General features: G+C 70.9%; 170 protein-coding genes and 1 pseudogene (2 of these 171 only partly in view). 65 read left to right on the top strand and 106 right to left on the bottom strand.

What is annotated here, in order from left to right; translation table 11 throughout:
• A protein-coding gene (gene folP, locus OG978_RS26810) for a dihydropteroate synthase (protein WP_326767663.1) crosses the window boundary here: on the top strand, positions 1-733 show its 3' portion. It extends 140 nt beyond the left edge of the window; 733 of the gene's 873 nt are visible here — the last part of the coding sequence; the start codon falls outside the window, past its left edge; it ends in the stop codon at positions 731-733.
• A gap of 57 nt (positions 734-790) precedes the next feature.
• Here the strand turns inward: folP and OG978_RS26805 are convergent, their stop codons facing one another.
• Together OG978_RS26805 and dapE are read right to left on the bottom strand one after the other, a co-directional pair.
• Positions 791-1,540 (bottom strand): TIGR00730 family Rossman fold protein, encoded by a 750-nt coding sequence (locus OG978_RS26805; RefSeq protein WP_326767662.1) that lies wholly within the window; start codon positions 1,538-1,540, stop codon positions 791-793.
• Positions 1,541-1,652: 112 nt separating this feature from the next.
• The gene (dapE, locus tag OG978_RS26800; RefSeq protein ID WP_326767661.1) at positions 1,653-2,732 is read right to left on the bottom strand and encodes a succinyl-diaminopimelate desuccinylase; all 1,080 of its coding nucleotides are present in this window, start codon (positions 2,730-2,732) and stop codon (positions 1,653-1,655) included.
• 61 nt (positions 2,733-2,793) lie between these two features.
• Here dapE and OG978_RS26795 point away from each other — a divergent pair, with 61 nt between their 5' ends.
• Positions 2,794-3,741: a hypothetical protein gene (locus OG978_RS26795; protein ID WP_326767660.1), complete on the top strand. Its 948-nt coding sequence runs from the start codon at positions 2,794-2,796 to the stop codon at positions 3,739-3,741.
• A gap of 289 nt (positions 3,742-4,030) precedes the next feature.
• Positions 4,031-4,429, top strand: a complete 399-nt coding sequence (locus tag OG978_RS26790; protein ID WP_326767659.1) for an ATP-binding protein — start codon at positions 4,031-4,033, stop codon at positions 4,427-4,429.
• Between the two features lie 84 nt (positions 4,430-4,513).
• Here the strand turns inward: OG978_RS26790 and OG978_RS26785 are convergent, their stop codons facing one another.
• Both OG978_RS26785 and fdxA read right to left on the bottom strand, forming a co-directional pair.
• Positions 4,514-5,608 (bottom strand): bifunctional succinyldiaminopimelate transaminase/glutamate-prephenate aminotransferase, encoded by a 1,095-nt coding sequence (locus OG978_RS26785; RefSeq protein ID WP_326767658.1) that lies wholly within the window; start codon positions 5,606-5,608, stop codon positions 4,514-4,516.
• A gap of 188 nt (positions 5,609-5,796) precedes the next feature.
• Positions 5,797-6,117 carry a ferredoxin gene (gene fdxA / locus OG978_RS26780; protein ID WP_018956287.1) on the bottom strand — a complete coding sequence of 107 codons (321 nt, stop codon included), beginning with the start codon at positions 6,115-6,117 and terminating at the stop codon, positions 5,797-5,799.
• A 117-nt stretch (positions 6,118-6,234) separates the two neighbouring features.
• Here fdxA and OG978_RS26775 point away from each other — a divergent pair, with 117 nt between their 5' ends.
• Together OG978_RS26775 and OG978_RS26770 are read left to right on the top strand one after the other, a co-directional pair.
• The gene (locus tag OG978_RS26775) at positions 6,235-7,236 is read left to right on the top strand and encodes a GNAT family N-acetyltransferase (protein WP_326767657.1); all 1,002 of its coding nucleotides are present in this window, start codon (positions 6,235-6,237) and stop codon (positions 7,234-7,236) included.
• Between the two features lie 16 nt (positions 7,237-7,252).
• Positions 7,253-8,110 carry a transglutaminase-like domain-containing protein gene (locus OG978_RS26770; RefSeq protein ID WP_326767656.1) on the top strand — a complete coding sequence of 286 codons (858 nt, stop codon included), beginning with the start codon at positions 7,253-7,255 and terminating at the stop codon, positions 8,108-8,110.
• A 56-nt stretch (positions 8,111-8,166) separates the two neighbouring features.
• On the opposite strand, the gene OG978_RS26765 is transcribed toward OG978_RS26770, so the two are convergent.
• Positions 8,167-10,146, bottom strand: a complete 1,980-nt coding sequence (locus tag OG978_RS26765) for a translation factor GTPase family protein (RefSeq protein ID WP_326767655.1) — start codon at positions 10,144-10,146, stop codon at positions 8,167-8,169.
• Between the two features lie 694 nt (positions 10,147-10,840).
• Positions 10,841-11,941: a hypothetical protein gene (locus OG978_RS26760; protein WP_326767654.1), complete on the bottom strand. Its 1,101-nt coding sequence runs from the start codon at positions 11,939-11,941 to the stop codon at positions 10,841-10,843.
• On the opposite strand from OG978_RS26760, the gene OG978_RS26755 reads away from it, so the two are divergent.
• From OG978_RS26755 to OG978_RS26745, 3 genes are all read left to right on the top strand, one after another.
• Positions 11,936-12,070: a hypothetical protein gene (locus OG978_RS26755; protein WP_326767653.1), complete on the top strand. Its 135-nt coding sequence runs from the start codon at positions 11,936-11,938 to the stop codon at positions 12,068-12,070. The genes OG978_RS26760 and OG978_RS26755 overlap by 6 nt on opposite strands.
• Before the next feature lie 161 nt (positions 12,071-12,231).
• Entirely contained in the window at positions 12,232-12,951 is a 720-nt protein-coding gene (locus OG978_RS26750; RefSeq protein WP_326767652.1) for a class F sortase, read from the top strand.
• Between the two features lie 121 nt (positions 12,952-13,072).
• Positions 13,073-14,587 (top strand): hypothetical protein, encoded by a 1,515-nt coding sequence (locus OG978_RS26745; protein ID WP_326767651.1) that lies wholly within the window; start codon positions 13,073-13,075, stop codon positions 14,585-14,587.
• Between the two features lie 213 nt (positions 14,588-14,800).
• Here OG978_RS26745 and OG978_RS26740 read toward each other — a convergent pair whose 3' ends face one another.
• Complete coding sequence (locus OG978_RS26740; RefSeq protein WP_326767650.1) at positions 14,801-15,283, bottom strand: hypothetical protein; 483 nt, start codon at positions 15,281-15,283, stop codon at positions 14,801-14,803.
• A 126-nt stretch (positions 15,284-15,409) separates the two neighbouring features.
• On the opposite strand from OG978_RS26740, the gene OG978_RS26735 reads away from it, so the two are divergent.
• Positions 15,410-16,135: an immunity 49 family protein gene (locus tag OG978_RS26735; RefSeq protein ID WP_326767649.1), complete on the top strand. Its 726-nt coding sequence runs from the start codon at positions 15,410-15,412 to the stop codon at positions 16,133-16,135.
• Between the two features lie 27 nt (positions 16,136-16,162).
• On the opposite strand, the gene OG978_RS26730 is transcribed toward OG978_RS26735, so the two are convergent.
• From OG978_RS26730 to OG978_RS26695, 8 genes are all read right to left on the bottom strand, one after another.
• A complete protein-coding gene (locus OG978_RS26730; RefSeq protein WP_326767648.1) occupies positions 16,163-16,774 on the bottom strand; it encodes a response regulator transcription factor in 612 nt (203 codons plus the stop codon).
• Complete coding sequence (locus OG978_RS26725; RefSeq protein ID WP_326767647.1) at positions 16,771-17,955, bottom strand: sensor histidine kinase; 1,185 nt, start codon at positions 17,953-17,955, stop codon at positions 16,771-16,773. The genes OG978_RS26730 and OG978_RS26725 overlap by 4 nt, the downstream gene beginning before the upstream one ends.
• Positions 17,952-18,692: an ABC transporter permease gene (locus OG978_RS26720; RefSeq protein WP_326767646.1), complete on the bottom strand. Its 741-nt coding sequence runs from the start codon at positions 18,690-18,692 to the stop codon at positions 17,952-17,954. The genes OG978_RS26725 and OG978_RS26720 overlap by 4 nt, the downstream gene beginning before the upstream one ends.
• The gene (locus OG978_RS26715) at positions 18,689-19,624 is read right to left on the bottom strand and encodes an ABC transporter ATP-binding protein (protein ID WP_326767645.1); all 936 of its coding nucleotides are present in this window, start codon (positions 19,622-19,624) and stop codon (positions 18,689-18,691) included. The genes OG978_RS26720 and OG978_RS26715 overlap by 4 nt, the downstream gene beginning before the upstream one ends.
• Positions 19,625-19,834: 210 nt before the next feature.
• A complete protein-coding gene (locus OG978_RS26710) occupies positions 19,835-21,952 on the bottom strand; it encodes a hypothetical protein (protein ID WP_326767644.1) in 2,118 nt (705 codons plus the stop codon).
• A 175-nt stretch (positions 21,953-22,127) separates the two neighbouring features.
• Positions 22,128-22,574 carry a DUF6113 family protein gene (locus tag OG978_RS26705; RefSeq protein WP_326767643.1) on the bottom strand — a complete coding sequence of 149 codons (447 nt, stop codon included), beginning with the start codon at positions 22,572-22,574 and terminating at the stop codon, positions 22,128-22,130.
• Positions 22,571-23,470, bottom strand: a complete 900-nt coding sequence (gene mshB / locus OG978_RS26700) for an N-acetyl-1-D-myo-inositol-2-amino-2-deoxy-alpha-D-glucopyranoside deacetylase (RefSeq protein ID WP_326767642.1) — start codon at positions 23,468-23,470, stop codon at positions 22,571-22,573. Before mshB ends, OG978_RS26705 begins: the two co-directional genes overlap by 4 nt.
• Positions 23,471-23,536: 66 nt before the next feature.
• On the bottom strand, positions 23,537-23,731 hold the full coding sequence (locus OG978_RS26695) for a hypothetical protein (RefSeq protein ID WP_093896879.1): 195 nt from the start codon (positions 23,729-23,731) through the stop codon (positions 23,537-23,539).
• Positions 23,732-23,896: 165 nt separating this feature from the next.
• Between OG978_RS26695 and OG978_RS26690 the strand changes: the two genes are divergently transcribed.
• The gene (locus OG978_RS26690; protein ID WP_326767641.1) at positions 23,897-26,029 is read left to right on the top strand and encodes a S9 family peptidase; all 2,133 of its coding nucleotides are present in this window, start codon (positions 23,897-23,899) and stop codon (positions 26,027-26,029) included.
• Positions 26,030-26,083: 54 nt separating this feature from the next.
• Here OG978_RS26690 and OG978_RS26685 read toward each other — a convergent pair whose 3' ends face one another.
• The 6 genes from OG978_RS26685 to OG978_RS26660 form a co-directional block, all read right to left on the bottom strand.
• Positions 26,084-27,085 carry a hypothetical protein gene (locus OG978_RS26685; RefSeq protein ID WP_326767640.1) on the bottom strand — a complete coding sequence of 334 codons (1,002 nt, stop codon included), beginning with the start codon at positions 27,083-27,085 and terminating at the stop codon, positions 26,084-26,086.
• A gap of 195 nt (positions 27,086-27,280) precedes the next feature.
• Entirely contained in the window at positions 27,281-28,528 is a 1,248-nt protein-coding gene (locus OG978_RS26680; RefSeq protein ID WP_326767639.1) for an ABC transporter ATP-binding protein, read from the bottom strand.
• A complete protein-coding gene (locus OG978_RS26675) occupies positions 28,518-29,495 on the bottom strand; it encodes an ABC transporter ATP-binding protein (RefSeq protein WP_326767638.1) in 978 nt (325 codons plus the stop codon). Before OG978_RS26675 ends, OG978_RS26680 begins: the two co-directional genes overlap by 11 nt.
• Before the next feature lie 13 nt (positions 29,496-29,508).
• Positions 29,509-30,483, bottom strand: coding sequence for an ABC transporter permease (locus OG978_RS26670; protein ID WP_326767637.1), 975 nt, complete (start codon positions 30,481-30,483; stop codon positions 29,509-29,511).
• Positions 30,476-31,399: an ABC transporter permease gene (locus tag OG978_RS26665; protein WP_326767636.1), complete on the bottom strand. Its 924-nt coding sequence runs from the start codon at positions 31,397-31,399 to the stop codon at positions 30,476-30,478. The genes OG978_RS26670 and OG978_RS26665 overlap by 8 nt, the downstream gene beginning before the upstream one ends.
• 171 nt (positions 31,400-31,570) lie before the next feature.
• A complete protein-coding gene (locus tag OG978_RS26660; RefSeq protein WP_326767635.1) occupies positions 31,571-33,202 on the bottom strand; it encodes a peptide ABC transporter substrate-binding protein in 1,632 nt (543 codons plus the stop codon).
• A gap of 470 nt (positions 33,203-33,672) precedes the next feature.
• Here OG978_RS26660 and OG978_RS26655 point away from each other — a divergent pair, with 470 nt between their 5' ends.
• The 5 genes from OG978_RS26655 to OG978_RS26635 all read left to right on the top strand — a co-directional run bounded on the left by OG978_RS26655 (position 33,673) and on the right by OG978_RS26635 (position 39,780).
• Complete coding sequence (locus OG978_RS26655) at positions 33,673-34,701, top strand: ABC transporter permease (RefSeq protein WP_326767634.1); 1,029 nt, start codon at positions 33,673-33,675, stop codon at positions 34,699-34,701.
• Between the two features lie 74 nt (positions 34,702-34,775).
• Positions 34,776-36,557, top strand: a complete 1,782-nt coding sequence (locus tag OG978_RS26650) for an ABC transporter substrate-binding protein (RefSeq protein ID WP_326767633.1) — start codon at positions 34,776-34,778, stop codon at positions 36,555-36,557.
• Between the two features lie 87 nt (positions 36,558-36,644).
• The gene (locus OG978_RS26645; protein WP_326767632.1) at positions 36,645-37,625 is read left to right on the top strand and encodes an ABC transporter permease; all 981 of its coding nucleotides are present in this window, start codon (positions 36,645-36,647) and stop codon (positions 37,623-37,625) included.
• Between the two features lie 71 nt (positions 37,626-37,696).
• Positions 37,697-38,662, top strand: a complete 966-nt coding sequence (locus OG978_RS26640) for an ABC transporter ATP-binding protein (RefSeq protein ID WP_326770173.1) — start codon at positions 37,697-37,699, stop codon at positions 38,660-38,662.
• 26 nt (positions 38,663-38,688) lie between these two features.
• Entirely contained in the window at positions 38,689-39,780 is a 1,092-nt protein-coding gene (locus OG978_RS26635; RefSeq protein WP_326767631.1) for an ABC transporter ATP-binding protein, read from the top strand.
• A 191-nt stretch (positions 39,781-39,971) separates the two neighbouring features.
• Here the strand turns inward: OG978_RS26635 and OG978_RS26630 are convergent, their stop codons facing one another.
• The 7 genes from OG978_RS26630 to OG978_RS26600 all read right to left on the bottom strand — a co-directional run bounded on the left by OG978_RS26630 (position 39,972) and on the right by OG978_RS26600 (position 51,149).
• Positions 39,972-41,123 (bottom strand): ABC transporter ATP-binding protein, encoded by a 1,152-nt coding sequence (locus OG978_RS26630; protein WP_326767630.1) that lies wholly within the window; start codon positions 41,121-41,123, stop codon positions 39,972-39,974.
• On the bottom strand, positions 41,116-42,174 hold the full coding sequence (locus tag OG978_RS26625; protein WP_326767629.1) for an ABC transporter ATP-binding protein: 1,059 nt from the start codon (positions 42,172-42,174) through the stop codon (positions 41,116-41,118). Before OG978_RS26625 ends, OG978_RS26630 begins: the two co-directional genes overlap by 8 nt.
• A gap of 14 nt (positions 42,175-42,188) precedes the next feature.
• Positions 42,189-43,142: an ABC transporter permease gene (locus OG978_RS26620; RefSeq protein ID WP_326767628.1), complete on the bottom strand. Its 954-nt coding sequence runs from the start codon at positions 43,140-43,142 to the stop codon at positions 42,189-42,191.
• Positions 43,135-44,061, bottom strand: a complete 927-nt coding sequence (locus OG978_RS26615; RefSeq protein ID WP_326767627.1) for an ABC transporter permease — start codon at positions 44,059-44,061, stop codon at positions 43,135-43,137. Before OG978_RS26615 ends, OG978_RS26620 begins: the two co-directional genes overlap by 8 nt.
• 150 nt (positions 44,062-44,211) lie before the next feature.
• Entirely contained in the window at positions 44,212-45,855 is a 1,644-nt protein-coding gene (locus OG978_RS26610; protein WP_326767626.1) for a peptide ABC transporter substrate-binding protein, read from the bottom strand.
• 516 nt (positions 45,856-46,371) lie between these two features.
• Complete coding sequence (gene typA / locus OG978_RS26605; RefSeq protein WP_326767625.1) at positions 46,372-48,243, bottom strand: translational GTPase TypA; 1,872 nt, start codon at positions 48,241-48,243, stop codon at positions 46,372-46,374.
• Between the two features lie 497 nt (positions 48,244-48,740).
• A complete protein-coding gene (locus tag OG978_RS26600) occupies positions 48,741-51,149 on the bottom strand; it encodes an ABC transporter family substrate-binding protein (protein WP_326767624.1) in 2,409 nt (802 codons plus the stop codon).
• A 353-nt stretch (positions 51,150-51,502) separates the two neighbouring features.
• On the opposite strand from OG978_RS26600, the gene OG978_RS26595 reads away from it, so the two are divergent.
• Entirely contained in the window at positions 51,503-52,561 is a 1,059-nt protein-coding gene (locus OG978_RS26595) for a LacI family DNA-binding transcriptional regulator (protein ID WP_326767623.1), read from the top strand.
• 124 nt (positions 52,562-52,685) lie between these two features.
• Here OG978_RS26595 and OG978_RS26590 read toward each other — a convergent pair whose 3' ends face one another.
• The gene (locus tag OG978_RS26590) at positions 52,686-53,672 is read right to left on the bottom strand and encodes an acetylxylan esterase (RefSeq protein WP_326767622.1); all 987 of its coding nucleotides are present in this window, start codon (positions 53,670-53,672) and stop codon (positions 52,686-52,688) included.
• Between the two features lie 251 nt (positions 53,673-53,923).
• On the opposite strand from OG978_RS26590, the gene OG978_RS26585 reads away from it, so the two are divergent.
• The 5 genes from OG978_RS26585 to OG978_RS26565 all read left to right on the top strand — a co-directional run bounded on the left by OG978_RS26585 (position 53,924) and on the right by OG978_RS26565 (position 60,133).
• Entirely contained in the window at positions 53,924-55,174 is a 1,251-nt protein-coding gene (locus tag OG978_RS26585; RefSeq protein ID WP_326767621.1) for a sugar ABC transporter substrate-binding protein, read from the top strand.
• A gap of 5 nt (positions 55,175-55,179) precedes the next feature.
• Positions 55,180-56,172 (top strand): carbohydrate ABC transporter permease, encoded by a 993-nt coding sequence (locus OG978_RS26580; protein ID WP_326767620.1) that lies wholly within the window; start codon positions 55,180-55,182, stop codon positions 56,170-56,172.
• Entirely contained in the window at positions 56,169-57,077 is a 909-nt protein-coding gene (locus OG978_RS26575) for a carbohydrate ABC transporter permease (protein ID WP_326767619.1), read from the top strand. Before OG978_RS26580 ends, OG978_RS26575 begins: the two co-directional genes overlap by 4 nt.
• 91 nt (positions 57,078-57,168) lie before the next feature.
• Positions 57,169-58,371, top strand: coding sequence for a glycoside hydrolase family 1 protein (locus OG978_RS26570; RefSeq protein WP_326767618.1), 1,203 nt, complete (start codon positions 57,169-57,171; stop codon positions 58,369-58,371).
• 286 nt (positions 58,372-58,657) lie between these two features.
• Entirely contained in the window at positions 58,658-60,133 is a 1,476-nt protein-coding gene (locus OG978_RS26565) for a glucoamylase family protein (RefSeq protein WP_326767617.1), read from the top strand.
• 103 nt (positions 60,134-60,236) lie between these two features.
• Here OG978_RS26565 and OG978_RS26560 read toward each other — a convergent pair whose 3' ends face one another.
• Entirely contained in the window at positions 60,237-61,274 is a 1,038-nt protein-coding gene (locus OG978_RS26560; protein WP_326770172.1) for a hypothetical protein, read from the bottom strand.
• Positions 61,275-61,434: 160 nt separating this feature from the next.
• Between OG978_RS26560 and OG978_RS26555 the strand changes: the two genes are divergently transcribed.
• Together OG978_RS26555 and OG978_RS26550 are read left to right on the top strand one after the other, a co-directional pair.
• On the top strand, positions 61,435-63,552 hold the full coding sequence (locus OG978_RS26555; protein ID WP_326767616.1) for a TPM domain-containing protein: 2,118 nt from the start codon (positions 61,435-61,437) through the stop codon (positions 63,550-63,552).
• 99 nt (positions 63,553-63,651) lie between these two features.
• Positions 63,652-64,365 carry a PspA/IM30 family protein gene (locus OG978_RS26550; protein ID WP_326767615.1) on the top strand — a complete coding sequence of 238 codons (714 nt, stop codon included), beginning with the start codon at positions 63,652-63,654 and terminating at the stop codon, positions 64,363-64,365.
• Between the two features lie 36 nt (positions 64,366-64,401).
• On the opposite strand, the gene OG978_RS26545 is transcribed toward OG978_RS26550, so the two are convergent.
• The 5 genes from OG978_RS26545 to OG978_RS26525 all read right to left on the bottom strand — a co-directional run bounded on the left by OG978_RS26545 (position 64,402) and on the right by OG978_RS26525 (position 70,664).
• Positions 64,402-66,930 (bottom strand): SpoIIE family protein phosphatase, encoded by a 2,529-nt coding sequence (locus tag OG978_RS26545; protein WP_326770171.1) that lies wholly within the window; start codon positions 66,928-66,930, stop codon positions 64,402-64,404.
• A 192-nt stretch (positions 66,931-67,122) separates the two neighbouring features.
• Positions 67,123-67,551, bottom strand: coding sequence for an ATP-binding protein (locus OG978_RS26540; protein ID WP_326767614.1), 429 nt, complete (start codon positions 67,549-67,551; stop codon positions 67,123-67,125).
• Between the two features lie 247 nt (positions 67,552-67,798).
• Complete coding sequence (locus tag OG978_RS26535) at positions 67,799-68,011, bottom strand: acyl-CoA carboxylase subunit epsilon (protein ID WP_326767613.1); 213 nt, start codon at positions 68,009-68,011, stop codon at positions 67,799-67,801.
• 38 nt (positions 68,012-68,049) lie between these two features.
• Entirely contained in the window at positions 68,050-69,612 is a 1,563-nt protein-coding gene (locus OG978_RS26530; protein WP_326767612.1) for an acyl-CoA carboxylase subunit beta, read from the bottom strand.
• Between the two features lie 29 nt (positions 69,613-69,641).
• Positions 69,642-70,664, bottom strand: coding sequence for a polyprenyl synthetase family protein (locus tag OG978_RS26525; RefSeq protein ID WP_326767611.1), 1,023 nt, complete (start codon positions 70,662-70,664; stop codon positions 69,642-69,644).
• 293 nt (positions 70,665-70,957) lie between these two features.
• Between OG978_RS26525 and OG978_RS26520 the strand changes: the two genes are divergently transcribed.
• Complete coding sequence (locus tag OG978_RS26520) at positions 70,958-73,114, top strand: MMPL family transporter (protein WP_326767610.1); 2,157 nt, start codon at positions 70,958-70,960, stop codon at positions 73,112-73,114.
• A 172-nt stretch (positions 73,115-73,286) separates the two neighbouring features.
• Here the strand turns inward: OG978_RS26520 and OG978_RS26515 are convergent, their stop codons facing one another.
• The 3 genes from OG978_RS26515 to OG978_RS26505 are packed head-to-tail and all read right to left on the bottom strand — an operon-like array spanning position 73,287 to position 76,876.
• Positions 73,287-73,814, bottom strand: a complete 528-nt coding sequence (locus OG978_RS26515) for a PadR family transcriptional regulator (protein WP_326767609.1) — start codon at positions 73,812-73,814, stop codon at positions 73,287-73,289.
• A gap of 54 nt (positions 73,815-73,868) precedes the next feature.
• The gene (locus OG978_RS26510; RefSeq protein ID WP_326767608.1) at positions 73,869-75,809 is read right to left on the bottom strand and encodes an ABC1 kinase family protein; all 1,941 of its coding nucleotides are present in this window, start codon (positions 75,807-75,809) and stop codon (positions 73,869-73,871) included.
• Positions 75,806-76,876 (bottom strand): methyltransferase, encoded by a 1,071-nt coding sequence (locus tag OG978_RS26505; RefSeq protein ID WP_326767607.1) that lies wholly within the window; start codon positions 76,874-76,876, stop codon positions 75,806-75,808. The genes OG978_RS26510 and OG978_RS26505 overlap by 4 nt, the downstream gene beginning before the upstream one ends.
• A gap of 290 nt (positions 76,877-77,166) precedes the next feature.
• Between OG978_RS26505 and OG978_RS26500 the strand changes: the two genes are divergently transcribed.
• From OG978_RS26500 to OG978_RS26490, 3 genes are read left to right on the top strand one after another with little or no spacing between them, the layout of a single operon-like run.
• Complete coding sequence (locus tag OG978_RS26500) at positions 77,167-78,174, top strand: hypothetical protein (protein WP_326767606.1); 1,008 nt, start codon at positions 77,167-77,169, stop codon at positions 78,172-78,174.
• Positions 78,171-79,367 (top strand): sensor histidine kinase, encoded by a 1,197-nt coding sequence (locus tag OG978_RS26495; protein WP_326767605.1) that lies wholly within the window; start codon positions 78,171-78,173, stop codon positions 79,365-79,367. Before OG978_RS26500 ends, OG978_RS26495 begins: the two co-directional genes overlap by 4 nt.
• Positions 79,364-80,023, top strand: a complete 660-nt coding sequence (locus tag OG978_RS26490) for a response regulator transcription factor (RefSeq protein ID WP_326767604.1) — start codon at positions 79,364-79,366, stop codon at positions 80,021-80,023. Before OG978_RS26495 ends, OG978_RS26490 begins: the two co-directional genes overlap by 4 nt.
• A 12-nt stretch (positions 80,024-80,035) precedes the next feature.
• Here the strand turns inward: OG978_RS26490 and OG978_RS26485 are convergent, their stop codons facing one another.
• The 11 genes and pseudogenes from OG978_RS26485 to OG978_RS26435 form a co-directional block, all read right to left on the bottom strand.
• On the bottom strand, positions 80,036-80,572 hold the full coding sequence (locus OG978_RS26485) for a YbaK/EbsC family protein (protein ID WP_326767603.1): 537 nt from the start codon (positions 80,570-80,572) through the stop codon (positions 80,036-80,038).
• Complete coding sequence (locus OG978_RS26480; protein WP_326767602.1) at positions 80,569-81,804, bottom strand: cytochrome P450 family protein; 1,236 nt, start codon at positions 81,802-81,804, stop codon at positions 80,569-80,571. Before OG978_RS26480 ends, OG978_RS26485 begins: the two co-directional genes overlap by 4 nt.
• 13 nt (positions 81,805-81,817) lie before the next feature.
• The gene (locus OG978_RS26475; protein ID WP_326767601.1) at positions 81,818-82,780 is read right to left on the bottom strand and encodes an ATP-binding cassette domain-containing protein; all 963 of its coding nucleotides are present in this window, start codon (positions 82,778-82,780) and stop codon (positions 81,818-81,820) included.
• Positions 82,781-82,786: 6 nt separating this feature from the next.
• Complete coding sequence (locus tag OG978_RS26470) at positions 82,787-84,121, bottom strand: cytochrome P450 (protein ID WP_326767600.1); 1,335 nt, start codon at positions 84,119-84,121, stop codon at positions 82,787-82,789.
• A gap of 7 nt (positions 84,122-84,128) precedes the next feature.
• A complete protein-coding gene (locus OG978_RS26465; protein ID WP_326767599.1) occupies positions 84,129-85,481 on the bottom strand; it encodes an MFS transporter in 1,353 nt (450 codons plus the stop codon).
• 6 nt (positions 85,482-85,487) lie between these two features.
• Positions 85,488-86,279, bottom strand: coding sequence for an ABC transporter permease (locus OG978_RS26460; protein WP_326767598.1), 792 nt, complete (start codon positions 86,277-86,279; stop codon positions 85,488-85,490).
• Positions 86,280-86,307: 28 nt separating this feature from the next.
• Positions 86,308-89,454, bottom strand: a pseudogene (locus tag OG978_RS26455) (amino acid adenylation domain-containing protein); the annotation flags it as partial.
• A 14-nt stretch (positions 89,455-89,468) separates the two neighbouring features.
• Complete coding sequence (locus OG978_RS26450) at positions 89,469-92,777, bottom strand: non-ribosomal peptide synthetase (RefSeq protein WP_326767596.1); 3,309 nt, start codon at positions 92,775-92,777, stop codon at positions 89,469-89,471.
• Complete coding sequence (locus tag OG978_RS26445; RefSeq protein WP_326767595.1) at positions 92,774-94,078, bottom strand: cytochrome P450 family protein; 1,305 nt, start codon at positions 94,076-94,078, stop codon at positions 92,774-92,776. The genes OG978_RS26450 and OG978_RS26445 overlap by 4 nt, the downstream gene beginning before the upstream one ends.
• Positions 94,079-94,128: 50 nt before the next feature.
• Positions 94,129-113,463: a non-ribosomal peptide synthase/polyketide synthase gene (locus OG978_RS26440; RefSeq protein ID WP_326767594.1), complete on the bottom strand. Its 19,335-nt coding sequence runs from the start codon at positions 113,461-113,463 to the stop codon at positions 94,129-94,131.
• Positions 113,460-133,727 carry a non-ribosomal peptide synthase/polyketide synthase gene (locus OG978_RS26435; protein ID WP_326767593.1) on the bottom strand — a complete coding sequence of 6,756 codons (20,268 nt, stop codon included), beginning with the start codon at positions 133,725-133,727 and terminating at the stop codon, positions 113,460-113,462. Before OG978_RS26435 ends, OG978_RS26440 begins: the two co-directional genes overlap by 4 nt.
• 236 nt (positions 133,728-133,963) lie before the next feature.
• Here OG978_RS26435 and OG978_RS26430 point away from each other — a divergent pair, with 236 nt between their 5' ends.
• Complete coding sequence (locus OG978_RS26430) at positions 133,964-134,731, top strand: thioesterase II family protein (protein WP_326767592.1); 768 nt, start codon at positions 133,964-133,966, stop codon at positions 134,729-134,731.
• Positions 134,732-134,858: 127 nt separating this feature from the next.
• Here OG978_RS26430 and OG978_RS26425 read toward each other — a convergent pair whose 3' ends face one another.
• The 19 genes from OG978_RS26425 to OG978_RS26335 all read right to left on the bottom strand — a co-directional run bounded on the left by OG978_RS26425 (position 134,859) and on the right by OG978_RS26335 (position 149,181).
• Positions 134,859-135,080 carry an MbtH family protein gene (locus OG978_RS26425; RefSeq protein WP_326767591.1) on the bottom strand — a complete coding sequence of 74 codons (222 nt, stop codon included), beginning with the start codon at positions 135,078-135,080 and terminating at the stop codon, positions 134,859-134,861.
• An 83-nt stretch (positions 135,081-135,163) separates the two neighbouring features.
• Positions 135,164-135,871, bottom strand: a complete 708-nt coding sequence (locus tag OG978_RS26420; RefSeq protein ID WP_326767590.1) for a 2-hydroxychromene-2-carboxylate isomerase — start codon at positions 135,869-135,871, stop codon at positions 135,164-135,166.
• Positions 135,872-135,889: 18 nt separating this feature from the next.
• Positions 135,890-136,636 carry a 3-oxoacyl-[acyl-carrier-protein] reductase gene (gene fabG, locus OG978_RS26415; RefSeq protein WP_326767589.1) on the bottom strand — a complete coding sequence of 249 codons (747 nt, stop codon included), beginning with the start codon at positions 136,634-136,636 and terminating at the stop codon, positions 135,890-135,892.
• A 19-nt stretch (positions 136,637-136,655) separates the two neighbouring features.
• The gene (locus OG978_RS26410; RefSeq protein WP_326767588.1) at positions 136,656-137,138 is read right to left on the bottom strand and encodes a 3-hydroxyacyl-ACP dehydratase FabZ family protein; all 483 of its coding nucleotides are present in this window, start codon (positions 137,136-137,138) and stop codon (positions 136,656-136,658) included.
• On the bottom strand, positions 137,135-137,605 hold the full coding sequence (locus OG978_RS26405) for a 3-hydroxyacyl-ACP dehydratase FabZ family protein (protein WP_326767587.1): 471 nt from the start codon (positions 137,603-137,605) through the stop codon (positions 137,135-137,137). The genes OG978_RS26410 and OG978_RS26405 overlap by 4 nt, the downstream gene beginning before the upstream one ends.
• Complete coding sequence (locus OG978_RS26400) at positions 137,605-137,862, bottom strand: acyl carrier protein (protein WP_326767586.1); 258 nt, start codon at positions 137,860-137,862, stop codon at positions 137,605-137,607. Before OG978_RS26400 ends, OG978_RS26405 begins: the two co-directional genes overlap by 1 nt.
• 65 nt (positions 137,863-137,927) lie before the next feature.
• Positions 137,928-139,037, bottom strand: coding sequence for a beta-ketoacyl synthase N-terminal-like domain-containing protein (locus OG978_RS26395; protein ID WP_326767585.1), 1,110 nt, complete (start codon positions 139,035-139,037; stop codon positions 137,928-137,930).
• Between the two features lie 79 nt (positions 139,038-139,116).
• Positions 139,117-139,548: a hypothetical protein gene (locus OG978_RS26390; protein ID WP_326767584.1), complete on the bottom strand. Its 432-nt coding sequence runs from the start codon at positions 139,546-139,548 to the stop codon at positions 139,117-139,119.
• 2 nt (positions 139,549-139,550) lie between these two features.
• Positions 139,551-139,976 (bottom strand): hypothetical protein, encoded by a 426-nt coding sequence (locus OG978_RS26385; RefSeq protein WP_326767583.1) that lies wholly within the window; start codon positions 139,974-139,976, stop codon positions 139,551-139,553.
• Between the two features lies 1 nt (position 139,977).
• On the bottom strand, positions 139,978-140,304 hold the full coding sequence (locus OG978_RS26380) for a hypothetical protein (RefSeq protein WP_326767582.1): 327 nt from the start codon (positions 140,302-140,304) through the stop codon (positions 139,978-139,980).
• Positions 140,301-141,305, bottom strand: a complete 1,005-nt coding sequence (locus OG978_RS26375) for a thioesterase family protein (RefSeq protein ID WP_326767581.1) — start codon at positions 141,303-141,305, stop codon at positions 140,301-140,303. The genes OG978_RS26380 and OG978_RS26375 overlap by 4 nt, the downstream gene beginning before the upstream one ends.
• On the bottom strand, positions 141,302-142,222 hold the full coding sequence (locus tag OG978_RS26370) for an alpha/beta fold hydrolase (RefSeq protein ID WP_326767580.1): 921 nt from the start codon (positions 142,220-142,222) through the stop codon (positions 141,302-141,304). The genes OG978_RS26375 and OG978_RS26370 overlap by 4 nt, the downstream gene beginning before the upstream one ends.
• The gene (locus OG978_RS26365; protein ID WP_326767579.1) at positions 142,219-143,202 is read right to left on the bottom strand and encodes a beta-ketoacyl synthase N-terminal-like domain-containing protein; all 984 of its coding nucleotides are present in this window, start codon (positions 143,200-143,202) and stop codon (positions 142,219-142,221) included. Before OG978_RS26365 ends, OG978_RS26370 begins: the two co-directional genes overlap by 4 nt.
• A complete protein-coding gene (locus OG978_RS26360) occupies positions 143,199-144,338 on the bottom strand; it encodes a beta-ketoacyl synthase N-terminal-like domain-containing protein (RefSeq protein ID WP_326767578.1) in 1,140 nt (379 codons plus the stop codon). Before OG978_RS26360 ends, OG978_RS26365 begins: the two co-directional genes overlap by 4 nt.
• A complete protein-coding gene (locus tag OG978_RS26355; protein ID WP_326767577.1) occupies positions 144,335-145,582 on the bottom strand; it encodes a beta-ketoacyl-[acyl-carrier-protein] synthase family protein in 1,248 nt (415 codons plus the stop codon). Before OG978_RS26355 ends, OG978_RS26360 begins: the two co-directional genes overlap by 4 nt.
• Positions 145,583-145,629: 47 nt before the next feature.
• Positions 145,630-145,881, bottom strand: coding sequence for an acyl carrier protein (locus OG978_RS26350; protein ID WP_326767576.1), 252 nt, complete (start codon positions 145,879-145,881; stop codon positions 145,630-145,632).
• Between the two features lie 126 nt (positions 145,882-146,007).
• Positions 146,008-147,006 carry a TauD/TfdA family dioxygenase gene (locus OG978_RS26345; protein ID WP_326767575.1) on the bottom strand — a complete coding sequence of 333 codons (999 nt, stop codon included), beginning with the start codon at positions 147,004-147,006 and terminating at the stop codon, positions 146,008-146,010.
• Positions 147,007-147,184: 178 nt separating this feature from the next.
• Positions 147,185-148,144 carry a helix-turn-helix transcriptional regulator gene (locus OG978_RS26340; RefSeq protein ID WP_326767574.1) on the bottom strand — a complete coding sequence of 320 codons (960 nt, stop codon included), beginning with the start codon at positions 148,142-148,144 and terminating at the stop codon, positions 147,185-147,187.
• 329 nt (positions 148,145-148,473) lie between these two features.
• Entirely contained in the window at positions 148,474-149,181 is a 708-nt protein-coding gene (locus OG978_RS26335; RefSeq protein ID WP_326770170.1) for an IclR family transcriptional regulator, read from the bottom strand.
• Positions 149,182-149,563: 382 nt separating this feature from the next.
• Here OG978_RS26335 and OG978_RS26330 point away from each other — a divergent pair, with 382 nt between their 5' ends.
• Positions 149,564-149,857, top strand: coding sequence for a hypothetical protein (locus tag OG978_RS26330; RefSeq protein ID WP_326767573.1), 294 nt, complete (start codon positions 149,564-149,566; stop codon positions 149,855-149,857).
• A gap of 75 nt (positions 149,858-149,932) precedes the next feature.
• Here the strand turns inward: OG978_RS26330 and OG978_RS26325 are convergent, their stop codons facing one another.
• From OG978_RS26325 to OG978_RS26305, 5 genes are all read right to left on the bottom strand, one after another.
• The gene (locus OG978_RS26325) at positions 149,933-151,747 is read right to left on the bottom strand and encodes an AfsR/SARP family transcriptional regulator (RefSeq protein ID WP_326767572.1); all 1,815 of its coding nucleotides are present in this window, start codon (positions 151,745-151,747) and stop codon (positions 149,933-149,935) included.
• A gap of 32 nt (positions 151,748-151,779) precedes the next feature.
• Positions 151,780-152,538: an IclR family transcriptional regulator gene (locus OG978_RS26320; protein WP_326770169.1), complete on the bottom strand. Its 759-nt coding sequence runs from the start codon at positions 152,536-152,538 to the stop codon at positions 151,780-151,782.
• A 2-nt stretch (positions 152,539-152,540) separates the two neighbouring features.
• Positions 152,541-153,290, bottom strand: coding sequence for a thioesterase II family protein (locus OG978_RS26315; RefSeq protein WP_326767571.1), 750 nt, complete (start codon positions 153,288-153,290; stop codon positions 152,541-152,543).
• A 126-nt stretch (positions 153,291-153,416) separates the two neighbouring features.
• The gene (locus OG978_RS26310; protein ID WP_326767570.1) at positions 153,417-154,127 is read right to left on the bottom strand and encodes a LuxR family transcriptional regulator; all 711 of its coding nucleotides are present in this window, start codon (positions 154,125-154,127) and stop codon (positions 153,417-153,419) included.
• Positions 154,128-154,360: 233 nt separating this feature from the next.
• Entirely contained in the window at positions 154,361-155,149 is a 789-nt protein-coding gene (locus OG978_RS26305) for a hypothetical protein (RefSeq protein ID WP_326770168.1), read from the bottom strand.
• A gap of 424 nt (positions 155,150-155,573) precedes the next feature.
• Here OG978_RS26305 and OG978_RS26300 point away from each other — a divergent pair, with 424 nt between their 5' ends.
• Positions 155,574-156,320 (top strand): 4'-phosphopantetheinyl transferase family protein, encoded by a 747-nt coding sequence (locus OG978_RS26300; protein WP_326767569.1) that lies wholly within the window; start codon positions 155,574-155,576, stop codon positions 156,318-156,320.
• Between the two features lie 392 nt (positions 156,321-156,712).
• Here the strand turns inward: OG978_RS26300 and OG978_RS26295 are convergent, their stop codons facing one another.
• The 4 genes from OG978_RS26295 to OG978_RS26280 form a co-directional block, all read right to left on the bottom strand.
• Positions 156,713-157,114, bottom strand: a complete 402-nt coding sequence (locus OG978_RS26295; protein WP_326767568.1) for an NUDIX hydrolase — start codon at positions 157,112-157,114, stop codon at positions 156,713-156,715.
• Positions 157,115-157,340: 226 nt separating this feature from the next.
• Positions 157,341-157,541: an SPOR domain-containing protein gene (locus tag OG978_RS26290; protein ID WP_326767567.1), complete on the bottom strand. Its 201-nt coding sequence runs from the start codon at positions 157,539-157,541 to the stop codon at positions 157,341-157,343.
• Between the two features lie 370 nt (positions 157,542-157,911).
• Positions 157,912-158,664, bottom strand: coding sequence for a GntR family transcriptional regulator (locus OG978_RS26285; RefSeq protein ID WP_326767566.1), 753 nt, complete (start codon positions 158,662-158,664; stop codon positions 157,912-157,914).
• Between the two features lie 346 nt (positions 158,665-159,010).
• Positions 159,011-160,600, bottom strand: a complete 1,590-nt coding sequence (locus tag OG978_RS26280; RefSeq protein ID WP_326767565.1) for a S8 family peptidase — start codon at positions 160,598-160,600, stop codon at positions 159,011-159,013.
• A gap of 231 nt (positions 160,601-160,831) precedes the next feature.
• Here OG978_RS26280 and OG978_RS26275 point away from each other — a divergent pair, with 231 nt between their 5' ends.
• Together OG978_RS26275 and OG978_RS26270 are read left to right on the top strand one after the other, a co-directional pair.
• A complete protein-coding gene (locus OG978_RS26275; RefSeq protein WP_326767564.1) occupies positions 160,832-161,929 on the top strand; it encodes a threonine synthase in 1,098 nt (365 codons plus the stop codon).
• A gap of 143 nt (positions 161,930-162,072) precedes the next feature.
• The gene (locus OG978_RS26270) at positions 162,073-164,709 is read left to right on the top strand and encodes a discoidin domain-containing protein (RefSeq protein ID WP_326767563.1); all 2,637 of its coding nucleotides are present in this window, start codon (positions 162,073-162,075) and stop codon (positions 164,707-164,709) included.
• Positions 164,710-164,738: 29 nt separating this feature from the next.
• Here OG978_RS26270 and OG978_RS26265 read toward each other — a convergent pair whose 3' ends face one another.
• The 4 genes from OG978_RS26265 to OG978_RS26250 all read right to left on the bottom strand — a co-directional run bounded on the left by OG978_RS26265 (position 164,739) and on the right by OG978_RS26250 (position 168,173).
• A complete protein-coding gene (locus OG978_RS26265) occupies positions 164,739-164,927 on the bottom strand; it encodes a hypothetical protein (protein WP_326767562.1) in 189 nt (62 codons plus the stop codon).
• Between the two features lie 158 nt (positions 164,928-165,085).
• On the bottom strand, positions 165,086-165,586 hold the full coding sequence (locus OG978_RS26260; RefSeq protein WP_326767561.1) for a levansucrase: 501 nt from the start codon (positions 165,584-165,586) through the stop codon (positions 165,086-165,088).
• A 158-nt stretch (positions 165,587-165,744) separates the two neighbouring features.
• Positions 165,745-166,587, bottom strand: a complete 843-nt coding sequence (locus OG978_RS26255; protein WP_326767560.1) for a peptidoglycan recognition protein family protein — start codon at positions 166,585-166,587, stop codon at positions 165,745-165,747.
• 464 nt (positions 166,588-167,051) lie between these two features.
• Positions 167,052-168,173, bottom strand: coding sequence for a PP2C family protein-serine/threonine phosphatase (locus OG978_RS26250; protein ID WP_326767559.1), 1,122 nt, complete (start codon positions 168,171-168,173; stop codon positions 167,052-167,054).
• Positions 168,174-168,505: 332 nt separating this feature from the next.
• On the opposite strand from OG978_RS26250, the gene OG978_RS26245 reads away from it, so the two are divergent.
• Together OG978_RS26245 and OG978_RS26240 are read left to right on the top strand one after the other, a co-directional pair.
• Positions 168,506-169,537, top strand: a complete 1,032-nt coding sequence (locus OG978_RS26245; protein WP_326767558.1) for a helix-turn-helix domain-containing protein — start codon at positions 168,506-168,508, stop codon at positions 169,535-169,537.
• Positions 169,538-169,773: 236 nt separating this feature from the next.
• Complete coding sequence (locus OG978_RS26240; RefSeq protein ID WP_326767557.1) at positions 169,774-173,163, top strand: S8 family serine peptidase; 3,390 nt, start codon at positions 169,774-169,776, stop codon at positions 173,161-173,163.
• A 279-nt stretch (positions 173,164-173,442) separates the two neighbouring features.
• On the opposite strand, the gene OG978_RS26235 is transcribed toward OG978_RS26240, so the two are convergent.
• Entirely contained in the window at positions 173,443-174,861 is a 1,419-nt protein-coding gene (locus OG978_RS26235; protein ID WP_326767556.1) for an ATP-binding protein, read from the bottom strand.
• A 425-nt stretch (positions 174,862-175,286) separates the two neighbouring features.
• Between OG978_RS26235 and OG978_RS26230 the strand changes: the two genes are divergently transcribed.
• The 3 genes from OG978_RS26230 (at position 175,287) to OG978_RS26220 (ending at position 176,416) form a co-directional block, all read left to right on the top strand.
• Positions 175,287-175,607 (top strand): hypothetical protein, encoded by a 321-nt coding sequence (locus OG978_RS26230; RefSeq protein ID WP_326767555.1) that lies wholly within the window; start codon positions 175,287-175,289, stop codon positions 175,605-175,607.
• Between the two features lie 283 nt (positions 175,608-175,890).
• Positions 175,891-176,160 carry a type II toxin-antitoxin system Phd/YefM family antitoxin gene (locus tag OG978_RS26225; RefSeq protein ID WP_326767554.1) on the top strand — a complete coding sequence of 90 codons (270 nt, stop codon included), beginning with the start codon at positions 175,891-175,893 and terminating at the stop codon, positions 176,158-176,160.
• Positions 176,153-176,416, top strand: coding sequence for a type II toxin-antitoxin system RelE family toxin (locus OG978_RS26220; protein WP_326767553.1), 264 nt, complete (start codon positions 176,153-176,155; stop codon positions 176,414-176,416). Before OG978_RS26225 ends, OG978_RS26220 begins: the two co-directional genes overlap by 8 nt.
• A 273-nt stretch (positions 176,417-176,689) precedes the next feature.
• Here the strand turns inward: OG978_RS26220 and OG978_RS26215 are convergent, their stop codons facing one another.
• The 6 genes from OG978_RS26215 to OG978_RS26190 all read right to left on the bottom strand — a co-directional run bounded on the left by OG978_RS26215 (position 176,690) and on the right by OG978_RS26190 (position 182,067).
• Positions 176,690-177,439, bottom strand: a complete 750-nt coding sequence (locus OG978_RS26215) for an ATP-binding cassette domain-containing protein (protein ID WP_326767552.1) — start codon at positions 177,437-177,439, stop codon at positions 176,690-176,692.
• Positions 177,436-178,020: a hypothetical protein gene (locus OG978_RS26210; RefSeq protein ID WP_326767551.1), complete on the bottom strand. Its 585-nt coding sequence runs from the start codon at positions 178,018-178,020 to the stop codon at positions 177,436-177,438. The genes OG978_RS26215 and OG978_RS26210 overlap by 4 nt, the downstream gene beginning before the upstream one ends.
• On the bottom strand, positions 178,020-179,303 hold the full coding sequence (locus OG978_RS26205; protein ID WP_326767550.1) for a DUF7224 domain-containing protein: 1,284 nt from the start codon (positions 179,301-179,303) through the stop codon (positions 178,020-178,022). The genes OG978_RS26210 and OG978_RS26205 overlap by 1 nt, the downstream gene beginning before the upstream one ends.
• A gap of 110 nt (positions 179,304-179,413) precedes the next feature.
• A complete protein-coding gene (locus tag OG978_RS26200) occupies positions 179,414-179,821 on the bottom strand; it encodes a hypothetical protein (RefSeq protein WP_326767549.1) in 408 nt (135 codons plus the stop codon).
• A 352-nt stretch (positions 179,822-180,173) separates the two neighbouring features.
• Positions 180,174-180,710 (bottom strand): NUDIX domain-containing protein, encoded by a 537-nt coding sequence (locus OG978_RS26195; RefSeq protein WP_326767548.1) that lies wholly within the window; start codon positions 180,708-180,710, stop codon positions 180,174-180,176.
• Between the two features lies 1 nt (position 180,711).
• Complete coding sequence (locus OG978_RS26190) at positions 180,712-182,067, bottom strand: tetratricopeptide repeat protein (protein ID WP_326767547.1); 1,356 nt, start codon at positions 182,065-182,067, stop codon at positions 180,712-180,714.
• Between the two features lie 194 nt (positions 182,068-182,261).
• On the opposite strand from OG978_RS26190, the gene OG978_RS26185 reads away from it, so the two are divergent.
• From OG978_RS26185 to OG978_RS26170, 4 genes are all read left to right on the top strand, one after another.
• Entirely contained in the window at positions 182,262-183,011 is a 750-nt protein-coding gene (locus tag OG978_RS26185; RefSeq protein WP_326767546.1) for a hypothetical protein, read from the top strand.
• 77 nt (positions 183,012-183,088) lie between these two features.
• Positions 183,089-184,000, top strand: coding sequence for an aminoglycoside phosphotransferase family protein (locus OG978_RS26180; RefSeq protein WP_326767545.1), 912 nt, complete (start codon positions 183,089-183,091; stop codon positions 183,998-184,000).
• Positions 184,001-184,693, top strand: a complete 693-nt coding sequence (locus tag OG978_RS26175; RefSeq protein ID WP_326767544.1) for an SAM-dependent methyltransferase — start codon at positions 184,001-184,003, stop codon at positions 184,691-184,693.
• 15 nt (positions 184,694-184,708) lie between these two features.
• On the top strand, positions 184,709-185,296 hold the full coding sequence (locus tag OG978_RS26170; RefSeq protein WP_326767543.1) for an HAD domain-containing protein: 588 nt from the start codon (positions 184,709-184,711) through the stop codon (positions 185,294-185,296).
• 198 nt (positions 185,297-185,494) lie between these two features.
• On the opposite strand, the gene ychF is transcribed toward OG978_RS26170, so the two are convergent.
• Positions 185,495-186,583 (bottom strand): redox-regulated ATPase YchF, encoded by a 1,089-nt coding sequence (gene ychF, locus OG978_RS26165; protein WP_326767542.1) that lies wholly within the window; start codon positions 186,581-186,583, stop codon positions 185,495-185,497.
• A gap of 220 nt (positions 186,584-186,803) precedes the next feature.
• Between ychF and OG978_RS26160 the strand changes: the two genes are divergently transcribed.
• Positions 186,804-187,403, top strand: a complete 600-nt coding sequence (locus OG978_RS26160) for a DUF6542 domain-containing protein (protein ID WP_442817750.1) — start codon at positions 186,804-186,806, stop codon at positions 187,401-187,403.
• A 28-nt stretch (positions 187,404-187,431) separates the two neighbouring features.
• Here OG978_RS26160 and ppgK read toward each other — a convergent pair whose 3' ends face one another.
• Both ppgK and OG978_RS26150 read right to left on the bottom strand, forming a co-directional pair.
• The gene (gene ppgK, locus OG978_RS26155; protein WP_326767541.1) at positions 187,432-188,169 is read right to left on the bottom strand and encodes a polyphosphate--glucose phosphotransferase; all 738 of its coding nucleotides are present in this window, start codon (positions 188,167-188,169) and stop codon (positions 187,432-187,434) included.
• A gap of 61 nt (positions 188,170-188,230) precedes the next feature.
• Entirely contained in the window at positions 188,231-189,220 is a 990-nt protein-coding gene (locus OG978_RS26150; protein WP_326767540.1) for a 4-hydroxy-3-methylbut-2-enyl diphosphate reductase, read from the bottom strand.
• A gap of 119 nt (positions 189,221-189,339) precedes the next feature.
• Between OG978_RS26150 and OG978_RS26145 the strand changes: the two genes are divergently transcribed.
• The 4 genes from OG978_RS26145 (at position 189,340) to OG978_RS26130 (ending at position 193,093) form a co-directional block, all read left to right on the top strand.
• On the top strand, positions 189,340-190,704 hold the full coding sequence (locus tag OG978_RS26145; RefSeq protein ID WP_326770166.1) for an APC family permease: 1,365 nt from the start codon (positions 189,340-189,342) through the stop codon (positions 190,702-190,704).
• Positions 190,705-190,803: 99 nt separating this feature from the next.
• Positions 190,804-192,015, top strand: coding sequence for an exodeoxyribonuclease VII large subunit (gene xseA, locus OG978_RS26140; protein WP_326767539.1), 1,212 nt, complete (start codon positions 190,804-190,806; stop codon positions 192,013-192,015).
• A gap of 79 nt (positions 192,016-192,094) precedes the next feature.
• The gene (locus tag OG978_RS26135; RefSeq protein WP_326767538.1) at positions 192,095-192,361 is read left to right on the top strand and encodes an exodeoxyribonuclease VII small subunit; all 267 of its coding nucleotides are present in this window, start codon (positions 192,095-192,097) and stop codon (positions 192,359-192,361) included.
• Positions 192,362-192,502: 141 nt separating this feature from the next.
• Positions 192,503-193,093: a malonic semialdehyde reductase gene (locus tag OG978_RS26130; RefSeq protein WP_326767537.1), complete on the top strand. Its 591-nt coding sequence runs from the start codon at positions 192,503-192,505 to the stop codon at positions 193,091-193,093.
• 96 nt (positions 193,094-193,189) lie between these two features.
• Here the strand turns inward: OG978_RS26130 and OG978_RS26125 are convergent, their stop codons facing one another.
• Positions 193,190-193,708: a DUF4245 domain-containing protein gene (locus OG978_RS26125; protein WP_326767536.1), complete on the bottom strand. Its 519-nt coding sequence runs from the start codon at positions 193,706-193,708 to the stop codon at positions 193,190-193,192.
• A gap of 141 nt (positions 193,709-193,849) precedes the next feature.
• On the opposite strand from OG978_RS26125, the gene glpX reads away from it, so the two are divergent.
• Positions 193,850-194,881, top strand: coding sequence for a class II fructose-bisphosphatase (gene glpX, locus OG978_RS26120; protein ID WP_124716631.1), 1,032 nt, complete (start codon positions 193,850-193,852; stop codon positions 194,879-194,881).
• 154 nt (positions 194,882-195,035) lie between these two features.
• Here glpX and OG978_RS26115 read toward each other — a convergent pair whose 3' ends face one another.
• Both OG978_RS26115 and OG978_RS26110 read right to left on the bottom strand, forming a co-directional pair.
• A complete protein-coding gene (locus OG978_RS26115) occupies positions 195,036-195,419 on the bottom strand; it encodes a WhiB family transcriptional regulator (RefSeq protein WP_326767535.1) in 384 nt (127 codons plus the stop codon).
• Between the two features lie 162 nt (positions 195,420-195,581).
• On the bottom strand, positions 195,582-196,244 hold the full coding sequence (locus OG978_RS26110) for a DUF1707 SHOCT-like domain-containing protein (RefSeq protein WP_326767534.1): 663 nt from the start codon (positions 196,242-196,244) through the stop codon (positions 195,582-195,584).
• Positions 196,245-196,436: 192 nt separating this feature from the next.
• Here OG978_RS26110 and OG978_RS26105 point away from each other — a divergent pair, with 192 nt between their 5' ends.
• The 3 genes from OG978_RS26105 to OG978_RS26095 all read left to right on the top strand — a co-directional run bounded on the left by OG978_RS26105 (position 196,437) and on the right by OG978_RS26095 (position 200,068).
• Positions 196,437-198,104, top strand: a complete 1,668-nt coding sequence (locus OG978_RS26105; protein ID WP_326767533.1) for a fumarate hydratase — start codon at positions 196,437-196,439, stop codon at positions 198,102-198,104.
• Between the two features lie 24 nt (positions 198,105-198,128).
• The gene (locus OG978_RS48370) at positions 198,129-198,452 is read left to right on the top strand and encodes a hypothetical protein (protein ID WP_442817749.1); all 324 of its coding nucleotides are present in this window, start codon (positions 198,129-198,131) and stop codon (positions 198,450-198,452) included.
• A gap of 314 nt (positions 198,453-198,766) precedes the next feature.
• The gene (locus tag OG978_RS26095) at positions 198,767-200,068 is read left to right on the top strand and encodes a M18 family aminopeptidase (protein WP_326767532.1); all 1,302 of its coding nucleotides are present in this window, start codon (positions 198,767-198,769) and stop codon (positions 200,066-200,068) included.
• 77 nt (positions 200,069-200,145) lie between these two features.
• On the opposite strand, the gene OG978_RS26090 is transcribed toward OG978_RS26095, so the two are convergent.
• Positions 200,146-201,675: a ricin-type beta-trefoil lectin domain protein gene (locus OG978_RS26090; protein WP_326767531.1), complete on the bottom strand. Its 1,530-nt coding sequence runs from the start codon at positions 201,673-201,675 to the stop codon at positions 200,146-200,148.
• 106 nt (positions 201,676-201,781) lie between these two features.
• On the opposite strand from OG978_RS26090, the gene OG978_RS26085 reads away from it, so the two are divergent.
• From OG978_RS26085 to OG978_RS26070, 4 genes are all read left to right on the top strand, one after another.
• Complete coding sequence (locus tag OG978_RS26085) at positions 201,782-203,206, top strand: class II fumarate hydratase (protein WP_326767530.1); 1,425 nt, start codon at positions 201,782-201,784, stop codon at positions 203,204-203,206.
• 39 nt (positions 203,207-203,245) lie between these two features.
• The gene (fomD, locus tag OG978_RS26080) at positions 203,246-203,944 is read left to right on the top strand and encodes a cytidylyl-2-hydroxypropylphosphonate hydrolase (protein WP_326767529.1); all 699 of its coding nucleotides are present in this window, start codon (positions 203,246-203,248) and stop codon (positions 203,942-203,944) included.
• Between the two features lie 371 nt (positions 203,945-204,315).
• Positions 204,316-206,232, top strand: a complete 1,917-nt coding sequence (locus OG978_RS26075; protein WP_326767528.1) for a SpoIIE family protein phosphatase — start codon at positions 204,316-204,318, stop codon at positions 206,230-206,232.
• A 158-nt stretch (positions 206,233-206,390) separates the two neighbouring features.
• A complete protein-coding gene (locus OG978_RS26070) occupies positions 206,391-207,860 on the top strand; it encodes a catalase (protein ID WP_326767527.1) in 1,470 nt (489 codons plus the stop codon).
• 87 nt (positions 207,861-207,947) lie between these two features.
• Here OG978_RS26070 and OG978_RS26065 read toward each other — a convergent pair whose 3' ends face one another.
• The gene (locus tag OG978_RS26065) at positions 207,948-210,185 is read right to left on the bottom strand and encodes a transglycosylase domain-containing protein (RefSeq protein ID WP_326767526.1); all 2,238 of its coding nucleotides are present in this window, start codon (positions 210,183-210,185) and stop codon (positions 207,948-207,950) included.
• Positions 210,186-210,407: 222 nt separating this feature from the next.
• Here OG978_RS26065 and OG978_RS26060 point away from each other — a divergent pair, with 222 nt between their 5' ends.
• From OG978_RS26060 to OG978_RS26040, 5 genes are all read left to right on the top strand, one after another.
• A complete protein-coding gene (locus OG978_RS26060; protein ID WP_326767525.1) occupies positions 210,408-211,379 on the top strand; it encodes an SPFH domain-containing protein in 972 nt (323 codons plus the stop codon).
• Positions 211,376-211,621 carry a hypothetical protein gene (locus OG978_RS26055; protein WP_326767524.1) on the top strand — a complete coding sequence of 82 codons (246 nt, stop codon included), beginning with the start codon at positions 211,376-211,378 and terminating at the stop codon, positions 211,619-211,621. The genes OG978_RS26060 and OG978_RS26055 overlap by 4 nt, the downstream gene beginning before the upstream one ends.
• A 94-nt stretch (positions 211,622-211,715) precedes the next feature.
• Complete coding sequence (locus OG978_RS26050) at positions 211,716-212,240, top strand: PadR family transcriptional regulator (RefSeq protein WP_326767523.1); 525 nt, start codon at positions 211,716-211,718, stop codon at positions 212,238-212,240.
• Positions 212,237-212,923, top strand: a complete 687-nt coding sequence (locus OG978_RS26045; RefSeq protein WP_326767522.1) for an ABC transporter ATP-binding protein — start codon at positions 212,237-212,239, stop codon at positions 212,921-212,923. The genes OG978_RS26050 and OG978_RS26045 overlap by 4 nt, the downstream gene beginning before the upstream one ends.
• The gene (locus OG978_RS26040; RefSeq protein ID WP_326767521.1) at positions 212,920-215,319 is read left to right on the top strand and encodes an FtsX-like permease family protein; all 2,400 of its coding nucleotides are present in this window, start codon (positions 212,920-212,922) and stop codon (positions 215,317-215,319) included. Before OG978_RS26045 ends, OG978_RS26040 begins: the two co-directional genes overlap by 4 nt.
• 50 nt (positions 215,320-215,369) lie before the next feature.
• Here the strand turns inward: OG978_RS26040 and OG978_RS26035 are convergent, their stop codons facing one another.
• Positions 215,370-216,338 carry a hydrogen peroxide-inducible genes activator gene (locus OG978_RS26035; protein ID WP_326767520.1) on the bottom strand — a complete coding sequence of 323 codons (969 nt, stop codon included), beginning with the start codon at positions 216,336-216,338 and terminating at the stop codon, positions 215,370-215,372.
• Positions 216,339-216,468: 130 nt separating this feature from the next.
• Between OG978_RS26035 and OG978_RS26030 the strand changes: the two genes are divergently transcribed.
• Both OG978_RS26030 and OG978_RS26025 read left to right on the top strand, forming a co-directional pair.
• Positions 216,469-217,023 (top strand): peroxiredoxin, encoded by a 555-nt coding sequence (locus OG978_RS26030; RefSeq protein WP_259934020.1) that lies wholly within the window; start codon positions 216,469-216,471, stop codon positions 217,021-217,023.
• A gap of 12 nt (positions 217,024-217,035) precedes the next feature.
• Positions 217,036-217,569 carry an alkyl hydroperoxide reductase gene (locus tag OG978_RS26025; RefSeq protein ID WP_072483998.1) on the top strand — a complete coding sequence of 178 codons (534 nt, stop codon included), beginning with the start codon at positions 217,036-217,038 and terminating at the stop codon, positions 217,567-217,569.
• 82 nt (positions 217,570-217,651) lie between these two features.
• On the opposite strand, the gene OG978_RS26020 is transcribed toward OG978_RS26025, so the two are convergent.
• From OG978_RS26020 to OG978_RS26005, 4 genes are all read right to left on the bottom strand, one after another.
• Complete coding sequence (locus OG978_RS26020) at positions 217,652-219,109, bottom strand: AI-2E family transporter (RefSeq protein ID WP_326767519.1); 1,458 nt, start codon at positions 219,107-219,109, stop codon at positions 217,652-217,654.
• Between the two features lie 137 nt (positions 219,110-219,246).
• On the bottom strand, positions 219,247-219,951 hold the full coding sequence (locus OG978_RS26015; RefSeq protein ID WP_326767518.1) for a lytic transglycosylase domain-containing protein: 705 nt from the start codon (positions 219,949-219,951) through the stop codon (positions 219,247-219,249).
• 390 nt (positions 219,952-220,341) lie between these two features.
• On the bottom strand, positions 220,342-221,664 hold the full coding sequence (locus tag OG978_RS26010) for a PhoH family protein (protein WP_326767517.1): 1,323 nt from the start codon (positions 221,662-221,664) through the stop codon (positions 220,342-220,344).
• Positions 221,665-222,086: 422 nt separating this feature from the next.
• Positions 222,087-222,848, bottom strand: coding sequence for an isoprenyl transferase (locus tag OG978_RS26005; protein ID WP_326767516.1), 762 nt, complete (start codon positions 222,846-222,848; stop codon positions 222,087-222,089).
• A gap of 200 nt (positions 222,849-223,048) precedes the next feature.
• Between OG978_RS26005 and mgrA the strand changes: the two genes are divergently transcribed.
• Complete coding sequence (gene mgrA, locus OG978_RS26000) at positions 223,049-224,089, top strand: L-glyceraldehyde 3-phosphate reductase (protein ID WP_326767515.1); 1,041 nt, start codon at positions 223,049-223,051, stop codon at positions 224,087-224,089.
• Between the two features lie 206 nt (positions 224,090-224,295).
• On the opposite strand, the gene OG978_RS25995 is transcribed toward mgrA, so the two are convergent.
• Entirely contained in the window at positions 224,296-224,841 is a 546-nt protein-coding gene (locus OG978_RS25995) for a hypothetical protein (protein WP_326767514.1), read from the bottom strand.
• Between the two features lie 51 nt (positions 224,842-224,892).
• On the opposite strand from OG978_RS25995, the gene OG978_RS25990 reads away from it, so the two are divergent.
• Positions 224,893-226,044, top strand: a complete 1,152-nt coding sequence (locus OG978_RS25990; RefSeq protein ID WP_326767513.1) for a winged helix DNA-binding domain-containing protein — start codon at positions 224,893-224,895, stop codon at positions 226,042-226,044.
• Between the two features lie 19 nt (positions 226,045-226,063).
• Here the strand turns inward: OG978_RS25990 and OG978_RS25985 are convergent, their stop codons facing one another.
• The 3 genes from OG978_RS25985 to OG978_RS25975 form a co-directional block, all read right to left on the bottom strand.
• The gene (locus OG978_RS25985) at positions 226,064-226,522 is read right to left on the bottom strand and encodes a hypothetical protein (RefSeq protein ID WP_326767512.1); all 459 of its coding nucleotides are present in this window, start codon (positions 226,520-226,522) and stop codon (positions 226,064-226,066) included.
• Positions 226,523-226,590: 68 nt separating this feature from the next.
• The gene (locus OG978_RS25980; protein ID WP_326767511.1) at positions 226,591-227,397 is read right to left on the bottom strand and encodes a class I SAM-dependent methyltransferase; all 807 of its coding nucleotides are present in this window, start codon (positions 227,395-227,397) and stop codon (positions 226,591-226,593) included.
• A gap of 70 nt (positions 227,398-227,467) precedes the next feature.
• Positions 227,468-228,274, bottom strand: a complete 807-nt coding sequence (locus tag OG978_RS25975) for an A24 family peptidase (RefSeq protein ID WP_326767510.1) — start codon at positions 228,272-228,274, stop codon at positions 227,468-227,470.
• A 97-nt stretch (positions 228,275-228,371) separates the two neighbouring features.
• Here OG978_RS25975 and OG978_RS25970 point away from each other — a divergent pair, with 97 nt between their 5' ends.
• On the top strand, positions 228,372-228,761 hold the full coding sequence (locus tag OG978_RS25970) for a DUF192 domain-containing protein (protein WP_326767509.1): 390 nt from the start codon (positions 228,372-228,374) through the stop codon (positions 228,759-228,761).
• 100 nt (positions 228,762-228,861) lie between these two features.
• Here OG978_RS25970 and OG978_RS25965 read toward each other — a convergent pair whose 3' ends face one another.
• Entirely contained in the window at positions 228,862-229,446 is a 585-nt protein-coding gene (locus tag OG978_RS25965) for a helix-turn-helix domain-containing protein (RefSeq protein ID WP_326767508.1), read from the bottom strand.
• Positions 229,447-229,656: 210 nt separating this feature from the next.
• Here OG978_RS25965 and OG978_RS25960 point away from each other — a divergent pair, with 210 nt between their 5' ends.
• Positions 229,657-230,686, top strand: the 5' portion of a protein-coding gene (locus tag OG978_RS25960; protein WP_326767507.1) for a zinc-binding dehydrogenase. It continues 119 nt past the right edge of the window; only the first 1,030 of its 1,149 coding nucleotides appear in the window; its start codon is at positions 229,657-229,659; its stop codon lies off the right edge, out of view.

The following is a 230,686-nucleotide window of genomic DNA, read 5'->3' as shown; positions in this document are numbered from 1 at the left end:
CGAACAGGCGATCGCGGACGGTGCGGCGATCGTCGACATCGGGGGCGTGAAGGCGGGACCCGGCGAGGAGGTGACCGCCGAGGAGGAGGCGCGTCGCACGGTGGGGTTCGTCGCGGAGGTCCGCCGCCGCCACCGGGACGTGGTGATCAGCGTCGACACCTGGCGCCACGACGTCGGCGAGGCGGTCTGCGAGGCCGGCGCGGATGTGCTGAACGACGCGTGGGGCGGCGTCGACCCGAAGCTCGCGGAGGTCGCCGCGCGGTACGGCGCCGGTCTGGTGTGCACGCACGCGGGCGGCGCCGAGCCGCGTACCCGGCCGCACCGGATCGCGTACGAGGACGTGATGGCGGACATCCTGCGGGTGACGGTGGGGCTGGCCGAGCGCGCGGTCGGGCTCGGGGTGCGGCCCGACGGGATCATGATCGATCCCGGTCATGACTTCGGGAAGAACACCCGGCACTCCCTGGAGGCGACGCGCCGGCTCGGCGAGATGACGGAGACCGGCTGGCCGGTGCTCGTCTCGCTGTCCAACAAGGACTTCGTCGGCGAGACGCTCGACCGCCCGTTGAAGGAGCGGGTGATCGGGACGCTGGCGACCACGGCCGTGTCGGCGTGGCTGGGGGCTCAGGTGTACCGGGTGCACGAGGTGGCGGAGACCCGGCAGGTGCTGGACATGGTGGCGTCCATCACGGGCCACCGGGAGCCCGCGGTCGCGCGGCGCGGGTTGGCGTAGCCGGGGCGGAGCGGGACCGGGCGGAACCCCCGCTCGACCCCGCTCCCCGAAGGGGCTCTAACGGCCGACCTCCTTCGTCACGAGGTCGACCGCCTCGTCCACGTCGTCCGTGACGTGGAAGAGCAGCAGGTCGTGCTCGGACGCCTTGCCCTGCGCCACCACCGTGTCCCGCAGCCAGTCCACGAGACCGCTCCAGTACGCGGTGCCGAACAGCACGATCGGGAAGCGGGTGACCTTGCCCGTCTGGACGAGGGTGAGGGCCTCGAAGAGTTCGTCCAGGGTGCCGAGGCCGCCGGGCAGTACGACGAAGCCCTGCGCGTACTTCACGAACATCGTCTTGCGGACGAAGAAGTAGCGGAAGTTGACGCCGATGTCGACGTGCGGGTTGAGGCCGGACTCGAAGGGCAGCTCGATACCGAGACCGACCGAGACGCCCTTCGCCTCCCGCGCCCCCTTGTTCGCCGCCTCCATGGCCCCCGGCCCGCCCCCGGTGATCACCGCGAAGCCGGCCTCGACCAGGGCCTTGCCGATCCGTACGCCCGCCTCGTAGTCGGGTCCGCCGGCCGGGGTGCGGGCCGAACCGAAGACGCTGATCGCGCTCGGCAGTTCGGCCAGCGCCCCGAATCCCTCGACGAACTCCGACTGGATGCGCATCACCCGCCAGGGGTCGGTGTGCACCCACTCGGAGTCGCCCTCGGTGTCCAGCAACCGCTGGTCGGTGGTGCCGGGCTGCACCTGTTCCCTGCGGCGCAGTACCGGTCCGAGCCGCTGCTCCTCCGGGACGTGCGCTCCCTCGGGGTTGCCCATGACCTGCTCCCTCCGACGACGATCGATGACCGGAAGATCCCGGAAGATCAACGGTCATCCGTGTCAGGCCAGGGTAGATCCATTGAGGTTACGGACAGGGGAATGCCGTGGGTCAGGCGGTGAGCCAGGAGCGGAGCCGCTCCTCGCAGTGGGTGATCCGCTCGACCACCACGTGCTCGTCGCGCTTGTGGGCGAACAGCGGGTCGCCCGGTCCGTAGTTCACCGCGGGCACGCCGAGGGAGCCGAAGCGGGAGACGTCCGTCCAGCCGAACTTGGGCCGGGCGGTGCCGCCCACCGCCGCCATGAACGCCTTGGCGGCCGGGTGGGAGAGGCCGGGCATGGCCGCGCCCGAGTGGTCGTCGACGACGAATTCGGCGACACCGCAGTCCGCGAAGACCTCGTGGACGTGGGCCAGCGCCTCCTCGGCGGTCCGGTCGGGCGCGTACCGGAAGTTGACCACGACGGTGCAGGCGTCCGGGATGACGTTGTTGGCGACGCCCCCCTCGATCCGTACCGCGTTCAGGCCCTCGTGGTATTCGAGGCCGTCGATGACCGGCCGGCGCGGTTCGTACGCGGCGAGGCGGGCCAGGATCGGGGCGGCGGCGTGGATGGCGTTGGACCCCATCCAGCCGCGCGCGGAGTGGGCCCGCTCCCCCTCGGTGCGGAGGAAGACCCGCAGGGTGCCCTGGCAGCCGCCCTCGACCTCGGCGTCGGAGCCCTCCAGCAGGACCGCGAAGTCGCCCGCCAGCCAGTCGGGGTGGGCGTCGGCGATGTGGCCGAGCCCGTTGAGGTGCGCGGCGACCTCCTCGTTGTCGTAGAAGACGAAGGTCAGGTCGCGGTTGGGCTCGGGCACGGTCGCGGCGATCCTCAGCTGGACGGCGACGCCCGACTTCATGTCCGAGGTGCCGCAGCCCCACAGCACCCCGTTGTCGTCGAGCCGGGACGGCACGTTGTCGGCGATCGGGACGGTGTCGATGTGCCCGGCGAGCACCACCCTCTCGGCCCGGCCCAGGTTCGTCCTGGCCACGACGTTGTTGCCGTGCCGGTCGACGGTCAGGTGCGGGAGGGTGCGCAGGGCCGACTCGATCGCGTCCGCGAGGTCCTTCTCCTGACCGCTGACCGACGGGAAGTCGACGAGCCGGGCGGTGAGCGCCGGGCCGTCCAGGGTGAGGTCAAGTGTGGTTTCGGGCATGGGACCGACCCTAAGGGACTGGGCCCTCGGCACCGGCCGGGCACTCCAGTACGGTGGGCCCGTGCCCCGGACCGCCACCCCCGCCCGCCGACACACCGGCCGCAGCCGCCTCCTGCGTATCTCGGCCGCCCTTGTCGTGCTCGCCGCGCTCGGCGGCTATCTGACCGTTCAGTACATAACCGGCAGCGAGGTCATCGAAGGATGCACCGTGCGGTCCGCCGACGGTTCGGACGGCGAGGGCCGTACGTACCGGATGAGCCCGGAGCAGGCCGTCAACGCCGCGACGATCTCCGCGGTCGGCACCTCGCGCGGGATGCCGGAGCGCGCCGTGACGATCGCGCTGGCGACCGCGCTGCAGGAGTCCGGGCTGCGCAACATCGAGCACGGCGACCGGGATTCGCTGGGGCTGTTCCAGCAGCGCCCCTCGCAGGGCTGGGGCACCGAGAAGCAGATCCTGGACCCGGTCTACTCCGCCGGGGAGTTCTACCGGCATCTGGCCGAGGTCCCCGGCTACTCGCGGCTGCCGCTGACGGTCGCCGCGCAGCGGGTCCAGCGCAGCGGTTTCCCGCAGGCGTACGCGAAGCACGAGCCGGACGCGGCGCTGCTGGCGGCGGCGCTGACGGGTCGTACGCCCGCCTCGCTGAACTGTGCGCCGCCGCGGGCGACGGCCGCGAGCCCCGACGCGGCGAAGGTACGGGCGGAGCTGGTGCGCGCCTTCGGCAAGGACGTGCTGCCCGCGATGACGACGGCACCGCGGGACAGTGCGCCCGCGGCCGGTGCGGCGGCGACGAGCACGGTCTCGGTGCCGGTGCCCGCGGCCCGGAAGTCCGGGGACGACGGCTCGGCCCGGCGCGGCTGGGAGCTCGCGCACTGGGCGGTCGCGCAGTCCGAGGCGCTCCGCCTGGCCGAGGTCTCGTACGCGGGCCGGGTATGGGAGGCCGGGTCGGGCTGGCGGACGGAGCGTAAGGAATCGGGCACCACCGACGTCCGGATCCGGCTCGCGCACTAGTTCACCCGATCGCCCGCAGGTGTCATCCGTCCCCGTTTCGAGCGCCCCCCTCGCACGCCCCCTCCCACCACCGCCTTACGGCACCTCAATTCCCTTGCAGTCGAAGAGAAGTGACGGCTCATCACCCCTCGCGGAAATGCCGCGTTCGACCGGGCCCCTCCACTGCCGATGATCCGACGCATTACCGATTCTTTACCTCGGCCCACCGCAACCTCCCCCACCCTTTCGACGGTTGTCATTGCGTCCGATCAACGGACAGACCTATTCCTCATCCCGTCGAAGGAGCATCATGTCCCTCCCCCTGACCCGCCGGATCGCCCGTGCCGCGCTGCTGATCGCCGCGGGCGCGGCCCCCGTGGTCGGTGCGGCCGGAGCCGCAGGTGCCGCGGAGCTCCCGCAGACCCCGGACCTCGGCGGTCTGACCACCGTCGAGGGTGCCGGTCTCGGCAAGACGGTCGACAGCGCGTCCCAGCAGGGCACCGAGGCGGCGGGCGACACCGGCGGCAAGATCGTCGGGACGACCCTCCCGGCCGCGAGCAAGACCGTCGGCAAGGCCGGTGCCGAGACCACCCCCGCCGTGCAGAAGGCCGCGGGCGGCGCCGCCGGCACCGCGGGCCAGGTCATCGGCGGCGCCGCCGGTGCCGCGCCCCAGGGCGGCCTGCCCACCCAGGGGCTGCCGCTCGGCTGACCCACCCCGGCCACCGGCCGGCAGCTACACACGCGGGGCCCCGGGAGTGCGCACTCCCGGGGCCCCGCGCGTGTACCGCCGCTCTCAGGACAGCCGCTTGACCGCTGCCGCCACCCGCTCGTCCGTGGCCGTGAACGCCACCCGTACGAAGCGGTCGCCGGCCGGTCCGTAGAAGTCGCCCGGCGCCACCAGGATGCCGAGCTCCGCCAGGTACGCCACGGTCTCCCAGCACGGTTCGTCGCGCGTCGCCCACAGGTAGAGGCTCGCCTCGCTGTGCTCGATCCGGAAGCCGTGCGCCTCCAGGGCGGTGCGCAGGGCCGCGCGCCGCTCCGCGTACCGGATCCGCTGCTCGGCGACGTGCTCGTCGTCGCCGAGCGCCGCGACCGTCGCCGCCTGGACCGGGGCCGGCGTCATCATGCCGCCGTGCTTGCGGATCAGCAGCAGCTCGCTGAGCACCGCCGCGTCGCCCGCGATGAAGGCCGCGCGGTACCCCGCCAGGTTGGAGCGCTTGGAGAGCGAGTGGACGGCGACGATGCCCTCGTACGTACCGCCACAGACGTCCGGGTGCAGCACGGAGACCGGTTCGGCCTCCCAGCCCAGCTCCAGGTAGCACTCGTCGCTGAAGACCAGCACGTCGTGCTCGCGGGCCCAGGCGACGATCCGGATCAGCTCGTCCTTGGACAGGACACGGCCGGTCGGGTTGGACGGCGAGTTGAGCCAGAGCAGCTTCAGTCCGGCCGGGTCCAGCTCCGTCGGGTCGTCGTAGACGACGGGCTCGGCGCCGCAGAGCCGGGCGCCCACCTCGTACGTCGGGTAGGCGAGGCGCGGGTAGGCCACCTTGTCGCCTGCGCCGAGACCGAGCTGGGTCGGCAGCCAGGCCACCAGCTCCTTGGAGCCGACGACCGGCAGGACGTGCCCGTGCGTCACCCCGACCGCGCCGAGCCTCCGCTCCACCCACCCGGTGATCGCGTCACGCAGCTCGGCGGTCCCCCACACCGTCGGATAGCCGGGGCTGTCCGCCGCGGCGACGAGCGCCCGCTGGATCAGCTCGGGCACCGGGTCGACGGGGGTGCCGACGGACAGGTCCACGATGCCGTCGGGGTGGGCCCCAGCCGTCGACTTGTAGGGCGCGAGCTTGTCCCAGGGGAAGACCGGGAGACGGGAGGAGACTGCGGACACGGATCTCTGCTTTCTCGTACGGGGATCACGAGGGACGTGCGGGGGCACGAGGGGGCGTGCGGCGTCACGAGGGACGCACAGGGTCACGAGGGACACTCGGGCCGCTCGTCACCCGGGCGCGGAAACGCCTCGGTCCCGCACGGTGACAAGCCGTACGGGACCGGGGCGGCGCACGTGCCGGCCGCTGACTACTGGTTCTGCGGCGGCAGCGCGGCGATGAACGCGTGGTCGCGCTCGATCAGGCCCAGCTTGGAGGCACCACCGGGCGACCCGAGGTCGTCGAAGAACTCTACGTTCGCCTTGTAGTAGTCCTTCCACTCCTCCGGGGTGTCGTCCTCGTAGAAGATGGCCTCGACCGGGCACACCGGCTCACAGGCTCCACAGTCGACGCATTCGTCCGGGTGGATGTACAAGGACCGCTGGCCCTCGTAGATGCAGTCGACGGGGCACTCTTCGATGCAGGCCTTGTCCTTTACGTCGACACAAGGCTGCGCGATGACGTAGGTCACGCTGTCGTTCCTCCTCGGTAGGGCGTTGGCTCTCGCGCGGGAGCGCGGCGTCGTCGATGCCCGCCCCTAGTATCTCCGTTCCGGGGCACGAACCGAACAGGAGGGGCGTACAGACCTGTGGAATTCACCATCGGCGGACAACTCAAGGTCCGAATCACACCGGCTGACGTGGGCAAACGGGTATCAGTCCGGCGTGTGTGCGAGACGGACCCACAAGGAGCGACGTTCACCGACACGGTAGGCGTTCTCACATCGTGGGACGACGGTGTGCTCTCGATCACACCGAAGAGCGGTGAATCCGTCCGGATCGCGGAATCGGCACTGGTGGCGGGCAAGGTGGTGCCCCCCGCTCCGGCCCGGCGGCGTGGCCCGGCGGCCTCCTTCGAAGAGCTGGCGCCCGTCTGTGCCCGTGCCTGGCAGCCGGTGGAGAGCGAGGCGCTGGGCGACTGGCGGCTGCGCGCCGCGCAGGGGTTCACCCGGCGCGCCAACTCCGTACTGCCGCTCGGCGATCCGGGCGTCCCGCTCGACGAGGCGCTCGAGCGCGTCCGGCAGTGGTACGGGGAACGGGAGCTGCCCGCGTACATCCAGACCGCGACCGGCGCCGAGGGCACCCAGGAGCTGCTCTGCGCGGAGCTGGAGAAGCGCGGATGGCGACGCGAGGTGACGGCGGAGGTACGCACCGCCGGGCTCGCCCCGATCGGCGATCTGGACGCGGATGTGTCCCGGGTGCGGCTGAGCCGGGACCTCGACGAGACGTGGCTCTCCCGCTACCAGCGCTTCGACACCCCGGGCCCGCACGTCCTGGCGGTGCTGCGCGGCGGCCCCTCGGTGTGGTTCGCCTCGGTGCCCGCTGACCGCGAGGACGCGGCGCCCGCCGCGATCGGGCGGTGCGTGGTGGACGGGCGCTGGGCCGGCTTCATGGCCGTCGAGGTCGATCCGGAGTACCGGCGCCGGGGGCTCGCCACCGCCGTGATGACCGCGCTCGCCCGCAAGGCCCTGGAGGAGGGCGCGTCGGCGGCGTGGCTCCAGGTGGAGACGGACAACGAGGGGGCGCGGGCGCTGTACGAGGACATGGGGTTCGCGGTCCACCACCTGTACCACCACTTCCGGTCGGCGTGACGGAGACGGACGGGCGATGAATCCTGAACCCGCTGAGCGGCCGGAGCGCCCGGACCAGGACGAGCTGCGCCGGCAGTTCGCCGAGGAGGCGCGCGCCGAGCGGCCGGACCTCGCGCTGCTCTGCCTGCTGCTGGGCGCGGTGGCTGATCCGGCACTGGATGTGAACGGGATCGACGCGGCGCAGATCGAACTGGACGAGCTGGCGGGCCGGCTTCCGTACGGGGTGCGGGGCGGCCGGGCCTGGGCCTCGGCGCTGGCCGAACTGCTCGGGGAACGGTACGGCTTCGCGGGCTCGTCGGCGGACTACCAGCGGCTGGAGTCGTCGCTGCTCCACGAGGTGCTGCGCAGGCGTCGCGGGCTGCCGATCCTGCTGTCCGTGGTGTGGATCGAGGTCGCGCGGCGGGCGGGCGCTCCGGTGTACGGGGTGGCGCTGCCCGGTCATTTCGTCGTCGGCTTCGGCGATCCGGCCGAGCGGGTGCTGGCCGATCCGTTCGACGGCGGTCGGCCGATGACCGGGCAGGACGCGGAGCTGCTGGTGGCCGGCGCCACCGGGGAGCCGCTGGAGGAGTCGATGCTGGTGCCCGCGCGGCCGCTGGAGATCGTGCTGCGGATCCTGAACAACATCAGGGCGTGGGCGGCGGCCCGTCCGGAGCACACGGATGTGGCGCTGTGGGCGGTGGACCTGTCGCTGCTGCTCCCCTCGCATCCCGCCAGGCTGCGCTACGAGCGCGCGCAGCTGCTCGTCCAGAGCGGGCAGTTCCTGCGCGGGGCGGCGGAGATGGAGGAGTACGCGGACGTGGTCGACGGGATCGAGCCCGCGGCGGCGGAGGCGATCCGGCGCCGGGCGCGGGCGGCCCGGTCGTTGCTGAACTAGACCCGGTCGTTGCTGAACTGGACACGGTCGTTGCCGAACCGAGGGCCGTCCCCGGGTCACCGCGCGTCCCCGCCCGCGGCGACCCTGCGCACCGTGCGCAGCAGGTACTCCTTGCGATTGAGCGCGTCGCGGTCCGTGCGCGGCCGGTCCGGGGGCGTACCGACGATGGCCCGGTAGCGGTCGAAGTCGGACTCCAGGACCCCCTCGCCGCGCGTGAGGGCCGGAAGCTGTTGCTGGAGCTCGTGGACGCGGGCCGCCGGGATCTCGCCCTCCAGCACGCTTACGGAGCCGTGCAGGGCCGGTGTCCCCGGGACGGCGCGCAGCTGTGCGAGCACGGGCAGGACCGGGCCGAGCAGGTCCGCGGGGAGTTCCAGGCGGAATCGGTGGATCGGCTCGTGCACGGTGGTGCCGGCCTGCTTCAGCGCGCTCATCAGGACCAGCGGGGTCAGATTACGGAAGTCGCCCGCGGTGCTCAACGGGGCCCAGTAGCCGGAATGCGTCATGGTGACGACGCAGTCGGTGACCTGCCAGCCGCGCATTCCCTGCCGCAGAGTCTCCCCCACGGTCTCCTCCACCGCCCTCATCAGGGAGAAGGGCATCGATCCGAGTTCCACCTCCAGCCGGTACGCGATACCGCTGCCGACCGGGGCGGGGTCGACCCTGAGACCGATGGTCGCCAGAAAGGGATTGCCGTTCTGGCCGATGATCTCGTGCGCCGCACCGCTGCCGTTCGGCCGTTCCAGGCAAATGGTCGTGGTCTCGCGGAAGGTGACGCCGATTCCGAATTCGTCGGCCAGCGTCGCCTGGATGACTTCCTTCTGCACCTCACCGTAGAGGGAGACGGACACCTCCTTCCGGATGTCGTCCTGACGCAGATTGATCAATGGGTCCTGTTCGGCGAGTTGCGCGAGCGCGAAGTGCAGCTCGCCCCTGCTCGCCGGTGGGCCGGGAACCACGACCGCTTCCAGCGTCGGCGGGGCGAACCACCGGCCCGGTGCGGCGGTGTCCGGCACGCCGACCGGGTCGCCGACCCGGATGGCGCCGAGCCCCCGCAGCTTCGCGATCCGGCCCGCGCCGACCGCCGTCCCACGCACGGCCGAGCCCCGGTCGAAGACGCTGATCCCGGTCACCTTGCCCTCGGCGCGCGCGTCGCCCCGGCCGAACGGCAGCCGGTCGCGGAGCCGTACCGTGCCGGAGAACATCCGGACGTACGCCGTCTTCTCGCCGCCCGGTCCGCGCTCCACCTTGAAGACGGTGCCCGAGACCGGCCCGCCGGCATCGCCCCCGCTCGCGGGCAGCAGCTCCCTGACCCCGTCGATCAGGGCATCCACCCCCGCGCCGGTGATCGCCGAGCCGAAGTACACCGGATGCACCAGCGCCCGCCCGGTCTGCGCCGCCAGCTCTTCGCGCAGCCTGCGGTACGGGAGCGCCATGGCGTTCTCGACGTACGCGTCAAGAAGCGCGTCGTCGTGGTCGGCGAGCAGCTCGGCCAGCCGGTCCGTGAAGCCGGCGTCGGCTCCGGTGTACGGCGTGCAGCGGGCGTCCGGGCCACCGGGTCCGTCGATGGAGCCCATGGCGACCACAGCCGGGGTCAGCTTCTCGGCGATGCTCCGCAGAACGGACTCGTCCCGCGCACCGCCGCGGTCGACCTTGTTCACGAAGATGAGCGTGGGAATGCGCAGGCGTCGCAGTGTCCGCATCAGAACGCGGGTCTGGGCCTGTACGCCCTCCACCGCGGAAATGACCAGCACGGCACCGTCGAGCACGCTCAGTACCCGTTCCACCTCGGCGATGAAGTCCTGGTGACCGGGGGTGTCGATCAGGTTGACCGTGATGTCGTCGATGGCGAACGAGACGACGGCGGACTTGATGGTGATGCCGCGTTGCCGTTCGAGTGCCAGGGAATCGGTCTGGGTGCTGCCGTCGTCGACGCTGCCGATCTCGTCGATGACACCGGCGGTGTGGAGCAGCCGCTCGGTCAGGCTCGTCTTACCGGCGTCGACATGCGCCAGAATTCCCAGATTCAGCGTGTGCACGGAACTCCATGTCCTCAAGATCGGTGACAATTCCCGCCTGAATGAACATGTGAGTTCCTCGCATGACCCGCTCCTTTGTCGGTCGACGTCAGCGGCGAGTACAACAGAGGGCCGAACCCCCCGACAACCGATTTACCGGCCGCCGTCCCGCGCACACCTCGGCGCTCGCAGGCAAGCAGGTCAGCGGCGGCGGATCACGGACGCCGCCGACGCGGATCCGGGGCGCCCGCGCGGGGAATGCCGGCCGGGCGCGGGGCGCGCCCGGCCGGACCGCCGCCTCGCGCACCTCCCTCAACTCCCTATTCCACCGAGGGCCGTTCGCAGCTACTGAAAGTCCGTCGCGAACCGGGTGACGATCACACCGCCGCACGGATACGTCGGCAAACGGATGGGGCCCCACCGCCCAAACCTCACGCGTCGCTGCGTGCAGTCCAACGGGTGATTATCGGCCCCACGCCACCCGAAAGAGCCCACGGTGTAGCTCCAATGCTGCGCTCCCCGATGGCGCGGATTCGCATTCCGGCTAACGGTAGATCACGTCGCCACTGCGCCACACTGAGTCGACAACCCGTCACTCTTCGCAGTTGCGCGGAAGGAATGTGTTCAGATGCGCTCTGCCCGCACACTGTTCGCTTCGGCCGCTGTCACAGCGGTCCTTGCCATCACCGGCCCGTCCGCTTACGCCATGGCCACGTCAGGCGACTCGGGCCACGACAACGGTTACTCGTCCTCGCACGGCGACGACCACGGAAACTCCGACCGCGGCGACGACCGTGGTGGCTACGGTGACCGCGGTGACGACCGCGGGGACCGCGGCGGTCGGGACGACCACGGCGGCCGCGGCGGCGACCGCGGCGACCGTGACAAGCCGTACGGTGGCGTGCGCGCCGGCGGCGGCTTCATGGCCGGCGTCATCACCGCTGACGACGAGGGTGGTCGCGGCGGCGACGAGGGTGGCCGTGGCGGCGACGAGGGTGGCCGTGGCGGCGACCGCGGTGGACGCGGCGGCGACGAAGGCGGCCGTGGCGGCGACGAAGGCGGCCGTGGCGGCGACCGCGGTGGACGCGGCGGCGACGAAGGCGGTCGCGGCGGCGACGAAGGCGGCCGTGGCGGCGACGAAGGCGGCCGTGGCGGCGACCGCGGTGGACGCGGCGGCGACGAAGGCGGTCGCGGCGGCGACGAGGGTGGCCGCGGCGGCGACCGCGGTGGACGCGGCGGCCACGACAAGCCGCGTGGCGGCGTCCACACCGGCGGCGGCTTCATGGCCTCCGTGATCACCGCTGACGACGAGGGCGGCCGCGGTGGCGACCGTGGCGGCGACGAGGGTGGCCGCGGCGGCGACGAAGGCGGCCGTGGCGGCGACCGTGGCGGCGACGAGGGCGGCCGCGGCGGCGACGAAGGCGGCCGTGGCGGCGACGAAGGCGGCCGTGGCGGCGACCGTGGCGGCGACGAGGGCGGCCGCGGCGGCGACCGTGGCGGCTACGGCGGCGACCGCGGCGGACGCGGCGGCGACGAAGGCGGTGGCTACGGCGGCCGCGGTGGTGACAAGCCGCGTGGCGGCGTCCACGCCGGTGGCGGCTTCATGGCCTCCGTGATCACCGCTGACGACGAGGGCGGCCGCGGTGGCGACCGCGGCGGCGACGAGGGTGGCCGCGGCGGCGACGAAGGCGGCCGTGGTGGCTACGGCGGCGACCGCGGCGGCTACGGCGGCGGCGACGACCGTGGTGGCTACGGCGGCGGCGACCGCGGCGGCTACGGCGGCCGCGGCGGTGACAAGCCCCGTGGTGGCGTGCACACCGGCGGTGGCGGCATGGCGATGACCGGTGGCGGTCTGGCCGCCGGCTCGGCGCTGCTGCTCGGCGGTGTCGGTGTCGGCGCGTACAAGCTGCGCCGCCGCCAGTCGACGGGTGGCGCGATGGCCTGACAGGCCAGATTGCCAGCCGGTCGTTACGTTGTCGCGGCCGCTGCCCCTCGGGGCGGCGGCCGCGGCGGCTGCTTTTCCCCCTGATAAGCCCCGGATAAGCCCCGGAACGCCCCCTCCCCTGGCCTCCTCCTCAACACCGCACAACCGAAAGGCACGTTCCCATGGCCGCCCCGCAGTCGACCGGCTCCACCCCCACCCGAACTGCCCCCCGAACCACACTGGGCCGCGCCCTGATGTGGCCCGCCGTGACAGCCGGGCTCGGCATGGTCCTCATCTACAACTCCTTCGGCGCCTCGGTCGACGACAAGCCGCCGGCCCCGCCCGCAGCCGTCTCGTCCGCCGTCCCCGAGATCCTCGGCTCCCATGCCGCACCCGACCCCGTCACCTCGTCGAAGGCCACCGTCGGCCCGGCGATGTCGCGTTCCGTCCCGAAGCGGCTGCGGATCACGGACATCGGCGTCGACGCGCCGTTCACCGATCTGTCCATCGGCGCCACCGGTCAGCTGGACTCGCCGCCCCCCAACGACAGCAACCTCGTCGGCTGGTTCAAGGACGGCGCCACCCCCGGCGAGCGCGGTGCCTCGATCGTGGCGGGCCATGTCGACACGATGACCGGTCCGGCCGTCTTCCTTCAGCTCCGGTACCTCAAGCCCGGAGCCAAGGTCGACATCACCCGCGAGGACGGCTCGGTCGCCACGTTCAAGGTCGATTCCGTGGAGCAGTTCAGCAAGGCGAACTTCCCGGACGACCGGGTCTACGCCGACACCAACTCCGCCCAGTTGCGCCTGATCACCTGCGGAGGCGCGTACAACAAGACCGCGAAGGACTACGAGGCCAACGTGGTGGCCTTCGCCCACCTCGACACCTTCAAGAAGGGCTGACGGCCGGCAGTCGTCGATGGTGCGGCACAACCATCCGCCGGGCCGCGAGGTCGTACGGGGCAGTACGGAAGCTGGTTCCGTACTGCCCCGACCGACGTCCCGAGCACCGGAGTTGATCGACGTGCCCGTTCTTTCCCAACGCCGCCGGCTGGCGATCGCGACCGGGATCGCCCTGGTCGCCGGAGCCGTAGCCGCTCCCGCCGGCCACGCCGCCGCGCAGTCGTCCGTCCCGGCGGATCAGGCATCCGCCCAGGCAGCGAGCGCGCCGAGCAGCAAGCGGCTGCACGACGACTTCAACGGCGACGGCTACCCGGACGTGGCCGTGGGCGCCCCCATGGCCGTCCTCGGCGACCCCGAGGCCGGTGCGGGCGCTGTGAGCGTCCTCTTCGGCGGGCCCGAAGGCCTGTCCTCCGCCCACAAGCAGGTGCTGACCTGGCCGAACCGCCCGGACATCAACAACCCGGACGACGCCCGCTACGGCACGAACCTGCGCAGCGCCGACCTGGACGGCGACGGTTACGCGGATCTCGTCAGCCGCCCCTGGGCCTACCGGGCCAACGGTGACAAGGGCACGGTGCTGACCGTCAACTGGGGTGGCCCGTCCGGCCTTTCGAAGAACGCCATGCTCCTGAAGCCCATCCCCGGTGACCAGGCCTACGGCTTCGGCGACCTGGACGTGGGCGACGTCGACGGTGACGGCATCGCCGACATCGCGGTGGACGACGCACGACTCGGTGGCCACATCCTGCACGGCCCGATCGACCGCACCGGCCAGTGGAGCCGGCTCAGTTCGTTCTCGGTCGAGGGCACCGACCTGCTCGACATCTCGGAGATCGCCGTCGGCGACGTGACCGGCGACGGCGTGGGCGATCTGGTGGTACTCGGCTTCGGCCCGGACGACCCGTGGCAGCAGCACACGTATCTACTGAAGGGCAGTCGCACCGGGTTCTCCGCCCCGGTCGAGATCAAGGACGCGGACGGCGCCGGTGTCGGCGGCACCTCCGTGGGCATCGCCGACCTGGACAAGGACGGCCACGGGGACATCGTCATCGGGCGCGGCGACGAGTGGTCACAGGCGGACACCCCCGTGAAGAAGGGCGGCGCGCTCTTCGTCTCGTACGGCTCCCTGGAGGGGCAGAGCACCACCCGCAAGCCCGTCTGGATCAACCAGGACACCGAAGGCATCTCGGGTACGGCCGAGTTCCACGACCGGATGGGCTACAGCCTGGCGCTGGGCGACACGGACGGCGACGGCTACCCCGACATCGCCACGGGCCTGCCGAACGAGCGGATCAACGGCATCTCCGACGCCGGCCGGGTCCTGGTGCTGAAGGGCGGCCCGAAGGGCGTGAGCGGCGCGGGTTCCAAGGAGTTCGGCCAGTACACGGCCGGGGTCCCGGGTGCCGCCGAGGCGGGCGACCAGTTCGGCCAGGCCGTCGCGCTGGGCGACTACGACGGCAAGGGCCGCGCGGAGATGGTGGTCGGCGCCCCGACGGAGAACAGCAGCAGGGGCGCCCTGTGGATCTTCGGAACGGATGCCACGGGCGTCATCGCCAAGGGTTCTGTCTCGTTCGGCGCGGCCACGATCGGCGCCCCGACCGGCCCGTCCCGCTTCGGCGAGACGCTGACGGACTGACGGACGGCACGGAATGGTGCGGGGGCGACAGGGCCCCCGCACACCGTCACACCAGTCGGTCGCCCTTGACCGCCGTGACGAACGGGCATCGCCCTGCCCACCAAGTCCCGTTCCTGCGAACGTCTTTGGCTGCATTCTGCACCAGGTGCGGTGGCAGGCCTGCCAGGGCCGGCGCCTATCCGCTGTTCCTGTCCCGACGTGACAGGCCGGCTGTCACGGGGTCGGCAGCAGGGCGAGAGGCTGGATCCGGGAGCTCGCGAAGTCGCTGCCGCAGATGGTGCATCCGCTGATCAGTTCATGTGCTGCCAGGTGCCGACCGAAGAACGGGATACCCAGGTCCGGGTAGACCGCTTGGAAGCGTGCCGTGCAGACGTCGCAGGTCAGAAGGTGTACCTCTGCGAGGACGACGCCTTCCAACTCCTGCAGGCTCGGTTCCTCCAACATTTCGGCAGGCTCTGGCGTCGGCCGGTTCGCGGGCCAGACTGCCGTGTAGGCGCACTGCGGCCATCGGTGCGGGCGGAGCAGTGCGGGACGGAAGCGGTATTCCAGGTGAGCGAGGACTGCGGCGGTGGGTTGCAGCGCCGCAGGGACAGGGCCGTCGGCGAACACGTCGAGGATTGCCCAAGGCAGGGTGAAGCGCCACCTGGGTTGTGGTGTTTCGTCGTCCATGGTGCCGACCATTCTCCTCGTACGCATTCCGACGTCGGTCGCGATGACGGTCACGGGCGTGGCCGGGTGCCGTCAGTTCATGACACGCGTCCGTAACTGCAATCACCTCTTCCCGCGCCGGGCGTGGCCGCCACGAGTACGTATCGCCACGTCATGAGTGAGCCACTGTTGGCCGGTTGCCGATTTGCTGATTGCACCAGCGACGCGCGAGTTGATAGAGATGGCCACACGAACAGTTGTTCATCCCGTCGAGGGTTCGCCGTGACAGGCATGGCCGAAGGGACCACCGAGTGCCGGATCAACCGGCAACTGCGGACTCTTCCGGCCGCCAGGGGACCGAGGTCATCCGCCTCTGCGGGCAACTGGCTCTCCGCGTTCTGGCTTGCCGTCATCTGTCGGGAGCAGCAGCGGATGACTCAGCTGTGTGAGATTCCGTTGGAGCGGCTGCGGGCTCCAGAGGGGGCGTACGACGAGTACATCTATCACTGGGTGGACACCCTGCAGACGTACTGGCTGCGACGCCCCGGGCTGGTCGAGAAGCTCACCGCCGCGATCGAGATGTCAGACCCCTCGGTGGCCCGGATCGCCCCGCCCGATCTGCTGCAGGGGCAGCTCTATCCGCCGATCAACCTCTTCTACCACTTCGTCACCAGGGACACCGAAGGCTTCACCCCCGCCCTGATCGAAGCCCTGAAACTGCACCAGGCGTACTGGACCCTGAACGAAGAACGCACCACCGACATCAACGGCAGCATCGCCCTCGGGCCACTCGCCATCGCCTGCCTCGCCTACGACGGAAAATTCCCCATCGGCGTCGAGTCCGAGTACCTGCCCAAGCACCTTCTCCAGCACACTTGGCTCGGCGAATTCCCCACCTGAGCCCGGCCCGATCCAAACGGAGCTTGCCTACAGCCAGCCCTTCTCGCGGGCGATGCGGACCGCCTCCGCGCGGTTGCGGGCCGCCAGTTTCTGGATGGCCATGGAGAGGTAGTTGCGGACCGTTCCCTGGGAGAGGTGGAGAGCGGCGGCGATCTCCGCGTTGGTGGAACCGTCCGCCGCCGTGCGCAGTACGTCGCGTTCGCGGTCGGTCAGGGGGCTGGCGCCGTCGGCCAGGGCCGCTGCCGCGAGTGTGGGGTCGATGACGCGTTCGCCGGCGAGCACCTTCCGTACCGCTGCGGCCAGTTGGGCGGCCGGGGCGTCCTTCACCAGGAAGGCGTCGGCGCCCGACTCCATGGCGCGGCGCAGGTAGCCGGGGCGGCCGAAGGTGGTGACGACGACGACCTTCACGGCCGGGAGTTCGCGTTGCAGGGCGGCCGCCGCGTCGATGCCCGTCATGCCCGGCATCTCGATGTCCAGGAGCGCCACGTCGATGTCGTGCTCGTGGGCGGCGGCCAGTACCTCGTCGCCGCGGGCGACCTGGGCCACCACCTCGATGTCGGGTTCCAGGCCGAGGAGTGCCGCGAGGGCCTCGCGCACCATGGACTGGTCCTCGGCGAGGAGGAGTCTGATCATGCTCATTCCGTGGATCCTAGGGCGGAATCGAGCGGAACGGTCAGGGCCAGGGTGAAGCCTTTACCCGAACCCGGACCGGCGTTGGCCATCGAGGTGATCAGCGTGCCGTCGACCGTGGCGAGGCGTTCGCCGATGCCGGTGAGGCCGTTCCCCGGCTTCGTGCCCGAGGGGCCGACGCCGTCGTCCGAGACGGTGAGTTCGAGGACCTTGCCGTCCAGGGTCTGGCGCGGGGCGAGGGTGACCGTGCAGTGGCGGGCGCCGCTGTGGCGTACGACGTTGGTGACGGCTTCCCGCAGTGCCCAGGCGAGCACTTCCTCCGGCTTCTCGGGGAGGTCGTCGGGGGCCTCGGCCGGGACGTCGGCGGTGATGCCCGCGGCGGCGAGTGCGGTGCGGGCGCCCGCGAGTTCGCCGGGGAGGGTCGGGCGGCGGTAGCCGGTGACCGCGCTGCGTACGTCGATCAGGGCCTGACGGCTGACCTGTTCGATGTCCGCGACCTGGGCGGCCGCCTGTTCCGGGTGGTCGGGGAGCATCCGGCCGGCCAGCTCGCTCTTGAGCGTGATCAGGGAGAGCGAGTGCCCGAGCAGGTCGTGCAGATCGCGGGCGAGCCTGAGCCGTTCCTCGTTGGCGGCGAGCTGGGCGACGGTGGCGCGGGCCTCGCGCAGCTCGATCGTCGTACGGATCAGCTGTCTCACCCCCGTCATCGAGAATCCGCCGAGCAGCGCCGGGAAGATCAGGGCGGTGATGATCTCGCGCGGGTGGTCGCCGGTCAGGCCCATGAGGACCATGACCGCCGTGACGGCGGGGATCAGCCAACGGGCCGTCCGCAGCGGCAGGGTGGCGCCGACGGAGACCGCCACGTACACGAAGAGGACCAGCCACGCGGTGCCGAGCGTCAGGATGAGGACGACGGAGAGGGCGCCGAGGAAGGCGATCGTGGAGTGGACGAGACGGCGGTCCAGGGGCTTGGACGTGTGGCGGAAGATCAGGAGCAGGTAGGCCCCGACGAAGGTCAGCAGGCCGAGCGAGCCGAGCACCGTCGCCCAGGGGGTGTGGTTGCCGTCGGCCAGGTCCTTGACCGGGGCGCTCATGAACGCGAGCCAGATACCGACCCAGAGCAGCTTGATCCAGACCTGCTTGCGATTCGTGGGCGGGCGCCCGATGCCCACGGACGTCTCGTCGTCGTTCACGCCTCCAGGGTGTCCTTCCGGTAGAGCCGGGCCGCGCCGCCCGCGAAGATCAGGAAGTAGGCGCAGAGGATGGCGACGTCCTTGGCGTGCGGCGAACCGCCCATCTCGATCGCCTGGCCGAGAGAAGCGTACGCGTGCGTGGGCAGCCACTCGGAGATGTTCTGGAGCCACTGCGGGAAGGTCGCGCTGGGCATCCACAGGCCGCCGAGGATGGAGAGCCCGAAGTAGATGATCATGGTGAGCGGGCGGACCGCGTCCCCGCCGGCGAGGTAGCCGATGGCGACCCCGAGCGCGGCGAAGACCAGCGAACCGGCCCAGATGACCCCGGCCAGCGCGAACCACTGCCAGGTCTCCACCCGTACGTGCTTGACGGCGGCGGCGACCAGGAAGACCACCACGATGCAGGGCAGGGTGACCATCGCCGCGCTGGCGATCTTCGCCAGGACGTAGCCGCGGCCGGGCAGTGCGGTGAGCCGCAGCTGGCGGACCCAGCCCTTCTCGCGCTCCTTGGCGATGCGTTCGCTGTTGCCCATGAGGACGGCGGTCAGCGCGCCGAAGGAGGCCATCGAGACCATGAAGAAGGCCTGGAAGGTGAGATCGGTGTGCGGGATCCGGTCGGTGGTGTTCTGGGTGTTGGAGATGAGGAGGTAGATCACCGAGGGGTAGACGACCGAGAAGAACATGAACTTCTTGTTCCGCAGGGTGCGGGTCACTTCGAGCCTGATCAACGTGTTCATGCGGTCCTCGCCTCCTCGGCCTCGGTGATGGCGACGAAGGCCTGTTCCAGGCCGAGCCCCGCGACTTCGATTTCGCGCGGGTAGAGGCCGAGTCCGTAGACGGCGTGGACGGTCGCGTCGGCGTCGTGCGACTGGATCCGGACCCGGTTGCCGGTGATGTCGAGCGTGGCGAGGAACGGCAGGCCGCGCAGGGCCGCTTCGTCGACCGGGCCCTCCAGCTCGAAGGAGATCCGGCGGGCTCCGGCCTTCGCCTTGATCTCGGCGGCCGTGCCGTCGGCGAGCAGCCGGCCCTTGTGGAGGACGAGGACGCGGTCGGCGATCGCGTCGGCCTCTTCGAGGTAGTGGGTGGCGAACAGGACGGTACGGCCCTGCTCGGCCTGCTCGCGCATGGTGGCCCAGAAGGCCTGACGGGCGGTGACGTCCATGCCGGTGGTCGGCTCGTCCAGGACGATCAGGTCGTTGGCGCCCGCGGTGGCCAGCGCGAAGCGGACGCGCTGCTCCTGGCCGCCGGAGAGCTTGTTGACCATCCGGTCGGCGATCTGCGCGATGCCGGCGCGGGACAGCACCTCCGTCGCCGGGTAGGGCCTGGGGTGCAGATCGCAGGCGAGGCCGACCAGCTCCTTGACCGTGACGTCCTCCATCAGGCCGCCGGTCTGGAGCATCGCGCCGACCCGGCCCGTGGCGATGGCGTTCTGCGGAGTCGTGCCGAAGACCTGGACCGTGCCGGAGTCGGCGGTGCGCAGGCCCAGCAGCAGATCCAGGGTGGAGGACTTCCCGGCGCCGTTGGGGCCGAGGAGCGCAACGGTCTCGCCGGGGTGCAGGTCGAGGGTGAGCCCGTCGACGGCGCGTACCGATCCGTATGCCTTGCTGACCTGTTCGAAGCGGACCGCGGCGGTCTTCGCCCCGGTGGTCTCGGCGGCTGTCGTTGTCATGCGTCCAGCGTGGCGGAGGGCGGGGTGCCCGCGGCAGGGCCGCCGGTCGTGGAAACGGGATGACAGATGTCATGCCGTGCATGTGACGCCACTGCCACGTCATGCCGTGCGTGTGACGCCGCTGCCGGACGCCCGACCGGATACGGCGCCGCCCCCGGCCGGGGGTCCGGTCGGGGGCGGGTCTGCGGTGCGGTTCGCCGCCGTCGGCGGTCAGCCGTTGCCGTCGAGGTTGATGACGACGGTCCGTTCGGCGGTGGTCTTCCCGAGCAGCGCGGTCTGCATGGCGTGGGCCACGTCGTCCGCGCTGAGCTGGTGCTTCTTGCCGTCACCCTTGGTGATCATGATGCCGTCGAAGACGCCGTCGCAGAGGGTCTCGATGGCCTTCTTGTCGTAGTGCTCGATGAGCCGGCCCTTGATCGGCACCATCGAGAGGATCTGCGGCAGCGACCTGGCCGGGCCGAACTGGATCTCCTTGGCACCCGCCTTGATGGTGACCAGATCGGACATCGCGGGCTTCGCGAATTCCTTCATCGCCCGGTCCAGTTCGGCCTGGTCGATGGTGGGTTCGCGAGTGGTGACGGGCAGCTGGACGACCTTCGTCCGGCCGGTCTGCACCTGCGCGCGGTACGCGTCGCGCACCGAGGTCATCGACTGGTTGACGTCCAGCGCCTTGCCCGGCTTCCCGGGTACGGCCACGGCCTTGCCCGGCTCGAACTTGATCGTGCCGTCGTTGGACGAGCCGGAGACGCCCGCCAGGTCCGTCAGCGCGACGCCGAGCTTCTCCTCGTCGACCGGGATCACCGGGTCGACGGTGCGCTTGCTGCCGAACAGGGAGCCGATGACGGAGACCGGGTTGTAGTCGCTGCCCGCCGCCGAGCGCACGGTCTCCTGACTGTCCAGGGCGAGCCCGGCCTTGTCCGGCGCGAGCTCGGTCTTCTTGCCGTCCACGGACAGCTGGAGGGGGGCCGCGGCGCGCTTGCCGAGGGCCGCGTCCAGCTTGGTGACGCCCTCCTCCTTCGTGCCGCCGCCGATGTCGACGCCGAGGACGGTGGTGCCCTTGGGTACGTCGGAGTGGTTCATCAGCAGCCCGGCGCCGTACGCGACACCGAGCAGTGCGACGACACCGACGCCGAGGAGGACCAGCTTGGAGCGGCCCTGCTTCTTCGCGGGCGCGGGTGCGGGCGCCGGTTCGGGTCGGGGTGCCGGTGCGGGCGAAGCGGCGGCGGGACCGCCGGGTCCTGCCGGTCCGGTGCCCATCGGGTCGCCCGGGACACGGGACGCCGGATCGGGGCGCCCGCCCGCGGGCCCGCCCGGGAACAGGGACGCCGACCGGTGCTCCGGCGGGACGACGGGGATGCCGCTGGTGAGCGTGTCACCGGAGACGTTGCCGCCGGGACCGGAGGGTGCCGGGGCCGCGAACTGCGGTGTCAGCACCGCGGTGTCGTCGGACATCCGCGGCGGCCCACCGGGGGCGCCGGGACCCTGCGGGCCCGCGGGACCACCCGAGACCAACGGGCCGGAGCCGGGGCCCGAACCCATCGGGCCTGCGCCGGGGCCGCCCGGTCCGCCGAGGTTCGGCGTCAGGGACGAAGTGCCGGTGACCGGGCCCGTGGTGGGTCCGGAGGGGCCGGGGGTACGTACGCCGAGGTTCGGCGTGGGGCGCGGGCCACCGGGGGCGCTGGGGCCCCCGAAGTCGTCGGGGCGGGGTGCGCCCTGGTCGCCCGTGCGCTGCGGACCGTCCGAGAAGTACGGCAGATCGGCGCGGGGCGGGGTGGGCGCGGCACCCCTGGGGCTCTCGGCGCCACCGGCCGAGCCGCCACCACCGGCCGGGCTGCCACCCGCCGTACCGCCGACGACCGAGGTGTTCGTAGGGGGCTTGCGCGGGGCGAACCAGTCGCTGCCGCTCTTCTCCCTGGCCGGCTTCTCGGCAGCCGGTTCCGCAGGCGCGGAGTCGGTCCGGGCCTCGGCGCCCGGCGCGGCGTCGGACGCGGCCGGCGCACCGTCCGCCGCGGGCGAGCCGGGGCGCGGGATGCTGCCCGTGCGCTCGGCGTCGGCGTTGTCGGTGTCGCCCACGGGCGTACGCATGACAACGGGCGGGATGGGACGCGAGCCCGGGATGTTGATCCGGATACGCGTCGTCAGCGTCGTCTCGGTCCTCGGCTCCTCGGACTGAGACGGGTCCGCAGGCTCCGGGGCCCCCTCCGGGGCATCCTGCGAAGGGTGCAGCGACGGATACTGGCGTGATCCGTACGGCGGCGTCCCCGAGGGGTACGCGGCTCCTCCGCGCCCCTGGGGCCCGGAGGACGAACTGTCAGTTTCACGACTCAAAGCAGGTTCTCCCGATTGGCTCCGCCGCCCGTACTTCCCCCATGCCGCAGGCCAGGGGACGGCTCGGCGCGCGAACCACCATACTGGCCGCCGCCGACGGACACCCCGCGACCGGGGGAAACGGCTGCGCGGCCACCGGACGGACAAGGGGCATTAAGGGATCGGACGTGGCACATTACTTGCCAGGTCGGCCGTTGTCGGCGCCCTGTTGGGGCGACCGCGACATGGTGGCACAGATCACAGCGACGGCCATTCCGCCCAGCATGAAGAGAGTGAGGCCGAGTTCGTCGCCGAAGACATAGTCGCCTTCGGGGCGTCCGCCCAGCAGAACGACGACCGAAATCAGCCATCCCGCAGCGGGTGCCAGGGCGCCGAGCTGGGTGCCGAAGAGGCGGCGTCCGCCGTGGAAGAGCCCGGCGGCGGCCACCAGCGCGAGCAGCAATCCGGCGGGGAACCAGGCGGCTTGGACGAGCACCCCGGCGATCCCGACGAGCGCCCCCAGGACGGCAAGGCCCACATAGGCGGCGATCCGCCCGGGGTCGAGGGGCGCGGCGAGGCCGGTGGCCGCGACGTTGCCGGAGGGGGCCGAGGGGCGCGGTGCGCGCTGCTTGCCGGCGCTCATCGCTCCGCTCCCGCCGCACCCGCGAACAGGTCGTCCTCGCGGGCCCCTTGCGGGGCTCCGGAGTCACCGCGCACCAACTCGTAGTACTCGGTGGTGAAGACGGGCTGGCCGAGGTCGTTGGAGAGGGCGAAGAAGGGGCCGTCCACGGCGATCTGGGTGGCGTGGGCCCGCATCGCCGCGCTCTTGGCGGCGGCCTGGGCCGAGCCGTCGATCTGTGCGGTGATCCTGGAGTCGTCGACCACGCCCGGTACGTCGTCGATGGCGGCGATGCCCGGGAAGGCGTCCGGCGCCGTGTCCCGGAGGCGGGCGAAGCCCTCCTCGGCGACCGTGCGCGGCACCCGGTTCCAGTAGATCTTGGCGACGGTGTGCGGGGCGCCGGACCCGGCGCGGTACGCGGGATCGGCGGCGAGGTCCGCGGCGCGCATCGCGACGCGGTGCGCCTGGATGTGGTCGGGGTGTCCGTAGCCGCCGTCGGGGTCGTAGGTGACCAGGACCTGCGGGCGCACCGAGCGGATGACCTCCACCAGGTGTCCGGCGGCGTCGTCCACGTCGGCGGCCCAGAAGGCGCCGGGGCGGTGGTTCTGCTCGGCGCCCATCATTCCGGAGTCGCGGAAGCGGCCGGGGCCGCCGAGGAGCCGGTGGTCGGTGACCCCCAGCTCCTTCATCGCCGCGTCGAGTTCGCCCTGGCGGTACGGGCCCAGGGTGTCGTCCCGGTCGGCCGCGAGATGGGCGAGGGCGGGCGGGATGATCTCGCCCTCCTCGCCGAGTGTGCAGGTCACCAGGGTGACCTGGGCACCCTCGGCCGCGTACTTGGCCATGGTGGCGCCGTTGTTGATCGACTCGTCGTCGGGGTGCGCGTGCACCAGGAGGAGACGCCGGGCGGGATGGTCCGTCATGGGGACCACCCTACGAGCCGGGCGCACCGATCACCGCCCGCGCACCTGTCGCCGCCGAGCCGGGCCTCAGAACTTGAGGCTTCCGATCATGCCGGCCACATTCGTGGTCAGGTTCGAGATGCTCGGCGCGATCGACGAGCTGGCGAGATAGAAACCGAGCAGTGCGCAGACCACCGCATGTCCGCCCTTCAGTCCGGATTTCCGGATCAGCAGGAAGACGACGATCGCCAGCAGCACCACCGCCGAAATCGAGAGTGCCACGGCGGTTCACCTCCATCAGTACGGTCGGGACGGGCAGCACACATGGAGCCAGCAGGTTCTTACCCACCGAGCGCTACGGATCATAACTATCCGTCGCAACGCATTGATCGGGGCACAGCAGCACGAGGGGCGCACGACCGGGCGGTCGGGGACTAGGTTCGGTGCATGACTTCGCAGCAGATCTCCTTTCCCCGTCAGCACGCCAGGACGATGCGATTCACCCTCGGCGCCCCTCGGTCGTTCACCGTTTCCCCCGACGGGGAGCGGGTGATCTTCCTTCGGTCCGGCTCCGGTACGGACCGGTCGGGCCGGCTGTGGGTGCTCGACCTGCCGAAGGACGGAGCGCCGAAGGAACGCGTGGTCGCCGACCCCGTGGCCCTGCTGGGCGGTTCGGCGGAGCGGCTGTCGGCCCAGGAACGGGCCCGTCGCGAGCGCAGCCGCGAGGGGTCCTCGGGGATCGTCGGCTACGCGGTCGACGCGACGGCCGAGTTGGCCGCCTTCGCGCTCTCCGGGAAGGTGTACGTCGCCGAACTGCGGGCGGGTACGGCACGTGCGCTGCCGGTTCCGGGCCCGGTGATCGACCCGAGGCCGTCACCGGACGGACGACACATCGCATATGTGTCCAAGGGTGCATTGCGCGTCGTGGGCGCGGAGGGCGACGGGGACCGGGCGCTCGCCGAGCCCGACGGGGACGATGTCTCGTACGGTCTCGCGGAGTTCATCGCGGCCGAGGAGATGCAGCGTTCGCGGGGCTTCTGGTGGTCGCCGGAGTCGGACCGGCTGCTGGTCGCCCGGGTCGACAACAGCCCCGTGCGGCGGTGGTGGATCGCGGACCCCGCGCACCCGGACCGCAGGCCCGCCGAGGTCGCCTACCCGGCGGCGGGGACGCCCAACGCCGAGGTGCGGCTCTTCGTGCTGGGCCTGGACGGCGCCCGTACCGAAGTGGTCTGGGACCGGGCACGCCACCCCTATCTGGCGCAGGTGCACTGGTCGTCGGCCGGGGCGCCGCTGCTGCTGGTGCAGTCCCGCGACCAGCGGAGCCACCGCTTCCTCGCGGTGGACCCGGAGACGGGTTCGACGCGGACGGTGCATGCCGACGAGGACCCGGTTTGGCTGGAAATCTTCCCCGGTGTGCCCGCCTGGGCGCCGGACGGCCGGCTGGTGCGGATCGCGGACGAGGGCGGGGCGCGGGTGCTCGCGGTCGGCGACCGGCTGCTGACCGGGGCACAGTTGCAGCTCCGGGCGGTGCTGGACATCGGTGAGTCGGACATCCTGGTGTCGGCCACGGCCGGTGAGGAGGCGGCCGAACCGGAGATCGGCGAGACCCACGTCTACCGGGTCAACGAGCTGGGCGTCGAGCGGGTCTCCGAAGGGGCCGGGGTGCACTCGGCGGTCCGCGCGGGCGGGGTGACGGTGCTGGTCACCCACTCCCCGGAGCGGCCGGGAGCCCGTGCCGAGGTGTTCCGGGACGGCAAGCCGATCACCACCGTGACGAGCCATGCCGAGGAGCCGGTGCTCTCCGCACGGGTGCGCCTCACCGAGGGGGGCGCACGGCGAATTCCGTGCGCCGTGCTGCTCCCCGAGGGGTACAACGAGTCGGACGGCCCGCTTCCGGTACTGATGGATCCGTACGGCGGACCGCACGGCCGCCGGGTGGTCGCCGCCCACAATCCGCATCTGACGTCGCAGTGGTTCGCCAACCAGGGCTTCGCGGTCGTGGTCGCGGACGGCCGGGGCACTCCGGGGCGTACCCCGGGCTGGGAGAAGGCGGTCAAGAACAATCTCGTGCTCTCCGTGGACGACCAGGTCGATGCGCTGCACGCCCTCGCGGACCGGTTCCCGCTGGACCTCGGCAAGGTCGCGATCCGCGGCTGGTCGTTCGGCGGATACCTGGCGGCCCTGGCCGTGACGCGCCGGCCCGATGTCTTCCACGCGGCGGTGGTCGGCGCCCCGGTGACCGATCAGCGGCTGTACGACACCCACTACACCGAGCGCTATCTCGGCGACCCGGCGGAGCAGCCCGAGGTGTACGCGCACAACTCGGTGATCACGGACGAGGGCCTCTCGGAGGTCGCCGACCAGGTGCGGCCGATGATGATCGTGCACGGCCTCGCGGACGACAACGTGGTGGTCGCGCACTCGCTCCGGCTGTCGTCGGCGCTGCTCTCGGCCGGGCGCCCGCACGAGGTGCTGCCGCTCAGCGGGGTGACGCACATGACGCCGCAGGAGCAGGTGGCGGAGAACCTGCTGCTGCTTCAGGTCGACTTCCTGAAGCGGTCGTTGGGGCTGGCCGAATAGGGCCTGTCCGGCGGATCAGGGTCGGGCAGGCCCTGATCCCGGCCGGCCTCCCCGTCACCAGCCGGGCGGCGGCTGGGACGGGGGCGGCGGCCCGAATACGCCGGGCCGCGGATAGCCGTACCCCTGCCCGTAGCCCTGGTTGGGCAGGGCGGGGGGATCTCCGGGGCCCGGCCGGGCCAGCGCCAGCAGCACCACGGCACCGGCGATCGCCTCGAAGAACCCCGTCACCACGATGAGTTGGGTTTCGACGGGCAGATCGCCGAAGCGGTCCAGCAGCTCGTAGTGCACCGTGCGGGCCACCCCCAGCACCCCGCCGAGCAGCAGCAGCGCGGCGGCGATCAGGCCGAACGGCCGCGCGTGCACGGCGCGGCAGACCGCGCTCACACCCGCGAACAGGCAGAGCAGCGCCAGGACCGCCGAGAACCAGCCGGGCGGCGGGTCGATCAGCCCCTGCATGACCCGGTCCCCGCCCAGGAACCAGTCGGGGTAGATGGCGGAGATCTGCGTCGCCTGGCGGATCTCCCAGGCGATCACGACCGCTCCCGCCGCACCGAGGAACAGGAAAGCGATCACGCCCGCGCCCTGACCCGGCCAGGCCGGGCCGCGTTCGGAGAAGTCGCGCGCCGCCCTGCGGCCGGCCCCCGCGGTGATGATCAGCGCGATGCCCGCCGCGAGCGCCACGAAGGCGCAGAGCAGGGCACGGGTACGGAGATCGTCGGTGAACCGGGCGTTCATCCGGGACTCGCCGATGTTCCAGAGCCCGGGAAGCCGCAGGACGATCGTGACCACTCCGGTCGCGACCAGCGCGGCGGCTGCCACCGACGCGCGCAGGGACGCGACGGCGGCGACGAGGTACACCACGAGCAGCACCACGTCGTACGCCGAGGTCGCGGGCAGCAGAGGGAGTCGCGGGTCGTAGTAGCCGGCCCAGTAGCGCCACAACAGTCCGATGTCACCGGCGGCCCTGACGTCCCGCACGAGCCAGCCCGCGACGATCAGCGCGAGCGCGGCGCAGAGAACGGCGCCGGTGACCCTTGCCCCCCGAGTGAGTATCACCCGAGCGATACTCCACCGTGCCTGTCCACCGGACAAGGGGTTCGTCGGCGTGGTGCGCAAACGGGCAACCGGCCGGGGGACTTGCGGCCTCCCGGCCGGTACACGGCACCCGCACGGCCGTACGCCGACCATGCTGGCCGGTTCGTATATCGGACGTGAGACGGCCGAGTTGCCCAGGCGTTAACGTGTCCGCGGTCAGCCGGCCCGCGTGCTCCCGGACGGCGCGGACCCGTTCCCCCCGCCCACGTCGCCCGACGGACCGTCCACGTCGTCCGACGGGCCGTCCTCGTCCGGTGTCTCCCCCGGCGCCTCCCGCAGCACCTCCGGCGGCACCACCTGCTTCTCCTCCGCGAAGTGGCAGGCCGAGTCGTGCCCGGCCGGGGTGTCCGCCAGCCGGAAGACGGCCGGAACCGCCAGCAGCGGCACCTCCAGTTCGCACCGCTCCTGCGCCTTCCAGCACCGGGTGCGGAAGGGGCAGCCGGAGGGCGGGTTGGCGGGCGACGGGACGTCGCCGTGCAGGATGATCCGCTCCCGGTGCTCGCGGGCCGTCGGGTCCGGCACCGGGACCGCGGAGAGCAGCGCCTGGGTGTACGGGTGCGTGGGGTGGTCGTAGATCTGCTCGTCGGAGCCGATCTCGACGATCCGGCCCAGATACATCACCCCGACCCGGTCGGAGATGTGCCGGACGATCGACAGGTCGTGCGCGATGAAGACGTAGCTCAGCCCGAACTCCGCCTGGAGCCGGTCCAGCAGGTTGACGACCTGCGCCTGTACGGAGACGTCGAGGGCGGAGACGGGTTCGTCGGCGACGATGATCTCGGGGTTCAGGGCCAGGCCGCGGGCGATGCCGATGCGCTGGCGCTGGCCGCCGGAGAACTGGTGCGGATAGCGGTTGATGTACTCCGGGTTGAGCCCGACGACGTCCAGCAGGTCCTGGACCTTCCGGCGCCGCTCGCCCTTCGGGGCCACCTCGGGGTGGATCTCGTACGGCTCCCCGATGATGTCGCCGACGGTCATGCGCGGGTTGAGCGAGGTGTACGGGTCCTGGAACACCATCTGGATGTTGCGGCGCACGGCCTTCAGGGCGCGCCCGGACAGCTTGGTGATGTCCTCGCCCTTGTACTTGATCGCGCCGGCCGTCGGCTGTTCCAGGTGCACCAGCATCTTGGCCACGGTCGACTTGCCGCAGCCGGACTCCCCCACGATGCCGAGCGTCTCGCCCGCCGCCAGATCGAAGGAGACCCCGTCGACCGCCTTGACGGCGCCGATCTGCTTCTTGATCAGGATGCCCTGGGTCAGCGGGTAGTGCTTGACCAGATCGCGAACCTCGAGGATCGGCTCGCCGCCCGCCGCGGCGGACCCGGCCCGTGACTTGGCGAGCAGCACGCGGGCCTTCTCGCCCTCTTCGCGGGCTTCCCTGCGGCCCGAGTGGTCAGCGTGCATCGAGCGTCTCCTTCCAGAAGTAGCAGGCGCTCTTGCGGTGCTCGGCCACCTCGAACAGCGGCGGCACCTCGCCCCGGCAGATCTCCTGGGCCATCGGGCAACGCGGGTTGAAGGCGCAGCCGGGCGGGATGTGCAGCAGGTTGGGCGGCAGGCCCTTGATCGCGTACAGCTCCCGGCCCTTCTGGTCCAGGCGCGGGATCGACTGGAGCAGGCCCTTGGTGTACGGGTGGGCGGGCGCCCGGTAGATCTCGTGGACCGGGGCGGATTCGACGATCCGGCCCGCGTACATCACGGCGATCTTGTCGGCGACGTCCGCGACCACGCCCAGGTCGTGGGTGATCAGGATCAGGCCCATGTTCAGCTCGCGCTGGAGCTCGGCGAGCAGGTCCATCACCTGGGCCTGGACGGTCACGTCGAGGGCGGTGGTGGGTTCGTCCGCGATGATCAGCGAGGGCTCCAGCGCCATCGCCATGGCGATCATGATGCGCTGGCGCATGCCGCCGGAGAACTGGTGCGGGAAGTTCCCGACGCGTTCCTTCGCCGCCGGGATACGGACCCGGTCCATCAGCTCGACGGCCTTCAGCTTCGCGTCCTTGTGGGACATCCCGCGGTGGACGACGAACATCTCGCCGAGCTGCTCCCCCACGCTGAGCACGGGGTTGAGGGAGGAGAGCGCGTCCTGGAAGATCATGGCCATCTCCTGGCCGCGGATCTTCCGGCGCTCGTCCTTCTTCATCTTCAGCAGATCGCGGTCCTTGAAGAGGATCTCGCCGCCGCTGATCTTTCCCGGGGGCATGTCGAGAATGCCCATGACGGCCTGGGCGGTGACCGACTTACCGGAGCCGGACTCGCCGAGGACGGCCAGCGTCTCGCCCTCGGCCACCGAGTAGTTGACCCCGTTGACGGCCTTGGCCACTCCGTCGCGGGTGTGGAACTCCACGTGCAGATCGCGCACTTCGAGCAACATGGCAGCGGGCTCCTCAGCGCAGCTTGGGGTCGAGGGCGTCGCGCACCGCGTCGCCGAGCATGATGAAGGCGAGCACGGTGACCGCCAGGGCTCCGGCGGGCCAGAGCAGCATGTGCGGGGCGTTGCGGATGTACTGGGACGCGGCGGAGATGTCGATGCCCCAGGAGACGGCCGGCGGTTTCAGGCCGACGCCGAGGAACGAGAGGGTCGCCTCCAGCGAGATGTACGTACCGAGCGCGATGGTCGCGACGACGATCACCGGTGCGATGGCGTTCGGGGCGATGTGGCGCAGCATCATCCGCGAGTTGGAGGCGCCGAGCGCCCGCGCCGCCTGTACGTAGTCGTTCTGTTTGACGGTGATCACGGAGCCGCGGGCGATACGGGCGATCTGCGGCCAGCCCAGCAGCACGATGAAGCCGATCACCGGCCAGACGGTGGAGCTGGTGACCACGGAGAGGAAGACCAGGCCGCCGAGGACCACCGGGATGCCGAAGAAGACGTCGGTGACGCGGGAGAGGACCGAGTCCGACAGGCCGCCGAAGAACCCGGCCAGGCCGCCGAGCAGGCCGCCGAGCAGGGTGACGCCGAGGGTGGAGCAGACGCCGACGGTCACCGAGTTCCTGGCCCCGTAGACGGTACGGGTGTAGACGTCGCAGCCCTGTCCGTCGAAGCCGAAGGGATGTCCGGGCTGGGAGCCCTCCTGGGCCTTGTCCAGGTTGCAGTTGAGGGGGTCCTGGTCGGCGATCAGCGACGGCCAGATCGAGATGATCACCAGGAAGAGGATGATCAGGGCGGAGATGATGAAGACCGGGTTGCGGCGCAGGTCCCGCCAGGCGTCGGACCACAGACTGCGCGGCTTCTCGGCGGGGCCGGTCCCCTCGGGGCCGCCCGGTGTCCTTTCGAGGGTCGTGCCCTCCTCCAGGGCGAGGTCCATGACGCCTCCTGCTCCGGCCGACGAGATCGCCTCGTCCGGTGTCTGCTCAGGCATAGCGGATCCTCGGGTCGAGTACGGCGTACAGCAGGTCGACGATCAGGTTCGCCGCCAGGAAGACGAGGACGAGGATGGTGACGAAGCCGACGACGGTCTGGGAGTTCTGGCGCAGGATGCCCTGGTAGAGCTGGTATCCGACGCCGTGGATGTTGAAGATCCGCTCCGTGACGATCGCCCCGCCCATCAGGGCGCCCACGTCGGTACCGATGAAGGTGACGACCGGGATCAGCGAGTTGCGCAGCAGGTGCCGGATGACGACGCGGCGCCCGGGCAGCCCCTTGGCGACGGCGGTGCGGACGTAGTCGGCGCGGGCGTTCTCGGCGATCGAGGTCCGGGTGAGCCGGGTGACGTACGCCAGGGAGACCGAGGCGAGGACGAGCCCGGGGACCAGCAGCTCGTTGAAGGGGGCCTCCGGTGAGACGGAGGGCTTGATGATGCCCCACTCGACTCCGAGGAGGAGCTGGAGCAGCAGGCCGGTGACGAAGGTCGGGATGGAGATGACGACCAGAGTCAGGATGAGCACGGTGGTGTCGACGGGGCGGCCTCGGCGCAGACCGGTGACGACACCGAGGCTGATGCCGATGACGACCTCGAAGACGATCGCGACGACGGTGAGCCGGATCGTGATGGGGAAGGCGGTGGCCATCAGCTCGGTGACCTTCTGCCCGTTGAACGCGGTGCCGAAGTCGCCGGTGAAGACATTGCCCATGTAGGTGAGGTATTGCTGCCAGACGGGCTTGTCGAGGCCGAATTCCGAGCGGAGTTGGGCTGCGGTCGCCGGGTCGCACTGGCGGTCGCCGCAGAGACCCGCGATGGGGTCGCCCATCACATTCACCATGAGGAAGATCAACAGCGTGGCGCCGAAGAAGACCGGGATCATCTGCAGCAGCCGCCGGATCACATAACGTCCCATGAAGGGCTCCGGGGGTCGCGGGGGTCAGAAGCTCAGGGCTGGGGAGTGACGCGTCGGGGGACGGGGAAGCCGGGTGGCCGGCGCCAGGAGCGCACCGGCCACCCGGCCGCAGGGCCTCTCGTTTGGATCAGGCCGGGCTCGGCCTGATCCAAACGAAAGACCCTCCACGGGTCACTTGACCTTGATCTGCTCGTACACGGGGACGCTGAACTGGTTCAGCGACACGTCGGTGATGTTCTCCGAGTAGCCGGCGCTGCCGTTCTGGTACCAGAGCGGGATGACGGGCATCTGCGCGACCAGGACCTTCTCCGCGTCCTGGAAGGTCGTCACGGCCTTGGCCTTGTCGGACTCGGCGTTGGCCTTGTCGACGAGCCCGTCGAACTGCTCGTTGCTCCACTTGCCGTCGTTGGACGAGGCGTCGGTGTAGTACACGGGCTGCAGGAAGTTCTGGATGAGCGGGTAGTCCATCTGCCAGCCGGCCCGCCAGGCGCCGGTCAGCTTCTGCTGGGAGACCTGGCTGCGGAAGTCGGCGAAGGTGCCGACCGGGGCGCCGACGCACGCCTTGTTGTTGCCCATCACCTTGTTGATGCTGTTGCAGACGGCGTCGACCCACTCCTTGTGGGAGCCGGTGTCACCGTTGTACGAGATCTTGAGCTGGCCGCCGGGGATGCCGCCGCCCTCCTGGATCAGCTTCTTGGCGTTCGCCGCGTTGTACTCGCAGGGCGCGCCGCACAGCCCTTCCTTGAAGCCGCCGTCCGCGCCGAGGACCGGGGAGGTCCAGTCGGAGGCGGGGGTGCGGGTCTTCTGGAAGATCTGATCGGTGATCTGCCGGCGGTTGATCGCCATCGACAGGCCCTGGCGGACCTTGATGCCGCCGGGGGTGTCCCACTTCTTGTCGTAGAAGGGGAAGGCGAGGGTCTGGATGATGCCGGCCGGGGTGTTGATGTACCGGTCGCCGAGGTCCGCCTTGACGTTCTTCAGCTGCGAGGCGGGCACGTCGTCGACGAGGTCGAGGTTGCCGGCCGTCAGGTCCGTGTAGGCGGTGTTGTTGTCGGTGTAGACCTTGAGGTCGATGCCGCCGTTCTGCGCCTTGTCGTCCCCGGGGTACTTGTCCCACTTGCGCAGGTTCATCGACGAGCCCTTGGTGTACTTGTCGACGGTGTACGGCCCGTTGCCGATCGGCTTGGACACCCAGGCGGCGTGGTCGGTGAAGAAGGCCTTGGGAAGCGGGGCGAAGGCCGGGTAGCCCAGGGTGTCCGGCCAGAGGGAGAACTTCTGCGACAGCTTGACCGTGAACGTCCTGTCGTTGACGACCTCGAGGCCGGAGAGCGTGGTGGCCGTGGCGCTGCCGGATTCGGGGTGGACCTCGTCGTAACCGTCGATGTAACCGAAGAAGTAGGCGTTCTTCTGATTGTTCTTCAGCTGCGCCCCGTAGTTCCAGGCGTCCACGAACGACTTCGCGGTGATCTTCTCGCCGTTGCTGAAGGTCCAGCCGTCCTTCACGGTGATCGTGAAGTTCTGGTTGTCCTTGGACTCGATCTTCTCGGCGAGCATGTCGGTGGCCGCGCCGGTCTTCGGGTCGTACTTCTTGAGCCCCCGGAAGATCATGTCGAGGACCTTGCCGCCCTGCACCTCGTTGGTGTTCGCGGGTTCGAGCGGGTTCTGCGGGTCACCCCAGGAAGAGCTCACGATTCCGTTCGCCCCACCGCCACCACCGCTACTGCCTCCGCCGCCGCATGCCGTCGCCGCCAGGGCGACGACCACCGCACATGCGGCCCACTTGGCCTGTGTGGCTCCGCGCATGGAGTGCCTCCTCGTAGTGCTCCGTCTCACTTAGGGTCAAATATCACCGCACAAGGGACGTAACGCACATTTACTCCACCCATTCGGGCGCGTCGGAGCCGATTCGAGTGGCACTTCGCGAGCAATGGAGTCCGGGCGCGAACCTGACATGCACCGGAGCGATAACGGCCGCGCATCGAATGCGCATCGACCGCGAGCCGACCTGACCGGATGTACGAATTCCGAGACAACCCCGCCCGCATATCGGACTCATTGCCGGAGTTCACCCGTTAAGTCGCGAACGCGCCTTCGAAAAAGCCAAACGGAAGCAAAGCTACGCCCTTCCAAAGGTCATGGATTGGTCAAATTTCCAAAGAGCGTGCCAAGGGCGTCGGACATTCATTGACCCTGCATGAATTGCGTTGAAAAAGTCCGGGTAGCCCGTAGGTGTTGCCCTGCGGAGTCCTTCGACCCTCCGGGCCAGGAGCACCATGACGATTCCAACCCCGCAAGCCGCCACCCCCGTTGAGGTGGAGGATGCGAAGCCGCAGCCCACAGCGGGCCCGTCCGCGACCAAGGGTGGCAACGGCCGTTCACCGGGCAAAATGGCCTGGTTGCGTTTCAAGCGCGACCGTACGGGCGTGATTTCGGCCTATGTGGTCATTTTCTTCTTCGTGATAGGCATCTGCGCACCGCTGATCGCGAAGCTGTACGGCAAGGACCCGTACACGACATACGGGCAGAACGAACCCGGCCTGCTGGACGACTTCGGTTCCCCCATGCTGCCCAACGGCGGTATCAGCGGCGACTTCTGGTTCGGAATCGAGCCGTCACTCGGCCGGGACGTCTTCACCTTCCTGCTCTACGGCATCCGCAACTCGCTGCTCATCGCCGCGGCAACCACCTTGCTGGTCACGGTGATCGGTATCGCCGTCGGTATCACCGCGGGTTATCTGGGCGGCAAGACCGACTACTTCGTGGGCCGGGTCATCGACATCCTGCTGGCCTTCCCCTCCACGCTCTTCTTCATCGCCTTCTGGCCGGTTCTGCTCTCGATCCTGGTCTCCCCGGAGGAGAACACCCCGGTCTGGCTGACCGTCGTCAGCCTCATCTCGGTCATGACGGCCTTCGGCTGGGCCTCCATCGCACGACTGCTGCGCGGCGAGGTACTCGCCCTGCGCGAGCGCGAGTTCGTCGAGGCCGCCAGGGTGACCGGCGCATCCCCGGCGCGGATCATCTTCAAGGAACTGCTGCCCAACCTCTGGACGCCGATCCTGATCCAGGCCACGCTCGCGCTGCCCGCGTACGTCACCGCGGAGGCGGGCCTCGCCTTCCTCGGCGTCGGTCTCACCGACCCGACACCCGACTGGGGCGTGATGATCCAGCGCGGATCGGACGTCTACCAGAGCGACATCACGTTCATGCTCTTCCCCGGCCTCTCGATGGTGATCTTCGTCATCGCCTTCAACCTGCTGGGCGACTCGGTGCGTGACGCACTGGACCCGAAGACCAAGCGCTGAACCGCACTCCCTCCGGCCGGGCGACGGGGCCCACCGGATCGATCGTTTCTCTCCATCGACCAGAGCAGGAAGCCATGTCCCTTTCCCGCAGAAACTTCGTCATCGCCACGTCGGTCGCCGCCGGCGGTTCGATGGTCCTCTCCGCGTGCAGCAGCGGCAGCACGGCCAAGAAGAGCGGCGGCGCCGGACACGGCGGCGCCGACAAGTACACCGGCGCGGTCGTGGTCGGCACGAAGGCCGACTCCACCGGTCCGGCCGCCGAGATACCGGGCGCGAAGAAGGGCGGCACGATCCGCGGCATCGCCCCGGACGACTTCTCGCACCTCGACCCGCAGCGCATCTACTTCTCGTGGAACTCCGCGGTCGGTGACCTCTTCATCCGCTGCCTGACCGGTTACAAGATCGCGGCGGACGGCTCGATGAAGCTGGTCGGCGACCTCGCCACCGACGCGGGCACCATGGCCGACGGCGGCAAGACCTGGACCTTCACCCTGAAGGACGGTCTGAAGTGGGAGGACGGCAAGGAGCTCACCATCGATGACGTGCGCCACGGCATCGAGCGCGGCTTCGCCGGCTTCACCACCGAGGGCGCGGGCTACACCCAGACCGCGCTGACCGGCACGGCCGACTTCCGCTCGAAGTACAAGGGCCCGTTCGGCGGCAAGCACCTCGACTCGGTCGTGACCGACGCCAAGGCGAAGACGATCACGTTCAAGCTGGCCGAGGCCCGCCCGGACCTCAACTTCACCCTGGCGATGACCTCCTACGGCGCCGTCCCGGTCAAGGGCGACACCAAGGAGAAGTACGACAAGGACCCGATGAGCTGCGGTCCGTACCGCATCAAGGCGCACTCCATCGACAAGTCGATGACGCTGGTGCGCAACCCGCACTGGGACCCCAACACGGACTCGATCCGCAACGCGTACCCGGACAGCTTCATCTACGAGTTCGGCCCCGAGGCCCTGCAGGCCGCCGACCGGATGATCGCCGACGACGGCGACGACAAGTACGCGGTCATGGCGTACAGCGGGGTCCCGGCCGAGCGCATCCAGAAGGTCCTCACCGACCCCGAGCTGAAGAAGCGCACCTTCAACGGTCTGCTGACCGGCATCTACTACTACGCGATCAACACCAAGCGGATCACCGACCTGAAGGTCCGTCAGGCCATCATCCACGCCTGGCCGCTGGAGCAGATCCGCAAGATCTACGGTGGCCCCTCGGCCGGTGACTTCGCGACGTCCATCCTCAGCCCCGACATCGTCGGCTATGCCAAGGACGACGTCTACGGCAAGCTGAAGAAGCCGCAGGGCGACCCGGAGGCGGCGAAGAAGCTGCTGAAGGAGGCCGGCAAGGAAGGCCAGAAGGTCGTCTACGCCTTCCCCACGAGCAACATCTACAACAAGACCAAGGTCGTCATCGAGAACGCCCTCAAGGCGGCCGGTTTCACCCCGGTCATGAAGCCGCTGGACTCCACCAGCTACTACGACCAGATCCAGCAGATCGACAACCAGTTCGACGTGATGTGGTTCGGCTGGTCCCCGGACTGGCCGACCGGCTACACGCTGATGCAGCCGCTGTTCGACGGCGGCACGATCGCCAACGGCGCCAACAACATCTCGCAGCTGAACGTCGACTGGGTCAACGAGGCGATCAAGAAGAACGTCGTCATCGCCGACCCGGCGGAGGCCGGTAAGGCCTGGGCCGCCCTGGACAAGCGGATCATGACGGAGGAGGCGCCGATCATCCCCGAGACGTTCCAGCGCCGCTTCTACCTGCACGGCGAGAAGGTCGGCGGCGCCATGTTCCACCCGCAGTACTCCTCCGCCGTCTTCTACAAGCTGTTCGTGAAGGCCTGACGCCGACACTCCTGAGGCGGGGCGCCCCTGCGGCGCCCCGCCCGCTCCACTCCCCCTCGTCGGCGTCTGCCAGGGAAATCCATCGCCATGTTCCGCTTCCTCATCCGCCGGGCAATCGGCGCACTGGTCATCCTGCTGATCATCAGTGCCATCACTTTCGTCCTCTTCTACGTCGCGCCCCGCGACCCAGCTCGTGTGGCCTGCGGCAAGGTGTGCACGCCCGAGACGCTGGCACTGGTCAGGCGTAACCTCGGCATAGCCGACCCGCTGCCCGTGCAGTACTGGCACTGGCTGCAGGCCGTGTTCGTCGGCCGGGACTACACCTCGTTCGGGCACTGCCCCGCGCCGTGCCTGGGCTACTCCTTCCACAACCGTGAGCCGGTCCTCGGCACCATCCTGGACCGCCTCCCGACGACGCTCTCCCTCTCCGTCGGCAGCGCGGTCGTCTTCGTGGTCTTCGGTGTGGGCACCGGCATGCTCGCCGCGGTCAAGCAGGGCAAGATGCTGGACAAGGTGGCGTCCTCGATGTCGCTGATCTTCTCCTCGATGCAGATCTACATCGTCGGCGTGATCGCCATGTACTACCTCGCCGACCAGTGGCACATCCTGAGCCGGCCCAAGGACGTCCCCTTCACCGAGAGCCCGTCCGCCTGGTTCTCCGGGCTGCTGCTCCCCTGGCTGGTACTGGCGCTGATCTTCACCGCCAACTACACCCGCATGACTCGCTCCCAGCTCGTCGAGACGCTGAGCGAGGACTATGTGCGCACCGCACGCGCCAAGGGCCTCTCCCGGCGGACGGTGTTCTTCCGGTTCGCCTGGCGCGGCGCCATGGGTCCGATCGTCACCATCTTCGGCCTCGACATCGGCCTCCTCCTGGGCGGTGCGATCATCACCGAGAAGACCTTCGGTCTGCACGGCATCGGAGCGCTCTCCGTCAAGGCGGTCGCCGACAACGACCTGCCGTTGATCCTCGGCGTCGTCCTGGTCGCGGCAGCGGCGATCGTCGTCTTCAACATCATCGTCGACGCCGTCTACGCCCTCATCGACCCGCGCGTCCGTCTCGCCTAGGGAGAGATCCAGTGAGCACCCCCTTCCTCTCCGTACGCGATCTGCGCGTGCACTTCTCCACCGAAGACGGCATGGTCAAGGCCGTCGACGGGCTGTCCTTCGACATCGAGAAGGGCAGGACGCTCGGCATCGTCGGCGAGTCCGGTTCCGGCAAGTCCGTCACCAACCTGACCATCCTCGGGCTGCACCACCCCGACCACACCGAGATCGAGGGCGAGATCCTCCTCGACGGGCAGGATCTGCTGGCTGCCTCGGAGCGGGAGCTGGAGCGGCTGCGCGGCAACAAGATGGCCATGATCTTCCAGGACGCGCTGGCCTCGCTGTCGCCGTACCACACCATCGGAAAGCAGATCGGCGAGACGTACCGCAAGCACACCGGCGCCTCCAAGCGGGAGGCCAGAGCGCGGGCCGTGGAGATGCTCACCAAGGTGGGCATCCCGCAGCCCGATCTGCGGGTGGACGACTATCCGCACCAGTTCTCCGGCGGCATGCGCCAGCGCGCGATGATCGCCATGGCGCTGGTCTGCGACCCGGAGCTGCTGATCGCGGACGAGCCGACCACCGCGCTGGACGTCACCGTGCAGGCCCAGATCATGGACCTGCTGAAGGACCTCCAGCAGGAGACCGGCACCTCGATCATCTTCATCACCCACGACCTCGGTGTCATCGCCGACATCGCGGACGACGTGCTGGTGATGTACGGCGGGCGCTGTGTCGAGCGCGGTACGAAGAAGGAAGTGCTGCGGGCGCCCCAGCACCCGTACACCTGGGGTTTGCTGGGGTCCATGCCGAGCCTCGAAGGGCCGGTCGACGTACCGCTGTCGCCGATCCCCGGCTCCCCGCCGAGCCTCCTCAACCCGCCGACCGGCTGCCGCTTCCACCCCCGGTGCACGTTCACCGAGCAGGTCGGCGGCAAGCGCTGCGCGACCGACCAGCCGCCGCTGGAGCTCACCGCCGGGCGCGGCGCCGCCTGCCACCTCTCCACGGAGCAGCGCGCCGAGTTCTTCGCAGACTTCGCCGGCACCCGGCCCAACTGACGTACAAGAGACGGGACTTCCCCACCATGAGCAGCAAAGATCCCCTCCTGGACGTCTCCGGACTCACCAAGCACTTCCCGATCAAGGGCGGCTTCCCGATCCGGCGGACGGTCGGTGCCGTCCAGGCCGTCGACGGGCTGGACTTCACCGTCGCCGAGGGCGAGAGCCTGGGCCTCGTCGGCGAATCCGGCTGCGGCAAGTCGACCACGGGCCGGCTGATCACCCGGCTGCTGGAGCCGACGGCCGGCCGGATCTCCTACCGCGGGCAGGACATCACCCACGCCTCGCGCAAGGAGCTGGCCCCGGTCCGCTCCGAGATCCAGATGATCTTCCAGGACCCGTACGCCTCGCTGAACCCGCGGCAGACCGTCGGCAAGATCATCACCGCGCCGATGGAGATCAACGACATCAACCCGGCGGGCGGCCGCGAGGCGCGCGTACGGGAGCTGCTGGAGACCGTCGGGCTCAACCCGGAGCACTACAACCGCTTCCCGCACGAATTCTCCGGCGGTCAGCGCCAGCGCATCGGGGTCGCCCGCGCGCTCGCCCTGGAGCCGAAGCTGATCGTGGCCGACGAGCCGGTCTCGGCGCTGGACGTGTCGATCCAGGCCCAGGTGGTGAACCTGCTGCAGAAGCTGCAGAAGGAACTCGGCATCGCGTTCCTGTTCATCGCCCACGACCTGGCCATCGTGCGCCACTTCTCGCAGCGCGTGGCGGTCATGTACCTCGGCAAGATCGTGGAGATCGCCGACCGCGAGGACCTGTACGGCAACCCGCGCCACCCGTACACCCGGGCGCTGCTCTCGGCCGTGCCCGAGGCGACCGCCGACGAGACGCCGGCCCGTGAGCGCATCCTCCTCACCGGCGATGTCCCCTCCCCCGTCAACCCGCCGTCGGGCTGCCGCTTCCGTACCCGTTGCTGGAAGGCGACGGACAAGTGCGCGAGCGAGGCCCCGCCGCTGGTACGGGTGGAGGGCAGCCGGGAAGGCCATCTGACGGCCTGCCACTACCCCGAGGACACCCGGACCGTCGCGGCCGTCCCGAAGGCCCGTGACGCCGCGTCCGGACCGAAGCCCGGCAAGAACAAGACCACCGAAGACCCCAAGGCCGGGGCCTGACACCCCTGTCCCGGCCCCGGGGAACCCCGCGGACACGGACCCGATCGGTCCCAGGACGCGGGGCTCCCCGGCCCCGAGAAACCGAGCACGTGAGCCCATTGACCCGAGTCACCTGCGCGCCCGGTTCCGGGAAAAGGAAGAAGCGCCCGGAACCGATCGGTTCCGGGCGCTTCCGCATCAATCAGGCAGTACTACGAGGCCGCGCCGATGACGTCCTTCTCCTCGGCGAAGTGGCAGGCCGACTCGTGCGCCGCGGGGGTGTCCGAGCCCTTGAAGCGCTCGGGGACGGCCAGCAGCGGCAGTTCCGTGGAGCACTTGTCCTGGGCCTTCCAGCACCGCGTACGGAAGCTGCAGCCCGACGGCGGGTTCGCCGGCGACGGGACGTCACCGGTGAGGATGATCCGCTCGCCGCGCTCACGGGCCTCGGGGTCCGGGACCGGGACCGCCGACAGCAGCGCCTGGGTGTAGGGGTGCGTCGGGTGGTCGTAGATCTCCGCGTCCGTACCGATCTCGGCCATCTTGCCGAGGTACATCACGCCGACCCGGTCGGAGATGTGCCGGACGATCGACAGGTCGTGCGCGATGAAGAGGTAGGAGAGGTTGAACTCGTCCTGGAGCTTCTCCATCAGGTTGATGACCTGCGCCTGCACCGACACGTCGAGCGCGGAGACCGGCTCGTCGCAGACGATGATCTCCGGGTTGAGCGCGAGACCGCGGGCGATGCCGATGCGCTGGCGCTGACCGCCGGAGAACTGGTGCGGGTACCGGTTGATGTACTCCGGGTTGAGGCCGACGACGTCCAGCAGCTCCTGGACCTTGGTCCGCCGGTCGCCCTTCGGGGCCACCTCGGGGTGGATGTCGAAGGGCTCGCCGATGATGTCGCCGACCGTCATGCGCGGGTTCAGCGAGGTGTACGGGTCCTGGAACACCATCTGGATGTTCCGGCGGACCGCCTTCAGCGCGCGGCCGGACAGCCGGGTGATGTCCTGGCCCTTGTAGAAGACCTCGCCGGACGTGGCCGTCTCCAGCGCCATCAGCAGCCGCGCGACCGTGGACTTGCCACAGCCGGACTCGCCGACGATGCCGAGCGTCTCGCCCTGGTAGAGGTCGAAGGAGACCCCGTCCACGGCCTTGACCGCGCCGACCTGGCGCTTGAACAGGATGCCCTGGCTCAGCGGAAAGTGCTTGACCAGATTGCGCACCTGGAGGATCGGCTCACCGCGCTCCACCGGGGCCTCGAGCGCGGCGACCGCGGCCGTCTCGTCCGTGACGTCGACGGCCACGACGTCGGTGACGTTCGGGGTGGCGTCCATGGAACCGTCCGTCTTGTCGAGCTCAGCCATGGATCGTCTCCTTCCAGAAATGGCACGCGCTGCCGCGGCCGGGCAGCTCGCTGCCGTCCTGCTCGGACACCGGGACCAGAGCCGGAATGTCCGTGCGGCAGATGTCCTCGGCCTTGGGGCACCTCGGGTTGAAGGCGCAGCCGGAGGGAATCTTGAGCAGGTTGGGCGGCAGACCCTTGATCGCGTAGAGCTCCTGGCCCTTCTGGTCCAGGCGCGGGATCGAGTCGAGCAGGCCGCGGGTGTACGGGTGCGCGGGCCGCTTGTAGAGCTCGTGCACCGGTGCCGTCTCGACGATCCGGCCCGCGTACATGACCGCGATCTTGTCCGCGACGTCGGCGACGACGCCGAGGTCGTGGGTGATCAGGATCAGACCCATGTTGAACTCGGTCTGGAGCTCCTTGAGCAGGTCCATGACCTGGGCCTGGACCGTCACGTCGAGCGCGGTGGTCGGCTCGTCCGCGATGATCAGGTCCGGCTCCAGCGCCAGTGCCATGGCGATCATGATGCGCTGGCGCATACCGCCGGAGAACTGGTGCGGATAGTCGCCGACCCGCTGCTTGGCGGCGGGGATCTTGACCCGCTCCATCAGCTCGACGGCCTTGAGCTTGGCCTGCTTCTTGGAGAGTCCCTGGTGGACACGGAACATCTCGCCGAGCTGGTAGCCGACCGAGAGCACGGGGTTGAGCGAGGAGAGCGCGTCCTGGAAGATCATCGCGATCTTCTGGCCACGGATCTTCCGCCGCTCCTCGTTGCTCATGGTGAGCATGTCCTGGCCGCGGTACAGGATCTGGCCCTGCGGGATCTTGCCGGGCGGCATGTCGAGAATGCCCATGATCGCCTGAGCGGTCACGGACTTGCCGGAACCGGACTCACCGAGCACGGCCAGGGTCTCGCCCGAGTCGACGCTGTAGTTCACACCGTTGACGGCCTTGGCGACACCGTCACGCGTGTGGAACTCCACGTGCAGGTCGCGCACTTCGAGGAGCGGTGCGTCGTCCGACCCCCCGGCGCGGGGCGCCGGGATGTCTGCTGTCTTGTCCATGATGGTCACGTCGTACGCCCTCCTCAGCGCAGCTTCGGGTCGAGGGCGTCGCGTACCGCGTCGCCGAGCATGATGAACGCGAAGACCGTGAGGCTGAGCATTCCTGCCGGGAACAGCAGCGCATGCGGGTTGTCCCGGATGGCCTGGCTGCCCTCGGCGATGTCGATGCCCCACGAGATCGTCGGGTCCGCGAGCCCGAGTCCGAGGAACGAGAGCGTCGCCTCGGCCGAGATGTACCCGCCGAGCGCGATGGTGGCCACGACGATCGTCGGGGCGAGCGCGTTCGGCAGGACGTGCCGGAAGAGGATCCGCGGGGTGCCGGCGCCGAGCGCGCGCGCCGCCGTCACGTAGTCCGCCTGCTTCGCGGTGATGACGGAGGCCCGCATCACACGGCAGATCGAGGTCCAGCCCAGGAAGGCCAGGGCCAGGATCACCACGTACACCTTGCGCTCGGTGAAGGCGTTCAGGACGACCATCGCGCCGAGCAGGAAGGGGATACCGAAGAAGATGTCGGTGACCCGGGAAATGATGGAGTCGAGCCAGCCGCCGAAGTATCCGGCGAGCATGCCCAGCAGGCCGCCGACCAGGGTGACCGCGGCGGTGACGCCGACGCCGACCAGGATCGAGGCGCGGGTGCCGTAGATGACACGCGCGTAGATCGAGCGTCCCTGACCGTCGTAACCGAACCAGTCGGCCTGGAAGAAGTGCCCCAGCTCCGGCTTGGTCAGGAAGTGGTTGGTCAGGTCGCCGTCGCGCGGGTCGGCGCCGGTGAAGAGCCCCGGGAACGCCGCGATGATCAGCAGGAGCAGCAGCAGGATCGAGGAGATCCAGAACATCGGGCGGTGGCTCAGGGCGAACCACGCGTCGCCCGAGAGGCTGCGCGGCTTGTCCTCGGTCTTGCCCGTGGCGGCCGAGGGAGCGGCGGTGGCGTCCGCCACCGCTTCGGTCTCGGTCTGGGTCTTGGTCGCGTCAGGCATAACGGATCCTCGGGTCCAGGACCGCGTACAGCAGGTCGACGAGCAGGTTGATCACAAGGATGACGAGGACGAAGACCGTGACGACGCCGACGATCGTCGAGCCCTCGCGCTGCTGCAGCGCCTTGAAGAGCAGGTTTCCGACACCCTGGACATTGAAGATGCCCTCGGTGACGACCGCGCCGCCGATGAATCCGCCGATGTCCGTTCCGAGGAAGGTGACGACCGGGATCAGCGAGTTGCGCAGCAGGTGGACGCCGACGATGCGGCGCCGCGGCAGGCCCTTGGCCATGGCGGTGCGCATGTAGTCCGCGCGCAGGTTCTCCGCGAACGTCGTGCGGGTCAGCCGGGCCACGTACGCCATGGAGAGCATGGCGAGTACGAAGCCTGGCAGGAACAACTGCGCGTAGTCCGTGGAGTCCTGGACGTTCGGGGCCACCCAGCCGAGTTGGTCCGCGAGGACGAAGCGGGCGAGGAAGCCGAGCACGAACACCGGGATCGAGATGACGATCAGGGTGAAGATCAGCACGCCTGTGTCGGCTGCCTTGCCGGCCCGCAGACCTGCCCAGGCGCCGAGCCCGATGCCGACGATGATCTCGATGATCATCGCCACGGCGGTCAGCCGCAGGGTCACCGGGAAGGACTCGGACATCTCGTCGATGACTTCGCGACCACCGAAGGTCTTGCCGAAGTCGCCCTGGAAGAGATTCGCCATGTAGTCGACGTACTGCTTCCACAGTGGCTGGTCGAGTCCGAACTCATGGCGCAGCGACGCGACCTGTGCGGGGTCTGCCGCCTTGTCTCCCCACATCGCCCGGATTGGGTCGCCGGGAAGGATGTGGACCATGAGGAAAATAATCAGAGTGGTCCCGATGAATACCGGGATCATCTGGAGCAGTCGCCTTGCGACGTAACGCCCCATCATGCCTCCATGCCGTGAGGGGTCGGCGATGGCCTTCTCAGAGTTGTCTCCGCCGCGGGGTGTGGGGGGAGAGCCCCGGGGCCGACGCCTACGGGCCGGTTCCGCCGTCCTCGGTGAGGAGCGGCGGAACCGGCCGTCGGATCCCGATGGTTACTTCTTGGCCTTCACCTGGACGTCGGTGAAGATGGGGTCGCCGTCCTGGCCGTAGACGATCTTGCCGAAGACGTTGGTGGACTGACCCGAGTTGTTCTTGTAGAACCACAGCGGGATGGCCGGCATGTCGTTCTTCAGGAGCTGCTCGGCCTCCTGGTACATCTTGACGGTCTCGTCGAGCGTCTTGGCCTTGTCGGCCTTCGCGGCGAGCTCGTCGAACTCCTTGTTGGAGTAGCCCGAGGTGTTACCGGCGGCAGTCGTGCCGTACAGGTCGCGCATGAAGTTCGAGTTGACCGGGTAGTCGAGCACCCAGCCACCGCGGTACATGGACTTGACCTGCTTGTTGTCACGCGCGTTCAGGTCGGCCTGGAAGTCCGGCTTGGAGTCACCGGTGCACTCGACGCCGGTGGCCTTGCGGATGCTGTTGCAGACCGCGTCGACCCACGGCTTGTGCGACTGGTCGGCGTTGAACTGGATCGAGATCTTGTTGCCCGGGACGCCGCCACCCTCCTGGATGAGCTTCTTCGCCTTGGCCGGGTCGTACTTCACGATGTCACCGAGGGCGCCGGGCTTGTAGCCGATCACACCGCGGGCGACGTACGAGTCGGCCGGAGTACGGGTGCCGTGCAGCACGGTCTTGGTGATCGTGTCACGGTCGATGGCCATCGACAGACCCTGGACGACCTTGGGGTCGATGTCCTTGAACTGGTCCGTGTAGAACGCCGGGACGATCGACTGCACCGCGGAGTACTCGGCGTCGATGGCACGGTCGCCGAGGTCCTGCTTGTAGCTCGTCAGCGACGTCGTCGGGATCTGCTCGATCCAGTCGAGGTTGTTCGACCGCAGGTCCGAGTAAGCGGCGTCGGCGGTGGTGTAGTTCTTGAAGTCGATGCCACCGTTCTTGGCCTTGTTCGGGCCCTGGTAACCGTCGAACTTCCGGACCTTGATCAGCTTCTTGTGGTCCCACGAGACGAACTTGTAGGGACCGTTGCCGATCGGCTTCTGGCCAGCGGCGGCCGGGTCCTTGAAGAAGGACTCGGGCAGCGGCGCCCAGACGTCGTAACCCAGCTTGTACGCGAAGTACGAGACCGAGCCGGTCAGGGTGATCGTGAAGGTGTTGTCGTCGACGATCTTCAGGCCGGACATCTTGTCCGCCTTCGGCTTGCCCTTCGCCGGGTGGACGTCGTCGTAGCCCTTGATGTCCTGGAACCAGCTGGAGTTGGTCTGGTTGTTCTTGACGTTGGCCGACCAGTTCCAGGAGTCCACGAAGGACTTGGAGGTGACCGTGGTGCCGTCGTGGAACTTCCAGCCCGGCTTGAGCTTGACGGTCCACACGGACGAGTCCGCGTTGGGCGTCACGGACTCGGCGTTGATGTACTCGAGCTTGCCGGTGCCGGGCTCGTAGTCGACCAGGCCGGAGAAGACGGTGCGCAGGACACGGCTGCCCTGGCTCTCCTTGGCGTTGGCCGGCTGCAGCGGGTTCTGCGGCTCTCCGAGCTGGGCGGTCAGGATCCCGTTCGGGTCCGCCTTGCCGGAGTTCATGCCACTGTCGCTGTCCTTGTCGTTACCACCACAAGCGGTCGCGGCCAGGGCGATGACGGCCGCTCCCGCGACCCACTTGGCGCTCTTGGCACCACGCATGGGTTTCCTCCTCATGAGTCCACTTTTGACTACAAGAAGGGCACTGGAGTGATACACCGACACCCCTGACGGTGATCGTTCAGTGCCCCTAGTGTGCTCGTGAGTCGGCACTCCCCACAGTGCGTGACCCATTGACCCGAGCTCAATGGAGCCAACTATTAAGTACGACCGGGCCGTAAACCACACTTAAGGGGTCTCGTTTTGACAACATCAAGGAAGCTCGATTGCCCGAAATCCGGACAAAGTGATCCCAGACAGACACGCTCGAAACGGACCGTTAACGCAGCTTTCGGAGAGCGACGATCGATATGCGGACGGATCGCGGAAGAAAACCACTGGACAAGGGCCTGATCGGCCTGCTTGACAGTGTGCTTCCGCCTCTGCCTGGTTGCTGATGCAACACAATGCGCCCGGACGACCCCTCGGCCCATCGCACGACGGGGCCCGACCTCCCGTCAACTGACGGAAGGCCGGGCCCCGTTGTGCATGCGGGCGCGCTCGGCGCCCGGTGTCGGATCAGCGCTTGGCGCGCGACGCGGCGCGGCCGCGCTCCTTCTGGTCGAGGACGACCTTGCGGATACGGACCGTCTCCGGGGTCACCTCGATGCACTCGTCCTCACGGCAGAACTCCAGGGACTGCTCCAGGGAGAGCTTGCGGGCCGGCACCACGTTCTCCGTGGTGTCGGCGGAAGCCGCACGCATGTTGGTGAGCTTCTTCTCCTTGGTGATGTTCACGTCCATGTCGTCGGCGCGGGAGTTCTCGCCGACGATCATGCCCTCGTAGACCTCGGTGCCGGCCTCGGTGAAGATGACACCGCGCTCCTGGAGGTTGACCATGGCGAACGGCGTCACGGAACCCGAGCGGTCGGCGACCAGCGAGCCGTTGTGACGGGTGCGCAGCTCGCCGAACCACGGCTCGTGGCCCTCGAAGATGGAGTGCGCGATGCCCGTACCGCGGGTCTGCGTCAGGAACTCCGTACGGAAGCCGATGAGGCCGCGGGACGGGACGATCCACTCCATGCGGACCCAGCCCGAACCGTGGTTCGTCATGGTCTCCATGCGGCCCTTGCGGGTCGCCATCAGCTGGGTGATCGCGCCGAGGTGCTCCTCGGGGGAGTCGATCGTCATGCGCTCGATCGGCTCGTGCGTCTTGCCGTCGACCTGCTTGGTGACGACCTCCGGCTTGCCGACCGTGAGCTCGAAGCCCTCGCGGCGCATCTGCTCGACGAGGATGGCCAGCGCGAGCTCACCACGGCCCTGGACCTCCCAGGCGTCGGGGCGCTCGGTGTCCAGGACGCGGAGCGAGACGTTACCGATCAGCTCGCGGTCCAGGCGGTCCTTCACCTGGCGGGCGGTGACCTTGTGGCCCTTGCCGCCCTTGCCGACCAGCGGCGAGGTGTTCGTACCGATGGTCATCGAGATGGCCGGCTCGTCGACCGTGATCAGCGGCAGCGCGATCGGGTTCTCGGGGTCGGCCAGGGTCTCGCCGATCATGATGTCCGGGATACCGGCGATGGCGCAGATGTCACCGGGGCCCGCCACCTCGGCCGCCTTGCGGGTGAGCGCCTCGGTCATCAGCAGCTCGGTGATGCGGACGTTGGACATCGTGCCGTCGCGCTTGATCCAGGTGACGCTCTGGCCCTTGCGCAGCTCGCCCTGCTCGACGCGGCAGAGCGCGATACGGCCGAGGAAGTTGTCGGCGTCCAGGTTGGTGACGTGGGCCTGCAGCGGGGCGTCCTCGTCGTACTCCGGGGCCGGGACGTGCGCCAGGATCGTGGAGAAGAACGGTTCCAGGTTGTCGCTGTCGGCCGGGACGGTGCCGTCCTCCGGCTTGGTCAGCGAGGCGACGCCGTCACGGGCGCAGGCGTAGACGATCGGGAACTCGATCTGGTCCTCGTCCGCGTCCAGGTCCAGGAACAGGTCGTACGTCTCGTCGACGACCTCGGCGATCCGGGAGTCGGGGCGGTCGGTCTTGTTGATGCAGAGGATGACCGGCATCTTCGCGGAGAGCGCCTTGCGCAGCACGAAGCGGGTCTGCGGGAGCGGGCCCTCGGAGGCATCGACCAGGAGCACGACCGCGTCCACCATCGACAGACCGCGCTCGACCTCACCGCCGAAGTCGGCGTGGCCGGGGGTGTCGATGATGTTGATCGTGATCGGGTCCCCGCCGTCCTTGGGGTGATACTTCACCGCCGTGTTCTTGGCGAGGATCGTGATGCCCTTCTCACGCTCCAGGTCGTTCGAGTCCATCATGCGGTCGTCGAGGTGCTCGGCGGCGTGCGCGGCGAAGGCGCCGGCCTGCTTGAGCATGGCGTCGACCAGCGTGGTCTTGCCGTGGTCGACGTGGGCGACGATGGCTACGTTACGGATGTCGTGGCGCGTGGGCATGGGTGGCTTGCGCTTCTCTCGGATCGTGGGATCAGGCGTCTAAGTCGGTCTCAAGTCCTCGTACGCCCGCCGGGCGGACACGCCACGGCTCGTCCAATGGTACGGGGCTGGCGCCGCCGCGGCTTCCCGGGCAAGTTTTGCCGGCCGCGGAACGGGCGGCCCGGCAGTGGTGGACGGGTACGGATCCGGTGGTGAAAGCCCGCGTCCGCTTCGTGTTTCCGCCCCCGTGGTCGGTTCTTCCGGCGAATTTCACCGGTGTCATGATCACGGCCCCGCGGGCGGTCGAGACGGACGCGGGACTTGCGCGACTTCGGAGGTGGGGCTCCGAAGCGGAATCTCCAAGAGGCCGGAGCAGGGGATCCGGGGCGGGGGGGTCTCAGAGGTGGGGGGATCGAACGGCCACCCGGGTCAACGGGTAGAAGCGACCTTGCCCGCCGGGTAAGTCGGCGGGCAAGGGATTTGAGCCAGTTCTGAGCTTCCGGCCCTGTTCTGACCTGCTACTTCTTCTTGTTCGCCGGGGCTCCGGCGGCCTGCCGCGTCTTGAAACCGATGTCCTGGTAGTGGGGTGCGCCGAAACCGAAGGCGCCGACGTTCACCAGCTTCCGGTTCGCTGCCACGAGCTGCGGGCGCTGGTAGAGCGGAATCGATCCGGCGGCGGCCCAGATCCGGGCGTCGGCCTCCTTCATCAGATCCCGGGCGGTGTCCTCGTCCAGCTCGGAGACCGCCTGGTCGAAGAGCTGGTCGATGTGGTCGGTACCGACGCGGGTGTAGTTCTGCTCGACCAGCAGCGAGCCGTCGGTGGCGGGAACCGGCTTGGCGAAGATCGGGCGGTCGTCGGTCGCCGGGTAGGCGGTCGCGGGCCAGGAGTACAGGGCCAGGTCGTAGTCGCCGGAGGCGATGTGGTCCTGGAAGTAGCTCTCGTCGGAGACCTTGGTGATCTCCGTACGGATACCGACCGATTCGAGCATCGCCGAGATCTTGTCCCCGACGCTGCGCAGCGGCTCCGAACCGGGACCGGACGGCAGGACGAAGCGCAGGGTCAGCGGCTCGCCGTCCTTGCCGAGCGGACCGCGGCGCGCGTCGGCCGCCCGAGCCGGGGCCGCGGTGCCCGCGGGGGCGTACGCGCCGGCGGCGCCGTCCGGCTGCCTGTCCTGGGCGCTGACCCTGGAGGGGACGTCCTCGGACGTGCCGGACCCGGAGAGGTATCCCGCCTGGCGCAGCAGCGCGGAGCTGTGGAACGCGGCGGCGGGGGCGGGGGCGAGTACGTGGGTGGCGCTGCCCGCCGGGTCGCCGTCGCCGGGCTTGCCGTCTTCGCCGACGATGTACAGGCCGTCGTCGGCGGCGGGCTCGCGCGGGTCCGCGCCGTCGCCGGTCTTGCCGTCCGCGCTGCTCGCCTTCCCGGCTGCCGGGCTGCTCGCCTTCCCGGCAGCCGGGCCCGTCCCCTTCTTCTCCGCCTCCTTCTTCTTCTCCGCCTCCTTCTCCTTCTCGCCCTTCTTCCCGGCCTCGCTGCCCGCCTTGGTGCCGTCCGACTTGCTGATCGCGCCCTCCGGCGTCCAGCCCGCGTCGGCCAGCAGCGCCTGCGCCTCCTCGGTGTCCTGGCCCCCGAGTGCACCGCTGCTGTCCTTGTACGCCGGCTGTCCGGCCAGGGCCAGGTGGCTGCCGAGCGGCTGCGCGGGCAGGCCGAGCGGCTTGAGCACCGTGTCGACGAGCTCCTGACGGTTCAGGGTCCGGGCGACCGCCCGGCGCACCCGGTCGTCGGCGAGCGGTCCGGACTCGCCGTTCAGCGCGAGCTGGGTGTAGGCGGGCTCCAGCGACTTGCGCACCACGTAGGCGCTCAGCCCGCCCTGCTCGGCGGCGTACGCCTCGGCGGCGGCGCGGTTCTTCTCCCTGGCCGCCCGTGCGGCGGCCGCTTGCTCGGCGTTCGAGCCGTGTGCCACGGCCCAGGAGCGCAGGGCGGCGGCCGGGCCGGTCGCGGAGCCGGGTCCGTGGGTGAGCGGCTGCCCGTTCGCGCCCTTGTCGCGGGCCGCCTGCTCGATCCGGTGCGCCGCCGCGGCGTCGATGTCGGCCACGTCGACCTTGCCCGCGGCCAGGGCCTCGGCCAGGTTCTGCGGCGCGACGGCCCGGAAGACCAGCGAGTCGAGCTTGGCCGTGCTGCCCCACCAGCGCGGGTTGCGGACCAGGGTGACCTCGCCCGCCCCCTTGTCCACACCGCGCAGCCGGAACGGTCCCGCGGTCGCCTTGAGGGTGGTCCGGGCTCCGTCGTTGAAGGCGTCCGGGGAGCCGGTCACCTCCTTCGGGTACAGCGGCGAGAACAGCGAGCGCCAGTCCGCGTACGGCTTGGCGAAGGTGACCCGTACCTCCAGGTCGTCGGCGCCGCGCTCGATCTTCTCGATGCGGTCGTAGCCGGCGTTGCGGGCGGTCCAGAACGCCGAGTTCTTGCCGCTCAGCGCCTGCCACTGGGCGACGAAGTCGGGTGCCCCGAGCTCCCGGCCGTCGCTCCACACCGCCTGCTGGTTGAGCCGGTAGAGCACCACCTGCCGGGGCTCGCGCTCGACCACCTTCGCGGATTCCAGATAGTCCGGGTTGAGCTGCGGCCGGCCCTTGGCGTCCAGCGGGAAGAGCGTCGGCAGCAGGGCGCCGGTGATACGGGTGGTGGAGCTGTCGGCGTCCGCCTGGAAGGCGTTGAGGGTGGCCGGCACGGCGTCGATCGCCCAGTTGACCGTGGAGCCCTCGGCGACCAGGTTCCGGCCGGTGGCCGCGATGTCCTGGGGGGCGGCCCCGGCGGTCGTGCCGCTGTCGCCGGAGCTGCAGCCCGCCAGCACGGGGAGCGTCAGCACGCCCGTCGTGAGGAGCGCGAGGGAGCGGCGCTTTCGGGCCGTCCCCCGCGGGACGCCGACGTGGGACATGGCTGATACCTCCGGGGCCGGCCCGGCCCACCCGTCCACGGGTGTGCCAGATTGTGCATTTTTGGTGGCATTTGCAGTTGATCACACCGATGACGTCCACCCACTGAAGGCGCCCTCGCGCGAGAGGCGGCGCAGACACGGCGCGACGGCCCCGAACCTCACCCGTGCGGCCCAGCCGCCCCGGTCGCCGCGCCGCACGGAGCCGGGTCACCGGCCCCTCGCGGTCCGGCCCGGCGAGGGCGGTCTTGCTCGTCGCGCGACCCGCGATCTAGGGTGAATGCGCTTTCAGAAGAGGGTCGGTACATGCAACAGCAGGTGCTTCGGTACGGAACAAGAAGCGGACGGTCGGTCGAGTGAGCGCCCCAACGGTGTACGACGTCGCCGAGCGGTCGGGCGTCTCCATTGCCACGGTTTCACGGGTCTACCGCACCCCCGATTCGGTCCGCGCCCAGACCCGTGAGCGGGTCCTCGAAGCCGCCCGCCAGCTCGGCTACGTACCCAGCGGGAACGCCCGGGGTCTGGCCAGCCGGACCACCGGCGTGCTCGGCCTCTGCTTCCCCGACTACTCGGACCCGGACACCGAGACCGAGGCGGCGGCAACCGACGAGGACGACGACCACGCCTTCATGCTCTACTCCGACCAGATCATCCGGGGCATGGAGCGCGCGGCCCGCCGCCACGGTTATGCCCTGCTGATCGCTGCATCGCTGAAGGGTGGCCCGGAGAGCCTGGTCGCCAATGTCGCGGGACGGGTGGACGGTTTCGCGGTCCTGGCCGGCACCGTCCCCACCGCCGACCTCGAAGTGATCTCGCGGCGGCTGCCGGTTGTCATGGTGGCGGGCCGGCGCGGCATCGACCATCTCGACCACATCGTGGTCGCCAACACCGACGGGCAGCGGACGATAACCCGCCACCTGATCGAGGACCACAGGCTGCACCTGCTCACCTTCATCGGCGGGGAGGCCGCGTCCCCGGACGCCGAGGCACGGTTCACGGGCTTCCAGGAGGCGTGCCGCGAAGCGGGGCTTCCGGTGCCGGACGCGCCCACCATGCGCACCACGATGATGACCCAGGCCGAGGGCTTCCGGGTCACGGACGCGCTGCTCGACCGGGGCGGGGAACGACCGCAGGCGATGCTGTTCGCCAACGACCAGATGGCCGTCGGCGGACTGCACGCGCTGGAGCGGCGCGGGATCAGGGTCCCGGAGGACATCGCCGTGACCGGGTTCGACGGGATTCCGCTGAGCCGACTCGTGCGCCCACCGCTGACGACCGTGCGGCAGCCCATGCGCCGCCTCGGTGAGGAGGCCGTGGAATTGCTGGTGCAGCGGCTCGCCGACCGGGACCGCGACCCGGTGTCCCTGATGCTGCCGGTGTCCCTGGCCCGCCGGGCGAGCTGCGGCTGCGGCTGACCGGCACCCCGGCCCATGAGCCGGGCCCCCGCCTCCATCGACACGGGCACCCGGCGGAACGGCGCGCAAGGCCCGTCGGGCGGCCGACGCCCCCGCCGCTCCGGCTCACCCCGCGCCCACCGCGTCACCGCCCCAGCCACGCCCCGAAGAACCGTCGCCGGGCCGCCCGGAGCTCCGCCACCTCCGCCGCCGTGCCCTCGTGCTCGAAGTGCCCCGCGCTCAGCACCAGCAGCTCGTGCTCACCGGCCAGCGCGTTGTGCACGGCGAACTGCCCCGGCGGCGGCACCGAGGGGTCGAAGAGCGCCGCGGCCACCAGCGTGGGCGCCTCCAGCAGCGTCGCGGCCGTGGCGGCGTCGAAGTACGGCAGCACCTCGGTGACCTCGGGGTGGTCCCGGTGGTGGTTCCGGACCGACTCGCCGCTGCCGGTGCACGGCAGGGTGAGCCGCAGCGGGTGGTTGCCGAAGGTGGGCACCGTCAGCTGCCCGGCCCCGAAGCGGTCGTCCCAGGGCAGCGCCAGCGCGCCGAGCCCGCCTCCGAAGCTCTCCCCGAGGTACCCGAGCCCCGGGGCACCCTCCGCCGCCAGCTCCGGCACCAGCTCGTGCAGCGCCGACGCCGCGCACCACAGGTCCGCCACGCAGTCACCGATGACGTAGGTGTCGCGCGACGCGATGCCGTGCAGCACATGTGCGACGGACACGTCCGGGATGCCCGGGTGCAGTCCGCGCGACCCCATGCCCCGTACGCACGGCAGGATCGCCGCCGACCTGGGCAGCGGCAGCGGCACATCGGGCCCCGGCTCCTGCCGGCCGCCGTAGCCGTGCCCGATGACGAATCCGTACTCCGCCGGCCCCTCGGCGGGCAGTGCCACCCAGCCGCCGAGCCGCACCCCGCCCACCGAGGTGAACGTCACGCCGTGGATCCGTACCCCGTCGCGCTCCTCCTCCAGCGGCCCGAGCTCCGGCTCCGTGGCGACCTTGCGGGCCTCCTCGTGGCGGGCCCGCCAGAAGGCGGCGAAGTCGTCCGGAGCAGCGGGAGCGGGGACGTGCAGCAGGTCCTGGAGCGTGTACCCGTGAGCCGGATCGAAGGGGAAGTCGTGTTCGAACGAAGTCATGAACACGACCGTATCGGCCGCGTCCCCGACGGCAAGACCTTGATCACCATCGAGGAAACAGCGAAATCGGTCACATCATCCCCAATTTCGCAATTGGCGCGCATACCGTGCCAAGTTGAACATTCAGATGTCCAGCACGTTGCACGAGTGTGACCTAGCACCCTCTTGCGGATTCCTGAATCTCTGCCGCAGAGTGATGTATGCGCTTACAGGCAGCGCATACATTCGGATTGCTCAAGGAGGAGCCCTCCATGTCCCGCACCGCCAGAAACGCCACGGTCGGAATCGCCACCGCAGCCGCGCTCACCTTCGGTCTCACCGCGTGCGGCAGCTCCGGTGGCGACGATGTCGCCGCGGACAAGAAGCAGACGCTCACCGTCTGGGCCATGGGGGCCGAGGGCGAGAAGCTCGCGGATGTGGCCAAGGTGTACGAGAAGGCCAACCCGAACATCACCGTCAAGGTGACCCCGGTCGGCTGGGACGTCGCCCACCAGAAGCTGGTCTCCGCGGCCGCCGCCGGCACCCTGCCGGACGTGGCGCAGATGGGCGGCAGCTACATGGGAGAGTTCGCCGAGCTCGGTGTGCTGGAGCCGGTCGACACCAAGACCTTCAACGAGAAGGACTTCTTCCCGTCCGGCTGGCAGCAGGGCGAGGTGGACGGCCAGGCGTACGGCGTGCCGTGGTACGTCGACACCCGCGTCCTCTACTACCGCACCGACCTGGCCGAGAAGGCCGGCGTCACCAAGGCTCCGACCGACTGGAAGGAGATGCAGGACCTCGCGTCGGCCTACCAGAAGAAGGCCGGGACCAAGTGGGGCCTGTCCATCCAGCCCAGCGGCCTGGACACGGTGCAGAACTTCTACTCCTTCCTGTACTCGGCCGGCGGCGAGATCGTCAACGACAAGGGCGAGGTCGTCATCGACAGCCCCGAGGCCGTCAAGGCGCTCAAGGAGTACGGCTCGTACTTCGACAAGGGGCTCTCCAACAAGTCCGTCCAGCCCGGCTACGACGTGGTGAAGGACTTCGGCAACGGCCGCGTCCCGATGTTCTTCGGCGGCCCCTGGCACGTCACCCTGCTGAACGAGGGCCAGCCGCAGCTCAAGGGCAAGTGGGCGGTGGCCAACGTGCCCGCCGACAAGTCCTCCGTCTCCATGGCCGGCGGCTCCTCCCTGGTGATCTCCAAGGACAGCGAGCACAAGGCCGCCGCCACCGAGTTCATCAAGTACCTGACGGACACCAAGGGCCAGGCCGACTGGTACAAGCGCACCAAGGACCTGCCCGCCAACACCGCCGCCTGGACCTCCGGCGACCTCGCCGACGACACCAACCTCCAGGTGTTCAAGAAGCAGATGGACACCGCCAAGTCCTCTCCGTCGCTGTCCAACTGGACGGAGATCACCGACAAGGTCGACCAGGCCATCGCCAAGGTCACCCAGGGCAAGGCGTCCGCCGAGGACGCGCTCAAGACCGCCCAGTCCGAAATCGAAGGCCTCGTGAAGTAGGAGTCATGCGCACCATGACCTCAAAGGCCGTGCAGACGGCCAAGGTGCAGGCCGGGTCGGGGGCCTCCGGGTCCCCGGCCACCGGGCCCGCAGGTCGCCGGGGTGGCAAGAAGGCCTCGATGGGCGTGCAGAACGTAGCCGGCTGGCTGTTCTCCACTCCCTTCCTCGTCCTCTTCCTCGTCTTCATGGCGTTCCCGATCCTCGCCACGCTGGTGATGAGCTTCACCGACTTCGGGCTGCGCAATGTCACGCACCCGCTGGACGCGAACTTCATCGGCTTCGAGAACTACGTCAATCTGTTCAGCGACGAGAAGTTCCTCAAGTCGCTGTTCAACACGGCGTACTTCGTGGTGATCGGCGTCCCCCTGACGATCTTCCTCGGACTGGTCGTCGCCGTACTGCTGAACAACGGAATCGACCGGGCGCGGACCTTCTTCCGCGTCGGCTTCTACGCCCCGGTGGTCACGACCATCGTCGCGGTCGCCGTGGTCTGGCGGTTCGTGCTCGACCCGAGCGACGGGCTCATCGCGGGGCTCTTCTCCGAAGTGGGCCTCACCTCGCCCGACTTCCTGGGCTCCGAGACGCTCGCCATGCCGTCGATGATCGCGATGGCGGTCTGGCGCAACCTCGGCACGGTCATGGTGCTCTTCATCGCCGGTCTGCAGGCCATCCCCACCGAGGTGCGGGAGGCCGCGCGGCTGGACGGCGCCGGTGTCTGGCAGGAGTTCAAGGGCATCACCGTGCCCCTGCTGCGGCCCACGCTGCTCTACGCCACGGTGATCACGACCATCGGTTACCTCAATGTCTTCGAGGAGCCGTTCGTGATGACCCAGGGCGGTCCCTCGGACTCCACGCTCACCGTCTCGCTGAACATGTACCGCGAGGGCTTCAACTTCTTCCACATGGGCTATGCGAGTGCCATGGCGTATGTCCTCTTCGTAGTGATCATGGGCATCACGGTGCTGCAGCTCCGACTGCTGAAGGACAACACGAAATGAGCGCCACCAGTGCACCGGGCGCCGTCTCGACGGCGCCGTCGAAGAAGCCTGCGGACACGCCGCCGTCCAGGACGAAGAAGGCCCGCAACCCCAAGCGCGTCCTCGTCTACGTCCTGCTGTCGGTCGGCCTGCTGATCATGTCGGCGCCGTTCCTGTGGATGGCCATCTCGGCCTTCAAGACGCAAGCGGACCTGACGGCCAGCCCGCCCGTGTGGCTCCCGACCGAGTGGACCCTGGACAACTTCCGGGAACTGCTCGACAAGCTCGATCTGCCGCTGTACTTCATGAACTCGGTGATCGTGGCGGTGCTGGTCACCGTCTCGAACCTGGTGTTCTGCTCGATGCTCGGGTACGCCCTGGCCAAGCTGAACTTCGTCGGCCGCAACAAGATCTTCGGCCTGGTTCTCGGCGCTCTGATGGTGCCCGGCAACCTGATGCTGCTGCCGCTGTTCGTGCTGATGAGCAAGTTGCAGCTGATCGACTCGTACGCGGGTCTGGTGCTGCCGTTCGCCGCCGGAGCCTTCGGGGTCTTCCTGATGCGGCAGTTCATGCAGTCGATCCCGGACGAGCTGCTGGAAGCGGCCCGGATGGACGGCGCCGGTGAGTGGTACATCTTCTGGCGCATCGTGATGCCGCTGGTGAAGCCCGCCCTGGCGACGCTGTCGATCTTCACCTTCCTGGGCTCCTGGAACAACTTCGTCTGGCCGCTCATCGCGACCAACGACCCCGACAAGTACACCCTGCCGGTCGCCCTGGCCACCTTCGCCACCGACCCCAACAAGGCGGGCGGGTCCAACGGCATGCTGATGGCCGGTTCCCTGCTGGTCGTCCTGCCCGTCGTGATCCTGTTCATCGCGCTCCAGCGGCACTTCACCCAGGGCATCGCCACGGCGGGCATGAAGTAGGGCCCGTCCCGGCAGCCCCACCGAAACGTACGAGGCCACGGCCCCACACTCCGTCGGCCACACCCCTTCATCACCAGAAAGACAGTTTGCGATGACGCACACCCAGGTCCCGTTCCCCGAAGGCTTCCTGTGGGGCGCCTCCACGGCCGCCCACCAGATCGAGGGCAACAACATCAACAGCGACTGGTGGGTCAAGGAGCACGCCGCGGGCACCCACATCCAGGAGCCCAGCCTGGACGCCTGCGACAGCTACCACCGCTGGCACGAGGACATGGACACGCTGGCCGGTCTGGGCTTCACCGACTACCGGTTCTCCATCGAGTGGGCGCGCATCGAGCCGGTCGAGGGCACGTTCTCCCGGGCCGAGCTCGCCCACTACCGCCGCATGGTCGAGGGCGCCATCGAGCGCGGCCTGCGCCCCATGATCACCCTGCACCACTTCACCGTGCCGCAGTGGTTCGAGGCGCGCGGCGGCTGGACCGCCGAGGGCGCGACCGAGCTCTTCGCGCGTTACGTCGCGGCCTGCGCGCCGGTGATCGCCGAGGGCGTCAGCCACGTCTGCACCATCAACGAGCCGAACATGATCGCCGTCATGGCCGGCCAGGCCAAGCGGGGCGACAACAGCTTCCCGCCCGCCGGCCTGCCGACCCCCGACGACGAGACCACCGAGGCCGTCATCGCCGCGCACCACGCGGCCGTCAAGGAGGTCCGGGCGATCAACCCGGACATCCAGGTCGGCTGGACCATCGCCAACCAGGTCTACCAGGCCCTGCCCGGCGCCGAGGAGGTCACCGCGGCCTACCGTCACCCCCGCGAGGACGTCTTCATCGAGGCCTCCCGCGGCGACGACTGGATCGGTGTGCAGTCCTACACCCGGACCAAGATCGGCACCGACGGCCCGATACCCACCGCCGAGGGCGTCGAGCGCACCCTCACGCAGTGGGAGTACTACCCCTCCGCGGTCGGCTACGCGCTGCGTCACACCGCCGAGGTCCTGGGCAACGGCATCCCGCTGATCGTGACCGAGAACGGCATCGCGACCGACGACGACAGCCGCCGCGTCGGCTACTACACCGGCGCCCTGAACGAGGTCGCGTCCGCGATCCAGGACGGCCTGAACATCCAGGGCTACCTGGCCTGGAGCGCGCTCGACAACTACGAGTGGGGCTCCTACAAGCCCACCTTCGGCCTGATCGGCTGGGACCCGGAGACCTTCGAGCGCCTGCCCAAGCCGTCCGCCGTCTGGCTGGGCGAGATGGGCCGCACGCGCGCACTGCCGCGCATCGCCGACTGACCTCGGCTCCCCCGAGCCGACCCCCCTCGGCTCCCCCCGACCGGGAGCGACCTGACAGCTCCCGCCCGTACGGGAACCGGCGACACCTGACGGACGCCGGTTCCCGTACAGCAGGGCCTTTTTGGGCCCTGTGCCCGCGTGCGGCGCCGCTCGTGTCCAGCCCTGCTCACGGGCGGCGGCGCACGCGGGTGCCGTACGCAGCACGGCGCCCCGCGCCCGCAATCACGACCGACGAACGAAACCCGCCCACCGCCCACAGTCGGTGGCTCTTCTTCGAGGGGTTCTGATGAACCGTCGTACGTTTCTCACCGCAGCGGGAACAGGGGCCGCCGCCCTGTCGCTCGGAGCAGTGGCCGCGCCCCCGGCGGGCGCCGCCGCCCAGCCCGTGCGCGGCTCGCACGCACCGCTGCTCCTGCGCTGGTTCCGTGACACGTATCGCTCGATCGAGGCCATGACGACCGACTTCGGTCTCGCCGTCGACAAGATCGATGTCAGCAAGCCCGGCACCCCCGTGCAGTCGCGTCAGACCTCCCCCACCAACATCGGCTGCGGCCTCTGGTCGACCGTGGCCGCCGCCGGGCTCGGCGTGATCGACGACGACACGATGCACCGCAGGCTGGAGCACACCGTGCGGGCCGTCGAGAAGCTGGAGCGCCACCACGGCTTCTGGCTCAACTGGTACGACGCGCACGACGGTTCGGTCCTCACCGAGTGGCCCGGCACCGGCGACCCAATACGCCCGTTCCTCTCCTCCGTCGACAACGCCTGGCTGGTCACCGGTCTGCGCATCGCCGCCGACGCCGCGCCCGCTCTGCGCCCCCGTGTCGCCCGCATCCTGGCCACCGCCGACTGGTCGTACTACTACACGCCGTACGACCCGGCCGACCCGGTCGCCGGCCCCGGCCAGCTGCGCGGCGGGTTCTGGCCCGACACCGAGGAGCCGACCGGGCACCACTACGGCGCGCTCAACACCGAGCCGCGCATGGCCAGTTACCTCGGCATCGCGGATGGCTCGCTGCCCGCCGACCACTACTGGCACCTGCTGCGCACGATGCTGCCCGAGCACGGGCAGGAGCAGTACCCCCAGGGCAGTTACGTCTCCATGGACGGCGTACGCGTCTGGCAGGGGCACTACACGCATCGCGGCCGGAAGATCGTGCCCACCTGGGGCGGGTCGATGTTCGAGGCCCTGATGGTGCCGCTGTTCGTGCCGGAGGCGGAGTGGTCGCCGAGGTCCTGGGGCCTCACGCACCGCCGCTATGTCCGCAGCCAGATCGAGCACGGCATGGAGGAGGCGGGGTACGGGTACTGGGGCTTCTCCCCCGCCAACATCCCCGAGGGCGGCTACCAGGAGTACGGCGTCGACGCGCTCGGCATGCAGGTCGACGGCTACGCCTCCAACACCGACCGTACGTACACCAAGGACGGCGAGCCCCTGCCGCCCGCCTCGGCGTTCACCAACGGTGTGGTCACCCCGCACGCCTCCTTCCTCGCCCTGCCCTACGCACCGGACGAGGCGATCGCCAACCTGCGCGCGCTCGACCGCGACTTCGGCGCCTACCACGCCGGGTACGGGTTCCGGGACTCCGTCAATGTCGGCACCGGGCGGGTCAGCGACTACTTGCTCGCGCTCGACCAGGGCATGATCGCCGCGGCCCTGGCCCAGGCGATCCGCCCCGGTCTGCTGCAGCGGCCGTTCCGGACCGGCGGGTTCCAGTCGAAGGTGCGGCCGCTGCTCGCCAAGGAGCGGTTCTCCATCTGAACCGCCTCGAAACGTGGCGGCGTACCGGTCCGGGGCGGAGCGCTCGGGGCCCGGCCCCGGCCCGGTACGCCGCCGCTCAGTTCCAGCCCGCGCCGTACGCCGCTCAGTTCCAGCCCGCGCGGTACGCCGCCCAGTCGCCGTCCTGCGCGGCGAAGTCCACGTAGAGCGCGACCCCGAACCGTTCGCGGCCGCGGTCCGTGCGCCCCAGGCCCAGTCTGGTGCCCCGGACCGCGGCCGTGACCGTCTCGGCCGACTCGTGGTGTCCGAGGTCGTCCTCGTGGAAGAACGGCAGTCCCATCAGCAGATCGGTGTCCTTCGGCGTCACTTCGAGGGCGAGCGCCGTCTGCTGGGCGACGTAACCGCCGAACATCCCCTCCAGGGGCATCCAGGTGTCGTACGACATGACGGCGATCTGGTCGACCCGGCGCGCGACCTGTCCGAAGAACTTCTGCGACCACCACTTCTGGCTGCCACCGCTGAGCACACCGACCACCCGGTGCGCCGCCGGCAGCGGGTCGATCTGGTGGGCGGCGACCGACAGCTGTGCCTTGCGCGCCCCGGTGAGCGCGCCCAGGTCGTCGAGGAGCGAGAGGTAGTCGCGGTCGCCGGAGTGCAGCGGCTCCAGGTCGAAATGGACGCCGTCGAACCCGGCGTCCAGGATCTGCCGGGCCGACGCCACCACGGCGGTGCGGGACGCGGCCCGCTCCAGGCTAAGCCCGTCGGGCCCCTCGGTGGCGAGTACGTCGCCGAGCCAGGCCTGGACCCGGATGCCGGGCAGGGTGCGGTGCACGGCGTCGATCAGCCACCGGGCCCGGGGGTAACGGTCGGCGGGCAGGGTGCCGTCGTGTTCCAGCGGCCCGGCGTGGACGTACAGGTCCTTGATCCCCGTCCCCTCGATCCGGGCGGCGAACGCGGCGAGGTCGGCGTCGTTCTTGCGCCCGTCGACCCAGGCGTGGCCGAGCCAGATGGCGTCGCGGCCACGGGTGCGGGTGCCGTCGCCCGGGTCGCCGGAGTAGTTGAGCCGCAGGGCGACTCCCGCGGTGAGGACCGGCACCACGATCACCAGGACCGCTGCCAGTGCGATCCTCCTCGGCCAGGTCCACCGGAACCGGGCCGCCCGGTTCCGTACGTCCCCGGCCATGCGCCTTATCCCCGTGAGCACGTCCGTCTCCCCCTGTGTGCCGGTGTGCCGTCGCAGTATGAAGGCATCATGATGCACCGCCCGGGGACCGGTGACGGGCCCGGCCGCCGGGTCGCGGGTGACGGAGGGTGGACATAGCCTCACACATGTGATGCTGCTCGTGAGTCGTACCCGGATATCCATACCGGGCCGGGCCCTTCTCGCCGTGCTGTTGACGGTGTGCTGGTCGGCCCTTCCCGCAGCGCCGACCGCTCGCGCCGATGATCCCGTCACCCTGTCCCGGGACGGGCAGATCACCGACAAGGTGGGGGCGCTCGGGGACCGCAAGGACCAGGTGCGCAGGGCACTCGACCGGCTGTACGCGGACCGCCGCGTACAGCTCTTCGTCGTGTACGTGCGGGACTTCTCCGGACGGTCCGCGCAGAGCTGGGCCGATGCGACGGCCGACCGCAACGGCCTCGGCCGCGACGACGTCCTGCTCGCCGTCGCCACCCACGACCGGCAGTACGCGTACACCGTCGAACAGGGCTCACGCCTCACCGACGCACAGCTCCAGGACGTGGCGGGCACGGCGATCGAGCCCGCGCTCCGGGAGAACGACTGGGCCGGCGCGGCGATCGGCGCGGCGAACGGGTACTCCGCCGTACTGGCCGGCGAGGCCGTGCCCACCCCGGCCGTCACACCCGGTGTCGCCGATCCCGGAACCGGTGGCTCCGACGGGACGAGCGCCGGGGACCTGATTCTTCCGGTGGTCGTCGTCGGCGGGGCGGCAGCGGTGGCCGGCTACGCGTACACCCGGCGCAGGCGGCGCACCACGACCCGCACCACACCCGGCGCGACGGGCTGGGGCCCCGCCTCCGCCGGACCGGACGGGTCACCGGAGCCACCGACTCCGCTGCCGCAGCTCGACGCGCGGGCGAGGGAGGCGCTGGTGGACGCCGACGACGCGGTCCGCACCAGCGAGGAGGAACTGGGCTTCGCCACCGCCCAGTTCGGCGAGGAGGCCGCGGCCCCCTTCACGGAGGCCGTCGGGTACGCGAAGGGCGAGCTGACGGCGGCGTTCCGGCTGCGTCAGCAGCTGGACGACGCCTTCCCCGAGGACGACGCGACCAGGCGCCGGATGCTGGACGAGATCATCGGCCGCTGCGCGGACGCGGGCGCCCGCCTCGACGCCGTGTCCGAGGACTTCGACCGGCTGCGCGCCCTGGAGCGCGACGCCCCGCAGGCCCTGGCCACGGCCGAGACCGCGTTCCGGGCGCTCGCCGGGCGGGTCGCCGCGGCCGAGGCCACCCTGACCACGATGCGCGAGCAGTACGCGGAATCGGCCCTCGCCGCCGTCGTCGGCGACATCGAGCAGGCCAAGGACCGGCTCGTCTTCGCCACGTCGAGCCTCAACCGGGGCCGGCAGTCGGTGGACAGCACCAACAATTCCGCGGCGGCGGTGTACATCCGGGCCACCGAGGGCGCCGTCGACCAGGCGACCACCCTCGTCGACGCGGTGGAGCGGCGGAACCGGGAACTCGCGGAGGCGGCGGGGCGGCTGCCCGCCGCCCTCACCGAGATGGAGACCGACCTGGCCGACGCGGGCGGGCTGCTCGAAGGCACCGGGGACGGTGCGCCGACCGCGGACCTGCGGGGCCGGATCGCCCGCGCGAAGTCGGTGCTCGGCGATGTGCTGGAGGAGATGCGGGCCGTTCCGTACGACCCGATCGACGCGCTGCGCAGGGTGGAGGAGGCGGACGCGGCGCTCGACGCGGCGCTGGCCGGCGTCCGCGAGCGGGAACAGGGCGACCGACGGGCCCTCGCCCTGCTGGACGGGGCGACGCTCACCGCGCGTTCGGCGATCGCCGCCGCGGCCGACTTCATCACCACGAACCGGGGAGCGGTGGGCAGCCAGGCCCGGACCCGGCTTGCGGAGGCCCAGCGGCGGCTCGACCGGTCCCGCGAGCTGGCCGGGTCGAACGATCCGCAGGGGGCGCTGACCGAGGCGCGGCAGGCGGACTCGCTGGCCGGACAGGCCCGGAGCCTGGCCGAACAGGATGTGCGGTCGTACGGGGACCGGAACGGCCCGGGCGGTCCGCGGGGAGAGGGCGGCGGGGTCGGCGGCGCGGTGCTCGGCGGGATCATCCTCGGCGGACTCCTGGGCGGCGGGGGCGGACGCGGTGGTGGCGTCCACGGTGGCGGTTTCGGCGGCCGGGGGCAGGGAGGGACCGCGGGGCCCGGCAGCTTCGGGGGCGGGGGCACGCGCGGCCGGCGGGGTGGCGGAGGACGATTCTGAGCCCGGTGGCAGGGGCGACGGCCCGAGGACTTCATTCGCAGGGAATTCACCCGAAGAACCGCAATCGCACTTACCGCAATCGCACTTACGGAGAGGCCCATGTCCAAACAGACCATTCTCGGCCGCACCACCCAGCTGGCGAAGGCCAACATCAACGCGCTGCTCGATCAGGCCGAGGATCCGCAGAAGATGCTGGACCAGCTGATCCGCGACTACACGGCCAACATCTCGGAGGCCGAGCAGGCGGTCGCCACGACCATCGGCAATCTGCGGCTGATGGAACAGGACCACCAGGAGGACGTGGACGCGGCGAAGGAGTGGGGCGGCAAGGCGCTCGCCGCGAGCCGCAAGGCCGACGAGCTGCGGGCGGGCGGGTCGGGCGCGGAGGCGGACAAGTTCGACAACCTGGCCAAGGTCGCGCTCGGCCGTCAGCTCCGGTCGGAGAAGGAGGCGAGTACGGCGGAGCCGACGATCGCCGCGCAGACCGAGGTGGTGGACCGGCTGAAGTCGGGCCTGGACCAGATGAAGGCCAAGCTGTCGGAGCTGAAGTCCAAGCGCGACGAGCTCGTCGCACGCGCCAAGTCCGCCCAGGCGCAGAACCGGATGATGGACTCCGTCAAGAACATCGATGTGCTCGACCCGACCAGTGAGCTCAGCCGTTTCGAGGACAAGGTGCGGCGCGAGGAGGCGAAGGCGCTGGGCAAGCAGGAGTTGGCCGCGTCGTCCCTGGACGCCCAGTTCGAGCAGCTGGACGGTCTGGGCGACAGCGCCGAGGTCGATGCCCGGCTGGCCGCGCTGAAGTCGGCCTCGTGACCGCTGCCGGGCGGCCCCGGCAGCCCGGTGGTCCGCTCAGTACATGCTCAGCAGCTGCTCGACCGAGAGTTCGGCAGTGGGCTCCCCGTCGGGCAGGGCCAGTTCGAACCAGACGGTCTTGCCGCGCGGTGTCCGCCTGGACCCCCAGGCCACGCTCAGCAGCCCGACCAGCTGGAGTCCGCGCCCGCCCTCGTCGGTGTCGCGGGCCCGCCGTCGCCGGGGCTGGACGAGCCCGGCGTCCCACACCTCGCAGACGAGGGTGCGGTCGCGCAGCAGTCTGAGCCGGATCTCGCCCTCCCCGTACCGCAGTGCGTTGGTGACCAGCTCGCTGACCAGCAGTTCGGTGGTGTCCACCAGATCGTCCAGGCCCCAGGCGAGCAGCCGACCGCGGGCCAGTTCGCGGGCGCGGCCGACGGAGCGGGGTTCGCGGGGCAGCCGCCAGTCGCCGACCGCGTCGGCCGGCAGCCCCTGGATACGGGCCACCAGCAGGGCGATGTCGTCCTCGCCGTGCCCGGTGTCGAGGGTGGTCAGCACGTGGTCGCAGACGTCCTCGATCGACCGTTCCGGTTCGACGAGCGCTCCGCGCAGGGCTTCGAGACCCTCGTCGAGCGGGTGGTCGCGGGACTCGACGAGCCCGTCGGTGTAGAGGGCGAGAAGGGAGCCCTCCTTGAGTTCGACCTCGACCTCCTCGAAGGGTTCGCCGCCGACGCCGAGCGGCATTCCCGGCGGGACGTCGAGCAGCAGGGCGGGCTCGCCCGGTTCGACCACGACGGGCGGGAGATGGCCCGCGTTGGCGAAGGTGCACCGCTGGGTAACCGGGTCGTAGACCGCGTACACGCAGGTCGCCAGGTAGACCTCGGAGAGGTCCGCCTCGCGGGACTTGTGGGCGGCCCGGGAGGGCCACTGGGAGCCGCCGGACGCGTTGCCGCCGCCGGGGGTGCCGAGTCCGCGGGCGACCTCGTCGAGCGCGGAGAGCACCTCGGCGGGTTCCAGGTCCAGGAGGGCCAGGGTCCGTACGGCGGTGCGCAGTTCGCCCATGGCCACGGCGGCCCGCAGTCCGCGGCCCATGACGTCGCCGACGACGAGGGCGGTGCGGTGGCCGGGGAGTTCGATCACGTCGAACCAGTCGCCGCCCACCTCGGTGGCCGTGTTGCCGGGAAGGTAGCGGCAGGCGATGTCGAGGCCGGCGGCCACCGGGTCGCCGGGCGGCAGGAGGCTGCGCTGGAGGATCAGGGCGCGCTCGTGCTCGCGCCGGTAGAGGCGGGCGTTGTCGATGCAGACCGCGGCGCGGGCGGCGAGTTCGGTGGCCAGTGCGCGGTCCCGCTCGCCGAAGGGCTCGCTGCCCTTCGTACGGGAGAACTGCACGAGCCCGACCACCGTGTCGTGGGCGACCATCGGGACGGCGAGGGTGGACTGGACGAAGCCCCGGTCGTCGCCGGGCACGTCCTCGACGTGGCCGGTGCGCAGGGCGATGGCGCACGGCGAGTTGAACGAGAAGCGGTGCACGGAGCCGAGCTCGGGCGAGCCGTTGTCCGCGGCGGTGTCGGGCAGGGCGTCCGACACGGCGCTGGCCAGGGCGACGCGGCGCAGTTCGGCGGAGCCGCCGACGGATTCCTGACGGAGCGAGTCCCAGCTGCCGGGCGGTGCGTCGTCGCCGGTGAGCAGCCCCTGGTAGAGGTCGACGGAGGCGAGGTCGCAGAAGCCGGGCACGGCGACGTCGAGGAGTTCGCGGGCGGTGGTCTCCAGGTCGAGGGAGTTGCCGATACGGGCACTGGCCTCGTTGAGCAGGGCGAGGTTGCGACGGGCGCTGGCGGCCTCGCGGGCGGCGATGTGCCTGCGGGTGACATCGGTGGCCAGTCCGGCGACGCCGACGGGGCGGCCGGAGCCGCTGTGCACGCGGTAGAGGTTCATGGACCAGTGGCGGCTGCCGGGTTCGCCGGGCGCGGTGCCGATGATCCGGAGATCGGTGACGGATGTTCCGGTCTCCAGTACGCGCTCGATGGTGGCGGTGAGCCGGTCGGCCTCGGAGCCGGAGAGATAGTCCTCGACCGTGCGGCCGCGGTGGTCCTCGGCCCGGCCGCCGAAGACGGTGGCGAAGCGCTGGTTGGCGCGGATCACCGCGAGGTCCGTACCGAACAGCACGAAGCCGAACGGAGATTGGCCGAATATGGCCTGTGACGCGGCAAGGTCCGTCTCGATGTGGCGCAGTGCCCGGACGTCCACGACGATGCAGAGTGCGGCCCGTTCCCCGTCGGCCGTCTCGCTCGGCATCACATAGATCTCGGCGAGCCCGTGCACGTCCTCCTCGCCCGGTATCCGGAAGGGGACGAGGCCCGTCCACTCCTTGCCGTCGAGAATCTCGCCGACCCTGCGGCGGCCGTCCGTGCGCAGTTCGGCGGGCATGAACGCCTCGACCGGATCCATACCCACCGCTTTGTCCGCGGCAATGCCGAAGAGGCCGGCGGCCCGGCGGCTCCACTGCTCGATCAGGCCATCGGGGCCGATCGAGAAGGAGGCGACCCTGATGTAGTCATAGATCGAGCCAGGCGGGCTGCTCTGCCACACGATGTCGCCCGCTGTCCCAGGTATTTCGCTCACGCGACCGTCCCCTCCAGCTCACACACCGGACCGGTCCTGCCCGCAGTATTCAGCACTCCGGCCCCAACCGACACGGCGTTCACGATCACAGCACGGTCTCAGTCCCTTTCAGCCAGCTTCTGGCCGACCCCGGTGATCGCTGTCCGTCCCACCCCACTCCTAACCAGGCAGGGCCAGCTCGAACCACACGGTCTTGCCGGTCTTTCCCTGCCTGGTCCCCCAGCGGCGGGCGGACCACGCCACCAGCTGCAGTCCTCTGCCCCCCTCGTCCTCGGGTCCAGCCATACGTTCGGTGGGCGGATCCGGAAGCGGATCGGAGACTTCCACGAGCAGTCCCGGATGGGCGGCGGGGGCGTCACCGTTGAGATGAGGGCGTACCAGGCGTACGCCGATGGGGCCCGATGTATAACGCATCGAATTGGTGACCAACTCGCTGACCAGCAGAACTGTCAGATCCCCGACGGCAGCATCGAGCCCCCAGGCGCTCAACGTCTCATGGACCGCATGCCGCGCGGATCGCACGGCGCCCGGCACAGCCGGAAAGGTCCACTCGGCGCAGTCGCCTTCACTGTCGATCACGCCGATCACTTCCCAAGACCAGCTGCGGGGAACGCCCTGTTTACAAGGGCTATTCAGCACATACCCGATATTCGGGGTGAACTATCGCCAGGATCGACACGTGGGGCGTACGGGTGTATGGCCGCGCACACGAACAGATGTGCACGAGGAGAAGGGGCGCACGATTCCATCGGCACGCGCCGCCACCTTGGTGTTTGCCCCGGTCAACCACCTCCCGGCGCCCCCGCGCATATCCGCGCCGCACCCGGCCCGCGCACTACTCCCTGGCCCGCCAGGAGACCGGCGGGAAGGTGTCGGCTCCGGCGCGTCTCCAGGTCGCGGCCGTCGGCTGCGGCTCCGGGGCGCTCTCCTCTCCCCCTTGCAGGGCGGTGAGCACCACCGTGACCGCGGCGAGTTCCTCGGGCGTCGGTGCGCCGTTGACGACCCGCACCGAGGCGGGGCCGGGCGGGTCCTGCAGAGCGTTCGTCATGCTTCGTCCACTCTTTGCGTCGTATGGACCCGCCCGGCTCAGGCGGGCGGGTTGCCGTGTTTGCGCGCGGGCAGGTCGGCGTGCTTGCGGCGCAGCATCTCCAGGGAGTCGATCAGCAACTCCCGTGTCCCGGCGGGGTCGATGACGTCGTCGACCAGGCCCCGCTCGGCCGCGTAGTACGGATGCATCAGTTCGGCCTTGTACTCCTTGACCAGCAGTCCGCGCGTCGCCTCCGGGTCGTCGGACTCCGCGATCCGGCGGCGGAAGACGACGTTGGCCGCCCCTTCCGCCCCCATCACCGCGACCTCGTTCGCCGGCCAGGCGAAGGACAGGTCGGCCCCGATGGAGCGGGAGTCCATGACGATGTAGGCACCGCCGTAGGCCTTGCGCAGAATGACCTGGACACGGGGAACGGTGGCGTTGCAGTACGCGTACAGCAGCTTCGCACCGTGCCGGATGATGCCGTTGTGCTCCTGGGCGACGCCGGGCAGGAAGCCGGGTACGTCGACGAGGGTGACCAGGGGAATGTTGAACGCGTCGCAGAACTGGACGAAGCGGGCGGCCTTCTCCGAGGAGTGGATGTCCAGGACGCCGGCGAAGGACTGCGGCTGGTTGGCGACGATGCCGACGACCTGGCCGCCGAGCCGGGTCAGCGTGCAGATGACGCTGGTGGCCCAGCGTTCGTGGACCTCCAGGTGCTCTCCGTGGTCGACGATCTCCTCGATCACGGCGCGCATGTCGTACGGTCGGCTCCCGTCGGCCGGGACCAGGTCGAGCAGGACGTCGCCGCGCCGGTCGGCGGGGTCGTCGCTCGCGGCGGCGGGCGGGTTCTCGCGGTTGTTGGAGGGCAGCATCCCGATCAGGTAGCGGACCTCGGCGATGCAGGTCTCCTCGTCGTCGTACGCGAAGTGCGCGACGCCCGAGGTCTCGGCGTGCACGTCCGCGCCGCCCAGCCCGTTCTGGGTGATCTCCTCGCCCGTGACCGCCTTCACGACGTCCGGACCGGTGATGAACATCTGCGAGGTCTCGCGGACCATGAACACGAAGTCGGTCAGCGCCGGGCTGTAGGCCGCACCGCCCGCGCACGGGCCGAGCATCACACTGATCTGCGGGATCACACCGGACGCGCGGGTGTTGCGCTGGAAGATGCCGCCGTACCCCGCGAGCGCGCTCACACCCTCCTGGATACGGGCGCCCGCGCCGTCGTTCAGCGACACCAGCGGAGCACCCGCCGAGATGGCCATGTCCATGATCTTGTGGATCTTCGTGGCATGGGCCTCGCCCAGCGCACCCCCGAAGATCCGGAAATCATGCGCGTACACGAAGACCGTACGGCCCTCGACCGTGCCCCAGCCGGTGATCACACCATCGGTGTACGGCTTCTTCTCCTCCAGACCGAACCCCGTCGCCCGGTGCCGGCGCAGCTGCTCGACCTCCCTGAACGAACCCTCGTCGAGGAGCAGCGCGATGCGCTCACGCGCCGTCAGCTTGCCCTTGGCGTGCTGCGCCTCGGTCGCCTCGGCGGGGCCCCGGAGCACATCCTCACGGATGGCGGCGAGTTCGCCGATGCGGTCCGAGCGGACAGCGGTGTCCTGCGGCATGACCAACTCCTTTGTCTTGTCCGCCCTGTTCAGCCGGTGCGCAGGGCCACGTAGCCGCACAGCGCGTCGAGTGCCCGGCGGGCCGGGCACGGCGGCAGCGGCTCCAGCGCCGCCCTGGCCCGGTCCAGCCGTCGGTACAGATGGGCCTGCGCCCGGGCGGGCGCGGGAGAGGCCCGGAAGAGTTCCAGTGCCCGGTGCCTGGCCTCGGCCCCCTCGATCGGGCCGTCCGCCAGCAGCGCCCGCAGTTCGGCGCCCTCCGGGCTCGTGTCGTCCTGGGCGAGGAGCACCGGCAGGCTGGACACGCCCGCCCCGAGGTCCTTGCCCTGCTCCTTGCCGGTGAGGGCGGCGGGGGCGGCCAGGTCGAGCAGATCGTCGGATATCTGGAACGCGATGCCGAGCTGGTTCCCGTACTCCGTGAGGGTGTCCTGGCACCCGGCCGGGGCTCCGGCCTGGAGTGCGCCGATCGCCGTCGACATGGAGAGCAGCGCGGCGGTCTTGCCCTCGGTGACCTGGAAGAAGTGCTCGACGGGGTCCTCGTCCGGGGCCGGCCCCGTCAGCTCTCCCAACTGCCCCGCGACCAGCCTGCTAGCAACCTCGGCGTTGAAGCGCACGGCCTGCGCGCCCAGCCCGGAGGCGAGCTGCGCCGCGCGGGCGAGCAGCCAGTTCCCGCCGGCCACCGCGAGCCGTTCGCCCCAGCGCGCGTTGACGCTGGCCACGCCGTGCCGCATCGTCGCCCCGTCCATCACGTCGTCGTGGTAGAGCGAGGAGATGTGGACGAGTTCGGCGATGACGGCGGCCTCGGTCACCCCGTCGCGGAACGGTTCGCCGAACTCCGCGCCGAGCAGCACCAGCAGCGGGCGCAGCCGCTTGCCGCCCGCCGCGGCGAGATGGCCCGTGAGTTCGGCGACCCTCGGGTCGGGGGCACTCGCCACACAGTCCAGCAGCCGCTTCTCGACGGCGAGCAGCGACTCGGTGATCCTGTTCTCGAACTCCGGTTCGCCCACTGCCATATGGGCCAGTAGTCCGGATCCCGTCGGCGCCGCGACGGTCATGCCCTCACCGTATCCACCGGACGGGCGGCGACGGTTCGGTGCGCGCAGGAGTACGGATTCATCGTCCGAGGATCCGGTCCGCCCTCCGGGCCCGGCAACAACGCTGGCCGCTTGATGCCCCCGCTGTCATCTTCCTGCCAGCCCGCCCCTCGACGGGGGTGCGCACCTGCCCCGCACCCGCGCTCCGACGGTGCGCGGCAGGTTGCTGCCACATCCGTTCGTGCGGCACGGGGCGGGGAAGTTCCCGCGCCCAGAATCAGGTGCCCTCTGGAAAGACGCACCGAAGGAGTCTCATGTTCGGAAGGATCGGGCAGTCCGCCGTCAAGCATCCCTGGCTGACCATTCTCGCCTGGATCATTGCGGCAGTCGCCCTGGCATCCCTCGCTCCCCAGCTGAAGCCGACCCAGGACCAGGCCGACTTCCTGCCGTCGCACTACGAGTCGGTACAGGTCGGGAAGGTGCAGGAGCGTGCCTTCCCGCGGCAGGAGCAGCCCGCCTCCGTCGCGGTCTTCCAGCGCAAGGACAAGGCTCCCCTGACCACCGCCGACAAGGCCGACGTGGCCGAGGTCGTCACCGGTCTGGACAAGGCGGGGCTGAAGAAGATCAAGCGGGTGGAGACCAACCCGCAGTCCGTCTCCGCCAACGGGAAGATCGCGCTGGCCAATATCCTGGCCACCTCGAAGGACCCCTACGACGCGGACCTGATGAAGTCGGTCGAGGAGCTGCGCGAGCGGGTCAAGCCGCTGCTGAAGTCCACCTCGCTGAGCATGGGCATCACCGGCCAGACGGCCACGGCGGTGGACACCATGCACTCCTCCGGCAACACCGACGCCATGATCATGATGGCCACGATGGCCCTCATCGTGGTGCTGCTGCTCGTCATCTTCCGCAGCCCGCTGATCGCGTTCCTTCCACTGCTGGTGATCTCAGTGGTCTTCGTGGTCGCCAACGGACTGATCGCCACCGTGTCCGATCTCGGCGGCCTCAAGACCGACGCGTCGATCTCGTCCATCCTGATCGTCGTGCTGTTCGGCGTCGGCACCGACTACATCCTGTTCCTGCTCTTCCGCTACCGGGAGCACCTGCGTACCGGCCAGGAGCCCAAGCAGGCCATGGCCGACGCGGTCGGCAAGGTCGGCGAGACCATCGCCTCCGCCGCGGGCGCCGTGATCGTCGCCTTCCTCGCCCTGCTGCTGTCCAGCCTGGGCATGTTCCGCGCGATGGGCCCCGCCCTGGCCATCTCGGTGGCCGTGACCCTCGTGGCGGCGCTGACCCTCGTACCGGCGGTCTTCTCGCTCCTCGGTTCCAAGGTGTTCTGGCCGTCCAAGGCCTGGCGCAAGCAGCCGGAGCACCGGCTCTCGCAGCGCGTCGGCACGCTCATCGGGCGCCGTCCCGGCTGGGTCGCGGCGGGCTCGGCCGGACTGCTCGCCGTTCTCGCGGTGGGCTCGCTCAGCTTCAACCCGATCTTCGACAGCGGGAGTTCGCTGCCGAAGGAGCTGGAGTCCGTCCAGGCGATGGAGGACCTGCAGCGCGGCTTCGCCGCCGGCCAGACCGACCCGGTGTGGGTGCTGGTCCACACCGAGGACGGCGGCAAGCTGGACCAGGCCGCGCTCGGCGCGTACGGCAAGGAACTGGCCGCCGTCGACGGTGTCGGCACGGTCTCCCCCGCCGTGACGAGCCCCGGCGGCGACGTCGCCCAGATCGCCGTGATGATCGACTACCGGCCGACCGGTGACCAGGCCATCGAGCTGGTCTCGGGTCCGCTGCGCGACGCCGCGCACGAAGCGGCGCCCGAGGGCACGGAGGCGCTGGTCGGCGGCACCAGCGGGGTGATGGCCGATGTCCAGGCCGCGGTCAACCACGACTACTCGCTGGTCTTCCCGGCGGCCGGACTGGCCATCATGGTCATCCTCGGGCTGCTGCTGCGCAGCGTCGTGGCGCCCTGGTACCTGATGCTCGCCGTCGGTCTGGGCTTCGGGGCGACCCTGGGGTCCACCGTGTGGCTCTTCCAGGACCTCAAGGGCGAGAGCGGGCTCCTGTTCACCCTGCCGGTGATCCTGTACCTCTTCGTGGTGGCGATCGGTACGGACTACAACATCCTCATGATCGCCCGGCTGCGCGAGGAGGTACGGCGGGGTGTCGATCCGGCCGAGGCGACCCGGCACGCGATCGTCAGCTCCGCGTCGACGATCGGGGCCGCCGCCGTGATCCTGGCGGGCACCTTCGGTGTGCTGCTCCTGGCCGAGAACACCATGCTCCAGCAGATGGGCTTCGCCGTCGCCTTCGGCATCCTGCTCACCGCGTTCGTCATGGCGATGCTGCTGGTGCCCGCCGTCACCACCCTGCTGGGGCGCCGGGCCTGGTGGCCGGGCGGCCGGGGCGGGTCCCGGCCGGCCGCACCGGACAGCGGTACGCCGCTGGCGAAGGAATCGGTCGGCACGTCCGGCTGACCCGTACGCGGCGCAGGGCCCGCCCCCGGACCGGACCCCCGTCCGGGGGCGGGCCCTGCCCGTACCCCGCACCTCGCGCGCACCCGATGCCCGGACAGCGCGAAGCGGCCGGAGCGCGGGGCGGATCGCCCGCGCTCCGGCCGCTGTGGTGCGTGCTCCGGACCGGCGCCGGTCAGTCCTCGGCGAGCAGCGCGTACAGCTTCCGGCGCGCTTCGGTGAGCACCTCGGCCGCGCGCTCCATCTTCCGTTCGTCGCCCGACCACGCCAGCCGCCCCGCGGCCATGACGACCTCGCCCATCAGCCGGTGCGCCTCCATGGCCCGGGTGCCCGGCGCGGCCCGCCGGGCACGGTCGAAGTCCCCCTCCGGGACGGCCTCCCGGCCCTTCTCGGTGAGGGTGTACGTGCGCGGGCCGTCCTGCGTGTCGGAGGTCACCAGGCCCTCGTCGGCGAGCTGTTGCAGCAGCGGGTACACCTCGTCGGCGGCGGGCCGCGCGGGGCCGGGGCCGCGCCGGCCGATCTCCTCGATCAGCGCGGCCCCGGTGTGCGGCGCCTCGGCGAGCAGCAGCAGTACGGTGCCGCGCAGCCCCTGGCCGTAGGGCCCGTACCAACCGCCGACGAACTGATCCAGCAGGTCGGGCACCAGGTCAAGGAGATCGGGGCCGCCGGGAACTCCCCAGCGCTTGCGGTCGGTCGACTTCATGGGACGCCTCCAGTCAGTGGTTCGCTTCGATTCGCGGTGACGGCGGTACGTACATCAGGACTCGCCCCGGAACACCCGGACGAGAACGCGCAGGCCCAGCACGGAGCTGACGACCAGCAGGTTGTAGCCGAATACGTGCAGCAGGCTCAGCGTGGGTGTGATGAGCGGGCCGCTACGGGTGCCGAGCAGAAGGACGGCCATGATCCCGAAGGCCGCGGCGAGCACCGTGAGCAGGGTCAGATGCACCAGTCCGGTGACGAGCCTGCGGTCCCGTTCGCGGGCGCCGAGCCGGACGGTGACGCCCAGGCGCCCCTGTTCCAGGGCGCCGGTGATCCGGTCCAGGCGTCTGGGCACCTTGCCGAGCATGGAGATCATGCTGAGCAGGTTCTCGCCCGCGGAGGCGCGCAGCGAGGAGGGTTGCAGGCGCTCGGTGTAGTAACCGGCGACCAGTTCCCGTGACTCGGCGATGATGTCGAAGCCCGGTGCCAGCTGCATCAGGGTGCCGTGCAGGGTGGCGAGCATCCGGAACACCCCGGCGACCTGCGGCGGTACCGACAGCCCGTGCGAGGCGATCAGCCGGAACAGTCCGGCGAACATCTCCAGGTCGGGGGTGGAACCCGCGGTGAGGAACAGGGCGACGAATTCGCCGAGTTCACGCTCCAGCTCCTGCTCGTCCAGGTCGTCGTGGCGCACCACGAGGTCCAGCAGCGCGTCGCGCAGCGCCTCCCGGTCCTCCCGCTTGATCGCGAGCAGCAGATCGCGCAGCGCGCCCCGGGCCTTGGCATCCAGCCGGCCCACCACACCGAAGTCCAGCAGGGCGAGCCGGCCGTCCCCGAGCAGCAGGACGTTGCCGGGGTGCGGGTCGCAGTGGAAGACGCCGTGCATCATGATCTGGCGCATCATGCAGTCGAGCAGGACGGCCGCGAGCTTCTCGCGGTCCAGTCCGTCCCGTTCGATGACGGGTCCCGCCTCGCCGAGGGGGACGCCGTCCAGCCACTCCATGACGAGCACCCGCTTCGTGCACAGCTTCTCGTGCAGCTCGGGCACGATCACCGCCGTGCCGGCCTCGACCGCGGCTGCTCCGATGGCCCTCATGTTGCGCAACTCGGCCTGGAAGTCGAGCTCTTCGCGCAGCGCGGTGGCGAACCCGGCGGCCAGGGTGACGGTGCCGATGGCCCGCGCCCAGTCGGCCCGGTCCTCCAGCGTGGCCGCGATCCGGCTCATGATGTCCAGGTCGCGCTCCACGATCTGGCGGATGCCCGGCCGCTGGATCTTGATCACGACCTTGGCGCCGGAGCGCAGCCGGGCCTCGTGCACCTGGGCGATCGATCCGGCGGCCAGCGGCTCCGGGTCGAACTCGGCGAACTCCGAGTCCACCAGGTCGCCGAGCTCGTCGGCCAGCACCCGGCGGACCTCCGGCCAGGGCGAGGGCGGCACCTGGCACTGCAGTCTGCTCAGTTCCTCGGTGAATTCCCGCGGGATCGCGTCCGGCCGGGTCGACATGAGCTGCCCGAGTTTGACGAAGGTGACCCCGCCGTCCTCGATGGCCAGGCGCAGGGACCGGGCGAGCCGGTGGGAGGCGAGCCGGCCCGCCCGGTTCCGGTCCTTGCGCCGCAGGAAGGGGGCCAGGCCGTGCCGGGCCAGGATCACGCCGATCTGCGCGTAGCGATGGGTCCGCATGATGCGTCTGCGCAGTCTGCGGGTCCAGGCCACGGGTCGCGAACGGTCCGGCATCACGACGTCGGCCAGGACCAGGAACGCCATCGTGACGAAGACGGAGATGCCCACCATGACGGTGGCGAGCACTCCCCGCTCCATCGGCGGCTGGACCATGTTGCCGAAGAACACGGCGGTGGCGAAGCCGACCAGGGAGGCCAGGACCATGCGCAGGGTGCCGACGCGCAGGCCCAGCAGCCGTCGTGCGCCGACGGCCATACCGATCGCCAGCGTCACCACCCCGACGGTCCCGGCCAGCGCGAACACCAGATCGTTCACGGGCGGCGGCCGAGCTCCACCAGCGAGCGGCCGGAGGGCAACGGCACGGTCCGCAGGGCCTGCAGGCCGGCGGAGGCCGCGAGCTCCGCGTACTCCTCCATCGAGCGTTCCTTGCCGCCGAGCGTGGCCAGCAGGATCAGGTTCAGCGTGGAGATCCCCTGCCGGATCTCCGGCTGGATCACATGCTCCACGACGAGGACCCGGCCGTGCTCGCCCGCGGCCTCGGCGCAGCGGTGCAGGATCTTGCGGCAGGCCTCGTCGCTCCAGTCGTGCAGGATCGTCGACAGCACGTACACGTCCGCGCCCGCGGGCAGCGGCTCGAAGAAGCTGCCCGGCACGATCTCGCAGCGGTCGGCGACCCCCGCTTCGGTCAGCAGCCGTGCGGCGCCGCCGGACGCGGCGGGCAGGTCGACGAGGGTCGAGCGCAGCGCGGGGTGCGCGGCGAGCACCTCGGCCAGCAGAGTGCCGGTGCCGCCGCCGACGTCGACGACACGGCCGACCCGGTCCCACTCGTAGGTCTTGGCGACGTCCGCGGCGATCTCCGAGACCTGCTCGGCCATCTTGGCGTTGAACGCCCGGCTCAGCCCGGGGTGGGCGTCCAGGTCCTCCCAGTAGGTCCTGCCGTACACCTCGGCGTAGGCGGGTCCGCCGGTGCGGACGGAGTGCAGCAGGCTGGCGAAGGCGCGCTGCGGGCGGCCCATCGGGGAGTCCAGGTCGAGGAACTCGCGCATCCCGACGGGGTGGTCGCTCTGGATCCAGCGGGAGAGCTCCGTGGCTGTGTAGACATCCGGTTCGGGCTGCTCGAACAGGCCCTGGACGGTCAGATGGCGCATCATCTCGCCGAGCGCGTCGCGGTCGGTGGAGGTGTGCGCGGCCAGGGCGTCCAGCCGGTTCACGCCCTTGCGGACGAGGTCGGCGATGCCGAGGGTGGCGGCGACCCGGATGGCGTTCGGGGTGATCACATCGGCCATCGCCATGAAGCGCTCGGCCACGGGGTCGTGGGCCGGCGCGGCGTAGGCGGCGTTGGCATCGGGGGCCTGATCAGCCTGATCGGTCGTTCGGGACATGGATCGGCTCCTTGACACTGATGGACGGTGGCCGCTTCCGGCTCCGAAGACGCCGCGGGCCGCGTGCAGTTGAAGTCCGCACGCTAGCCAGGGGGGAGCCGGTGACCGGACGGATTGCCGGTACCGGCAACGACCATACGGAGCACCCCCCGTACCCGGGTAATCATCCGCAGGTCACATCCGCTCAAGACCTGAGGCAGACGCGACGCCCGTGCCCCGGCTGTCACGGTGGTCGACGACCGCATGCGCCGCAGAGTCGGGTCGCAGCACTGCTGGGAGAGGAGTCCGAGATGCCCGAAGGCGTCATTCCACTGACCGAGAGGGCGGCGCCCGAGGCCGCCGCCCCCCGGCGCGCACGGCCGTGGCCGGTCCTGGCGACGCTCGCCGGGGTGCTCGTGACGAAGGCCGTGGAGCCGCATCTGCCGGGCGCGGCGGACTACATCAGCTCGCTGGGCATCGTGCCCTCGTGGGCAGCCTGGGCAGGGGCCGTGACCGGCGTCGTCGCGGTGCTCGCCACCGCTTCGGGGCGGGCGGTGCGGGGGGCGGCCCGTGCGGCGCTGCTGTTCACCGGCTGGGTCTCCTGCGTGCTGCTGCTGTGGTCCGCGGTCGGCATCATCTTCGACGCGTTCCGCTCGTTCTTCTGGGCCACCGGGATTCCCGCCGGGGACTTCGCGACGGTCGACTGGCCCGGTTTCCTCACCCGCGCCGTCGCCTTCGCCGCGACCCTGCTGCTGGCCCGAGCCACGCTCGCCTTCCAGCGCCGCACCGGGGACGGCTGCGATCTGTGCGGGCTGCGGCCCGGCGAGCGGGACCGGCCGGCCGCCTGGCTCGGATACACGGCGTTCGCGCTGGCCTTCGTCTACCCGGCGGTGAAGTATTACTGGTGGGCAGGGGGCGGCATCGGCCGGCCCGACAACTACACCGAGGGATTCCCGGTCATGGAGACCATGCTGCTGGCCGGGGGCGGGGTGCTGTCCCTGGCCCTGGTGAGTTCGTGGGGCCTCGTCTATCCGTTCTGGGTGCCGTTCCTGGCCCGGCGGCGGGTGCCCCGCATGCTGCTCGTCGCGTGCGGCTGGGGGCTGTCGGCGGCCCTGCTGCTCCAAGGCCTGATCCCGGTGTTCGCCTCGGTCAACCACCTGCTCGGCGGCCCGGACCTGCCCTTCGACTCGGGCAGCGCCAACTCCTGGGTGATCCTGGCGGTGTACGGCGGCTGGGCCCTGTTCGGACTCGCGCTGCTGGGTGCGACCCGTACGTATCAGCGCCGCACCCGAGCCGTCTGCCGACTGTGCGGCGAATGACCTCGCCGGACCGCCCGGCGAGGGCGGACGTACTGATCACCCTGGCCGTCGCCGTCCCCGTCGGCGGCTGGACCCTGCTGCTGCTGTGGCTGGCACTGCCGGGGGCGTGGGCCCTGCTGCTCTCGCCCGCGGTGGTCGTCGGCCATGCGGCGGGGGCCTGGCGGCGCTCGGCGCCCCTGCCGTCGTTCGTGGTGACGAGCGTGGCCTGCGCCGCGCAGGCCGCCGTGCTGCCCGGCGGTTTCCCGCTGCTGCCCTCGCTGCTCGCCTTCCCCCTGTCGCTGTTCGCGTACTGCGCGCACGGCGGCCGGCGGGCGCCGCAGGCGGCGCTGGTGGTGGGAACGGTGGGCGCGGGCGCGGTCGCGGTGCGGGCCGCGCTGTCCGCGCGGATGCAGCTGCCCCCGGCGTTCCTGTTCGGCTTTCTCCTGGCGATCGTGCTGGTGGCCTTCAGCCTCGGCCTGTTCCGCCGGATCCAACTGGCGTACGTGGGCGAGCTGGAGCACCGGGCGGCGCGCGCCGAGGCCGAGCGCGAGGAGCGGGCCCACCGGGCCGCGCTGGACGAACGCGCCCGGATCGCCCGGGAGATGCACGATCTCGTCGCGCACTCCCTCTCCGTCATCGTCAGCCAGGCGCAGGGCGGCCGTTACGCGGCGCGCGCCCGGCCGGAGCGGGCCGCCGAGGTCCTGCTGACCGTCGAGGAGGCGGGGCGTCAGGCACTGACGGACATGCGCGGGCTGCTGGGCATACTGCGCAGCGGCGACGGCGGCGACGGCTTCGGGCCGCAGCCCGATCTCTCCCGCCTTCCCGAACTGCTGCACCGGGTACGCGGATCGGGCCTCCACATCGACTTCGCCGAGACCGGTACGCCCGGCCGGCTCTCGCCCGCCGGTGAACTGGCCGCCTACCGGCTGGTGCAGGAAGCTCTGACGAACACTCTCAAACACGCCGGTGCCGGGGCCCGTTGCGGGATACGGTTCCAGTGGTCGGACGACAGGGTGGAGATCGAGGTGCGCGACAACGGGAGCGGTCCCGGGCCGAGCGACGGGGCGGGCCACGGGCTGGTCGGCATGCGGGAGCGGATGGCCGTCGCGGGCGGGTCCGTCACCACGGGCGCGGCCCCGGGCGGCGGCTTCCTGGTCAGTGCCCGGCTGCCGTACCGGGCCGCACTCGCGGGGGACGAGCGGGAGCCCGCATGACGATCCGGGTCTTCTTCGTCGACGACCAGGCGATGGTGCGGGCGGGTTTCGTCATGGTCGTCGAGGCCCAGGACGACATGACGGTCGTCGGTGAGGCCGGTGACGGGGCGGAGGCCCTGGAGCGGCTGGAGGTAACGGCCGCCGATGTCGTGCTGATGGACGTACGGATGCCCCGCATGGACGGGGTGGAGGCGACCCGGCGGCTGCTGACGAGGCCCGACCCGCCGAAGGTCATCGTGCTGACCACGTTCGACGTCGACGAGCACGCCTTCGCCGCGCTGCAGGCCGGGGCGAGCGGGTTCCTGGTCAAGGACGCACCGGCCGAGGACCTGCTGTCCGCGATCCGTACCGTGCACCGCGGCGACGCGGTGATCTCCCCGACCACCACCCGGCGGCTGCTGGCCGAGGTGGCCCCGGACCTGCCGACGCCGGGGTCCGGTCCCGATCCGCTGGCCGCGCTCACCGACCGCGAGCGCGAGGTGCTGCTGCTGATCGCCCGCGGGGCCTCCAACGCGGCCATCGCGAAGGAGCTGTTCCTCTCCGAGGGCACGGTGAAGACCCATGTCGGCCGGCTGCTCTCGAAGCTCGGCATGCGCGACCGGGTCCATGTGGTGATCTTCGCGTACGAGCACCGGCTGGTGCGTCCCGGCCGGTGAGAGGCCCTCAGGTTACTTGGCGACGGTGGCCACGCGTGGGCGGCCCAGTGTGACGTAGTCCGTGGTCCGCAGGGCGATCGACCGGTCGAGCCGGGCCGCGTTGAAGTAGATCTCCTCGTTCGTCAGCAGGTCGGCGTCGACCACCAGCGGAAGCGCTTCGTCGAACGAGAAGGGGATGATGCAGCCGCTCCGGCAGCCGGTGAGGCGTTCGGCCTCGTCCCGGTCGCCGAGCGTGGCGTCGCTGCCCCCGTACAGTTTCCTGATCCTGCGCAGGTCCACCCGGCGGTGGCCGGGGACCACGGCGAGGACATGGTGGTCCTCGCCGTGGCTCATGCGCACCTGGACCACCATGCACTTGGCGGCCGACTCCAGCCGGTGGCCGCGCAGTTCACTGGCCAGGTCGGTCCGGCCCTCCGGCGGATGGTCGATGATCCGGTACTGGGCGGAGGACCGGGCGAGCATCGACATCAGCCGGTGGTACGTCACGTCCGCGGCGCCCTGCGGCGGCCCTTGCAACTGCGGCGCGGGCGTTCGCAGCCGCTCGGTCACAGCACGACCGGCAGCGATTCCAGGCAGCGCAGCATCAGGCTGAACCGCCAGCGGAGCTCGTCGCGTCCGACGGCGAGCGACAGCTTCGGGAACCTGGTGATCAACTGGCCGATGGCGACCGCGCCCTCGACCCGGGCGAGCGGCGCGCCCAGGCAGTGGTGCAGCCCGTGGCCGAAGGCCAGGTGGCCGGTGGCCGGGCGGGTGATCTCCAGCCGGTCGGGCTCCGCGAACCGGGAGGGATCCCGGTTGAGCGCGCCGATGGAGACGAACACCGAGTCGCCGGCCGGAATGGTCACCCCGCCGATCTCCACGGGTTCGACCGCGTAGCGGAACGTCGCCACGTTGATCGGGCTCTCGAAGCGCAGCAGCTCCTCGACGGCGCCGGGCAGCAGCGACAGATCGTTCTGGAGCGCGGCCAGTTGGTCCGGTTCGGAGAGCAGGGAGAGCATCGCGGTGCCCATGAAGCTGATCGCGGTCTCGTGGCCCGCCCCCAGCAGCAGGAACACCATCGACATGACCTCGGTCTCGGAGAGCAGGTCGTCGGCGTCCCGGGCCTGGAGCAGATTGCTGATCAGGTCGTCGGCGGGGTGGGACCGCTTGTCGGCGATCAGTGCGCCCAGGTAGCTGATCAGCGACTGCCGGGCCTCGGCGACCTGTTCGGGTGCGTGGATCCCGGTCATCGTGGTGTACCAGTCGCGGAAGATCTCGCCGTCCGCGGCCGGGATGCCGATGAGTTCGCAGATCACCCGGGTGGAGAGCGGCATCGCGTAGTCGTCCACGATGTCGATCTTCGCGCCCGCCTCGAAGCCGTCCAGCAGCCCCGCGGCGAGCTCCTCGATCCTGGGCCGGAACATCTCCGTCGGGCGGGCGGTGAACGCCTTGGTGGTGAGCTTGCGCAGCCGGGTGTGGTCGGGCGGGTCGCTGTTGAGCATGTGCCGCGAGAGCAGCTCCATGCCGGGCTCCTCCGGCCCCATGCCCGTGCCGCCCGCCGGGTTGGGGAAGCCGCGCGGGTCCTTGTGCAGCTTCGGCTCGGCGAGGGCCGCGCGGGCGTCCTCGTACCGGGTGAGCATCCACAGCACCGAGCCGCTCTGCTGCCGGAGCTTGACGGGGCCCTCCTCGCGCATCCACGCGTAGGTGGGGTGCGGATCCCGTACGAAGTCCTGGTTGATCAGGCTCTCCGCCGAACGGGCCCCGCTCTCATCGGGTTTCAGCTGCTCCATGTCCAGTGCCATGTCGTTCTCCCGCTCACGCCGGCTGCGGTTCGCGCACCGCAGCGGTCTTGCCGATCAGGGTGAGGAACACGTCGTCGAGCGACGGCCGGCGGAGCGCGAAGTCGACGACGTCGACGCCCGCGGAGTCCAGCCGTTCGGCGATCGCGGCGATGGTGCGCATGCCGTCGGCGACCGGTGCGGAGACCTTCAGGCCGTCCTCGCTCAGCGTCGGCTCCCCGACGATGACCGAGGAGAGCGCGCGTATCGCGTTCTCGGCCTCGGCGGGAGCGGTCACGGTCACTTCGAGCCACTCGCCGCCGACCTTGCGCTTCAGCTGGTCGGGGGTGCCGTCGGCGATCACCCTGCCCTGGTCGAGGACGGCGACGCGGCCGGCGAGCTGGTCGGCCTCGTCGAGGTACTGCGTGGTGAGCAGGATCGTCACCCCGGCGGCGACCTGTTCCCGGATCATGTCCCACAGGGCCAGTCGGCTGCTGGGGTCGAGGCCGGTGGTCGGCTCGTCGAGGAAGAGCAGCGGCGGCTGTCCGATCAGGCTCGCGGCGAGGTCGAGACGGCGCCGCATGCCGCCGGAGTAGGTGCGCAGCGGCCGGTCGGCGGCGGCGGTGAGTTCGAACCGTTCCAGCAGGGCCTCCGTGCGCTGGGCCGTCACCTTCTTGCCGAGCCGGTAGAGCCGGCCGACGAGGACGAGGTTCTCGCGGGCGGTGAGCCGCTCGTCGACCGCGGCGTACTGACCGGTCAGGCCGATCCGGGCGCGTACGTCCTGGGCCTGGCTCACCACGTCGAACCCGGCGACGCTCGCCCGGCCCTCGTCGGGGCGCAGCAGGGTGGTGAGGATGCGTACGGCGGTGGTCTTGCCCGCGCCGTTGGGGCCGAGCAGCCCGAAGACGGTGCCGGACTCGACCGTCAGGTCCACACCCGCCAGGGCCTCGTGGTCCTTGTAGCGCTTGCGCAGGCCGTGCGCCTCGATGGCGGCGTTCACGTCGCTTCAGCTCCCGTCGGATGTAGCGGATGTCGCGGATGGGGTGGTGCCGCCGGCCGGCGCGGGCGCGCCGAGGCCGACGTGCAGCGAGGTGAGCCGCCGCATGATGTGTTCGCGGGACCAGCGGACGTCCCGGTCGTGGTCGCCGTGGGCGAGACGGAGCTCCGGGAAGCGTTCCACCAGCCGTCCCAGGGCCACTTCGCCCGTCATCCGGGACAGCTGGGCGCCCAGGCACATGTGGATGCCGTGCCCGAAGGAGACATGTCCGCCGACCGGGCGGGTGATGTCGAGCCGTTCGGGGTCCGGGAAGCGGCGCGGGTCCCGGTTGGCCGCGGTGAGCGCGGGCTGCACCAGGTCGCCGGGGGCCAGGTCCAGGCCGCGTGCGCACATCGCCTCGCCCGCGCGCAGCGGGTTGGTGAGGGACACCGGCGCCTCGTAGCGCAGGCACTCCTCGATGGCGCCGCGCAGCAGATCGGGGCGGGAGCGCAGGAGCGCCAGCTGGGTGGGGTGGTTCAGCAGGGCGAGTACGGCGTTGCCCAGCATGGCGGAGACGGTCTTGTTGGAGGCGATCACCAGGAAGATGCCGGTCTGTTCCAGCTCGGCGTCGCTGAGCCGGTCCTCGCCGAGGCGGGCGTGCACCAGCGCCGAGACGAGATCGTCCGCCGGGGTGGCGCGCCGGGCCTCGACGGTCCGGGCGAACAGCTTCCCGAGTCCTTCGGTGGCCGCCTGGAAGGCGGGGAATCCGGCGCTGTCGGGGAAGGCCGCCATGTCGTCCCAGTAGGTACGGAACTCCTCGGCGTCCGCGACGTCGATGCCCAGCAGTTCGGCACCGGCCAGCGCGGCGAGCGGGTGGGTGAACTCCCTTACGATGTCGGCCTGTTCGCGGCCCGCCAGGTCGTCGAGCAGGCTGTCGGCCAGCCGTTCCACGGCGGGGCGCAGCCGTTCGACCCGCTTGGGGGTGAGGGCCTTGCCGGTCAGCCTGCGCAGCCGGGTGTGGCGGGGCGGGTCGCTGTTGCCGATGTGCCCCTGGAACGCGTCCGGGTCCTCGACGGCGAAGCTGCGCAGCAGCCGGGGTTCGGCGAGCAGGGCCCGTACGTCGTCGTAGCGGGTCGGCACGTACACCTTGCCGCCGCCCTGGATCACGTCCTGGTGCAGTGGGCGTTCCTCGCGTATCCGGGCGAAGACCGCGTGCGGGTCGGCCAGCATGGCTTCCCCGTACACGAGGGAATGCTCGTCGGGCATGTCGGTGGGCATGTCGGGGTGCGGGGCGCGGGGCCCGGCGGCGGGCGGCGCGGGGGTCGTTCCGGAAATCGAAGTCGTTCCGGGGGGCGTCTCGGACACGTCGGGGTCACGCTCCTTTCGCGGACAGGTGGCCGGAGTCGTCGGGGAGGGACGGGTCGGGCGCGGCGTCCGATTCGGCCGCGCCCGGCGTCTCGGGCGACGGCTCGCCGCCCATCGGTGGTCCGGCGGGCGGCGGCGGTGCGGACGCGGTGCGCAGGGAGCGGTCGGCCAGGCCGACGAGCGCGGCGGCCGTCAGCGCCCCGGCGCAGCCGAGGAGGGCCGGCGTCGGGCCCGAGGCGCGTGCGACGACGCCGACGAGCACGTACGACAGGGGCGCGGCGAGCGCGCCCGCCGCCATCACGGTCCCCATCACCATGCCGAGCGCGTCCGGCCGGGGCCCGCTGAACAGGACGCCCAGGGTGGCCGCCGACGCGGCCGCCGCGGTCAGCGCCATCACGACGGTGAGCACGGCCGCGACCGGCAGGTTCGGGGCGAGGGCGAGCCCGGCCATGGCGGCGGCGGTGAGCGCGCAGGCCAGGATCAGGCCCGCGCCGCTCCCCCGGAGCGACCGGGCGAACGACGGGGCGAGCGCGGCGGCGACGGTGCCGAGGCCGACGGCCCCGACGAGTACGCCGAACCCCGTCACCCCCCAGTCCCGGTGCTCCGCGAGCAGCAGCGTGCCGACGTTGAAGGCGCCGGGGCAGCCCAGCTCGACGAGGACGGTGCAGATCAGCGCGGCCCGCACACCGGGCAGGGCCAGGGCTTCGCCGAGCTTCGGGGAGTCCGGTCCGGGCGGGCCGGCCATGCCGGGCATACCGCCCATCTGCGGCATGGCGCCGGACGGCGCGCCGGGGTCGGCGGGCAGCGGCCGCAGCAGCGCGAACACGGCCGCGGAGACCACGAAGACCGCCGCGTTGACGATCAGCGCGGTGGGCAGGCCGAGCAGCGCGCTCAGGCCCGCGAGCGGTCCGCCGAGGACGACCGTCGTACGGAACAGCGTCGTTCGCAGGGCCTGCATCCGCTGCTGGTCGGCGGGGCCCGCGACGAGGGCGGGCAGGCCCCCGGTCGCCGGTTCGGTGACGGCCTCGACGAGACCGAAGGCCACGCTCGCCACGAGCAGCGTCACGAAGTCCAACCGGCTGCCCGCCAGTGCCGCGGCGGCACCCAACGCCAGTACCGCCCGAACGAGTTCACCGCCCGATGCCAGGCGCAGCGGTGCGAAGCGGCCCGCCAGGCCCGCGGTGAGGCCGGTCATCATCGCGATGCGGGGCAGCGTCCCGAGGGCCAGGACCACCGCGGCGGACAGCGGCCCCGAGACCCGCAGCACGGACCAGGCCAGGGCGACGTGGAAGATCTGGACGCCCAGCAGGGAGGCCAGGGTGGCCGCGGACCAGCGGCCGACCGGGGAGAACACCCTCATGTCAGCTCACCGCCCGACCACGGAGTGGTAGCGGCGGACGGCCAGCGGGATCACGGGGATCAGCAGCACCACGGGCAGCAGGGTCGCCACCAGGATCGGGTGCTCGACCGGGAAGGCGCCGGTGACGACCGGGTTCGGGTTGCCCCACAGTTCGCGGCAGGCCACGACCACCGAGCTGAACGGGTTCCACTCACAGACGGTCTGCAGCCAGCCGGGCAGGTTGTCGATCGGGAAGAAGGCGGGCGACAGGAACAGCATCGGCATGACGATCATCGAACCGATGCCGGAGGACTGGGGGTTGCGGCCGGAGACCGTGCCCAGGATGCCGAGCCAGATGAACAGGTAGCCGAACAGCAGCATCAGGCCGATCCCGGCCATACCCCGCAGCAGGCCCTCGTGCATCCGCCAGCCGATCAGCAGCCCGACCCCGGCGATCACCAGCCAGCCCACGAACATCATCAGCAGTTCGGCGACGGACCGGGCGAGGACGGCGGCGGACCTGGCGATCGGCAGCGACTGGAAGCGGTCGACCAGGCCGTTGCGCAGGTCCTCCTTGAGGCCGTTCTGGGCGTTGGACATGCCCAGCATGGCGACCTGGGCGAAGACCCCGGCCATCATGAAGTCCTTGTAGCTGCCGTCCCCTGGCACCACGATCGCGCTGCCGATCAGCAGTCCGTTGAGCAGGACCAGGATCAGCGGGGTGATCACCACGGGGACGACCCGCTCCGGGCCGCGCTTGAGGTGCCGCATCTGCCGGCCGACCAGCAGCCGGGTGTCCATCAGCATGTCAGCACTCATTGACTCGCCCTTTCGGTACGCGATTGGCTCATGGGTTCCGTCCTTCGGAGGAGCCGCCCGTGAGCAGTTCCTCCACGCTCCTGCCGGGGTCCGCCGCGGCGGCCGTGAGCAGCTCGCGCACCTGCTGGGCGATCCCTGCCAGCACCTCCTGGCTGCCCCGGTACTCCAGGGCCAGGAAGAGCTGTTCGTCGGCCCGGAAGGACAGCCGCAGGGTGTGCGGGGTGACTTCGTGGGTGTGTACGCCGACGATCCGGGCCGCACCCTCGGCCGGCATGGCGGCCGCGCCCAGCGCCTCGGACGCCGGGCGGTTGACCGGGTAGTTCTGCGCGGCCACGGTGACGTCGAACAACTCCGGCAGGTCCACGGCCTGTTCGATGTCGGTGAGGCTGAGGTGCTGGTGCGGGATGAGGGCGCCCTGCTCGGCCTGGAGCCGGGTGAGCACCTCGGTGAGCGGCAGCTCCGGGCTCCAGCGGACCCGGACGGGCAGCAGGTTGGCGTAGCTGCCGATCGCGTGCTCGATGCCGGGCACCTCGGGGGCGCGCCCCGACACGGTGTAGCCGAAGACGATGTCCCGGCGGCCGGTCAGTCCGCCCAGCACGATGCCCCAGGTGCCCAGGACCAGGGTGTTGAGGGTCAGGCCGTGCTGCCGGGCGCGTTCGCCGAGGGCCCGGGTCACATCGGCGGGGATCAGGACCAGGTCCTGGACGTGCGGCCCGTCCTCGTGGTGCGCGGCGTCGGCCTCCCGTACCAGGGTGGGGGCCACGAGACCGTCCAGCGCGGTGCGCCAGGCGGCCTGCGCGGCGGGGCGGTCCCGGCCGGCCAGCCAGTCGGTGTACGGGCCCGCGGACACCGCCTCCGGCATCCCGGAGTCGTCGCCCCGGTTCTGGTAGAGCACCCACAGGTCGTCCAGGAAGACCGGGAAGGACCAGCCGTCCATCTGGAGCTGGCTGAAGCCGATGAGCAGCCGGTGGCGTCGCTCCCCGAACCGGATGAGCGTGAACCGCAGCAGCGGGGACCGTGCCACATCGAACGGCCGGTCCGCTTCCGCGGCGGCCAGCTTCTCGAACACGCCGGTCTGCTGCTCCTCGGCCAGTCCGCTCAAGTCGTGCTCGGCCCAAGGGAGTTCGCACTCGTCCGGCACCACCTGGAGGGGCCTGCGCAGTCCGTCGTGGGCGAAGGCGGCGCCCGTCTCCGGGTAGCGGCGCAGCAGGGCCTCGGCGGCCAGCCGCATGGTGTCCGCGTCGAGTTCGCCCTCGAACTCCAGCCAGAACTGCCAGCAGTCCTGGAGGACGCGGCCGGTCCCGGTCTCGCGCCGGGCGCTCGCCAGCAGCGAGTGCTGCATGGGCGTGACCGGCAGGACCGCGGTGTGGCCGGGCCACCCGGCGGCGACCTTCGCCAGGTCCTCGGCGGGCGGTGCGAACCCGGCGTGCGGGGTGCGGCCGGCCGACTCCGCGCACCTGGCGAGCTGTTCGGGGCTGCCGTACCGGAACACGTCCTGCACGGCCAGCTCCACCCCCTCGGTGCGGGCCCGCTGGACCAGGGTGAAGGCGGTGATGCTGTCGCCGCCCAGGGCGAAGAAGTTGCTGTCGGCGCCCGCTTCGGGCAGTCCGAGCACCTCGGCGAAGAGCGCGCACAGCCGCTCCTCGCCAGGGGTACGGGGCCGGGCGCCCCCGGCCGCCGCCGCGGCGAGGTCCGGGGCGGGCAGCGCCGCCCGGTCCACCTTGCCGTTCGGCGTCAGCGGTACGGAGTCGAGCTCCACGAAGACGGCCGGGACCATGTGGGCGGGCAGCCCGGCGGACAGGTGCCTGCGCAGCTCGGCGGAGTCCGTGCTGCCGTGCGCGGGCACCACGTAGCCGACCAGCCGCCGGGTGCCGGGCCGGTCCTCGCGTGCCTCGACCACGCCGTGGGCGACGGACGGGTGCGCCGAGAGGACCGACTCGATCTCGCCGAGCTCGATCCGGAAGCCGCGCACCTTGACCTGGTGGTCGGCGCGCCCGAGGAATTCCAGCTCGCCGTCGGGGCGGTACCGCACCAGGTCCCCGGTGCGGTACATCCGCTCGCCGGGCCGGCCGGACGGATGGGCGACGAAGCGTTCGGCGGTGAGCGCAGAGCGGCCCAGGTAGCCGCGGGCGAGCGCGGGTCCGGCGAGGTGGAGCTCGCCCGCCGTGCCCGCCGGGACGGGTCTCAACTCCGCGTCCAGCACGAGTAGTTCGGTGTTGGTGATGGCGGCGCCCAGCGGTGGGGCGCCGATGTCGGTGCGGTAGAACGGTTCGGTCATCGTGGCGCACACCGTGGACTCGGTGGGGCCGTAGGCGTTGATCATCCGTCGGCCCGGTGCCCAGCGGGCCACCAGCGCGGCGGAGCATGCCTCGCCCGCCGTGACGAGGGTGGCGCCCGCGAGAGCGCCGGTGCCGGACGGCGTCGCGGCGAGCACCGCGGGCGGCAGGGTCGCGTGGGTGACCCGGCGTTCGGTGAGCAGTGCGGCAAGGGGTTCGCCGGGGGCGAGGCGTTCCTCGGGTGCCACCACGAGCGCCGCGCCGGAGAGCAGCGCCATGCACAGCTCCCAGAAGGCGGCGTCGAAGCTGGGCGAGGCGAATTGGAGCACCCGGCTGCCCGGCCCGACGCCGAGCGCGGCGAGCTGCGTGGTCAGCAGGCTCGCCACTCCCATGTGGGTGACGACGACGCCCTTGGGCCGGCCGGTGGAGCCCGAGGTGTAGATGAGGTAGGCGGGGCAGGGCAGGTGCAGCGGCCCGAGCCGGTCCGCGTTGGTCGGGTCGTGCGGTGACCGCTCCGCCAGGGCGGCCACGGTCTGCGGGTCGTCCAGTACCAACGGCGCCGGTACGGGCAGCCGTCCGGCGACGGCCGCCGAGGTCAGCACCAGCGCGGGCCGCGCGTCGGCGAGCATGTACGCGATCCGGTCGGCGGGGTAGTCCGGGTCGACCGGCAGATAGGCGGCGCCCGACTTGACCACGGCGAGCAGGGCGACGATCAGGTCCGTGCCGCGCGGCAGGGCGACGGCGACGAAGCTCTCCGGTCCGGCACCCCGGGAGATCAGCAGCCGGGCGACCCGGTTGGCCCGGGCGTTCAGCTCCTCGTACGAGAGGACACCGTCCTCCCCCACCACGGCGGCGCCCTGCGGATCGGTCGCCACGCGCAGCTGGAACAACTCGGGTACACACAGGGGCGGGATCATCTCTCGGTGCCTCCGGTAGCGGCGGTCATCGTGTCGGCGACGGACCTTTCGAGTCCGTCGGCGAACGCGGTGAGCACCTGCAGGAACTTCGCCTGGATCCGGTCCACTTGGCCGGGCTCGAACGCCTCGGTCCAGTACTGGGCGAGGATGCCCAACTGCGGTCCCGGAGCCACCGCGAAGCGGAGCGGCACACGGGCGGCGTCGTGCGCCTCCATGCCGAGGATCTGCACCAGGTGCGGCGGCATGGCGGGCGCGCCGGGTCCGCCGGGTCCGCCGGGTCCGCCCGGCATCGGGGGCGGCGGGGGCGCCGCGGCGGTGGTCGTCGGCTGGCTCTCGAACACCACGAGGGTGTCGAACAGCGCGTCCCTCCCGGCGATGTCCGCGAGTTCGGCGAGGCTGATGTGCTGGTGCGCGATCAGGCCCGCCTGGCCGCGCTGGAGCCGGGTGAGCACGTCGAGCACCGGTTCCGCGCCGTCCCAGCCGAGCCGAACCGGCAGGTTGTTCATGAACATTCCGGCCGCCCGGTCGATGCCCGGCAGTTCGGCGGGCCGGCCCGCCACGGTCACGCCGAAGACCTGCTCGTCGCGGTCGGTGAGCCGGCCGAGCAGCAGCGCCCAGGCGCCGGTCACCAGGGTGTTCAGGGTCAGGTCGTGGGCGCGGGCGCGGGTGACGAGTGCGGCGGTGACGTCCTCGGGCAGCCGGGAGGTGGTCTCCGCGACGGTGACCCGGTCGGTGCCCGGCCCGGCGAGGGCCAGCGGCGCCAGGGCGGGCAGCCCCTCCAGGACGACGCGCCAGGCGTCCTCGGTCGCGGCGGTGTCCCGGCCGGCCAGCCAGTTCGCGTACCCGCGCTGCGGCGGTTCCGGTGCGACGGGCGGCAGCATCTGCTCGTCGCCGCCGGTCATGTACGTCATCCACAGCTCGCCCATGACCAGGGGCAGCGACCAGCCGTCCAGCAGCAGCGGGGCGAGGGTCAGCACGAACCGCCAGCTGTCCGGGGCGAGCCGGATCGCGGTGCACCGCACCAGGGGTGGTGCGGCCAGGTCGAAGGGCGCCTGGTGGTCCTGGCGCAGCAGCCGGTCCAGCTCCCGCTGCTGCTCCTCCCCCTCCATCGCGGAGAGGTCGAACTCATGGAGCACGGGCTCGACTTCGCCCACCACGAGCTGGACGGGGCGCCCGTCCGGGCCGGTGCGGAAGACGGCGCGCAGCGCGGGGTGGCGGCGCAGCAGCACGGCCAGCGTCCGGCGCATCACCTCGGGGTCGAATCCCCCGGCGAGCGGGAAGCTGAACTGGTCGGTGTACGGGCCCGGTCCGGTGCCGGCCGAGGCCCGGCGGACCATGGCGTCCTGGAGCGGTGAGACGGCCAGGATCTCGGCGCCGCCCGGCAGTCCGTCGGCGAGTCCGGCGAGCTCGTCCGTGCGGGGCACGGACGGCGCCTCGGCGCCGTGGTCCTCGGTGGGCACCGGTACGGCGAGCGCGGCCAGCCCGGCCGGGGTGGGCGAGGTGAAGACGTCCTTGGTGCCGAACCCGATCCCGGCCAGGCGGGCCTGCTTGACCAGGGTGAACGCCCCGACGCTGTCGCCGCCCGCGGCGAAGAAGCTGGTGTCGGCGCCGATCCCGGGCTCGCCGAGCACTTCGGCGAACAGCTCGCACAGCCGCTGTTCGCGCGCACCGCGCGCCGCCCGGCCGCCCGCCGGGGCGGCGGTGTCCGGTGCGGGCAGCGCCCTGCGGTCGAGCTTGCCGTTCGGGGTGAGCGGCAGCGCCGGAAGCGTGACGAAGGCGGCGGGCACCATGTACTCCGGCAGCCGGGTGGCCAGCGCCATGCGCAGCGCACCGGTGTCCACCGTGCCATCGGCGCTCTCGGCGGGCACCACGTGGGCCACCAGCCGCTTGCCGCCCGGCCGTTCCTCGTGCACGGAGACGGCCGCGGCGGCGATGCCGGGCAGGCCGGTGAGCGCGGCCTCGACCTCGCCGAGCTCGATCCGGAAGCCGCGCACCTTGACCTGGTCGTCGGTCCGCGCGATGAAGTCCAGCTGCCCGTCGTCCCTGCGCCGCACCAGGTCTCCGGTGCGGTACATCCGCGCTCCGGGGGCGAACGGGCTCGCCACGAACCGTCCGGCGGTGAGGGCGGGCCGGGCGTGGTAGCCGCGGGCCAGCAGTTCGCCGCCGATGTAGAGCTCCCCCACCGTGCCGGTGGGGACGGGGGCGAGGGTGTCGTCGAGCACGTACAGCCGGGTGTTCCAGATGGGGCGGCCGATGGTCACCACGCCGGCCGGGACGGTGTCGCCCGGCTCGATGCGGTACTCCATGCAGCCGATGGTCGTCTCGGTCGGCCCGTACTCGTTGACGACCGTGGCCCCGGGTCTGCGGGCGCGCCACTCGTCCAGTGCCTCGCCGAGCAGGGCCTCGCCGCCCAGCACCAGCTGCCCGGTGGGCGAGTAGGCGTCGGGCAGGGCCGCGAGCAGGGCGAGATGGGTCGGGGTGGCCTTGACGAAGGTGGCCTCGGGCAGCTCCCCGGCGTCGGGGGCGGTGCCCTCGTGCAGTTCGACCAGGTGGGCGCAGCCGCCCGCGGTGAGCGGTGCGTACAGTCCGGTGGCCGTCAGGTCGAAGGCGACGGGCGAGTGGACCAGGGCGCGTCCGGAGACCGCGCCGTACGCCTGCCGGGCCCACGCCAGGTACACGTTGAGCGACCGGTGTTCGACGACGACGCCCTTGGGGCGGCCGGTCGAGCCGGAGGTGTGGATGACGAACACCGGGTGGGCGGGGCGCAGTGGGGCGGTCCGCTCGGCGTCGGTGAGGTCGGCCGCCGGGTGCCCGGTCAGCTCCGTCACGATCGCCGGGTCGTCGAGCACGAGGTGCGGGGCGGGACCCCCGGGCAGCGCACCGGCGGTCGCCGCGTCGGTGAGGACCGCCACGGGGGCCACGTCGGCGAGCATGCCGGCGAGCCGTTCGGCGGGGTGGCCGGGGTCCAGCGGCAGATAGGCGGCACCGGCCTTGACCACGGCCAGCAGGGCGACGACGAGCTCCACGGACTTCGGCAGGGCGACGGCGACGAACCGCTCGGGCCCCGCTCCCCGTCCTACGAGGAGCCGGGCCAGCCGGTTGGCGCGGGCGCCGAGCTCCGCGTAGGAGAGCTCGGCGGTGCCGTGCGCGACGGCGGGCGCGTCCGGGGTGCGGGCGGCCTGGGCCTCGAAGAGTTCGGTGAGCGTGGCCTCGGCCACCTTGTGGTCGGTGTCGTTCCATTCGACGAGCAGCCGGTGGAGCTCGTCGGGGCTGAGGGTCCCGGGCCCTTCGGCGGGCGCGGTCATGCGGTCTTCCCCGGCCGGCGGGGCGTACCCAGGTCGACGGGGAGCGAGACCAGGCCGCGGGCGACCGGGTTGGACTTCCAGCGGACCTCCTCGGGGGCGGTGGCGTGGCGCAGCTCGGGGAAGCGGTCGAAGATGCGGCCGAAGACCGTCTGGCCCTCGATCCGGGCGACCATCCCGCCGACGCAGTAGTGCGCGCCGTGCCCGAAGGCCAGGTGGCCGGCGGTGTTGCGGGTGATGTCGAAGCGCTCCGGGTCGGGGTAGCGCTCCGGGTCCCGGTTGGCGGATGCCCGGGACAGGATGACGATCTGGTGGCGGTCCACCTCGACGTCGCCGAAGCGGATCGGCTCGGCGGTGTACTGCGGCGTGACGATGTCGGTCGGCGGGTAGTAGCGCAGGACCTCCTCGACCGCGTTCGGCAGCAGCGACGGGTCGGCGGTGAGCTGCTTCAGCTGGTCGGGGTTGCTCAGCAGGGCGTGGACGCCGTTGCCGAGGAGGTCGACGGTGGTCTCGTGACCGGCGACCACGAACAGCATGGCCTGGGCGATCACCTCGTCCTCGTCGAGGAACTCCCCGGCGTCCAGGGCCCGGACGAACGAGGTGAACGCGTCGTCGGCCGGGTTCGCCCGCTTCTCGCCGATGAGGGCGCGCAGCCGCTCGACGGCCACGACGGCGCCGGCCGCGTAGTCGCCGGTGGCGCCCTGGTCCCGGGAGGCGTCGGTGCCGTAGCCGAACAGTTCGTGGTCCTCGGCCGGGACGCCGAGCAGTTCGCAGACGACGGCGAGCGGCAGCTTCCAGGCGAAGTCCCGCACCAGGTCGACGGGGCCGTCCCCGGCCCGCTCGGCGAGCTGGTCCAGCAGCCCGTCGGCGAGGGTCTCGATGCGGGGCCGCATGCCCTCGATGCGCTTCTTGGTGAAGAAGCGCGCCAGCACCGAGCGGAGCCGGGGGTGGTCCGGCGCGTCCAGCAGTGTCAGGTTGCGGCCGAGCAGCCGTGCCACGTCGCCGCCGATCGCGGGCGGTTCGGGTATGCCGAGCTCGGCCATGAACGCGGTGAGGTCGTGGCGCAGCCGGGAGTCGGCCTGGCCGGCGTGGACGTCCTGGTAGCGGGTGACGAGCCAGGCGTGGCCGGGCGGGCCGGGCCAGGTGATGCCGCGGACCGGGTCGTTCTCGCGGAGCCAGGCGTAGGTGGGGTACGGGTTCTGGAAGAACTCCGGATCCCATACGCCCGGACCGCTGCCGCCGATGGGCTGTCCGGGAGCCGCCGGGGCCGCAGGCGGGCCATCGAACGGGGGAGTTTCGGACATGACTCGGGTGCCTCCTCAATCAGGAATGTGTCAGGATTCGGTCTTCGAATTCAGGACGCGGGGCCCGTGACCTTCATGGCACCGAGTTTCTCTGCGAGTACCCGGCCGATGTGTCCGATCGGTTCGGCATTCGTCATGTCGTCGTGGTCACAGTCGATGTTCACGGTGTGGATGCGACCGCCCGTATAGGGCGACCATGCCTGCGGATTCGGCGACCCGGAATTCTTGTTCCGCGTTGCGACGAACATTAGGAGGTCGCCGCTGAAAAGACGAGGCCGATGGGTGGCCCGCTGCATGTTCCTGCATGCGGCGACCAGGGCGGAGATCCGCTCCTCGTCCAGGCCGGACAGGGCGCTCCCGGTGCCGGCCACGAGCCCGGCGACCAGTCCTGCGGTGAGCTCCTGCGTGACCTGTGCCGGGTCGATTCCGGTGAACTGGAGCAGCGCTGCCAGCACATCGGCCTCGTCGGCGGCCGGCCGCTCCCCCGTGACGGCCTCGGGGTAGGCGTCCAGCGCGGCCAGCAGCTCGACCTGTTCGCCGGCCTCCTGGAGCTGGACGGCCATCTCGTGCGCGATCACGCCGCCGATCGACCAGCCGAGCAGGTGGTACGGACCGCTCGGCTGCACCTCGCGAATCCGCTCCAGATAGTCGGCCGCCATTTCCGCAATGGTCTCCGGAAGTTCGGCGGGGCCGGAAAGTCCGCGCGCCTGAATTCCATAGACCGAATACTGCGGATCAATGTGCCGCAGCAATCCGGAATAGGTCCAACTGATTCCGGCCGCAGGGTGCACACAGAACAGCGCGGGGCCGTCCTGGCCGGTACGCAGCGGCAACAGCACATCGAACGGATCCTGTTCGCCGTCCGTACCGATACGTTCGGTGAATTCGGCGACGGTCGGGTACCGGAAGAGCGTGCTGATGCTCGCCCTGACCCCGAACACGGTCCGCACCCGGCCGGTCAGCCGCGTCGCGGAGAGCGAATCCCCGCCGAGTGCGAAGAAGTCGTCGTCGACGCCGACCCGGTCGAGGCCGAGCATCTCGCCGAACAGCCGGCACATCTCCTCCTCGCGCGGGGAGCGCGGCCCGCGCGCCGCCACCGGGTCCGTCACGGGCTCGGGCAGCGCCGCCCGGTCCACCTTGCCGTTCACCGTGAGCGGCAGCCTCTCCAGCGTCACGAACACCGACGGCACCATGTACTGCGGCAGCGCGGCGGCCGCGTGGGCGCGCGGGTCGACGGGCTCATGGCCGTCCCGGGGCACCAGGTAGGCGACCAGGCGGCGGGCGCCCGGCCGGTCCTCCCGGAGCACCACGGCGGCCCTGGCCACCCCGGGGCAGTCCGCCAGCACGGACTCGATCTCACCCAACTCGATGCGGAACCCGCGCAGTTTGATCTGCTGGTCGGCCCGTCCGGTGAACTCCAGGTCGCCGTCGGCCCGGCGGCGCACCAGGTCGCCGGTGCGGTACATCCGCGCACCGTCGCCCGTGAACGGGTCGGCGACGAACCGGTGCCCGGTGAGGCCGGGCCGGTTCAGATAGCCGCGGGCCACGCCCGCGCCCGCCACGTACAGCTCACCGACGGTTCCCTCCGGCACCGGCCGCAGCGCCCCGTCCAGGACGTAGGCCGCCGCTCCCCGGATCTGCCGGCCGATCGGCGGCACGCCGCCCACCGGTGCGAGCGGGGCGCTGACGGTCGCGGCGACGGTCGTCTCGGTGGGCCCGTAGGCGTTGAACACCTGCCGCCCCTCGGCGAACCGGGCCACCAGCGACCGGCTCAGGGACTCACCGCCCAGGACCAGGGCCCGCAGCGCGGGCAGCGCCCGGTCCGGCAGGGTCGCGGCGACCGGCGCCGCCAGCATCACATGGGTGACGGCCTCCCGCTCCAGCACACCGGCCAGTTGCTCACCGGTCAGCCCGACGGACGGCGGCAGCACCAGGGTGCCGCCCGAGAGCAGCGCCATCGCCACGTCGGCGAGCGACGGGTCGAAGTTGGTCGACACCGCCTGGAGCACCCTGCTGCCGGCCGTGATCCCGAACCGTGCGATGTGGTCGGCGGCCAGGTTGGTCAGGTTCGCGTGGGTGACGAGGACGCCCTTGGGCTGCCCGGTGGAACCCGAGGTGTGGATCGCGTACGCCGGGTGGCCCGGCCGCAGCGGGCTGTTGCGTTCGCGTTGGGTGAGGTTCCCGTCCGGGAGTCCGGCACCGGCCGCCGCGAGTGCGGCGGTTCCGGTGACCGGCCCCGGCAGCCCGTGCGACGGCCCGGTGGCCAGCACCAGCGCCGGCCGGGTGTCGTCGAGCAGGAACGCGATCCGGTCGGCCGGGAGGCCGGGGTCGAGCGGTACGTATCCGGCTCCCGACTTGGCGACCGCGAGCAGGGCGACCAGCCAGTCCACCGACGCGGGGCCGATGACCGCGACGAGGCGGTCGGGGCCGGCACCCCGGGAGACCAGCAGCCGGGCCATCCGGTTGGCCCGCGCGTTCAGCTCCGCGTAGTCGAGCCAGGTGCCGTCCGCGATGACGGCGAGGGCGTCCGGGGTGCGGGCGGCCTGCGCCTCGAAGAGTTCCGGCAGGGTCGCCGCCGCGACCTGCGAGCCTCGGTCGTCGCCCGAGGCCAGCAGCCGGTCGCGCTCCGCCGAGGGCAGCGGGTCCAGTCGGCCGACCCGGGTGCCGGGTTGTTCGGCCATGGTCCGCAGCACCTGCCGAAGCCGGTCGACGAGCCGTCCTGCCTCCTCCCGGCCGAGCACGTCGGGCCGGTGGTCGAGCCGCACATGGAGGTGGTCCCCGACGAGGGCCGCGGCCAGGCTCAGCGGGTAGTGCGTGGCATCGCGCAGATCGGTCGACGAGACCTGTACGGCGGGTGCCGCACCGTCGGGGGCGGCGAGTCCGCCCGGCGTGGTGGGGTAGTTCTCGAAGACGGTCGCGGTGTCGAAGAGTTCACCGATTCCGGCGATCCGCTGGATGTCGGCGAGGCCGAGGTACTGGTGCGGCAGCAGCGCGAGCTGCTCCGACTGCACCCGGTCCAGCAGCGCGGCAAGGGTCTCCTCGGGCCGGAGCCGGATCCGTACCGGCAGGGTGTTGATGAAGAGCCCGACCATGGTCTCGATCCCGGCGATCTCCGGGGGCCGGCCGGACACGGTGGCACCGAAGGTCACGTCGTCACGGCCGGTCAGCCGGCCCAGGAGCACGCCCCAGGCCGTCTGCACCAGGGTGTTGAGCGTGACGCCGAGGCGCCGTCCGGCGGCGGTCAGCTCCGCGGTGAAGTCCGCGGGCAGATCCACTTCGAGGCGCTCCGCGACGGCCGGTTCGCTGCCGGGCGGCGCAAGCAGGGTCGGCTCTTCCAGGCCGTCCAGTGCCTGGCCCCAGGCCAGTTCGGCGGCCGCACGGTCCTGCACGGCCAGCCAGCCGAGGTAGTCCCGGTAGGGGGTGACCCGGGGCAGGGCGGAGCCCTGACCCGCGTAGCAGGCGGCGAGTTCGGCCAGCAGAACCGGCATCGACCAGCCGTCCAGCAGGATGTGATGGTTCGTCACCACGAACCGGTACCGGTCGGCCGCGAGCCGCACCAGGGCGAAACGGATCAGCGGCGGACGCGCCGGGTCGAAGCCCGCCGCCAGCTCGGCGGAGAGGATCCGTTCCAGTTCTGCCTCCCGGTCCTCCTCGGGGTGCGCGGTCACGTCGTAGGAGAACCACGGGAGTTCTACCTCGGCGGGGATGAACTGCACCGGCTGTCCGCCGCCCTCGTGCCAGAACCCGGCACGCAGGTTGCCGTGGCGGCGCAGTACCTGTCCGGCGGCGGCGGCCAGCGCGTCGCCGTCCAGTTCACCGGTCATGTCCAGGGACAGCTGCACGGTGTAGCTGTCGGCGTCCGTCTCGTAGAGCGCGTGGAAGAGCAGCCCCTCCTGGAGCGGGGCCAGGGGCAGCACCTCGTCCAGCAGCGGCCAGGCACGCTCCAGCCGTTCGATCTCGTCCTGGGCCAGTGGGACCAGCGGCAGGTCGGAGGGGGTGCGCCCGCCCGCTCCCGGCTGTCCGGCGTGGGCCACCAGGCCCTCCAGCGCGGTGAACCAGTCGTCGGCGAGCGCGCGCACCTCCTGATCGGTCAGCAGCTCGCCGGGCCAGGACCAGGTGGCCGACAGCCATGGTCCGTCCGGGCCGTCCTCGACCAGGCAGTTGAGCTCCAGCGCGTGTCCCAGCGGCATACGGGGGTCGAAGCCGCCGCTGCCGGTGGTGACGGTGCCCTCGTCCCCCGTGGCGGCGGGGCCGCCGCTGCCGGGGACCCGTCCCAGGTAGTTGAACGCGAGCTGCGGGGCGTCGAACCGGGCCAGCACCTCGGCGGTCTCCGGGTTGAGGTGGCGCAGCAGCCCGTGGCCGAGCCCGTCGCCGGGCACCGCGCGCAGCTGTTCCTTCACGCGCTTGAGCGCCTGACCGACGGCGGGGCCGCCGGTCCGCACCTCGTCCCAGTCGGGTGCGCCCGGGTCGAGCCGGGCCGGGTAGAGCGCGGTGAACCAGCCGACGGTACGGGACAGGTCGATGCCCTCCGGTTCGTACCTGCCGTGCCCCTCGACGTCCACCAGCAGGGTGCCACCGCCTCCGGCCGGGGCGCGGCGACGGGTCGCCGCCAGCGCGAGGCCGGTCAGCAGTACGTCGGCCACCCCGGCGTGGAAGGCCGTCGGGACGGACGTCAGCAGGCCGGTGGCGGGCAGCCGCAGTGTGAAGCGGCGCAGGGTGGCGGCCACATCGCGGCGCGGGTCCAGCGGGCGGGCGCCGAGCAGCGGGTCCGGGCCGGTCCGGCCGTTGTGGCCGTTCTCGCCGTTCTCGCCGTCCGGACCGGCCAGCGTCCGCTGCCAGTAGGGCAGTTCGGCGGTCCGGGCCGGGTGCACGGCCTCCTCGCCGAGCCACTTCGACCAGGCCCGCAGCGAGGTGCCCACCGGTTGCAGCACGGGCTCGCGCCCGGAGGCCGCGGCGGCCAGCGCCTGGTCCAGGTCGGGCAGCAGGATCCGCCAGGACACCCCGTCGACGACCAGGTGGTGGGCGGTCAGCAGCAGGCAGCCGGGCGCGCCGGGGCCGGCGTCGAACCAGGTCGCCAGGAGCATGACGCCGTTCTCCGGGTCGAGCAGGCGCACGGCCTGTGCGGCGTGTTCGTCGACGACGACACGTACCGCCGTGTCCTCCAGGCCCGTGACGTCCACGCGGCGCAGCACGTCGGCGGAGGTGACCGCGCCGGCCGGGCGGATGTCCAGTGTCCGGGCGGGGGCGGGGGCCTTCGTGGCGCGCAGTGCGTCGTGGTGGTCCAGCAGCGCGTCCAGGGCCGCGGTCACCGTGGCGGTGTCGCAGCCCGCCGGGACGGGCGCCAGCATGGACTGGCTGAACGCGTCGCTCCGGCCGCCCAGTTCGGCCAGCCAGTGCATGATCGGCGTGTACGGGAGCTCGCCGACCGGGACGTCGGGCTCGGCCTGCCGGGTGGCGTCGACGGTGCCCGCCACCACGGCCAGCGCCTCGACGGTCTTGTGCTCGAAGACCTCCCTCGGGGTGATCACCAGACCCGCCCTGCGGGCCCGGCTGACCAGCTGGATGGAGAGGATGGAGTCGCCGCCCAGCTCGAAGAAGCTGCTCTCCGCGCCGACCGAGGACAGCCCGAGGACCTCGGCGAACAGCGCGCACAGCCGCTCCTCGCGCTCGGTCCCCGGTGCGCGTCCGCCGGACGCGGCGTCGAAGTCCGGTGCGGGCAGCGCCCGCCGGTCCAGCTTTCCGTTGGGGGTGACCGGCAGGGCCTCCAGCGCCACGATCGCCGCGGGGACCATGTAGTCGGGCAGCCGCCCGGCGAGGTGGGTGCGCAGCGCGGCGACCAGGCTGCCGACCTCGCGGTTGCCCACCGGGTCGTTGGTGTACGAGCCGAGCGGGACGCCGGGGCGGGCCTTCGGGCACACCGTGGGCGTCTCGTCGCCCGGGGCGCCGAACACCACGTCCATCGCCCCCTCGCCCCCGCCGTCCGACCAGGTCACGGCCACGGGCCTGCCCAGCCTTCCGGCGAGCAGCCACAGCTCCTCGGGCTCCACACCGGCGCTGTCCGGACGGAGCCACGTCTCGACGACGGCGGACGGTTCCGCCTCCGCCTCCAGCTCCCGCAGCGCACCGAGTTCACCGGCGAGCCGGGCGTTGGGCACACCGTTCACCCGCAGCTCCGCGTCCGAGGACTCCAGCACGGCGGTCAGCCCGTCGAGGCCGCCCGTGACGGCGTCCCACGCCAGCTCCCGCAGCACGGGGGCCTCGGGCCAGCCGCCCGTGTGCAGGACCGCGTCGTAACGGTGCCTGGTCAGTTCGTTGCCGAAGGTGGAACGCTTGATCCGGACATCGGCGGACAGACCCGGAACGGTCTCGGCCAGGGCGCCGAAGAAGGCCGGGTCGACCAGCAGTTCCTTCTCCATCACGACGCTCTGCTCGACGCCCCGGCGCAGCGCGGCCAGGCCCTCATCGGGCGACCAGCGGTTCAGCGTCACCCCGGCCGCGAAGCCGCGCAGGGTACGCAGGTTGCGTACGTCCCCGACGAAGACGGTGCCGCCCGGCGCCACCAGGGCGACCGCCTTGCGTACGACGTCCTCCAGGTAACCGGCGTCCGGGAAGTACTGGGCGACCGAGTTGACGACCACCAGGTCGAAGAAGCCCCGGGGCAGCCCGTCCGTCTCGTGGGCGGCCCCGGTGCGCAGCTCCACCCGTCCGGCGAGACCGGGCTCCCGGTCCACCTGGGCGCGCAGCGCCTCGATGGCCTCCGAGGAGAAGTCGGTGCCCCAGTACGTCTCGACGTGCGGGGCGACCTTCGACAGGATCAGGCCGTTGCCGACGCCGAGTTCGAGGACCCGTGCCGGGTTCAGCGCGAGGATGCGCTCCACCGTGGACGACCGCCACTGCCACATCTGCTCCAGCTCGATGGGCGTGCCGTCGTAACTGCTCAGCCAGCCGGAGAAGTTCTCACCGAACGCCCCGGCCTCGGCCTCCTGGCGGTAGTGCGTGTCGTAGACCTCGCGCCACTCGTCGACCTGATCCGCCGCGTCGGTGCCCTCGTCGGCGCCGTCGGCGCGGGCGGAGCGCTCGGCGGGGACCACGTACCCGACGAGCTGCCGGTCGCCCGGCCGGTCCTCGCGCACGATCACCGCGGCCTGCGCCACGTCGGGGTGGCCGGACAGCAGCGATTCGACCTCGCCCGGTTCGATGCGGAAGCCGCGGACCTTGACCTGGTGGTCGGCCCGGCCGACGAACCGCAGTTCGCCGTCGCCGCCCCAGCGCACCAGGTCGCCGGTGCGGTACATCCGGCCGCCGGACGGGGAGAACGGGTCGGCGACGAACCGCCCGCCGGTCAGTGCGGGGCGGCCCAGGTAGCCGCGGGCCAGGCCCGCGCCCGCGACGTACAGCTCACCGACCGCGCCCGGGGCCACCGGGGCGAGCCGCGCGTCCAGGACGTACACCCGGGCGTTGTCGATGGGGCGGCCGATCGGCGGTGCGCCGTCCCCGGCGGACAGGGGCCGGCTCATGGTGGCGCACACCGTCGTCTCGGTGGGCCCGTAGGCGTTGATCATCCGGCGGTCGCGGGACCAGCGGGCGACCGATTCGCGGGAGACCGCGTCGCCCGCGACGACCAGGGTGGTGACCGTGCGCATGGCTTCCGGCGGCAGCACCGTCAGGGCGACGGGCGGCAGGGTGACGTGCGTGATCCGCTCGGTGTCCATCAGCTCGGCCAGCGGGGCGCCGGGAAGCATCCGGTCGCGTTCCGCGAGCACCAGGGCGGCGCCCGACAGCAGGGCCATGCACAGCTCGGAGAAGGCGGCGTCGAAGCTGGGCGAGGCGAACTGCAGCACCCGGGCGTCCTCGCCGACCGCGAACCGGTCGATCTGGCCGAAGGCCAGGCTGGCCGGGCCCTCGTGGGACACGACGACGCCCTTGGGGCGCCCGGTCGAGCCCGAGGTGTAGATCACGTACGCGGGGTGGCCGCGCAGCAGCGGCCGGGTGCGCTCGGCGTCGGTGAGGACGCCGTCGGGGTACGCGGCCGTCTCGCGGCCGGTCTCCGGCGCGTCGAGCAGCAGCACGGGTGTGTCGTGTCCGGGCAGTGTGGCGGCGATTCCCGCGTGGCTGATCAGCAGTGTGGGCCGGGAGTCGGCCAGCATGTACGCGATGCGGTCGGCCGGGTAGTCCGGGTCGACCGGCAGATAGGCGCCGCCCGCCTTGAGCACGGCGAGCACGGCGACCACCTGGTCGATGCTCCGGGGCAGCGCGAGGGCCACGATCCGCTCCGGTCCGACGCCCCGGTCCGCCAGGACCCGGGCCAGCCGGTTGGCCTGCGCGTCGAGTTCGGCGTACGTCAGGGTGCGGTCCCCGTGCACCAGCGCGGTACGGCCGGGGGCCCTGGACACCTGTGCCTCGAAGAGGGCGGGCACCGGCAGCGCGGGGACCTCGCGGCCGGTGTCGTTCCATTCGACGAGCACCCGGTGGCGCTCCTCGGGCGCCAGCAGGTCGAGTGCGCCGATCGGCAGGTCCGGGTCGGCGACGGCCGCCAGGAGGAGCCGCTCCAGCCGGTCGGTCAGTCCGCGTACGGTGCCGGCGTCGAACAGGTCGGTGCTGTACTCGGCGACGCCGAACAGCCCGGCGGCCCGGCCGTCGGCGTCGTGCCGCTCGACCAGGTTGAACAGCAGGTCGAAGCGGGACACCTGGACGCCGAGCGGCTCGGCCCGGGTGTCGAGACCGGTCAGGTCACGCGGTTCGGGCGTGGCGTTCTGCAGCCCGAGCGCGATCTGGAACAGCGGGTGCCGGCCCGCTACCCGCTCCGGGTTCAGCTTCTCGACGAGCAGCTCGAAGGGCAGGTCCTGGTGGGCGAACGCGGCCAGGTCGGTGCGCCGGACCCGGTCGAGCAGCTCCGCGAACCCCGGGTCGCCGGAGGTGTCGGTGCGCAGCACGAGGGTGTTGACGAAGAAGCCGACGAGCTCGTCGAGGGCCTCGTCGTCCCGTCCGGCGACCGCGCAGCCGATCGGCAGGTCGGTGCCGGCGCCGAGCCGGGTGAGCAGGGCCGCGAGTCCGGCCTGGAGCACCATGTAGAGGCTGGCCTGATGGGTGCGCGCCAGGTCCGCGAGCCGGGTGTGCAGTTCCGGGCTCAGCTCGAAGGTGACCTCGTCGCCCCTGAAGTCGGTACGGGCCGGGCGCGGCCGGTCGGTGGGCAGGTCGAGCTCCTCGGGCAGGCCCTCCACCGCCTCGGTCCAGAAGGCCAGTTGGCGGGAGATGACGCTGTCGGGGTCCTCGTCGGAGCCGAGCACCCGGTGCTGCCACAGGGTGTAGTCCACGTACTGGAGCGGCAGTTCCGCCCAGTCGGGGGCCTCGCCCGCGCTCCGTGCCGCGTACGCCGCGGCCAGGTCACCGGCGAGCGGGGCCAGCGACCAGCGGTCACCGGCGATGTGGTGCACCAGCAGGAGCACCACGTGCTCCTCGGGCGCGAGCGCGAACAGCGTGGCGCGCAGGGGCGGTTCGGCGGCGAGGTCGAAGCCGCGGCCCGCCTCGGCGGCCAGTTCGCCGGGGAGGCTCTCCTCGGTGGTGACGACGACGGGCATCGGCGGTGCGGCGTCCGCGGTGGGCAGCACGTGCTGGCAGGGCACCCCGTCCACTTCGGGGAAGGTGGTGCGCAGGCTCTGGTGCCGGTCGACGACGTCGGCCAGCGCCAGGCGCAGGGCCCCCGCGTCGAGGGCGCCGCGCAGCCGTACCGCGAAGGGCATGTTGTACGTGCTGCTCTGCTCGTCGAAGCGGTTGATGAACCAGAGCCGCCGCTGGGCGAAGGAGAGCGGTATCCGTTCGGGCCGGTCCGGGACGGCGGCCGGGGCCCGCCGGGCGGCGGCGGCCTCGTCCAGGTGGACGGTGAGCCGGGCCACGGTGGGTGCCTCGAACAGGGCCCGGATGGGCAGTTCGACGCCGAAGGCGGTACGGATCCGGCTGACCAGCCGGGTGGCGAGCAGCGAGTGGCCGCCCAGGTCGAAGAAGCTGTCGTCGGGCCCCACCCGGTCCGCGCCGAGGATCTCGGCGAACATCCCGCACAGGATCTCCTCGGCGGGGGTGCGCGGGGCGCGCCCCGCCGCGTCGGTCCCGAACTCCGGGTCCGGCAGGGCGGCCCGGTCCACCTTCCCGTTGGGGGTCAGCGGCAGCGCGTCGAGGACGACGACGGCGCCGGGCACCATGTGCTCGGGCAGCACCGCACCCGCGTGCTCGCGCACCGCGCCGAGTCGGGGCTCCCGGTCCCCCGAGGGCACCAGGTAGGCGACGAGGCGGGCGTCCGGCGAGCCCTGGGCGTGGACGGTGACGACGGCGCGGGCGACCTCGGGGTGGGCGGCCAGCACGGCCTCGATCTCACCCAGCTCGATACGGAACCCACGGACCTTGACCTGGTGGTCGGTGCGCCCCAGGTACTCCAGATTCCCGTCCCCGGCCCACCGGGCCAGGTCACCGGTGCGGTACATCCGCGCACCCGCCACCAGGGCGAACGGATCGGCCACGAACCGCTCCGCACTCAGCCCAGGACGGTTCAGATAACCGCGCGCCACCCCGGCCCCGGCGAGATAGAGCTCTCCCGCCACACCCGGCGCCACCGGACGCAGCCGCGCATCCAGCACATACGCACGGGTGTTGCGCACCGGGGTGCCGATGGCGGGGGCGCCCGGCCGGTCGGTGAGCGCGGCGGCCGTGGACCAGACGGTCGTCTCGGTGGGCCCGTAGAGGTTGGTGACCTCCGTGGCGAGCTCCCGCATGGCGGCCGCGAGGCCGGGCGGCAGTGCCTCGCCGCCGACGAGCATGCGCAGCCCCCGCACCCGTTCCGGGTGGCCGGTGACCAGTTCCTGCCACAGGGACGGGGTGGCCTGCATCAGGGTGGCCCCGGTGCGTTCGGCGAGGGCGGCGAGGGCGTCCGGGTCGCGTACGGTCGCGCGGTCCGCCAGGACCACGCTCGCGCCGTCGATGAGCGGGGCGTGGATCTCCAGGGTGTGGATGTCGAAGGCGACCGTGGTCACGGCGAGAAGCCGGTCGGTCGCCCCGAGGGGGAAGCGGTCCGTCATCGCGGTGAGGAAGTTGACCAGCCCGGAGTGCGGGATCACCACGCCCTTGGGCCGGCCGGTGGAGCCGGAGGTGTAGATGACGTACGCGGGATGGGCGGGGGTCAGCGGAGCGAGGCGGTCCTCGTCGGTCGGGTCGGTGTCGGGCAGCGGGGTCGTGGCGTCGGCACCGTACGGGTCGTCGGCCGGGTGGACGACCGGCCGCCCGGGGTCACCGGTGTCGAACTCCTCGTCGTCGGTGACGACGAGGACCGGGCGGGCGTCGGCGAGCATGTGGGCGATGCGGTCGGCCGGGTAGTCCGGGTCCACCGGCAGATAGCCGGCGCCGGTCTTGAGCACGGCCAGCATCGCGACGACGAGCTCCGCCGAGCGCGGCAGGGCCAGTGCGACGAACCGCTCCGGTCCGGCGCCGGCCGCGATCAGCCGGTGTGCCAGGCGGTTGGCGCGGGCGTTGAGCTGCCCGTAGGTCAGCTCGACGCAGGTGTCCGTGCCGTTCTCGGTGAGCAGGGCGACGGCGTCCGGGGTGCGGGCCGCCCGTGCCTCGAAGAGTGCGGGCAGGGTCGCGCCGGACAGTTCGGCCGCGGTGTCGTTCCACTCCTCCAGCACCCGGTGGCGTTCCTGCGGCCCGAGCACGTCGATGTCGCCGATCGGCAGTCCGGGGTCGGCGGCACCGGCTTCCAGGACGCGGACGAACTGTTCGGTGATCCGCTGCGCCGTGGCCGGGTCGAAGAGGTCGGCGCTGTAGTCGAGTGCGCCGGCCAGGCCGTCCGGTGTCCCGTCGGCGGTGAACCGCTCGGCGAGGTCCAGCAGCAGGTCGAAGCGGACCGCGCCGCCGCCGATGTCCTCGGGCCGGACGTCGAGTCCGGGCAGGCCGAGGCGGGCGGTCTCGTTGTTCTGGAGCGTGATCATCACCTGGAACAGCGGGTGACGGGAGAGCGAGCGGGCCGGGTTGAGGACCTCGACCAGCCGCTCGAACGGCACGTCCTGATGGGCGTACGCGGCGAGGTCGGTCTCCCGGACGCGGTCGAGGAGTTCACCGAAGGACGGGTCGCCGGAGGTGTCGGTGCGCAGGACCAGGGTGTTGATGAAGCAGCCGACCAGCTCGTCGAGCGCCTCGTCGGTCCGGCCGGCGACGGCGGTCCCGACGGGGATGTCGGTGCCCGCGCCGAGCCGGGTGAGCAGGGCCGCGAGCCCCGCCTGCACCACCATGAACAGGCTCGTGGAGCGCTGCCGGGCCAGCCGGACCAGACGCCCGTGCAGGGCGGCGTCGATCCGTACGGGGGCACGGCCGCCCCGGAAGGTCGCCACCGCCGGCCGCTGCCGGTCGGCCGGCAATTCCAGCTGATCCGGCAGACCGGCCAATGCGGCCTTCCAGTGGGCGAGTTGGCGGGACATGTCGCTGTCCGCCCGGTCCTCGTCGCCGAGGATCTCGCGCTGCCACAGGGTGTAGTCCGCGTACTGCACGGGCAGCGGCGCCCACTTCGGGGCCGTACCACCGAGGCGTGCCTCGTATGCCGCCGAGAGGTCCCGGCCCAGCGGGGCGAGCGACCAGCCGTCACCGGCGATGTGGTGCAGCCCGAGCAGCAGGACGTGGGAGTCGGCGCCGAGCGAGAACAGGGTGGCCCGCAGCGGCGGTTCACCGGTCAGGTCGAAGCCGCGCCCGGCCTCGGCGGCCAGGGCCGCGGGCAGCGCGCCTTCGCCGAGGTACACGGTGTCCAGCTCCGGCCGCAGCTCGTCGAGCACCCGCTGACGGGGTTCGCCGTCGACCTCGGGGAAGACGGTCCGCAGGCTCTCGTGGCGTGCCACGACATCGGCGAGCGCGGCCCGCAGTGCGGTGGCGTCCAGCGTTCCGGTCAGCCGCACGGCCAGCGCGAGGTTGTAGCGGGCGTCCTGCGGGTCCATGCGGTTGATGAACCAGAGCCGCCGCTGGGCGTAGGACAGCGGCAGCAGCTCGGGCCGTGCCATCGGCCGCAGCGCCCGGCGGGCGGTGTCCGCAGCACCGAGGCAGTCGGCCAGCTGTTCCGGCGTGGGGGCCTCGAACAGGGCCCGTACGGGGAGTTCGACGCCGAACTCCGTACGGATCCGGCTGACCAGCTTGGTCGCCAGCAGCGAGTGTCCGCCCAGCTCGAAGAACCCGTCCTCGGCGCCCACCGTGTCCACGCCCAGGACCTCGGCGAACAGCGCGCACAGCCGCTCCTCCTCCGGGGTGGCCGGGGCACGGCCGCTGCCGGTTTCGGGCTCGGGCAGCGCACGCCGGTCGAGCTTCCCGTTGGGGGTCAGCGGCAGCGCGTCCAGGATCACGAAGGCGGCCGGGACCATGTGTTCGGGCAGTGCGGCGGCCGCGGCCCGGCGCAGCGCGGCGGTGTCCGGCACCTGACCGTCGGCGGGTACGGCGTAGGCCACCAGCCGGGTGCGTCCCGGGCCGTCCTGGCGTGCGAGGACGACGGCGCGGGCGATGCCGGGGTGGGCGGCCAGCACGGCCTCGATCTCACCCGGCTCGATACGGAACCCACGGACCTTGACCTGGTGATCGGTGCGCCCCAGGTACTCCAGATTCCCGTCCCCGGCCCACCGGGCCAGGTCACCGGTGCGGTACATCCGCGCACCCGCCACCAGGGCGAACGGATCGGCCACGAACCGCTCCGCACTCAGCCCAGGACGGTTCAGATAACCACGGGCCACCCCGGCCCCGGCGAGATAGAGCTCCCCCGCCACACCCGGCGCCACCGGACGCAGCCGCGCATCCAGCACATACGCACGGGTGTTGCGCACCGGGGTGCCGATGGACGCGGTGGCGGGCCAGTCGTCGGTGTCGGCGGGCAGCGTGCAGCCGGTCACCACATGGGTCTCGGTGGGCCCGTAGTGGTTGTGCAGCCGCCAGCCGCCGCGCCGGTGGGCGTCCCGGATCCGGGCGCTGAGCACCAGGGCCTCGCCGGCCTGTGCCACCTGGGTCAGCGCGGGCAGTTCGCCGTCCGGCCCGAGGGCGTCGAAGAGTGCGTCGATGACCAGGCTGGGCGCGTACAGCTCCTGCACCCGGTGGCGGTCCAGCCACTCGGCGAAGGCGGCCGGGTCGCGGCGCACCGCGTCGTCCGGCACGACCAGGCACTTGCCGTGCAGCAGTGCGGAGAGGATCTCCTGCGCCGACACATCGAAGCTGAGCGCGGTGAACTGCGCCGTCCTGGTGCCCTCGGCACCCGGGACCGCCCCGGCGTGCCAGGCCATCAGGTTGACCATGGCCGCACCGGGCATGACCACGCCCTTGGGCCGGCCGGTGGAGCCGGAGGTGTAGATGACGTAGGCGGGGTGCTCCGGCCGCAGCGGCCGGGTCCGGTCGCTGTCGCGCAGATCGGTCGCGGCGTACCCGTCGAGGCCTGGCAGCCGGTCGAGCAGTACGGGGGTGGTCGCCTCGGTGCACTCGCGCGGCAGCCGGCCGGCCGTCGCGGCCGTGGTCAGCAGCAGCGCGGGCGCCGCGTCGGTGACCATGTGGGCCAGGCGCTCGGCGGGGTAGTCCGGGTCGAGCGGCAGATAGGCGGCGCCCGCCTTGAGTACCGCGAGGAGCGCGACGATCTGGGTGGTCGAGCGCGGCACGGCGAGGGCGACCAGACTTTCGGGACCCACGCCCCGTCCGGCCAGCAGCCGGGCCAGCCGGTTGGCGTGGGCGTTGAGGTCCGCGTAGCTCAGCGCGCCGTCGTCGGCGAGCACCGCGGTGGCGTCGGGCGTGCGGGCCGCCTGTGCCTCGAAGAGGGCGGGCAGGGTGTCCGGGGCGAGCGGGCGAACGGTGTCGTTCCACTCCTCCAGCACCCGGTGGCGCTCCTCCGGGGTGAGGATCTCGATCCGGCCGATGGACCGGTCCGGGTCGCTGGTCACCCCTTCCAGCAGGCGGACCAGCCTGGCCAGCAGGGTGTCGACGGTGGCCCGGTCGTACAGGTCGGTGCTGAACTCGACGGTGCCTTCGAGCCCGCCCGCCCGGCCGTCGGGGGCCTCGGCGGACCGCTCCTGCGCGAACGCGAAGAACAGATCGAACTTGGCGACGCCGGTGCCGACCTCCATGGGGCGTGCGGTGAGGGCGGGCAGCCGCAGCTCGGCGGTCTCGTTGTTCTGGAGGGTGATCATCACCTGGAACAGCGGGTGACGGGAGAGCGAGCGGGCCGGGTTGAGGACCTCCACCAGCCGCTCGAACGGCACGTCCTGATGGGCGTACGCGGCGAGGTCGGTCTCCCGGACCTGCTCCAGGAGCCGGCGGAAGGTGGGGTCGCCGGAGGTGTCGGTGCGCAGGACCAGGGTGTTGACGAAGAAGCCGACCAGGTCCGTGGTGGCGTCGTCGGTCCGGCCGACGACGGGGCTGCCGAGCGGGATGTCGGTGCCCGCGCCGAGCCGGGTGAGCAGGGCCGCGACCGCGGCCTGGAGCACCATGAACAGGCTGACGTCGTTCTCGCGGGCCAGCGCGGTGAGCCGCTGGTGCAGTTCCGGGTCGAGGCGGAACTGCGCGGTGTCGCCGCCGAGGCCGGCCACGGCGGGCCTGGGCCGGTCGGCCGGCAGCTCCAGCTGGTCGGGGAGGTCCGCCAACGCGGTGCGCCAGAAGTCGAGTTGGCCGGAGATCAGGCTCTGCGGGTCGCTCTCGTCGCCGAGGAGTTCCCGCTGCCACAGGGTGTAGTCCGCGTACTGCACGGGCAGCGGCTGCCACTGCGGGGCCGTACCGCCGAGGCGTGCCTCGTACGCCGCCGAGAGGTCCCGGCCCAGCGGGGCGAGCGACCAGCCGTCGGTGGCGATGTGGTGGAAGAGCAGCAGCAGTACGTGGGTGTCGGGGGCAGTGCGGTACAGGGTGGCGCGCAGCGGGGTCCGGGTCGCCAGGTCGAAGCCGCGGCCCGCCTCGGCGGCCATCGCGGCCAGGAGCGCGTCCTCGGCGATGTCCACGACCGGCAGGGCGGGCCGGGCCGCGTCCGGGTCGAGGACCCGCTGGTGCGGGGTGCCGTCCTCGGCGGGGAAGAGGGTGCGGAGCGTCTCGTGGCGTTCGGTGACGTCGCCGAGCGCGGCGTGCAGGGCGCCGGTGTCCAGGTCGCCGGTGAGCCGCACGGCGAGGGGCACGGTGTACGCGCCGCCGGGGCCGTCGACCTCGTTGATGAACCAGAGCCGCCGCTGCGCGAGCGACAGGGGTATCCGCTCCGGCCGGGGCTGCGGGACGAGCGGCGGCCTGGCGGCCTCGGCACCGTCCAGCCGGGCGGCGAGGCCCGCCACGGTCGGCGTCTCGAAGAGGGCGCGCATGGGCAGTTCGACACCCAGCACTGTGCGGATCCGGCCGACCAGCCGGGTCACCAGCAGCGAGTGTCCGCCGAGGTCGAAGAAGCTCTCGTCGGTGCCGATCCGCGGTACGCCGAGCACCTCGGCGAACAGCCCGCACAACAGCTCCTCGCGGGGCCCGCGCGGGGCGCGGCCACCGGTGCCCGCGCCGAGCTCGGGGGCGGGCAGCGCGGCGCGGTCCAGCTTGCCGTTCGGGGTGCGCGGGAACTCGTCGAGGGCGACGAAGGCGGCGGGCACCATGTAGTCGGGCAGCAGCCGGGCAGCGTGGGTGCGCAGCTCCTCGGCGCGGGGTGCGGGGCGGCCCTCGGCGGGCACCGTGTAGGCGACGATCCGCCGGTCCCCGGGCCGGTCCTCGCGTACGACGGCGAGGGTACGGGCCACGTCGGGGTGGGTGGTGAGCACGGTCTCGATCTCGCCGAGCTCGATGCGGTATCCGCGCACCTTGACCTGGTCGTCGACGCGGGCGACGAAACGCAGTTGGCCGTCGGTGCCCCAGCGGGCCAGGTCGCCGGTGCGGTACATCCGGGAGCCGTCGGCGGCGAACGGGTCGGCCACGAAGCGGCTCGCGGTGAGTCCGGGCCGGTTCAGGTAGCCGCGGGTCACGTGGGTGCCGCTGATGTACACCTCGCCGGGGACGTCCGGGGCCACCGGGCGCAGGGCGCTGTCCAGGACGAGGATGCCGGTGTTCCACGACGGGCGGCCGATCGGGACGGCCGCCTCCGGGAGGTCGTCGTCGGGGCCGACCCGGAATTCCATGCACCCGACGGTCGTCTCGGTCGGGCCGTACTCGTTGACGATCGTGACACCGGGCCGTGCCGCGCGCCACAGCCGTACGGCGTCCGCGGTCAGCAACTCACCGCCGACGACGAGCTGTTCGGTCGGTGAGAACTCGGGCGGCAGTTCGGTGAGGATCGGTATGTGGCTGGGGGTGCCCTTGACCAGGGCCGGGCGCCGGGCGGGCGGCCCGTCGGGGGCTCCTTCGCGCAGTTCGACCAGGTGGGCGCAGCCGCCCGTGGTCAGCGGGACGAAGAGTCCGGTCACCGTCAGGTCGAAGGAGACCGGCGAGTGGACCAGCCAGCGTCCGTCGCCCGCGTCGTAGTGCTCCCGCGCCCAGGCCAGGTAGGCGTTGAGCGCGGCGTGGTCGACGACGACGCCCTTGGGGCGGCCGGTGGACCCGGAGGTGTAGATGACGTACACCGGGTGGCCGGTGCGCAGCGGGGCGGTGCGGTCGGCGTCGGTGGGCGCGGCGGAGGGTGCGGCCCCGCACGCGGCCACCGTCGCCGGGTCGTCGAGTACCAGCACGGGTACGTCGCCGGCGGGCACCCGGCCGGCGGTCGCCGTGGTGGCGACCAGCAGCGCGGGGGCGGCGTCGTCGAGGACGAACGCCACGCGCTCGGCGGGCTGTCCGACGTCGAGCGGGAGGTAGGCGGCGCCGGTCTTGACGACGGCGAGCACGGCGGCGACCAGGTCCACCGAGCGGTCCACGGCCACGGCGACCAGTTGCTCGGGGCCCGCGCCGCGCTCGATCAGCAGCCGGGCGAGCCGGTTCGCCCGGTCGTCGAGCTCGGCGAAGGTCAGCCCGGTGTCCTCGAACGCCACGGCGGGGGCGTCCGGGGTCCGTGCCACCTGCTCCTCGAAGAGGGCGGGCAGCGTCGCGGCCGGTACGTCGCGGCGCGGTCCGGCGCTCCGGGCCAGCGCTGTGCCGCGCTCGTCGGGCGTCAGCAGTTCCAGTTGCCCGACCGGCTGTCCGGTGTCGGCGGCGACCTGCTCGAAGAGCTGCCGCATCCGGTCGCCCAGGCGTTCCACGAGCGCCCCGTCGAGGACGTCGGGCCGGTAGTCCAGCTTGAGCAGGATGCGGGCGCCGGGTGCCACGGTCAGGCCGAGCGGGTAGTGGTTGGCGTCCCGGCCCTCGACGCCGCGGATCCGCAGTCCGCCGATGGGCGCGTTCACGGCATCCGGGTCGACCGGGTAGTTCTCGAAGACGACGGAGGTGTCGAAGAGCGCCCCGGCGCCGGTCAGTGCCTGGATCTCGGCGAGTCCGAGGTGCTGGTGCGGCATCAGCGCGGCCTGCTCGTCCTGTACCCGGGACAGCAGCCCGGACAGCGGCTCGGCCGGGTCGACGCGCAGCCGCAGCGGCAGTGTGTTGAGGAGCAGGCCGACCATGCTGCGGACGCCGTCGAGGTCGGGCGGGCGCACCGAGACGGTGGTGCCGGTGATGACGTCGGCGCGGCCGGTGAGCGAGGAGAGCAGCAGCCCCCACACGGTCTGGACGACGGTGTTCAGGGTGACGCCGTGGCGCCGGGCGACGGCGTTCAGCCGGGCGGTCAGCTCCTCGTCCAGCTCGAAGAGGAAGCGGTCGGGGCGGACCGGCGCGGCGGCGGCGTCCACGGGCGCGACCAGGGTCGGTTCGTCCACCCCGGCCAGCGCGTGGCGCCAGGCGTCCTCGGCGGCGCCCCGGTCCTGGTCCGCGAGCCAGCCGAGGTAGTCGCGGTACGGGGTGACGCGCGGCAGGGCGCTGTCGTCGCCGCGGCTCAGGTAGAGCGCGAACAGTTCGGAGAACAGCAGGGGCGTCGACCAGCCGTCGAGCAGGATGTGGTGGTTGCTGACCACGAACCGGTAGCGGCCCTCGTCGAGCCTGATCAGCAGGAAGCGGATCAGCGGGGCCTTGGCGAGGTCGAACTTCCGGGTCCGGTCGGCCTCCAGGATCCGGGCGAGCTCGCTCTCCCGGCCGTCCTGCGTGCGGTCGCTCAGATCGAACTCGTACCAGGGCAGCCTGATCTTGCGCCGGATGATCTGCACCGGTCGGTCCAGGCCCTCGTAGCGGAACGCGGCGCGCAGGTTGGCGTGGCGGCGCAGGAGCGTCTCGGCCGCGGCGCGCAGGGCCGCCGCGTCGACCTCGCCCTCGATGTCGAGGACGATCTGGACGGTGTAGACGTCAGGGGCCTGGTGGTCGTAGAGAGCGTGGAAGAGCAGCCCCTCCTGGAGCGGTGAGAGCGGCAGGATGTCCTCGATCCGTGCGTTCACCGTGCGTCCCCCCAGAATGAGTCCATGTCGTCCTCTTCATCCTCTTCGTCGTCCTCGCCGTCCACGGCCAGGACTTGATCGATCTGACTCTGCGTCAGTGATGTCAGTGCGACGTCCGACGGGGTCCACCCGCCGGCGTCGGGGTCGTCCGCGTGCGTGGCGATGGCCCCCAGGGCCCGCAGCCACGTGTCGGCGAGATCGTGGACCTCGCCCTCGGACAGCAGTCCGTCCGGCCAGGAGAGGGTCGCGGAGAGCCGGGTCCCGGTCTCGCTGTCGTGGGCCGCGGCGTTGATCTCCAGGGCGTGCGGGAGCCGGGCGTCCGGTTCGGCGTGACCGGGCAGCGCACCGGTCTCCGGCGCCGGTGCCCACTGTCCGGCGGGGGCCGAAGTCCCGAACCGGCCCAGGTAGTTGAAGCCGATCTGCGGTACGCGACCGGCGCTCAGCTCCGCCGCCGTCTCCGGGTTGAGGCGGCGCAGCAGGCCGTAGCCGATGCCATGGTCGGGGACCGCCCGCAGCTGTTCCTTGACCCTCTTGAGCGCCCGCCCGGCGGCCGGCCCCGCGGCCATCGCCTCGGCCACGTCCACCGGTCCCGGGTCCAGTCTCAGCGGGTGGCTGCTGGTGAACCAGCCGACGGTGCGGGAGAGGTCCACGCCTTCGACGATGTCCTCCCGGCCGTGGCTCTCCAGTTCCAGCAGTACGCCGGTGTCCTGGCCGCGCCCGGTGCGGCGGCGCCAGTCGGCCAGCGCCAGGGTCAGCCCGGTGAGCAGGACGTCGTTCACCCCTGCGTGGAAGGCCGCGGGCACGGTCGTCAGCAGCGGTTCGGCCTGCCCGGCGGGCAGCTCGACCGTCACCGAGCGCAGGGCGCTCACCGTGTCCTGCTCCGGGTCCACCGGGCGGCTGCCCAGTACCGGATCGGGACCGGTCAGCATCTGCTGCCAGAAGGGGAGTTCGGCGCGGCGCAGCGGCTCGTGCGCCAGCCGGGACAGATGCTGTGTCCAGCGCCGGAAGGAGGTTCCCTCCGGCGCCAGGGCGGCCGGCTCGCCCGCCGCCGCGGCCTGCCAGGCCGCGACCAGGTCGGGGACCAGGATCCGCCAGGACACGCCGTCCACCACGAGGTGGTGCAGGACGAGCAGCAGCCGGCCCGGGTCCTGCGGGCCCGCGTCGAACCAGACCGCCTGCACCATGACGCCCGCCTCGGGGTCGAGCCGGCCGCGGGCCGCTTCGCCCTCCGCCCGGATCAGCCCGGCCAGCCGCTCGCCGCTCGCACCGGCCGCGTCGCAGCGGCGTACGGCCTGCGCGGCCCGGACGGTGCCGGGGCCGGAGACCTCCAGCCGCCAGGCCTCGCCCCGGTCGAGCCGCAGGCGCAGGGCGCCGTGGTGGTCCAGCAGCGTCTGTACGGCCTCGACGAGCCGGTCCTCGCCGAGCTCCGGCGGGACGGTGAGCAGCGTCGCCTGGTTGACGCCGTCGCTCGGGCCGCCGCGTTCGCGCAACTCCTCGACGATGGGCAGGGTCACCACTTCGCCGACGGCCACGCCCTGCGGATCCCCGGCCCCGGCCCCGGCGCTCTCCTCGGCCGCCGCGGCGAGTGCCGCGACGGTCTTGTGCCGGAACACGTCCCGGGGGCTGAAGACCAGGTTGCGGGCGCGGGCCCGGCTGACCAGTTCGATGGAGACGATGCTGTCGCCGCCCAGGTCGAAGAAGCTGCTGTCCACGTCGACTTCGGGCAGTCCGAGCACTTCGGCGAAGAGTTCGGCGAGGAGCTCCTCGCGCCCGGTCCGGGGGGCCTGTCCTGCGCCGGTGGAGAGGTCCGGGGCCGGGAGCGCGCGCCGGTCCACCTTCCCGCTCGGGGTGAGCGGCAGCGCGTCCAGCACCACCACGGCGACCGGCACCATGTAGTCGGGCAGGTCCACCGCGAGCCGGTCCCGCAGTACGCCGGGGTCGGGCCGCTCGCCAGAGGCGGGGGCGGGCACGGCGTAGGCGACCAGCTGGTGCACACCGGGCCGGTCCTCGCGCACGACGGCGGCGGCCTGGACGATGCCCGGCTGCCCGGACAGCGCCGACTCGACCTCGCCGAGCTCGATGCGGAATCCGCGGATCTTCACCTGGTCGTCGGTCCGGCCGAGGTACTCCAGCTCGCCGTCGCGCCAGCGCACCAGGTCTCCGGTGCGGTACATCCGGGTTCCGGGCGGGCCGTAGGGGTCCGCCACGAACCGTCCTGCCGTGAGCCCCGGCGCGTGCACATAGCCGCGGGCCAGCGCGGGCCCGGCCAGGTGGAGTTCACCGGGAACTCCCGGCAGGACCGGGCGCAGCCGCTCGTCGAGCACGCGGGCGGTGGTGCCCGGTACGGGGCGGCCGATGGCCGGGCGGCCGGGACCGATCCGGGTGACGACGGAGTCGACGGCGCACTCGGTGGGCCCGTACAGGTTGAACGCGGCCAGGCCGGGAGTCCCGGCGAGCTGCCGCCACAGGGGCTCGGGCACCGCTTCGGCGCCCAGGGCGAGCGCCCGCAGCCGGTGCACGCCGTCCAGCAGACCGCGGGCCACGAGCTGTGCGGCGTACGACGGTGTGGTGCTGAGTGCGTCGATGCGCCGCTCGGTGACGTACCGGAGCAGCGCGTCCGGGTCCGAACGGGTCGCGTCGTCCAGGATGTGCAGCTCGTGCCCGTCGAAGAGCCACAGCAGCTGGTCCACGGAGGCGTCGAAGGAGAACGAGGCGAAGTGCGCGGTACGCAGTCGCGCGCCGTCGGACGCCGGTCCGTAGACGCGTCGGCTCATGCTCCGGAACAGTCCCGCCATGGAGGCGTGGCTCACCACGACGCCCTTGGGGCGGCCGGTGGAGCCGGAGGTGTGGATCACGTACGCGGGTGAGTCCGGGGCCGCCTGGGCCTTTGTCGCGTGCACGGGAGCGGTGGCCGGCTCGGCGGTCGGCTCGGTGGCCAGCTCGTCCAGGTCGAGGATCTCCCCGTCGGGCATGTCCACCCCGGGCAGCCCTCCGGCGCCGGTGAGGACCAGGGCCGGCCGGGTGCGGCCGAGCATGTACGTCAGCCGGCCGGCCGGGTACGACGGGTCGAGCGGCACATAGCCGCCGCCCGCCTTGAGCACCGCGAGGACGGCCGTCACCATCACCGCGGACCGGGGCAGGGCCAGCCCCACCAAGGACTCGGCACCGATTCCGCGCCCGGCGAGCAGCCGGGCCAGCCGGTCGGCGCGGGCGTCGAGCTCGGCGAAGGTGAGGGTGGCGTCCGCCGCGACGACGGCCGTGGCCTCGGGGGTCCGGGCCGCCTGGGCCTCGAACAGCGCGGCGGGCATCGCGTCCGCCCGGGGTTCCTGTCCGCGCCCCGGGCCCCAGTCGTCCAGCACCCGTTCGAGTTCGCCCGGCTCGGCGATGGCGAGGTCACCGATGCGGCGGCCGGGGCCGGCCACGGCGGATTCCAGCAGCCGGACGAGGCGGCCCGCGATCAGCTCGGCCGTCTCCGGGTCGAACAGGTCGACGGCGTACTCGATCGCGCCGGTGATGCCATCCGGGGCGCCGTCGGCGGTCTGCCGCTCCTCCAGGTTGACCGACAGGTCGAACTTGGCTGCGTCCAGACCGACTTGGAGCGGTGCGACATCGAGGCCGGGCAGCGTCAGCTCGGTCGCCTCCGCGTTCTGGAACGACAGCATCACCTGGAACAGCGGGTGCCGGGCCAGCGAACGCGTCGGGTTGAGGACCTCCACCAGCCGCTCGAAGGGGACGTCCTGGTGGGCGTACGCGGCGAGGTCGGCCTCCCGGACCCGGTCCAGGAGTTCACTGAAGGACGGGTCGCCGGAGGTATCGGTGCGCAGGACCAGCGTGTTGACGAAGAAGCCGACCAGCTCGTCGAGCGCCTCGTCGGTCCGGCCCGCGATCAGCGACCCGACCGGGATGTCGGTGCCCGCGCCCAGCCGGGTGAGCAGGGCGGCAACCCCCGCCTGCATCACCATGAAGAGGCTGACGTCGGCCTCCCTGGCCAGCGCGACCAGCCCCCGGTGCAGAGCGGCGGGGACCTGCACGGCGGCGGTTCCACCACGGCGGCTCGGCAGCGTCGGGCGCGACCGGTCGACGGGCAGTGCGATCTCGTCCGGCAGTTCGGCCAGCGCCTCGCGCCAGTAGGCGAGTTGACGGGCGAGCGAGCTGTCGGGCTCGGTCTCGTCGCCGAGCACGTCGCGCTGCCACAGGGTGTAGTCCGCGTACTGCACCGGCAGCGGCGGCCGGCCGGGGGCGGCACCGGTCAGCCGGGCCGTGTAGGCGGCCGAAAGATCCCGGGCCAGCGGGGCCAGGGACCAGCCGTCGGCCGCGATGTGATGCAGCACGACGAGCAGCACGTGATCCTGCTCGCCCATCCCGAACACCCTTGCCCGCAGGGGCAGTTCGCGGCCGAGGTCGAACGCGGTGTTGGCCGCTGCGGCCAGTTCGGCGGGCAGCTCCTGTTCGGTGAGCGGCCGGACCGGCAGCTCCGGCACCATGGGCGGCAGAACCTGCTGCCGTGGCTGGCCGTTCTCGTCGGGGAAGACGGTACGCAGGGCCTCGTGCCGTGCCAGGACGTCGCCGAGGGCGAGGCGGAGCGCCTCCACGTCGAGCGTCCCGGAGAGCCGGACGGCCATGGGCACGTTGTACGCGGCCGAGTTCTCCTCGAACCGGTTGAGGAACCAGAGCCGGCGCTGGGCGAAGGAGAGCGGTACGGTCTCGGGCCGGACAGCCGGTGCGAGGGCCTTTCGGGCGGAAGCCGCACCGTCCAGGACCCGGTCCAGAGCAGCCACCGTCGGGTTCTCGAACAACGCCCGGATCGGCAACTCCACACCCAGCACCGAACGCACCCGACTCACCAGACGCGTCGCCAACAACGAATGACCACCCAGATCGAAGAACCCGTCCTCGACCCCCACCCCCTCCAACCCCAACACCTCACCGAACAGACCGCACAGAATCTCCTCCCGCGCACCCCTCGGCCCACGACCGCCCACCACCAACTCCGGCACAGGCAAAGCCCGACGATCCAACTTCCCATGCACCGTCAACGGCAACGCATCCATCACCACGAACGCCGACGGCACCATGTAATCCGGCAACCGCGAAGCGGCCTCCCCACGAAGCACCCCCACATCCACACCCACACCCTCAGGCACCACATACGCAACCAACTGCGCACCCCGCACCCCACCCTCACGCACCACCACAGCCGCCTGAGCAACCCCCACACACCCAGCAACCACAGCCGAAACCTCACCAGGCTCCACCCGGAAACCCCGGATCTTCACCTGATCATCAGCACGACCGACAAACTCCACCTGCCCATCCACCAACAACCGCACCACATCACCCGTGCGATACATCCGCCCACCCACACCACCGAACGGATCCGCCACAAACCTCGAAGCCGTCAGACCGGCACGCCCCACATACCCCCGGGCCAACCCCGCACCCGACACATACAGCTCTCCCGCCACCCCGGGAGCCACCAGCCCCAGCGACGCGTCCAGCACATACACCCGCGTGTTCCACACCGCCCGACCGATCGGCGGAGTGGAAGTGGACTCGCCGGTCAGCGGTTCGGTCATGGTCGTCGCGACGGTCATCTCGGTGGGCCCGTAGGCGTTGACGACCTGGCGGCCGCCCCTGGCCCAGCGCGCCACCAGCTCGGCCGAACAGGCCTCGCCGCCCGTGACGACGCAGCGCAACGTGTCCAGACCGGTGTCCGGGATCGTGGCCAGTACGGGTGCGGCCAGCTGGATGTGGGTCACGCCGTGGGTGGAGATGGCCTCGGCCAGCTGGTCACCCACGATGTGCCGCTGCGGATCGGCGAGCACCAGCGTGGCACCGGCCAGCAGCGCCATCACCATGTCGGCCACCGACGGGTCGAAGGTGGTGGACACGGCCTGCAGGACCCGGCTGTCGGCGTCGATGCCGAGCCGGTCGATGTGCACCGCCGCGAGGTTCCCGATGCTGGCGTGCGTGATCAGCACGCCCTTGGGCAGTCCGGTCGAGCCCGAGGTGTAGATGACGTACGCCGGGTGTTCCGCCCGGAGCGGAGCCGTACGCTCGGCATCGGTCGGATCGGTGGCATCGAAGGCGGCGGAGAGCCGCTCCCCCTCGGCGACCGACAGCACGAGGTACGGCGCGTCGCCCGTGTCGGCTTCGGCGTGGATGCGGGCATCGGCGTCGGCGGTGAGCACCAGTACGGGCTTCGCGTCGCTCAGCACGTAGTCGATGCGCTGCGCGGGCTGGCCCGGGTCGACCGGCAGGTAGCCGGCCCCGGCCTTGGTCACCGCGAGGAGGGCGACGAGCCATTCCACGGAGCGGGGCACGGCCACCGCGACCAGGGTTTCGGGGCCTGCCCCCTTGGCGATCAGCAGCCGCGCCAGGCGGTTGGCGCGTGCGTTGAGCTCCGCGTAGCTGAGCTCCCCACGGGTGGGCTCCTGGCCTGCGGCGACGACCGCTGTGGCTTCGGGGGTACGGGCCGCCTGGGCCTCGAAGAGGGCCGGCAGGGTGCCCGCGGGCAGTGCATGGTCGGTGTCGTTCCAGCGGTGCAGCACGGTGTCGCGCTCATCCGTGGACAGCACGTCGAACGCGCCGATACGGGTGTCCGGTGCCGCCGCCGCGGAGGCCAGCCAGCGCCCGAACCGGTCCATCAGGCCGCGCACGGTGCCGTGGTCGAACCGGTCGGAGCTGTAGTGCGCCAGCCCCTGGAGCCCGCCGGGCCCGCCGTCCTCGTCCTGGCGCTCGACGAGCTCGATGCCGAGGTCGAACTTGGCGTCGGCCGGGGCGGGCGGAAGCGGGGTGACGTCGAGGCCGGGCAGCCGCAGCGTGCCGTCGGGGGTGTTCTGCAGGGCGAGCATCACCTGGAACAGCGGGTGCCGGGCCAGCGAGCGGGCCGGGTTGAGGACCTCCACCAGCCGCTCGAAGGGGACGTCCTGGTGGGCGTAGGCCGCCAGATCGGTGTCCCGCACCCGGTCCAGGAGTTCGCGGAAGGTCGGGTCGCCGGAGGTGTCGGTACGCAGCACCAGCGTATTGATGAAGAAGCCGATCAGGTCGTCGAGCGCTTCGTCGGTCCGGCCGGCGACCGGGGTGCCGAGCGGGATGTCGGTGCCCGCGCCGAGCCGGGTGAGCAGGGCGGCCAGCCCGGCCTGGAGCACCATGAAGAGGCTGACGTCGGCCTGCCTGGCCAGTGCGGCCAGTTCGCCGTGCAGTGCCGCGTCGAAGCCGAACTCCACCGAGCCGCCACGGTAGCCGGGCAGTTGGGGGCGGGGCCGGTCGGCGGGCAGCTCGATCTCGTCGGGCAGCTCGGCCAACGCCTCGTACCAGTAGCTCAATTGGCGGGCGATCGGGCTGTCGGGCTCGGTCTCGTCACCGAGCACGTCGCGCTGCCACAGGGTGTAGTCCGCGTACTGCACGGGCAGCGGTTCCCACTCCGGAACACCGCCCGCCAGCCGGGCCGTGTAGGCGGCCGACAGGTCCCGGGCCAGCGGGGCCAGGGACCAGCCGTCGGCCGCGATGTGATGCAGCACGACGAGCAGCACGTGGTCCTGCTCGCCGATCCGCAGGACCCGCGCCCGCAGCGGGGGGTCGATCGCGAGGTCGACGGGCAGCGCGGCGAAGTCCTGTACGGCGGCGCCGATTTCGGACTCGTCCACGTCGACGATGCCGAGGCCGGGCTCCCAGAAGTCGAGGACCTGCTGATGCGGGATGCCGTCGTCGTCGGGGAAGACGGTGCGCAGCGCCTCGTGCCGCGCCACGATGTCGCCCAGGGCGAGGCGCAGGGCCTCCACGTCGAGCGTCCCGGAGAGCCGGACCGCCAGGGAGACGCTGCCGCCCGCTCCTTCGAAGCGCTCCAGGAACCAGAGCCGGCGCTGGCCGAAGGAGAGCGGTACGGTCTCGGGCCGGACAGCCGGTGCGAGGGCCTTTCGGGCGGAAGCCGCACCGTCCAGGACCCGGTCCAGAGCAGCCACCGTCGGGTTCTCGAACAACGCCCGGATCGGCAACTCCACACCCAGCACCGAACGCACCCGACTCACCAGACGCGTCGCCAACAACGAATGACCACCCAGATCGAAGAACCCGTCCTCGACCCCCACCCCCTCCAACCCCAACACCTCACCGAACAGACCGCACAGAATCTCCTCCCGCGCACCCCTCGGCCCACGACCGCCCACCACCAACTCCGGCACAGGCAAAGCCCGACGATCCAACTTCCCATGCACCGTCAACGGCAACGCATCCATCACCACGAACGCCGACGGCACCATGTAATCCGGCAACCGCGAAGCGGCCTCCCCACGAAGCACCCCCACATCCACACCCACACCCTCAGGCACCACATACGCAACCAACTGCGCACCCCGCACCCCACCCTCACGCACCACCACAGCCGCCTGAGCAACCCCCACACACCCAGCAACCACAGCCGAAACCTCACCAGGCTCCACCCGGAAACCCCGGATCTTCACCTGATCATCAGCACGACCGACAAACTCCACCTGCCCATCCACCAACAACCGCACCACATCACCCGTGCGATACATCCGCCCACCCACACCACCGAACGGATCCGCCACAAACCTCGAAGCCGTCAGACCGGCACGCCCCAGATACCCCCGGGCCAGTCCGGGGCCGGCGATGTAGAGCTCTCCCGGCACCCCGGGAGCCACCAGCCCCAGCGACGCGTCCAGCACATACACCCGCGTGTTCCACACCGCCCGGCCGATCGGCGGCACGGCCGGGGAGCCGGCGGCGGTGAGGGGGGCGCTCATGGTGGCGCAGACGGTGGTCTCCGTCGGGCCGTAGGCGTTGATCATCCGGCGGTCGCGCGACCACCTCTCGACGAGCGCCGGGGAGCAGGCCTCGCCCGCGACGGTCAGCACCATGTCCGGGGGCAGGCCGTCCTCGTCCAGCGCGGCGAGCGCGGCGGGCGGGATGGTCGCGTGGGTGACGCGCTGCCGGACGGTCAGCTCGGTGAGGGCCGGTCCGGGCAGCAGCCGTTCGGCCGGGGCCAGCACGAGGGTCGATCCGGACAGCAGGGCCAGGCAGAGCTCGGAGAAGGCCGCGTCGAAGCTGGGCGAGGCGAACTGCAGGACTCGGCTGCCCTCATGGACCGCGAACCGCTCGATCTGGCTGCCCGCGAGGTTGGCCACGCCGCGGTGGGTGACCATCACGCCCTTGGGGTTACCGGTCGAGCCGGAGGTGTAGATGACGTACGCCGGGCTGTCCACCGTCAGCGGGGCGAGCCGGTGCGCGTCGGTGGGGCTGTGGCCGGGACGGTCGGGGGCGATGTCGCCACCGAGGACCAGTGCGGCCGTGCCCGTGCCGACCTCCGGCAGCTTGCGGGCGGTGTCCCGGTCGACGAGCAGCAGCGCGGGCCGGGCGTCGTCGATCACGTACGCGATCCGCTCGGCCGGGTACTCCGGGTCGATGGGCAGGAAGGCGCCGCCCGCCTTCGTCACGGCGAGGACGGCCACCACCTGGTCGATGGAGCGGGGCAGCAGCAGCCCGACGACGGACTCGGGGCCGATGTTGCGGGCGATGAGCAGGTGGGCGAGGTGATTGGCCCGCTCGTCGAGTTCGGCGTAGGTGAGCTCGGCCGAGGGCCCCTCCGTCTCGTCGTACACCACGGCCGTGGTGTCCGGCGTACGTGCCGCCTGCGCCTCGAACAGCTCGGGGAAGGTGGCGAACCGCAGGTCACGGGTGGTGCTGTCCCACTCGGTCCGGAGGCGCTCGACCTCGTCCGGGGTGATGACGCCGATCCGGCCGACCGGCCGATCGGGCTCGGTCACGATCAGTTCGAGCAGACCGCGCAGCCGTGCGCCGAGCAGGTCGGCCTCGGCGGCGGTGAACGCGTCCGGCCGGTGGTCGAAGCGCAGCTCCAGTTGGTCACCGGGGACGACGGCCAGCGAGAGCGGGTAGTGCGCGGCGTCCCGGACCCGGGCGTCGACGGCGCGGAGCCCGGTGCCGGGCAGGTCGAGAACGCCCGGATCCAGCGGGTAGTTCTCGAAGACCAGGAGGGTGTCGAAGAGTTCGCCGAGTCCGGTCGACGAGGTGATCTCGGCGAGACCGAGGTGCTGGTGCTCCATCAGGTCGGCCTGCTCGTTCTGCAGCCGCGCGAGGAGGGCCGCCAGCGACTCGGCCGGGTCCAGGACGAGACGTACGGGCAGGGTGTTGCTGAACAGGCCGACCATGTCCTCGGCCCCCGGCAGATCGGCGGGCCGGCCGGACACGGTGGCGCCGAACACGACGTCGTCGCGGCCGGTGAGCCGTGCGAGCAGCAGGGCCCACGAGGCCTGAAGGAGCGTGTTCACGGTGAGCCCCCGGGACCTGGCCCAGGTGTGCAGGGTGCCGGTGAGGCTCTCGGACAGCCGGACGGAGTGCCGCTCCGGCGCCGTCGGCAGATCCCCGGTGCGGGCGGGCGCGAGCAGGGTGGGCTCGTCGAGTCCGGCGAGCGCCTTGCGCCAGGTTTCGGCGGCGGCGGTGCGGTCCTGCCGGGAGAGCCAGTCGAGGTGGTCGCGGAACTGCGGGGGCTCGGGCAGGGCGGAGCCGTCGCCCCGGTGTGCGTACAGCTCGAAGAGTTCGCGTACGGCGATGGGGACCGACCAACCGTCCCAGAGCAGGTGGTGGTTGGTCAGCACGAGCCGGTGGTGGCGGTCGCCGAGCCGGAGTGCGGTGAACCGCAGGAGGGGCGGGGCGGCCGGGTCGAAGCGGCGGGCCCGGTCCTCGTCGAGGATGCGGGTGGCCTCCGCCTCGCGGTCGGCCTCGTCGAACACGGTCAGGTCGACGTCCTGCCACGGCACGTCGGCGGAAGCGGGGATCACCTGCACCGGCCGGCCGGATTCCTGGTGGACGAAGGCCGCCCGCAGATTGGGACGACGGTCCAGCAGGGTCTGTGCCGCCGAGCGCATGGCTGCGCTGTCGAACTCGCCCTCCAGGTCGAAGACGAGCTGAATGGCGTAGAGATCGGGCGAACCGGACTCACTCCCGTAGACGGTGTGGAAGTGGAGTCCTTCCTGGAGGGGCGAGAGCGGGAGTACGTCGGTCAGTCCCGGATACGTGGCCTCCAGAGCCTCGATCTCGTCCTGCGTGACGTCCACGAGGGGGACGTCGGAGGGCGACAGCCCGCCCGCACCGGGCTCCTGCGCGTGCTCGACGAGCGATTCCAGGACCCGCACCCATTCACGGGCCAGACCCTCCACCTCCCCCTCACCGAACAGCCCGCCCGGCCACGCCCACACCGCCGACAGCACCGAACCCCCCGCACCGTCGAGCGTCAGCGCATTGACCTCCAACGCATGCGGCATCCGCATCGACGGATCCACCCCACCACCAATACCCCCGGCCTCACCCACCGGAGACCAGTCACCACCACCCGCAGCGAACCGCCCCAGATAGTTGAACCCCACCTGCGGCTCCGGCAACCCCGCCAGCACCTCACCCGCACCCGGACTCAGATACCGCAACAACCCAAAGCCCATCCCCCGGTCCGGCAGCCCCCGCAACACCTCCTTCACACGCTTGACCGCACCACCCACACCCACCCCGTCCACATCCAGACGAACCGGATACCGGCTCGTGAACCACCCCACCGTCCGCGACAGATCCAGACCGTCCACCACCTGCTCACGCCCATGCCCCTCCAGATCCACCAACAACCCGCCGCCACCCGAACCACCACGCCCCGCACGCCACCGCGACACCGCCACACCCAGCCCGGCGAGCAGCACCTCCTCCACACCCGCACGCAACACACCCGGCACCCACGTCAACAACGCCGACGTCACACCAGCCGGCACCTCCACCGACACCGAACACGCCGAACCCGCAACATCCACCACCGGATCCAACACACGCGACGACAACAGAACATCGCCACCGGACAACATCCCCTCCCACAGCGGGAGTTCGTTCTCGCATCGGGTCACCAGCTCAGGCAGAAGCCCCGCCCACGCACGGTAGGACGTCCCCACCGCCTCCAGCACCGGCACCTCCCCCGCCACCACCGAACGCCACGCAGCCTCCAGATCAGGCAGGATCACCCGCCACGACACCCCGTCCACCACCAAGTGATGCACCACCAACAACAACCGGCCCGCACGCTCCTCACCCGCGTCGAACCACACCACCTGCACCATCACACCCCGCTCAGGCGCCAACCGCCCCCGAGCCGCATCCGCCTCCACCCGCACCAACTCAGACAACACACCCGGATCACCACCCGACACATCCACCCGACGCACACACCCACCAGCAGAAACCGAACCCACCGGCCCCACCACAAGACCCCAACCACCATCACCAGCCGACACACTCAACTTCATCCGCAACGCATCGTGATGATCCACAACCGCCTGAACCGCACCCACCAAAGCCCCAGCACCCAAAACACCCGGAACCGACACCAACACCGACTGATGGAAACCACCCACCCCCGACCCCAACCCACGCAACCAATGCACGATCGGAGCCGACACCACCTCACCCACACCACCACCGGGTGCTTCGGTCACCGTGGCCACCGGGGCGTCGCCCTGCTCGTCCAGGGCGGCGGCGATGGCCTCCACGGTCCTGAGCCGGAAGACGTCGCGGGGGCGAACCGACAGTCCTGCCCGTCGCGCCCGGCCGGCCACCTGAATCGACATGATGCTGTCGCCGCCGAGGTCGAAGAAACTGTCGTCAGCCCCGACCTCGTCCAGCCCCAGCACATCCGCGAACAGCCCGCACAACACCACCTCACGCACCGAACGCGGAGCCCTCCCCCGCACCACCCCACCGAAATCAGGCGCAGGCAACGCCCGACGATCCAACTTCCCGTTCGGACTCAACGGCAACGCATCCAACGACACGAACGCCACCGGCACCATGTACTCCGGCAACCGCTCCCCCACAAACCCGCGAAGCACGCCACCATCCACCGGCACACCATCCACCGGCACCACATACGCCACGATCTGCCGCGAACCCGGCTGATCCTCACGCACCACCACAGCCACCCGGCCCACACCCGGATGCCCCACCAACACCGACTCGATCTCACCCAGCTCAATACGGAAACCACGCACCTTCACCTGGTCATCCGCACGACCCAAATACTCCAACTCACCACCCACAGACCACCGCACCACATCACCCGTGCGATACATCCGCCCACCCACACCACCGAACGGATCCGCCACGAACCGACCCGCCGACAACCCCGCCCGACCCAAATACCCCCGGGCCAGTCCGGGACCGGCGATGTAGAGCTCTCCCGACACCCCCGGGAGCACGGGGCGCAGGCCGCCGTCGAGGACGTACACCTGGCGGTTGGTGATCGGCCGGCCGATCGGCGGGACGCCATCCGTGGTCCCGTCCCCGGAGAACCAGGCCGTCGAGTAGACGGTCGCCTCCGTCGGGCCGTAGATGTTGGCGACCTCGGTGCCCGGCATGGCCCGCCGGATGTCCTGCATCAGCCGGGCCGGCAGGGCCTCGCCCGCCAGTACCACCAGGTCCGCGCGGGCCGCGAGGCCGCCATGGGTCAGGAGCTGGTCGAAGGCGGACGGTACGGCGCTGATGAGGGTGCCCGACCAGGTGTCGTACGGCGCCTCGGTGAGCGCGAGCACATCGCGCACGACCTCGACGGAGCCGCCCGACAGGAGTGGCCCGAAGATCTCGAAGACCGATACGTCGAAGTTGAGCGAGGTGGCGAACAGAACCCTCGACAGCCGCTCGCGCCCGATCCCGGCGCCCGCCCAGGCCGCGAAGCCGACCACGCTCTCGTGGCTGACGACCACGCCCTTGGGACGGCCCGTGGAGCCGGAGGTGTAGATGACGTAGGCAGGATTGGCGGGCCGTAGCGGCCGGACCCGGTCGGCGTCCGTGGGGGCGGATGCGGGCAGGGGGCGCAGTTCGGCGGTGACGTCCTCGGTGTCCAGGAGGAGTCGCGGTGTGCCGGTGTCCGGCAGGCCGGCGGCCACCTCGGACGTGGTCAGGACCAGCACCGGAGCCGCGTCCTCCAGCAGGAACGCGATCCGCTCCGCCGGATACCCCGGATCGACCGGCAGATACGCGGCCCCCGACTTGAGCACCGCGAGGACGGCGACGAGCAGGTCGGCCGAGCGGGTCAGGGCGATGGCGACGAACTGCTCGGGGGCCGCGCCCCGTCCGATGAGCAGCCGGGCCAGTCGGCTGGACCGCTCGTCCAGCTCGGCGTAGGACAGTTCGGTGCCCTGGAACGTCACCGCGACGGCATCGGGGGTGCGTGCGGCCTGCTGCTGGAACGCGTCGGCCAGGGTGCCCGCGGGGACGGGGGCGGTGGTGTCGTTCCAGTCGACGAGGATGCGCTCGCGCTCCGGTGCCGGGAGCAGGTCGATACGGCCGACCGGCTGTGCCGGGTCGTCGACGACGGCGTCGAGCACGGAGATCAGCCCGGCCAGTACGCGTTCGGCGCGGTCCCGGTCGATGACACCGGGCCGGTAGCCGAGGCGCAGTTGCAGCCGGTCGCCGGGGACGGCGATCAGGGTGAGCGGGTAGTGGGTGGTGTCGCCGCCGTCGACGCCGGTGACACGCAGCCGGCCGTCGGAGCTGCCCAGGTCGAGTGCGTCGATCGGGTAGTTCTCGAACACCGCGATGGAGTCGAAGAGTTCGCCGTGTCCGGCGAGGCGCTGCACGTCGGCGAGGCGGACGTGCTGGTGCGGCATCAGCCGGGCCTGCTCGTCCTGCACGGCTTCGAAGAGGCCGGACAGGCTGTCGGCGGGGCGCACCCGTACCCGTACGGGCAGGGTGTTGATGAACAGGCCGACCATGTCCTCGATGCCGGGAAGGTCGGCCGGGCGGCCGGAGACGGTGGCGCCGAAGACCACGTCCTGGCGGCCGGTGAGCCGCCCGAGCACCAGGCCCCAGCAGCCCTGCACCACCGTGTTGAGCGTGATGCCCAATGCGCGGGCCCGCGCGCTCACGGCCTCGGTCCGCTCCGTGGAGAGCTCGATCCGGATCTGCTCGGGTGCGGCGGTGTCCGCGTCGCCACGGGCGGGCGCGAGCAGCGTGGGCTCGTCGAGTCCGGCGAGCGCCTCGCGCCAGGCTTCCTCGGCGGCGGCACGGTCCTGCCGGGAGAGCCAGCCGAGGTGGTCGCGGAAGGGGGTGACGCGGGGCAGGGCGGTGGTGTCGGACCCGTCCGCGTACAGCGTGAAGAGTTCGCGTACCAGCACGGCCGTCGACCAGCCGTCCAGCAGCAGGTGGTCGTAGGTGAGGACGAGCCGGTGGTGGCGGTCGGCGAGGCGTAGTGCGGTGAACCGCAGGAGGGGCGGGGCGGCCGGGTCGAAGCGGCGGGCCCGGTCCTCGTCGAGGGTCCGGGCGACGGCGGCGTCACGCCGCTCGGGCTCCAGGCCGGCGAAGTCCCGTTCCGACCAGGGCAGGGGGACGTCGGCGGCGATCACCTGGACGGGGGCGTCGAGCCCCTCGTGGACGAAGGCCGCACGCAGCCCGGCGTGCCGGTCCAGAAGGGTTTCGGCGGCACGGCGCATGGCCGGGCCGTCGAAGTCGCCTTCGAGGTCGAGCACGATCTGAACGGTGTACGCGTCCGAGCTCGCGTCCTCGTCGAGGGCGTGGAAGTGGAGTCCTTCCTGGAGGGGCGAGAGCGGGAGTACGTCGGTCAGTCCCGGATACGTGGCCTCCAGAGCCTCGATCTCGTCCTGCGTGACGTCCACCAGCGGAACGTCCGACGGAGTCAGACCACCCGCACCGGGCTCCTGCGCATGCTCGACGAGCGATTCCAGGACCCGCACCCATTCACGGGCCAGACCCTCCACCTCCCCCTCACCGAACAGCCCGCCCGGCCACGCCCACACCGCCGACAGCACCGAACCCCCCGCACCGTCGAGCGTCAGCGCATTGACCTCCAACGCATGCGGCATCCGCATCGACGGATCCACCCCACCACCAATACCCCCGGCCTCACCCACCGGAGACCAGTCACCACCACCCGCAGCGAACCGCCCCAGATAGTTGAACCCCACCTGCGGCTCCGGCAACCCCGCCAGCACCTCACCCGCACCCGGACTCAGATACCGCAACAACCCAAAGCCCATCCCCCGGTCCGGCAGCCCCCGCAACACCTCCTTCACACGCTTGACCGCACCACCCACACCCACCCCGTCCACATCCAGACGAACCGGATACCGGCTCGTGAACCACCCCACCGTCCGCGACAGATCCAGACCGTCCACCACCTGCTCACGCCCATGCCCCTCCAGATCCACCAACAACCCGCCGCCACCCGAACCACCACGCCCCGCACGCCACCGCGACACCGCCACACCCAGCCCGGCGAGCAGCACCTCCTCCACACCCGCACGCAACACACCCGGCACCCACGTCAACAACGCCGACGTCACACCAGCCGGCACCTCCACCGACACCGAACACGCCGAACCCGCAACATCCACCACCGGATCCAACACACGCGACGACAACAGAACATCGCCACCGGACAACATCCCCTCCCACAGCGGGAGTTCGTTCTCGCATCGGGTCACCAGCTCAGGCAGAAGCCCCGCCCACGCACGGTAGGACGTCCCCACCGCCTCCAGCACCGGCACCTCCCCCGCCACCACCGAACGCCACGCAGCCTCCAGATCAGGCAGGATCACCCGCCACGACACCCCGTCCACCACCAAGTGATGCACCACCAACAACAACCGGCCCGCACGCTCCTCACCCGCGTCGAACCACACCACCTGCACCATCACACCCCGCTCAGGCGCCAACCGCCCCCGAGCCGCATCCGCCTCCACCCGCACCAACTCAGACAACACACCCGGATCACCACCCGACACATCCACCCGACGCACACACCCACCAGCAGAAACCGAACCCACCGGCCCCACCACAAGACCCCAACCACCATCACCAGCCGACACACTCAACTTCATCCGCAACGCATCGTGATGATCCACAACCGCCTGAACCGCACCCACCAAAGCCCCAGCACCCAAAACACCCGGAACCGACACCAACACCGACTGATGGAAACCACCCACCCCCGACCCCAACCCACGCAACCAATGCACGATCGGAGCCGACACCACCTCACCCACACCACCACCGGGCTCGGCACCCCAGATGCTCTCGCCCCGGTCGTCCTCCTGCGCGGCCTCGGCGAGCGCTTCGACGGTCTTGAGCCGGAAGACATCGCGCGTGGTCAGGACGAGGCCCGCGGTGCGGGCGCGGCTGACGAGCTGGATGGACATGATGCTGTCGCCGCCGAGGTCGAAGAAACTGTCGTCAGCCCCGACCTCGTCCAGCCCCAGCACATCCGCGAACAGCCCGCACAACACCACCTCACGCACCGAACGCGGAGCCCTCCCCCGCACCACCCCACCGAAATCAGGCGCAGGCAACGCCCGACGATCCAACTTCCCGTTCGGACTCAACGGCAACGCATCCAACGACACGAACGCCACCGGCACCATGTACTCCGGCAACCGCTCCCCCACAAACCCGCGAAGCACGCCACCATCCACCGGCACACCATCCACCGGCACCACATACGCCACGATCTGCCGCGAACCCGGCTGATCCTCACGCACCACCACAGCCACCCGACCCACACCCGGATGCCCCACCAACACCGACTCGATCTCACCCAGCTCAATACGGAAACCACGCACCTTCACCTGGTCATCCGCACGACCCAAATACTCCAACTCACCACCCACAGACCACCGCACCACATCACCCGTGCGATACATCCGCCCACCCACACCACCGAACGGATCCGCCACGAACCGACCCGCCGACAACCCCGCCCGACCCAAATACCCCCGGGCGAGCTGCACTCCGGCGAGATAGAGCTCTCCCGGCGCACCCGGGGGCACCGGTCGCAGCGCCGAGTCCAGGACGTACACCCGGGTGTTCCACACGGGCCGGCCGATCGGCACCGCCGGGGTCTTGTCCTCGGGGCCGCAGGCCCACCAGGTCACGTCGACCGAGGCCTCGGTCGGGCCGTACAGGTTGTGCAGTCCGATGTCCGACGGGCCGTCGAAGGTGGCGTAGAACCGGTCCCGCAACGTGGCGGGCAGGGCTTCGCCGCTGCAGATCACCCGGCGCAGGCCCGTGCATCGGGCGGCTGCGGGCTCGGCCAGGAAGGCCTGGAGCATGGAGGGGACGAAGTGGGTGGTGGTGATGGCCTGTTCGCGGATGAGCTCGGCCAGGTAGACCGGGTCCTTGTGGCCCTCGGGGCGGGCGACGACCAGGGTCGCGCCGGTGATGAGCGGCCAGAAGAACTCCCACACGGAGACGTCGAAGCCGGACGGCGTCTTCTGCAGGACGCGGTCATCGGCGGTGAGCCGGTAGTGGTCCTGCATCCACAGGAGGCGGTTGACGATGCCCTCGTGCGGGACGATCGCGCCCTTGGGACGGCCCGTGGAGCCGGAGGTGTAGATGACGTACGCGGGGTTGGCGGGCGCGGCGACGGGCAGGGTGGTGCCGCTGTCCGGACCGTGCCCGGCCAGGAGCCCGGCCGTGCCGGCGTCGTCGAGGAGCAGGTGCGGTGTGCCGGTGTCCGGCAGGCCGGCGGCCACCTCGGACGTGGTCAGGACCAGCACCGGAGCCGCGTCCTCCAGCAGGAACGCGATCCGCTCCGCCGGGTAACCCGGATCGACCGGCAGATACGCGGCCCCCGACTTGAGCACCGCGAGCAGGGCGATCACCAGCTCGGCGGATCGCGGTACGGCGACGGCGACGAACCGCTCGGGTCCGACGCCCCGGGTCACGAGCAGCCGGGCCAGGCGGCCGGCCCGCTCGTCCAGCTCGGCGTAGGACAGTTCGGCGCAGGACAGCTCGGTGCCCTCGAAGACCAGCGCCGTGGCGTCGGGCGTGCGCTGCGCCTGGGCGGTGAGCAGCGCGGTCAGGGTGGTCGGCGGCACCGGGTGCGCGGTGTCGTTCCACGCTTCCAGCACCTGGTGGCGTTCCGCGGCGTCCAGGAGGTCGATCCCGCCGACGGGGTGGTCGGGGCCGGAGGCGGCGAGGGCCTCGGTGAACCGGATGAAGCGGTGCAGATGCGCGTCGGTCTCGTCGGGGGTGTAGAGCTCGGGGTTGGCGTCGAGGTCGATCTGCAGGCCCTTGCCGTCGCCGCGGTCGTAGACGACGACGGCCATGTCGTCGGCGGGTCCGACGGAGAGGTTGTGGACGACGGCGGGGTGCCCGGCGAACCGGAGGTCGTAGTCGAACATCATGATGTTGACCTGCGGGCCGACGAGCTTCTGGTCGTCGGCGAGCAGGTTGAGGTCGCGGCGCAGGTCCTCGTAGCGGTAGCGCTGGTGCTTGAGGTCGGACCGCATCGCGGCGGAGGTGTGGCGCAGCAGCTCGCCGACGGACATGTCTCGTTGCGGGGCCAGGCGCAGCGGCAGGACGTTGGAGACCATGCCGGGCACCGAGCGGGCCGCGCGGCCGAGCCGGGTGGTGACGGGGAGCCCGAGCACCACCTCGTCGGTCCCGGTGCAGCGCTGGAGGTAGGCGGCGAAGGCGGCGGCCAGGACCGGCGGCCAGGGCACCTCGGCCGCGCGGGCGAGCTCGCGCAGGGCGTCGGCCGTGGCGGGGTCCAGGTGGGCGGTGCGGCGTACCAGGCGCCGGGCGGTGCCGGGCCTGCCGCCGGACGGACCGGCCGGGCCGGGGGCACCGGCGAGCCGGTCCGTCCAGTAGGCGCGGTCCTGGGTGAACCGCTCGGAGGCGCGGTAGGCCAGGTCGGCGTCGACGAGGGTGCTCAGCGGGGCGAAGGGGGAGGCGCCGGCTTCGGTGCCCGCGGCGAGCGCGGTGTAGACCTCGGCGACGCGCCGGGCCACGAGTGCCACGGTGAATCCGTCGACGGCGCTGTGGTGGTAGGCGTGCAGCCACAGGAACCGGTCGTCGGCGAGCCGGAAGAGTTCGAAGTCGAAGAGGTGGTCGTGCCGGATGTCCTTGGGGGTGGCGAGCAGGTCCCGCATCCGCAGTTCGGCCGCCGCGCGCGGGTCGGGTTCGGCGGAGACGTCCGTGACGGGCAGGGTCCAGTCGACGGCCGGGGCGATCCGCTGGCGGGGGCCGTCCTGGGTGTCCACGAATCGCACCCGGAGGCACTCCGCCTCGGCCAGCACCCGGTGCAGCGCGGTCTCGAACAGCGGGACGTCGACCTGGCCGCAGATCTCCAGGTATTCGCCCGCGTTGTAGATGACGTTGGCCGGGTCGAGCTCCTGCGCGAACCAGATGCCGGACTGGGCAGCGGTCAGGGGCAGGAGAAGGTCCTGGACGTCGGACAACGGGAACCACCCTCGGTCGATTTCTGGGACACCGGCGCCCGGCAGCGGATCGGGGCCCGCTGCCGGCGGTCGTCACGGCGAAGCGCGCGGGAGGCGCGCGAGTGCTCATACTGACCCGCTGCACGGTCATCTCCCGGACGGGTGCACGTTGTTGCAGACCGGGCAGCGGGCGGCGCCGTGCCGGGTGCACTGGAAGTGTTGTGGTCCGAGTGATGCCGTACGACGGAGGTAGTGGGATGTCCGAGCTGACCGATGTGTGGTTCCGCCGCTTCAGGCGGGTGGCGCAGCCGCGGCTGCGGCTGGTGTGCCTGCCGCACGCGGGCGGGGCCGCCAGCATGTTCCGTACCTGGCCGCAGTGGCTGCCGGACGATGTGGAGCTGTTGGGGGCCTGCTATCCGGGGCGGCAGGACCGGCTGGGCGACCCGTGTGTGACGGAGATGGCGGTGCTCGCGGACGCGCTGACCGGGGCGCTGTTGCCGTTGGCGGAGCAGCCGTTGGCGCTGTTCGGGCACAGCATGGGGGCGTCGGTGGCGTTCGAGGTCGCGCACCGGCTGGAGCACCGGCACGGTGTCGTGCCGGGCGTGGTGTTCGTCTCGGGTCAGCAGCCGCCGGCCCGGTACCGGAACAGTCAGGCGCATCTGCGCGGGGACGAGGGGCTGCTCGCGGAGGTGGACCGGCTGGGCGGCGACGGGACGAGGTTCCTGGACAGTCCCGAGATGCGGGAGCTGCTGATGCCGGCGATCCGGGGTGACTTCGCGCTCATGGGGAACTACCGGCCCGATCCCGGTCTGCGTATCGGCGCTCCGGTCGAGGCGTGGGTCGGTGACGCCGACTGCGATGTGACGGTCGAGGAGACCCGGGCGTGGGCGGAGGCGACGACGGGGCCGTTCGGTTTGCGGGTGTTCTCCGGCGACCACTTCTATCTGACGTCCGGCACCGGCACCGAGGAGTTGGCGCTCCGGGTCAACGAGCGGCTTTCACCGGCGGCGGCCGGGACGCCGTAGGCGAGCGCAACGGCCGCGGCCCCGGAACCTGTTCGGGTTCCGGGGCCGCGCTGTTGCCCGCCGTACGCCGTACCGGTGTGGCGGCCGTGGTTCCGTCACACCGGTACGGCGCCGCGCGGGCGGTCCGTCACGCCGCGGGGCTGTCCATCGCCGCGGCGAGGCTCCTGGGCCGCATGTCGGTCCAGTTCTCCTCGATGTACGCGAGTGCCGCGTCGTGGCTCGCGTCCTTGAGCGCGATGGTCCATCCGGCCGGTACCTCGGCGAAGACCGGCCAGAGCGAGTGCTGGCCCTCGTCGTTGACGAGCACCAGGTAGGTGGCGTCCTTGTCCTCGAACGGGTTGGTCGACATTGTCTGTTCTCTCCTCGGATCGTGTGCTTCGTAGGTTTCGTGCACTGCCCGGCTGGTCGGGCAGGGGCTGGGCAGCGGGCCTGTCAGCCGCAGCCCCCGGCGTGTCCCAGGTCGCCCGACGCGGTGGCCGACAGGGCGCCGGCGGGTACCGGTGCGTCGGTGTCGGGCCGGGCCGGGGCCTTGTCGCGTACGGCGTCGGCGAACCGGTCGAGCCGGTCCAGGCCCCAGAACTTCTCGCGCCCGGCGATGAGGAACGGCGGGCCGAACACCCCGTCCCGGTAGGCCGACATGAGCGAGGCGGTGGACCGGGCGCGCAGCCCCGGGTCGTCGGCGGCCGCGGCCGCCGCGGCCGGGTCGAGGCCGATCCGCCCGGCCACCTCGGCGATCACCTCGGGGTCGGAGATGTTCCTGCCCTCCTGGAAGCGGGCGCGGTAGACGAGATCGACGTACCGGCGCCCGACGCCCCGGTCCTCGGCCAGGTAGTACGCCAGGTGCGAGACCTCCCACACCGGATCGCGGTCGACGGGCCAGGAGACGGTCATGCCCCGGTCGGCGGCGAGCCTGCGCACATCGGTCAGCACGTAGAAGTGCTTCTCCCGCGACATCGGGGTGTAGAGGAACGCGCCGCCCTCCCCGGCCAGCAGCTCTTCGCTGCGCGGGTCCGGGTCCCAGTACGGGATCCACTCGACGGTGTCCGCGACATCGCCGTGCCGGTCCACCATGTCCCGGTGTGCCAGCCAGGAGTACGGGCTGCGGAAATTGAAGTACCAGCGCGGGCCGCGCTTGGCCATGGCCGTCCCTCCGGATGGCTAGATGGTGATTCCGCCGTCGATCTGGAAGACGGAACCGGTGATGTACGCGGCGCGGTCGGAGGCGAGGTACGCGATGAGGTCGGCGACCTCGTCCGCCCGGCCCATCCGCCCCAGCGGGATCGATTTCAGCGCCCGGTCCTTGACCCCGCCCTGGAGCGTGGAGGTCATGTCCGTGTCGATGAAGCCGGGCGCCACGACATTGGCGCGGATGCCGTACGGTCCGGCCTCCTTGGCCAGCGCCTTCGTGAAGCCGATGATCCCGGCCTTGGACGCGGAGTAGTTGGTCTGCCGTGCGTTGCCGTACACCCCGGCGACCGACGAGACGTTGATGACACAGCCGGACTTGCGCTTCATCATCGCGAAGATGGCGGCCCGGCAGACGTGGTAGACGCCGTCCAGGTTGATGTCCAGCACGTTGTGCCACTGTTCGTCGGTCATCAGCAGCAGCGGGTTGTCGCTGGTGATGCCGGCCGAGGTGACGACCACGTCGATCGGGCCGAGTTCGTCCTCGGTGCGCTCCGCCAGGCCGCGTACCGCCTGGGCGTCGGTGACGTCGGCCCGGACGGCCAGTACGCGTACGCCCAGTTCGGACGCTTCCTTCTCCAGCGCCTGCGCCGCGTCGGCGTCGGACCGGTAGCAGAAGGCCACGTCGTGGCCGTCCTGTGCCAGGCGCAGCACCGCCGCTCTTCCGATGCCCCGTGAGCCGCCGCTGACGAGCGCGACGCGGGACAGCTTGTCTCCCACCCGTTTCTCCTTCTGTGAACTAGATTCCGGTGGCCGCGCGCAGTTGGTCGGCCGGGCGGAACGCCATCGTGGCCCTGGCGACGGTCATGACCGTCGCACCGCCGACGAGCGCCTCACCCTCGAAGATCATCGTGTCGCTCAGCACCCGCAGGACCCGGACCCGGTGCTCCACCACATCGCCGGGGAACACGGGCTGCTCGAAGCGGACGTCGCTGACGCCGCCGAACAGCATCACCTGCCCGTTCAGCACGTCCGGGTTGGGGCTGTCCCAGGTGGCCAGTACGCCCGCCGCCTGGCACCAGGACTCGGTGAGCAGCACCTCGGGGTAGCGGTAGCCGTCCGGCTCCGTCTCCTGCGGGAGCCCGGCGTACCAGGGCTCGTTGCAGGTGACGGCCTTGTGGGCGACCAGCCGCTCGCCGGGCACCACTTCGTCGACCCGGTCCACCAGCAGCATCGGGAAGCGGTGCGGGAGCAGCCGGCGCAGTTCGGCGGTTCCGATCACGGCCGGCCCCCTGACCGGAAGCGCAGCCGGATCGAGGCGGCGTCGCCCCGGCCGGTGCGGGCGGTCGCCGTGACCCGCCAGTGCCGCCCCTCGTGGTCGTCGGGCCCGTCGGGCTTCCAGACCAGTTCCATGGACAGCTCGTCGCCGGGCAGCACCGGTCCGCGGAAGCGCGCCGACTCCACCGCGGTCAGTGCGATCGGGCCGGGTGCGGTGGCCAGGGCGCTGCGGCGTACGCACTCGATGACGCAGACCCCGGGAAAGATGGGGAATCCGGGGTAGTGACCCGCGAAGATCTGCTCCGCGGGATCGATGCGGCAGACGGTGGCCGCCGTCAGGTGGCCCCCGTCCCCGGCGGCCGGAGCACGTACGACACGGATGCCGGCCGTGACCGGGGACGCCTCGGACAGGGACGTGGTCCCGGTCCCGGCATCGGCCCCGGCCCCGGTCCCGGCTGCGGTGACGGTCACTACGGGGTCCGCAGCTTCTGCTCGATCAGGCCGTGCGCCGCCCGCAGGCAGGTGACCTGCTTCAGCTCCTCCTCGCGCAGTTTGACCTGGTAGCGCTTCTCCAGCACCACGACGACCTCCAGGGCCATCAGGGAGTCGATCTCCAGGTCGTCGATGAAGTCGGTGTCGTCGCCGATGTCCGCGACCTCGACGTCGAGCACCTCTGCGATGAGCGCTCGGAGCTGTTCGAGGTCCAGTGTCTGCACTGCGGATGTCATGGGGGTCGTCCCTCTCTCGTTCTGTGTTGTGTGTACGTTCCGGGCGGCGGAGAAAGCCGCGGTCCCTAGGGCCTGTCCGACCCTGATCCGCCGGACAGGCCCTGGCCGAGCCGCAGCACCGCGCACCCCGCTTCGCCGTCCCGGTCCACCGCGGTGACGACCGCGGTCCGGCCGGCCGCCCCGGCCCGTTCGGCGACGGCCAGCACCCCGGCCATCTGGAACATGGCCGCCGCTCCCGCGGTGTCGCCGATCAGCCGCGACACCCGGTTCACCACCGCCGGGTCGAAATGGGCGTCCAGCACGGACTGTTCGGCGTCGCCGAGCGCACCCCGGGCACCGCTCGGGGCGACGATCCACACATCGGCCGGGTCGGTCCCGGACCGTTCCAGCGCACGGCGTACGCAGGTGTCGAGCACGGGAGCCGCGTTCTCGCCGCCGCCCGCGAACACGCCCACCTCCACGGCCTGCACGGTGGCCAGTGGGGTGCCCTGGGCCGAGTCCTCGGGTTCGATCCGGAGCATCACGCAGCCCTCGCCGTGGACCGTGCCCGTCTCGTCCTCGCCGCGCGCGTGCCGGTCCAGCCAGGCACGGGCGTCGGCGTACTCCTCGACGGCGCCGCACAGCACGGTGCGTGCGCGGTGGGCGTTCAGCAGCCGCTGGGAGTACTTCAGGGCGTGCAGGCCGGAGACCCGCCCCCCGGCGATGGTGGCGTTGGGGCCCTTGAGCTGGTGCCGGATGGCGCACTGCCCGGCAGCGCAGTTCATCACCGCGTTGGGGAAGCGGGCCGGGTCGACGAAATAGGGCTTCTCCGAGACGAGGCCGCCGCGGGTGAAGTCCATCATGCTCTGCACGCTGCCCGAGGTGGTGCCGAGGACCAGTGCCACTTCCTCGCCGCTGACCGTGGCGGGTTCGGCGGGCGACTCGTCGATCAGCCGGCCGACCGCCGAGACCGCGAGGCCGGTGGCCCGGTCCATGGCGCGGGTGCCCTTCTTGCCCAGCGCACCGGCCGGGGTGAAGCCGGGGACGAGGCAGACCTCGTCGTCGGGTGTCCGCCACTGCTCGCGGTCGACCGGGGCGACCGTGGACCGGCCGTCGTGGAAGCCGCCCACGAAGGCGTCCCGGCCCATGCCGAACGGCGAGACGGCCGACCACGCGGAGATCACAGTCTTGGTCATGAGGGGTCCATTCCTTGGCTGGAGCGACTACGGGGGCAGGGGCTGGAGCGGTCGCGGTGCGGGCTGGCGTTGTCTCCGGTCACAGGAAGCTCACCGTCCGGTACTCCGGCCAGCGCCGGGCCACCTCCGCGGCGGACACCGGGCGGACGGCCGCGTCCAGCAGGTCGCCGGAGGTGAACCCGAGCGCGGTCAGGTCCTCCTCCTGCACGAGGACCCGCACCCCGGCGTCCAGCAGTACCCGCAGATCGCGGCGCGGGTCGGTGAGGGTGTCCAGCACCCGGTCGCCGAACCGCAGCTTGCCGACCTCGGCCGCCGCCACCGCGCAGGTCACGGCGGGCCCGCGCAGCAGGATGTCCATGCCGCCCAGCTGGCGGTGGAGCTCCACCGCCATGTAGAGCACGTCGAAGAACTGCTTCTCCACCGCGCCGCGGTAGGCCCGTTCGACGATGCCGAGAACCCGGCCGTTGCCCGTACGGGCGGCCGCGGGTCCGGCCGTGTGTGGTGACGTCATGGCTAGAGCACCCCCACGTACAGGGTCTTGTCCGCCGCCGCGACGTTCTCGGCGAAGGCGGACGGCGCCCGGAGCCTGACCTCGGGGATATGGGCCACGGCGCCGCGCTCGTCGCTGCAGAACCGGCAGCCGTACCAGTGCAGCCGGCCCGGGTTCGCCGCAAGCAGTCCGCGGATCACCGTGACGGTCGACGGGTAGTCGCCGGACCAGTGCGCGAGGTTGCGCGGCTTGGACTCGCCGAGGCCCTCCTGGGTGAGCATCGTCGCGTAACCGCACGCCCACACCTGGACGGACGCGTCCTGCCGCAGCATCTCCTCCACGAGCCGCAGCACGCTGGTGACCAGGTCGGAGCCGTGCGGCGAGCCCATCAGCGTGACCAGTACGTCGGTACGCGGTATGCCCTTGGTACGCGGTATGCCCTTGCCCATGTCAGTGCCACACCACCTTCACCGCCGCGTCGAGCACGTTCCCGGCGATCTCGTCCATGTCCACCAGCCGGGACCCGGCCACCAACTGCTCCTGTTTCAGGCCGCGTTGGGCGACCGAGTACCGGTCGACCAGCAGGTCGCCGTCCGCCGCGAGATAGCCGTCGAGCTCCGGCAGCACACCGGGCACGGCGCCCAGCACCCCTTCCTGGAGGAGGAGGAGCTGGGTGCGGTGGCCGCCGCCGGCCAGGGCCGCGGCGTCGCGCACGAACGACGCGCACTCCCGGCCGGCCCACGGCCCCTGCGTCTCGATGAGGAGGTGCCGGCTCATGCGTCCGGTGCCGGTTCGCCGCGCAGGGCCCGCAGCACGTGCGCGTCGAAGTTCACCAGGTGCCAGTCGGTGCGGCTGTCGATGACGGCGTAGCCGTGCGTGACATGTCCGGTGGCCGTCTGCACCAGGCGGCCGTCCCGTACGACGTACGTGTCGAAGCGGGACCGGTAGAGGAAGTCCTTGAAGACCTCCTCCACCGTGTAGACGACGTACAGGTCCTCCTCCATGAGGGCCTCGTCGAGGATCCGGATGTGGGAGTGCGAGCAGGCCGGGATCCATTTGCGGTCGTCGAGGAGCGTCTTGATCGACAGGCCCCGGTCGGCCAGGAAGAGGTCCACGACCTCTTCCATCTGCCGCAGGTAGCCGGACATCTGGAGCCGCTCGGTGAAGTGGCAGTACGGGTACGGGATCCGCCACTTCCAGCCGAACGCGTTCGCACCGGCGGTCAGTTGCTCCAGCACCGGGTCGGGGCCCGAGGTGCCGTGGCCGGCCGAGAGCTGCGTCGTCGGGGCCACGGCGGCCTCGGCGCCGGGCTCGGAGGTACCGAGGCGCGTCGCCGCGAACGGGGCCAGGGCTGTGGGCACCGGCTCGGGCGGGAACGTGGTGTCGATCCGCAGCACCACCTTCGCCTTGCCGGTCACCGCCTTCACCGAGGTGCCGTCGCGGTCGACGTTCAGCGTGACGCGGAAGGCCAGCTCGCTCGCGCCCTCCTTGAAGACCGGCACCACATCGGCGGTCACCATGTCGTCCAGGTGCAGCGAGCTGAGGATCCGGACGTCCATCTCCACGAAGTCCAGGCCGAGGCCGAGCTCCTCGTAGAGCCTGCGCGTGGACAGGCCCGCGGTCCTGAAGTGTTCCAGGACGGCTTCCTCGACCAGGTAGTTGTCGTGCTTGAAGCCGATCCAGGTACAGATGTTGGACCCCTCGAACCGGGGGCGCAGCTGCACCCGGGTCGGGGTCTGCAACAGGGTCTTGACCTGGGTCTCGGTCACGTCGCTCATCGGGCCGGCTCTCCAAACGCTCGGTCGCCGGGCCGGTGGTGCCGGGCCCTGGCGGACAGTGTGCTGACGAAATCGCCGACCACGGCGGAGAACTCCTCGGGCCTCTCGGCCATCAGGAAGTGCCCGCAGTCCGCGAGGATGTGCGTGTGTGCGTCGGGCAGGTCGGCGGCCAGGCTCAGGCCCTCGGCCGGCGCCACCGCGAAGTCGTGTTCCCCGCAGACGATCACGGTGGGTACGTCGATCCGCTCGGCCCGCAGCCACGGGGTGCGCAGATAGCTGTCCACGAACCGCATCCAGCCGTACGGACCTACGCGGTCGCAGACCCGGCGGGCCATCGACAGCTGGATCTCCGGGTCCAGCCGGCCACCGGAGTGGACCCGGATGCCCTCCTCCATGATCCGCTCGAAGTCGTCCAGATAGCGCGTCATGGCGCCCCAGGTGAATTCCTCGGGGCGGCGCCGGTAGAACGGCGCGACGAGCACCAGGCCGCGGATGCCGTAGTGGGCGAACGGGTCGTGCCCGGCGGCGAGTTCGCGGTCGAGCAGGGACAGCAGCTGGATCGCGGAGAAGGAGTGCGCGACGACCACGTCCGCCCCGCCCGGCACTCCGGAGAGCGCCTCGGCCAGCCACGGGGAGGTGTCCGGCGCGTGGTGCCAGTCGTCCACCCCCGCACCGCGCCAGGGCAGGTCCGCCGACCACACCTCGTACCCCGGCGCGCGGTGCGCCAGGAAGTCGTCCCACACGGTCGCGCTGTTGCCGAGGCCGTGCAGCAGCAGCATCCGGCCGTGCTCGGGCCCGTCCACCGGGTGCCGGTGCAGGATCACCGGCCGCCCGGCGCCGTCGGCTGCGGTGGCGGTGGCCCGGGGCGCGCCCTGCGTGTACGGGGGCAGCGTGGTGGTGGCCTCTCCCCCGCTCACCCCGCCTCCCCGGGACCCACCAGGACCAGCCCGGCGGCGGGCCCGGAGGTGCCGCCGCCGGTCACGGCGTACACCGGGCTCGCGCCGCCCGCGGCGAACCAGCCGGCCGACGCGGCGCACTGGAGCACGCCCAGCGCCCCCGACGCGCCACGCCACTGCCGGGCGAGCCCCAGATCCCGTACACCGTCGAGAACACCGGCACCGTCCGGCATCCCGGTTCCGACACCGTCCGGTACGCCGCCGGTTCCGGTGGTGTCCGGTGCCTGCCAGGCCGCCGGGGTGCGGGCGTCGTGGCTGCCGAGCCCGGCCAGGCAGTCCGCCAGTCCGGCGCCCCGCGCGTGCCCGCCGATACCGGCGCGCGCCCGTGCGCCCCGGGCCGCCGCGGTCCGCTGCGTCTCAAGGAGCAGCGCGGCCGCGCCGTCGAAGGCGGTGTCCTGGCCGGTCAGCTTCCGGGCCGCGACGGTGTCCGGTTCGGCCCCGAGGACGAGCACCTGGTCGGCGCGGCCCGAGCCGAGCAGGGCGAGCGCCCAGCGCACCGCGTCGGTGCCCGAGGTCTCGCCGTTGCACAGCATGAGGTTGGGACCGGTGAGGCCGAACCGGATCGCCACCGAGGAGGCCAGCACATTGCTGGAGGCGTTGGGCAGGTCCATCGGGCTGGCGGCGGACGCGGTCTCGGCCGCGATCGTCTCGACCGTCCGGCAGATCGTGTCCAGGTTCCCGTAGTTGGAGCTGGCGACGACGGCGATCCGGTCGCCGTGCAGGGCCCGTCCGTCGTCGTCGAGCAGCCGCGCCTCCGCCAGCGCGTCGCGTGCCGCGCAGTAACTCAGCTGGGTGGCACGGTCCTTGTAGCGCAGTCCCTTGCGGCCGAGGCGTTCCCTCGGCTCGACGGGCGCGCTCTCCGGCTGCCTGGGCCGCAGCAGATCGCCGGGGGCCCCGACACCCGCGACGGCGATGCCGATCCCGGTCACCAGTGTGCTCAACGGACCGCCTCCACGACCGCGACGGCGTTGATGCCGCCGAAGCCGAACGCATTGATCTGGGCCACCGACAGTTCGCCGACGGCTTCCTCACCGGTGACGAACCGGAATTCCGCGGCTTCCTCGACCGGCCGGGAGAGCCCGAGCGTGGGCGGCACCCGGCCCTCCTCCAGCGCGCGCATCGCCGTGATCAGGCCGATCAGTCCGGACGCGCCCGAGGTGTGGCCGGTCATCGACTTGATCGCCGTCATCAGGGGATTGCCGACGTGCGGGCCGAAGACCTCGGCGACCGCGGTGGCCTCGGCCTCGTCGTTGAGCAGCGTGCCGGTGCCGTGCAGCATCACCAGATCGATGTCCTTGGGCTTCAGCCCGGCCACGTCGTGCGCCTGCCGGATCGCCGAGGCGATACCGGCGTGGTCCGGCGCGGTGGCGTGGTGCGCGTCGCAGTTGAGCCCGACCGAACGCAGCCGCCCGTGCACCCTGCCCGGCCGTCGCGCTCCGTCGCGCCGCAGCACGACGGCGGCGGCGCCGTCGCCCATGACCGCGCCCGTGCGGTCGCGGTCGAAGGGCCTGACCCGGTCCGGCGGGGTGGGATGGACGCGCTCCACCAGCCCGTACATGCTCTCGGTGAGCACATCCACCCCGGCGGCGATCACCGTGTCCGCCTCGCCCAGTTCGAGCAGGTCGGTGCCCATCGCCAGCGCGTACAGCGAGGCCGAGCAGGCATTGGCGAAGGTGTACGTGTCCGTGGTGCCGAACCGTTCCCGCAGGGCGTGGCCGAAGTGCAGCCGGCCCGCGTCCATGGGTGTGCCGTCGCGCCACCACAGCTCGACGGAGCGCAGCTCGCGCAGCCCCGTGCCGACGAGGACGGGCACACCCGAGAGGTCCTCGCCCAGGCCCGCGTCCCGGGCGGCCTGCGCGACCGCTTCCAGCAGCCATTTGGTGGCCCGCCCCGGCACATCGGCGCCCGGCACCGGCCGGTCGTCGATCTCGTACGCGTACCGGGCGGCGTACCGCGAACGGTCGAAGCCGCGCAGTTCGGCGTGGGCGGTGCGGCCCGCGCAGAGTCCGTCGAAGAGTTCCCGGGGGTCGCGGCCCACTCCGGCGACCGCGCCCACTCCACTGACCAGCCAGCTCATCGGACCCGCTCCTCGTACTTCCCGAGGGCGACGACCGCGTTGTTGCCGCCGAACGCCAGGCCGTTGTTGAGCACGATGTTGAGGTCGGCCGCCACCGCCTCGTTGGGCACGCAGTCGACGTCGCACTCGGGGTCGGTGCGTACGTGGTTGATGGTCGGCGGGATGAAGCCGTGGACGATCGCCAGTGAGCAGGCGATCGCGGACAGGGCGCTGGCGGCGCCCATGGTGTGGCCGATCATGGACTTGATCGAGACGGTCCGGGGGGCTTCGCCGAAGACCTCGCGGATGGCCTGGGCCTCGGTGACGTCGTTGGCCTTCGTCCCGGTGCCGTGCGCCGAGATGAGGTCGACCTGTTCGGGCTTGACCCCGGCGTCGTCGAGGGCGAGCCTCATGGCCCTGCCGACGCTCGCCCCGTTGGGGGCCACCTGGTGGTGGGCGTCGCAGTTGAGTCCGTATCCGAGCACCTCGGCGTAGATCCGGGCGCCGCGGGCCCTCGCCGATGCCAGGCTTTCGAGCACCAGCACGCCCGCGCCCTCGCCGGTGAGGATGCCCTTGCGGTCGGCGTCGAAGGGCTGGCAGCGCTCGGGGGCGATGGTGCCGAGCCGGTAGAAGCCCGCGAAGGTCTTGCGGCACAGGGCGTCGGCTCCCCCGCACAGCGCGAAGTCCACCTCGCCGGCGCGCACCGCGTCGTAGCCGTATCCGATGGCGTAGTTGCCGGCCGCGCACGCGGTGGGAATGGTGACGGCCTCCACATCGGTGAGGCCGAGTTCGTGGGCGATGGCCGTGGAGAGCCGGCCCGCCCTGACCCGCCGGGCGACCGCGGGGTCCATGTCCTCGGGCCCGGTCCGGATCTCGGTCTCCACCAGACTGTCGAGGTCGCGGGACTCCCCGTCGGTGGTGCCGATCGAGATGAGCCCGCGCTTGGTGCGCAACTCCTCGGGAGCGAGCCCGGCGTCCTCGGTGGCCATCCTGGCGGCGGCCACCGAGAACCGGGCGGCCCGGCCGAGCTGTTCGAGCTCCTGATTACGGATCCACCGGCCGGGGTCGAAGTCGCTGACCTCGCAGCCGTTGGCGTAGGCGAAGCCGGTGGTGTCGAAGCTCGTGATGGGCTTGGCACCGCTGCGCCCGGCGCGCAGTCCCTCGGCGAACGCGTCCGCCCCGATCCCGATGCTGGAGAACACCCCGAAACCGCTCAGGACCACTCTCTGCGCACCGTCCGGGTCGTCCGTGGAGAACGACGTCATGAAATCTCCCCAACCAGTCTCGATGGTCCGTGGTGTGGTGGTTCGGATTACCAGCCGGCTATATCGGAAACGACCTGGTAGACGCTCTTGAGATTGACCATCCGGCCCAGTTCGGCCTGGTCGATCTCGATGTGGAATTCCTTCTCCAGCGACGCGAGGATCTCGATGGCGCGCAGCGAGTCGGCGTCGTGGTCCTCCTTGAAGAGGCTGGTCTCGGTGACGTCCTCGGGCTCGATCTCGAGAATGTCGCAGACAATGTCCTTGATCTTCTCTTGACGCTCATTGACGGCAGTGGTCATCTTCGTTCTCCTCATTCGGGTGTGATGGTTTGCCGGTGCTCCGGCGACGCCAACCCTTGTGCACCGCAGGACACTTGGGCAGCCCCGGTGCACCTTGCTGCAATTGCCCCGGGCCGGACGGCGCCCTCAGGCCGCGGCGCTGGACTGCACCTGTCCGTCGTCGGCCCGGCGCGGCCGGGAACGACGCAGGTCCAGCTGGACGAAGGCGCGCTGGAGCCAGCGGTCCCGGCCGTCGTAGCGCGGGCTGAACGCGGTCCGGCCGTGCAGCGCGAGCCGGTTGTCGACGTACGCGAGGTCGCCGGGCTCCAGCACGACGGTCCTGCGCACCTCGGCGAACACCTCGCCGAGCTCCGCCATCGCCCGTGCCGCGTCCGGGTCCAGCGCCTCGGTGCTGGTGAAGTCGACCTTCACGTCGGGGTCCTGCGGGGCGCCGCTGAGGATTCCGTGCGGCTCGGGCAGCGACTGGAGGTCGCCGAAGGAGGCCGGCGGCGCGGTGACGAACCTCGGCTCGTGGAGCAGCCTGCGGGTCTTCTCGGAGAGCAGCGGCAGCGCGTTGCGGATGGACGCGACCCGCAGGCCGGCGATGTTGTCGTGGTCGTTGCGCAGGCACATCAGGCCTACGAGGTCGGGCCGCAGCGGGTGGAAGGCGTTCTCCACATGCATCGTCAGCTGGGCCGCGCCCGCGTTGCCCTGGAACTCCTCCATGCCGGGGACGGGCACCACGTCCTGCACCAGGGCCCCGGACTTCTCCTCCTGGAAGGCCATCAGCTCACCGAGCTGGAGCGAGATCAGAGCGAGCACGGAGGCGGGCAGTGTGCTCGAACGCTGCACGGAACCGGGGGTGCTGGGCGTGTCCGGAAGGGATTCGGGATCCACCGGAAGATTGCGCAGCAGAAGCATCGCGTCGGCTCCCGGATCGCGTACGAACCGGCGCAGTGTCTGCCGCAGTCTGATCGGGAGAAGAGCCGAGAGGTCCCGGGCAGAATCGATCCAGAACCGGTCGTCCACCGCGCGCGGCTGGATTCCGCTCACATGGGAGGCGACTATTTCGAGCTCGGTCCTCTCTTCCTCGGTGAGCACGATGCCGGTCTTTCGGTCCAACACGTTTCCGACGTCGACGGACATGAAATCTCCTCGCCTCCGGGAGGTAGCTCGGGAAATGGCAGCCGCGCCGCGGTGAACCGGCCCGGCGCCGCCATCAGAGTGGCAAAGCACCGGGGGCTCCGGAGATTCCGTTGCAGCAACTGGCAAGAATCAGGAGTGACTTGGTGGGGTATTGGGGCGCGCGGCCGTCGGCGGGCGGTCAGAGCAGTCCCATCTGGGCGGCGCGGACGCCGGCCTGGAAGCGGCTGCGCGCGTCGAGGCCGAGCATGGTGGACGCGACGTCGTTGCGTACGGTGCGCACGCTCACCCCGATCCGGCGGGCGATCGCGTCGTCGGTGAGACCGTCGGCGAGCAGCCGCAGGATCTGTTCACGGCGTGGCCGGGTCGGCGGCGCGGGAACGGGGGACATCGCCTGACGGACCTCCATGCTGCTGTCCCACAGGCGGTCGGCGAGCTTCTTCAGCGAGTCGAGCGCCGTACCTCCGCGCAGCACGCGGGCGCCGCCGCTCTCGTCGAAGAGGACCCCCACCACGCCGTCGATGACGACCGCGCGGGTGGGCACATGCGGCAGGGTGCAGGGCGCGGCCCCCTGTGCGCCGAGCCACCGCGCGTGCTCGACGGCAGCGGGCAGATGCAGGAACGACGCACCCCACACCTGCCGGAGCACGGCGTCGCGGCGCAGCACCGCCTCCGCCACGTGGCGGGAGAACTCGAAGGAGCCGGGGCAGTGTTCGGGCACCAGCATGACCACCTCGCGGCGCACCGTGGTGGCCAGCCGCTCCACGAGCCCCGACGCCTCGTCCACACTGCCGGTCTCGACCGGCTCGGCGATCCGGTCCGCGGCCCGCTCGTGCAGTGCGATCAGCCGTTCCACCGCCACCGCCCCGGGCAGTCCGGAGCCCTGTGCGTCCTGGAATCTCCGGGTCGCCAGGGCCGGCAGTGCGAGGCACGGTTCGACGGCCCGCAGGGCCAGGTCGTCGTCGGCCGAGACTGCGACGAGTCCTTCCTCCCGCAGTCCTTCGACGATGCGGCCCAGCCACTCCTCGGTGACATCGAGCACGCCGCACAGTTCCGCCATGCGCCATCTGCGGCGTCGCAGCAGCATCCGGTAGACGAACTCGGTCTGCCGGTCGAGTCCTATGGCCCGCTCTCGTTCCATTCCTGCCTGCCCCCGTGAAATCAAGAATCTGCATAGGCGAAAGTCCGCACACGACCGAATCCTCCCCAAGGGTGTGCGAAATCGCTTGCACAAGGCCTCGACAGCGAACGGAAGATGACGTCATCGCTGATTCGAGGCATGCCGCTTTCTCAGCCGTTCAGAGAATGCGGGAGACGGAACCTCGCCCGTTGTCGGAACGTTCCGCAGTGGGCGGTTCGCAACATTATTCGCCGACAATGACCTGCCGGTTCGAATTCACGTTCCATGTCTATCCGGTGCTGCCCGGCCGGTGCAATGGCGGCTACAGGAAGCTGCCACGGGCGGGGCCGTCAGCGCACCAGTCCCGCACCTAGCTGCACCGCGGCGTCGACGACCGCCGCACCGTGCTGCCGGCCAGGGCTCCGGGTCAGCCGGGAGACGGGGCCCGAGACGCACACCGCGGCCACCACCCGGTTGCCCGGACCCCGCACGGGAACGGCCACCGCGGCGGTCTCCCATTCGTGCGTGCCGACGGTCTGCGCCCAGCCCTGCTGACGTACGCAGGTGAGCGTGGCCGCCGTGAAGCGGGCCCCGCGCAGGCTCAGGTAGAGGTTCTCCGGGGTCTCCCAGGCCACCAGCACCTGGGACGCGGCCCCGGACTTCATCGGCAGGGCGGCCCCGAGCGGGACCTCCTCGCGCGGACCGCTTCCCTCCGCCGCGGCCACACAGACCCGCAGGTCACCGTGGCGGCGGTAGAGCCGGGCGTCGGCTCCGGTGCGGTCGCGCAGCGCGGTCAGGACGGGTCCCGCCGCGGCGACGAGTCGGTCCCGGCCGGCCTCTTCCGCCATGTCGCCGAGCCGCGGGCCCAGTACGAACCGGCCGCGCCGGTCGCGGGTGACCAGCCGCAGCCGCTCCAGGGCGGTCGCGAGCCGGTGCACCGTCGGGCGCTTCAGCCCGGTGCGGGCCACCAGCTCCGTCAGGGAGGCCGGTCCCACCTCCATCACCTCGAGCAGTTGCGAGGCCTTGTCCAGCACCCCGACACCGCTCACCAGTTGCATCCGTTCGGGAGCTGAGGCGGTCATTCCCGAAACCCCTTTCTCCGGACATCGAAAGAGCTCGCCACAAGAGCTCATCGGAAGAGTTCGGCCGGAGGGTCCGGGACCGTCGAAGGGACTCCGGACCCCCGCGCCCCGGCGGCTTTCAAGGGGGGGTTGGCCGCCGGTCGGTGAGGCTTCGACTTCGAGAAGAAAAGCGCTGCACCTGACGACCATAGAATCCTCCCGGCCGGTGATCAGCAATGCCCCCTACAGGAAGCTGCCAGGCGACCGGCGAATGACGACTCCATGTGCTCCCGGGGCCAGGGATATAGAAAAGGCATAGATATCTCCCTGATCCTGGGCCACGACCTTGCGGGGGAACCGGCCCGAGAAGGAGGGGACCATGAGCCATGAAGCGGCACCGGACCAGGCGATGGTGACGGAGGGGGAATGGCCTGCCCGACCGCGGCGGGAGGAGCCGGACTGGGCCGATGCGCAGATGTACGCGAGGGCGGTGAACACCGCCTGCCTGGAACCCTGGCTCGCGGAACGCGCCACAAGCCTGGGCGGAGACCTCTCCCTCGCCGACGACCAGGGCATGCGCTGGGCCAGTCTGCTGGCCGCCTTCATCGACGGCATGCACAACACCCCGACCCCACTGCCCGAGGGCGACGTGCAGGGCGCGTTCGGGAAGTAGCGCCGTCCGCCCCGGTGCGCCGCTCGGGCAACCCCCGGTGCGCCGCTCGGACACCGCGCCGGGGCGGCGCGAGGCTCAGCGGGTGAGCAGCCGGACCAGTGGGGAGCACCGGTACGCGTACGGCGTCGCCCCCGCCCCGTACGCGGTGTCGACCTCCAGCAGCCACACCTCCGCCAGCGCGTCCAGCGCCGACTGCGTCCGCTCCTCGGACCACCGCAGGAGTTCCGCCGCCTCGGCCGCGGTGAAGGAGCCGGGCTTCGCGCGGGCCAGCGCGCGCAGCACCGGGCGCAGCGTCGGTTCGAGCTGCAGGACGCTCGTACGGAGCGCGGTGCGCAGGTCGAGGCTCCCCTCGGACCACTCGTCCAGCCGCCCCTGCCCCAGGTCCAGCCGGTCCACCAGCCGGGCCACCGGCCACTGCGGTCGCGCCGCCAGCCGCGCCGCGCAGATCCGCAGGGCCAGCGGCAGGCCGTCGCACAGTTCCACCAGGCGCCGGGTCGCCTCGGGTTCGGCATCGGGCCGGGCGTGCCCGACGACCGACACGATCAGCTGCCGGGCCGCCCCGTCGTCGAGCCGGCCCACCGGCACCGCCCGGATCCCCTCCAGCGAGGCCAGCGGGCAGCGGCTGGTGATCAGCATCCGACAGCCCTCGCCGCTGGCCAGCAGGGGCCGCACCTGGCGGTCGTCCGCCGCGTTGTCGAGCACGACCAGGACCCGGCGCCGCGACAGCACACTGCGGTACAGCTGGGCCCGCTCGTCCAGCGTCCCGGGCAGCCTGCCCCGTATCGGAAGCAGCGCGCGCAGAAAGGAACCGAGCACGTCCAGGGGGTTCTTGGGGCGGCCGTCCTCCCGGCGCAGGTCGATGTAGAGCTGTCCCTGCCGGAAGTCGTCCCGGCAGGCGTGCCCGGCCCGTACGGCCAGTGCGGTCTTGCCGGACCCGGCCGCGCCGACCAGCGCGACACCGCGGTGGGCGCCGCCGGAGCCGCGCAACCCCCCGAGCACTTCGGCCAGTTCGCCGTCGCGCCCGACGAAGTCGGTGGTGTCCGTGGGCAGCATGGCCGGCACCAGGCCGGTCCAGGGGCTCGGTGCCGTGCCGCCACCGGCCGTCAGCCGTTCGGCGGCGGCGGGTGCGGCCAGTTCCTCCAGCAGCACCGCCCGGTGGAGCTCACGCAGCGCCGGCCCAGGAGCCACCCCCAGCTCCTGCTGGAGGACCCGGCGGCCCTGCTCGTACACCCGTAGTGCGTCCATCTGCCGGTCGCAGCGGTACAGGGCGGTCATCAGGTGCCCGCGCAGCGATTCCCTGGCGGGATGCTGCGCCACCAGCCGGGTCAGCTCGGGCAGAGCGCGGCTGTGCCGCCCCAGCGCGAGGTCGGCCTCGATGCGGTTCTCGACCACGGTCAGCCGGGACTCCTCCAGTGCGGGGAGCTCCGCACGGGCCAGGAACTCGGTCACGTCCGACAGGGCGGGCCCGCTCCACAGGTCCAGTGCCGTCTCCAGGCAGCCGGCGGCCTCCGCGTACCGGCCGTTCAGCAGGTCGTCCCGGCCCTGTTCCGCGAGCTGCTGGAAGACCTCCCAGTCGAACCACGCGGCGCCCAGCACCAGGTGATATCCGCGGTGCTTGCGCACCAGCCGCAGCTCGGGTCCGCAGATCCGGCGCAGCCGTGAGATGTACGTGTAGAGCTGGGCCGTTCCGGTCGCGGGCGGCGCGGAGTCCCACAGGAGCTCACTGAGCCACGCATCGGAGACGAACCGGCCGGGCGAGATGAGCAGGGCCGCGAGGACCGTGCGCTGCTTGGCGGCGGTCAGCGGGATCCGCACCCCCGCGGCCCACATCTCGGTGGGGCCCAGGATCCTGAACTCCAGGTCGGATCCGGGGTTCTGTCCGTGCGTCATTCAGCAGACCGCCCGCGCGCGGGAGGCAGCGCTCACGTGTCCGACGCCTCGCCGAGGCGCAGCGCCGCGTCGATGACCGCGCTGCCGAACTCCCGGGCCGGCTCCTCGGTCAGCAGCCCGACCGGTCCGGACAGACAGAGCGCGGCGACGACCCGCCCGCCCGGACCCCGTACCGGAGCGGTCAGCGCGGCCGGGCCGCCGTTCCGCTCCCCGGAGCTCTGCGCCCAGCCGCGGCGGCGTACGCCCGCGAGCACGGTGGCGGTGAACCGGGCGCCCACCAGGCCCCGGTACAGCACGTCCGGCTCCTCCCAGGCGAGGAGCACCTGGGCCACCGGACCGGAACGCATCGGGAAGGCCGTGCCCACCGGCACCGTCTCCGCCACGTTCGACGAGGTCTCCGCACCGGCCACGCACAGCAGACGGTCCTCGCACCGGCGGTAGAGCCGGGCGCTGGCCCCGGTCCGGTCGCGCAGACCCGTCAGTACGGATCCGGCAAGTCCAAGCATGCGGTCGCCGTGCTCCACGACCGCCATCTCGCTCAGCCGGGGCCCCAGCAGGAATCGGCCCCTCGCGTCACGGGTGACCAGCCGCAGCCGTTGCAGCGCCAGTGCCAGCCGGTGCGCGGTGGGGCGGGTCAGTCCGGTGACGCAGACGATCCGGGACACCGAGGCCGGTCCGTCCTCCAGGACGCTCAGCAGCAGCGACGCCTTGTCCAGGACGGCGACCCCGCTGTCGTGGCCGAGGCCGAACGGCGGCGGGGACGGGGCGGACGACGAAGCGGAGAGGGGCATGGTCATCGCACACCGGCCGGAGCGCCACCGAGGGCGCGGATCAGTGCGTCGCGCTGTTCGACGAGATAGAAGTGGCCTCCGCGGAACACCTGCTGGGTGTAACCGCGGGGCGCGACATCGGCCCAGGCCGTCATGTCGGCGTCCGTGACCGAGGGGTCCAGGTCGCCGACGTATCCGTGGACCGGACAGCCGACCGGGACGGCGGTGCGCGGTCCGTAGGTGCCCACGATCGTGAAGTCGGCGCGGATCGCGGGCAGCACCAGCGCGCGCAGCGCCGGATCGTCCAGCGGGACCCCGTCCGTGCCACCGAGCCGCCGGACCTCCGCGATCAGCGCGTCGTCGTCCTCCCGGTGCAGCGCGCGCGGGGTGAGCCGGTGCGGGGCCTTCCGGCTCGACACATGGAGTCCGTCGAGCCGCACCGAGTGCCGTGCTTCGAGGCGGAGCGCCACCTCGTACGCCAGCGAGGCGCCCATGCTGTGTCCGAAGAGCGTCAGGGGCAGGTCCAGGAAGGGTAGCAGGGCCTCGGAGACGGCGTCGGCGAGCTCGTCCATCCGGAGTACGAACGGCTCGTCGATCCGGACATGGCGTCCCGGGTACCGGGCCACGAGCAGCTCGGTGTCCTCGCCGAACTCCCGTCCCCAGCGGTGGAAGTACGCGGCGGAGCCGCCCGCGTGCGGCAGGATCAGCACCCGCCTGCGCGCACCTCCCGCTTCGTATCTGCGGAACCATCCGCTGTCGATGCCGGCCTTCATCCTCTTCGCACCTCGCGTCGGCGGTACATCAAACGGTCCGCGGCCTCAGGCGGATCCGAGTCAACAAGCCTGTTCTAACGTCGGGTTGCGGCACCGACAACGGGAACTACAGGAAGCTGCCAGCCCTCAGGGAACGGGTGGGTCCATGGACCCGAGCAGTCCCAGCTCCGCCGCCCGCACCCCGGCCTGGAAGCGGGAACTGGCACCGAGCAGCGTCATGATCTCGGCGACGTACCGGCGGTAGGTGCGTACGGAGACCGTGAGTTCACGGGCCGCCACCTCATCGGTCACCCCGGCCCGCAGCGCTCCCAGGATCTGCCGCGCGAGCTCGGCACGCGAGTGGTCCCCGAAGGCGATGTGCCCGTCGGCCGGAACGGCGTTGCGCCACACGCCTTCGTAGAGGGTGTTGAGTGTACGGATCACATCGGGTACGCGGATGAGCGAGGCCCGGCGTCCGGTGGGCGACTCGGCCGAGACCAGCGCGACCGTGCCGTCGACGATGAGCCCCTGCAGGGGCGGCACCCGCGCCACCCGCACCTCGGCCGGCTGTTCCCGCTCGCGCTGGGCCCGGACGAACTCCTCGTCGATCATGGCCGGGGTGCACAGCAGCCGGATCCGGATCGCGTCCGGCACCACGCGGACCAGTTCGTGCAGGGCGCGCTTGGACTCGGCGCCGCAGCTCGGCCCCGCGGCGAGCACGACGTCGATGCCCGTACGCGCCTGGCGCACCAGCTTGCGCGCCTCCGCGATCACGACTTCCTTGTTGTCGTCCACGACGGTGATCAGCTGGTCCCACGAGACGCGGTCCCGGTGCTGTTCGACCGTCGTCTCGATCATGGCCCGCACCTCCAGCAGGGCCCGTTCGATGGCGTCGGCCTGTGGCTCGCTCCCGGCCCCGGCCGGTCTCACCTCGTCGGCCCCGGGCCCGGGTATGTCCGGTTCCTTTCCTGCCTCCCCCTGCTCTCTCGCGCCGCTTCTGGCCGGTACCGGCCGCGTCTCTGGTGTCCTGCTCATCCCCGTTGCCCCCCGATGAATTTCAGCAATCCGGAGTCACTGCCCGGTGCGACGCTTCAGCACCGTTCCAGCAACCCCAGCTCCACAGCGCGTACCCCCGCCTGGAAGCGGGAGTTCGCGCCGAGTTCACGCATGATCTCCGCGACGTGCCGCCGGTACGTGCGCAGCGACACATCGATCTCTCGTGCGGCGACGTCGTCGGTGTGTCCCTCGCGCAGCTTCTCCAGGATCCGGCGCGCGAGGACCGTGCGCAGGCTCCGGTCCAGCCGGAGCTCGTCGGCGAGGAGGCGGGCGCTCGCCCACGTCCCGGCGAAGAGCAGATCGAGTGCGCCGACGGCCGCCGGATCGGTGATGATCGCGGCGTGCCGGCCACTGCCCTCGGCACCGGACTGCACCAGGGCGGTCCGGCCGTCGACGATCAACGCCTCGCGTAACTCGCCCTTCGTCACCCGTACTTCGAAGTTCGTCTCGCCGAACGCGTCGCAGAACTCGGGGGACATGCGCAGTGCGCCGCCCGCGGCCAGCAGCCGCACGGCGAGCCGCGCCCGTCCCCGGTCCACCGACGGCTTGCCCTGGACGGACTCCGCGAGCGCGGAACACACGGCGGCCGAGTGCGCCCGGTCCCCCGTCACGGCCACGTGGGCCGAGTAGCGCGCACCCGCCATCAGCTGCCTGACCGCCTCACCGATCGACCTGTCGTCGGCCCGCACCACCAGCGAGGCGCCACCGGGCCTCTGACGGTGCAAGGACACCGAGGACTCGATCAGAGCGCGTGCCTGCAGGAGCGCCCGCTCCACATAATCCGTGCGGTCCAGGTCTCCCGGAGCATCCGCCACCGAACTCATTTCGGCCACCCGTCCCCCAATTGTGCCACTGTCCCGGGATGCCAATTGACCACGTCGGATTTCATCCGCCGCACGGAGGCCCCCCAACCCAAATCAGGTTGAATCGGAAGCCAATTAATGCAAACCCGAGCAACACATATACGCCACGATCAACTTGACCAGACATTAGATCGCCGGGTGTGAAGCAGTCAACGGCGGTCCATCCCAAGCGGATCGGAAGGGTCCGCACCTTCCCCTCTCCCCGCACGACCCACCGGCCCCTCGCCCCGAAAATGTCAGCAAGCTGCATCCCGGGTCCGCGTCCACGCGGTGCAACCCCCGGTTACATTGCGGTACGGGGTCGTACGACTGCGGAGCGGAGTCACAGCTGTCCCATAGAGGCCATCGCGCTCTCCGCCATCGGGGCGCGGCCTACGCTCCCCCCGTGAACGCGCTCCTCACCCCCAGCATGACCGAAGCACTTGTCCACTGGTGGCCCATTGCGAGCGAAAGGCCCGATCCGGCCGATCTCGCACTGCTCGACACCGGGGAGCTCGAGCGCCTGAGCCGCATCGGCCATCCCCGCCAGGCAGCCCAGTTCGCCGGCAGCCGGGCGGGCGCCCGGCGCGTGCTGGCCCGGCTGCTTCAAGTCAGCCCGCACGAGCTGGAGTTCGGCCGACTCCCCTGTCCGGGATGCGGCGACCGCCGGCACGGCCCACCCGCCGTCGCCCGCCCCGCGAGCCCCTTCCGGATCAGCCTCTCGCACTCCGAGGGCTGCTGCCTGCTCGCGATCGCCCGGACCCCGGTCGGGGTCGACGTGGAGGGCGTACGGGACATGGACACCGAGGAGTTGGGGCCGGTCGCCCTCACCGCGGCCGAGCAGCGGCACGTGCGCACCTTCCCTCCGGGCAGCGCGCGCCACAGGGCCTTCCTGCGCTGCTGGACCCGGAAGGAGGCCGTGCTCAAGGCCGTCGGGACCGGCATCACGACGGACCTGGCCACCATCGAGACCCACCCCGGCGCCACCGGCCCCGCGACGGTGGTCGCGGGCGTCCCCGGCACCCCTGGATCATGGGCCGTGAGCGACCTCGCCACGCCCGGGAATTGGGTTGCAACCGTGGCACTGCCTTCCGACGTCTCCATGTCCGTGAGTCTTCGCCACCCACCACAGTTTCGATTTCAAATTTCTTAGGTCTCGACCAATCGGTAGGTCTCGACCAATGAGACGCACGTCGCCGTTCGTCGATCACAATGCGAGGTTCCGCAATGCCGCGTTCCATGAACGGACAACTAACCGTCATGACGTCGAAGATCGTTTCCGCCGCCCGTCGGCGTGATTTGCCGGGCGCTTCCATGCACCGCGCGAGCGCGTAAAGCACCGCTGTGCGGAATCAATGCGATTACCGGGGCCCGAACCACACCGGCGAGTAATACGGATCACGCAATTGATGTGCAGCCGGAACGGGATGGCGCGGATCCGGCACGGGGTGGAGCGGAGCCCACGCGGGGCCGGCGCGGGGCCGGCGCAGGGCCGGCCCGGGGCCGACGCGGTCGGCACAGGGCCCCGAGGAGGCTGGGGGCGGCTCAGGCCAGTGCGCCCGCGGCCTTGAGGTCGTCGAAGAGCAGCTGGTCGACCGGCGGGACGAGCGATCGGTCGGCGTAGGAGAACCACGCCATCTCCTCGATCTCGCTGCTGACGGTCAGCGTCCCCCGATACTCACCGGCGTAACAGCTCATGCGCACGACCACGCCGTCCGGATGGCCGTGCGCCTGCGCCTCGTACGTACCCATGTGGGACACCGTCGACGGGAGGATGGCCACGGCCAGCTCCTCCTCGACCTCACGCAGCAGGGTCTGCAGGTCGGTCTCCCGGCCCTCCCGCTTGCCGCCGGGGATGTAGAAGACGTCCTTCCCCCGTGGTCGCGCGCAGAGAATCCTGCCGTTCTCCACCCGCACCCATGCCACCGTGTCGATCAGGACCGACATCACTCCGCCTTCGTTCATCTGCAACCCGGTCGGACAGGACCTTAGCGGGGCGGCGGCTGCCTGCCGGAACACCATCGGAACGGCAGGACCGGCTCGGACGACCGACGCGGGCCACCGACGCGGGCGTCCCGCACAGGCGGCCGATGCGGGTGACCGGCTCAGCGAGCGCACGCGCGGTCATGCGCCGGAGCGCAACCACTGCCCCGCCGCACCCCCCGCGGTCGCCCTACGGCCGGGTGCTCTGCCCGGCACGCTCCACCCAGTAGAGCTGCTTGTGTCCGTGCTCATCGAGCTTGTCGGCGATCTTCTGGGCCTCGCCCTGCGTGGCATACCTGCCGACGCGGTAGCGATTGCCGTTGTCGTCCTGTCGTATCACCAGCCACGGGAGCACGGCACCGCTGTCGCTCATCGTGTCCCTCCCGAGCATTGCGCCCCTCCCTCGAACGGCGTGCACGTCACTAAAGATCCCCAGGAAACCGCAGTACGCATATGCCCGAGCGTACGCCTGACCTTCACTCAACGGATAAGTAATTACACAAAGAGATACCGATCCGACCGACAAGAGGGGGCGCACCCGTCTGGATGCGCCCCCTCTGTGCCCGTGCCGCCCGCCGCTGCAGCGTGACCGTGTCCGCCATCGACGACTTCACGTCCGTCTTCCGGTGTGCGGGTACGGACCGTTCGACAGGAGCGGGACATGACAATCCATTGCGGCCGACGACTACCCGTCGGTCATGGGAACCGGCCCGAGGCCGGCTCGTCGTCGCCGACGCCGGACGGCGCCCCGCGCGGGCCGGTCACCTGACCGGAAGGTGGTAGGCGACCCGGAAGCGGTCGGCGGGCACCACCACGTCCGCCGTCTCGACCGGGCGGCCCGACGCGTAGTACGTCCGCTCGATCACCATCACCACGTGCCCCGGCACACCACCGAGCGCCAGGAGCTCCTCCGCCAGCCCCGGGCGCGCGCCGACCTGCTCGGCCACGTTGTCCACGACGACATCGATCGCGGCCATCCGCTCGACCACCCCGCAGCCGCCCAACGGGCCCTCCTCCGGCAGCATCACCGGCGTACGCCCCGTCACGGCGAGCGGCTCCCAGGAGGTGGAGAGCATCATCGGCTCCCCGGCCTCGCGGAAGGTGTACCTCGTCCGCATCACCCGGTCACCCGGCTCGATGCCCAGGCGCTCGGCGATCTCGACGCTCGCCCCCTCCTGCTCGCTGCGGGACTCCCACGTCCCGTGCACCCCCTCCGCCGTCTGCTCCTGACGGAACGGACTGGCGCCGGCCGCGGACCGGTAGCCGGAGCGGGCGATCCGCCGCGGGACGGGGCGCTCGCGCACATAGGTGCCGGAACCGGAGCGCCCTTCCACCAGACCCTCGGCCATCAGCACCTTCCGCGCCTCCAGCGCGACGGTGTCCGAGACTCCGTACTCCTCGCGGATACGCGCCTGCGAAGGCAGGCGCGTATGCGGCGGCAGCGAACCGTTGACGATCTTCTCTCTCAGATCGCTTGCAACGCGCAAATACGCGGGCTGCTCACCGAAAGTCACAGGCCACTCCCAACAGGTTGACAGTCTGCAACAGCCTGACAACCGTCGGTTGTGGACCGCAAGCGCAGGCCAAAGATTCACCCGAAGTGATGATTCGTCATGCCCACATGCATATCCGACCGTCGACCGCCAGAAGGATCTCGGCCCTTCTCGATCCCCCGCCTCTTCCTTCCCCTTCCCCGTTTCCCCAATCCCCCGCTCCACAGGACGGGGCCACCGCGAGCCCTCGTACAAGCGCTTCGGCCGCTCCGGCCGCTCCGGCCGACGACCGCCGGTCGGAAAACGCGACGGGGCGGCTGCCTGCGCAGCCGCCCCGCACGGTCGGTACATCACCGACGGTCAGTCATCAGAACTGCAAGGACCAGGCGTTGATCTTCCCGGTGTCGCCGTACCAGTCGTCCTGGACGCGCAGCTTCCAGGTGCCGTCGGCCGTCGAGGACGAGGCGTCCACCGAGTACGTGGTCTTCACGTCGTCGGCGCTGCCGCCCTCGCCGCCCTCCTTCAGGCTGTGGACCGAACCGTCGGGCGCGACCAGGTCGATCGTCAGGTCGCCGATGTAGGTGTGCGAGATGTCGACGGACACACTCAGCGAGGCGGGCGCCTTGCCGGAGACACCGGAGACGGTGATCGGCGACTCGGCGGTGGAGTTGTCGTCGATGCCGTAGCTCGTCGTGTTCTCGAACTTGTCACCGTCCGACGGCGGGGTGGTCGAGCCGCCGCCGATGTTCAGCAGACGGTTCGGGGAACCCGTTCCCGGGTTGGTCACCACTCCGCTCTTGGCCGCGGCGACCAGTCCGGCGGAGACCTGTGCCGGTGTCTCGCTCGGGTGCTCGGCCAGGTAGAGAGCCGCGGCGCCGACGACGTGCGGGGTCGCCATCGAGGTGCCGGAGATGGTGTTGGTGGCGCTGTCGCTGGTGTTCCAGGACGAGGTGATGTCCGAACCCGGCGCGAAGATGTCCAGCACGCTGCCGTAGTTGGAGAAGCTGGAACGGGCGTCGGAGTTGGTGGTGGAACCGACCGTGATGGCCTCGGGGACCCGCGCCGGGGAGCTCGAGGAGGCGTCGGCCGATTCGTTGCCCGCGGCCACGGCGTAAGTCACGCCGGACGCGATGGACTTGCTCACGGCCTCGTCGAGCACGGGGTCGACCCCGCCGCCCAGGCTCATGTTGGCCACGGCCGGCTTGACGGCGTTCGCCGTCACCCAGTCGATGCCCGCGACGACCTGCTCGGTCGTGCCGGAGCCGCTGTCGTCGAGGACCCGGACGGCGACGATCTTCGCCTTCTTGGCGACACCGTGCGAGGAACCGGCGACGGTGCCCGCCACGTGGGTGCCGTGGCCGTTGCCGTCCTGCGCGGTGTTGTCGTCGTCGATCGCGTCGTAGCCGTTCGAGGCCCGGCCGCCGAAGTCACTGTGGGAGATCCGCACACCGGTGTCGATGATGTACGCGGTGACACCCTCGCCCGCCTTGTCGGGGTAGGTGTAGCTCTGGTCCAGCGGCAGGGCGTCCTGGTCCAGCCGGTCGAGGCCCCAGGAGGGCGGCGAGGGCTGGGTCCCGGTCGCCTTGAAGGTGCGGTTCTGCACCACGGACTTGACGGCCGGGTCGGCCGCGAGCCGCTTCGCCTGCTTCTCCGAGAGCTCGACCGAGTAGCCGTTGACGGCGGAACGGAAGGTCCTCTTGATCTTGGCGCCGTACTCCTTGGCCACCGCCCGGCCCGCCGAGGAGCCCGCGTCGGCCGCCGAGTCCTCCAGCGTGACGATGTAGCTGCCGCCGATGGTGCCCGGGGCGCCCGCGTTCTGGATCAGCCCCTCCGCCGGCTGATCCGAGGCCGAGGCGGGGAACACCGCAGCGGTGGAGAGTGCGAGGGCCGCACCGGCTATGACACTCGCCGCGGCAAGTCTTCGGCGCGAGTGGGGGGTGTGACGCGTCACTGACATGTGGGGGGATCCTCTCGATCACGGTGTATCAGTGGGGGGTTACACGTGTTGCTCAAAACGGAACAGGCACTGTTAAACATGGGCATGACAATCGACTCTCACGAGATCCGCGTTGCCCACGACCTGACCGACAGTGAAAGATTGACCGATTCTTGGGAATCGCACAAGGGTCCAACTGGGCGGGCCACGCCTTCGTCATACCGCCGCCACACGCCTGACATGCTGTCGGGCATGCCCGCCTACCTCTGCCCGCAGGACGGCACCCGGGCCGACACCACCACTCTCCGCTGGTGTTGCCCCGTCTGCCGCGGCCCCTGGGACCTCGACTTCGAACCCTCCGCCATCCTTTCCTCCAACTCCCTGAAGGAGCGCGTCAATTCACTGTGGCGTTACGAGGAGGTGCTGCCGCTCCACTCACCCTCGACCACACTCGGTGAGGGCCGCACCCCGCTCGTACCGCTCACCGGCACGGTCTCGGCCAAGCTCGACTTCCTGATGCCGACGCTCTCCTTCAAGGACCGCGGCGCGGTGATGCTCGCCGAGCTGGCCCGCCGCCTGTCGCCCGAGCGCGTCGTCGCGGACAGCAGCGGCAACGCCGGCACGGCCGTCGCCGCATACTGCGCCCGCGCCTCGCTCCCCTGCACGGTGTACGTCCCCGAGGGCACGTCCCCGAAGAAGACCGAGCAGATCCGGGCCCACGGCGCCCGCCTGGAGATCGTCCCCGGCGACCGCGAGGCCACCGCGGCCGCCGCCCGTACCGCCGCCGACGTCCCCGGCACCTTCTACGCCTCGCATGTCTTCAACCCGTACTTCCTGCACGGCACGAAGACGTATGTGTACGAGCTGTGGGAGGACCTCGGCGGCCGCCTCCCGGACGCCATCGCCGTACCGGTCGGCAACGGCACCCTTCTCCTCGGCGCGGCCCTGGCCACCGCCGAGCTCCACGCCCAGGGGCTGATCGACCGGCGTCCGGCGCTGATCGCCGTACAGGCCGAGGCCGTCTCCCCGCTGGCCGCCGCCTTCCGCGCGGGCGCCGACGACCTGCCCGACGCCCTGGCCGGCCCCGCCGCTCCCACCCTCGCCGAGGGCATCGCCATCCCCCGCCCGCCGCGCGCCCGCGCCATCCTGGCCGCGGTCCGGGAATCGGGCGGCACCTTCCTCACGGTGACCGAGGATCAGATCCGCGCCGCGCAGCTGGATCTGGCCGCCCGCGGGTTCTACGTGGAGACGACGGGCGTCGCCTGCTGGGCGGCGGTCGGCGACTGGACGGACCGGAGCGTCGTCGTCCCCCTGTGCGGCGCGGGCCTCAAGACGGGCCTCGCGGCCTGACGAACGCTCCACCGGCGCCTGTTGCAGGTGCTGCACCTGTTGCACCTGCTACGCCTGTTCCACCTGCTACGCCCGCTGCCCCATCAGCCGTTCACCCCGCGCGCCGCGCACCGCCGCGGCGCGCGCTTCCCTACCTTCGTACGGTGAGCCTCTCGCGCCTCCTTCTCCTCACGTCCCTCACGTCCCTGGTGGCGGGCGCCCTGATCGCGCCCGTGGCCCCCGTCCCGTACCCGGCGGCGCCCCCTGCCGCGGCGGCGCCGCCCTCCGCGGCGGCCACCGCCTGTGGCCGGGACACCGATCCCGCCTGGGCTCCGACGTCCACCCGGTTCGGCGAGGCGGCCGGCTACGACCCCTACACCGGCAACGGATACCTGGGCCACCGGGTGCCCGCCGCGGGCGCCGGGTACGCCGCGTCGGGCGAGAAGACCGGCTGGCCGCTGTTCACCCCGCGCTACGACGGCGCGTTCGTCTCCGGCCTGTTCGGGCGCGACAAGGACCTCGCCGGCGGCCGGGAGGTGGCCGCCGCGCTGCCGAGCTGGACGAGCCTCGACGTACGCGTCGGCGACGAGACCTACGGCTCCGACACGCCCCCCGGCCGGATCTCGCACTACCGCCAGACGCTCTTCCTGCGCTGCGGGCTGGTGCGTACGTCACTGCGGTGGACCACGGCCGACGGACGCGCGACCGACCTGACGTACGAGGTGCTCACCGACCGGTCCGATGTGCACACGGGCGCCGTACGACTGCGCATGACACCGCGCTGGAACGGCACCGCGACCGTCACCGGCCGTCTCGACCCCAGGGGCGCACGCCGGATCACCGTCCACGACGACGGCACGTTCCGCACCCTGGGCACCGGAACCACGGGCGCGATCGTCCAGACCATGCGCTCCGGAGGACCGGGGGCCGGAGCGGCGAGCCCGGCGCGGAGCACGCACCGGGTGCGCGACGGGCGCACGTACACCTTCGAGAAGTACGTCGGCATCGACACCGCGCTCACCTCCCCCACCCCGCGCGCCTCCGCCCGCGAAGCCGCCCGGCGCGCCGCCGGGCGCGGCTGGTCCGGGGTCCTCGCGGCCAACACCGCGGCCTGGCGGCGGGCCTGGGCGGCCGACATCTCCGTACCGGACGGTCCCGAGCTGCAGAAGTGGCTGCGGGCGGCACAGTACGGACTGCTGGCCTCCACCCGGACCGGGTCCCGCGACAGCATCGCACCGGCCGGTCTGACCAGCGACAACTACGCCGGCATGGTGTTCTGGGACGCCGAGACCTGGATGTACCCGGGGCTGCTCGCCACCCGCCCCGAACTGGCCCGCGCGGTCGTCGAGTACCGCTACCGCACCCGCGACGCCGCCCGCACCAACGCCCGGAAGCTGGGGTTCCGGGGCCTGTTCTACCCGTGGACGAGCGCGAGCAAGGGCGATCTGTGGTCCGAGTGCCAGAGCTGGAACCCCCCGCACTGCGTCACCCAGAACCACCTCCAGGGCGATGTCTCGCTGGCCGTCTGGCAGTACTACCTGGCGACCGGGGACCAGGACTGGCTGGCCGGACGCGGCTGGCCGCTGCTGGAGGGGATCGCCGACTTCTGGGCCTCGCGGGCCACCGCCAACGACGACGGCAGCTACTCGGTGAAGGAGGTCGCGGGCCCCGACGAGTACAGCAACGGCGTCACCGACGGGGTCTTCACCAACGCGGTCGCCGCCACCGCCCTGCGCAACGCCACCCGCGCGGCGCAACTGCTCGGGCACACCGCACCGGTCGAGTGGAAGCGCGTGGCGGACGGCCTGCGCATCCCGTACGACCCGAAGCGCAAGCTCTTCCTCCAGTACGCGGGCTACAACGGCTCGACGATCAAGCAGGCCGACACAGTGCTGCTGATCTACCCGCTGGAGTGGCCGATGGAGCCGGGTGCCGCCGCGGCCACGCTCGACTACTACGCGGCGCACACCGACCCGGACGGCCCGGCCATGACCGACTCGGTCCACGCGGTCGACGCGGCCACGATCGGGGAGCCCGGCTGCGCGACGTACACCTATCTCCAGCGCGCAGTACGCCCGTTCATGCGCGGCCCGTACGCCCTGTTCAGCGAGGCCCGGGGCGCGAAGGCGGGCGCCCAGGACCCCCTGTCGGGTTTCCCCGCCGACGACTTCCTGACCGGGAAGGGCGGCTTCCTCCAGGTCTTCACGCACGGCCTGACGGGCCTTCGGCTGCGGGAGGACGGGGTACGCCTCGATCCGATGCTGCCGCCGCAACTGGGCAGCGGCGTCACGCTGACGGGCCTGCGCTACCGGGGCCGTACCTACGACCTCGCGATCGGCCCCCGGACGACGACGGTCCGGCTGACCTCCGGCGCCCCCTTCACCGTCCACTCCCCCGCCGGCCCCCGCCCACTCACCCGCACGCTCACTCTCCCCACCCGCCGCCCCGACCTCGCCGCGACCACCGACGCGGCCCGCTGCCGCCCGGCGACGGCGACCTCGGAAGCCCCCGGCCTGTACGCGGTCGCCGCGGTGGACGGCAGCCCGGCCACCGCCTGGTCCCCGGACGGCGCGACGGGCGCGCTGACGGTGGACCTGGGGCGTAGGGGCGCGGTGACGTCGGCCGAACCGGAGTGGGCGGACGTGCGAACGTCCTCGTACCACCTGGAGACATCGTCCGACGGCACGCGCTGGCAGCCGTACCGGGCGGGAGCGGTGGCCCGGCTGGTACGGCTGACGGTCGAGTCCGAGGACGCGCAGAAGCCCACGGGCGTAGAGGAGTTGAGAATCACCCAGCCGTAGCCGACCGGGCGTACGGGGCGTGCAGGTCGTCAGCCGCGGGCGCGGGCGCGGAACCTGCTGCCGAAGCCGTGGTGGAGGCCGAGCAGCACACCGCCCACCGCCGCGACGATCCCCGTCGCCCTGCCCGAGCCGAGGGCCCCGGTGAGGACGACGGCCGCCGCGTACGCGCTGGGCAGCCACCAGTTGAAGCCGGATCTCGCGGCCGGACGCCGGTCCATGTTCCCCCTGATCGGTATCGGCATGCCGCACGGAGCGCGGCAGTGCGCCGCCGATCGTGCCATCCAGTTCCGTCCGGCGGCCCCGCTCTCCGGCAGGAGGGAAGAACGAGAGGGAACGGACCGCCCCACGGACCGCCCCCGGCTGCGGCCCCGGCGCCTCAGCCCTGCGGCTGGAAGTAGCGGGCGCCCTTCTCGATCAGATGCGAGGCATAGGCCCGCCCCAGGGCCGGCTTCCCGCGGTACATGCCCACGTAGCCCTGCGCACTGTCGACCACGACCGGGCGCGCGAAGCAGGCGAACTGATTGCGCTGCTTCTCCTCCGCCCACGCCATCGCGGCCGGATCGATCCGATCACTGACCAGAACGGGGAAGGCCGCGACACCGGTCTGCATCCCGACGGGCAGACCGCCCTTGTTCTTCTTGGCGTACGCGAGCACCTGCGTGGTGAACGTGTCGATGACGGGCACGGTGACCTCCGGCACGGCGGCGGCCACGGTGAACAGATGCAGATTGGTGGCTGCCCACAGCATCCGGAAGTCGGCCCGCCGCCCGACGAGGACCGGGACTCCGGACCAGTCCTCCCAGCGCGGGGCGCAGGCATCGGCCGCCAGTCGGCTCTCGACCGAGGCCAGGTAGTTCCGTATCGACTCTTCGCTCATGGCCGCGATTGTCCACGGACCGGCCGGGTTCGTGAAATACGGGGCGACGAGCATGCTGCGCACCGGGCGACGAACATCCTGCGCACCGTACCCGGGCGCGCACCGCCTCCGGCGGACCGGCCCTAGGGTCTGTCCGAACCTGATCCGCCGGACAGGCCCTAGCCGCGGTGGACGTTCCCCGGGCTCGCGGTGAGGCGGGTGCCCGAGAGTGCTCGTGGGGGCCTGCCCTGGAGGCCCGCGGCGAGCTTCCGGATCGCGGGGAGCCGCGCGAGCAGCGCCTCCCCCGGGCAGTTGGTGGCGAAGCCGTCGCGGTGGCCGGAGATGGCATCGAATACGGCCGAAGTGCCCTTGGCGTAGCGGCTCTTGTCATTCGTCGACGTGAGCCGCACCTTGCCGGTGGGGTCGACGCCGCCCAGACCGAGCTTCCAGGCCGCGAGAGCCGCGATCGAGTGCTCCATGGCCGCCGGTACCGGCGTCCCCGGCCCGAACGTGCCGATGGCCGCGATCCCCGTGGTGCCCTGGTTGAACCCGAGGGTGTGGGAGCCGATGACGGGCCGGTCGGCGCCGCCGGCGCGACCTTCGTAGATGGTGCCGCACTTGTCGACGAGGAAGTTGTAGCCGAGGTCTCCCCAACGCCGGTCACGGGTCTGGCCCGTATACAGATTGCGCAGGGTACGGGGGACGTCCGCGCAGTCGTAGCCGTTGGGGGTGTCGGTGTGATGGATGAAGACCGCGCCGACCCCTCCCGCGTAGTGGGCATGGCGGTCACGCTTGGTCTCGTCGGCCCGCCACTGCGCACGCGACACGATGGCGGGCCGGGGCACCATGTGGGGCAGCGCCATCGACACCGCGCCGAGTGCCGGGAACGGCCGCCCGGTGTCGACCACCGGTTGTACGGCCACGCCGGGCCGCCACACGGAAAGTGGCCCTTCCGGAGCCGTGTCGCGGGCGGCCCGGGCCGCCGTCACTCCGGCAGGTGCCGCCAGGAGGGGAAGCGCCATGGGAACCGTGGCCCAGAGCGCTATTCGGTACAGACGCACAGGGAAAACCTTCTTCGTCTTTCGCCGGGATGTCGGCGGGAGCGCGTATGCCCACAGCTTTGCGGCGGCCAGTTCGCCGCGCGCGCCGGGTTAGTGCAGACAGGCGAGCATCGTGACCGCCCAGCCGATGACTACAGCGAGTGACGGAGAAGCGGAGGGGTCGACAGCCGCCACCGCTCCCCCTACCCTTCGATGGATCCCACACCATCCCCTTGACCAGGTATTTCTTTGCCGGGCCCGGATCGGCGGCCAGGTCGTCGCACGACCGTCCGTTGGCGCCCGCAGATGCCGCGGGGACTGTCCGTGTCCGGTCCGACTAACCGGTGCCGCAGAAATCCATGGCGCTCCGTCCGGCGCGTCACGCCGAGCCGGTCGTCCCCCGCCGGCGCACCGGCGCAGCACGTCCCGGTCCTCCGGTGACGCACTCAGCGGTACGGCGACCGTCGCACGGACAGGATCGCCACATCGTCGTGCTGGTCCCCCTCCCCGGCGAACGCGCGCGCGTCGTCGTACAGCGCACGCGGCAGGTCGGTGGAGGGGAGCGATACGCGCTGGGTGAGGCTTTCGGTGACGGGGTAGAACGCACCGTCGGCGGCGCGGGTCTCGGTGAGTCCGTCCGTGGTCAGCAGCAGTGTCGCGCCGGGCGGGAAGGCGAACCAGTCAACGGTCGTGGGTTCGGCGGCGAGTTCGGCGAGGCCGAGGGGGACGCCGGAGGTGAGGGCCGGCGTGGTGACGGTGGCGTCCTGCAGCACCTGCGGCAGGACGTGCCCGCAGTTGATGGCCTGTACCTCTTCGTGCGCGTCGACGTTGACGATGAGCGCTGTGACGAACCGTTCGTCGTCGCCGGTCTGCGCGGCGTAGGAATTGTGCTGTACGACAGAGGCATCCAGGGCATCGACGAGCGCGGTCAGGGTGGGCTCTCGGTGGGCTGTCGCGCGGAAGGCGCCGATGACGGCGAACGCGGCGCCGACCGCAGGCAGGCCCTTGCCCTGGACGTCACCGATCAGCACCCGGGTTCCCCATGGAGAGACGACGACGTCGTAGATGTCGCCGCCGACGAGCCGGTCCTCCTGTACGGGCTCGTACACGCCGTCGACCAGGACGTCGTCGGTGAGCACGGGCAGCGGGCGCAGGATGTGGCGCTGCATCGCGGCAGCGGTGGAGCGCAGCCGCAGCGTCTCCTGCTCGCGGCTGATACGGCGGTGGCATGCGTAGACGGAGGCCGAGCCCAGGACGAGGGTGAGCAGCACCATGAGGATCCTGTCGAGCCACGGCGCCTCGTCACCGGGCCGGAGAAACATGGCGACGATGACCACGAGCGCGGTCCAGGCGAACACGAACCGCGTCTGGCGCACGGTGCACAGTGCCGATGCCGCACCCGGCAGGAACACGAGGAGCCCGAGAAGCCACACCGGGGACTCCGACAGGGCACCCAGGGCCGCCACCAGAACCGTCACCGAAACTACGGCGATCACTACTTCGACTTCGCTCGGTGGTTCGATGGCCTCGACGGGACGAGCGAGCTTCTTCTGATGTTTGCGGACCACGGGACCTCCGGGGCAGATCGTGCACTCCCCGTACCGTAGGCAGGCTCGGCCGCGGGACGGCCGCGCCCCGCCGGACGCCGTCCTTGCCCGGCGACCGGCATCCCGTGCAGGTACATGGCACGCAGTCGTCCGGCCCTGCCGCATTCGCCTTCGCTGGTGACGGACCGGCCCGGGTCCGGGTCAGCGCCCCGTGCGAAGCGGGCGGGGTGCACAAGGGACAGCAGTCGATGGCCACAGCCTGACAGCGGGATTAAGGTTCGGCTCAGGAGAATCCGCTCGGTCCACCGAGCTGCGCCGAGGGGCAGACACGGCGGTCGCCCGAGGGGAGCTGGATGCTGCAGGCATTGGGGCTGAGCCCGGCTGAAGAAGCCGTCTACACCGCGCTGCTGGCCCGACCGACAGCCTCTGCGCAGGACCTCGCCCGGCAGACCGGACTCGAGAAGGCCGATACCACCCGCATCCTGAGTGACCTGGCGGCACGTGGCCTGGTGGCGGTCGACACCGAGGCAGGCAGTGGGGCATCCGCCCCGGTCGACCGCGGAGCCGGCGACGGACCCACCACCCGCTACCGGCTCACGCCGCCCTCCGTGGCCCTGGCCCCACTCCTCGTCGAGCAGCGCAACGCACTCCACCGGGCCGAGACCGCGTTCTCGATGCTGACCGAGCAGTACCGCAGCACTGCCGCACACCCCGCGGGCAGCGTCGTGGAGGTGGTCGTCGGCGTGGAGCAGGTCGCACACCGGTTCCACCAACTGCAGCGTGGCGCACAGCGGGAACTGCTGGTCTTCCTCGTCGGCGCGCCCATCGCGGTGCCGCGCGAGGATACCGACATGTCGGAGAGTGCCGCGCTGGACCGCGGAGTGGACTTCCGGGTCGTCGCCGCGAAGGACTATCTCGACGGTCTTGACGTAGCACGGGACATGCGGGCGGCCATCACGGCGGGGCTGGAACTCCGCCTGGTCGAGGCGTTGCCGCTGAAGATGGTCGTGTCGGACCGGGAGCGCGCCATGGTGCCCCTGGACGTGGCCGATTCCGGTGGCGAGCCGAGTGCCATCGTGGTGCACCGCAGTGGTCTGCTCACGGCCCTGGTCCGTCTTTTCGAGAAGGAATGGGCCCAGGCCCGGCCGCTGTACCCCACCACCACGGGTGTGCGGGTGCAGGCAACAGCGGAGCAGCAGCCGACCGAGGGGGAACTCGAAGTCCTCGCACTGCTGCTGGCAGGGATCCCCGACCGGCGAGTGGCTTCCCAACTCGGCGTCTCCATACGCACCGTGGAGCGACGTACGCGTCGCCTGATGGACCTTGCCGGAGCGGATTCGCGCCTGCAGCTCGGCTGGCACGCCGCACGCGCGGGTTGGCTGTGACCTGCCCCTCGGCCTGAGGCCGAGGGGTCTTTGCGCCTCGCTCGCCGTCCGGTACCCGGCCGAGTCACATCACGATCACGACCGCGTCCGGAGCGCCGCCGCCGCCACGGATATGACCACGTGGCGGAATACCGACATGCGGGAAACCCGTCACGCGCAGGCGCCCCTACGCCATCTGCATGTCTGCCAGGCTGCAGCCGCACCACGGCATTTCACTGCGTCGAGTAGGGAGATTCATGCGCCCCATAACGCGTATAGCCTTGGGCGCGGCATCCGCCGCGGCCCTGGCCTTCACCGCGGTAACGCCTTCCGGGGCGGCGGATACGCCGCCTGACGGTGCCTCGGGGAAGAGACCCGTCATCGGCAGCGGGTCCGCAGCAACCGGCGGCAAGCAGACGATGGTCACGCTCGTCACCGGCGACAAGGTCCTCGTGACCACGGACAAATCGGGCCGCAGCTCTGCGGCGGTGCTGCCCCGCGAGGACGGCACGCAGCCGATGGTCCAGACGTACCAGTCGGGCAAGGACCTCTACGTCTACCCCGAGGGCGCCTCCCAGGCGATCGCCGAGGGCAAGGTCGACGAGCAGTTGTTCAACGTCACCGGGCTCATCCGCCAGGGGTACGACGACAAGCACACCGACGCACTGCCGCTGATCGCCACCTACGGGAACAGTGTGAACGTCGCCAAGAGCGCGCCGACGGCCCCTCGTGGCTCCGAACGGGGCCTGCTCCTTCCCGCTGTGGGCGGCGTCGCGCTCAAGGCGGACAAGGACGCTGCCGCCACTTTCTGGCGGGACATCACCGACCCCCGCTCGCGCTCTGCCTCCGCGCTGAAGAAGCTGTGGCTGGACGGCAGGGTCGAGGCCACACTGGACCGTTCGACCGCACAGGTGCACGCGCCGGAGGCCTGGGCGGCCGGCTACGACGGCAAGAACACCAAGGTCGCCGTGCTGGACACGGGCGTGGACGCCGAGCACCCGGATCTGGTGGACCGGGTCGCCACGTCCAAGAACTTCACGGACTCCACGACCAGCAACGACCGGGTGGGCCACGGCACCCACACCGCCTCCACGGTCGGCGGGTCCGGAGCCGCCAGTGACGGCCGCAGGAAGGGCGTGGCCCCCGGTAGTTCCCTTCTCATCGGGAAGGTCCTCAACGACCAGGGCTACGGCCTGAACTCCTGGATCATCGCGGGTATGCAGTGGGCTGTCGACCAGCAGGCCGACGTCGTCTCCATGAGCCTGGGCAGCTCCGCGGTCGGGGACTGCACCGACCCGGTGGCCCAGGCCACGGAGCAGCTCTCGCAGAGCAAGCACACCCTGTTCGTCGTCGCCGCCGGCAACGCCGGCTCGGCCACCGAGACCGTCTCATCGCCCGGGTGCGTGCCCAGCGTGCTGACCGTCGGCGCCGTCGACCGGGATGACACCACGGCCTGGTTCTCCAGCCGCGGTCCCGTGGCCGTCACTCACACGCTCAAGCCCGAGATCGCCGCCCCCGGCGTCGACATCTCCGCGGCCAACGCGGGCGGCCGCGGCATCTACGCCTATCGGACGATGTCCGGCACCTCCATGGCCACCCCGCATGTCGCGGGCGCCGCGGCCGTCATCCGCCAGGCCCACCCGGACTGGACCGCACAGCAGATCAAGGCCGCCCTGGTCTCCTCCGCCCGCACGGGCGGCAAGGTCGCCGGCGCCGATCAGACCGGCGGCGGTGTCCTCGACGTGTTCGCCGCGGTGAACCAGAAGGTACTCTCCGCGCCCGCCGTCCAGGCCGGCAGCTACAACTGGCCGCAGGACGACTCGGACCGCACGACCGTGAAGGTGCCCTTCACCAACACCAGCGGCAGCGACCTGACCATGAGCCTGAAGGTCAGCGGCATGCACGGCAACGACGGCAGTGCCGTCCGCTCCGGCATCGTCGAGCTGGAGCAGCACAAGGTGAGGATCCCCGCGGGGGCCACCGCTCAGGTGCCGCTGCGGATCGACCCCACCGCCCGCCTGGAGGACTCCCAGTACGGTGCGGTCACCGGCCGGATCCTGGCCACCGGCGGCGATGTGCATGTCTCCGTGCCCGTCACGCTCTACGTCCAGCCGGAGACGGTCACGCTCCGGGTCAAGGCGATCGACCGCAACGGCAAGCCCGCGACCGGCCCCTCCTCCGTGGACCTCGTCAGCCTGGACGTCGACAAGGGAGAGCGCCGCAGCAACTCCGGGGCGACCGACCAGACGTACAGCGTTCGCCCGGGCAACTACTCCCTGAGCAGCTTCGTGGCGACGTCCGACGCGAACGGCACGCCCGAATCCATCAGCTATCTCGCGCAGCCGCAGCTTCGGATCACCCGGGACACCACCGTCGTCCTCGACGCCCGCCGGGCCCACCGGCTGAGCGTCCGCACCGACCGCCCCTCGACGGTGAACACCACCACGTTCAGCTACGCCCGCACATGGGACGACACCTGGCTGATGTCCGGCTCGCTCACGGCCGGCGAGACCATCCAGAACTTCTACGCGGACATCGACGGACGTGCCGAGAACGGCACCTTCGAGTTCCGGCCCACCTGGCGTGCGACCGGCTCCGAGGGCGGCTCGCCCTACGCCTACAACCTGACGTACCCGACCGAAGGACCGCTGCACACCGACCAGGTCCACCGGCCCAAGGACTCCCAGCTGGCCCAGGTCACCGAAACATGGAACGCCATGGGCAAGGAAGGAAACTACCTCGACGCCCTGTTCGTCCGTCCCGCCGAAAGCGGCACCGGCTACATCCCCGTGAGCCCGTTCGGCTCAGTGCATGTGCCCGACACCCGCACTGCCTACTACACGACCGGCGACGACATCTGGTACCACGGCGCGATGACCAGCTTCCCGTTTGCCGCGTTCATGGGCGACCAGGAGCGCACCTACCGGACCGGCCAACGGAGCGCCGAGGAGTGGTACCGCGGCCCGCTGCGCCCGGCCGCCCCACGTGACGCCGACGGCAAGCCGGTGCTGGCCGCCGAGCGGCAGGGCGACCTGATCGGCATCCAGACCGCGCTCTGGCTCGACGGATCCGGCGACCACTGGTCCTCCGGCGGATCTTTCGGCGACCTCGGAAACCTCGTGCTCAAGCGCAACGGCGAGCAGATCGCCACCAGCGCCTGGCCCTACGACACCTTCAAGGTGCCGGACGAGGACTCCACCTACGAACTCACCCAGAACCTGGAGAAGATCCCCACCTCGGACCGGAACTGGCTGCGCTCCACCGCCGTCACCACTTCCTGGACCTTCCGCTCCCACCGGGAACCGGACGTCTTCTCGCGCGGCCTGCCGATCCTCTTCCCGGCGTACGACCTGCCGGTGGACGGCCTGAACACCCTGCCCGCGCAGAGCGGCACAAAGGTCGGCCTGTCGGTCGAGGGTCATGCCGGATACACCCCCGGCGCGATCACGGCGGCCACGCTGTCCTACTCCTACGACGGCGGCACCACCTGGACCAAGGCCCCGACCGAACAGCATGACGGCCACTGGACGGCCGTCCTCGACCACACCGGCGCCTCCGGCAAGCAGGTCACGATGAAGTCCACCTTCACCGACGCCAACGGCAACGCGGTCACCCAGACCATCACCCGCGCCTACGACATCCGGTAACAAAACACGGTCCGGACGGGCGGCCTCCTCCTGGAGGCCGCCCGTCCTGTTCCATCAGGAATCAGGCCCGGCCGTGCATCTGCCGCCGACGTCGATCCGTACGCCTGACAGAGCACGGTCGGTCCTCCGAGGCTCCCCCTTCACCGCACACCGCGGCGGGGGAGCCTTCCTGTCCCGGGACCTGGGCACGAGGAGGCTCAGGACCGCCAACGCTGCACAACAGCGCCGGTAAGCGACCGAGGCCTCACCGACTCCCGTACCTCACCTGACATCCGCCACTCACAGCGGCCAGGCGGTCAGCAAATCGCCGGGGCCGTGGGTGGCGTCGAGCCCCGGACAGTCGACTCCACTACGCGAAACCGCCACGACTGGAACAGGTTCATCGGTGAGGGCAGCCCGGTGCCGATGCAGAGCGGCCAAGTCATGCCGGTCGAAGGGCGAGTGCTCCAGCCACTTGATGGAGCCGACGAAGAACAGCTCCTTGGCGATGGGGGCGCGGTCGGCCCCGACGATATCGATCTCGATGTCGTTGGTGCGGGTCCAGTAGCCGCCCACTGCGGAGGCCGCGGGCAGCCGGTCGTCGGGCAGTATCCGCGCCAGGGCCTCACGGACAAGAGGCTCGACGGCCCGACCACGCCAGCTGGTCCAGTTCTCCCGGATGCGCGCCAAGGTCAGATCGCCCCGCCCCCGCTCGATCTCCTCCATCGACGGGCCGAGCAGGTGCAGCCAGAACCGCAGGTACGGATCTGTCACCCGGTAGCGGCGGTCCTTCGACGGGCGCAGCGATACAGGCAGCTCGCCGGCGACGATCCGTTTGTCCGTAAGCAGCTCCAGAGCTCGCTGCAGCGGCGTGGCCCCGATCCCGCCGGCTGCACGGGCGATATTGGTGAAGGTCCGCTCGCCACTCCCGATGGCCGCCAGCACCTTGCGCGCCTGTACCTGCGGGGGGAATTCGGCGGCCAGCGAACGCTCGGCCGACACCAGCAGGGCCGAGACCGGATCGCTCAGCGCCTCGCCGAGAAAGTCCCACAGCCCTGCGCCGCGCGGCCACTCTGCGCAGATCAGCGGCAGCCCGCCGGTGACCAGTGCGGCGTCGAAGGCTTCCGCCGGATCCAGCCCAAGCATCTGCCCCACCTCGGCGGGGTTGAGCGGTCCCAGCACCATCTCCCGGCCGCGCTGGTGGAAGGGGCGTCCGTAGCTGTTCAGTGCCTCCATCATCGACAGATCGGAGCCGATGAGGACCAGCAGCACCGGCTTGGTCTCCAGCACCCGGTCCCAGGCCCGTTGCAGCATCCCTTCAAAAGCGCCGTCGGTATCCATCAGGTACGGCACTTCGTCGATGATCAGAACGCTCGCCCGGTCGGCAGGCAGCGCCGCGGCCAGCACATCGAACGCGGCATCCCAGTTCTCCGGCCGCGCGGCGGCCACCAGCCCCGCCAACGGCAGCGTCGACACTTGGGCGTCCCTGGCCAGCCGTGCCAGATTATCCCTGGGGGATGCACCAGTCGCAGCGAAGAACAAGAAAGGGGCTCCGGAGCGCTCCGCAAACCGCTCGACCAGCCGCGACTTGCCCACCCGGCGCCGCCCACGCAACATCACGCACCGACCGGGCCGCTCCCCGCCGATCCCTGCCGCCACCTTCTGCAGCTCTCGCTCCAACGTCGCCAGCTCCTGGCGACGTCCTACAAAATCCACCACGTCCGGTCGACCTCCACCCATGACACTAATAACAATGTTAGCAACATAGAGGTTAGTGATTGCCTTCGCGACCCTCGGCAGACGTGTCGACTGAGCCTTAAGACGTGGTGGCAGTCTGCGCACCGGTGTGCACTCAGGGTTGTCGTTTCGATCAGACCGCGCGCGTGCGCATCGTGTACGGGCAGGTGACACCGGAGGCGCTGTACCGACAGAACCGGTACCCGCGCACGGAATGATCGAGGTCGTAACCTGGACCAGGAACGTTCACTGCTTCTCAAGCCGTCCCCACCCATCGAAATGACAGGCCCCATGAAGAGCATCGATCACCCTTACTTCGGGCACCTTGAGGTTCCGCCGGTGGACGAGACGGAAGTCATCTGGGAAGGCACAGCCGCGCTGGGAAGCAGTGAGGTCGAAGTCCGGCTGTGGGCCGAACCCAGCTGGATGCGGGAGAACTGGATGCATTCGCGACGCACCTGGCCCACCTGCCGGCTCTGGACACCGCGGCTCGCGCGGCAATCCGTGAGGACCTGCAGCAGGATCGCTACTTCATCGACCACCACGCCGCCGAACTCGACGACGTCGAGGTGATCAAACGCCTCACCCGGGAAGCGAACGGCGAAGCGATCAGCGCCGACGCGTTCACTGCAGCCATGCACCCCGTTCGGATGGGGCCGTGGCACCTGATCGGCGAGGCCAAGGCCCGGGATCGTCATGGACTACACGATCGACGCTGCGACCAGTGACGAACTCCTCGCCGTCAAGGTGGCCCGCGACGGGGCCGTGGTTTCCGTCGACTGGGAAAGCTGACGGCGTCAGCCCCGCCTCGGTGGTGGCAACCCGGCAGCACCGAACGGGGCACGGCGCATCGACCCTGGGCGCTGAAGACCCGGACCGCGCCGGCGTGGGTAATAGAAAGAACTGCTCCCGGATCCCTGTCCCGGAATCAGCCACCCAATCGGCAGCTCATCCCAACGAGTGCATGCAACCCAGATTGTGTACACATGGCACACTCGGTACCCTTGGGGCATGACTCAGCTGCTGCCCATAGAGTCCATCCGCGACGTACGCGCCCACTTGGCCGAAGTCGTCGAACGGGCCGACCGCGACGACATGCCCACTGTCATCACCCGCCGCGGCAAGCAGGTCGCCGCCGTGGTCTCGATCGAGGTGCTGCGCAAGTACCAGGAGTGGGAAGAGCGCGAGATCAACCGCATCATCGACGAACGCATGGCGAGCCCGGCCGCCGGCGTCCCGATCGAGGACGTGATGAGGGAGACGCTGGCACGCAGTGAGTGACTACCGCACGGTGTTCCGACCCGAGGCCCAGGCCGAGCTTCGCAAGATCCCTCGCGACATGGCGCTTCGTATCCTGGCCAAACTGACAGAGCTGGAGAGCGACCCTTTCGGCTTCAACACCACGGCACTTGTATCCCAGCCTGAGCGCCGCCGCCTACGAGTCGGCGACTATCGCGTCTGCTACACCATCGACAACGGGGAACTAGTGGTGTGGGTCGTACACGTCGGACACCGCTCCACGGTCTACGACACGTAGCCGCTTCAGGTTCTGCGGACTACTGCGGACAGCACAACGGCCTGACCTGCCTTCTCGCAGGTCAGGCCGTTATTCACGTCCATCAGACGTTGAAGCGGAACGTCTGGGGGCTGATCCTGACCTGCGACGGAGCCCCGCCCATGGCCCTGACCAGGGATTTCTCCGTTGGCATGCGTTGGTCTTCGACGGCCGTTTACGGGTGTCCTGCGGACTGTCTGCGGACTGGCGGGTCCTCCACCGACGTGCAAATACACGGCCAGAAGGCCGCCGCTGTCATAGCACGGCAGTGCTATGACAGCCGCCAAGCAGGCTGGTGTAAGCGGCCTCCGCCGCGCGTCCCGGGACGGTGTCGGCGGGGGAGTGCGCCAGGAACGTGCTCGTGGCGCCCGAGTGCAGGATGCGGCCCCCGTCGAGGACGGTGACATGGTCGGCTTCCTCGGCCAGGTCGGCAACGTCATGGGTGGACATCAGCACGGACACATCATCGGTGAGGCCGTTCAGGACATCCCTGAAGACCCGCCTCTGACGGGGGTCCATACCCGCCGTGGGCTCATCGAGGAGAAGCACCCGGGCGTCGTGCACCAAAGCCGAAGCCACGCCCACGCGGCGCAGCTGGCCGCCCGAGAGCTGGCTGCTCTTGACATCGGCCTTGTCGGAGAGCTCGACCCGGGCCAGCGCGCGAGCCGCCTGATCCCAGGCGTCGCTGCGGTTCATGCCCTTGAGCCAGCCGACATAGGCAACGTACGAGCGGGCGGTCAGGGACGGCATGGGTGTGATGTCCTGCGGCATCCACGCGACCGCCTGGCGGTAGGCCTTCGTCTGGGAACCCAGGCTGTCGAGAGTGACCGTGCCGGAGCGGGGGCGGGTGACGGAGGCGGCCAGCTTCAGCAGCGTCGACTTTCCGGCCCCGTTGGGACCCAGGAGAATCGTCAGGCCGGAGGGAAGCCGGTAACTGAAGTCCTTCAGGATGGGCGAGCTCCAGCGCCGGTAGGCATAGGTGCAGGAGGTCAGTTCCAGAGTCATGCGAACGTCCTTGAGGTACGAATCTGGGCGAGGATGCCGACAGCGAGCATCAGAGCGGCGCCGGCCGCGGCGTGCGGGGCGCCTACGGGCTCGGGCACAACGGTCCAGGGGTAGGGGTCGTTGGAGCTGCGGTAGCCGACCATCACCACGGTCATCAGCCAGGCCGTCGGAAGCAGCGCACCGGACTGGCCGAACAGGGCGCGGCCCAGCAGCATCAGTCCGGTCAGGAAGGCGACATTGCGTCCCGCCGACTGGGCCACCTGTGAACCGATCAGTGTTCCCAATGCGAAGCTCGCCGCGACGGCCACAGTCACGACGGCGACGACGAGTGCCGTGTCCCGCAGTGCGATCCGGCGGATGCCGCTGATCTCCGGCGCCTTGAGGCGCGATTCGAGACTCATCATCAGGGCCGCCACCAGCGGGATCGGAACGAAGACGACCAGCCGGACGGTGACGGAGCCACTGGAGCCGAAGGTCGGCAGCGCGCTGGCCTTGTCCTGGATCAGCAACACGAGGCCGAGGAAGGCGGCCATGCCCAGGGTGAGGAAGAGGTGAGCCCGTCGGGCTCGGAGCCACCACATCACTTGGCGCCCTTACTGCATGCGCGGGTCAGGTTCTGTTCGAACCAGGCGCCCTGCTGCTGGGCAGGCGCGCGCCGAATCCTGTCGACCTCTCCGCGGATCCGGGACCACTGCGCAGATGTGATGCTGCTCAGCTCCTGCTCCTGCTGCATGCGCTTGCGGTTGGCGGCCTCCTCGCCGGTCACCTCGGCGGTCCACAGCCCCAGGGTCTGCGCCGTGGCGAGATCGGGATGCCCGCATGAGTAGTGCAGGGCGGAGCGCATCACCTGGAACCGCACGGTTCCGTGCCGTTCCCCCACCGACAGGCCGGCTCGCCAGACCTTTGAGGTGGAGGGTTGGGGACTTCTCCCGTCCGTGGACGCATCAATGATCATCTCAGGGGTCGACACCCCGGCCGCCCGGTAGTCCTGGAGTACGGATTCGGCGTACCGGTGCACCGAGTCGATGTTGTCGGCCGCACCCTCCGCCATGCACACCTTCGGGGCGTCTCCCACACAGGTCAGAGTGCCGTGTCCGATCAGCATGGGCGGGATCGGACCCCAGCCCCGCACCATGTGCTGGGCGCCCGCCATCGAGGCGAAGGCCAGGGCGCCGGAGAGCACCACACGCAACAGCAGGACGCGCACGGGCAGCCACAGAAGGGCCACGGCCGCGGCGATGCCGGCGGTAAAGAGGATGTGGGGTATCAGAGTGGCGGGGTCGGCCGCTTCACCAAACCTGGGTATCTCGGGGTACTGGCCGGAGACATGGCGCTTCCACCATTCTCCGGTGGTGACGGTCGACCCGACCACGATGAAGGTGAGTACGGCGGCCACCGGCGCGGCGATCATGTGCGGCACATGGCGGCCGATCCCGAAGCCGATGACGCCATGGGCCACGCAGACGGTCATAGCCATCAGCAGGGGATACACGCTGTCGAGCGTGGGGGGAGTGCTGGTCTCGACCAGCGCACCGGCCACTGGCAGGACCAGCATCATCCAGGGCAGCAGGAGGACGGGAAGGAGAGCCTGCGCGGCAATGTGGTAATGGGAACGGGTCGGCGCCAACTCCCAGATCTTGCTCTTGGCCAGCCGCCCGCTCTCCCACACCCCCAAGGCCATCGCCGTGGCGTAGGCGAACGTGTACAGGGGGCCCAGCGCGTTGGCGACGAGGGTGGGCGCGTAGCCGAGGTGGCCGGGGCGAGGGCCGGAGGATCCGAAGAAGTAGCTGAGGAGGGTGAGGGCTATGGCGAAGGGTGCGAACCAGAACGCGCTGCTGGCGCGCAATCGTGCGAGAAGGCTCAAGGGACGGTCTCCGTGGGGGGTGGGGCGCGAAATCGTACGGGCGGCGGGGTCCATTCCGAAGAGAGTCCCCGCCGCCGCACGTCAGTTGTCAGCTATCGGCTACTAAGCCGTTAGTCAGCTGCAGTGGTGTCGATATAGACGTCCCGGGCCCACATCTGGTTCGACCCGCCGATACTGCCGAGCTTGAAGTAGAAGTCGTTGACCGGAAGGTCGTGCCACTCGCCCGCGCTGACCGCAGTGCTGCTGTTGAAGCAGTTGGTGAAGGTGGCGTCGCCCTTGTAGTTGTCATAGTTGAGGGAGACGTCCTCCCACAGGTTGACGTCCACGCTCGTCGCGTAGCCCTGGTCACAGCCGGTGAAGCGGATCTCCGAGTACTGCTCGTCGTCCCATCTACTGGACTCGAAGCCGGACATCACGCCCGACATGCTGCTACTCCAGTTGGCGTACGCGGACGGCGCCAGCGTCAGCACCAACGTCGCGAGCGTGCCGCCAACAACGGCTATGCGTGACTTCTTCATGCGGAATGTACCTTCTCTTTTGGTAGTTGAGCAGGGGAAATTCACTGACTGCCCATCAAGGGCGGGTTGATCTCACACGGTGCCAGGGACACGTCAACGCGCCGGTGTCACGAAACCGACTACGCAACCACTCCCGGTCTATTGCCGTGGGGTCGGCGGGCGCGTTCATGCGTCCAAGAGCATCCTGGAACCACCGCGTGACGGGCGGGTTGTGGACGGCTGTGGGATAGGCCTCTGGTGCGCCTTTCCCTGACTTGCTGTTATGCCGGGTTCAAATAATCGACGCGGAGGCTTCTGCCGCTCCCCTACTACCAGTGCGAGGGACTCGGGAGCCTCGACATGTGTGGTTGAATCACGCCGTCGTCCAGCCCTGGATCGACACGTCCAGCCCACCGCTCAGGTAGCGGCGGAGGGCACTGGCGGTGGTGTCGACGAAGGGTTCGGGGATGGCTTCGGCGTCGACCCAGCGGACCTGGGAGTGCTTGCGGGGTTCGCGGTTTTCGGGTTCGCCGGTCCATCCGTGGGCGGCGAAGACGACGGTCAGGAAGCCGTTGGGGGCCTCGACGCCCCAGGCGCCGTGGATGATGTGGGCAACCTTGAGGGATTCGGGCTTCACCGTGAGGCCCGTCTCCTCGTAAAGCTCGCGGACCGCAGTCTCGGTGATGGGCTCGCCCGGTTCGCTCTTGCCGACGGGGAGGTCCCACAGGCCCTGCGCAAACTTGGCGTTCTCGCTGCGCTGGAGGAGTACGACGCGGTTGGTGGCCTTGTCATGGACGATGACGGCCGCGACCAGCAAGGCCATCGACTCGAGCGCCGGATTGAGGGCTTTGGAGCGTTCGTCGGTCTGCTGAGCCACGGTGTTCCCTTCGTCGGGCGGGTTGTTGGGCATGTTAGGCGAGGGCCTCGCGTGCGCGGCGGGCGAGATCGGCGGCGCCGGGGACGCGGCGGCGCTGGTAGACCGCGAGGGTGCTGCGGATCGAGGTGATGGCCTTGCGGGTGCGGTCGGAAGTCATGCCTTCCATGAGGACCAGGGCCTGGGTCCAGGCAGCGACAGCCTCGTCGGCGCGAGCCTGGGCGGCGAGGCTGTCGCCGAGGTCGGCATGGGTGAGGGCGTGGACACGCTTGTACTTCTCCGGGTCCCAGCGGGTGAGCGCGTCGCGGTGCTGCTGTTCCGTGCCGATGTGGTCGGCGAGGTCGGTCAGGGTGCGGGCGGTGTGGCTGGCCACGGTGCCGGCCGCGGGGCCGCTGACCCGGGAGAAGCTCGGCTGCGGACCATCCTCGCGCAGGAGGGCGTCCTCGGCGGCGAGGAGAGCACGTGCGGCCGATGGGTTCTCGCCGACGGCCGCGTAGGCACGGGCGTGGGCGATGTGGAGCAGCGCTTCGGTCTGGCCGTCGACGTGGCCGAGGCCGCGGCTGAGGGCGCCTTCGACGAGGTCGACGCAGTGGTGGGGCTGTTTGAGGCTGAGGGACTGGTGGGCGAGGGCGCGCATCATCCACGCGGCGTGGCCGTGGGGATCTGCTTCGCAGGCGAGCTGGTATCCGACCTGGTAGTAGCGCTGGGCAGCTCCTGCCTGGCCGAGGTCGTGGTGCTTCCACCCTGCCAGGTAGGCGAGTTCGGCGACTGCACCGAAAGCGGAGTTGCGTAAGTCTTCGCAGGCGAAGCGACCTCGGAGCATGGGTGCTGCCGTGTCGGCGAGGTAGGCGGTAACGGTGGTCAGGCCATGGCCGCCGCCGAGGCGTTCGTCCGCGGCGCTGAAGGCCGCCGTGATCTGCCGTACGACGTCGATGTCCTCACCGCCGATGACGGACCGGCCCGCTCGGGCGCGGAGCATCCGGGAAGTGGCTTCGTGATCGTGGACGAGCGGCATGGCGACGCCAGCTGTGGTGAAGGCGGCGATGGCGAGAAAGCGGCGGCGTTCGACATCCGCGCGGCCGAGGTCGGTGACCGTGGCGACCGGGTCGCCAATGTGCAGCGGCTCGGTGTCCGGGCTTTCCAAGCCGATCTCCGTCTGAGTCACGACACGGCCCAACCGGCGGGAGAGCGCTTCGGCCACGTACTGGCCCGCCCTGCCGTACGGCGCGCGGGCACCGCCCACCCAGTGGGAGATGGCCGACTTGTTGGTCTGGAGCAGTTCGCCGTTCTCGGCGGCGATGCGGCGTACGTCCTTGGCGAGCTCGTCGTACGTGCACCCGGCGGCGTTGATCGTGTTGCGCAGGCGAGAGTTGGCGCTGGTCGGTGCCGGCACGATCGCCTCCGCTCCAGATCTGTAAACCGCGTATACCGCTTGACCTCGGTCACACCGTACCCACTCTGCGTAGCGGGCGGTTCACTTATCGACAGCCGCCCCACTCTCGGGCCGGGCGGCCCCCAAGTTCCGTACGCCCTACCGGGCTCGGGCATTCCTATGCCCCGGCCCGGACGATCAGAGACGGAGAAACGGTGACCACCATCGACACCGCGACCATCACGGTCGAGCTGACCGACGCCTTCGACCCACGATGGAACCGCCTGCCCGGCATCCAGGTGGACGGCCGGCGCATCACCATCGACCCGGCCGAGTACTTCTTCCGCTTCGAATCCAGCACCTGGCTCGTCGCCGACTGGGAGTTGGTGAAGGCCCAGCTCCTCGACGTGGACGAGAGCACCGAGAGCGCGGTCGAACAGCTCGCGCTCAACTTCATCAAGAACCACGGCGAGTCCACGTCGGACGCCGCTCGCGTGCTGGCGACGGCGTCCGGCGTGTACTCGTACCTCTTCCGCGAGGAGCACCTGGCCGGCCTCGGCCTGCCGCAGATCACCGCCGACCACCTGCGCATGCTGCGCGAGGCGGCCACGCTGATGGCGCTCAACAAGGTCGAGCTGGACGGCCACATCTCCAACGTCGGCCCGTGCTGGTTCTTCCCCGCCGCCACCTCCGTGGTCTTCGACCTGGACGACGAGACGGGCGGAATGCTGGACGAGGTCTACCACGGCGGCTGGTTCAACGAGCACCGCCGGATCGAGTCCATCAAGGCTCACGCCGCGCTCGGCGGCCGGCTCGTGCACGGCTGCCAGTCCGTGCCGGACCAGTCCGGCGGGGTCGTCGCGCCCTACGGTGCCTCGATGGCGAACTTCCGTGACGACCTGGCCGAGTCCACGGCGGGCTGGATCGAGCAGGTCTATGCCCACCGCGTGACCGCGGCCGAGTAACCCCACCCCCAGTACGGCTCCGGGGCGGGCTGACCCGCTCGCCCGCCCCGGAGCCCACCAGCCCCCTGGAGACCCCTATGGACCAGAGCCTGACCGCCGCTCTGCTGGACGACCTGTGCGCCCTCGTCGGCAAGCCCCTCCCCGAACGTGCCGAGATCCGTGTCTGGGGCATGTCCGGCGTCGAACGCGTCACCTTCCCCGACGGCACCACGGCCGTCTTCAAGTACGCCAAGGAGCCATTCGACCGCGAGGCCCAGGCCCTGCGGGTTGCCCACCAGCGCGGGCTGCCGGTCCCCGCGCTTCACGCCACCGCCATGCAGGACAAGTGGCTCGGGATGCTCATGGACGACCTCGGCACTCCCGCACGGGAGGCCGACGACCTCGACGGCGTCGCCGCCGCCGTGATGCTCCACGCCGCCTGCCCGGCGGGCGGTCTGCCCCTCCTCGACGGTGCGGGCCTCGCGGCCCTGCCCGGCCGAGCCCTCGATCACCTCCAGCGGCTGCGGAAGGCCGTCCGCTGGACGGACTGCGACGACATCGAGACCGCGCTGGGGAAGATCTCCGCCGCGGCCGAGGCCCGTGTCCAGGGGGCGACGCTCGACCCGTTCGGCTGGGTCCACTCCGAGTTCCACCCCACGAGCGTCCACATCGGGGAGAACGGCTGGCACCTCCTCGACTTCGCCCGCGCCTTCACCGGGCCCGGCCTGATCGACCTCGCCTCGTACCACGGCACCACCGACGCGCCGAGCCCCGTCCGACTACGAGTGTTCCTGGAGCAGTACGTCACCGCAGGCGGCCACGAGGACGCCCTCGCCACCCGGGGCGGCCTGGCCGCCGAGGCGTGGGCCCTGGGCTGGCACCGCATGTGGGCCGTGGAGTGGTTCATGGAGCAGGCCATCCGCTGGATCGACGACCCGGCCAAGGATCCCGCGTACATCCCCGTCGTCCGCCGCCACCTGAACGACGTGGTCCAACTCCTGGAGGTCTAGGTGCTCGCCCAGGTTTCCCCCTGGTACGCCCACGCAGCCCAGCGCATAGCCGCTGCCCCCGCGCACGCCCTCACCGCACCGGCCCGGATGGAATGGAGCACCCACGCGGGCGTCGGTCCCGGAGCTGAGATTCTGGGACGGGATCTTTGCGGCAAGCGCGTCCTGGAGCTGGGCTGCGGCCCCGGCCACAACGTGGCCCACCTCGCGAAGCACCACCAGGCCCGCGTCACCGGCGTGGACCTGGTCGGCCTCCAGATTCGCCGAGCCCGCTCCCACTACGGCCACATCGACGGCGCAACCTTCGCCGCCGGCCACGCCCTGCACCACCTTCAGGCCACCGGCCAGACCTTCGACGCGATCTACTCGGTCTTCGGCGCCGTCGGGCTGGTCGCCCCAGAGCTCCTACTCACCGCGATCTCCCGCCGCCTGGTGCCAGGCGGCGTACTGGCCTTCTCCGTGCCGCACCCGACACGGGCCGGAAGACATCCTTCGCGAGACGACCGTCCCCGCGAGGACTACGTCACCATGCCCGACCGCACCAGGCTGCCCATCGCCCGCTGGGAGTTCGACTCCCGCCGGTGGGCCGCCCATCTCTCCCGGACCGGTCTGCGAATCACCTCGGCCGTCGAACTCCGGCACCCTGGCCTCGCCGCGTGGCCCACCACTCTCCTGATCACCGCCCGCAAACGCTGACCGACGGAGGCAACGATGCTCCTGCCCTACCTCCTGCTGGACATTGACGGCGTCCTCGTACCGTTCCCGGCGGCCGACGGCAGCACCCCGTCCACGCATATCCGACACAGCGTTCTGCCCGCGGGCCGCAACCCCGACGACCCTGTGCCCATCTGGCTCAACCCAACCCACGGCTCCTTGCTCGCCGACCTCCTGGCCGGCGATCTCGTCGCCCCCGTGTGGTGCACGAGCTGGCGCAGGGACGCCGCCACCGTCGCCGGGCCTCTCCTAAGGCTGCCGGAGTTTCCCCACCTCGACCTCCCCCGCCCCCAGATCACCACCAGCCACCCCAACGGCTACCTGTGGAAGCGCGACCATGTCGAACCATGGCTCGGTGAATCGGCTGTCGTCTGGGTCGACGACGACTTCACCGGCCTCGACCACGCCTGGGCCTCCGAACGGACTGCCCGTGGCCACCCCACGCTGCTCATCCAGCCGGATCCGTACATCGGACTTCAGAGGGCACACCTCGTGGCGGTCCAGGAATGGGCCTCGCTACAGGCCACGGCAAAGGGATCTCTGGAAACGGAGTATCAAGGCCAGGCTGGTCAAAGCCGTCTGTGAAGCGGCGGCCGCTCAGCATATGAGCGCTACCGAAAACCCAGCGCGGTAGGGGTGAGCTGGGGTGATGAGAGGCGACGGGGGGCAGGTCTGCCAGCACCATCCCAGCACGGGAAACAGCATGGGGTCGACTCCCGGAGGAGCCGACCCCATCTGACCTGCATGTTTACCAGGCAGCCAACGCGGTGTTGTTTCACCCGCTCACACGTTGAACCGGAACTCCACCACGTCCCCGTCCTGCATCACGTAGTCCTTGCCCTCCATGCGGGCCTTGCCCTTCGCGCGGGCCTCGGCGACCGAGCCCGTTTCGACCAGGTCCTCGAAGGAGACGATCTCCGCCTTGATGAAGCCCTTCTGGAAGTCGGTGTGGATCACACCGGCCGCCTCGGGGGCCGTGGCGCCCTTCTTGATCGTCCAGGCGCGGGCTTCCTTCGGACCCGCCGTGAGGTAGGTCTGCAGGCCCAGGGTGTCGAAGCCGACTCGGCCGAGGGTGGCCAGGCCGGGCTCTTCCTGGCCCATGGACTGGAGGAGCTCCAGGGCCTCGTCGTCGTCGAGCTCGATGAGCTCCGACTCGATCTTGGCGTTGAGGAAGATCGCCTCGGCGGGGGCGACCAGGGCGCGCTGCTCGTTCTTGAAGTCCTCGTCGACCAGCTCGTCCTCGTCGACGTTGAAGACGTAGAGGAAGGGCTTGGTGGTCAGGAGGTGCAGCTCGTGGAGGAGCTTGCCCTTCTCGGTGCCCGCGGTGATGCCCGAGGCGAAGAGGGTCTGGCCCGACTCGAGGATCTTCTGGGCCTCCTCGACCGCGGCGAGAACCGCGACCTTCTCCTTCTGGAGGCGGGACTCCTTGGTGAGGCGCGGGACGGCCTTCTCGACGGACTGGAGGTCGGCGAGGATCAGCTCGGTGTTGATCGTCTCGATGTCGTCCTTGGGCGAGACCTTGCCGTCGACGTGGACGACGTTCTCGTCCTTGAAGGCACGGATGACCTGGCAGATCGCGTCGGACTCGCGGATGTTCGCGAGGAACTTGTTGCCCAGGCCCTCACCCTCCGAGGCGCCGCGGACGATGCCGGCGATGTCGACGAAGTCGACGGTGGCCGGGAGCAGCTTCTGGGAGCCGAAGATCTCCGCCAGCTTGTTCAGGCGGGCGTCCGGGACGCCTACGACGCCGACGTTCGGCTCGATCGTGGCGAACGGGTAGTTGGCCGCCAGCACGTCGTTCTTGGTCAGGGCGTTGAACAGGGTCGACTTGCCGACATTCGGCAGGCCGACGATTCCGATCGTGAGCGACACGTTGGCGACTTCCTGAGGAGTGAAGAGGTGGGCGGGAACGCTGCGGGCCCAGGTGGGCCGATTCTCCAGTTTACGGGCGGGGGCAACCGGGTCCCCACGGGTCCGGTCGGGTGCCGATCCGGTTCCCGTTCGGCCGTGTGGCATCGAACTCATCCCCTAGGTCGCCCAAAGGGCGTGTCCCGCACCTGTTTCCTCCTGCCCGGCGACCTACGTTGTCCCGGTGGAGCAGCACAGGACACGTCCCCCGCAGCGCAGGCAGTCTCGCCAGGCCCCGCTGTCCCCGCAGGGCACCATCGAGGAGACCGCGACCGTCTATCGGGTGGTGAGCGCGCCGGAGGGCCGCTCCCGTCCGGTGCCGCCCGTAGTTCTCGCGCTGCGCAGGCTGCCGAACCCCCGGCTGACCGGCATCGGGGCCGGGCTCTTCGCCGCCGCCACCATGTTCGTACTGGCCTGCCTCGACCTGCTGGTTCTCGACGGTTCGTCGGTGGTCTTCGGCGTGCTGTTCCTGCCGGTCTGCGCGCTGACCGCGCTGTGGGTGCGGCCCGCGGACCTGGTGACCGCGCCGATCATCGTGCCGATCGCGTTCGCCATCGGGGTCATCCCGATCGCCGGTGGCACGGGCGGCTTCGGCGGCCAGACCATGGCGGTCGTCACCGCGCTCGCCGTGCACGCCGGGTGGCTGTACGGCGGAACGCTCATCGCCGGGCTCATCGCGACCGTACGGAAGGTACGACTGATGCGTCAGCGGCAGCGCCGCATGCTGCTCGCCGCGCAGACGGCACGCCCCTCCTCGCGGGGACCGCGCCGCCCGCGGCGGTGAGCAGCTCAGAGGGCCGCCGGACAGGCCCCTAGCGGCCCGCGGCCGCCATCGCCGCGCCCACGATGCCCGCATTGTTCTGCAGCTCCGCCGGCACCATCTCGGCCCGTACGTGCTCGATCAGGGGCAGGAACTTGTCGGCCTTGCGGCTGACCCCGCCGCCGATGATGAAGAGCTCGGGCGAGAACAGCATCTCCACATGGGCCAGGTACTTCTGCACCCGGTGCGCCCAGTGGTGCCAGCTCAGGTCCTCGTCCTCCTTGGCCTTGGTGGAGGCGTGCTTCTCCGCGTCGTTGCCGTTCAGCTCCAGGTGGCCCAGCTCGGTGTTGGGGACGAGCCGGCCGTCGATGAAGAGGGCACTGCCGATCCCCGTACCGAGCGTCAGCACGATCACGGTGCCCTTGCGGCCCCGGCCCGCGCCGAACGTCATCTCCGCGACGCCGGCCGCGTCCGCGTCGTTCAGCACGGTGACGGGGAGGCTCAGCCGGTCGCCGAGCAGTCCTCGGGCGTCCGTGTCGATCCAGCCCTTGTCGACATTGGCCGCGGTACGGGTGACACCACCGGTGACGACGCCGGGGAAGGTGACGCCCACCGGGCCCGACCAGTCGAAATGGCCGACGACCTCGGCCACGCACTCGACCACGTCCTTGGGCGTGGCCGGGTGCGGCGTCAGTACTTTGTGGCGCTCCTGCGCCAGGTCTCCGCGGTCCAGGTCCACGGGAGCGCCCTTGATCCCGGATCCGCCGATGTCCACGCCGAAGATCTGCATGCAACCCACGGTACGGGCAGGCGGCCCGGCTCACTTCCCGGAACGTGCCAATGCCGGAGGGCTACTTCTCCGAGAGCGCGGCGGCCTCGGCGCGCAGATCGCGGCGGAGCTCCTTGGGCAGTGAGAAGGTGATGGACTCCTCGGCCGCCTTCACGATCTCCACGTCCTCGAAACCGCGCTCGGACAGCCAGGCCAGGACGCCGTCGACCAGCACCTCGGGAACCGACGCCCCGGAGGTGACGCCGACCGTGGAGACACCCTCCAGCCAGGCCTCGTCGATCTCTTCGGCGAAGTCGACCAGATGGGCGTCGTTCGCACCGGCGCCGAGGGCGACCTCGACCAGGCGGACCGAGTTGGAGGAGTTCTTGGAGCCGACGACGATCACGAGGTCGGCGTCCGCGCCCATCTGCTTCACCGCGATCTGGCGGTTCTGCGTGGCGTAGCAGATGTCGTCGCTGGGCGGCGAGATCAGGAGCGGGAACTTCTCCTTGAGCGCACCGACCGTCTCCATCGTCTCGTCGACGGAGAGCGTGGTCTGGGAGAGCCAGACGACCTTCGACGGGTCGCGCACCTCGACGCCGGCGACGTCCTCGGGGCCGTCGACCAGCGTGATGTGGTCGGGGGCCTCGCCGGAGGTGCCGATGACCTCCTCGTGGCCCTCGTGGCCGATCAGGAGGATGTCGAAGTCGTCCTGTGCGAAGCGGACGACTTCCTTGTGGACCTTGGTGACCAGGGGGCAGGTCGCGTCGATCGTGGCGAGCTTCCGCTCGGCCGCCTCCTCGTGCACGGTCGGCGCGACGCCGTGCGCGGAGAACATCACGATCGAGCCCTCGGGGACCTCCGCCGTCTCCTCGACGAAGATCGCGCCCTTCTTCTCCAGGGTCTGTACGACGTACTTGTTGTGAACGATCTCGTGGCGCACGTACACCGGGGAGCCGTACTGCTCCAGGGCCTTCTCCACGGCGATCACGGCACGGTCCACCCCCGCGCAGTAGCCACGGGGAGCGGCGAGCAGGACGCGGCGAGGTGTCGTAGCAGTCATGCGACCCATCGTAAGGCCGAGTCGAACGCGCGGAGGATCAGCCTGGTGGCGAGACTGACGGGACTGATCCGTACGCGACCCAGGGAGGGCTCATGTCGGAGAGCGGCGGCAGCGGAGGCGGCAGCGGCATGGGCGGGGGCGTGGAGGCGGCGACGGGGGCGCACCAGGAGGGCGGGAGGCTGCGGCGGACGCTCGGGTTCCGGGATCTGGTGGTCTACGGGCTGCTGTTCATCGCGCCGATGGCGCCCGTCGGTGTGTTCGGCACGCTCGACGCGAAGTCCGACGGCGCCGTCGCGCTGGTCTATGTCGCGGCGACCGTGGTGATGGCGTTCACGGCGTTCAGCTACGCCCAGATGGTGCGGGTCGCCCCGCTGGCGGGTTCGGTCTTCGCGTACGCGCGCAAGGGGCTCGGGGAGGGGCCGGGGTTCATCGCCGGGTGGATGGCGATGCTCGACTATCTGCTGATCCCGGCGGTCGCCTATCTCTTCTCCGGGATCGCGCTGAATTCGCTGGTGCCGTCGGTGTCGCGGTGGGTGTGGACGGCGCTCGCCGTCGTCGTCACCACGCTGCTCAATCTCTGGGGTGTGCGGGCCGCCGCCCGGGTCGGTTTCGCGGTGCTCGCGATGGAGATCGTGGTGCTGCTGGTGTTCCTGGTGTCGGCGGTGGTGGTGCTCGTACGGGACGGGGCGCAGCGCGGCTGGCTGACTCCGCTCACCGGTGATTCCGGCTTCTCCGCGACGGCGGTGCTGGGGGCGGTGTCGGTGGCCGTGCTGTCGTATCTGGGCTTCGACGCGATCGCCTCGTTCGCGGAGGAGGTGACGGGGGGTTCGGAGAAGGTGGCGCGGGCGCTGCTGTTCTGTCTGGCGCTCGCGGGTGTGCTGTTCGTGGCGCAGGCGTATCTGGCGGCGCTGCTCGAACCGATGACGTCGGCGGAGCTGGCCGCCGATCCGGCCGCGCAGGGGTCGGCGTTCTACGACACGGTGGACTCGGCGGTCGGGAGCTGGCTGCACGATCTGGTGGCGGTCAGCAAGGCGATCGGGGCGGCCTTCGCGGCACTGGCCGGGCAGGCCGCCGCGGGACGGCTGCTCTTCGCGATGGCCAGGGAACGGCGGCTGCCCTCGGTGCTCGCCCGGGTCGACCCGGGGTCCGGGGTGCCGCGGATCGCGATTCTGCTGGCCGCGACGGTGACGCTGGTCGCCGCGGTGTGGGCGGCCCGGCGGGACGACGGGCTCGACCATCTGGTGTCGGTCGTCGACATCGGCGCGCTGACGGCCTTCGTGCTGCTGCACGCGTCGGTGGTCGGCTGGTTCGCCGTGCGCCGGATGGCGGGTCCGCCGAGCTGGTGGCGGCATGTGCTGGTGCCGGTGGTGGGTGCGGGGGTGCTGATCGCGGTGATCGTGGAGGCGAACTGGACCGCCCAGGTGGTCGGGGTGTGCTGGTTCGGGGTGGGGCTGGTGGTGCTGGCGTTGCAGTGGGGGCGGCGGACGGCCTGAGGCGGCGAGGGCGGCGGACGGCCTGAGGCGGCAGCCCTGGCCGGAGTGGCCGTTCTCGTAGCCGCCCGATTGTCGGTGGGGGCGGATACGCTCGCTCGCATGGCTCTCCAAACGTCCGCGGAAGCTCCGCTGCCCGTAGGTGATGTGTCGCGGCTCATCGGGGGCTGGATCGACCGGCTCGGGGCGGTCTGGGTCGAGGGACAGATCACCCAGCTGTCGCGGCGGCCGGGCGCCGGGGTGGTGTTCCTGACGCTGCGCGACCCGTCGCAGGACATCTCGGTGAGCGTGACGTGCTTCCGGCAGGTCTTCGACCGCATCGCGGATGTGGTGACGGAGGGGGCGCGGGTTGTCGTCCTGGCCAAGCCGGAGTGGTACGCGCCGCGCGGGCAGCTGTCCCTGCGGGCCACGGAGATACGGCCGGTCGGCATCGGAGAGCTGCTGGTCCGCCTGGAACAGCTGAAGAAGTCGCTGGCCTCGGAGGGGCTCTTCGCGCTCGACCGGAAGAAGCCGCTGCCGTTCCTGCCGCAGCTGATCGGCCTGGTCTGCGGGCGGGCGTCGGCGGCCGAGCGCGATGTGCTGGAGAACGCCCGGCGACGGTGGCCCGCGGTGCGCTTCGAGGTGCGCAACGCGGCGGTGCAGGGTGTGCACGCGGTGAATCAGGTGGTCCAGGCGGTGAAGGAGCTGGACGACCTGCCGGACGTCGACGTGATCGTCGTGGCGCGCGGCGGCGGCAGTGTGGAGGACCTGCTGCCGTTCTCGGACGAGCAGCTGATCCGGACGGTGGCCGCGTGCCGTACGCCGGTGGTGTCGGCGATCGGCCATGAGCCGGACTCCCCGCTGCTCGACCTGGTCGCGGACCTGCGCGCCTCCACGCCGACGGACGCAGCGAAGAAGATCGTGCCGGACGTGGGCGAGGAGCTGGACCGGGTGCGGCAGCTGCGCGACCGTGCGCTGCGGACGGTACGGGGACTGCTGGACCGGGAGGAGCGGGGGCTGGCGCACGCCCTGGGCCGGCCGTCGATGGAGCGTCCCCAGCGGATGGTGGACGAGCGCGCGTCGGAGATCGACGCGCTGGTCGGGCGGAGCCGGCGGGTGCTGGGTCATCTGCTGGACCGGGCGGACTCGGAGCTCGCCCACACCCGGGCGCGGGTGGTCGCGTTGTCGCCGGCGGCGACGCTGGAGCGCGGGTACGCGGTGCTGCAGCGGGCGGACGGCCATGTCGTGCGGGCTCCCGAGGATGCGGGGGCGCCGGGTGATGTACTCCGGGCGCGGGTTTCGGGGGGCGAGTTCGCCGTACGGGTCAGCGAGTGATCGCCCCCGAGGACGCACCCGCAGGTATGGACGGACGAGGTCACAGGCCCCCGGTGGGCCGGAACGTAGGGTGGGACGCATGACGGACGACGCGACTACGGCGGCTGGTGCCACGGGCACGCTCGGCTACGAGCAGGCCCGCGACGAGCTGATCGAGGTGGTGCGCCGCCTGGAGGCGGGCGGTACGACACTGGAGGAGTCCCTCGCGCTCTGGGAGCGGGGCGAGGAGCTGGCGAAGGTGTGCCGGCACTGGCTGGAAGGCGCGCGCGCCCGGCTGGACGCGGCCCTGGCGGGCCCGGCCGACCCCGAGGAGAGCGGCAGCGGCACGGCAGCCGACAACGGCTGAGACCGCTGTGGGGGGATCGCTGTGGGGGATCGCTGTGGAACGGATCACCCACTCCAGTTTTAGTTGAACATTAACCTACCTCTCCGTTACCGTGGTCCGCGTCGCTCGATCCACGTGTACGTCCGGAAGGTAATACGCACGATGCCCCTCGCTCTTGACCCCGCCGCCCAGGACCTCCTCTTCCGTGAGGCCCGCAGCGCCAACACCTTCTCCGACGAGCCGGTGACCGAGGAGCAGGTCCAGGCGATCTACGACCTGATCAAGTACGGACCCACCGCGTTCAACCAGTCGCCGCTGCGCGTCATCCTGGTCCGCTCCGACGACGCCCGCGCGCGCCTCGTGAAGCACATGGCCGAGGGCAACCAGCCGAAGACCTCGACCGCCCCGCTGGTCGCGATCCTGGCCACCGACAACGAGTTCCACGAGGAGCTCCCGGCCCTGATGCCGCACTTCCCGCAGGCCAAGGACACGTTCTTCTCCGAGCGCCCGGTCCGCGAGTCGACCGCCGCACTGAACGGCGCGCTGCAGGCCGCCTACTTCATCATCGGCGTCCGCGCCGCCGGCCTGGCCGCGGGCCCGATGACCGGCTACGACGCCGCGGGCATCGAGAAGGAGTTCCTGGACGGCGACCACAACGTGCTGATGGTCGTCAACATCGGCAAGCCGGGCGAGGACGCCTGGTTCCCGCGTCTGCCGCGCCTCGCCTACGACGAGGTCATCACGACCGTCTGACCGTCGCCGCGCGTACGGCGTACCGCGTACCGCGTACACGGAGAAGGCCCTGGAGCACTCGGTGCTCCAGGGCCTTCTCCGTACGTCTCGGCGGCGTCAGGACGACTTGAGCGCCGCGGCCATCTCCGCGAGCCGCTCCGGCGAGGCGGAACCCGTGACCACCGTGGTCGAGCCCTTGTCGTGGCGCACGAGGGCGTCGTACTTCGAACCCTCCCAGTGCTGCCAGGTCTCGCCCGCGACCTGCCGCGTACGCCCGGTGTCCCTGGCGTCCCGGCTGACCTCGGTGACGTACTTCTTCGCCGGGGACGTGGACTGCTCCACCGCGACGTACTTGCCCTCCGGGTCGAGGAAGCCCAGGTGCCAGCTGTCGCCCGCCTTGCGGTCGTAGCTGACCGAGGTCGGCTTCCACTTCTCGGTCAGTCCGTCGGGGGCGGCCACGGGGTACGGCGCCGCGCGCCGGGCCGTCAGGAGCTCCACCCGGTAGTCGACCGCCTTGACCGGGTTGGCGTTCTCGTCGTGCGGAACGAAGATGTAAACAACCCCTGCCGCAGCGGAGACGACCGCCATCGACAGGAACATGTCCCGCACCGTCTGCTTGCCTCGCTTGCTAGCCACGGGTCCATGGTCGCATTAGGCCCGATGGGCCCGACCCGGGGGCAGCCGCTCATAAGTGACCCGGTCTGCTCATTTTGTCGACCTGACGATAGAGTCGCAGCACCCTCTTCCGGTCGTCGCCGTACAGAAAGGTGCGCTCCGATGTCCGAGCATCATCTGCCGTCTCAGCTCGAGGTCTCCCCCGAGGCCCCCGACCGCAACCTCGCCCTGGAGCTGGTCCGGGTCACCGAGGCCGCCGCCATGGCGGCGGGGCGCTGGGTGGGCCGCGGCGACAAGATCGGCGCCGACGGCGCCGCCGTGAAGGCCATGCGGACCCTCGTCTCCACCGTCTCGATGAACGGCGTCGTCGTCATCGGCGAGGGCGAGAAGGACGAAGCCCCCATGCTGTTCAACGGCGAGCGCGTCGGCGACGGCACCGGCCCCGAGGTCGACATCGCCGTGGACCCGATCGACGGCACGACCCTGAACGCCAAGGGCATGCCGAACGCGATCGCCGTGCTGGCCGCCGCGGACCGCGGCGCCATGTTCGACCCGTCGGCCGTCTTCTACATGGACAAGCTGGTCACCGGCCCCGAGGCCGCCGACTTCGTCGACATCAACGCCCCCGTCTCGGTGAACATCCGCCGTGTCGCGAAGGCGAAGAACTCCGCCCCCGAGGACGTCACCGTCGTGGTCCTCGACCGCCCGCGCCACGAGGGCATCGTCAAGGAGATCCGCGAGACCGGCGCCCGGATCAAATTCATCTCCGACGGCGATGTCGCCGGCTCCATCATGGCCGCCCGCGAAGGGACCGGCGTCGACCTGCTGATGGGCATCGGCGGCACCCCCGAGGGCATCATCTCGGCCTGCGCCATAAAGTGCCTCGGCGGTGTCATCCAGGGCAAGCTCTGGCCCAAGGACGAGGCCGAGCGGCAGCGCGCGCTGGACGCCGGGCACGACCTGGACCGGGTGCTGTCCACCGACGACCTGGTCAGCGGCGACAACGTGTTCTTCGTCGCGACCGGCATCACGGACGGTGAGCTGATGCGCGGCGTGCGGTACCGCGCGGAGACGGCGACCACCGAGTCGATCGTCATGCGGTCCAAGTCCGGCACCATCCGGAAGATCGATTCCACGCACCGGCTCTCGAAGCTGCGCGCCTACAGCGCGATCGACTTCGACCGCGCGAAGTAGGTCCGGAAGCCGAAGAAGCGGCTCCGCAAGCAGCACGCGAAGAGGCGCCCCCCATGTGCGGTGGGGGCGCCTCTTCGCGTAGCCGTCGACGAGGCAGTGCGCGCGGATGCGGGCCGTACCGACCCGGGCCCGGACCCGGACCGACCGAGGCCGGTCAGCCCGCCGCGGCGATGCGGCCCGTCGCGCCGGAGGCCGCGGACGAGGCCTTGCGCTCCATCTCGCGCCGTCTGCGACGGGCGAGCACCACACGGCGTTCGGCGGCGGTTAACCCGCCCCACACCCCGTACGGCTCCGGCTGTATGAGCGCGTGTTCCTGGCATTCGATCATCACCGGGCAGCGCGCGCAGACCCGCTTCGCGGACTCCTCGCGCGCGAGTCTGGCAGCAGTCGGCTCCTTCGACGGGGCGAAGAACAGCCCGGCTTCGTCCCGGCGGCACACCGCCTCCGAATGCCAGGGGCCGGCCTGGTCCTCCCGCGCGGGGGCGCGCTGGGGAGGGACGGCGGCGACCTGCAGGGGCTGATGCGGCAGTTGCAGCACGGTCTACTCCTGACGACGGCTTCGCGAGCGAGAGACGATGCAACATTCCCTACCCGCTGTGCGCACGCCCATGCACTGAGTGGCCCTCGGTTCCGGGGTGCGGAATTGCGGTCGACCAGGAATTTGGCTTGTTCTCGAAGAGTCCGGTGGAGTGCGCCGTTCCTATCCGAGGTATTTGCGCAGCCGGTCCTGGAGATCCGCGATGAACTTCCCGCGCTTGGGCTTCGCCTCGACGCTGCCGAACACGGAATAGCCGTTGACGACTACCACCGGTGCTTCGGGGTCAGCGGATTCCAGTGTGGCGACTTCGAAATTGCCGAAGACACCCGTGCCGCTGCCGCGCAGCGAGATGTTCTCGGGGACCTTGACGTCGACACTCCCGAAGATGGACGTCGCGTTGATGACCGTGAGTCTCTGACCGAAAAGCGCCTCGGTCAGATCGACCTCCACGCTGCCGAAGAGCGCGAAGGCGTTCGTACGGCTGCCGACCCGCCAGCGGCCCTTGCGGGTCGAGCTGCTGAAGATCGCCACCAGGTTGTCGGCGGGGCCCGTGGGGCTCTCGTGGCCGTAGGCGCCGGGTGCGGCGGCCGAGCGGGCGGCACCCGCCGGGGCGGGCAGGTCCCGTACCAGCGGTTCCAGCTCACCGACCGTCTTGGCGCGGTATACCGCGTCGACCCGCTCGGCGTGCTCGTCGGCGGTGAGCCGGCCCTCGGCCATGGCTTCCCGCAGGATGTCCGCGATCCGGTCGCGGTCCGCGTCGGAGGCGCGGATACCGGCCGGTTCCACCGGGGCCACTGGCTGCTGAGGCTGCTTTTCGAGGTCCACCGACCCAGCGTACCCAAACGCGATAGATCGCGACTAGCCCTTGCTCCGCCCCCGCCGTGTCGACCGTCCCTGCCCCTGGGCGGTCGAACTGAGCCTTACCTCACAGCTTCGGTACCCGACCGGGGTTCTACCCTGGTGGGTGCGCTGCCCAAGGGAGGTCAGCCGCTGTCTGCCGAGTGAGGAATGGCCGTAATGCCAGAGTTTGCGTACTCCGATCTGCTCCCCCTGGGAGAGGACACCACGCCGTACCGTCTGGTGACCTCCGAGGGTGTCTCCACCTTCGAGGCCGACGGTCGTACGTTCCTCAAGGTCGCTCCTCAGGCGCTGCGCACCCTGGCCGCCGAGGCCATGCACGACATTTCGCACTATCTGCGCCCCGCCCACCTGGCGCAGCTGCGGCGGATCGTGGACGACCCCGAGGCGTCGTCCAACGACAAGTTCGTCGCGCTCGACCTGCTGAAGAACGCGAACATCGCCGCGGCCGGTGTGCTGCCGATGTGCCAGGACACCGGCACCGCGATCGTCATGGGCAAGCGCGGGCAGAACGTGCTCACCGAGGGCGGTGACGAGGAGGCGCTGTCGCACGGCATTTTCGACGCCTACACCAAGCTCAACCTCCGCTATTCGCAGATGGCTCCGCTCACCATGTGGGAGGAGAAGAACACCGGCTCGAACCTGCCCGCCCAGATCGAGCTGTACGCCACCGACGGCGGCACGTACAAGTTCCTCTTCATGGCGAAGGGCGGCGGCTCGGCCAACAAGTCGTTCCTCTTCCAGGAGACGAAGGCCGTGCTGAACGAGGCCTCCATGATGAAGTTCCTGGAGGAGAAGATCCGTTCGCTGGGCACGGCCGCCTGCCCGCCGTACCACCTGGCGATCGTCGTCGGCGGTACGTCGGCCGAGTTCGCGCTCAAGACCGCGAAGTACGCCTCCGCGCACTACCTGGACGAGCTGCCCGCCGAGGGCTCCCCCACCGGCCACGGCTTCCGGGACAAGGAGCTGGAGGAGAAGGTCTTCGAGCTGACGCAGAAGATCGGCATCGGCGCCCAGTTCGGCGGCAAGTACTTCTGCCACGACGTGCGCGTCGTCCGCCTCCCCCGCCACGGCGCCTCGCTGCCCGTGGCGATCGCCGTGTCCTGCTCGGCGGACCGCCAGGCCACCGCGAAGATCACCGCCGAGGGCGTCTTCCTGGAGCAGCTGGAGAAGGACCCGGCCCGCTTCCTCCCGGACACCACCGACGAGCACCTCGACGAGGCGGGTGACGTCGTGAAGATCGACCTCAACCGGCCGATGGACGACATCCTCGCCGAGCTGACCAAGTACCCGGTCAAGACCCGGCTCTCGCTGACCGGCCCGCTGGTCGTGGCCCGCGACATCGCGCACGCCAAGATCAAGGAGCGGCTGGACGCGGGCGAGGAGATGCCGCAGTACCTGAAGGACCACCCGGTCTACTACGCGGGCCCGGCGAAGACGCCCGAGGGGTACGCCTCCGGCTCCTTCGGCCCGACGACGGCCGGCCGCATGGACAGCTACGTCGCGCAGTTCCAGGCGGCGGGCGGCTCCAAGGTGATGCTCGCCAAGGGCAACCGGTCCAAGCAGGTCACCGACGCGTGCGACGCGCACGGCGGTTTCTACCTCGGCTCGATCGGCGGCCCGGCGGCCCGGCTCGCGCAGGACTGCATCAAGAAGGTTGAGGTCGTCGAGTACGAGGAGCTCGGCATGGAAGCCGTCTGGCGGATCGAGGTCGAGGACTTCCCCGCGTTCATCGTCGTCGACGACAAGGGCAACGACTTCTTCACCGAGCCCGCCCCGGCACCGACGTTCACCAGCATTCCGGTGCGGGGCCCGGGTCTCGCCTGACGCACCGCCCCGTACGGGGCACACATGACGTCACGGCCCCGCGGGGCGTTCCGGCCGATGAGACGACGGCCGGGGCGTCCGCGCGGGGCCTTCTCACGCCTCCAGCAGGCCCGATGTCGCGACCAGATAGCCGAGTTGGGCCCCGTCGAAAATCTCGGGTTCGGCGTCGGCATGATCCTGGTCGCGGCGGCACTCGACAGCTACGGCCCGCTGACCGTCGTCGCCTGGTCGCACGGGGCGGCCATCGTGGTCGCCGTGGTGTTCCTGATCAGGGTGTCCGGGACGCGTGGGCGGACCGGTGTCCCCGCTCCCCGCTCCGGCGCCGATCGCGGCGGACCGGTGCGGTGAGGACTCGCGGGATTCACGTACGACGTTATTCGGCCAATCTCGGGGCGATCAGCGAGGGACCGGGTACCCGCCGCGCCGTCCCGCACGCTCCCGGCACCGGCCCCCGCCCGTCCCGGAGCCGGCCATCGGTGCGGCCGGTCCGGCACCGCCGCTTTCGCGCAGCGGGCCGCGCCGCGGACTTGCGCCGTACCCGGCCGCTTTGGTGGGTTGTCGGACGTTCCCGAACCACGCCCCGGGCCGGGCCGCACCACCCCCAGCGGCCCGGTGCGGTTCCTCCACCCTCACCGTCGAATCATCGGAAAGGCGGACGCCGAATGACGCCGCTTCCCCACCGCAGCCACAGCGACGACCTGCTGTCCTTCATCAGCACCAGCCCTTCCCCGTACCACGCGGTGGCCAGTGCCGCCGAGCGCCTGGAGAAGGCCGGCTTCCGTGAACTGCGGGGCACGGACGACTGGACGGGCACGACCGGGGGCAGCTTCGTCGCCCGCGGTGGTGCGCTGATCGCCTGGTACGTCCCCGAGGGGGCCCCGGCGCACACCCCCTTCCGGATCGTCGGCGCACACACCGATTCCCCGAATCTGCGGGTCAAGCCCGCTCCCGACACCGCCTCGGCGGGCTGGCGGCAGATCGGTGTGGAGATCTACGGCGGCGTTCCGCTGAACACCTGGCTCGACCGCGATCTCGGCATCTCCGGGCGGCTCGCACTGCGCGCCCCTGGCGGCGGCGTCGGGTCCCGGCTCGTCCAGATCGACGAACCCCTGTTGCGGGTGCCCCAGTTGGCCATCCATCTGGACCGTACGGTCAACGAGGCGCTCGCGCTCGACCGGCAGCACCACCTCGCCCCGGTGTGGGCGCTCGGAGCACGCGAGGAGGGGGCGCTGCTGCGCCGGGTCGCGGCGGCCGCCGAGGTGGACCCGGACGAGGTGCTCGGCTGGGACCTGATGCTCCATGACATCCAGCCGCCCGGATATCTGGGCGCGGACCGGGAGTTCGTGGTGTCGGCGCGGCTGGACAACCTGGTCTCGGTGCACGCGGGCGTCACGGCCCTGACGGGTGCGGCGACCGCGGCCGACGAGCCCGCGTACATCCCCGTGCTGGCCGCCTTCGACCACGAGGAGGTCGGCAGCGGTTCGGAGACGGGTGCGCAGGGGCCGCTGCTGGAACGGGTCCTGAGCCGCTCGGTCACCGCACGCGGCGGCAGTCCGGAGGACTGGTCGCGAGCCCTGTCCGGTGCCTTCTGCGTCTCCGCCGACATGGCCCACGCGGTGCACCCCAACTACGCGGAGCGGCACGACCCTGATCACCGTCCGCTGCCGAACGGCGGCCCCACGCTCAAGGTCAACGTCAACCAGCGGTACGCCACCGACAGCACCGGCATGGCGGTGTTCGCGGCGGCGTGCGAGCGGGCGGGCGTGCCGTGGCAGCCGTTCGTCTCCAACAACGCGATGCCGTGCGGTACGTCGATCGGCCCGCTCACCGCGGCCCGGCTGGGTGTGGCGACGGTCGACGTGGGGGTGCCGGGGCTGTCCATGCACTCGGCGCGCGAGCTGTGCGGGGTCGAGGACCCCGGTCATCTGGCCGCCGCGCTCGGTGCGTTCGTGACGTCCGGCTGATCCGCCGAACGGCCCGAAGGGGCGGAGCGGCCCCGGCCGCCCCGCCCCTTCTTCACGCACTCGTGGAGTGGTTCCCGCTACACGAACCGCTGCTGCGCGCTGCCGTCGCAGCTCTGGAGCTTCAGCGGGTCCGTCGCCGCCGCCAGCGTCAGGCACAGTCCGGTCGAGGCCGCCGGGCGCAAGGTGCCCGACTGCTTCACGAACTGCTGGTTGGCCGCGCCCGAGCAGTTGTACACGACGGCCGTGGCGCCCGCCTTGTAGTCGGCGCCCGGCACGTCCAGGCACCGGTCGTGGCTCAGCTCCGTACGGAGGGTCTTCGTGCCGGAGTCGTACCACCAGCCCTGGTTGCGGCCGCCGTGGCAGTCCCAGCCGCCGATCTTCGTGTCATTGCGGGTCACCGAGCCGGGGACGTCCACACAGGTGCCCGTCGCCTCGTTCTTCAGGGGCTTGAAGGCGTCGTCCCACGCCCCGGCCTGCAGGACCGGCTCTCCGGTGCTCGCCGGGTCGGCGCAGCTCGCCCGGCGCAGGTCCGAGTTGTAGATCTGGGTCAGGCAGGACGCGAAGGCGCCGTGGCCCCTCTCGTTCGGGTGGTAGGACTGCCGCAGGGAGTTGGAGTCCGGCGGGAAGTGCCCGAGGTCGATGTAGAGCCCGCGGGCCCAGGTGTTCTCGCTGCAGACCTCGTGGCCGTGGAAGAGCCGGGAGTTGTCGAGGTAGACGGCCCCGGTGTCGGTGGCGACCTTGCGCATGCCGCGCTCGAAGGCGGGGACGGCCACGTTGCGGCCCCAGGACGCGTCGGAGTCGTACCCGGCACAGCCGCCGGGAAGCTTCCCGGGGAAGCTCGGGTTGTCGTAGAAGTCCGGGCCGATGGGGCTCGGGTAGCCCATGACCACGAGCTTGTAGTCGCTGTCGCCGTACCCGGCGCCGGACATGACGGTCTTCAGGTCGCGCACCGTCTTCTCGACCTTGGGGACGAGTCCGTCGACGCGCGCCTGCCAGCCGCCCTCGTACTTGGGCTGGCAGACGCCCTGGGAGAGCACCCAGCGCGTGACGCAGTCCGTCATGACCGGGCCGAACTGGAGGTCGTCGTTGGCACCCGCGACGAGCACGACCATCTTGATGCGGGTGTTGCGGGCCTTGATGGCGAGGTTGTCGCTCTGCACCAGCTCGTCGGAGTACTGCTTCGAGCCGCCGATCACGATGTTGCCGGTGTACGCGCCGGAGCAGGAGACGTTGTACGTGACGTCCGCCGGGATACTGGTGCGGTGGATGGCGGAGTCGGGCGAGCGGTGGCACCAGTTGTCGGGGCCGTTGGTGCCGGCCTCGTACGTGCCGACGCCCTCGCCCGAGATCTCGCTGTCGCCGAGCGAGATCAGCCCCGTCTTGCGGTCCGCGAGCGGCCGCTCGGCCGGGTCGCCGTACAGCTTGGTGGCTTCCGCCGCGCGGATGGCCTCCAGTTCGGGCGACAGGGGGGTGGATGCGGTAGTGCTGGAACCGGACCGGTCCGTCGCGCCGGCCGGTCCGGCGGCTACGGTCATGCCGCCGATCGCCGCCGCCATGGCCGCGGCGGCCGCGACCGTACCGCGAAGTCTGTGCCTGGTGCGCCTCATTGCGCCTCCCCGGGTTTTGGTTACCCCCGGTATTTACTGGTCGGTAGGCGACTTGGGAATAGACAGAACGAGACAAGTGCTCAACTTTTTCAGGAGGTTGAACGAGATGGACGACTCACAGGCAGGCGCGCAGGCCCTCGCGGGCGGCGCGGATTTCCGCATCGAGCACGATTCGATGGGCGAGGTGAGGGTGCCCGCGGATGCCAAGTGGCGGGCCCAGACGCAGCGCGCGGTGGAGAACTTCCCGGTCTCCGGCCAGCGCCTGGAGCGGGCCCACATCGAGGCCCTGGCCAGGATCAAGGCAGCCGCCGCCAAGGTGAACGCCGAGCTGAAGGTGCTCGACCCGGACATCGCCGCGGCCATCCAGGAGGCCGCCGCCGAGGTCGCCGAGGGGCGCTGGGACGACCAGTTCCCGGTCGACGTCTTCCAGACCGGGTCGGGCACCTCGTCCAACATGAACACCAATGAGGTGCTGGCCACCCTCGCCACCGAGCACCTGGGCCGCGAGGTCCATCCGAACGACCATGTCAACGCCTCGCAGTCGTCCAACGACGTCTTCCCGTCCTCCATCCACATCGCCGCGACGGCGGCCGTCACCGGCGAGCTGATCCCGGCGCTGGACCATCTGGCGACCGCCCTGGAGCGCAAGTCCGCCGAGTTCGCGACGGTCGTGAAGTCGGGGCGTACGCATCTGATGGACGCCACGCCCGTCACCCTCGGCCAGGAGTTCGGCGGCTACGCGGCACAGGTCAGGTACGGCATCGAGCGGCTGCGCGCCTCCCTCCCCCGCCTCGCCGAGCTGCCCCTGGGCGGCACGGCCGTCGGCACCGGCATCAACACGCCGCCCGGCTTCTCCGCCGCCGTCATCGCCGAGGTCGCCCGCGCCACCGGGCTGCCGCTGGCGGAGGCCAGGGACCACTTCGAGGCGCAGGGCGCGCGGGACGGGCTCGTGGAGACCTCGGGCCAGCTCCGTACCATCGCCGTCTCGCTCACCAAGATCTCCAACGATCTGCGCTGGATGGCGTCCGGACCGCGCACCGGACTGGCCGAGATCAACCTCCCCGACCTCCAGCCGGGCTCGTCGATCATGCCGGGGAAGGTGAACCCGGTCATTCCCGAGGCCGTGCTGATGGTCGCCGCCCAGGTGACGGGGAACGACGCGACGGTCGCCACGGCGGGCGCGGCGGGCAACTTCGAGCTGAACGTGATGCTTCCGGTCATCGCGAAGAACCTGCTGGAATCGGTACGGCTGCTGGCCAACGTCTCCCGGCTGCTCGCGGACCGTACGGTCGACGGGATCACGGCGAACGTCGAGCGGGCCAGGGAGTACGCCGAGTCCTCGCCGTCCGTCGTCACCCCGCTGAACAAGTACATCGGCTACGAGGAGGCGGCGAAGGTCGCCAAGAGGTCCCTCGCGGAACGCCGGACCATTCGTGAGGTGGTGCTGGACTCGGGGTATGTCGAGCGCGGCGACCTCACCGTGGAACAGCTCGACGAGACACTCGACGTGTTGCGCATGACCCACCCGTGACGCCGCCCCCCGGATTGCCGGACGCTCTAGGATCCGTCCATGGCAGGTACCGGAGACATCGAGCACTGGGCGCCGGGTGATCAGATCCTGTGGCGCTACCGCCGCAACGGCGCGCCGGCCGGGTCCGGGGCGCCGGAGCGCGCCCCGGACCCGTTCCACATCTGCCGCCCCGTCACCGTCGTCCAGGACACCGACGACCTGCTCGCGGTGTGGGTGGCGCCCGGCACCGAGTGCGTGAAGCCGGTGCTGGCGAACGGCAAGGACGTGCACGCCGAGCCGCTCGCCACCCGCTACACCGCCCCGCGCACCACCGCCCGCTCCCCCTGGCTGGGAAACGGTGTGCTGAAGCTCGCCCGGCCCGGTGACCCCTGGTCGGTCTGGCTGTTCTGGGAGCCGGTCTGGCAGTTCCGCAGCTGGTACGTGAATCTGGAGGAACCGCACACCCGCTGGCAGTACGGTGTCGATTCCGAGGATCACTTTCTCGACATCTCCGTCTACCCGGACCGCAGTTGGGTCTGGCGCGACAAGGACGAATTCGCCATGGCGCAGCAGGCCGGTCTGATGGCCCCGCGGACCGCGCGGCGGGTCCGGGAGGCGGGCCGTGCGGCCGTCGAACTGATCCAGGACTGGGGGGCTCCGTTCCGGGACGGCTGGGAGAACTGGCGGCCCGATCCACAATGGCGCGTTCCCGCGCTTCCGGATGACTGGGACCGCACCCCCTCGTATACGCCGTCGTGAGACCCTTGATGCACCCCAGGGGGACAAACGTAGGATCGTCCTCCGGAGGGCCGCTCCACCCCAACCGGGAGGTGCGGCAGCGCACCTGACCACAAGTCACCGCACGAGCACCGCGCACTGCATGAGCTGTATGAGCCACATCAGTCGTATGAATCGTATGAACCACTACGAGGGGGTGGAGACGTGCTCGCTGTTGCCCGCTCCGTCGCCGGAAACGTTGTCACCGAACCACCCCGCAAGCATCCGGTTTCAGCCCCTCGTTCCGGGGCATCCGGTGACAGCCGTTGTTATCGCCGCTCTTGCCGGGGCACAGTAACGCCCCACGAGGTGATTGCCTCATACAACCGGCCCGGACGGACGGAACCCCACGCGTGACGGAGCACCCCACCTCCCACGAAGGCCGGCAGCCTCTCGCCGCCCGGTCGCAGGAACGCACCCGGCCGCGGCAGCAGGACGCCGCGCCGGCCGCCTCCCCTGCCACCGCCGCGATCCCCAACCCGGCCGCGGCGCCGGGGGCCGGCCCTGCGGCGAGCCCCGGCCCCGCAGGACTCGACCCACAGGCCGCGGTCCGTCGCGAGGGCGACCGGCTGCGTTTCGTCGGGGCCGCGACCCGGCGGATCGCCCGCGGCATAGACCTGGACGAGATCGTGCTGGGCCTGTGCCGGGCCAGCGTGCCGACGTTCTCCGACGCCATACTGGTCTACCTCCGCGACCCGCTCCCGGTCGGCGACGAGCGGCCGGTCTCCCCCTTCGTGCTGCGGCTGCGCCGGTCCGACCGGCTGCGGCTGAGCGAGGAGGAGACGGAGGGCTCGTCGGACACCGAACGCCTGCGGCTGCCCGTCATCGATCCGCACGGCGATCTGACGCCCGCGGCCGAGCTGTGCGAGGTCCGTTCGGGCGGCGCGCTGGCCGAGGTGCTGCGCGGCGTGCGGCCGGTCTTCGGGGACTCCGCGGCGGCCCGCGCCGCGCTGCCCGAGCTGCTCGGCGCCGGCCGGACCGTACCCACCGGACACCGCGCGATCCTCGCCCCGCTGCGCGGACGGCGGCGGGTGATCGGCGCCGCCGTCTTCCTGCGCGGGACGGAACGGCCGCCCTTCGAGTCCAACGACCTGCTGGTCGCGGCCCAACTGGCGACGCACACCGCGCTCGGCATCGACAAGGCCGTGCTGTACGGACGCGAGGCGTACATCGCCGACGAGCTCCAGCGCACCATGCTGCCCGACTCGCTGCCGCAGCCGACCGGCGTCCGGCTCGCCTCCCGCTATCTGCCGGCCGCCGAGACGGCCCGGGTCGGCGGCGACTGGTACGACGCGATCCCGCTGCCCGGAAGCAGGGTGGCCCTGGTCGTCGGTGACGTCATGGGCCACTCCATGACGTCCGCGGCGATCATGGGCCAGCTGCGCACCACAGCGCAGACCCTGGCTCAGCTCGACCTGCCGCCGCAGGAGGTGCTGCACCACCTCGACGAGCAGGCGCAGCGGCTGGGCAGCGACCGCATGGCGACCTGCCTCTACGCGGTGTACGACCCCGTCGCGCACCGGATCACCATCGCCAACGCCGGGCATCCGCCGCCCGTCCTGCTCCATCTGGGCGGCCGCGCAGAGGTGCTGCGGGTGCCGCCGGGCGCCCCGATCGGTGTCGGCGGGGTGGACTTCGAGGCCGTCGAGCTGGACGCGCCCGCGGGCGCCACGCTGCTGCTGTACACCGACGGTCTGGTGGAGTCCCGGCTCCGGGACGTCTGGACCGGGATCGAGCAGCTGCGCGAACGGCTCGCCGCCACCGCCCGGCTGACCGGCCCGGACCACTCGCCGCCGCTGGAGGCGCTCTGCGACGACGTCCTGGACATGCTCGGCCCGGGCGACCGGGACGACGACATCGCGCTGCTCGCCGCCCGGTTCGACGGGATCGCGCCGAGCGATGTCGCGTACTGGCACCTGGAACCGGAGGAGACCGCTCCGGGCCGGGCCCGCAGGCTGGCCCGCCGCGCGCTCAGCCGCTGGGGTCTCGACGATCTCTCCGACTCGGTGGAGCTGCTGGTCAGCGAGGTGGTGACCAATGCGGTGCGCTATGCGGAGCGGCCGGTGACGCTGCGGCTGCTGCGCACCGACATCCTGCGCTGCGAGGTCGGCGACGACTCCCCGCAGCTGCCCCGGCAGCGCCGGGCGCGTGACATGGACGAGGGCGGTCGCGGCCTGTTCCTGGTGAACCGACTGGCCAGGCGGTGGGGGGCGACGCGTCTTTCGACCGGCAAGGTGGTCTGGTTCGAGATGCCGACCCGGGGCCAGTAGAAGGGCGGGCGAAGGGCTCGGCGGAAGGGTACGGAACGGGCGCGGGGCAGAGCCCTGTACGCACGGTAGCGAAATGTTGCCGACCTCCTGTCGGCGGGTTTGACTTCAGTCGTGACCGAGACGACCTGACCGAAAACCCCACCGACGGGAGGACGCTCGTGTCCGAGGAATCAAAGACCAGGAACACCCCCTACACCACGAACAACGCCGGAATCCCGGTGGAGAGCGATGAACACTCGCTCACTGTCGGAGCCGACGGACCGATCCTGCTCCAGGACCACTACCTCATCGAGAAGATGGCCCAGTTCAACCGTGAACGGGTCCCGGAGCGAGTGGTCCACGCCAAGGGATCCGGCGCGTACGGCACCTTCAAGGTGACCAATGACGTCAGCCAGTTCACCAAGGCCGACCTGTTCCAGCCGGGCAAGCAGACCGCCATGCTCGCCCGCTTCTCCACGGTCGCAGGCGAGCAGGGCTCCCCGGACACCTGGCGGGACCCCCGCGGGTTCGCCCTGAAGTTCTACACGGAGCAGGGCAACTACGACATGGTCGGCAACAACACGCCGATCTTCTTCGTACGTGACCCGATGAAGTTCCAGGACTTCATCCGCTCGCAGAAGCGCCGCCCGGACAGCGCGGTGCGCGACCACGACATGCAGTGGGACTTCTGGTCCCTGTCCCCCGAGTCCGCGCACATGGTGACGTGGCTGATGGGCGACCGGGGCATCCCGAAGACGTACCGCAACATGAACGGCTACAGCTCGCACACCTATATGTGGGTGAACGCGGGCGGCGAGCGGTTCTGGGTGAAGTACCGCTTCAAGACCGACCAGGGCATCGACTTCTACACGCAGGACGAGGCCGACCGGATGGCCGGTGTGGACGGCGACGTCCACCGCCGCGACCTGTTCGAGTCGATCAAGCGCGGTGACCACCCGAGCTGGACGCTGTACGTCCAGGTCATGCCGTTCGACGACGCTCCGGACTACCGGTTCAACCCGTTCGACCTCACGAAGGTGTGGCCGCACGCCGACTACCCGGAGATCGAAGTCGGCCGGATGACGCTGAACGAGAACCCGGAGGACTTCTTCGTCCACATCGAGCAGGCGTCCTTCGAGCCGTCGAACCTGGTGCCCGGCATCGGTCCGTCGCCGGACAAGATGCTGCTCGGCCGGCTCTTCTCGTACCCGGACACCCACCGGTACCGGATCGGCCCGAACTACGCGCAGCTGCCCCCGAACCGCCCCCGGTTCGGCCGCAACTCGTACGCGAAGGACGGCCCGATGCGGTACGAGCCGAGCCGTACGGGAGCGGTCTACGCGCCGAACTCCTACGGTGGCCCGGCCGCGGACACCGCGCGCTACGGCGACCCCGCGGGCTGGGCGACGGCGGGCGAGATGGTCCACGAGGCGTACAAGCTGCACAGCGAGGACGACGACTGGGGCCAGGCGGGCACGATGGTGCGCAAGGTCCTCGACGACGCGGCCCGCGAGCGGCTGGTAGGGAACATTTCCGGCCATCTGCTGGACGGTGTGAGCGCCCCGGTCCTGGAGCGCTCGCTGCAGTACTGGCGCAACGTCGACAAGGACCTCGGCGACCGGATCGCCAAGAAGGTCAACGGCGGCTGACACCGCCGCACGCGGTGAACGCATGAGTCAGGGGCGGTGCCGGCCGGCACCGCCCCTGACTCATGCGTTCACCGCGCCGTCAGCCGTTCAATGGCTGACCGGGTTGTTGTCGCTGTCGTTCTGACCGGGGCGCCCGGAGTTCAGTCCGCCGCCCGGCAGGACCGGGGACTGGCTCGGCGGCGGCACCTCCGGCGACTGGCTCGGCGGCACATCGGGCGACTGGCTCGGCGACTGGCTGGGCGAGCCGCTCGGGCTCTGCGACGGCACGTCCGGCGACTGGGACGGAGTCGTTTCGGTGCTCGCCGACTGCGAGGGGGTCGTCGGCGGCGTGGTCGGCACGGTGACCTCGCCGCGCTCGACGTCCTCCAGGTCGAACTGGGCGCTGGAGCCGCCGCCCAGCGCGCCGAGGGTGTAGTCCGCCCAGATCTGCGCCGGGAAGCCGCCACCGTTGGCGCGGCCGGAGTTGGCCGTGCCGGTCAGGCTGACCTGGCCGCCGCCGTCCTTGGGCGATTCGCCGAAGAGCGCGACGACGGTGGTGAGCTCCGGGGTGTAGGCGGCGAACCAGGCCGACTTGTTGTTCTCCGACGTACCCGTCTTGCCCGCCGCCTCGTACGCCGAGGTGTTGGCCGCCCGGCCGGAGCCGGCGTCCACCACGCCGGTCAGGACGGAGGTCACGGTGTCGGCGGACTTGCGGCTGATCACCTGGCTGCCGATGCCCTCGACCGGGTCGACCGTCCGCTCACGGTGCTCGGCCGACTTCACGATGAACGGGGTGACCTTCTTGCCGTGGTTGTCGAGCGTGGCGTACGCGCCCGCCATGTCCCAGGTCGAGGCGTTCATCGTGCCGAGCGTGATGGCGGGGCGCTCGGGGAAGTTCTTGTCCGGTACGCCGAGGGCCAGCGCGGTCTTCTTCACCTCGGGCGGGCCGACGTCGACGACCATCTGCGCGAAGGCCGAGTTGATCGACTTGTTCATCGCGGTCTGCACGGTGACGTCGCCGTAGCTCTGGTCGTCCTCGTTCTCCGGGGCGAACGGGGTGTCGCTGCCCACCACCGGCCGCTTGCTGGTGCCGTCGTAGCGGGTGTTGACGCCGATCAGGTCGCCGCCCTGGGTCTTCGACTCGTTCTCCAGCGCGGAGGCGAGCACCAGCGGCTTGAAGGTCGATGCGGGCTGGTAGTCCTGACGCGTGGCGTTGGAGACGTAGTGCTTGGTGTAGCCCACCCCGCCGTACATCGCGACGACGGCACCGGTCTTCGGGTCCACGGAGGTGGCGCCCGCCTGGACGGTCGCGTCGACCTTGTTGCCCTCGCGGTCCAGCTTGGACTCCAGCTGGCGGTCGACGGACTTCTCCAGCTCCTTCTGCCGCTTCTTGTCGATGTTGAGCGTGAAGGTCCAGCCGCCGGCCTGCCGCATCTCCGCGGTGATGCCCTGCTTCTCCAGCTCGTTGTTGGCCGCCTCGACGAGGTAACCGGTCTGGCCCTCCATGCCCTTGGCGGGCTTGGGCTTGTCCGGGACCTGGAACTTGAGCTTGTCGCGCTCGGCCTGGTCGAGCCAGTCCATCTCGACCATGTTGTCGAGGGTGTAGGCCCAGCGGTCCTTGACCAGCTTCTTGCCGGTGTCCGACGCGGTCGCCCAGTCGTACTGGCTGGGGGCCTGGAGCACGGAGGCCAGGTAGGCGCCCTGGGAGACGTCGAGGTCCTTGGCGTCGACCCCGTAGTAGGCCTGTGCCGCGGCCTGGATGCCGCTCGCGCCCCGCCCGTAGTACGCGGTGTTGATGTACCCGGCGAGGATGAACTCCTTACTCTTCTTGCTGTCGACCTTGAGGGAGATCACCAGCTCCTTGAGCTTCCGGGAGATCGTCGGATCCTGCGTCAGGTAGTAGTTCTTCACGTACTGCTGGGTGATGGTCGAGCCGCCCTGCTTGCCCTTGCCGCTGAGCGTGTTGAGGACGCCTCGGGTGGTGCCCTTCAGGTCGATGCCCTCGTCGTCGTAGAACGTCTTGTTCTCGGCGGCGACGAAGGTGTGCTGCACCTTCAGGGGCACCTCGGCCAGGTCCACGATCTGGCGGTTGACCCCGTCACCGGTCCGGGTCAGCGGCGTCCCGTCGCTGTACTGGTAGACGTTGCTCTGCCGCTCGGCCAGGGCATTGGCCTTCGGGATGTCCACGTACATGTAGAGCGCCACGAAGGCGCCCATGCTCAGCAGGCAGAATCCGAAGAAAGTGCCCAGCATCTTTCGCCAGGTGAAGAGTCTGCGTATGCCGCCGCTCTTCGCGGCCCGCCGCGCTCCGCGCCGCTGGGCTCGTCGCGCATCCGCTCGACCCATCGCTGTGTTGCTCCCGTTTCTCTGCTCGACCAGATCAGCTCAGCCCAGCCAGCTAACACTGTCGGCGAGGACAGAAAGCAAGCGATGCGGTCTTTTGCGGACGTGACAATCAGCACCCGTTCTTAAGGGAACCGACTCATGAAGGGTGCCCAAGGTTGCCGGCGCAGGTAATGTGTAATCACATTGCTAGCACCGAGTCAGTCTTTCGAAACGGGGGATTCCATGCCCGACCACGGCAATCCGCACGATGTGACCACCCTTGCCGCCGATCTCACGCCCGACGCCCCGCAGATGCCCGAACCGCAGGTGAGGGAGGTGACGGCGCACAGCATTCCCGGCGGTCTCGGCCTGCTGCTGACCGTGCTCGGCGTGATCGCCGGCATCGGTCTCGCGATCATCGGCGGCGTCGTCGGCTCGAACGGGAACAACGGCCTGGGCGTCCCGGTCTGCATCTTCGGCATCCTGCTCGTCATCGCCTCGTTCTTCTGCATGACGGGTGTGAAGATGGTCGCACCGGGCGAGGCCCGGGTGATCCAGCTCTTCGGCCGGTACGTCGGCACGATCCGCACCGACGGGCTGCGCTGGATCAACCCGCTCACCAGCAGCCGGAAGATCTCCACCCGGGTCCGCAACCACGAGACCGCGGTTCTCAAGGTCAACGACGCCTACGGCAACCCGATCGAGCTCGCCGCGATCGTCGTCTGGAAGGTCGAGGACACCGCGCAGGCGCTCTTCGAGGTCGACGATTTCCTGGAGTTCGTCGCCACCCAGACCGAGGCGGCCGTCCGGCACATCGCGATCGAGTACCCGTACGACGCCCACGAGGAGGGCGGCCTCTCGCTGCGCGGCAACGCGGAGGAGATCACCGAGAAGCTGGCCGTGGAGCTCACCGCCCGGGTCCAGGCCGCCGGCGTACGGATCATCGAGTCGCGCTTCAGTCATCTCGCGTACGCCCCCGAGATCGCCTCCGCGATGCTCCAGCGCCAGCAGGCCGGCGCGGTGGTCGCGGCCCGGCAGCAGATCGTCGAGGGCGCGGTCGGCATGGTCGAGATGGCGCTCACCCGGATCGCCGAGCAGGACATCGTCGAGCTCGACGCGGAGCGCAAGGCGGCCATGGTCAGCAATCTGATGGTGGTGCTGTGCGGTGACCGCGCGGCGCAGCCGGTCCTGAACACGGGCACTCTTTACCAGTGACCGAACAGACCCCGGCACGCAGGACCCCGCCGCAGCGCAAGCAGATGCTGCTGCGGCTGGATCCCGCGGTGCACGACGCGCTGGCCCGCTGGGCCTCCGACGAGCTGCGCAGCGCGAACGCGCAGATCGAGTTCCTGCTGCGCAGGGCACTGGCGGAGGCGGGCCGCCTGCCGGGCACGGCGCGTCCGATCCCCCGCCGGGGGCGACCCCCGAAGGACGCGTCGGGCCCGCCCGGCGCCTGACCACCGGGGTTCCGGAGGCCGGGGATTCCGGAGGCGGGACCCCCGGAGCCCCCGGTATACACCGGAGGTATACACGCCATGTACAGTGCTCGGCATGTCTATCGGCCACACCCTGCTCGGGCTCCTGGAGTCCGGCCCCCGACACGGCTACGACCTCAAGCGTGCGTTCGACGAGAAGTTCGGCCATGACCGCCCCCTGCACTACGGCCAGGTCTACTCGACCATGTCCCGGCTGCTCAAGAACGGCCTCGTCGAGGTCGACGGCGTCGAGAGCGGCGGCGGCCCGGAACGCAAGCGGTACGCCATCACCGAGGCCGGGATCACCGATGTCAGTGCCTGGCTCGCGCAGCCGGAGAAGCCCGAGCCGTACCTCCAGTCGACGCTCTACACCAAGGTCGTCCTGGCCCTGCTCACCGGCCGCAGCGCCGAGGCCCTGCTGGACACCCAGCGCACCGAGCACCTGCGCCTCATGCGCATCCTCACCGACCGCAAGCGCAAGGGCGACCTCGCCGATCAGCTGATCTGCGACCACGCCCTCTTCCACCTCGAAGCCGATCTGCGCTGGCTGGAACTGACCGCCGCCCGGCTCGACCGGCTCGCCGCGGAGATGAGCGCATGATCCCCGCCGGCTCCCTGCTCAGCGCCGACGGCCTGCACAAGGCGTACGGCCGGACGCCCGCGCTCGACGGCGCGTCGTTCTCCATCCACCCCGGCGAGGTCGTCGCCGTGATGGGCCCCTCCGGCTCCGGCAAGTCGACCCTGCTGCACTGCCTCGCCGGCATCGTCACTCCCGACCGGGGCACGATCACCTACGCGGGCCGCGAGCTCTCCGCGATGTCGGACGCCGAACGCAGCGCCTTGCGCCGTACCGAGTTCGGCTTCGTCTTCCAGTTCGGCCAGCTCGTCCCCGAGCTGACCTGCGTGGAGAACGTCGCCCTGCCGATCCGGCTCAACGGCGCCAAGCGCAAGGATGCCGAGCGCACCGCCCGCCACTGGCTGGAGCGCCTGGAGGTCGAGGACGTCGGCGCCAAGCGTCCCGGCGAGGTCTCCGGCGGGCAGGGGCAGCGCGTCGCCGTGGCCCGCGCGCTGGCCGCCTCGCCCAAGGTGATCTTCGCCGACGAGCCGACCGGCGCCCTGGACTCCCTCAACGGCGAACGGGTCATGGGGCTGCTCACCGAGGCGGCCCGGTCCGCCAATGTCGCCGTGGTCCTGGTGACCCACGAGGCCCGGGTCGCCGCGTACTCCGACCGTGACGTCACCGTGCGCGACGGCCGGACCCGCGACCTGGAGCACACCGTATGACCCTGCTCGACCGCAAGAACGCGTCGGCCGCCGCCCCGCCGGGGCCCACCCCGCCCACCGGCATCGCCGCCTGGCTCCGCGACCTCGGCCTCGGCATCCGGCTCGCCGCCGGCGGCGGACGCGAGGGCTGGATCCGCACCGCACTGACCGCCGTCGGCGTCGGCCTCGGTGTGGCACTGCTGCTGACCGCCGCCTCCGTACCGCATCTGATCGAGGAGCGTTCCGCGCGCGACCAGGCCCGCGTCGAGAGCCGCATCCCCGGCGGACCCGACGCACAGGCCGAGAAGTCCGACACCTCGGTACTCCGGATCAGCAGGGAGACCGAGTACCAGGGCCGCACCGTCAGCGGCTATCTGATGCGCGCGGACGGCACGCACCCGGTCGTCCCGCCGGGCGTCGCGCGCTTCCCCGGCGCGGACGAGATGGCGGTCTCCCCCGCGCTGAAGAAGCTGCTGGACTCCCCGGACGGCCGCCTCCTCAAGGAGCGGGTGCCGTACCGGATCACCGGCACGATCGCCGACTCCGGCCTGGTCTCGCCCGGGGACCTGCTCTTCTACGCCGGCAGCGGCACCCTGACGTCCGCCGACGGCGGTCACCGGATCGCCGCCTACGGCAACCCGGACGGCGGCAAGGAGATGCCGCCCATCCTCATCGTGCTGATCATCATGATCTGCGTGGTGCTGCTGGTGCCGGTCGCGATCTTCATCGCGACAGCGGTGCGGTTCGGCGGCGACCGCCGCGACCGCCGGCTCGCCGCGCTGCGCCTGGTCGGCACGGACATCCGGATGACCCGCCGGATCGCGGCCGGCGAGGCCCTGTTCGGGGCGGTCCTCGGCCTGCTGATCGGTGGGGCTCTCTTCCTGGTGGGACGTGGCTTCGTCGGTCACATCGAGATCTGGAACGTAAGCGTCTTCCCGTCCGACCTGGTGCCCTCCGCCGGGCTGACGGCACTGGTCGCCGTCTCCGTTCCGGCGGCGGCGGTGCTGGTCACGCTGGCCGCCCTGCGCTCGGTGGTGATCGAACCGCTCGGCGTCGTACGGGGCGGCCGCAACCGCAGGCGCCGGTTCTGGTGGCGGCTGCTGATGCCGGTCGCGGGCCTGGTGGTGCTCCTGCTGAGCGACAAGGTCGAGCCGTACGCCCCGGTCAACCCGTACCCGATCGCGGGCGGTGCCGTGCTGGTCCTGGTCGGGCTCGCGCTGCTGCTGCCCTGGCTGGTCGAGGCGTGCGTGAACCGGCTGCACGGCGGTCCGGTGCCCTGGCAGCTGGCCACCCGCAGGCTCCAGCTGAGCAGCAGCGCGGCCTCCCGCGCGGTCAGCGGAATCACCGTCGCGGTCGCGGGCGCGGTGGCGCTGCAGATGCTGTTCGCCGCGGTGGGCGACGAGTTCAACAAGTTGACCGGGCAGGACCCGTCGCGGGCCCAGTTCTACACGTTCTCCGAGAAGGTCGACCCGGAGGCGGCGGCCCGGACCATCCAGGAGTTCAAGGCCACCAAGGGAGTGACGGCCGTCATCGGCAAGGTCGAGGTGTACGTCACCCGGCCCGGCAAGTACACCGAGGACGAGGTCCAGCCGACCACAAGTCTCATCGTCGGCGACTGCGGAACCCTGCGCGAACTGGCCCGGATCGGCTCCTGCGCGGATGGCGACACCTTTGTGGTCCACCCCAGGAACGACAAGGAGATGTCCGACTGGGTGGACCAGACGGCCCGCAAGGGCAAGGAGGTCGAGATCGACCCGGGCGCCGGCCGGAAACCGATGCGGTGGACGCTGCCCGCCGACTCCCGGACGGTCGTCGCCCGCCACGATCCGCTGGGCGAGGACTCCTGGGGAATCATGGCCACCACCGGCGCGGTCGACCCGAGCACACTGCCGGGCGCGACGACCCAAACGCAGATCCGGGTCGACGAGAGCGTCGAGGACGTCGCGGAGTACGTACGGAACACCGCGGCCAGGATCGACCCCGGGATGCGGGTGGCGTCCCTCAAGTCGGTGGCCCGTGACGAGAAGTACGCCAGCGTGCAGCGCGGCCTCCAGGCCGGTGCGACCGCGACGCTGCTGCTGATCGCCGCCGCGATGCTGGTCTCGCAGCTGGAGCAGCTGCGCGAACGCAAGCGCCTGCTCTCGGTGCTGGTCGCCTTCGGCACCCGGCGGTCCACCCTCGCCTGGTCGGTGCTCTGGCAGACCGCCGTGCCGGTGGTCATCGGGCTGATGGTGGCCGTGGCGGGCGGACTCGGTCTGGGCGCGGCGCTGGTCGCCATGCTCGACAAGAAGGTCACCGAGTGGTGGCTGTTCCTGCCGATGACCGGCGCGGGCGCGGCGCTGATCCTGCTGGTCACGCTGGTGTCGCTGCCGCCGCTGTGGCGCATGATGCGCCCGGACGGCTTGCGCACGGAGTGACGGGGACGGAGAGGCCCTGAAGGGGTGCGGTCCCGCGGTACCGCACCCCTTCAGTCGTTCTGCCGGCCGTCCGTCACCCGTACCGGCAGCGCCGTCATCGCCTCCCGCAGCGCCGCCGCGAACTCCTCGAACTCCTCGTGCCGCGCCGCCCCGGTCCGCATCCCCAGCGCAACCCGCCTCGACGGTGCCGGTTCCGCGAAGTACCCGGTGGCCAGCGCCTCGTTGCGGCCGGTCTCGACCCTCACCGCGGTACGCGGCAGCAGCGTCACACCGAGCCCGCCGGCGACCAGCTGGACCAGCGTGGAGAGCCCGGCCGCGGTCGTGGTGACCGGCGCGCCCTCCGTGCGTCCCGCCTCCCGGCAGATGTCCAGGGCCTGGTCGCGCAGGCAGTGCCCCTCGTCGAGCAGCAGCAGCGGCAGCTCGCGCAGCGCCTCGCGCGGAATGTCGGCGCGCCCGCCCAGCCAGTGGTCCTTCTCCATCACCAGCACGAAGTCCTCGTCGAAGAGAGGGAGTTCACTCACCCCCGGCACCCCGAGCGGCACCGCGAGCAGCAGCAGATCCAGCCTTCCCGCGGCCAGCCCCTCCAGCAGCGAGGAGGTCTGCTCCTCGTGCACCTGGAGGTCGAGCTCCGGGTAGCGCTCGTGGACCAGCCGCAGCACGGTCGGCAGCAGATACGGGGCGACGGTCGGGATCACCCCCAGCCTGAGCACCCCGGTGAACGGCGCCCGGACCGCCTCGGCCTCCTCCATCAGCTCACCGACGGCCTCCAGCACCGCCCGGGCCCGCACCGCGAGCCGCTCCCCGGCCGGCGACAGCAGCACCTTGCGCGTCGTACGCTCGATGAGCTGGACACCCAGTGCCTCCTCCAGCGCCGACACCGCCCCGGAGAGCGCCGGCTGACTCATCCCGATTGCTGCCGCCGCGTCCCTGAAGTGCAGATATTCGGCGACGGCCACGAAGGCGCGCAGCTGCGACAGGCTGGGCTGTTTGGGCCTACTGCCCTGATTGCTCTGGGCCACTGATAGGCACCTCCGATCATCACGGTCGAGTGTAGCTATTTCCGTGATCAATGCACTCTGTGCCAAGGTGGACTCCGTCCAACCCTCAGGAATCCCCCAAAAGGGAATTCCTACGCTACAAGGAGAGCGCGTGCTCACTGTCGGTGACAAGTTCCCCGAGTTCGACCTGACTGCTTGTGTCTCGCTGGAGAGCGGCAAGGAGTTCGAGCAGATCAACCACAAGACCTACGAGGGCAAGTGGAAGATCGTCTTCGCGTGGCCGAAGGACTTCACCTTCGTGTGCCCCACCGAGATCGCCGCCTTCGGCAAGCTGAACGAAGAGTTCGCCGACCGTGACGCCCAGATCCTCGGCTTCTCCGGTGACTCCGAGTTCGTGCACCACGCCTGGCGCAAGGACCACCCGGACCTGACCGACCTGCCCTTCCCGATGATGGCCGACTCGAAGCACGAGCTCATGCGTGACCTCGGCATCGAGGGCGAGGACGGCTTCGCCCAGCGCGCCGTCTTCATCGTCGACCAGAACAACGAGATCCAGTTCACGATGGTGACCGCCGGTTCCGTGGGCCGTAACCCCAAGGAGGTCCTGCGGGTCCTGGACGCCCTGCAGACCGACGAGCTGTGCCCGTGCAACTGGACCAAGGGCGAGAACACCCTCGACCCGGTCGCCCTCCTCTCGGGCGAGTGAGCTGACAGCGACATGGCACTCGACGAACTGAAGGCCGCCGTTCCGGACTTCGCCAAGGACCTGAAGCTGAACCTCGGTTCGGTCATCGGGAACAGCGAACTCCCGCAGCAGCAGCTCTGGGGCACCGTTCTCGCCTGCGCGATCGCCTCACGCTCGCCGAAGGTGCTGCGCGAGCTGGAGCCGGAGGCGAAGGCCAACCTCTCCGCGGAGGCGTACACCGCCGCGAAGTCGGCCGCCGCCATCATGGCGATGAACAACGTCTTCTACCGGACCCGGCACCTGCTGTCGGACCCCGAGTACGGGACGCTCCGTGCGGGTCTGCGGATGAACGTCATCGGCAAGCCCGGCGTGGAGAAGATCGACTTCGAGCTGTGGTCGCTCGCCGTCTCCGCGATCAACGGCTGCGGCCAGTGCCTGGACTCCCACGAGCAGGTGCTGCGCAAGGCCGGCGTGGACCGTGAGACCATTCAGGAAGCCGTCAAGATCGCCTCGGTGATCCAGGCGGTCGGCGTGACCCTCGATGCCGAGGCCGTGCTCGCCGAGTAGGACCAGCAGTACCCCTTGTACGAGAAGGGCCCCAGGGACGACCGACCGTCCCCGGGGCCCTTCTCCCTTGTGCCCGTGGGTCCTACTTGCCGCGCCCGTTCTTCGTACCGCCGTCGATGCCGTCGTCGCCGTGGCCGATGTCCTCGGGCGGCGATCCCGGCGCGGGCGTCGGAGCGACATCGACCGCGGTCGCCCCGCGCGGGGACGGCGCGTATCGCAGGGCCTGCTCCTGCCCGTACGTCCGCAGATAACCGACCACCGTGTTGGTGACCGCGACCAGCGGCACCGCGACGACCGCGCCGCCGATGCCCGCGATCATGCCGCCCGCGGCGACCGAGAGGACGACGGCGAGCGGATGCACCCGCACCGCGCGTCCCAGGATGAAGGGCTGCAGCACATGGCCCTCGATCTGCTGCACGGCGAGCACCACCGCCAGCACCATCAGGGCGGTGAACACGCCCTCGGTGACCAGTGCGACGACCACCGCCAGTGCCCCGGAGATCACGGCACCGACCAGCGGGATGAAGGCGAAGAGGAAGATGAAGACGGCCAGCGGCACCGCCATCGGCACATCGAGGAAGAAGATCCCGAGCCCGATGAAGAACGCGTCGATCAGCGCCACTATGACGGTGCCCCGTACATAGGCGGTCAGGGTCCGCCAGGCGCGCGGCCCGGCGCCCGCGACACCGGGCCGGGCCTGGGCGGGTACCAGCTTCAGCACCCAGTGCCAGATGCGCCTTCCGTCGTACAGCAGGAAGAGCGTCGAGAACATCGCCAGCAGTATCCCGGTGAGGACCTCCACCATCACGGTGACACCCTCCAGTCCTGCGGAGGTGATCTGCTCGGTGTTGGTGCCGATGGTGTCGCTGAGGTTCTTCGCGATGTCGTTGATCTGCTGCTCGGTGACGTGGAAGGGGCTGTCGAGCAGCCAGCGCTTCAGCTCGTCGATACCGTCCCGCACCCGGTCGGAGAGGGTGTCGATGTTGTCCATGACCTGCCAGACCACGAACCAGCCGACCAGGCCCATGATGACGAAGCCCAGGATCGCCGTGACAGCGGTGGCCAGGCCGCGCGGCAGCCCGTGACGGCGCAGCCGGGCCACGGTCGGCTGCAGCATCGCGGTGACGAGCAGCGCGGCGACGAATGCCAGAACCACCAGCTGCACGGCGCTGATGACCTTCATCAGCACCCAGAGGGTGCCCGCCAGGACGAGCAGCCGCCAGCCCGCCTCGGCCGCGACGCGCATCCCCCAGGGGATCGCCGCGACCGGATCGGGCCGGGCGGCGACCGAAGGGGCGTACGAAGGCGGCGGTGGCACATGGTCGGCCACGGCACCGCGCCGGGCCTCCTCGCCCGGCACGGCTCCGGCCGGCATGTCTGCGGCGGGCACCGCGGAGGCGGTCACCGGCAACGCGGTCCGCGCAGCCTCGTCCCCCGCGGCCTCGTCCCCCGCGGCCTCGTCCCGGCGCTGCTCCAGCCGATCGCCCAGCTCGGTCAGTTCGGCGCCCAGCCGGCCGAGCCACCCCGGAAGTTTCGACATGATGGTTCCTCTTCCCCCGTCTTCTCTCCCCACCGCTCCCCCACCGAGCCGTCCGGACCTGACCGTACACGCGCGAAGCCCCTCACCGTAGGACGGCGAGGGGCTTCGCGCGGTTGGGACCGGAACCTCAGGAGGCTCTAGTACCAGCGGTTGGCCTGCCAGAAGGACCAGGCACCGCACGGGCTGCCGTAGCGGCCGTCCATGTAGCTGAGGCCCCACTTGATCTGGGTGGCCGGGTTGGTCTGCCAGTCGGCACCGGCGGACGACATCTTCGAGCCGGGCAGCGCCTGCACGAGGCCGTAGGCACCGGAAGACGGGTTGCTCGCCCGGTAGTTCCAGGTCGACTCGTGGCTCACGATGTTGCTGAAGCACTGGAACTGGTCGCCAGGAACCATCTGACGGGCCATCGCCTGAACCTCGGCCACGGTGTACGAGCTCTGCGTGGCGAACGCGGAAGCGCTGCGGACCGAGGAGCGGCTGGCGCGCTCGGCGCGCTCCTTCTTCTCCTGGCGCTCCTTCTCCAGCCTGTCCTCGGCCGCCGCCTTCTTCGACTTGGCGTCCTTGGCGGCCTGGATGCGGGCCGCTTCCTCCACGGACTTCTTCGCGGCCGAGTCGGCCGCGGATGCCTGGGCGTCGGCCTGCTGCGTCAGCGAGGCGGTCTGCACCTGGGCCTGCTGGCCCGCGGGGATGTCTGCGAGCAGCGTGGTGTCGGCTGCGGTCGCCTCGAAGTTGTTGTCATCGGCAGCGGGAGTGCTGCCCGAGGCAACGCCTACGACGGCGCCAACGGTGGTTACGGCTGTGGCAGATGCCACGGCGAACCCCCGGACCGAGATCCGGCTCACACGGTGTCCTTCCAGCATCGCCCGCTTAGGTGACCTCGCGGACGCAATCGTGCCCCTGGCGCTGGCCTCCCTACTGCTTGGGTCACGGGAGGCACGGGCCCGGTGGGCGACTCCCCGGAGGGAGTGCCGCGTGGTGCTCGCGGGCGGCATACGGACGGCGATTGTTGAGTTGTGTGGTGCGTGGCACCTCTGGAGGTGCGGGTGTGCCGTATGCGGGGCCTGACGGAAGCAAGACTCTGCCGGAACGGCACGCCGGGAAGCAATTCTCTGTTGCGTGTGAAAGCTCACACCTCGTTTGGAGCAAGTGATTTACGGAAATGGCGCCGCAGCACGGTGCCGCCCGGCTAAGCTGCTTCGCTCGCCGGGCGGCACCAACTGTCCCAACCCGTATCAGATCTGGCCTTCCTCCAGCATTTCGGTCACCAGTGCGGCGATCTGCGAGCGCTCGGAGCGGCTGAGGGTGACATGCGCGAAGAGCGGATGCCCCTTCAGTTTCTCGACCACGGCGACGACTCCGTCGTACCGGCCGACCCTGAGGTTGTCCCGCTGGGCCACGTCGTGCGTGAGCACCACCCGGGAATTCGCCCCGATCCGGGACAACACGGTCAGCAGTACGTTCCGTTCGAGCGACTGTGCCTCGTCGACGATCACGAAGGCGTCGTGGAGCGAACGGCCCCGGATGTGGGTGAGCGGCAGGATCTCCAGCATCCCGCGCCCCAGCACCTCCTCGATGACCTCGCGCCCGGCCACCGCCGAGAGCGTGTCGAAGACGGCCTGCGCCCAGGGGCTCATCTTCTCGGCCTCGGTGCCGGGGAGATAGCCCAGTTCCTGCCCGCCGACCGCGTACAGCGGGCGGAAGACCATCACCTTCTGGTGCTGCCTGCGCTCCAGGACGGCTTCGAGGCCGGCGCAGAGCGCCAGCGCCGACTTGCCGGTGCCGGCCCGGCCGCCCAGCGACACGATGCCCACGTCCTGGTCGAGCAGCAGATCGAGGGCGATGCGCTGTTCGGCACTGCGGCCGTGGATGCCGAAGGCCTCCCGGTCGCCGCGCACCAGGCGCACATTGCCCTCGGCGGTGACCCGGCCGAGCGCCTTGCCGCGCTCGGACTGGATGACCAGCCCGGTGTGCACGGGCAGTTCGGCGGCCTCGGGTACGTACAGCGTCTCCTCCCCGTAGAGCAGATCCACCTGCTCGCCGGAGAGCGGGACCTCCGACATGCCCGTCCAGCCGGAGTCGGTGATGGCGAGTTCGGCGCGGTACTCCTCCGCGAGGAGGCCGACCGAGGACGCCTTGATGCGCAGGGGCAGGTCCTTGGAGACGACGGTGACGTCGTACCCCTCGGCCTGGAGATTGCGCGCGACCGCGAGAATCCGTGAGTCGTTGTCCCCCAACCGGTAGCCGGCTGGCAGTACGCCGGGATCGGAATGGTTGAGTTCGACGCGCAGCGTCCCGCCCAGATCCCCGAGCGGGATCGGGGCATCCAGCCGGCCGTAGCGGACCCGGAAGTCGTCCAGCAGGCGCAGGGCCTGCCGGGCGAAGTAGCCGAGCTCCGGATGGTGCCGTTTGGCCTCCAGTTCCGTGACCACGACGATCGGGAGCACCACTTCGTGCTCGTCGAACCGGGCCATGGCGTTCGGATCGGCCAGCAGGACGCTGGTGTCGAGAACATAGGTGCGCCTGTCGGACATGCGGCGCTTTGTGCTGGTCACCACGGAAGGACGTACCCCCTCGGACGAGGTTGGGGTGCGACGGTGTCGCGGAGCATCCCAATGGGAGAGGACGGACCGGGTTCGGGCCCCGAAGCACGGGCCGAGTACCGGCCCTCCGCGTCGGCCGCGTTGTTCGTACGGTCCTTCGTGTGCAAAGGGCCTCCCGGGCGAGCGGACTCCATGCCGCTCACTTGGACACGACGTCCGCCTGGTTTTTGACCGGACGTCGACCTGTCAGGGGTATTCCCTCGAACACGCGAAGCCATGCCGCCCGGGGCGGGCGGGGTGAGCTGGGAGTTGCGCCCCGGGCAGGTGGGGTCGGGCGCACCACCCGCGCGGCTCCGTCCTCAATCGCCGGACGGGCCGGGAATGATCGCCGGACGGGCCGGAGGCAGGGAACGGGCCCCGGAAGGGTCTGCGGAGGGTCAGCCGCCGAAGCGGCGGCCTCGGGCGGCGTAGTCGCGCAGCGCGCGGAGGAAGTCGACCTTGCGGAAGGCCGGCCAGAAGACCTCGCAGAAGTAGTACTCGGAGTGCGCGGTCTGCCAGAGCATGAAGCCGGACAGCCGCTGCTCGCCGCTGGTGCGGATGACCAGGTCCGGGTCGGGCTGGCCCCGGGTGTAGAGGTGCTCGGAGATCAGGTCGGTGGAGACGATCTCCGCCAGGTCCTCGAACGATGTCCCCTTGGCGGAGTGGTCCAGCAGCAGCGAGCGGACCGCGTCGGCGATCTCCTGGCGCCCGCCGTAGCCGACGGCGACATTGACCAGTATTCCGTCGACACCGACCGTGGCCTGCTCGGCCTCCTTGAGCACCGTCTGGGTGTGGGCGGGCAGCAGGTCGAGCGTGCCGACGTGGTGGACCCGCCAGCGGCCGTCCGACGCGAGGTCCCGCACGGTGTTCTCGATGATCCCGAGGAGCGGTGTCAGCTCGGACTCGGGGCGGTCGAAGTTGTCCGTGGAGAGCAGCCAGAGCGTGACGACTTCCACATCCGTCTCGCTGCACCAGCCGAGCAGTTCCTTGATCTTGTCCGCGCCCGCCTGGTGCCCCTGCGCGGCCGTGCCTCCGGACGCCTTCGCCCAGCGCCGGTTGCCGTCGAGGATGACACCGATGTGCTTGGGCACCTGGGCGTGGTCGAGGCGGGCCTCCACCCGGCGCGCGTAGAGCCCGTACACCAGGTCGCGCAAGTTCACTGAGTTCACCTCTCGGTTTCGTGCGGGCCCGCCCGCCCCTTTGCCCGGGGTCCGGGGCCGACCCCCTGGGGATCGCCGCACTGGTCCACAGAGTCCATCGCCCCGCCGTGCCGTGGCAGTCCCCGAAGCCGCCACATTACTGCGCAGGCGGCGTACCGGCCCAACCCGGCCTGTCACAAGTCCGTGATAAGGAGAGAAACGTGACTGATTCTCCTCTCCACTACCGGGCCGCCGGTTCGCGCTACGACTCGATGGAGTACCGCCGAGCCGGCCGCAGCGGTCTCAAGCTCCCCGCCGTCTCCCTCGGCCTCTGGCACAACTTCGGCGACGACCGCGCGCTGGACTCCCAGCGGGCGATCCTGCGCCGCGCCTTCGATCTCGGCGTGACCCACTTCGATCTGGCCAACAACTACGGTCCGCCGCCCGGCTCCGCCGAGCTCAACTTCGGCAAGCTGTTCCGCCAGGACTTCGCCCCGTACCGGGACGAGCTGATCATCTCCACCAAGGCCGGCTACGAGATGCACCCCGGCCCTTACGGCGAATGGGGTTCCCGTAAGTACCTGCTGTCCTCGCTCGACGCCTCGCTGAAGCGGATGGGGCTGGATTACGTCGACATCTTCTACTCCCACCGCTTCGACCCGGAGACCCCGCTGGAGGAGACGATGGGGGCCCTGGCCTCCGCCGTCCAGCAGGGCAAGGCGCTGTACGTGGGTGTGTCCTCGTACAACGCGGAGCAGACCACCGAGGCGGCCGGGCTGCTGAGGGAGATGGGTGTACCGGCGCTGATCCACCAGCCGTCCTACTCGATGATCAACCGCTGGATCGAGGACGACGACCTGCTCGACACCCTGGAGACGGCCGGTATGGGCTGCATCTCCTTCGTGCCGCTCGCCCAGGGCCTGCTCACCGGCAAGTACCTGGCAGGCATCCCGGAGGGTTCCCGCGCCACCCAGGGCAAGTCCCTGGATCCCGGTCTGCTCTCGGACGAGGTGGTGCGCCGGCTGAACGGGCTGAACGACATCGCCCGCCGGCGCGGTCAGTCGCTCGCCCAGCTGGCGCTCTGCTGGGTGCTGCGCGACAACCGTATGACGTCCGCCCTGATCGGCGCGTCGAGCGTGAAGCAGCTGGAGGAGAACGTGGCGGCGCTCGCCGGGCAGCCGCTGTCCGCCGAGGAGTTGAAGGAGATCGACACCTTCGCCGTGGACACCGCGGGCACCAACATCTGGGCCGGACGAGGCTGACGGAAGGGGCGGCTGCGCGGGGCCGGCACGAGCCCGCCGCCGCGGCCACAAAAAACGGGCCGGTCCGTGGGGGGGGGTTACGGACCGGCCCGAGGGGGGGGTTTCCACCATAACCCTTCGTAAGTGGTGCTGCGCGCCACGCCACTCCACAATCACTCTCCGGATTCACCGGACTCCGTTGCGCGCATGTCGTCCCGGTTGACGTCTCAGTGGCCGCCGGCCGGCTTCACACAGCCGGTTCCTTCGAGGTACTTGCCGTGCGCCTCGGCCGTGACCAGCCCGTTGATCATGCCGTCCAGGGAGCCTTCGACGCAGATCGTGCCGAGGTCGAGGACGAAGGTGTTGCGGTGCGGCCCGAAGGTGCCGGTGGTGATGGCTCCGGGGTCGTAGCCCAGACCGGCCAGGGCCGACCGGACCCGGGGCTCGGTGGTCTTGCGGCCCTCCGCGATCCCGGCCAGACCGGCCTTGACCTTCTTCACCTCGGCTTCGCCCTTGGCCCGGTCGGCCGGGGTCAGCTCGGCGGTGGACTGGAAGGCGTGGTTCTCCCGGTATTTCGAGGCGTCGCTGCCGTCGACCGGTTCGTCGTAGGGGGAGGCGCCCCCGGAGTGCGGGCCGCTGCTCGCACCGGGGACCTCGGCCCCGGCTCCCGTTCCGGCTCCGGCCCGCTCCGTGCCGCAGCCGGCCATGACGGGGGTGAGGGCGAGCACCGTCGCTGCGGCGAGAATCCGTGCTGTACGTCTCGCAGAGGTCATGGGCAGAGTATGGGACAGGAGCTGACCTGATGGGCCGCTAGTTTCCCGGTCATGACGAGCCGAACCACAACCGTGACCTGGACCGCTGCGAACGCCCGCCGGATGACACGCCAGGGGCTCACCGCTCCCGGTCGTCTCACCCCCGCCGAAGTGGTCGCCACACTGCCGGCCGCGCACGCCCAGGTGCTCTCGGCCGCCGAGCTCTCCGTCGGGCTGCGGACGACGGGCGTGACCCGTACCGATGTGCGCGACGCGCTGTGGAAGGACCGCGCCCTGGTCAAGACGTTCGGGCCGCGCGGCACCGTCCATCTGCTGCCGATGGCCGAACTCCCGCTGTGGACGGGTGCGTTGTCCGCCCTGCCGACCGGGCGCAACCCGTTCGCCAAGGATGCCCGGATGACACCGGAGCAGGTCGAGGCGGTGCTCGCCGCGATCGAGGAGGCGCTGACCGGGGCCGAGCTGACCGTCGACGAGCTGTCCGAGGCGGTGGTGGAGCGGGCCGGGGCGTGGGCGGGGGACCTGGTGATGCCCGCGTTCCAGGGCATGTGGCCGCGCTGGCGGCAGGTGATGCATCTGGCGGGTCACCGCGGCGTGCTGTGCTTCGCACCGGATCGCGGCCGCAAGGTCACCTACACCCGCCCCGGCGTCGTACCGCTGGACGGACCCGAGGCGCTCGCCGGTCTCGTACGCCACTATCTGCACGCGTACGGACCCGCGACACCCGCGCACTTCGCGAAGTGGCTCGCGGTGCCTTGCGGTTGGGCCGGGGAGCTGTTCGCGGGGACGGCCACGCGCGGGGAGATCGAGCAGGTGACGTACGAGGGCGGCCCGGCCTGGGTGGTGGCGGGCGACACCGACTTCTCGGCGGAGCCGGTCCGCGGGGTGCGGCTGCTCCCCTACTTCGACGCCTTCCTCATCGCGTCCCAGCCGCGCGAGCGGCTCTTTCCCGGCGCGGCGTACACCCGTGCGCTGTCGGGCGGCCAGGCGGGGAACTTTCCCGTGCTGCTGGTCGACGGCACGGCCGCCGGGGTGTGGCACCAGCGTCGTTCGGGCCGCCGGATCGCGGTCACCGTGGAACCGCTGGCACCCCTGACGGCCGGGCAGCTGCGGGAGCTGGAGGAGGAGGTGGCACGGGTCGGTGAGGTGCTGGAGGGGAACGCCGAGCTGACGGTGGGCGAGGTGACGGTGGGGGCGCACGCCTGAGGGCTGTCCCGGGGCGCGCTCAGGTGGTCGCCGGCGCGCCGCGGTGGCCCCGGGTGAAGCGGATCGCCATGGTGTCGCCGCCGATGACCACGAAGCTGCCGCCCTCGCAGCGGATGATGGCCTCGCGCACCTGACCGTTCTCGTCCCCGCGTTCCTCGGTGCGGGTGACCGTCCAGCCGCCGTCGGGCGGCTCCGGGAGGTTCGACACGGCGGCGAACTCCCACTGCCCCGACGGTACGCACCAGTCGGGCAGCCGTGGCCAGGCACCGGGCCCGACGCGCAGGGTCCGGTCGGAAGCGCAGGTCAGGAGCAGCGACTGCCCGTCGGCCAACAGGAATTCGACGGCTTCCGGCTCCCCCAGCCGTCCCTCCGGGCGGTAGAAGACCCCGAGCACTCCGACGATCCGCGCACCCCTGAGCCAGTCGGCCCTCCCCTGCCGCGGGACCCGCGTTGCTTTCTCTTCGTTCCCCACCCTCATGGCCAGATCCTTCCCCAGGCGCTCACCGTCCAGAGTCGCATCCTCCGGCCGTGAACGGCGGGTGCGACTCAGAGTCCGTCGTCCGGTTTGCGCGCCTCGATCAGGAATCGGGCGGTGTGGGCGACGAACGGCCCCTCGGTCTCGATCCGGTGGTGCAGTTCGGCCAGTCGCGGCAGGTACTCCTCGACGGTGAAGCCCGGCACCATCCAGATCACCTTCCGCAGGAAGTAGACGACGGCGCCGATGTCGAAGAACTCGGTGCGCAGTCTCTCCGCTCGCAGATCGACGACCTCCAGCCCGGACGCCTCGGCCGCCGCCCGCGCCTTTTCGGGGTCGCGGGAGCCGCGCACCTCGGGGGGCTGCGGGCCGAGGAAGTACTCGACGAGCTCGAAGACGCTGGCCGGGCCGACCTGTTGCGAGAAGTACGTACCGCCGGGGGTGAGCACCCGCGCGATCTCCGCCCACCAGGTGGTCACCGGATGCCGGCTGACCACCAGGTCGAAGGCGTTGTCGCCGAACGGCAGCGGCGGCTCGTCCGGATCGGCGACCACGGCCGCGCCGAGCGGATGCAGGAGCGCGGTGGCGCGGGCGATGTTCGGCGGCCAGGACTCGGTGGCGACGGTGAGCGGCGGCAGCTTCGGTACGGAGGCGAGGACCTCGCCGCCGCCGGTCTGGATGTCGAGTGCGGCCCCGGCCCGCCCCATACGGTCCGCCATGGCGCGGGCGTAGCCCCAGGAGGGGCGCTCCTCGGTGGCCCGGCCGTCGAGCCAGGAGAAGTCCCAGCCGTCCACGGAGACGGTGGCCGCCTCCGAGACGAGGGCTTCGAATCGTGCGCGCTCTGCTTCCGCTGCTGCTTCTTCGGGGGTTCGGGACATACGGGGATGGTGTCAGCCGGGAGCCGGGCGGCGCGACCTCATTACCGCGGGGCCCGGGGGTATGGCGGGGTCAGGCGGCCAGTGCGCCGAGCAGGATGCCCAGCAGCGCGCCCGTGATCATGAACGGGCCGAACGGGATGCCGGTCTTGCGCCCGGCCCGCTTCAGGACCATCAGCCCGAACCCGTACGCCGCGCCGAGCAGGAACCCGGCGAAGCCTCCGACGAACACCACGGCCCAGCCGTACCAGCCGAGGGCCATGCCCAGCGACAGGGCGAGCTTGACGTCCCCGAAGCCCATTCCGTTCGGGTTGATGAGGAAGAGCAGGAAGTAGAAGCCGCCGAGGGCGGCTCCGCCGAGCAGGGCGGACAGCCAGGATCCGCCGTGCTCGGGGAGCAGCGCGGCGGCGCCGAGGAGTACGGCGATGGCCCCGGCGGCGGGCAGGGTCAGCCGGTCGGGCAGCCGGTGGACGCGGCGGTCGATGGTCGCCAGGAGTACGGCGACGGGTGCCAGCAGCAGCCAGACGGCCAGTTCGGGGCGGAGCCCGGTGGCCGCCCCGAGGACGGCGCAGGAGAGTGCGGTGACTACGGGGACGAGGACGCCGGGGGCGTAACGCGTGGCGTGCCGCGGGCTGTCCGTCCCGTCGCCCGGGTCTCCCGGCCCGTCGCCCGTTGTGGCGGACACCGGCACCGCCGCGCACTGCGCGCACCGGGTGGAGCCGAGCCAGCCGCGGGCGGCCCCGGTCAGGGCGTGTCCCTCGGGGCAGGCGTCCCGCCAGGGGTCCTCCGGTTCGACGGAGAACCGGTAGGCGGCGCGCGGGACCAGCAGTCCGGCCGCTGCGCCCCAGAGTGCGGCGAGCACTGTCAGCATGGCGTCCACGGAGCCGAGCCTAGGCGGGTGCCGGGCACCCGGCATGGGTCCTGGGGCCCACTGCACACCGTTCCGGACCCAGTGGTCGTCACCTGGCGCTACCTTCATGGCCATGGCTCAATGGCGCAATGGCAACGGCACGTTGACGGTCACCGACGCACAGGGCGGGCAGGAGGAGGCGATACCGCTGCGGATCGCGGCCTCGTACCGGGCCCGGAGTCGCGGACTGCTCGGACAGGACGGGGTCGACGGCGCCCTGCTGATCACCCCGTGCGGGAGTGTGCACAGCTTCCGGATGCGGTTCACCATCGATGTGGCGTATCTGGACCGGAAGTTCAAGGTCGTGGCGGTCCACACGATGAAGCCCGGCCGGCTGGGAATGCCCCGGCTGCGGGCCCGGCATGTGATCGAGGCGGAGGCCGGGGCGATGGAGAAGTGGGGGATCCGGCCGGGGGCCCGGGTGGCGATCGTCCAGAGCGAGATCGACCGGAAGTGAGCACCGCGGCCGCAACCGATACGCCGGAATCGGACCACGCGGCCGCTACCGAGGCCCCGGAACGGGGCCTCCGCGACCGGCCCGGAGCCCTCGCCCCCCGCTACGGCCGGAGCTTGGTGCGGGAGAGCGGCAGGGCGGGCGCGATCGACCAGAGGACCTCGGCCTCGTCCTCGCCGGGGTTGTCCCAGGCGTGCGCGGCCCGCGCCGAGAACGTCGTCGAGTCGCCGGCCTCCAGGAACCTGGGCTCGCCGTCCACGCTCAGCCGCAGCGTGCCGCGGACCAGGTAGGCGAAGACGGTCTCGGCCTCCAGGCTGTACGCACCGCCGGAGCCGCCGCCGGGCCGCAGGATCGTCCGCATGACCTGGACGTGCCGCTCCTCGGCGGGCGTGAGGAGGAACTCCTCGATGCCGTGCCCGCCCATCTCCAGCTTGGCGCCCAGGCCGCCCTTGACGACGTCCTGGTCCGGATAGTCGAAGAGCGTGGCGATGCCGGTGCCCAGGGCCTCGCAGATGCGGATCAGGGTCGGGACGGAGACCGAGGTCTTGCCGCGCTCGGCGAGGCTGACGAACCCCTTGGTCACGCCCGCCGCTTCGGCGACCTGAGCGAGCGTCAGGCCCTGCGCCCGGCGGAGCTCACGCAGCCGCGGACCGATCGTGGACATGTGACTGTCAGGGGCTTCGGACATGGCGGACACGCTACCTGTCGGGGACGTCACGGTCGGTGGCCGGGGGAAGACGCAGGTCGGAAGGGTCTTTACCCATCGAGTTTAGTGCTGTAAAACTTTGACGAAAGTTTAATGGCACTAAACAAGGTGCCCAGGTGGACTGCTGTGCCTCCCCTTCGCCGGCCGTGCCGCCCTCCCCCGACCGTTCCGCACCACCCGAGGAGTAAGCCGATGAGCTCCCCGTCCTTCCAAGAGAGCACCGCGCGCACCGTGCGCGGCGTCGTCTTCCGCTCCCCGGGCCAGGAGGTGACCGTCGCCGACGTCACCCTGGACCCGCCCGGCCCCGGCGAGGTCGAGGTCGCCGTGGCTGCGGCCGGTGTCTGCCACTCCGACCTCCATGTCATCCGCGGCGAGTGGGACCACCCCACCCCGGTCGTGATGGGACACGAGGGCTCCGGCGTGGTCACCGCGCTCGGCACGGGCGTCACCGGCCTGGAGGTCGGCGACCATGTCGTCCTGTCCTGGGTCCCCTCCTGCGGCACCTGCCGGTTCTGCCTCTCCGGGCGCCCCGCCGCGTGCAGCCTGGTCGCCGAGGTCGTGGCGCCCGGCGGGGTGCTGTACGACGGCACCAGCCGGCTCTCCATCGACGGCGAGCGGGCCCACCACTACCTGGGCGTCTCCTCGTTCGCCGAGCGCGTCGTGGTCCCCGCCTCCGGCGCGATCAAGGTGCGCGAGGACGCGCCCCTCGACGTCATCGCCCTGGTCGGCTGCGCCATCGCCACCGGTGTCGGCGCGGTCCGCAACACGGCGGGCGTCGAGGCCGGGGCCACCGTCGCCGTCATCGGCTGCGGCGGCGTGGGCCTGTCCTGCGTGCAGGGCGCCAGGCTGGCGAAGGCCGGCCGCATCGTCGCCGTCGACGTCGTCCCGGAGAAGCTGGAGCTGGCCCGCCGGCTCGGCGCGACGGACGCGGTCGACGCCCGTGACGGCGATGTCGTCGAGGCCCTGCGCGCCCTGGTCCCGGAAGGCCTGGACTACGTGTTCGACGCCATCGGCAAGATCGAGACCACCGAGCAGTCCATCGCGGCACTCGGCCAGGGCGGCGCCGCCGTCATCGTCGGACTCCCGCCGACCGGCCGCACCGCACGCTTCGACCCGCTGGCGCTCGCCGAGGCCGACCAGCGCATCCTCGGCTCCAACTACGGCTCGGTCGACGCCGCCCGGGACATCCCGGCCCTGGTGGACCTCGTGGTGTCGGGCGAAC

The sequence above is a fragment of the Streptomyces sp. NBC_01591 genome (assembly GCF_035918155.1).
Taxonomy (GTDB): Bacteria; Actinomycetota; Actinomycetes; order Streptomycetales; family Streptomycetaceae; genus Streptomyces.
The sequence above is the reverse complement of the archived record's forward strand: the minus strand, read 5'-3'. Positions and strand labels throughout refer to the sequence as shown.

Coding starts and splice junctions, on each gene's coding strand:
- OG978_RS26525 (WP_326767611.1), bottom strand. CDS start 70,664: ATGACCGTCGCGGCGCCGACGGGATCCGGACTACTGGCCCATATGGCA.
- OG978_RS26690 (WP_326767641.1), top strand. CDS start 23,897: ATGACTTCGCAGCAGATCTCCTTTCCCCGTCAGCACGCCAGGACGATG.
- OG978_RS26500 (WP_326767606.1), top strand. CDS start 77,167: ATGCCCGAAGGCGTCATTCCACTGACCGAGAGGGCGGCGCCCGAGGCC.
- OG978_RS26575 (WP_326767619.1), top strand. CDS start 56,169: ATGAGCGCCACCAGTGCACCGGGCGCCGTCTCGACGGCGCCGTCGAAG.
- xseA (WP_326767539.1), top strand. CDS start 190,804: ATGGCTCTCCAAACGTCCGCGGAAGCTCCGCTGCCCGTAGGTGATGTG.
- OG978_RS26675 (WP_326767638.1), bottom strand. CDS start 29,495: ATGTTGCTCGAAGTGCGCGATCTGCACGTGGAGTTCCACACCCGCGAC.
- OG978_RS26040 (WP_326767521.1), top strand. CDS start 212,920: ATGACCCTGCTCGACCGCAAGAACGCGTCGGCCGCCGCCCCGCCGGGG.
- OG978_RS26495 (WP_326767605.1), top strand. CDS start 78,171: ATGACCTCGCCGGACCGCCCGGCGAGGGCGGACGTACTGATCACCCTG.
- OG978_RS26260 (WP_326767561.1), bottom strand. CDS start 165,586: ATGAGCGAAGAGTCGATACGGAACTACCTGGCCTCGGTCGAGAGCCGA.
- OG978_RS26480 (WP_326767602.1), bottom strand. CDS start 81,804: ATGGCACTGGACATGGAGCAGCTGAAACCCGATGAGAGCGGGGCCCGT.
- OG978_RS26655 (WP_326767634.1), top strand. CDS start 33,673: ATGACGATTCCAACCCCGCAAGCCGCCACCCCCGTTGAGGTGGAGGAT.
- OG978_RS26730 (WP_326767648.1), bottom strand. CDS start 16,774: ATGAGCATGATCAGACTCCTCCTCGCCGAGGACCAGTCCATGGTGCGC.
- OG978_RS26215 (WP_326767552.1), bottom strand. CDS start 177,439: ATGACTCTGGAACTGACCTCCTGCACCTATGCCTACCGGCGCTGGAGC.
- OG978_RS26600 (WP_326767624.1), bottom strand. CDS start 51,149: ATGTCCCACGTCGGCGTCCCGCGGGGGACGGCCCGAAAGCGCCGCTCC.
- OG978_RS26245 (WP_326767558.1), top strand. CDS start 168,506: ATGCTGCAGGCATTGGGGCTGAGCCCGGCTGAAGAAGCCGTCTACACC.
- OG978_RS26105 (WP_326767533.1), top strand. CDS start 196,437: ATGCCAGAGTTTGCGTACTCCGATCTGCTCCCCCTGGGAGAGGACACC.
- OG978_RS26665 (WP_326767636.1), bottom strand. CDS start 31,399: ATGGGACGTTATGTGATCCGGCGGCTGCTGCAGATGATCCCGGTCTTC.
- OG978_RS26770 (WP_326767656.1), top strand. CDS start 7,253: ATGAATCCTGAACCCGCTGAGCGGCCGGAGCGCCCGGACCAGGACGAG.
- OG978_RS26095 (WP_326767532.1), top strand. CDS start 198,767: ATGACGCCGCTTCCCCACCGCAGCCACAGCGACGACCTGCTGTCCTTC.
- OG978_RS26790 (WP_326767659.1), top strand. CDS start 4,031: ATGTCCCTCCCCCTGACCCGCCGGATCGCCCGTGCCGCGCTGCTGATC.
- OG978_RS26580 (WP_326767620.1), top strand. CDS start 55,180: ATGCGCACCATGACCTCAAAGGCCGTGCAGACGGCCAAGGTGCAGGCC.
- glpX (WP_124716631.1), top strand. CDS start 193,850: ATGTCCGAGCATCATCTGCCGTCTCAGCTCGAGGTCTCCCCCGAGGCC.
- OG978_RS26020 (WP_326767519.1), bottom strand. CDS start 219,109: ATGTCGAAACTTCCGGGGTGGCTCGGCCGGCTGGGCGCCGAACTGACC.
- OG978_RS26635 (WP_326767631.1), top strand. CDS start 38,689: ATGAGCAGCAAAGATCCCCTCCTGGACGTCTCCGGACTCACCAAGCAC.
- OG978_RS26570 (WP_326767618.1), top strand. CDS start 57,169: ATGACGCACACCCAGGTCCCGTTCCCCGAAGGCTTCCTGTGGGGCGCC.
- OG978_RS26275 (WP_326767564.1), top strand. CDS start 160,832: ATGCCCGCCTACCTCTGCCCGCAGGACGGCACCCGGGCCGACACCACC.
- OG978_RS26560 (WP_326770172.1), bottom strand. CDS start 61,274: ATGGCCGGGGACGTACGGAACCGGGCGGCCCGGTTCCGGTGGACCTGG.
- OG978_RS26380 (WP_326767582.1), bottom strand. CDS start 140,304: ATGAGCCGGCACCTCCTCATCGAGACGCAGGGGCCGTGGGCCGGCCGG.
- OG978_RS26085 (WP_326767530.1), top strand. CDS start 201,782: ATGGACGACTCACAGGCAGGCGCGCAGGCCCTCGCGGGCGGCGCGGAT.
- OG978_RS26660 (WP_326767635.1), bottom strand. CDS start 33,202: ATGCGCGGAGCCACACAGGCCAAGTGGGCCGCATGTGCGGTGGTCGTC.
- OG978_RS26325 (WP_326767572.1), bottom strand. CDS start 151,747: ATGACGCACGGACAGAACCCCGGATCCGACCTGGAGTTCAGGATCCTG.
- OG978_RS26420 (WP_326767590.1), bottom strand. CDS start 135,871: ATGGCCAAGCGCGGCCCGCGCTGGTACTTCAATTTCCGCAGCCCGTAC.
- OG978_RS26385 (WP_326767583.1), bottom strand. CDS start 139,976: ATGGGCAAGGGCATACCGCGTACCAAGGGCATACCGCGTACCGACGTA.
- OG978_RS26280 (WP_326767565.1), bottom strand. CDS start 160,600: ATGTCAGTGACGCGTCACACCCCCCACTCGCGCCGAAGACTTGCCGCG.
- OG978_RS26265 (WP_326767562.1), bottom strand. CDS start 164,927: ATGGACCGGCGTCCGGCCGCGAGATCCGGCTTCAACTGGTGGCTGCCC.
- typA (WP_326767625.1), bottom strand. CDS start 48,243: ATGCCCACGCGCCACGACATCCGTAACGTAGCCATCGTCGCCCACGTC.
- OG978_RS26735 (WP_326767649.1), top strand. CDS start 15,410: ATGAGTGAGCCACTGTTGGCCGGTTGCCGATTTGCTGATTGCACCAGC.
- OG978_RS26090 (WP_326767531.1), bottom strand. CDS start 201,675: ATGAGGCGCACCAGGCACAGACTTCGCGGTACGGTCGCGGCCGCCGCG.
- OG978_RS26645 (WP_326767632.1), top strand. CDS start 36,645: ATGTTCCGCTTCCTCATCCGCCGGGCAATCGGCGCACTGGTCATCCTG.
- OG978_RS26225 (WP_326767554.1), top strand. CDS start 175,891: ATGACTCAGCTGCTGCCCATAGAGTCCATCCGCGACGTACGCGCCCAC.
- OG978_RS26630 (WP_326767630.1), bottom strand. CDS start 41,123: ATGGCTGAGCTCGACAAGACGGACGGTTCCATGGACGCCACCCCGAAC.
- OG978_RS26740 (WP_326767650.1), bottom strand. CDS start 15,283: ATGCGTACGAGGAGAATGGTCGGCACCATGGACGACGAAACACCACAA.
- OG978_RS26025 (WP_072483998.1), top strand. CDS start 217,036: ATGGCACTCGACGAACTGAAGGCCGCCGTTCCGGACTTCGCCAAGGAC.
- OG978_RS26400 (WP_326767586.1), bottom strand. CDS start 137,862: ATGACATCCGCAGTGCAGACACTGGACCTCGAACAGCTCCGAGCGCTC.
- OG978_RS26520 (WP_326767610.1), top strand. CDS start 70,958: ATGTTCGGAAGGATCGGGCAGTCCGCCGTCAAGCATCCCTGGCTGACC.
- OG978_RS25990 (WP_326767513.1), top strand. CDS start 224,893: ATGACGAGCCGAACCACAACCGTGACCTGGACCGCTGCGAACGCCCGC.
- OG978_RS26240 (WP_326767557.1), top strand. CDS start 169,774: ATGCGCCCCATAACGCGTATAGCCTTGGGCGCGGCATCCGCCGCGGCC.
- OG978_RS26150 (WP_326767540.1), bottom strand. CDS start 189,220: ATGGGTCGCATGACTGCTACGACACCTCGCCGCGTCCTGCTCGCCGCT.
- OG978_RS26610 (WP_326767626.1), bottom strand. CDS start 45,855: ATGCGTGGTGCCAAGAGCGCCAAGTGGGTCGCGGGAGCGGCCGTCATC.
- OG978_RS26490 (WP_326767604.1), top strand. CDS start 79,364: ATGACGATCCGGGTCTTCTTCGTCGACGACCAGGCGATGGTGCGGGCG.
- OG978_RS26330 (WP_326767573.1), top strand. CDS start 149,564: ATGAGCCATGAAGCGGCACCGGACCAGGCGATGGTGACGGAGGGGGAA.
- OG978_RS26620 (WP_326767628.1), bottom strand. CDS start 43,142: ATGCCTGACGCGACCAAGACCCAGACCGAGACCGAAGCGGTGGCGGAC.
- OG978_RS26465 (WP_326767599.1), bottom strand. CDS start 85,481: ATGAGGGTGTTCTCCCCGGTCGGCCGCTGGTCCGCGGCCACCCTGGCC.
- OG978_RS25985 (WP_326767512.1), bottom strand. CDS start 226,522: ATGAGGGTGGGGAACGAAGAGAAAGCAACGCGGGTCCCGCGGCAGGGG.
- OG978_RS26060 (WP_326767525.1), top strand. CDS start 210,408: ATGCCCGACCACGGCAATCCGCACGATGTGACCACCCTTGCCGCCGAT.
- OG978_RS26315 (WP_326767571.1), bottom strand. CDS start 153,290: ATGAAGGCCGGCATCGACAGCGGATGGTTCCGCAGATACGAAGCGGGA.
- OG978_RS26295 (WP_326767568.1), bottom strand. CDS start 157,114: ATGTCGGTCCTGATCGACACGGTGGCATGGGTGCGGGTGGAGAACGGC.
- OG978_RS26145 (WP_326770166.1), top strand. CDS start 189,340: ATGGGCGGGGGCGTGGAGGCGGCGACGGGGGCGCACCAGGAGGGCGGG.
- OG978_RS26310 (WP_326767570.1), bottom strand. CDS start 154,127: ATGATCGAGACGACGGTCGAACAGCACCGGGACCGCGTCTCGTGGGAC.
- OG978_RS48370 (WP_442817749.1), top strand. CDS start 198,129: ATGACGTCACGGCCCCGCGGGGCGTTCCGGCCGATGAGACGACGGCCG.
- OG978_RS26170 (WP_326767543.1), top strand. CDS start 184,709: ATGCTCCTGCCCTACCTCCTGCTGGACATTGACGGCGTCCTCGTACCG.
- OG978_RS26720 (WP_326767646.1), bottom strand. CDS start 18,692: ATGAACACGTTGATCAGGCTCGAAGTGACCCGCACCCTGCGGAACAAG.
- OG978_RS26130 (WP_326767537.1), top strand. CDS start 192,503: ATGCCCCTCGCTCTTGACCCCGCCGCCCAGGACCTCCTCTTCCGTGAG.
- OG978_RS26565 (WP_326767617.1), top strand. CDS start 58,658: ATGAACCGTCGTACGTTTCTCACCGCAGCGGGAACAGGGGCCGCCGCC.
- OG978_RS26650 (WP_326767633.1), top strand. CDS start 34,776: ATGTCCCTTTCCCGCAGAAACTTCGTCATCGCCACGTCGGTCGCCGCC.
- OG978_RS26200 (WP_326767549.1), bottom strand. CDS start 179,821: ATGAAGAAGTCACGCATAGCCGTTGTTGGCGGCACGCTCGCGACGTTG.
- OG978_RS26305 (WP_326770168.1), bottom strand. CDS start 155,149: ATGAGTTCGGTGGCGGATGCTCCGGGAGACCTGGACCGCACGGATTAT.
- OG978_RS26360 (WP_326767578.1), bottom strand. CDS start 144,338: ATGAGCTGGCTGGTCAGTGGAGTGGGCGCGGTCGCCGGAGTGGGCCGC.
- OG978_RS26445 (WP_326767595.1), bottom strand. CDS start 94,078: ATGTCCGAAACTCCCCCGTTCGATGGCCCGCCTGCGGCCCCGGCGGCT.
- OG978_RS26390 (WP_326767584.1), bottom strand. CDS start 139,548: ATGACGTCACCACACACGGCCGGACCCGCGGCCGCCCGTACGGGCAAC.
- OG978_RS26460 (WP_326767598.1), bottom strand. CDS start 86,279: ATGAGTGCTGACATGCTGATGGACACCCGGCTGCTGGTCGGCCGGCAG.
- ppgK (WP_326767541.1), bottom strand. CDS start 188,169: ATGCAGATCTTCGGCGTGGACATCGGCGGATCCGGGATCAAGGGCGCT.
- OG978_RS26670 (WP_326767637.1), bottom strand. CDS start 30,483: ATGCCTGAGCAGACACCGGACGAGGCGATCTCGTCGGCCGGAGCAGGA.
- OG978_RS26680 (WP_326767639.1), bottom strand. CDS start 28,528: ATGCACGCTGACCACTCGGGCCGCAGGGAAGCCCGCGAAGAGGGCGAG.
- OG978_RS25995 (WP_326767514.1), bottom strand. CDS start 224,841: ATGACCTCTGCGAGACGTACAGCACGGATTCTCGCCGCAGCGACGGTG.
- OG978_RS26805 (WP_326767662.1), bottom strand. CDS start 1,540: ATGGGCAACCCCGAGGGAGCGCACGTCCCGGAGGAGCAGCGGCTCGGA.
- OG978_RS26180 (WP_326767545.1), top strand. CDS start 183,089: ATGGACCAGAGCCTGACCGCCGCTCTGCTGGACGACCTGTGCGCCCTC.
- OG978_RS26550 (WP_326767615.1), top strand. CDS start 63,652: ATGTCCAAACAGACCATTCTCGGCCGCACCACCCAGCTGGCGAAGGCC.
- OG978_RS26345 (WP_326767575.1), bottom strand. CDS start 147,006: ATGTCCGTCGACGTCGGAAACGTGTTGGACCGAAAGACCGGCATCGTG.
- OG978_RS26505 (WP_326767607.1), bottom strand. CDS start 76,876: ATGTCCCGAACGACCGATCAGGCTGATCAGGCCCCCGATGCCAACGCC.
- OG978_RS25965 (WP_326767508.1), bottom strand. CDS start 229,446: ATGTCCGAAGCCCCTGACAGTCACATGTCCACGATCGGTCCGCGGCTG.
- OG978_RS26425 (WP_326767591.1), bottom strand. CDS start 135,080: ATGTCGACCAACCCGTTCGAGGACAAGGACGCCACCTACCTGGTGCTC.
- OG978_RS26350 (WP_326767576.1), bottom strand. CDS start 145,881: ATGACCACTGCCGTCAATGAGCGTCAAGAGAAGATCAAGGACATTGTC.
- OG978_RS26395 (WP_326767585.1), bottom strand. CDS start 139,037: ATGACCAAGACTGTGATCTCCGCGTGGTCGGCCGTCTCGCCGTTCGGC.
- OG978_RS26750 (WP_326767652.1), top strand. CDS start 12,232: ATGGCCGCCCCGCAGTCGACCGGCTCCACCCCCACCCGAACTGCCCCC.
- OG978_RS26355 (WP_326767577.1), bottom strand. CDS start 145,582: ATGACGTCGTTCTCCACGGACGACCCGGACGGTGCGCAGAGAGTGGTC.
- OG978_RS26430 (WP_326767592.1), top strand. CDS start 133,964: ATGTCCGAGCTGACCGATGTGTGGTTCCGCCGCTTCAGGCGGGTGGCG.
- OG978_RS26715 (WP_326767645.1), bottom strand. CDS start 19,624: ATGACAACGACAGCCGCCGAGACCACCGGGGCGAAGACCGCCGCGGTC.
- OG978_RS25970 (WP_326767509.1), top strand. CDS start 228,372: ATGGCCATGGCTCAATGGCGCAATGGCAACGGCACGTTGACGGTCACC.
- mshB (WP_326767642.1), bottom strand. CDS start 23,470: ATGACGGACCATCCCGCCCGGCGTCTCCTCCTGGTGCACGCGCACCCC.
- OG978_RS26450 (WP_326767596.1), bottom strand. CDS start 92,777: ATGACCGCGCCCGCCGAAGGGCCCGGGACCCTCAGCCCCGACGAGCTC.
- OG978_RS26320 (WP_326770169.1), bottom strand. CDS start 152,538: ATGCCCCTCTCCGCTTCGTCGTCCGCCCCGTCCCCGCCGCCGTTCGGC.
- OG978_RS26615 (WP_326767627.1), bottom strand. CDS start 44,061: ATGGGGCGTTACGTCGCAAGGCGACTGCTCCAGATGATCCCGGTATTC.
- dapE (WP_326767661.1), bottom strand. CDS start 2,732: ATGCCCGAAACCACACTTGACCTCACCCTGGACGGCCCGGCGCTCACC.
- OG978_RS26590 (WP_326767622.1), bottom strand. CDS start 53,672: ATGACTTCGTTCGAACACGACTTCCCCTTCGATCCGGCTCACGGGTAC.
- OG978_RS26640 (WP_326770173.1), top strand. CDS start 37,697: ATGGTCAAGGCCGTCGACGGGCTGTCCTTCGACATCGAGAAGGGCAGG.
- OG978_RS26255 (WP_326767560.1), bottom strand. CDS start 166,587: ATGGCGCTTCCCCTCCTGGCGGCACCTGCCGGAGTGACGGCGGCCCGG.
- OG978_RS26340 (WP_326767574.1), bottom strand. CDS start 148,144: ATGGAACGAGAGCGGGCCATAGGACTCGACCGGCAGACCGAGTTCGTC.
- OG978_RS26195 (WP_326767548.1), bottom strand. CDS start 180,710: ATGCCCAACAACCCGCCCGACGAAGGGAACACCGTGGCTCAGCAGACC.
- OG978_RS25980 (WP_326767511.1), bottom strand. CDS start 227,397: ATGTCCCGAACCCCCGAAGAAGCAGCAGCGGAAGCAGAGCGCGCACGA.
- OG978_RS26585 (WP_326767621.1), top strand. CDS start 53,924: ATGTCCCGCACCGCCAGAAACGCCACGGTCGGAATCGCCACCGCAGCC.
- OG978_RS26375 (WP_326767581.1), bottom strand. CDS start 141,305: ATGAGCGACGTGACCGAGACCCAGGTCAAGACCCTGTTGCAGACCCCG.
- OG978_RS26515 (WP_326767609.1), bottom strand. CDS start 73,814: ATGAAGTCGACCGACCGCAAGCGCTGGGGAGTTCCCGGCGGCCCCGAT.
- OG978_RS26535 (WP_326767613.1), bottom strand. CDS start 68,011: ATGACGAACGCTCTGCAGGACCCGCCCGGCCCCGCCTCGGTGCGGGTC.
- OG978_RS26045 (WP_326767522.1), top strand. CDS start 212,237: ATGATCCCCGCCGGCTCCCTGCTCAGCGCCGACGGCCTGCACAAGGCG.
- OG978_RS26290 (WP_326767567.1), bottom strand. CDS start 157,541: ATGCTCGGGAGGGACACGATGAGCGACAGCGGTGCCGTGCTCCCGTGG.
- fomD (WP_326767529.1), top strand. CDS start 203,246: ATGGCAGGTACCGGAGACATCGAGCACTGGGCGCCGGGTGATCAGATC.
- OG978_RS26065 (WP_326767526.1), bottom strand. CDS start 210,185: ATGGGTCGAGCGGATGCGCGACGAGCCCAGCGGCGCGGAGCGCGGCGG.
- OG978_RS26335 (WP_326770170.1), bottom strand. CDS start 149,181: ATGCAACTGGTGAGCGGTGTCGGGGTGCTGGACAAGGCCTCGCAACTG.
- OG978_RS26530 (WP_326767612.1), bottom strand. CDS start 69,612: ATGCCGCAGGACACCGCTGTCCGCTCGGACCGCATCGGCGAACTCGCC.
- OG978_RS26050 (WP_326767523.1), top strand. CDS start 211,716: ATGTCTATCGGCCACACCCTGCTCGGGCTCCTGGAGTCCGGCCCCCGA.
- OG978_RS26705 (WP_326767643.1), bottom strand. CDS start 22,574: ATGAGCGCCGGCAAGCAGCGCGCACCGCGCCCCTCGGCCCCCTCCGGC.
- OG978_RS26210 (WP_326767551.1), bottom strand. CDS start 178,020: ATGTGGTGGCTCCGAGCCCGACGGGCTCACCTCTTCCTCACCCTGGGC.
- OG978_RS26135 (WP_326767538.1), top strand. CDS start 192,095: ATGACGGACGACGCGACTACGGCGGCTGGTGCCACGGGCACGCTCGGC.